The 228,456-nt window shown below is 68.6% G+C and carries 206 protein-coding genes, 5 tRNA genes and 2 pseudogenes (2 of these 213 cut by a window edge); 84 read left to right on the plus strand and 129 right to left on the minus strand.

All coding sequences use genetic code 11. The annotated features are described in order from the left end of the window. From ACIBG8_RS48365 to ACIBG8_RS48455, 19 genes are all read right to left on the minus strand, one after another. Positions 1–707 carry the 5' portion of a Bax inhibitor-1/YccA family protein gene (locus ACIBG8_RS48365; RefSeq protein ID WP_397350091.1) on the minus strand. It extends 82 nt beyond the left edge of the window, so 707 of the gene's 789 nt are visible here — the first part of the coding sequence; its start codon is at positions 705–707; the stop codon falls past the left edge of the window. A gap of 158 nt (positions 708–865) precedes the next feature. Further along, positions 866–938, minus strand: a tRNA-Leu gene (locus tag ACIBG8_RS48370). A 49-nt stretch (positions 939–987) separates the two neighbouring features. Further along, on the minus strand, positions 988–1,509 hold the full coding sequence (locus tag ACIBG8_RS48375; RefSeq protein ID WP_397350092.1) for a peptide deformylase: 522 nt from the start codon (positions 1,507–1,509) through the stop codon (positions 988–990). Then, positions 1,506–2,018, minus strand: coding sequence for a glycine cleavage system protein R (locus ACIBG8_RS48380; protein ID WP_397350093.1), 513 nt, complete (start codon positions 2,016–2,018; stop codon positions 1,506–1,508). Before ACIBG8_RS48380 ends, ACIBG8_RS48375 begins: the two co-directional genes overlap by 4 nt. A gap of 82 nt (positions 2,019–2,100) precedes the next feature. After that, entirely contained in the window at positions 2,101–3,420 is a 1,320-nt protein-coding gene (locus ACIBG8_RS48385; RefSeq protein WP_397350094.1) for an NAD(P)/FAD-dependent oxidoreductase, read from the minus strand. A gap of 93 nt (positions 3,421–3,513) precedes the next feature. Next, on the minus strand, positions 3,514–4,299 hold the full coding sequence (locus ACIBG8_RS48390) for a uracil-DNA glycosylase (RefSeq protein ID WP_397350095.1): 786 nt from the start codon (positions 4,297–4,299) through the stop codon (positions 3,514–3,516). Positions 4,300–4,314: 15 nt separating this feature from the next. After that, entirely contained in the window at positions 4,315–5,268 is a 954-nt protein-coding gene (locus ACIBG8_RS48395) for a hypothetical protein (RefSeq protein ID WP_397350096.1), read from the minus strand. After that, a complete protein-coding gene (locus ACIBG8_RS48400; protein WP_397350097.1) occupies positions 5,265–5,591 on the minus strand; it encodes a PadR family transcriptional regulator in 327 nt (108 codons plus the stop codon). The genes ACIBG8_RS48395 and ACIBG8_RS48400 overlap by 4 nt, the downstream gene beginning before the upstream one ends. Positions 5,592–5,688: 97 nt before the next feature. After that, on the minus strand, positions 5,689–7,128 hold the full coding sequence (locus tag ACIBG8_RS48405; RefSeq protein ID WP_397350098.1) for a hypothetical protein: 1,440 nt from the start codon (positions 7,126–7,128) through the stop codon (positions 5,689–5,691). 165 nt (positions 7,129–7,293) lie between these two features. Continuing rightward, positions 7,294–8,205: an exopolyphosphatase gene (locus ACIBG8_RS48410; protein ID WP_397350099.1), complete on the minus strand. Its 912-nt coding sequence runs from the start codon at positions 8,203–8,205 to the stop codon at positions 7,294–7,296. Continuing rightward, complete coding sequence (locus ACIBG8_RS48415) at positions 8,196–8,684, minus strand: DUF501 domain-containing protein (protein ID WP_397350100.1); 489 nt, start codon at positions 8,682–8,684, stop codon at positions 8,196–8,198. The genes ACIBG8_RS48410 and ACIBG8_RS48415 overlap by 10 nt, the downstream gene beginning before the upstream one ends. Further along, positions 8,674–9,099 carry a septum formation initiator family protein gene (locus ACIBG8_RS48420; RefSeq protein WP_397350101.1) on the minus strand — a complete coding sequence of 142 codons (426 nt, stop codon included), beginning with the start codon at positions 9,097–9,099 and terminating at the stop codon, positions 8,674–8,676. The genes ACIBG8_RS48415 and ACIBG8_RS48420 overlap by 11 nt, the downstream gene beginning before the upstream one ends. 130 nt (positions 9,100–9,229) lie before the next feature. Next, positions 9,230–10,507 (minus strand): phosphopyruvate hydratase, encoded by a 1,278-nt coding sequence (gene eno, locus ACIBG8_RS48425; RefSeq protein WP_397350102.1) that lies wholly within the window; start codon positions 10,505–10,507, stop codon positions 9,230–9,232. A 180-nt stretch (positions 10,508–10,687) separates the two neighbouring features. Further along, positions 10,688–12,307 (minus strand): serine/threonine-protein kinase, encoded by a 1,620-nt coding sequence (locus ACIBG8_RS48430; protein WP_397350103.1) that lies wholly within the window; start codon positions 12,305–12,307, stop codon positions 10,688–10,690. Between the two features lie 17 nt (positions 12,308–12,324). Beyond that, complete coding sequence (locus ACIBG8_RS48435) at positions 12,325–13,233, minus strand: MazG family protein (RefSeq protein WP_397350104.1); 909 nt, start codon at positions 13,231–13,233, stop codon at positions 12,325–12,327. 10 nt (positions 13,234–13,243) lie between these two features. Further along, on the minus strand, positions 13,244–13,885 hold the full coding sequence (locus tag ACIBG8_RS48440; protein WP_397350105.1) for a SurA N-terminal domain-containing protein: 642 nt from the start codon (positions 13,883–13,885) through the stop codon (positions 13,244–13,246). A 28-nt stretch (positions 13,886–13,913) separates the two neighbouring features. After that, on the minus strand, positions 13,914–17,405 hold the full coding sequence (gene mfd, locus ACIBG8_RS48445; RefSeq protein WP_397350106.1) for a transcription-repair coupling factor: 3,492 nt from the start codon (positions 17,403–17,405) through the stop codon (positions 13,914–13,916). A 49-nt stretch (positions 17,406–17,454) separates the two neighbouring features. Continuing rightward, positions 17,455–18,816 (minus strand): DUF2207 family protein, encoded by a 1,362-nt coding sequence (locus tag ACIBG8_RS48450; protein WP_397350107.1) that lies wholly within the window; start codon positions 18,814–18,816, stop codon positions 17,455–17,457. A 2-nt stretch (positions 18,817–18,818) separates the two neighbouring features. Further along, entirely contained in the window at positions 18,819–19,370 is a 552-nt protein-coding gene (locus ACIBG8_RS48455) for a LemA family protein (RefSeq protein WP_397350108.1), read from the minus strand. Positions 19,371–19,916: 546 nt separating this feature from the next. Here ACIBG8_RS48455 and ACIBG8_RS48460 point away from each other — a divergent pair. Next, on the plus strand, positions 19,917–20,633 hold the full coding sequence (locus tag ACIBG8_RS48460; RefSeq protein WP_397350109.1) for a class I SAM-dependent methyltransferase: 717 nt from the start codon (positions 19,917–19,919) through the stop codon (positions 20,631–20,633). 62 nt (positions 20,634–20,695) lie between these two features. Here ACIBG8_RS48460 and ACIBG8_RS48465 read toward each other — a convergent pair whose 3' ends face one another. Together ACIBG8_RS48465 and ACIBG8_RS48470 are read right to left on the minus strand one after the other, a co-directional pair. Then, positions 20,696–21,751: a hypothetical protein gene (locus ACIBG8_RS48465; protein ID WP_397350110.1), complete on the minus strand. Its 1,056-nt coding sequence runs from the start codon at positions 21,749–21,751 to the stop codon at positions 20,696–20,698. After that, positions 21,748–22,245 (minus strand): SigE family RNA polymerase sigma factor, encoded by a 498-nt coding sequence (locus ACIBG8_RS48470; RefSeq protein ID WP_397350111.1) that lies wholly within the window; start codon positions 22,243–22,245, stop codon positions 21,748–21,750. The genes ACIBG8_RS48465 and ACIBG8_RS48470 overlap by 4 nt, the downstream gene beginning before the upstream one ends. A gap of 119 nt (positions 22,246–22,364) precedes the next feature. Here ACIBG8_RS48470 and cysC point away from each other — a divergent pair, with 119 nt between their 5' ends. Both cysC and ACIBG8_RS48480 read left to right on the plus strand, forming a co-directional pair. Beyond that, positions 22,365–23,564: an adenylyl-sulfate kinase gene (gene cysC, locus ACIBG8_RS48475; RefSeq protein WP_397350112.1), complete on the plus strand. Its 1,200-nt coding sequence runs from the start codon at positions 22,365–22,367 to the stop codon at positions 23,562–23,564. Further along, on the plus strand, positions 23,552–24,436 hold the full coding sequence (locus ACIBG8_RS48480) for a sulfite exporter TauE/SafE family protein (RefSeq protein WP_397350113.1): 885 nt from the start codon (positions 23,552–23,554) through the stop codon (positions 24,434–24,436). Before cysC ends, ACIBG8_RS48480 begins: the two co-directional genes overlap by 13 nt. Here the strand turns inward: ACIBG8_RS48480 and ACIBG8_RS48485 are convergent. Further along, complete coding sequence (locus tag ACIBG8_RS48485) at positions 24,381–25,226, minus strand: glycoside hydrolase family 26 protein (RefSeq protein ID WP_397350114.1); 846 nt, start codon at positions 25,224–25,226, stop codon at positions 24,381–24,383. The two genes, ACIBG8_RS48480 and ACIBG8_RS48485, sit on opposite strands and share 56 nt — an antisense overlap. A 410-nt stretch (positions 25,227–25,636) precedes the next feature. On the opposite strand from ACIBG8_RS48485, the gene ACIBG8_RS48490 reads away from it, so the two are divergent. From ACIBG8_RS48490 to ACIBG8_RS48515, 6 genes are read left to right on the plus strand one after another with little or no spacing between them, the layout of a single operon-like run. Continuing rightward, positions 25,637–26,845, plus strand: coding sequence for a YveK family protein (locus tag ACIBG8_RS48490; RefSeq protein WP_397350115.1), 1,209 nt, complete (start codon positions 25,637–25,639; stop codon positions 26,843–26,845). Then, entirely contained in the window at positions 26,842–28,116 is a 1,275-nt protein-coding gene (locus tag ACIBG8_RS48495; protein ID WP_397350116.1) for a hypothetical protein, read from the plus strand. The genes ACIBG8_RS48490 and ACIBG8_RS48495 overlap by 4 nt, the downstream gene beginning before the upstream one ends. Then, positions 28,113–29,021 carry a hypothetical protein gene (locus ACIBG8_RS48500; protein ID WP_397350117.1) on the plus strand — a complete coding sequence of 303 codons (909 nt, stop codon included), beginning with the start codon at positions 28,113–28,115 and terminating at the stop codon, positions 29,019–29,021. Before ACIBG8_RS48495 ends, ACIBG8_RS48500 begins: the two co-directional genes overlap by 4 nt. 5 nt (positions 29,022–29,026) lie before the next feature. Continuing rightward, entirely contained in the window at positions 29,027–29,872 is an 846-nt protein-coding gene (locus tag ACIBG8_RS48505) for a sulfotransferase domain-containing protein (protein WP_397350467.1), read from the plus strand. Next, positions 29,869–31,122: a lipopolysaccharide biosynthesis protein gene (locus tag ACIBG8_RS48510; protein ID WP_397350118.1), complete on the plus strand. Its 1,254-nt coding sequence runs from the start codon at positions 29,869–29,871 to the stop codon at positions 31,120–31,122. Before ACIBG8_RS48505 ends, ACIBG8_RS48510 begins: the two co-directional genes overlap by 4 nt. Then, the gene (locus tag ACIBG8_RS48515; RefSeq protein ID WP_397350119.1) at positions 31,119–32,069 is read left to right on the plus strand and encodes a sulfotransferase; all 951 of its coding nucleotides are present in this window, start codon (positions 31,119–31,121) and stop codon (positions 32,067–32,069) included. Before ACIBG8_RS48510 ends, ACIBG8_RS48515 begins: the two co-directional genes overlap by 4 nt. Here the strand turns inward: ACIBG8_RS48515 and ACIBG8_RS48520 are convergent. The 14 genes from ACIBG8_RS48520 to ACIBG8_RS48585 all read right to left on the minus strand — a co-directional run bounded on the left by ACIBG8_RS48520 (position 32,026) and on the right by ACIBG8_RS48585 (position 45,723). After that, positions 32,026–32,892, minus strand: a complete 867-nt coding sequence (locus tag ACIBG8_RS48520; RefSeq protein WP_397350120.1) for a 2-dehydropantoate 2-reductase — start codon at positions 32,890–32,892, stop codon at positions 32,026–32,028. The two genes, ACIBG8_RS48515 and ACIBG8_RS48520, sit on opposite strands and share 44 nt — an antisense overlap. 9 nt (positions 32,893–32,901) lie before the next feature. After that, positions 32,902–33,633 carry a WecB/TagA/CpsF family glycosyltransferase gene (locus ACIBG8_RS48525; protein WP_397350121.1) on the minus strand — a complete coding sequence of 244 codons (732 nt, stop codon included), beginning with the start codon at positions 33,631–33,633 and terminating at the stop codon, positions 32,902–32,904. A 353-nt stretch (positions 33,634–33,986) separates the two neighbouring features. Beyond that, the gene (locus tag ACIBG8_RS48530) at positions 33,987–34,907 is read right to left on the minus strand and encodes a glycosyltransferase family 2 protein (RefSeq protein ID WP_397350122.1); all 921 of its coding nucleotides are present in this window, start codon (positions 34,905–34,907) and stop codon (positions 33,987–33,989) included. After that, entirely contained in the window at positions 34,904–35,791 is an 888-nt protein-coding gene (locus ACIBG8_RS48535) for a sulfotransferase (protein ID WP_397350123.1), read from the minus strand. Before ACIBG8_RS48535 ends, ACIBG8_RS48530 begins: the two co-directional genes overlap by 4 nt. A 111-nt stretch (positions 35,792–35,902) precedes the next feature. Further along, positions 35,903–37,015 carry a winged helix-turn-helix domain-containing protein gene (locus tag ACIBG8_RS48540; protein WP_397350124.1) on the minus strand — a complete coding sequence of 371 codons (1,113 nt, stop codon included), beginning with the start codon at positions 37,013–37,015 and terminating at the stop codon, positions 35,903–35,905. 9 nt (positions 37,016–37,024) lie between these two features. Then, on the minus strand, positions 37,025–38,290 hold the full coding sequence (gene cysN, locus ACIBG8_RS48545; RefSeq protein ID WP_397350125.1) for a sulfate adenylyltransferase subunit CysN: 1,266 nt from the start codon (positions 38,288–38,290) through the stop codon (positions 37,025–37,027). 2 nt (positions 38,291–38,292) lie between these two features. Beyond that, complete coding sequence (gene cysD / locus ACIBG8_RS48550; protein WP_397350126.1) at positions 38,293–39,207, minus strand: sulfate adenylyltransferase subunit CysD; 915 nt, start codon at positions 39,205–39,207, stop codon at positions 38,293–38,295. A 14-nt stretch (positions 39,208–39,221) separates the two neighbouring features. Then, positions 39,222–39,986 (minus strand): 3'(2'),5'-bisphosphate nucleotidase CysQ, encoded by a 765-nt coding sequence (locus ACIBG8_RS48555; RefSeq protein WP_397350127.1) that lies wholly within the window; start codon positions 39,984–39,986, stop codon positions 39,222–39,224. Continuing rightward, entirely contained in the window at positions 39,986–41,425 is a 1,440-nt protein-coding gene (locus ACIBG8_RS48560) for a sugar transferase (RefSeq protein WP_397350468.1), read from the minus strand. The genes ACIBG8_RS48555 and ACIBG8_RS48560 overlap by 1 nt, the downstream gene beginning before the upstream one ends. 114 nt (positions 41,426–41,539) lie before the next feature. Continuing rightward, positions 41,540–42,124 (minus strand): aminoacyl-tRNA hydrolase, encoded by a 585-nt coding sequence (pth, locus tag ACIBG8_RS48565; protein WP_397350128.1) that lies wholly within the window; start codon positions 42,122–42,124, stop codon positions 41,540–41,542. A 156-nt stretch (positions 42,125–42,280) separates the two neighbouring features. Further along, positions 42,281–42,892 carry a 50S ribosomal protein L25/general stress protein Ctc gene (locus tag ACIBG8_RS48570; RefSeq protein WP_397350129.1) on the minus strand — a complete coding sequence of 204 codons (612 nt, stop codon included), beginning with the start codon at positions 42,890–42,892 and terminating at the stop codon, positions 42,281–42,283. A gap of 248 nt (positions 42,893–43,140) precedes the next feature. Then, entirely contained in the window at positions 43,141–44,082 is a 942-nt protein-coding gene (locus ACIBG8_RS48575; RefSeq protein WP_397350469.1) for a ribose-phosphate diphosphokinase, read from the minus strand. Positions 44,083–44,114: 32 nt separating this feature from the next. Beyond that, positions 44,115–45,554: a bifunctional UDP-N-acetylglucosamine diphosphorylase/glucosamine-1-phosphate N-acetyltransferase GlmU gene (glmU, locus tag ACIBG8_RS48580; protein WP_397350130.1), complete on the minus strand. Its 1,440-nt coding sequence runs from the start codon at positions 45,552–45,554 to the stop codon at positions 44,115–44,117. 97 nt (positions 45,555–45,651) lie between these two features. Next, a tRNA-Gln gene (locus ACIBG8_RS48585) sits at positions 45,652–45,723 on the minus strand. A 201-nt stretch (positions 45,724–45,924) separates the two neighbouring features. Here ACIBG8_RS48585 and ACIBG8_RS48590 point away from each other — a divergent pair. Genes ACIBG8_RS48590 through ACIBG8_RS48605 form a run of 4 tightly spaced genes read left to right on the plus strand, consistent with a single transcriptional unit; the run spans position 45,925 to position 50,673 of the window. Continuing rightward, positions 45,925–46,866, plus strand: coding sequence for an acyl-CoA desaturase (locus ACIBG8_RS48590; RefSeq protein ID WP_397350131.1), 942 nt, complete (start codon positions 45,925–45,927; stop codon positions 46,864–46,866). 52 nt (positions 46,867–46,918) lie between these two features. Then, positions 46,919–47,749, plus strand: coding sequence for a TetR/AcrR family transcriptional regulator (locus ACIBG8_RS48595; protein ID WP_397350132.1), 831 nt, complete (start codon positions 46,919–46,921; stop codon positions 47,747–47,749). Between the two features lie 55 nt (positions 47,750–47,804). Next, positions 47,805–49,865, plus strand: coding sequence for an RNA degradosome polyphosphate kinase (locus ACIBG8_RS48600; RefSeq protein WP_397350133.1), 2,061 nt, complete (start codon positions 47,805–47,807; stop codon positions 49,863–49,865). Further along, positions 49,858–50,673 carry an NUDIX domain-containing protein gene (locus tag ACIBG8_RS48605; protein WP_397350134.1) on the plus strand — a complete coding sequence of 272 codons (816 nt, stop codon included), beginning with the start codon at positions 49,858–49,860 and terminating at the stop codon, positions 50,671–50,673. The genes ACIBG8_RS48600 and ACIBG8_RS48605 overlap by 8 nt, the downstream gene beginning before the upstream one ends. On the opposite strand, the gene ACIBG8_RS48610 is transcribed toward ACIBG8_RS48605, so the two are convergent. The 3 genes from ACIBG8_RS48610 to ACIBG8_RS48620 are packed head-to-tail and all read right to left on the minus strand — an operon-like array spanning position 50,670 to position 53,264. Further along, entirely contained in the window at positions 50,670–52,121 is a 1,452-nt protein-coding gene (locus ACIBG8_RS48610) for a CHAD domain-containing protein (protein ID WP_397350135.1), read from the minus strand. The two genes, ACIBG8_RS48605 and ACIBG8_RS48610, sit on opposite strands and share 4 nt — an antisense overlap. A 52-nt stretch (positions 52,122–52,173) precedes the next feature. Further along, positions 52,174–52,500: a glyoxalase gene (locus ACIBG8_RS48615; RefSeq protein WP_397350136.1), complete on the minus strand. Its 327-nt coding sequence runs from the start codon at positions 52,498–52,500 to the stop codon at positions 52,174–52,176. After that, positions 52,497–53,264 carry a trans-aconitate 2-methyltransferase gene (locus ACIBG8_RS48620; protein WP_397350137.1) on the minus strand — a complete coding sequence of 256 codons (768 nt, stop codon included), beginning with the start codon at positions 53,262–53,264 and terminating at the stop codon, positions 52,497–52,499. Before ACIBG8_RS48620 ends, ACIBG8_RS48615 begins: the two co-directional genes overlap by 4 nt. Before the next feature lie 56 nt (positions 53,265–53,320). Between ACIBG8_RS48620 and ACIBG8_RS48625 the strand changes: the two genes are divergently transcribed. After that, on the plus strand, positions 53,321–53,821 hold the full coding sequence (locus ACIBG8_RS48625; RefSeq protein WP_397350138.1) for a MarR family winged helix-turn-helix transcriptional regulator: 501 nt from the start codon (positions 53,321–53,323) through the stop codon (positions 53,819–53,821). A gap of 3 nt (positions 53,822–53,824) precedes the next feature. On the opposite strand, the gene ACIBG8_RS48630 is transcribed toward ACIBG8_RS48625, so the two are convergent. Together ACIBG8_RS48630 and ACIBG8_RS48635 are read right to left on the minus strand one after the other, a co-directional pair. Then, positions 53,825–55,609 carry an ABC-F family ATP-binding cassette domain-containing protein gene (locus ACIBG8_RS48630; protein WP_397350139.1) on the minus strand — a complete coding sequence of 595 codons (1,785 nt, stop codon included), beginning with the start codon at positions 55,607–55,609 and terminating at the stop codon, positions 53,825–53,827. A gap of 624 nt (positions 55,610–56,233) precedes the next feature. Then, entirely contained in the window at positions 56,234–57,133 is a 900-nt protein-coding gene (locus ACIBG8_RS48635; RefSeq protein WP_397350140.1) for a 4-(cytidine 5'-diphospho)-2-C-methyl-D-erythritol kinase, read from the minus strand. 676 nt (positions 57,134–57,809) lie between these two features. Here ACIBG8_RS48635 and ACIBG8_RS48640 point away from each other — a divergent pair. Then, the gene (locus ACIBG8_RS48640; protein WP_397350470.1) at positions 57,810–58,538 is read left to right on the plus strand and encodes an arginase family protein; all 729 of its coding nucleotides are present in this window, start codon (positions 57,810–57,812) and stop codon (positions 58,536–58,538) included. A gap of 381 nt (positions 58,539–58,919) precedes the next feature. Here the strand turns inward: ACIBG8_RS48640 and ACIBG8_RS48645 are convergent, their stop codons facing one another. The 3 genes from ACIBG8_RS48645 to rsmA all read right to left on the minus strand — a co-directional run bounded on the left by ACIBG8_RS48645 (position 58,920) and on the right by rsmA (position 61,957). Then, entirely contained in the window at positions 58,920–60,098 is a 1,179-nt protein-coding gene (locus ACIBG8_RS48645; RefSeq protein WP_397350141.1) for an NlpC/P60 family protein, read from the minus strand. Between the two features lie 550 nt (positions 60,099–60,648). Next, positions 60,649–61,104, minus strand: a complete 456-nt coding sequence (gene soxR, locus ACIBG8_RS48650) for a redox-sensitive transcriptional activator SoxR (protein ID WP_397350142.1) — start codon at positions 61,102–61,104, stop codon at positions 60,649–60,651. Positions 61,105–61,108: 4 nt separating this feature from the next. Continuing rightward, positions 61,109–61,957 (minus strand): 16S rRNA (adenine(1518)-N(6)/adenine(1519)-N(6))-dimethyltransferase RsmA, encoded by an 849-nt coding sequence (rsmA, locus tag ACIBG8_RS48655; protein WP_397350143.1) that lies wholly within the window; start codon positions 61,955–61,957, stop codon positions 61,109–61,111. Between the two features lie 85 nt (positions 61,958–62,042). Here rsmA and ACIBG8_RS48660 point away from each other — a divergent pair, with 85 nt between their 5' ends. Genes ACIBG8_RS48660 through ACIBG8_RS48670 form a run of 3 tightly spaced genes read left to right on the plus strand, consistent with a single transcriptional unit; the run spans position 62,043 to position 65,772 of the window. Then, complete coding sequence (locus tag ACIBG8_RS48660; protein WP_397350144.1) at positions 62,043–63,560, plus strand: serine/threonine-protein kinase; 1,518 nt, start codon at positions 62,043–62,045, stop codon at positions 63,558–63,560. After that, on the plus strand, positions 63,557–64,738 hold the full coding sequence (locus ACIBG8_RS48665) for an FG-GAP-like repeat-containing protein (RefSeq protein WP_397350145.1): 1,182 nt from the start codon (positions 63,557–63,559) through the stop codon (positions 64,736–64,738). The genes ACIBG8_RS48660 and ACIBG8_RS48665 overlap by 4 nt, the downstream gene beginning before the upstream one ends. Then, a complete protein-coding gene (locus ACIBG8_RS48670) occupies positions 64,735–65,772 on the plus strand; it encodes a VCBS repeat-containing protein (RefSeq protein ID WP_397350146.1) in 1,038 nt (345 codons plus the stop codon). The genes ACIBG8_RS48665 and ACIBG8_RS48670 overlap by 4 nt, the downstream gene beginning before the upstream one ends. Here ACIBG8_RS48670 and ACIBG8_RS48675 read toward each other — a convergent pair. Together ACIBG8_RS48675 and ACIBG8_RS48680 are read right to left on the minus strand one after the other, a co-directional pair. Beyond that, complete coding sequence (locus tag ACIBG8_RS48675; protein WP_397350147.1) at positions 65,765–66,601, minus strand: ubiquitin-like domain-containing protein; 837 nt, start codon at positions 66,599–66,601, stop codon at positions 65,765–65,767. The genes ACIBG8_RS48670 and ACIBG8_RS48675 overlap by 8 nt on opposite strands. Before the next feature lie 150 nt (positions 66,602–66,751). Beyond that, complete coding sequence (locus tag ACIBG8_RS48680) at positions 66,752–67,606, minus strand: TatD family hydrolase (protein ID WP_397350148.1); 855 nt, start codon at positions 67,604–67,606, stop codon at positions 66,752–66,754. A gap of 18 nt (positions 67,607–67,624) precedes the next feature. Between ACIBG8_RS48680 and ACIBG8_RS48685 the strand changes: the two genes are divergently transcribed. After that, positions 67,625–70,459, plus strand: a complete 2,835-nt coding sequence (locus ACIBG8_RS48685) for a BTAD domain-containing putative transcriptional regulator (RefSeq protein WP_397350149.1) — start codon at positions 67,625–67,627, stop codon at positions 70,457–70,459. A gap of 35 nt (positions 70,460–70,494) precedes the next feature. Then, a complete protein-coding gene (locus ACIBG8_RS48690) occupies positions 70,495–71,640 on the plus strand; it encodes an FAD-dependent monooxygenase (protein WP_397350150.1) in 1,146 nt (381 codons plus the stop codon). On the opposite strand, the gene metG is transcribed toward ACIBG8_RS48690, so the two are convergent. The 3 genes from metG to ACIBG8_RS48705 all read right to left on the minus strand — a co-directional run bounded on the left by metG (position 71,634) and on the right by ACIBG8_RS48705 (position 76,244). Further along, positions 71,634–73,175: a methionine--tRNA ligase gene (metG, locus tag ACIBG8_RS48695; protein ID WP_397350151.1), complete on the minus strand. Its 1,542-nt coding sequence runs from the start codon at positions 73,173–73,175 to the stop codon at positions 71,634–71,636. The two genes, ACIBG8_RS48690 and metG, sit on opposite strands and share 7 nt — an antisense overlap. A gap of 50 nt (positions 73,176–73,225) precedes the next feature. Continuing rightward, the gene (locus ACIBG8_RS48700) at positions 73,226–74,848 is read right to left on the minus strand and encodes a hypothetical protein (RefSeq protein WP_397350152.1); all 1,623 of its coding nucleotides are present in this window, start codon (positions 74,846–74,848) and stop codon (positions 73,226–73,228) included. Positions 74,849–75,023: 175 nt separating this feature from the next. Next, on the minus strand, positions 75,024–76,244 hold the full coding sequence (locus ACIBG8_RS48705) for a glycosyltransferase (RefSeq protein WP_397350153.1): 1,221 nt from the start codon (positions 76,242–76,244) through the stop codon (positions 75,024–75,026). A 186-nt stretch (positions 76,245–76,430) separates the two neighbouring features. Between ACIBG8_RS48705 and ACIBG8_RS48710 the strand changes: the two genes are divergently transcribed. Continuing rightward, positions 76,431–77,873, plus strand: coding sequence for a hypothetical protein (locus ACIBG8_RS48710; RefSeq protein WP_397350154.1), 1,443 nt, complete (start codon positions 76,431–76,433; stop codon positions 77,871–77,873). On the opposite strand, the gene ACIBG8_RS48715 is transcribed toward ACIBG8_RS48710, so the two are convergent. Further along, positions 77,824–79,380 (minus strand): dolichyl-phosphate-mannose--protein mannosyltransferase, encoded by a 1,557-nt coding sequence (locus ACIBG8_RS48715; protein ID WP_397350155.1) that lies wholly within the window; start codon positions 79,378–79,380, stop codon positions 77,824–77,826. The two genes, ACIBG8_RS48710 and ACIBG8_RS48715, sit on opposite strands and share 50 nt — an antisense overlap. Positions 79,381–79,391: 11 nt before the next feature. Beyond that, positions 79,392–80,228, minus strand: coding sequence for a 16S rRNA (cytidine(1402)-2'-O)-methyltransferase (gene rsmI, locus ACIBG8_RS48720; protein ID WP_397350156.1), 837 nt, complete (start codon positions 80,226–80,228; stop codon positions 79,392–79,394). Between the two features lie 78 nt (positions 80,229–80,306). Between rsmI and ACIBG8_RS48725 the strand changes: the two genes are divergently transcribed. Continuing rightward, positions 80,307–81,923 (plus strand): dolichyl-phosphate-mannose--protein mannosyltransferase, encoded by a 1,617-nt coding sequence (locus ACIBG8_RS48725; RefSeq protein WP_397350157.1) that lies wholly within the window; start codon positions 80,307–80,309, stop codon positions 81,921–81,923. 113 nt (positions 81,924–82,036) lie between these two features. After that, entirely contained in the window at positions 82,037–83,209 is a 1,173-nt protein-coding gene (locus ACIBG8_RS48730; RefSeq protein WP_397350158.1) for a hypothetical protein, read from the plus strand. Positions 83,210–83,508: 299 nt separating this feature from the next. Here the strand turns inward: ACIBG8_RS48730 and ACIBG8_RS48735 are convergent, their stop codons facing one another. The 5 genes from ACIBG8_RS48735 to ACIBG8_RS48755 all read right to left on the minus strand — a co-directional run bounded on the left by ACIBG8_RS48735 (position 83,509) and on the right by ACIBG8_RS48755 (position 86,537). Then, positions 83,509–84,111, minus strand: a complete 603-nt coding sequence (locus ACIBG8_RS48735; RefSeq protein WP_397350159.1) for a class F sortase — start codon at positions 84,109–84,111, stop codon at positions 83,509–83,511. Further along, a complete protein-coding gene (locus ACIBG8_RS48740; protein ID WP_397350160.1) occupies positions 84,098–84,544 on the minus strand; it encodes a hypothetical protein in 447 nt (148 codons plus the stop codon). The genes ACIBG8_RS48735 and ACIBG8_RS48740 overlap by 14 nt, the downstream gene beginning before the upstream one ends. A gap of 46 nt (positions 84,545–84,590) precedes the next feature. After that, complete coding sequence (locus tag ACIBG8_RS48745; protein WP_397350161.1) at positions 84,591–85,061, minus strand: GNAT family N-acetyltransferase; 471 nt, start codon at positions 85,059–85,061, stop codon at positions 84,591–84,593. Positions 85,062–85,072: 11 nt separating this feature from the next. After that, positions 85,073–85,999 carry a hypothetical protein gene (locus ACIBG8_RS48750; RefSeq protein WP_397350162.1) on the minus strand — a complete coding sequence of 309 codons (927 nt, stop codon included), beginning with the start codon at positions 85,997–85,999 and terminating at the stop codon, positions 85,073–85,075. Positions 86,000–86,066: 67 nt separating this feature from the next. Beyond that, complete coding sequence (locus ACIBG8_RS48755; protein ID WP_397350163.1) at positions 86,067–86,537, minus strand: hypothetical protein; 471 nt, start codon at positions 86,535–86,537, stop codon at positions 86,067–86,069. Positions 86,538–86,649: 112 nt separating this feature from the next. On the opposite strand from ACIBG8_RS48755, the gene ACIBG8_RS48760 reads away from it, so the two are divergent. Together ACIBG8_RS48760 and ACIBG8_RS48765 are read left to right on the plus strand one after the other, a co-directional pair. Continuing rightward, complete coding sequence (locus ACIBG8_RS48760; RefSeq protein WP_397350164.1) at positions 86,650–88,785, plus strand: ATP-binding protein; 2,136 nt, start codon at positions 86,650–86,652, stop codon at positions 88,783–88,785. Between the two features lie 70 nt (positions 88,786–88,855). Continuing rightward, positions 88,856–89,689, plus strand: a complete 834-nt coding sequence (locus ACIBG8_RS48765) for an SDR family oxidoreductase (protein ID WP_397350165.1) — start codon at positions 88,856–88,858, stop codon at positions 89,687–89,689. Between the two features lie 105 nt (positions 89,690–89,794). On the opposite strand, the gene ACIBG8_RS48770 is transcribed toward ACIBG8_RS48765, so the two are convergent. From ACIBG8_RS48770 to galU, 7 genes are all read right to left on the minus strand, one after another. After that, positions 89,795–89,868, minus strand: a tRNA-Ala gene (locus ACIBG8_RS48770). A 50-nt stretch (positions 89,869–89,918) separates the two neighbouring features. Next, complete coding sequence (locus tag ACIBG8_RS48775; protein ID WP_397350166.1) at positions 89,919–90,536, minus strand: hypothetical protein; 618 nt, start codon at positions 90,534–90,536, stop codon at positions 89,919–89,921. Between the two features lie 124 nt (positions 90,537–90,660). After that, the gene (locus ACIBG8_RS48780; RefSeq protein WP_397350167.1) at positions 90,661–91,284 is read right to left on the minus strand and encodes a GNAT family N-acetyltransferase; all 624 of its coding nucleotides are present in this window, start codon (positions 91,282–91,284) and stop codon (positions 90,661–90,663) included. Between the two features lie 325 nt (positions 91,285–91,609). Next, positions 91,610–92,089 carry a molybdenum cofactor biosynthesis protein B gene (locus ACIBG8_RS48785; protein WP_397350168.1) on the minus strand — a complete coding sequence of 160 codons (480 nt, stop codon included), beginning with the start codon at positions 92,087–92,089 and terminating at the stop codon, positions 91,610–91,612. Continuing rightward, positions 92,086–92,553 (minus strand): cyclic pyranopterin monophosphate synthase MoaC, encoded by a 468-nt coding sequence (gene moaC, locus ACIBG8_RS48790; protein WP_397350169.1) that lies wholly within the window; start codon positions 92,551–92,553, stop codon positions 92,086–92,088. The genes ACIBG8_RS48785 and moaC overlap by 4 nt, the downstream gene beginning before the upstream one ends. Then, on the minus strand, positions 92,550–93,737 hold the full coding sequence (gene glp / locus ACIBG8_RS48795; protein ID WP_397350170.1) for a gephyrin-like molybdotransferase Glp: 1,188 nt from the start codon (positions 93,735–93,737) through the stop codon (positions 92,550–92,552). Before glp ends, moaC begins: the two co-directional genes overlap by 4 nt. Beyond that, the gene (galU, locus tag ACIBG8_RS48800) at positions 93,724–94,626 is read right to left on the minus strand and encodes a UTP--glucose-1-phosphate uridylyltransferase GalU (RefSeq protein ID WP_397350171.1); all 903 of its coding nucleotides are present in this window, start codon (positions 94,624–94,626) and stop codon (positions 93,724–93,726) included. The genes glp and galU overlap by 14 nt, the downstream gene beginning before the upstream one ends. A gap of 25 nt (positions 94,627–94,651) precedes the next feature. On the opposite strand from galU, the gene ACIBG8_RS48805 reads away from it, so the two are divergent. The 3 genes from ACIBG8_RS48805 (at position 94,652) to ACIBG8_RS48815 (ending at position 97,066) form a co-directional block, all read left to right on the plus strand. Next, positions 94,652–95,221, plus strand: a complete 570-nt coding sequence (locus ACIBG8_RS48805; RefSeq protein WP_397350173.1) for a 5-formyltetrahydrofolate cyclo-ligase — start codon at positions 94,652–94,654, stop codon at positions 95,219–95,221. Between the two features lie 3 nt (positions 95,222–95,224). Then, positions 95,225–96,730: a potassium/proton antiporter gene (locus ACIBG8_RS48810; RefSeq protein ID WP_397350174.1), complete on the plus strand. Its 1,506-nt coding sequence runs from the start codon at positions 95,225–95,227 to the stop codon at positions 96,728–96,730. A 66-nt stretch (positions 96,731–96,796) separates the two neighbouring features. Next, positions 96,797–97,066: an FmdB family zinc ribbon protein gene (locus ACIBG8_RS48815; protein ID WP_397350175.1), complete on the plus strand. Its 270-nt coding sequence runs from the start codon at positions 96,797–96,799 to the stop codon at positions 97,064–97,066. Here the strand turns inward: ACIBG8_RS48815 and ACIBG8_RS48820 are convergent. Continuing rightward, complete coding sequence (locus ACIBG8_RS48820) at positions 97,063–99,030, minus strand: MFS transporter (RefSeq protein ID WP_397350176.1); 1,968 nt, start codon at positions 99,028–99,030, stop codon at positions 97,063–97,065. The genes ACIBG8_RS48815 and ACIBG8_RS48820 overlap by 4 nt on opposite strands. Before the next feature lie 138 nt (positions 99,031–99,168). Here ACIBG8_RS48820 and ACIBG8_RS48825 point away from each other — a divergent pair, with 138 nt between their 5' ends. The 3 genes from ACIBG8_RS48825 to mscL are packed head-to-tail and all read left to right on the plus strand — an operon-like array spanning position 99,169 to position 100,980. Beyond that, positions 99,169–99,969: an S-methyl-5'-thioadenosine phosphorylase gene (locus ACIBG8_RS48825; RefSeq protein ID WP_397350177.1), complete on the plus strand. Its 801-nt coding sequence runs from the start codon at positions 99,169–99,171 to the stop codon at positions 99,967–99,969. Beyond that, on the plus strand, positions 99,969–100,559 hold the full coding sequence (locus tag ACIBG8_RS48830; protein ID WP_397350179.1) for an SAF domain-containing protein: 591 nt from the start codon (positions 99,969–99,971) through the stop codon (positions 100,557–100,559). The genes ACIBG8_RS48825 and ACIBG8_RS48830 overlap by 1 nt, the downstream gene beginning before the upstream one ends. Positions 100,560–100,581: 22 nt before the next feature. Next, the gene (gene mscL, locus ACIBG8_RS48835; RefSeq protein WP_397350180.1) at positions 100,582–100,980 is read left to right on the plus strand and encodes a large conductance mechanosensitive channel protein MscL; all 399 of its coding nucleotides are present in this window, start codon (positions 100,582–100,584) and stop codon (positions 100,978–100,980) included. Here mscL and ACIBG8_RS48840 read toward each other — a convergent pair. Beyond that, positions 100,977–101,990: a D-alanyl-D-alanine carboxypeptidase family protein gene (locus ACIBG8_RS48840; protein WP_397350181.1), complete on the minus strand. Its 1,014-nt coding sequence runs from the start codon at positions 101,988–101,990 to the stop codon at positions 100,977–100,979. The genes mscL and ACIBG8_RS48840 overlap by 4 nt on opposite strands. Before the next feature lie 764 nt (positions 101,991–102,754). Here ACIBG8_RS48840 and ACIBG8_RS48845 point away from each other — a divergent pair. After that, positions 102,755–102,827: transfer RNA gene (locus ACIBG8_RS48845), tRNA-Arg, on the plus strand. A gap of 226 nt (positions 102,828–103,053) precedes the next feature. Here ACIBG8_RS48845 and ACIBG8_RS48850 read toward each other — a convergent pair. The 8 genes from ACIBG8_RS48850 to ACIBG8_RS48885 all read right to left on the minus strand — a co-directional run bounded on the left by ACIBG8_RS48850 (position 103,054) and on the right by ACIBG8_RS48885 (position 108,975). Further along, the gene (locus ACIBG8_RS48850) at positions 103,054–104,400 is read right to left on the minus strand and encodes a tyrosine-type recombinase/integrase (RefSeq protein ID WP_397350182.1); all 1,347 of its coding nucleotides are present in this window, start codon (positions 104,398–104,400) and stop codon (positions 103,054–103,056) included. 14 nt (positions 104,401–104,414) lie between these two features. Then, positions 104,415–104,606, minus strand: a complete 192-nt coding sequence (locus tag ACIBG8_RS48855; protein ID WP_397350183.1) for a helix-turn-helix transcriptional regulator — start codon at positions 104,604–104,606, stop codon at positions 104,415–104,417. Then, on the minus strand, positions 104,603–105,946 hold the full coding sequence (locus tag ACIBG8_RS48860) for a replication initiator (protein WP_397350471.1): 1,344 nt from the start codon (positions 105,944–105,946) through the stop codon (positions 104,603–104,605). The genes ACIBG8_RS48855 and ACIBG8_RS48860 overlap by 4 nt, the downstream gene beginning before the upstream one ends. A gap of 260 nt (positions 105,947–106,206) precedes the next feature. Then, positions 106,207–106,368 (minus strand): DUF3970 family protein, encoded by a 162-nt coding sequence (locus ACIBG8_RS48865; protein WP_397350184.1) that lies wholly within the window; start codon positions 106,366–106,368, stop codon positions 106,207–106,209. A gap of 12 nt (positions 106,369–106,380) precedes the next feature. Beyond that, positions 106,381–106,701, minus strand: a complete 321-nt coding sequence (locus tag ACIBG8_RS48870; RefSeq protein ID WP_397350185.1) for a hypothetical protein — start codon at positions 106,699–106,701, stop codon at positions 106,381–106,383. An 18-nt stretch (positions 106,702–106,719) separates the two neighbouring features. Then, a complete protein-coding gene (locus ACIBG8_RS48875) occupies positions 106,720–107,319 on the minus strand; it encodes a DUF2637 domain-containing protein (protein WP_397350186.1) in 600 nt (199 codons plus the stop codon). Between the two features lie 14 nt (positions 107,320–107,333). Beyond that, positions 107,334–108,653 carry an FtsK/SpoIIIE domain-containing protein gene (locus tag ACIBG8_RS48880; RefSeq protein WP_397350187.1) on the minus strand — a complete coding sequence of 440 codons (1,320 nt, stop codon included), beginning with the start codon at positions 108,651–108,653 and terminating at the stop codon, positions 107,334–107,336. After that, complete coding sequence (locus ACIBG8_RS48885; RefSeq protein WP_397350188.1) at positions 108,646–108,975, minus strand: hypothetical protein; 330 nt, start codon at positions 108,973–108,975, stop codon at positions 108,646–108,648. The genes ACIBG8_RS48880 and ACIBG8_RS48885 overlap by 8 nt, the downstream gene beginning before the upstream one ends. 99 nt (positions 108,976–109,074) lie before the next feature. Between ACIBG8_RS48885 and ACIBG8_RS48890 the strand changes: the two genes are divergently transcribed. Continuing rightward, positions 109,075–109,407 carry a winged helix-turn-helix domain-containing protein gene (locus tag ACIBG8_RS48890; protein ID WP_397350189.1) on the plus strand — a complete coding sequence of 111 codons (333 nt, stop codon included), beginning with the start codon at positions 109,075–109,077 and terminating at the stop codon, positions 109,405–109,407. On the opposite strand, the gene ACIBG8_RS48895 is transcribed toward ACIBG8_RS48890, so the two are convergent. Next, a complete protein-coding gene (locus ACIBG8_RS48895; protein WP_397350190.1) occupies positions 109,385–109,528 on the minus strand; it encodes a hypothetical protein in 144 nt (47 codons plus the stop codon). The two genes, ACIBG8_RS48890 and ACIBG8_RS48895, sit on opposite strands and share 23 nt — an antisense overlap. Beyond that, positions 109,525–109,725 (minus strand): hypothetical protein, encoded by a 201-nt coding sequence (locus ACIBG8_RS48900; RefSeq protein WP_397350191.1) that lies wholly within the window; start codon positions 109,723–109,725, stop codon positions 109,525–109,527. Before ACIBG8_RS48900 ends, ACIBG8_RS48895 begins: the two co-directional genes overlap by 4 nt. A 149-nt stretch (positions 109,726–109,874) precedes the next feature. Here ACIBG8_RS48900 and ACIBG8_RS48905 point away from each other — a divergent pair, with 149 nt between their 5' ends. Next, complete coding sequence (locus ACIBG8_RS48905) at positions 109,875–110,615, plus strand: helix-turn-helix domain-containing protein (RefSeq protein ID WP_397350192.1); 741 nt, start codon at positions 109,875–109,877, stop codon at positions 110,613–110,615. A gap of 2 nt (positions 110,616–110,617) precedes the next feature. Then, positions 110,618–111,094: an NUDIX hydrolase gene (locus ACIBG8_RS48910; protein ID WP_397350193.1), complete on the plus strand. Its 477-nt coding sequence runs from the start codon at positions 110,618–110,620 to the stop codon at positions 111,092–111,094. On the opposite strand, the gene ACIBG8_RS48915 is transcribed toward ACIBG8_RS48910, so the two are convergent. From ACIBG8_RS48915 to ACIBG8_RS48925, 3 genes are all read right to left on the minus strand, one after another. Further along, positions 111,062–111,628 (minus strand): HD domain-containing protein, encoded by a 567-nt coding sequence (locus ACIBG8_RS48915; protein WP_397350194.1) that lies wholly within the window; start codon positions 111,626–111,628, stop codon positions 111,062–111,064. The two genes, ACIBG8_RS48910 and ACIBG8_RS48915, sit on opposite strands and share 33 nt — an antisense overlap. Positions 111,629–111,695: 67 nt before the next feature. After that, positions 111,696–112,127 (minus strand): GntR family transcriptional regulator, encoded by a 432-nt coding sequence (locus ACIBG8_RS48920; protein ID WP_397350195.1) that lies wholly within the window; start codon positions 112,125–112,127, stop codon positions 111,696–111,698. A 4-nt stretch (positions 112,128–112,131) separates the two neighbouring features. Further along, positions 112,132–112,485 (minus strand): hypothetical protein, encoded by a 354-nt coding sequence (locus ACIBG8_RS48925; RefSeq protein WP_397350196.1) that lies wholly within the window; start codon positions 112,483–112,485, stop codon positions 112,132–112,134. A gap of 147 nt (positions 112,486–112,632) precedes the next feature. Between ACIBG8_RS48925 and ACIBG8_RS48930 the strand changes: the two genes are divergently transcribed. The 5 genes from ACIBG8_RS48930 to ACIBG8_RS48950 all read left to right on the plus strand — a co-directional run bounded on the left by ACIBG8_RS48930 (position 112,633) and on the right by ACIBG8_RS48950 (position 116,922). After that, positions 112,633–113,388 (plus strand): XRE family transcriptional regulator, encoded by a 756-nt coding sequence (locus ACIBG8_RS48930; RefSeq protein ID WP_397350197.1) that lies wholly within the window; start codon positions 112,633–112,635, stop codon positions 113,386–113,388. A gap of 449 nt (positions 113,389–113,837) precedes the next feature. Further along, on the plus strand, positions 113,838–114,056 hold the full coding sequence (locus tag ACIBG8_RS48935) for a hypothetical protein (RefSeq protein WP_397350198.1): 219 nt from the start codon (positions 113,838–113,840) through the stop codon (positions 114,054–114,056). A 365-nt stretch (positions 114,057–114,421) separates the two neighbouring features. Next, positions 114,422–114,760, plus strand: a complete 339-nt coding sequence (locus tag ACIBG8_RS48940) for a hypothetical protein (RefSeq protein ID WP_397350199.1) — start codon at positions 114,422–114,424, stop codon at positions 114,758–114,760. Between the two features lie 47 nt (positions 114,761–114,807). Next, on the plus strand, positions 114,808–115,473 hold the full coding sequence (locus ACIBG8_RS48945; protein WP_397350200.1) for a hypothetical protein: 666 nt from the start codon (positions 114,808–114,810) through the stop codon (positions 115,471–115,473). A 777-nt stretch (positions 115,474–116,250) separates the two neighbouring features. Next, a complete protein-coding gene (locus ACIBG8_RS48950) occupies positions 116,251–116,922 on the plus strand; it encodes an HAD family hydrolase (RefSeq protein ID WP_397350472.1) in 672 nt (223 codons plus the stop codon). Positions 116,923–117,567: 645 nt separating this feature from the next. Here ACIBG8_RS48950 and ACIBG8_RS48955 read toward each other — a convergent pair. From ACIBG8_RS48955 to ACIBG8_RS48975, 5 genes are all read right to left on the minus strand, one after another. After that, positions 117,568–118,416, minus strand: coding sequence for a tyrosine-type recombinase/integrase (locus tag ACIBG8_RS48955; protein ID WP_397350201.1), 849 nt, complete (start codon positions 118,414–118,416; stop codon positions 117,568–117,570). Between the two features lie 80 nt (positions 118,417–118,496). Further along, the gene (locus ACIBG8_RS48960; protein ID WP_397350202.1) at positions 118,497–118,934 is read right to left on the minus strand and encodes a hypothetical protein; all 438 of its coding nucleotides are present in this window, start codon (positions 118,932–118,934) and stop codon (positions 118,497–118,499) included. Further along, positions 118,931–119,122 carry a helix-turn-helix transcriptional regulator gene (locus ACIBG8_RS48965; protein WP_397350203.1) on the minus strand — a complete coding sequence of 64 codons (192 nt, stop codon included), beginning with the start codon at positions 119,120–119,122 and terminating at the stop codon, positions 118,931–118,933. Before ACIBG8_RS48965 ends, ACIBG8_RS48960 begins: the two co-directional genes overlap by 4 nt. Positions 119,123–119,225: 103 nt before the next feature. Further along, positions 119,226–119,492, minus strand: a complete 267-nt coding sequence (locus ACIBG8_RS48970; protein ID WP_397350204.1) for a replication initiator — start codon at positions 119,490–119,492, stop codon at positions 119,226–119,228. 96 nt (positions 119,493–119,588) lie between these two features. Further along, positions 119,589–120,206, minus strand: a complete 618-nt coding sequence (locus ACIBG8_RS48975) for a transposase (RefSeq protein ID WP_397350205.1) — start codon at positions 120,204–120,206, stop codon at positions 119,589–119,591. 750 nt (positions 120,207–120,956) lie between these two features. On the opposite strand from ACIBG8_RS48975, the gene ACIBG8_RS48980 reads away from it, so the two are divergent. Together ACIBG8_RS48980 and ACIBG8_RS48985 are read left to right on the plus strand one after the other, a co-directional pair. Further along, positions 120,957–128,669, plus strand: a complete 7,713-nt coding sequence (locus tag ACIBG8_RS48980; RefSeq protein WP_397350206.1) for a LamG-like jellyroll fold domain-containing protein — start codon at positions 120,957–120,959, stop codon at positions 128,667–128,669. Between the two features lie 2 nt (positions 128,670–128,671). Beyond that, positions 128,672–129,319, plus strand: coding sequence for a hypothetical protein (locus ACIBG8_RS48985; protein WP_397350207.1), 648 nt, complete (start codon positions 128,672–128,674; stop codon positions 129,317–129,319). Between the two features lie 336 nt (positions 129,320–129,655). Here the strand turns inward: ACIBG8_RS48985 and ACIBG8_RS48990 are convergent, their stop codons facing one another. Then, positions 129,656–130,723 carry a DUF4236 domain-containing protein gene (locus ACIBG8_RS48990; RefSeq protein WP_397350208.1) on the minus strand — a complete coding sequence of 356 codons (1,068 nt, stop codon included), beginning with the start codon at positions 130,721–130,723 and terminating at the stop codon, positions 129,656–129,658. Between the two features lie 114 nt (positions 130,724–130,837). On the opposite strand from ACIBG8_RS48990, the gene ACIBG8_RS48995 reads away from it, so the two are divergent. After that, positions 130,838–131,782 carry a PASTA domain-containing protein gene (locus ACIBG8_RS48995; protein WP_397350209.1) on the plus strand — a complete coding sequence of 315 codons (945 nt, stop codon included), beginning with the start codon at positions 130,838–130,840 and terminating at the stop codon, positions 131,780–131,782. A gap of 340 nt (positions 131,783–132,122) precedes the next feature. Here the strand turns inward: ACIBG8_RS48995 and ACIBG8_RS49000 are convergent, their stop codons facing one another. After that, entirely contained in the window at positions 132,123–132,344 is a 222-nt protein-coding gene (locus ACIBG8_RS49000; protein ID WP_397350210.1) for a hypothetical protein, read from the minus strand. A gap of 485 nt (positions 132,345–132,829) precedes the next feature. Between ACIBG8_RS49000 and ACIBG8_RS49005 the strand changes: the two are divergent. Further along, positions 132,830–132,910, plus strand: a pseudogene (locus ACIBG8_RS49005) (NUDIX domain-containing protein); the annotation flags it as partial. 328 nt (positions 132,911–133,238) lie between these two features. Further along, positions 133,239–134,192, plus strand: coding sequence for a NaeI family type II restriction endonuclease (locus ACIBG8_RS49010; protein ID WP_397350211.1), 954 nt, complete (start codon positions 133,239–133,241; stop codon positions 134,190–134,192). A 14-nt stretch (positions 134,193–134,206) separates the two neighbouring features. Here the strand turns inward: ACIBG8_RS49010 and ACIBG8_RS49015 are convergent, their stop codons facing one another. Beyond that, a complete protein-coding gene (locus ACIBG8_RS49015; protein ID WP_397350212.1) occupies positions 134,207–134,851 on the minus strand; it encodes a hypothetical protein in 645 nt (214 codons plus the stop codon). A 154-nt stretch (positions 134,852–135,005) separates the two neighbouring features. Here ACIBG8_RS49015 and ACIBG8_RS49020 point away from each other — a divergent pair, with 154 nt between their 5' ends. The 4 genes from ACIBG8_RS49020 (at position 135,006) to ACIBG8_RS49035 (ending at position 140,309) form a co-directional block, all read left to right on the plus strand. Beyond that, complete coding sequence (locus ACIBG8_RS49020) at positions 135,006–136,415, plus strand: transcriptional regulator (protein WP_397350213.1); 1,410 nt, start codon at positions 135,006–135,008, stop codon at positions 136,413–136,415. After that, positions 136,412–138,232 carry a DEAD/DEAH box helicase gene (locus tag ACIBG8_RS49025; protein ID WP_397350214.1) on the plus strand — a complete coding sequence of 607 codons (1,821 nt, stop codon included), beginning with the start codon at positions 136,412–136,414 and terminating at the stop codon, positions 138,230–138,232. Before ACIBG8_RS49020 ends, ACIBG8_RS49025 begins: the two co-directional genes overlap by 4 nt. A 202-nt stretch (positions 138,233–138,434) precedes the next feature. Continuing rightward, complete coding sequence (locus ACIBG8_RS49030; RefSeq protein ID WP_397350215.1) at positions 138,435–139,052, plus strand: DUF3883 domain-containing protein; 618 nt, start codon at positions 138,435–138,437, stop codon at positions 139,050–139,052. Positions 139,053–139,136: 84 nt separating this feature from the next. Beyond that, positions 139,137–140,309 (plus strand): restriction endonuclease, encoded by a 1,173-nt coding sequence (locus ACIBG8_RS49035; protein WP_397350216.1) that lies wholly within the window; start codon positions 139,137–139,139, stop codon positions 140,307–140,309. A gap of 80 nt (positions 140,310–140,389) precedes the next feature. Here the strand turns inward: ACIBG8_RS49035 and ACIBG8_RS49040 are convergent, their stop codons facing one another. Continuing rightward, on the minus strand, positions 140,390–140,944 hold the full coding sequence (locus ACIBG8_RS49040) for a very short patch repair endonuclease (RefSeq protein ID WP_397350217.1): 555 nt from the start codon (positions 140,942–140,944) through the stop codon (positions 140,390–140,392). 38 nt (positions 140,945–140,982) lie between these two features. On the opposite strand from ACIBG8_RS49040, the gene ACIBG8_RS49045 reads away from it, so the two are divergent. Then, positions 140,983–142,266, plus strand: coding sequence for a DNA cytosine methyltransferase (locus ACIBG8_RS49045; protein ID WP_397350218.1), 1,284 nt, complete (start codon positions 140,983–140,985; stop codon positions 142,264–142,266). 241 nt (positions 142,267–142,507) lie between these two features. Here ACIBG8_RS49045 and ACIBG8_RS49050 read toward each other — a convergent pair whose 3' ends face one another. Together ACIBG8_RS49050 and ACIBG8_RS49055 are read right to left on the minus strand one after the other, a co-directional pair. Further along, positions 142,508–143,314, minus strand: a complete 807-nt coding sequence (locus ACIBG8_RS49050; RefSeq protein ID WP_397350219.1) for a hypothetical protein — start codon at positions 143,312–143,314, stop codon at positions 142,508–142,510. A gap of 378 nt (positions 143,315–143,692) precedes the next feature. Further along, positions 143,693–143,848, minus strand: a pseudogene (locus ACIBG8_RS49055) (IS5/IS1182 family transposase); the annotation flags it as partial. Positions 143,849–144,278: 430 nt separating this feature from the next. Here ACIBG8_RS49055 and ACIBG8_RS49060 point away from each other — a divergent pair. After that, entirely contained in the window at positions 144,279–144,956 is a 678-nt protein-coding gene (locus ACIBG8_RS49060; protein ID WP_397350220.1) for a hypothetical protein, read from the plus strand. A 1,269-nt stretch (positions 144,957–146,225) separates the two neighbouring features. Here ACIBG8_RS49060 and ACIBG8_RS49065 read toward each other — a convergent pair. After that, positions 146,226–147,374 carry a helix-turn-helix domain-containing protein gene (locus tag ACIBG8_RS49065; RefSeq protein WP_397350221.1) on the minus strand — a complete coding sequence of 383 codons (1,149 nt, stop codon included), beginning with the start codon at positions 147,372–147,374 and terminating at the stop codon, positions 146,226–146,228. A gap of 134 nt (positions 147,375–147,508) precedes the next feature. On the opposite strand from ACIBG8_RS49065, the gene ACIBG8_RS49070 reads away from it, so the two are divergent. After that, complete coding sequence (locus ACIBG8_RS49070; RefSeq protein ID WP_397350222.1) at positions 147,509–148,006, plus strand: hypothetical protein; 498 nt, start codon at positions 147,509–147,511, stop codon at positions 148,004–148,006. A gap of 442 nt (positions 148,007–148,448) precedes the next feature. Here ACIBG8_RS49070 and ACIBG8_RS49075 read toward each other — a convergent pair whose 3' ends face one another. Next, positions 148,449–149,447 carry a LacI family DNA-binding transcriptional regulator gene (locus ACIBG8_RS49075; protein WP_397350223.1) on the minus strand — a complete coding sequence of 333 codons (999 nt, stop codon included), beginning with the start codon at positions 149,445–149,447 and terminating at the stop codon, positions 148,449–148,451. A 130-nt stretch (positions 149,448–149,577) separates the two neighbouring features. Here ACIBG8_RS49075 and ACIBG8_RS49080 point away from each other — a divergent pair, with 130 nt between their 5' ends. The 7 genes from ACIBG8_RS49080 (at position 149,578) to ACIBG8_RS49110 (ending at position 160,343) form a co-directional block, all read left to right on the plus strand. After that, a complete protein-coding gene (locus ACIBG8_RS49080) occupies positions 149,578–151,056 on the plus strand; it encodes an alpha-N-arabinofuranosidase (protein ID WP_397350224.1) in 1,479 nt (492 codons plus the stop codon). A gap of 6 nt (positions 151,057–151,062) precedes the next feature. Continuing rightward, positions 151,063–152,286 carry an ABC transporter substrate-binding protein gene (locus ACIBG8_RS49085; protein ID WP_397350225.1) on the plus strand — a complete coding sequence of 408 codons (1,224 nt, stop codon included), beginning with the start codon at positions 151,063–151,065 and terminating at the stop codon, positions 152,284–152,286. Then, the gene (locus ACIBG8_RS49090) at positions 152,286–153,203 is read left to right on the plus strand and encodes a carbohydrate ABC transporter permease (protein WP_397350226.1); all 918 of its coding nucleotides are present in this window, start codon (positions 152,286–152,288) and stop codon (positions 153,201–153,203) included. The genes ACIBG8_RS49085 and ACIBG8_RS49090 overlap by 1 nt, the downstream gene beginning before the upstream one ends. After that, entirely contained in the window at positions 153,203–154,006 is an 804-nt protein-coding gene (locus ACIBG8_RS49095) for a carbohydrate ABC transporter permease (RefSeq protein WP_397350227.1), read from the plus strand. The genes ACIBG8_RS49090 and ACIBG8_RS49095 overlap by 1 nt, the downstream gene beginning before the upstream one ends. Before the next feature lie 9 nt (positions 154,007–154,015). Further along, entirely contained in the window at positions 154,016–157,816 is a 3,801-nt protein-coding gene (locus tag ACIBG8_RS49100; protein WP_397350228.1) for a carboxypeptidase regulatory-like domain-containing protein, read from the plus strand. Positions 157,817–157,884: 68 nt separating this feature from the next. Continuing rightward, positions 157,885–159,267: a cytochrome bc complex cytochrome b subunit gene (locus ACIBG8_RS49105; RefSeq protein WP_397350229.1), complete on the plus strand. Its 1,383-nt coding sequence runs from the start codon at positions 157,885–157,887 to the stop codon at positions 159,265–159,267. Positions 159,268–159,269: 2 nt separating this feature from the next. Beyond that, complete coding sequence (locus ACIBG8_RS49110) at positions 159,270–160,343, plus strand: NAD(P)/FAD-dependent oxidoreductase (protein ID WP_397350230.1); 1,074 nt, start codon at positions 159,270–159,272, stop codon at positions 160,341–160,343. Here the strand turns inward: ACIBG8_RS49110 and ACIBG8_RS49115 are convergent. The 10 genes from ACIBG8_RS49115 to ACIBG8_RS49160 all read right to left on the minus strand — a co-directional run bounded on the left by ACIBG8_RS49115 (position 160,315) and on the right by ACIBG8_RS49160 (position 169,225). Further along, positions 160,315–160,746 (minus strand): HIT family protein, encoded by a 432-nt coding sequence (locus ACIBG8_RS49115; protein WP_397350231.1) that lies wholly within the window; start codon positions 160,744–160,746, stop codon positions 160,315–160,317. The genes ACIBG8_RS49110 and ACIBG8_RS49115 overlap by 29 nt on opposite strands. Further along, complete coding sequence (locus ACIBG8_RS49120; protein WP_397350232.1) at positions 160,743–162,149, minus strand: glycoside hydrolase family 3 protein; 1,407 nt, start codon at positions 162,147–162,149, stop codon at positions 160,743–160,745. The genes ACIBG8_RS49115 and ACIBG8_RS49120 overlap by 4 nt, the downstream gene beginning before the upstream one ends. Beyond that, positions 162,146–162,958 (minus strand): HAD family hydrolase, encoded by an 813-nt coding sequence (locus ACIBG8_RS49125; protein WP_397350233.1) that lies wholly within the window; start codon positions 162,956–162,958, stop codon positions 162,146–162,148. The genes ACIBG8_RS49120 and ACIBG8_RS49125 overlap by 4 nt, the downstream gene beginning before the upstream one ends. Further along, a complete protein-coding gene (locus tag ACIBG8_RS49130) occupies positions 162,955–164,004 on the minus strand; it encodes a glycosyltransferase family 4 protein (RefSeq protein WP_397350235.1) in 1,050 nt (349 codons plus the stop codon). Before ACIBG8_RS49130 ends, ACIBG8_RS49125 begins: the two co-directional genes overlap by 4 nt. Beyond that, positions 164,001–164,525, minus strand: coding sequence for a dCTP deaminase domain-containing protein (locus ACIBG8_RS49135; protein WP_397350236.1), 525 nt, complete (start codon positions 164,523–164,525; stop codon positions 164,001–164,003). Before ACIBG8_RS49135 ends, ACIBG8_RS49130 begins: the two co-directional genes overlap by 4 nt. Further along, entirely contained in the window at positions 164,522–165,049 is a 528-nt protein-coding gene (dcd, locus tag ACIBG8_RS49140; RefSeq protein WP_397350237.1) for a dCTP deaminase, read from the minus strand. Before dcd ends, ACIBG8_RS49135 begins: the two co-directional genes overlap by 4 nt. After that, positions 165,046–165,987: a diiron oxygenase gene (locus ACIBG8_RS49145; RefSeq protein ID WP_397350238.1), complete on the minus strand. Its 942-nt coding sequence runs from the start codon at positions 165,985–165,987 to the stop codon at positions 165,046–165,048. The genes dcd and ACIBG8_RS49145 overlap by 4 nt, the downstream gene beginning before the upstream one ends. Position 165,988: 1 nt before the next feature. Next, positions 165,989–166,936: a polysaccharide deacetylase family protein gene (locus tag ACIBG8_RS49150; protein WP_397350239.1), complete on the minus strand. Its 948-nt coding sequence runs from the start codon at positions 166,934–166,936 to the stop codon at positions 165,989–165,991. Between the two features lie 150 nt (positions 166,937–167,086). Further along, positions 167,087–168,289 (minus strand): MFS transporter, encoded by a 1,203-nt coding sequence (locus ACIBG8_RS49155; protein ID WP_397350240.1) that lies wholly within the window; start codon positions 168,287–168,289, stop codon positions 167,087–167,089. 12 nt (positions 168,290–168,301) lie between these two features. Further along, entirely contained in the window at positions 168,302–169,225 is a 924-nt protein-coding gene (locus tag ACIBG8_RS49160; protein ID WP_397350241.1) for a ParB/RepB/Spo0J family partition protein, read from the minus strand. 230 nt (positions 169,226–169,455) lie between these two features. On the opposite strand from ACIBG8_RS49160, the gene ACIBG8_RS49165 reads away from it, so the two are divergent. Then, positions 169,456–171,171: a chitosanase gene (locus ACIBG8_RS49165; RefSeq protein ID WP_397350242.1), complete on the plus strand. Its 1,716-nt coding sequence runs from the start codon at positions 169,456–169,458 to the stop codon at positions 171,169–171,171. A 235-nt stretch (positions 171,172–171,406) separates the two neighbouring features. Continuing rightward, positions 171,407–171,480 (plus strand) — tRNA-His (locus ACIBG8_RS49170). On the opposite strand, the gene ACIBG8_RS49175 is transcribed toward ACIBG8_RS49170, so the two are convergent. Further along, entirely contained in the window at positions 171,481–172,305 is an 825-nt protein-coding gene (locus ACIBG8_RS49175; RefSeq protein ID WP_397350243.1) for an SAM-dependent methyltransferase, read from the minus strand. A 49-nt stretch (positions 172,306–172,354) separates the two neighbouring features. On the opposite strand from ACIBG8_RS49175, the gene ACIBG8_RS49180 reads away from it, so the two are divergent. Beyond that, positions 172,355–172,768, plus strand: a complete 414-nt coding sequence (locus ACIBG8_RS49180; RefSeq protein ID WP_397350244.1) for a DUF6578 domain-containing protein — start codon at positions 172,355–172,357, stop codon at positions 172,766–172,768. 41 nt (positions 172,769–172,809) lie between these two features. On the opposite strand, the gene ACIBG8_RS49185 is transcribed toward ACIBG8_RS49180, so the two are convergent. Both ACIBG8_RS49185 and ACIBG8_RS49190 read right to left on the minus strand, forming a co-directional pair. Then, positions 172,810–173,643 (minus strand): hypothetical protein, encoded by an 834-nt coding sequence (locus ACIBG8_RS49185; RefSeq protein WP_397350245.1) that lies wholly within the window; start codon positions 173,641–173,643, stop codon positions 172,810–172,812. 115 nt (positions 173,644–173,758) lie between these two features. Continuing rightward, positions 173,759–174,367 carry a TetR/AcrR family transcriptional regulator gene (locus ACIBG8_RS49190; RefSeq protein ID WP_397350246.1) on the minus strand — a complete coding sequence of 203 codons (609 nt, stop codon included), beginning with the start codon at positions 174,365–174,367 and terminating at the stop codon, positions 173,759–173,761. Between the two features lie 79 nt (positions 174,368–174,446). Here ACIBG8_RS49190 and ACIBG8_RS49195 point away from each other — a divergent pair, with 79 nt between their 5' ends. From ACIBG8_RS49195 to ACIBG8_RS49205, 3 genes are all read left to right on the plus strand, one after another. After that, entirely contained in the window at positions 174,447–175,097 is a 651-nt protein-coding gene (locus tag ACIBG8_RS49195) for a hypothetical protein (protein ID WP_397350247.1), read from the plus strand. A 135-nt stretch (positions 175,098–175,232) separates the two neighbouring features. Further along, positions 175,233–175,454, plus strand: a complete 222-nt coding sequence (locus ACIBG8_RS49200) for a hypothetical protein (protein ID WP_397350248.1) — start codon at positions 175,233–175,235, stop codon at positions 175,452–175,454. 153 nt (positions 175,455–175,607) lie between these two features. After that, on the plus strand, positions 175,608–176,414 hold the full coding sequence (locus ACIBG8_RS49205; protein WP_397350249.1) for an SAM-dependent methyltransferase: 807 nt from the start codon (positions 175,608–175,610) through the stop codon (positions 176,412–176,414). On the opposite strand, the gene ACIBG8_RS49210 is transcribed toward ACIBG8_RS49205, so the two are convergent. Together ACIBG8_RS49210 and ACIBG8_RS49215 are read right to left on the minus strand one after the other, a co-directional pair. Then, on the minus strand, positions 176,411–176,950 hold the full coding sequence (locus ACIBG8_RS49210; RefSeq protein ID WP_397350250.1) for a dihydrofolate reductase family protein: 540 nt from the start codon (positions 176,948–176,950) through the stop codon (positions 176,411–176,413). The two genes, ACIBG8_RS49205 and ACIBG8_RS49210, sit on opposite strands and share 4 nt — an antisense overlap. A 27-nt stretch (positions 176,951–176,977) precedes the next feature. After that, the gene (locus ACIBG8_RS49215) at positions 176,978–177,595 is read right to left on the minus strand and encodes a helix-turn-helix domain-containing protein (RefSeq protein WP_397350473.1); all 618 of its coding nucleotides are present in this window, start codon (positions 177,593–177,595) and stop codon (positions 176,978–176,980) included. A 159-nt stretch (positions 177,596–177,754) separates the two neighbouring features. On the opposite strand from ACIBG8_RS49215, the gene ACIBG8_RS49220 reads away from it, so the two are divergent. Together ACIBG8_RS49220 and ACIBG8_RS49225 are read left to right on the plus strand one after the other, a co-directional pair. Then, a complete protein-coding gene (locus ACIBG8_RS49220; protein WP_397350251.1) occupies positions 177,755–178,546 on the plus strand; it encodes a DUF1206 domain-containing protein in 792 nt (263 codons plus the stop codon). 72 nt (positions 178,547–178,618) lie between these two features. Continuing rightward, the gene (locus ACIBG8_RS49225) at positions 178,619–180,055 is read left to right on the plus strand and encodes a phospholipase (protein WP_397350252.1); all 1,437 of its coding nucleotides are present in this window, start codon (positions 178,619–178,621) and stop codon (positions 180,053–180,055) included. Here the strand turns inward: ACIBG8_RS49225 and ACIBG8_RS49230 are convergent. Together ACIBG8_RS49230 and ACIBG8_RS49235 are read right to left on the minus strand one after the other, a co-directional pair. Further along, the gene (locus tag ACIBG8_RS49230; protein WP_397350253.1) at positions 180,041–180,670 is read right to left on the minus strand and encodes a phosphatase PAP2 family protein; all 630 of its coding nucleotides are present in this window, start codon (positions 180,668–180,670) and stop codon (positions 180,041–180,043) included. The two genes, ACIBG8_RS49225 and ACIBG8_RS49230, sit on opposite strands and share 15 nt — an antisense overlap. Further along, complete coding sequence (locus tag ACIBG8_RS49235; protein WP_397350254.1) at positions 180,667–181,254, minus strand: phosphatase PAP2 family protein; 588 nt, start codon at positions 181,252–181,254, stop codon at positions 180,667–180,669. The genes ACIBG8_RS49230 and ACIBG8_RS49235 overlap by 4 nt, the downstream gene beginning before the upstream one ends. 42 nt (positions 181,255–181,296) lie before the next feature. Here ACIBG8_RS49235 and ACIBG8_RS49240 point away from each other — a divergent pair, with 42 nt between their 5' ends. After that, entirely contained in the window at positions 181,297–182,172 is an 876-nt protein-coding gene (locus tag ACIBG8_RS49240; protein ID WP_397350255.1) for a diacylglycerol/lipid kinase family protein, read from the plus strand. Here ACIBG8_RS49240 and ACIBG8_RS49245 read toward each other — a convergent pair. The 5 genes from ACIBG8_RS49245 to ACIBG8_RS49265 all read right to left on the minus strand — a co-directional run bounded on the left by ACIBG8_RS49245 (position 182,169) and on the right by ACIBG8_RS49265 (position 187,497). After that, positions 182,169–183,068, minus strand: a complete 900-nt coding sequence (locus ACIBG8_RS49245) for a cation diffusion facilitator family transporter (RefSeq protein ID WP_397350256.1) — start codon at positions 183,066–183,068, stop codon at positions 182,169–182,171. The genes ACIBG8_RS49240 and ACIBG8_RS49245 overlap by 4 nt on opposite strands. Then, positions 183,065–184,726 carry an alpha-amylase family protein gene (locus ACIBG8_RS49250; RefSeq protein ID WP_397350257.1) on the minus strand — a complete coding sequence of 554 codons (1,662 nt, stop codon included), beginning with the start codon at positions 184,724–184,726 and terminating at the stop codon, positions 183,065–183,067. The genes ACIBG8_RS49245 and ACIBG8_RS49250 overlap by 4 nt, the downstream gene beginning before the upstream one ends. Positions 184,727–184,736: 10 nt before the next feature. Continuing rightward, positions 184,737–186,818 carry an MMPL family transporter gene (locus ACIBG8_RS49255; protein ID WP_397350258.1) on the minus strand — a complete coding sequence of 694 codons (2,082 nt, stop codon included), beginning with the start codon at positions 186,816–186,818 and terminating at the stop codon, positions 184,737–184,739. 125 nt (positions 186,819–186,943) lie between these two features. Further along, positions 186,944–187,165 (minus strand): hypothetical protein, encoded by a 222-nt coding sequence (locus ACIBG8_RS49260; protein ID WP_397350259.1) that lies wholly within the window; start codon positions 187,163–187,165, stop codon positions 186,944–186,946. Further along, entirely contained in the window at positions 187,162–187,497 is a 336-nt protein-coding gene (locus ACIBG8_RS49265) for an ArsR/SmtB family transcription factor (RefSeq protein WP_397350260.1), read from the minus strand. Before ACIBG8_RS49265 ends, ACIBG8_RS49260 begins: the two co-directional genes overlap by 4 nt. A gap of 235 nt (positions 187,498–187,732) precedes the next feature. On the opposite strand from ACIBG8_RS49265, the gene ACIBG8_RS49270 reads away from it, so the two are divergent. Next, the gene (locus ACIBG8_RS49270; RefSeq protein ID WP_397350261.1) at positions 187,733–188,470 is read left to right on the plus strand and encodes an SDR family oxidoreductase; all 738 of its coding nucleotides are present in this window, start codon (positions 187,733–187,735) and stop codon (positions 188,468–188,470) included. A 454-nt stretch (positions 188,471–188,924) separates the two neighbouring features. Here the strand turns inward: ACIBG8_RS49270 and ACIBG8_RS49275 are convergent, their stop codons facing one another. Together ACIBG8_RS49275 and ACIBG8_RS49280 are read right to left on the minus strand one after the other, a co-directional pair. Continuing rightward, positions 188,925–190,883, minus strand: a complete 1,959-nt coding sequence (locus tag ACIBG8_RS49275) for a discoidin domain-containing protein (protein WP_397350262.1) — start codon at positions 190,881–190,883, stop codon at positions 188,925–188,927. Beyond that, on the minus strand, positions 190,883–194,920 hold the full coding sequence (locus ACIBG8_RS49280) for a glycosyl hydrolase family 8 (RefSeq protein ID WP_397350263.1): 4,038 nt from the start codon (positions 194,918–194,920) through the stop codon (positions 190,883–190,885). The genes ACIBG8_RS49275 and ACIBG8_RS49280 overlap by 1 nt, the downstream gene beginning before the upstream one ends. 165 nt (positions 194,921–195,085) lie before the next feature. Here ACIBG8_RS49280 and ACIBG8_RS49285 point away from each other — a divergent pair, with 165 nt between their 5' ends. From ACIBG8_RS49285 to ACIBG8_RS49295, 3 genes are all read left to right on the plus strand, one after another. Continuing rightward, positions 195,086–196,222 carry an ROK family transcriptional regulator gene (locus ACIBG8_RS49285; RefSeq protein WP_397350264.1) on the plus strand — a complete coding sequence of 379 codons (1,137 nt, stop codon included), beginning with the start codon at positions 195,086–195,088 and terminating at the stop codon, positions 196,220–196,222. A 10-nt stretch (positions 196,223–196,232) separates the two neighbouring features. After that, on the plus strand, positions 196,233–197,189 hold the full coding sequence (locus ACIBG8_RS49290) for a formylglycine-generating enzyme family protein (RefSeq protein WP_397350265.1): 957 nt from the start codon (positions 196,233–196,235) through the stop codon (positions 197,187–197,189). 253 nt (positions 197,190–197,442) lie between these two features. Then, positions 197,443–199,008, plus strand: a complete 1,566-nt coding sequence (locus ACIBG8_RS49295; protein ID WP_397350266.1) for a glycoside hydrolase family 13 protein — start codon at positions 197,443–197,445, stop codon at positions 199,006–199,008. Between the two features lie 41 nt (positions 199,009–199,049). Here the strand turns inward: ACIBG8_RS49295 and ACIBG8_RS49300 are convergent, their stop codons facing one another. Beyond that, the gene (locus ACIBG8_RS49300) at positions 199,050–200,348 is read right to left on the minus strand and encodes a hypothetical protein (RefSeq protein ID WP_397350267.1); all 1,299 of its coding nucleotides are present in this window, start codon (positions 200,346–200,348) and stop codon (positions 199,050–199,052) included. A 141-nt stretch (positions 200,349–200,489) separates the two neighbouring features. On the opposite strand from ACIBG8_RS49300, the gene ACIBG8_RS49305 reads away from it, so the two are divergent. Next, positions 200,490–203,372 (plus strand): BTAD domain-containing putative transcriptional regulator, encoded by a 2,883-nt coding sequence (locus tag ACIBG8_RS49305; RefSeq protein ID WP_397350268.1) that lies wholly within the window; start codon positions 200,490–200,492, stop codon positions 203,370–203,372. A 31-nt stretch (positions 203,373–203,403) separates the two neighbouring features. Here the strand turns inward: ACIBG8_RS49305 and ACIBG8_RS49310 are convergent, their stop codons facing one another. From ACIBG8_RS49310 to ACIBG8_RS49330, 5 genes are all read right to left on the minus strand, one after another. Beyond that, entirely contained in the window at positions 203,404–204,300 is an 897-nt protein-coding gene (locus ACIBG8_RS49310; RefSeq protein ID WP_397350269.1) for a GlxA family transcriptional regulator, read from the minus strand. Between the two features lie 11 nt (positions 204,301–204,311). Further along, positions 204,312–204,836 (minus strand): cysteine hydrolase family protein, encoded by a 525-nt coding sequence (locus ACIBG8_RS49315; protein WP_397350270.1) that lies wholly within the window; start codon positions 204,834–204,836, stop codon positions 204,312–204,314. A gap of 68 nt (positions 204,837–204,904) precedes the next feature. After that, positions 204,905–205,501 (minus strand): NAD(P)-dependent oxidoreductase, encoded by a 597-nt coding sequence (locus tag ACIBG8_RS49320; RefSeq protein WP_397350271.1) that lies wholly within the window; start codon positions 205,499–205,501, stop codon positions 204,905–204,907. Continuing rightward, positions 205,498–206,271 (minus strand): SGNH/GDSL hydrolase family protein, encoded by a 774-nt coding sequence (locus tag ACIBG8_RS49325; RefSeq protein ID WP_397350272.1) that lies wholly within the window; start codon positions 206,269–206,271, stop codon positions 205,498–205,500. The genes ACIBG8_RS49320 and ACIBG8_RS49325 overlap by 4 nt, the downstream gene beginning before the upstream one ends. Further along, a complete protein-coding gene (locus ACIBG8_RS49330; protein WP_397350273.1) occupies positions 206,268–207,038 on the minus strand; it encodes an SDR family NAD(P)-dependent oxidoreductase in 771 nt (256 codons plus the stop codon). The genes ACIBG8_RS49325 and ACIBG8_RS49330 overlap by 4 nt, the downstream gene beginning before the upstream one ends. Before the next feature lie 69 nt (positions 207,039–207,107). Here ACIBG8_RS49330 and ACIBG8_RS49335 point away from each other — a divergent pair, with 69 nt between their 5' ends. Together ACIBG8_RS49335 and ACIBG8_RS49340 are read left to right on the plus strand one after the other, a co-directional pair. Continuing rightward, entirely contained in the window at positions 207,108–207,572 is a 465-nt protein-coding gene (locus tag ACIBG8_RS49335; RefSeq protein ID WP_397350274.1) for a MarR family winged helix-turn-helix transcriptional regulator, read from the plus strand. A gap of 97 nt (positions 207,573–207,669) precedes the next feature. Then, the gene (locus ACIBG8_RS49340) at positions 207,670–209,100 is read left to right on the plus strand and encodes an MFS transporter (RefSeq protein ID WP_397350275.1); all 1,431 of its coding nucleotides are present in this window, start codon (positions 207,670–207,672) and stop codon (positions 209,098–209,100) included. Here the strand turns inward: ACIBG8_RS49340 and ACIBG8_RS49345 are convergent. Both ACIBG8_RS49345 and ACIBG8_RS49350 read right to left on the minus strand, forming a co-directional pair. Further along, positions 209,097–210,122 (minus strand): KR domain-containing protein, encoded by a 1,026-nt coding sequence (locus ACIBG8_RS49345; RefSeq protein WP_397350276.1) that lies wholly within the window; start codon positions 210,120–210,122, stop codon positions 209,097–209,099. The two genes, ACIBG8_RS49340 and ACIBG8_RS49345, sit on opposite strands and share 4 nt — an antisense overlap. Then, a complete protein-coding gene (locus ACIBG8_RS49350) occupies positions 210,119–212,809 on the minus strand; it encodes a BTAD domain-containing putative transcriptional regulator (RefSeq protein WP_397350277.1) in 2,691 nt (896 codons plus the stop codon). Before ACIBG8_RS49350 ends, ACIBG8_RS49345 begins: the two co-directional genes overlap by 4 nt. A gap of 121 nt (positions 212,810–212,930) precedes the next feature. Between ACIBG8_RS49350 and ACIBG8_RS49355 the strand changes: the two genes are divergently transcribed. Genes ACIBG8_RS49355 through ACIBG8_RS49380 form a run of 6 tightly spaced genes read left to right on the plus strand, consistent with a single transcriptional unit; the run spans position 212,931 to position 217,067 of the window. Further along, the gene (locus tag ACIBG8_RS49355; RefSeq protein WP_397350278.1) at positions 212,931–213,494 is read left to right on the plus strand and encodes an NADPH-dependent FMN reductase; all 564 of its coding nucleotides are present in this window, start codon (positions 212,931–212,933) and stop codon (positions 213,492–213,494) included. Beyond that, positions 213,491–214,627: an MFS transporter gene (locus ACIBG8_RS49360; RefSeq protein ID WP_397350279.1), complete on the plus strand. Its 1,137-nt coding sequence runs from the start codon at positions 213,491–213,493 to the stop codon at positions 214,625–214,627. The genes ACIBG8_RS49355 and ACIBG8_RS49360 overlap by 4 nt, the downstream gene beginning before the upstream one ends. Further along, complete coding sequence (locus tag ACIBG8_RS49365; RefSeq protein WP_397350280.1) at positions 214,614–215,237, plus strand: HD domain-containing protein; 624 nt, start codon at positions 214,614–214,616, stop codon at positions 215,235–215,237. Before ACIBG8_RS49360 ends, ACIBG8_RS49365 begins: the two co-directional genes overlap by 14 nt. A 2-nt stretch (positions 215,238–215,239) precedes the next feature. Then, entirely contained in the window at positions 215,240–216,103 is an 864-nt protein-coding gene (locus tag ACIBG8_RS49370; protein ID WP_397350281.1) for an alpha/beta fold hydrolase, read from the plus strand. Further along, positions 216,103–216,624 carry an NADPH-dependent FMN reductase gene (locus tag ACIBG8_RS49375; RefSeq protein ID WP_397350282.1) on the plus strand — a complete coding sequence of 174 codons (522 nt, stop codon included), beginning with the start codon at positions 216,103–216,105 and terminating at the stop codon, positions 216,622–216,624. Before ACIBG8_RS49370 ends, ACIBG8_RS49375 begins: the two co-directional genes overlap by 1 nt. Before the next feature lie 11 nt (positions 216,625–216,635). Then, a complete protein-coding gene (locus ACIBG8_RS49380) occupies positions 216,636–217,067 on the plus strand; it encodes a nuclear transport factor 2 family protein (RefSeq protein WP_397350283.1) in 432 nt (143 codons plus the stop codon). On the opposite strand, the gene ACIBG8_RS49385 is transcribed toward ACIBG8_RS49380, so the two are convergent. From ACIBG8_RS49385 to ACIBG8_RS49400, 4 genes are all read right to left on the minus strand, one after another. Then, a complete protein-coding gene (locus tag ACIBG8_RS49385; protein ID WP_397350284.1) occupies positions 217,042–218,451 on the minus strand; it encodes a hypothetical protein in 1,410 nt (469 codons plus the stop codon). The two genes, ACIBG8_RS49380 and ACIBG8_RS49385, sit on opposite strands and share 26 nt — an antisense overlap. Positions 218,452–218,495: 44 nt before the next feature. Further along, complete coding sequence (locus ACIBG8_RS49390) at positions 218,496–218,720, minus strand: PF20097 family protein (RefSeq protein ID WP_397350285.1); 225 nt, start codon at positions 218,718–218,720, stop codon at positions 218,496–218,498. Positions 218,721–219,046: 326 nt separating this feature from the next. Further along, positions 219,047–219,574 (minus strand): DUF1707 domain-containing protein, encoded by a 528-nt coding sequence (locus tag ACIBG8_RS49395; protein WP_397350286.1) that lies wholly within the window; start codon positions 219,572–219,574, stop codon positions 219,047–219,049. Between the two features lie 26 nt (positions 219,575–219,600). Beyond that, positions 219,601–220,629: a serine hydrolase domain-containing protein gene (locus tag ACIBG8_RS49400; RefSeq protein WP_397350287.1), complete on the minus strand. Its 1,029-nt coding sequence runs from the start codon at positions 220,627–220,629 to the stop codon at positions 219,601–219,603. Between the two features lie 95 nt (positions 220,630–220,724). On the opposite strand from ACIBG8_RS49400, the gene ACIBG8_RS49405 reads away from it, so the two are divergent. The 3 genes from ACIBG8_RS49405 (at position 220,725) to ACIBG8_RS49415 (ending at position 222,464) form a co-directional block, all read left to right on the plus strand. After that, positions 220,725–220,943 (plus strand): hypothetical protein, encoded by a 219-nt coding sequence (locus ACIBG8_RS49405; protein ID WP_397350288.1) that lies wholly within the window; start codon positions 220,725–220,727, stop codon positions 220,941–220,943. Between the two features lie 66 nt (positions 220,944–221,009). Continuing rightward, positions 221,010–221,477, plus strand: a complete 468-nt coding sequence (locus ACIBG8_RS49410; RefSeq protein WP_397350289.1) for a carboxymuconolactone decarboxylase family protein — start codon at positions 221,010–221,012, stop codon at positions 221,475–221,477. A gap of 45 nt (positions 221,478–221,522) precedes the next feature. Then, positions 221,523–222,464, plus strand: a complete 942-nt coding sequence (locus ACIBG8_RS49415) for a zinc-binding dehydrogenase (protein WP_397350290.1) — start codon at positions 221,523–221,525, stop codon at positions 222,462–222,464. Here ACIBG8_RS49415 and ACIBG8_RS49420 read toward each other — a convergent pair. Further along, on the minus strand, positions 222,461–223,360 hold the full coding sequence (locus ACIBG8_RS49420; protein ID WP_397350291.1) for a threonine/serine dehydratase: 900 nt from the start codon (positions 223,358–223,360) through the stop codon (positions 222,461–222,463). The genes ACIBG8_RS49415 and ACIBG8_RS49420 overlap by 4 nt on opposite strands. After that, a protein-coding gene (locus ACIBG8_RS49425; protein ID WP_397350292.1) for an amino acid adenylation domain-containing protein crosses the window boundary here: on the minus strand, positions 223,357–228,456 show its 3' portion. Its footprint extends 3,051 nt past the window's final position; 5,100 of the gene's 8,151 nt are visible here — the last part of the coding sequence; the start codon falls outside the window, past its right edge; it ends in the stop codon at positions 223,357–223,359. The genes ACIBG8_RS49420 and ACIBG8_RS49425 overlap by 4 nt, the downstream gene beginning before the upstream one ends.

The raw sequence follows: 228,456 nt of genomic DNA on the forward strand, positions 1-228,456 counted from the left end.
CAGGCGAACTTCTCCGGCGCGCCCGCCTTGATGCCCTCTTCGACAGCGGAGAAGTCGAGCAGCAGGAAGAAGCAGCCGATCAGGATCATCGCGATGCTGAAGACGTAGCCGAGCGGGCCCGCCTCACGCAGGCCGAGGCCGCCGGTCACGAAGAACCCGACGATCCAGTTGACCAGCGCCAGGCCGATCATGCCGATCGCGGCGCCGACCACGTAACGCACGAACTTCGAGGTGACGCGGATGATGCGCAGCGAGTAGACGGTGAGCATCGCGGCGAACGCCAGCGCGGTGCCGAGCACCGCCTGCACGACGATGCCGTTGAACGCGCTCTCGTAGTAGTGGCTGAGCGCGCCGACGAACACGCCGTAGAAGAGCGCGTAGCCGAGGATCAGCGCCGGGTTGGTGCTCTGCTTGAACGAGGCGATGAGACCGAGCACGAGGCCGATCAGCGCCGCGCCGATCGCGATCCCCAGGCCGACGTTGAGGTACCAGGCCGCCGCGCCGGCCACGACGAGCGTGCCCAGCGTCATGAAGCTGCGGACCACGACGTCGTCGATCGTCATCGTCCGGTAGGCGGGCGCGGTGGGCGGTGCGTACGACGGTGCGTCGTACATGTTCTGAAGCTGACTGGGGGTCGGGCCGGGGGCGCCCCAGCTGCCTGCCGTGTTCTGCCGGCCCCGGCTGAATACGGGGTTCCTGCTCTCCATCACTGCCTCCACGCCGCGGACCTGTGCGATCAGCCTATTGGGCCATGCGTCCCATGTGTATTCGCAAGCTTCTAACGATCGTGTGGAGCCCGAAGTTCCCGAGCTCACCATGCGTGGTCGTCTCGTCGTCTGTCAGCGATAGTGCCTGGCAGAGGCAGTGCCCCCGGCGGGATTCGAACCCGCACGTCAACCCTTTTAAGGGGTTTGCCTCTGCCATTGGGCTACGGGGGCGCCGCAATCATACGAAATGGACCATGCTCCCGAGGAGCACAACTTGGCATCATGCGTCACAACTGTGAAGTCTGCGGTGAAGTGCTGTAGCTCCACCGACTCTGTCCAGAAAGAGCACGCCGTCCAAATGGTCCATTTGATGCTGAATGCAGCGAGCCTCGAAGGCGTCCGCCTGGATCGTGATCAGCTCTCCCGTGCCTGGTAAACGGCCATAAACGATGATCCTTGTGGCTCGCGGTACTTCGGCGGCCAGCCCCGCCACGGAGGCGCACGCCTCCCGCCCGGACTCCCAGCGGGAGGCCTGCGCGAGTTGCGGATTGACGAGGACGAGTTCGCCTGCCGACGACCTGCTCCTCGGATGCCGCCCCGCGTCGAAGGCGATCAGCCGCCAGGCAACCCCGATCTGGGGCGCGGCGAGACCCGCCGTGTGCGGGGTGTCACGCATCGTGGCGAGCAGGTCGGCTGCGGCGGCCACCACCGAGGGGTCCTGCGGATCCACCGGATCGGCCGGAGCCGACAGCACGGCGTGCGGGGCGTCGATGATCTCGCGTACGGTGCCCGGCTCGATCACAGCAGCTCCGGCTCTGCCGGTCTGAAGGTGATCTCGGACCCGAGCCTGGACCCGACGGCCGCCAGCCGCCGCATCAGCTCGGCCACGTCCACCAGCCCTGGCAGCTCGACGTCGGCGATCAGCACGTAGAGGCGCCCGGTGAGCCTGGTGCTCATCCCGGTGATGTTGCCGCCCACCGCGGCCAGCACCCCGCTGACCGCCGAGATGATGCCGGGACGGTCGGGCCCGTGCACGGTCAGCACGTAGCCGAGCCCGGTCCGCTCGCGGCTGAAGTCGGGCCGCGCGCTCACCGCGGACGCGGTCACCACCAGGTCGGGCGCGCACACCCGCTCCTCCAGCTCGACGGCGCTCAGCTCGCCCGACACCAGTAACATCATCGCCACGTGGCCGCCGAGCAGCGTCATCGTCGAGTCCTGGATGTTGACCCCGCAGTCGGCCAGCGAACCTGCGACCGCGGCGATCACGCCTGGCCGGTCGACGCCGAGTACGGTCACCGCAGAGAGCCCCACCCCTGGATCCCCTCTCCTTTCCCAGGGGTGCCGACGACGAACGCCCCGGCGTTGAACGCCGGGGCGCCAGCCGTACGGGAGGCTAGTTCTTGCGGTCGCTCGCCACCGCGGCCCTGAACCCGTCGCGCGGGTGTTCGACCTCGCCCAGCGAGATCGTCTCGCGCTTGAAGAACAGGGCGAGGGTCCAGTCCACGACGACGCGGACCTTGCGGTTCAGCGTCGGCACCCTGGACAGATGGTAGGTGCGGTGCATGAACCATGCAGGGAATCCGCGAAGCTTGACGCCGTAGACGTTCGCCACGCCCTTGTGCAGGCCCAGTCCGGCGACCGATCCGACGTACTTGTGGCGGTAGTCGACCAATTCGTCACCGCGGAGGTATTTGACGATGTTGTCGGCCAGGACCTTGGCCTGGCGGACGGCGTGCTGGGCGTTCGGCGCGCAGTACTGACCCGGGTCGGTGACGTCGGGCACCCCGGCCGCGTCACCGGCGGCGAAGGCGTCCCTGGTGCCGGCGATCGTGAGCTTCGCCGTCGTCTTGATCCGTCCGCGCTCGTCGACGGGCAGGTCGGTGGCGTTCACGATCGGGCTGGCCTTGACGCCCGCGGTCCAGACGAGGGTCTGCGCGTCGAACTCCTCGCCGTTCGAGAGCTTGACGTGCCCGCCCACGCACGACTCCAGGCGGGTCTCCATCTTGACCTCGATGCCGCGCTCGCGCAGCTGCTCGGCGGTCCACTTGCCCATCTCGGGGCCGACCTCGGGCAGGATCCTGTTGGTCGCCTCGACCAGCACCCAGCGCAGGTCCTTCTGGGTGAGGTTGCGGTAGTACTTGACCGAGTCGCGCGCCATGTCCTCCAGCTCGGCCAGCGCCTCGACGCCCGCGAAGCCCGCGCCGACCACCACGAACGTGAGCGCGCTGCGGCGGATCTCCGGGTCGTCGGTCGAGTCGGCCACGTCGAGCAGTCCGAGCACCCTGTTGCGCAGCGCGATGGCCTCGCCGATCTCCTTGAAACCGATGCCGATGTCGGTCAGTCCGGGGATGGGCAGCGTGCGCGAGATCGAACCGGCGGCCATGACGATGACGTCGTAGGGGATCTCCCTGGCCGGGCCCTCGCCCGGCTGGAAGGTGGCGGTCCGCTCGGCGTGGTTCACCTTGGTGACGCGGCCGTTGAGTATGTGTGCCTTCTTGAGGATCCGGCGCAGCGGCACGGCCACGTCGCGGGGCGACAGGTTGCCCGCGGCGGCCTCGGGGAGGAAGGGCTGGTAGGTCATGTAGGACTGGGGGTCGATGAGGGTGATGCGCACGCTTTTGTCGTTCAGCTCCTTGCGAAGCGTGCGCTGCAGGCGCAGCACGGTGTAGAGGCCGACGTAGCCTCCGCCAACGACCAAGATGTGCTTGTTCATCTTGAGGTCCCATCCTCGTGTGTTGCTTGTGAAAGCATTCACAAGCGTAGAACTATTCCCCTCAGATCTCCATTTCCTGGGACATGCAACGCGTCACACTGCCAGTGTCGCCGCTCTGGCAAAGATGTCGTCGAGCATCTGCGCGGTGACGCGACCGGTGAACGTGTTCTGCTGGCTCGGGTGGTAGGAGCCGATGAGCGTCGCGCCCCGCCCGATGCCGATCTCGACACCATGGCCGAAGGCGGGGCGCGGGCTCGGCAGGTCGTACCCGGCCTCGCGGAGCGCCGGCCACAGCGCCTGCCACGCGAATCCCCCGAGTACGACGATCACCCGCACGCTCGGCGACACGAGTGCGAGCTCCCTGGCCAGCCACGGGTAGCAGGCGGCGCGCTCCCCCGGCTCCGGCTTGTTGGCCGGCGGCGCGCACCGCACGGACGCCAGCATCCTGGCGTTCACGAGCCGCTGCCCGTCCCCGGCGCGCACGCTCGTCTCCTGTACGGCGAAGCCGGTGCGGAAGAGCGAGGCGAACAGCCAGTCGCCGCTGCGGTCGCCGGTGAAGATGCGGCCCGTCCTGTTGCCGCCGTGCGCGGCGGGCGCCAGGCCCACGATGAGCAGGCCAGGCTTCTCCGCGCCCCACCCGGCGATCGGGCGGCCCCAGTACGTCTCGTCGGCGAAGGAGCGGCGCTTCACCTCGGCGACCTCCTCGCGCCAGGTGACCAGGCGCGGGCAGGCCCGGCAGACGGACTGCCTGGCCGACAGCTCGGCGACGGTGCGCGCCGAGGCGGCCAGGTCGGCCACCTCGGCCGGATCGTGCGCGACGGGGGTGTCGGCCGCGGCCGGATCGTCCGGCCAGCCGGTGCCGGGTGGAACGAAGCTCATGCGGTCGATGGTGCCCTATTTGGTCTTGGTGGGCGTCGGAGTGGCCTTGGCCGTCGGTGTGGCGGTCACCTCAGGAGTGGCTTTCGCCTCGGGCGTGGCTGACACGCTGATGACGGGCTGGGGCGTTGTGGTCGGGCAGGCGGTGGCGGCCGGGGACGGTTCCACGTCGCCCTGCGGCTCCTCCACCAGCGCGAGCGGGTAGCGGTTGAGCACCGGCTCGCCGCACGTCCGGTCGACCTTGTAGCCGTAGTCCTCCGGGTTCGTGGTGATCGGCTTGCCGTCCTGGTCGTAGAGGTAGACGTCGGTGAGCGGCGTCCCGTCCTTGGCGTACGGCTTGATGTTGTAGACCTCGTTGTCGACCGCCCCGACCGTGGCGATGTTGACCTGGGGGTAGGCGTAGGCGACCGGGTCGTCGTGCCGGTTGGCGCCCGCCGCCTCGACCATGCCGCCCAGCACGATGACCGCCGCGGCCACGTTGGCCAGCACCAGCACGGCCGACATCCGGCGCCCGTACGAGCGCCTGCCGACCCACACCGAGACCACGACGAACAGCGCGACCACCGCCCAGTCGGGCAGCCCGCCGGGCACCAGCCAGGCGCCGGAGAGCGGCGCCAGCAACATCATGGCCAGCGCGTAGCCCCTGAGCACCCACCAGCCGGGCCGCAGCTCCGGCAGGAAGCCCGTGAAGGCGCGGTAGGGCGCGTGCCGCAGCAGCCCGGCGTGCAGGGACCTGGCCTGCTCCACGGGCCGCCAGCGCGGCTTAGGCCCCGCTGAGGGCCGGCCCCCGTAGGCGGCCACCAGCTCCTCCGCGTACGCCGAGGGCGGGCCGAGCCGCTCCTCCAGCGGGACGTCGGGCTCGGCGGCGATCTCCGCCAGGTGGTCGTCGAGGTCCTCGAGCAGCTCCTCGCGGTCCGGGTGGTCGGCGAGGGCGTCACGTACCGCTTGTGCGTACTGTTCTGGGGTGGTCACGCGTGACGCTCCTTGAGCAGGGTCGCCATGGTGGCGGCGAACGAGGTCCAGGTCTTGGCCGACGAGGCGTACTGCGCCCTGCCGACGTCGTTGAGCCCGTAGTACTTGCGGTGCGGGCCCTCGTCGGAGGCGACCACGTACGAGGTGAGCGCGCCGGCCTTGAACAGGCGGCGCAGCGTGCCGTAGACGGACGCGTCGCCCACGTCCTCCAGGCCCGCCTCCCTCAGCCTGCGCAGGACGTCGTAGCCGTAGCCGTCGCGCTCGTCGAGCACGGCGAGGACGGCCAGGTCCAGCACGCCTTTGAGTAGTTGGCTGCTATCCACGCGATGCACACTACTGCGCTTTGCGCAGTACCGGCAACCAGGAAACGAAAGAACCGGGCGGCCAGACGGCCACCCGGTTCCTCGTGAAGCTCCCTACTTACGCGGCAGGGCAGCTCTCGTTGTAGGCGAGAACCGACGAAGAAGCAGTGTTCGGGCTGGTGATGACCAGCTGAATGCTGCCCTTGGTCACAGTGGCGTCGTGCGTGCCACCGATGCCCCAGGTCACCGGGATCGACTTCGCGCCATCGAACGTGCGGGTCAGCTCGGGGCCGTCCTGCACGCCGTTGACCACCCAGTGGTAGGAGACAGTGCCCGCGGCGGTGCTGGTCAGCGTGGCGGCGAAGTCAACGCCGGGTCCACGCTTGCTCGACGCGGTGTTGACGCACTGGTCGGTGCGCACGCCAGCCTGCGAGATGCTGGAGGTGCTGACCGAGAACGGCTTGTTGCAGGCCGCGTACGACTGCGACGAAGCGTCGCTGTTGTTCGGGCCCTTCACCGTGATCGACACCTTGCCGCCGTTCTGAGCGGCGCCGGTCAGCGCCTGCTCGGGCAGGTCGACGTTCTTGGTGCCGGCCTCGCTGAACCAGGTGTCACCCTTGGCGACGTCAGTGCCGTTGACCGACCACACCCACTCGACACGGCCACGGCCGGTCGCGGAGATGTTGGCGTTGGCGCCGACGGCGCAGGTGTTGTGGTTCGTGCCGGTGGTCGGCGTCGAGACGGAGACCTTGGTCTCGTGGCTCGGCTCGCCCTTGCACCACACGCTGTAACGCACGCGGTCGGACTCGTTGCCGCCACGGCCCAGGACCTCGAGCACTGCCCAGCCGCGGTGGCTGAAGCGGGGCTCGAACTCGAAGCCGACGCGACGGGTGTTCCAGACCTTCAGCGCGCCGCGGTCGACGACGTCACCGTTGAGGATCCAGCGGTAACGGACCCAGCGCGGGCTGTTGACCTTGATCACACCGGTGAAGTCGATGCCGCTGCGGCCGTCACACGGGCCGACGTACTCGTCGGGGTGTGCCCACGCCTTGACCCAGGTCCTGGGGGCGTTGGGGTCGACCTCGTTGTCAACGCAGGTGACCTTGAAGTAGCCCTTCTTGGAGGTCACCTTGCGCGGGCCGAGGACCTGCACGGCCTCCCAGCCCTTGACGTTGCCGCCGAAGGAGAGCGTCTCCTTGACGTTGACGTACTTGCTGCCATGGCCGGACAGCTTGACGACCTGCACCTTGCCCTTGGAACCATCGCCGTGCAGCCAGCGGTAGGCGAGCTCGGTCCTGCCGTTGAGCGTGACCTTGATCTTGGCGGAGATGTCGACCTTCACAGGACAGGCGCCCTGGTAGTCGGCGTCTGCGGCCTTGGGCGTCGAGACCGAGACCTTCGGCTTCGACTTGGTGGCGGCAGCGGTCTTGGCGACCGTGCCGGCCGAGGTGGTAGCCGCCTGGGCGGGGCTCGACATGAGCCCAGCGACCATGGTGGCCAGCACGGCGGCGGAGGCGCCGAACGCCGCCGCTCTGCGTGCCAGTCCAGCAGACTTCATGTGAGAGTGCTCCATTCCTTGAGGGGAAAAGATGCGCTCGGGAACGGTCGCCAGGCCGGCACCATCTGTGCCGGTCCCAATGGCAAAGCCCCCGTAAAGCTTCTTTACCTAATCATAGAAATGATTGCACCCTCAACACGGGTTTAGGGGCAGAATTGTCCGGATTTAGTGGACAGACCAGGCGATTCCGTCCAGGATGTCATGCTCACTAACCACGACCTGCGGAAACGCGAACCGCCTCACGATGCGGTCAAGAATCAACCCACCTGCACCGATGACATCAACGCGCCCCGGATGCATCACCGGTATCTCTGACCGCTCACCGTGGGTCATGGAAACCAATCGCCGTGTCACCTCATGGACCTTTTCCGCGGACACGATCGCGTGATGGATCCGCTCCGGATCGTAGGTTTCCAGCCCGAGGGCGATCCCCGCGACCGTCGTGACGGTCCCCGCCAGCCCGACGAGGGTGTGCGCGCGCTCCACGGGCACCTCGTCGGTCACCCGGTCGAGCGCCCGCTCGATGTCGGCGACCACCGCTTCGAGCGCGGCCACCGACGGCGGGTCGCCCGCGTCCTTCAGGTGCCGCTCGGTCAGCCGCACGCACCCGATGTCGACCGACAGCGCGCTCTCCACCCGGTCGGAGCCGACGACGAACTCGGTGGAGCCGCCGCCGATGTCGACCACGAGGTAGGGGGTGGTGAGCGCCAGCCCCTTGGTCGCGCCGGTGAACGACAGCGCCGCCTCCTCCGCCCCCGTCACCACCTCGGGCTCGACCCCGAAGATCCCGCGCACGCCGTCGACGAACTCCTGGCGGTTCTCCGCGTCGCGGGTGGCCGACGTGGCCACCACGCGCACGGCCGTCGCGCCGTGCTTGGCGATGAGCTCGGCGTAGCCGCGCATCGCGGTGAACGTGCGCTCCAGCGCCTCGGGGGCGAGCCTGCCCGTCCTGTCGACGCCCTGGCCCAGCCGTACGATCTCCATCCGCCGCTCGACGTCGCGCAGCACGTCGCCGTCGATGTCCGCGATCAGGAGACGGACGGAGTTGGTGCCACAGTCGATGGCGGCTACACGCATGGTCCCTCGTTCCACCACTCGCCGAGCGCGTCGAGCGCTTCCTTGCCGATCGGGTTGCTCCCGGGCGACGCCAGCTCGTGCGCGACGAGCGCGTGCAGGCACTTGACCCGCAGCGGCATGCCGCCCGTGCTCTGCATGTCGCGCGGCAGCGGCTCCAGCCCGTCCTCCTGCGCGGCCTTGTCACGCTGGGCGATGTAGTCGTCGTGCGCCGCCTGGTACGCCGCGGCGAGCTCAGGGTCGGTGCCGAGCCTGGCCTGCATCTCGCGCATCACGCCCGAGCCTTCCAGCGTGCCGATGGCCGAGTTGGCCTTGGGGCAGGTCAGGTAGTAGAGCGTGGGGAACGGCGTGCCGTCGGGCAGCCGCGGCGCCGTCTCGACCACGTCGGGGTTGCCGCACGGGCACCGGTGCGCCACGCGGCGCAGCCCCCTGGGCTCCCTGCCGAGCTGCCGCTCGACCGCGGCCACGTCCTTACTGTCCACCCTGTGCCCCCACGTCGACCTTGCTCCCCTTGCCCGTGTCGACGGCCTCGACCGACTCCCACAACGTCTGGTACCACGGCGGCCCCGCGGCCTGCTGCTGCCCCTGCGCGCCGCCCTGCTGCTGCTTGACCGCCGTCTTGGGCGGCATCACGACGTAGCACTTGGTGCCCGCGTCGCAGTAGTGCAGCCGCTCCCTGGCCTCCCGTTTCTGGAAGTTGGGATCGGCCTGGCGGCGCAGGTCCTCTGCCAGCTTGCGCTGCTCGGCCTGGACCCGCGCCTTCTCCGCCTGCAGCGCGGTGATGTTGCGCCGCTGGGAGATGTACTCGCGCACGGGGTAGGCCAGGCTCATGGCGATCGCGCACACCACGACCGCGAGGATCGCGGCCCGACCTGTCAGTTGGGGCCTTTTCGCCATACTCATCCCCCTCTGGTACGGCTTGCGCCCTTTCGGCAGGCGCAAGCCGCGTGCTTATGGTCGCACTCCCTCGGGCCTCCGTTGGCTTCGTTCCTCGCTCTCTTCGGCCCGGCTCGTTGCTCCGGAGAAACTAGCGCCGGAACCGCGGGAAAGCGCCGCGACCCGCGTAGCGGGCGGCGTCGTCGAGAAGTTCCTCGATACGCAGCAGCTGGTTGTACTTCGCCACGCGGTCCGACCTGGCGGGCGCACCGGTCTTGATCTGGCCGCAGTTGGTGGCCACGGCGAGGTCGGCGATCGTGGTGTCCTCGGTCTCGCCCGAGCGGTGGCTCATCATGCAGCGGTAGCCGCTACGGTGCGCCAGGTCGACCGCGTCGAAGGTCTCGCTGAGCGTGCCGATCTGGTTGACCTTCACCAGCAGCGCGTTGGCCGTGCCCTCGTCGATGCCGCGCTGCAGCCGCTCGGGGTTGGTGACGAACAGGTCGTCGCCGACCAGCTGCACCTTGTCGCCCAGCGCCTTCGTGATCTTGTTCCAGCCCTCCCAGTCGCTCTCGTCCAGCGGGTCCTCGATGGAGACCAGCGGGTAGGAGGCGACCAGGTCGGCGTAGAACTCGATGAGCTCGTCGGCGCTGAGACCCTTGCCGTCGATCGTGTAGACACCGTCCTTGTGGAACTCCGAGGCGGCCACGTCGAGCGCGAGCCCGACGTCCTCGCCCGGGGTGTAGCCGGCCTTCTCGATGGCGACCAGGATCAGGTCGAGCGCGTCGCGGTTGCTGGGCAGGTTGGGGGCGAAGCCGCCCTCGTCGCCCAGGCCCGTGGCGTAGCCCTTCTCCTTCAGCACCGACTTGAGCGCGTGGTAGACCTCGGTGCCCATGCGGACGGCCTCGCGGAACGTCTCGGCGCCGATCGGCGCGATCATGAACTCCTGGATGTCGACGTTGGTGTCGGCGTGGGCGCCGCCGTTCAGGATGTTCATCATCGGCACGGGCAGCACGTGCGCGTTGGGGCCGCCGAGGTAGCGGAAGAGCGGCAGGTCGGCGCTGTCGGCGGCGGCCTTGGCCACGGCCAGGGAGACGCCGAGGATGGCGTTGGCGCCCAGGCGGGCCTTGTTGGGGGTGGAGTCGAGGTCGATCATGATCTGGTCGATGATCCGCTGGTCCTCGGCCTCGACGCCGTGGACCTCGTCGAAGATCTCGTCGGTGACGGCGAGGACGGCCTTCTCCACACCCTTGCCGCCGTAGCGCTCGTCGCCGTCGCGCAGCTCGACGGCCTCGAAGGCGCCGGTGGACGCGCCGCTGGGGACGGCCGCGCGACCCGTGCTGCCGTCGTCGAGGACAACCTCGACTTCGACGGTCGGGTTACCCCTGGAATCGAGGATCTCTCGGGCGTAAACGACCTCGATGGTAGCCACGGATGTGCTCCTAAGTCTGACGGCTATATGCCTTCAGAGCCTATCGACCCTTACTCCTTGGTAGGGCTGCCCCCCTCCAGGCCTCCTACATTGGCGCGCGGAGGCTGCGCGCCATGCTCGCGCTGTCCCCCGGCGACCGGGTGCTCGACATCGCCCGCTCCACCGGGCCGATCCAGTTCGTCACCGGGCGACGATGAGGCCGCGGTAGTCGACCTTGGCGCCCGTGGCCGTCAGACCCACGTGACCCGGGCCGGGGTCGCGGGGGAAGTCCCTCACCTGGATCTGCTGCCCGTCGAGGACGAACTTGTAGTGCGCGCCCTTCTTGACCACCTTGAGCGTGTGCTCCCGCCCGTAGGCGAAACCGGCGGGCAGCGGCGAGCGTTGCTCCGCCGCGACGCCGTCGAAGACCCCGACGCTCAGGAACTGGCCGCGTCCCGCGTCGATGGAGGCCCGCACCTGGTCGCCGGTGTCCGCGTAGGGCACCTGGACGCCGTAGAGGTTCACCTTGACGCTGAGGACGCGCATCCGCACGAACACCGTCGCCACCTTGGCGGTCTTCGTTCCCAGCCGGAAGATCTGCCCCGATTCGAGGGTGGTCAGCCGCGCGGCCATGCCACCGCGGGTGACCCACGTCCCCTGCTGCTCGACTCCGGGCAACCCGCCCCACTTCGTGACCGGTTGCGGGGTAGGCGTCGGCGTTGGTGTGGGCGTCGGGGTCGGAGTCGGGGTGGGCGTGGGTTTGGGGGTGGGCTTCGCCGACGTCTTCGTCGCCGTCGGCGTGCTCCTGGGCGTGCTCTTCCCCACCTGGTGGACGACCTCCGCCTTCTCCGTCGGCTCGGCGGACGACGTCGTCGCGGGCATCGCGGCGACCCCGCCGCCGCCGGAACCCCACCCGGAGATCCCGTACGCCACGGCCCCCGCCAGCACCAGGACAGCCGCCCCCGCGCCTACGACCATCCCCTTACGGCTACGCCTGGGCACCGGGGTCTCGCGCTTGGTCACCTTGTGCTCGTCGCCGCCGCCCAGCAGCACCGCGTGCACCGCCTCGGCGCTCGGCCGCTGCGCCGGATCCTTGCGCAGGCAGGCCGCCAGCAGCCCGGCCATCGCCGCCGGTACCCCCGTCAGGTCAGGCTCGACGTTCAACACCCTGTTCAGTACGGCAGGCACGCTGTCCTCGCCGAACACCGGCCGCCCCGTGGCCGCGAACACCATGCACGCCGCCCAGCTGAACACGTCCGACGGCGGCCCCACCTCCGCCCCGGCGATCTGCTCCGGCGACATGTAACTGGGCGACCCCACGATCGCCGCCGTGGACACCGTGGCCGAGTCGACGACCCTGGCGATGCCGAAGTCCACGACCCGCGGCCCGTCGTGCGTCATCAGCACGTTGCGCGGCTTGAAGTCCCTGTGCACGATGCCCGCGCGGTGGATCGCCATCAGCGCGGTCACCGTGGCCACGGCGAGCCTGGACAGCTCGCCCTCGTCGCGCGGCCCGCGCTCCTTGACCAGGTCGTGCAGCGACGGGCCCTCGACGAACTCGCTGACGATGTACGGCGGGTCGTTCAGCATGTCCACGTCGAGCACCCGTGCCGTGCAGAACGGAGCCACCTTGCGCGCGCTGTCGACCTCGCGCTGGAAGCGGCGGCGCATCTCCGGATCCCTGGCCAGGCGCGCGTGCAGCACCTTGACCGCGACCCTGGCCCCCGACGGCGACTCGGCCTCGTAGACCGTTCCCTGGCCGCCCTCGCCGAGCACCCTGGTCAGCCGGTAGCCGCCTACTGATAAACCATGCGCGTCCACCGGGGGATCATAGGGGATCAGGCCCGCGACTCCCAGGCGACGACGCGGTCGCGGTAGGCGCGTGCGGCAGAACGCAGCTCCGCCTCGGGGTCGAGGCCGCCCGCCTGCGCCCGCCGTACGAGGTCGAACAGCTCGCGGGCCACGCCCTGGCCGACCGCGTGGGACAGGCCCTCGGGTGCGCCCGCTCCCTCGGCGCGGCGCATGAGCTGGGCGGCGAGCGACAGCGCCGGCTGGCCCATCGGGACGCCGTCGAACAGCTCCTTGCCCGCCCGCTCCTCCGCCTTGATCGCCTCCCAGTTGGCGTTCACCTCGTCGGCCGTCTCGGCGGTGACCGAGCCGAACACGTGCGGGTGGCGGCGGATCAGCTTGTCGACGATGGCGGCCGCGACGTCGTCGATGTCGAAGTGCTCGGCGACCCGGGAATGGAAGGCCACCTGGAGCAGCACGTCGCCGAGCTCCTCGCGCAGCGCGTCGTAGTCGCCCTGCTCGACGGTCTCCTGCACCTCGTAGGCCTCTTCGAGCAGGTACGGGACGAGCGTCTCGTGGGTCTGCTTGCGGTCCCACGGGCATTCTGCGCGCAGCCGCTCCATGACCGCGACCAGGTCGAGCACGCGCGCGCCAGGCAGGTCGTAGGAGCCGGGGACGTGCTCGATCACCGGCGGGTCGTCCATGGCCAGCGCAGCCTCGCCGACCGCGCGCGGGAAGTCGCCCAGCCAGACGACCGTTCCCTCGGCCGCCCTGCGCACCAGCTCGCGAGGATCGGGGACGCCGACGGTCACCTCGATCCCCGCCTCGGCCAGGTAGGGCAGCTGCGGGTGGTCCTCAGCGTCGGTGAACACGGGGCCGGCGCCCAGCGCCTGCCAGGCCTGGTGGCTCAGCAGGCCCGGGGCGACCCTGGGCGAGGTGGTGACGACGATCAGCGGCATGCCACTGAGGCTAGCCCTGCGGCTGGCCGGCCGCCGGTGGGGTGGCGGTCAGTTTGCCGAACCGGCCCGTGTCGACGAACAGCTGCGGGTTCTCCTGCGAGCGCTGCGGGTTGATCGCTCCGTAACGCGGGCTGTAGGTGATCGGGATGGCCTTGGTGGCCTCCTGCACCTTCTGGCTGCCGCGCTGCTGTGCGGCCTGGTCGGTGCCGCCGCCGAGCTGCTGGAGCACCTTCTGCAAGCCCACCGAGATGCGCATGTAGTCGCGCGCCTTGCTCGGGGCGATGCCGCTGCCGAGCATCTGCTGGTCGAGCGTGCCCTTCTGCGGGTCCTGGGTGCTGGCGGCGATGAACTGGTCGATCTCGCCTTCGGACACCTGCACGCCCGCGGTCTGCAGCAACTGCTTGTACTGGCTGATCTGGGCCAGCTGGAAGAGCACGATCTGCGAGATCGAGCCGGGGAACCCGAGCTGCTCGGGCGTCACCTTGGCCTTCTCCAGCGCCGCTTCGTACTCCCTGACGTTGGCGTTCAGCTCATCAGCCGAGATGCGCTCCTTGCCGACGACGGCCGCAGCACCGGCCTCGACCGGTGAGGAGCAGGCGGTCAGCGCAAGACCCACCGCGGCGGCGGCCACAGCCACTCGAATCGACTTCACGTGCCATCCCTTTCCGACAAATCCCGGCTTAGCCTACCCGTGCGGGTTCCAGGAACATCGCCTCGACCAGGTCGCCGCACCATTTGAGCAGCTCAAGGTCACGCAATGGTTGCCCGCCGAGGGGTTTTGTCTTGGGCATGGGCACGAGCAGGGTCTCCGCCGCCTGCTTGTAGATCGCCTTCTTGTATAGCCGGTCGAGCCTGACCTGCTGCGACTCTTTGAGCTTGGCAGGGCCGAACTTGATGTTCTGCCCCATCAGCGTCACGTCGGTGAGGCCTGCCTGGCGCGCCCTGATGCGGAACCTGGCCACCTCGAAGAGGTTCTCGACCTCCTGGGGCGGCCTGCCGTACCTGTCGGTCAGCTCGGCCCGCACCTCCTCGATGTGGATGTCCGCGGTGATCGCCGCGATGCGCTTGTACGCCTCCAGGCGCAGCCGCTCCGAGGTGACGTAGCCGTGCGGGATGTGCGCGTTGATCGGGAGCTCGACCTTGACGTCCGCGTGCTCCTCGGCCGCCGGCTCGCCGGACAGCTTGGCCTTCTGCTCCTGTACGGCTTCCGCCATCAGGCGCACATACAGGTCGAAGCCCACCCCGGCGATGAACCCGGACTGCTCGGCGCCGAGCACGTTGCCCGCGCCGCGGATCTCCAGGTCCTTCATCGCGACGTACATGCCCGCGCCCATCTCGGTGTGCTGCGCGATGGTCGCCAGCCGCTCGTGCGCCGTCTCGGTGAGCGGCTTCTCCGGCGGGTAGAGGAAATAGGCGTAACCGCGCTCGCGGCCACGGCCCACCCGGCCGCGGAGCTGGTGGAGCTGGGACAGGCCGTAGTTGTCCGCCCGGTCGACGATCAGCGTGTTGGCGTTCGGCACGTCCAGGCCCGACTCGACGATCGTGGTGCAGACCAGCAGGTCGTAGTCGCGCTCCCAGAAGCCGACCATGATCTGTTCGAGCTGGTGCTCGTTCATCTGTCCGTGCGCGACCGCGATGCGCGCCTCGGGGACGAGCTCCTTCAGCCTGGCCGCGACCTTGTTGATCGAGGCCACCCGGTTGTGCACGAAGAAGGTCTGGCCGTCGCGCATCAGCTCGCGCCTGATCGCCGCGGTCAGCTGCTTCTCGTCGTACGGCCCGACGAAGGTGAGGATCGGGTGCCGCTCCTCCGGCGGGGTGAGGATGGTCGACATCTCGCGGATGCCGGTCAGCCCCATCTCCAGCGTGCGCGGGATCGGCGTCGCCGACATGGCCAGGACGTCGACCTGCGTGCGCAGGTGCTTCATGGCCTCCTTGTGCTCGACGCCGAACCGCTGCTCCTCGTCCACGATGATCAGGCCGAGGTCCTTGAACCTGACCTCGGGGCTGAGCAGCCGGTGCGTGCCGATCACGACGTCGACCGCGCCCGAGCGCAGCTCCTCCAGCGTCGCCTTGACGTCGGAGTCGGTCTGGAAGCGGGAGACCGGTTTGACCTTCACCGGGAAGCTGGAGAACCGCTCGTTGAACGTCGACATGTGCTGCTGGACCAGCAGCGTCGTCGGCACAAGGACCGCGACCTGCTTCCCGTCCTGCACGGCCTTGAAAGCGGCGCGCACGGCGATCTCGGTCTTGCCGTAACCCACGTCGCCGCAGATCAGCCTGTCCATCGGGATCGGGCGCTCCATGTCGCGCTTGACCTCGTCGATGGCCTCCAGCTGGTCGCCGGTCTCGGCGTAGGGGAAGGCGTCCTCCATCTCGCGCTGCCACGGCGAGTCCGGGGCGAACGGGTGGCCCGGACTGGCCATGCGGGCGCTGTAGAGCCTGATGAGCTCACCGGCGATCTCCTTGACCGCCTTCTTCGCCCTGGCCTTGGCCTTGTTCCAGTCGGCGCCGCCCATGCGGCTGAGCGTGGGCGCCTCGCCGCCGACGTAGCGGGTGACCTCGTCGAGCTGGTCGGTGGGCACGAAGAGGCGGTCGCCCTTGGCGTACTCGATGACCAGGTATTCGCGGGTGGCGCCCTGGACGGTCCGCTGGACCATCTCGACGTAGCGGCCGACGCCGTGCTGCTCGTGCACGACGTGGTCGCCGACCTTGAGCTGCAGCGGGTCGACCATGTTGCGCCTGCGGCTGGGCAGGCGGCGCATGTCCTTGGTGGAGGCCTTCTGCCCGACGAGGTCGAGGTGCGTCAGCACCGCCACCTCCGGGGTGACGAACCCGTGCTCGATCAGGCCGGTGGTGACGTGCACGACCTTGGGCTCCGGAGCCTTCTCCAGGTATTCCACCAGGCGGGCTGGCACGTCCACGCCCTTGAGCAACTCGACCATGCGCTCGGCCGGGCCGTGGCCCTCGCTGAGCAGCACGACCGCCTTGCCCTCGCCCAGCCAGCCCTTGATGTCGTCGAGCGCCTTGCGGGTGTCGCCCCGGTAGGCCTCGCTGTCATGCGCCTCCAGCTCGACTCCCGTGCCGAACGGCGCCATGGACCACCACGGCTGGCCGAGCACGTCGGCGTGCAGCCGGATCTCCTCCAGCGAGCGGAAGGCGGCGGCGCCCAGGTCGATCGGCGCCTCTCCCCCGGCTGCCGCGTTGATCCAGGAGGCCTCCAGGAACTCCTGGCTGGTGCGAACGAGCTCCTCCGCCCTGCTCCTGATGCGCTCGGGGTCGCAGACGAAGACGGCGGCGCGCGCGGGCAGGTGGTCGATCAGCAGGTCCATCTCACCGGCGGCCAGCACGGGCGCGAACGCCTCCATGCCCTCCACCGGCGTGCCCTCGGCCAATTGGTCGAGCACCTCGGCCAGCGCCGGGTGCTCCTCCGCCAGCGCCCTCGCGCGTTCCCGCACCGAGTCGGTCAGCAGCATCTCGCGGCACGGCGGCGCGAACAGCCCGTCCTGCGCCACCTCCAGCGACCGCTGGTCGGCCACCTTGAACCAGCGGATCTCCTCGACCGTGTCGCCCCAGAACTCCAGGCGCAGCGGGTGCTCCTCGGTCGGCGGGAACACGTCCAGCAGGCCGCCGCGCACCGCGACCTCGCCGCGCTTCTCCACCATGTCGACGCGGTGGTAGCCGTTCTCGACCAGCTTCTGCACGACGTCCTCGAGATCGGCGTCGTCGCCCGCCTTGAGGCGCATCGGCTCCAGGTCGCCCAGGCCCTGCACGATCGGCTGCAGCAGCGCCCGGATCGGCGCGACGATCACCGACAGCGGGCCCGCGCTCAGGTCGCCCTTGACCGGATGGGCCAGCCTTCTGAGTACGGCCAGCCGCTGGCCCACGGTGTCGCTGCGGGGCGACAGGCGCTCGTGCGGCAGCGTCTCCCACGCGGGGAAGACGGCCACGGTGCTCGGCTCGATGAGGCTGGTCAGGGCGGCGGCGAGGTCTTCCGCCTCCCGCCCGGTGGCGGTGATCGCCAGGACCGTGCGCTGGTCGTGCCCCGAGAGCGCGGCCACGCCGAACGGGCGCAGCGCGGGCGGCGCGACCAGCGCGACGTCGCCACCCGTCTCGAGTGCTGAGGTCAGTTTCGGATCGGCGGCAACAAGGTCAAGCAGTCCAGAAAGACTCATTCGGATACGCCCAAGCCCCACGATGGCAACACGACTACCCCCGAACGAGTCACTCGTGGGGGTTCTGGCTTTCCAGCCTACTCTTCGCTCTTTCGAGGCGTGCCAGATAGCCGCCCCTCCCGGCCCAGGCCCTGACCAGGTCCCCCTCGGCTACTCCGTCGACGGCCCCGGTCAGCGCGCGGAGCGCGTCGATCCTCCGGTGGCCGTCGTCGATCGCCAGGAAGCTCATGCCTCCGGCGGTGTGGCGGACCCTGAGCACCTTGCCCTCGACCATCCGGGTCGGCTTGGCCGTGGCCGCGTTGGCCCGCCAGGTCTTAGCCACCAGCAGGCCGATCGGGACGAAGATCACGAACATGCACACCAGCGTGATCAGGCCGCCGCCCACCAGCATGAACATCGACACGAAGAACGGCGCCGGGTCGTCGGGCCCCTGGTCACGCAACGCGTACCAGAGCGAGACGCCCAGCGCGCTGCCCACCCAGACGACGAAGATCAGGCTCAGGATGAGCCCGGTGAGCGCCTTGCTCTCCCCCGGGTACCTGACGCGCACCCGGTGCCACAGGCCGCCGTGGTCCGACCAGACGTGCTCCGTACCCTTGGGCTGGAGGATCGGCAGGCTCGCCATCGCGTCCCTCGGCAGCCCGAACGCCGCCGCGTACGCGAACTGCCTGCCCCAGATCGTCACCGCTGCGGCCGGCAGGTAGGCGATGCGCGCGATGCCCGCCAGGTGGTCGCGCACGCTCAGCCAGTGGCCCGCGGCGCGGCGCCCTCGCGCCGTGAGGCGCTCGCCGCTCAGCAGCCGGTCGAACGCCGTCGTCAGGCCGAGTGCCAGCAGGATCACCGGCGGCGCCAGGCCGCCCTTCGGCGTACCGCCGAGCAGCGGGATGACCAGCACGTCGGCCAGGCCGCCGAGGAGGAAGCAGGCGATGAGCCCCGTGACGGACATCCCCGTCCCCACTCCGCCCGCCTTCCTGGTGAGCCCCCTTTGCCGCGCCTCTTCCACGACGTCGCGCTCGAACCTGTTGCGCCAGGCGTCGAGGTCGCGCGAGCCCTCGGCGATGGCTTCCGTGGCCACCGTCGGGCCGAGGTCGCGCAGGTGATCGAGTACGGCACGCTCGTAGGGACGCAGTTCCCCGTCGCGGCGCACTCTGACGAGGGAGAGCTTGGGCCCCACCTCCTCGATGTCCACGAAGCGACGGGCGGCGAGGTCCAGCACCGTCGCCGTGGCGGCCTCGTGGCTGAGCACCCCGTTCTCGGTGATCAGATCGACGACGGCCGGGGAGAGGTCGTCGAACTCCTGGTCATATTTCTTGCCGCTTCTGGGCCCTTTGGTGGCACGGATCCGCCACAGCAACTGGAGCACCCACAGCCCGACGAAGACGGCCGTCGCCACCGTCAGCGCGAGGACCACCGTCAGAACCTGACCTGCGTCGGCCCGCGCTCGGCGTCGGCCACCTGGAAGTACTCCCGCTCGTGGAACCCGGTGACGCCGGCGACCATGTTGGCGGGGATGGTGTGGATGGCGTTGTTGTAGGTCAGGACGGCGTCGTTGTAGTACTGCCGGGAGTAGGCGATGCGATTCTCGCTGGTGGAGAGCTCTTCCTGGAGCGCGGCGAAGTTCTGGTTGGCCTGGAGCTGCGGGTAGGCCTCGGCGACGGCGAACAACCCGCCGATGGCGCTGGACAGAACGCTCTCCGCCCGCGCCCGCTCCCCGGGGCCCGCCACCTGCATCGCACCTGCTCTGGCCTGGAGAACGGCTTCCAGCGTCTGCCTCTCGTGCGCCGCATAGCCCTTAACCGTTTCGACCAGGTTCGGGATGAGGTCGTGGCGTCGTTTGAGCTGGACGTCTATTTGCGCCCAGGCGTTGTCGACGGCGTTCCGCTTGGTGACGAGACCGTTGTAGACCTTCACCATGACGCCCACCAGCAGGGCGATCAGGACGATGACGACTAGCAGGGGGATCATCGGCTGCTCCTTTCGGGTCCAGCCTGATTGTCCGCCGCCGCCACCACCTGAGTACCCCCTTACTCACACCTGCGCCAGCCCAGCCTGTAGCCGCCCGCCTAGGGTGACGATGTTGCCGGAGCAGTACCGCCTGAGCGACGGTCACCACCCACCCAAACCTCTCAACGTGGCCCAGAGGGACGGTCGGCCAGTACGGCGCCGACCGATAGCGCCGCCGTCACGCCCTATCGGACCAGGACCAGCCCCGCCAAGCAGGCCGAGCGGCTAGGCGCCACCGCCGAGGAGCGCGAGCCTACTGATCACCTACCCGCCGTCGTTCGGCGCCGGTCCCACAGATCGACCGGTGCGGAGACGTTGCCCCGCACTGACGGGCACTGCCAGAGGTGGCCAGCCACAGCAGGAGCAAGGGCGGGCGGGTGGGCGGGTGGGTGGGCGGGCGGGCGGAGTGCGGCGGGTGAGGGCGGGTGGTGGGGTGGTTGGAGGTGGGGAGAGATGGGTGGTGGGAAATCCCTCACGAATGGGCGTGCATTGATTACTCTGGGTGACATGTCTGAGCTGCGGTCTGTCGCCCTAAGAGGCGATCTTTTCAGTCAGCGCATCCGCGAGCAGTGGACCGAGCAGCTGGGCAGGCGACTGGACCTGCTCATGGTCGGCTGCGTGCACGAGGAGGAGCTCGACCTCGAGCGCATCGAAACCAGGATCACCGGCGTGGACGAGGATCTCCCAGCGATCCGAGCACGGGTCGAGCAGCGGACGGATCTCACCTCATGGACGCTCGGGGACCTGAGGTCGGTCCCGGTCCGGCCGCGGTCCTATGACGTGATCATGATTTCCTACCTGCTGGAGCGGATCCTGCACACCGAGCTGGTGCTCGACCGTCTCCTCCACGGCCTCCGCCCCGGCGGCCTGATGTTGATCCGGATGCGGGACAGGAACTCCGCCTACGGCCTCTGCGACCGGATCACCCCCGGCTGGATGCGCAAGGCGCTGTGGTCCCGCCTGGTCCCCGCGGGCACCACCGGCCCGCTCCCGGCGATCTACGAGCGGGTCACCTCACGGGACGGCATGCACGCCTTCTGCCTCGTCCGCGGCCTCATGATCACCGACGACGAGACCTCGACCAGCGGCCCCGCGATGGGCCGGGTGGGCGGCGCGGTGGTGGCGCTGGCCGACAAGCTGTCCCGCGGACGCAACACCTCCTCCCACGACGAGGTCACGATGGTGATCAGGAAGCCGCAGAACCACTTCGCCCGGCTCATCTGAGCGAAGAACCCCCAATTCCTTCTCCCAGGAGAGCGGAGGGTCCCCCCGCGGTAGGGGCGCTCCTAGCGTGGGGTCATCACCGGGAACCAGATGCCGTCCGGCCGCTCCGGGTCCATGGCGGCGCTGAGCGGGGTCGTCTCCTTGCCGTCCGCGCTGATCAGCACCATCCCGGCCTTGTTCGAGCCACACGCACCAACACAGCCCAGCCCGATGAAGTGGGAGTTGTCCGTCCAGCCGAGGAACTGCGGCCCCGGGGTCCTCCCGACCACCTGCCCGGTCCGCCGGTCGGTGATCTTGAACGTCTCGAACACCAGACTCCCGTCCGGCGAGACCGGAGAGATCGGGGCAACCCCCTGGAAGTCGACGACGCTCTCGTCAGCGGGCGCGGGCTGCTCGACCCCCTCAGGCGTGTAGTAAACCCACCGCGGGTCGAACTTCGCGGTAGGAGCCGCGATGAGCCTGCCGTCCACGCTCCACCGCAGATTCTGGCGCGCGTTGTCGTTGCCCGCCCTCGCCGGGAGCGCTCGGAAGACAGCCTCACGGGTGGCCACGTCCACGATGTAGTAACCGTCGCGGTGGGACTTCCTGTAGGTGGTCAGCAGCAGTTTGGTCCCGTCCGGCGACCAGGCCACCGAGCCCGCAGGACGCTCCAGAGAGGCCCACCAGGTGACCTCGCGGGTGTTCATGTCGAGGAGGCCCATCCTCGCGCCATTCCCGTCGAGCACCGCCGCCTGCCGCAGGCCGGGCGCCACGTCCACCCAGGACCACGCGGTGCGCTCGTAGGTCCCGGTCCTGGGGTCGTACAGCCACCAGGTCAAACCCTTGCCCGATTGCGTGAAATATGCGGACATGGCTAGGCGGCCGGCCGCGATCAGGTTCCTGGGCGGGACGTTCTGGGTGTCGGCGAGCACGTCGTCAGGCGTCACCGAGACCGGCGCCGGGCCCTTCCCGGACGTCACGTACGGCACAGCCACGGCCACAGCCGCGAGCAGAGCAGCCACCACCACGAAGAAGGGCATGATCCGGACGCGCCTCCGTAGCGCCCGGTCGGCCAGGTCGTGCGGGACGTGGGCCTCGGCTGCCCACTCGGAAAGCGTGTCACGCAGCAGGTCAGTCATCGTGCGACCTCCTCGATGTTGATGTCGGCGATCTCGCGCAACCGGGCCAGCGACCGGTGCGCCGTGCTCCGTACGGTCCCGACGGAGCAGCCGAGCTCCCGCGCGACCTCCTGCTCCGGCAGGTCCTCGAAGTAGCGCAACACCAGCACGGTCCGCTGACGCGGCGTGAGCTTGGCGAGGGCGGAGCGCAGGACCATGCGTAACTCGCTCTGGTGCGTACTGTCGGGCAGGGCGTGCTCCGGCAGGGAGAAGACCTCGGGCCTGCGGCGGGAGACACGCCACCAGCTGATCTGCTGGCGGTACATGACCTGCTTCACGTATGCCTCGGGCGATTCGACCCGTTCCCAGCGGGAGGCGAGTTTCGCCAGCGCCGTCTGGACCAGGTCCTCCGCCGTGTGCTGGCTTCCCCCCGCGAGCAGGAAGGCCAGCCGCATGAGCGACGGGGAGCGAGCGGACACGAACTCCCGAAAGCCGCGTTCCTCATCGGCGTTCAAAGACCACCTCCAATGTCACCCTCACAGACGCCCCAAGGAGTACGCGGCTATGCGCCCCTTCCGGAAGACTTGCTTGTCGAGATAGAGTGTTTTCCTACCAAGTCGATCGGAATAGTTGGATGACGCACACGGAGTGGACCCCCGCAGCACACGAGCTGGCCGACCTGGAGCTGCTGCTGTCCGGCGCCTTCCACCCGCTGACCGGCTTCCTGGGCCACGACGACCTGCACGCCGTGCACGAGCGCGGCACCCTCGCCGACGGCGCCCCGTGGCCCGCCCCCGTCACCATCGCGCTGCCCGAGGACACCGCGGACGAGGTCACGCTGCTCGACCCCGAGGGCGTGCCGCTGGCCGTCCTGACCACGGGCACGCTGAAGGTCCAGGGCCTCAACGCGCCCGAGCACGGCCCGTTCGCCCGGCTGCGCCGTACGCCCGAGCAGGTCCGCCTGCAGCTGGCCGGGCGTGACGCGCTGGCCGTCACCATGCGCGGCCCCCTCGACGACCGCACCGAGGCCGAGATCGCCGCCACGGCCAAGGAGCTCGACGCCGTCGTCCTCCTGCTCCCCCTCTCGTACGGCGAAGCCGGACCGGCGGTCGTTCGCGCCGCGCTGAAGTCCAAGGACCGCCTGCCCGAGGGCACCGAAGTGATCCCCGTCCCCCTGGCCCCCCGCGAGGACCCGGCGATCGACCTGGAGCTGCGCGAGCACGTGGCGGAGAACTACGGCGCCACCGAGCACCTGGCCGGCCCCGAGCCGGTCACGCTGCCCGGCCCGCCGCACCGCCGCGGCCTGGTCGTGTTCTTCACCGGCCTGTCCGGTTCGGGCAAGTCCACGATCGCCCGCGGCCTGCGCGACGCGCTGCTGGAGAGCGGCAGCAGGAAGCTCACCTACCTCGACGGCGACGTGGTGCGCCACCTGCTGTCCAAGGGCCTGACGTTCTCCAAGGAAGACCGCGACCTCAACATCAGGCGCATCGGCTTCGTCGCCGCCGAGGTCGCGCGGCACGGCGGGCTGGCCATCTGCGCCCCCATCGCCCCCTACGCGGACACCCGCGAGGAGGTGCGGGAGATGGTCGAGGCGGTCGGCGCCGACTTCCTGCTGGTGCACGTGTCCACGCCGCTGGAGGAGTGCGAGCGGCGCGACCGCAAGGGCCTGTACGCCAAGGCGCGGGCCGGGCTGATCCCCGGGTTCACCGGGATCTCCGACCCCTACGAGGAGCCGGACGACGCCGATGTCGTCATCGACACCACACATCTGTCCATCGAGACGGCCGTCGCCCAGGTGCTGGGCACGCTCCAAGGAGTGGGATGGGTTCGCTGATCGACTTCCCCCTTGTCCTCGGTTCCTTCCTCGTCGCGATCGTCGTCGGCCTGACCGGCATGGGCGGCGGGGCGCTCATGACGCCGATGATGATGTTGTTCTTCAACGTCCCGCCGCTGGCCGCCGTCTCCAGCGACCTGGTCGCCTCGGCGGTCATGAAGCCGGTCGGCGGCCTGGTCCACCTGCGCAGGGGCACGGTCAACCTGCGCCTGGTGGCGTGGCTCTGCGTGGGTTCGGTGCCCGCAGCGTTCTGCGGGGTCTTCGTGGCGCGCATGTTCGGCGACATCCAGGGCACCGTGAAGATCGCGCTCGGCGTCGCCCTGCTGCTCGCGGTGGCGGGCCTGATCGCCAAGACCTTCCTGGGCAACAAGGGCGGTACGGCGAGCGCCCACGAGATCGTCGTGCGCCCGATTCCTACCGTACTGGTCGGTACGGTAGGCGGGCTCGTGGTCGGCATCTCCTCCGTCGGCTCCGGCTCGCTGATCATCGTGGCGCTGCTCGCGCTCTACCCGGCGCTGAAGGCCAACCAGCTCGTCGGCACCGACCTGGTGCAGGCCGTGCCGCTCGTCGCCTCGGCCGCGCTCGGCCACCTGCTGTTCGGCGACTTCCAGCTCGACCTGACCGTGTCGCTGCTGCTCGGCTCGATCCCCGGCGTCTACCTGGGCGCCCGCGTGTCCGCCTGGGCGCCGGGCGGGGTCATCAGGGCGCTGCTGGCGATCGTGCTGCTCGCCTCCGCGCTCAAGCTGCTCAACGTGAACAACGTCGCGCTGCTCTGGGTGATGGCGGCAGCCGTACCCCTGACCGCCCTGATCGGGCTCAAGGCCTCGGCACGTACGTCGACCGAAAATAGGGATCTCTCGCGAGTTCCGTGAACGCCCGCTCGGCAGCCGGGCTGGCGTCGAAGCGGGTGTCGCCGCGCGGCGCGTGCGGCGAGTCGAAGTAGACCAGCGCCTTGATCTGCGGATAGCGCCTGATCTGCTGGCGCACCGAGGCGAAGAACGGCTGCTTGGCCTCGTCGGCGAACACGCCCCACTCGGCGACCATGATCGGCTTGCCCGGGAAACGCTGCTGCATCCAGCGGTAGAAGCCCGGCCACTTGGCGTGGTCCTTGCGCGTCTTGTTGACCAGCCCGTCGAAGTCGCGGACGCGCTCGTCCACGTAGGGGTCCATGGCCACCCAGTCGACGACGTCGTCGCCCGGGTAGAGCTGCTCGAACCAGGCGTTGTTGGCCCAGTTGGGCGCGCCCATGTAGGTCATGACGGTCACCGCGTTGCGCACGCCCTGCTCGCGCAGGCGCAGCACGACGTGCCTGAACATCGCCGCGTAGTCGGCAGCCGTCATGCCCGAGCCGTCCGCCGCCTGGACGTCGTTCTCCGGCTCGTGGTGCACGGTGAGGAAGAACCGCTCGGGGAAGGTCTGCCTGATGTTGGCGGCCAGCCGGTCGATCCTGTCGTCGATCGCGCCCCCGGCGATCTCGGCCCAGGTGTGGTCGAAGGACGGCTTCCAGTTGATGAGCAGCAGCCTGGGCCTGGCCGGGTCGCGGGCGAGCTCGATCTCCCCCTCGGTCGGGAACAGCTCCTTGCCCCGGTGGTAGACGTGCAGGATGTCGGCGGGCCTGCCCATCCTGTCCTCGGCCCGCTGCAGCGCCCTGGCCGAGTTCATGCCCGTGAAGATCTCCGGCGCGATCCCCCACCACGCGCCGCAGGACGGGATCAGCTTCGCGGTGACCGTACAGGGCGCTTTGGAGGCCCAGCCGGTGGCCGACGGCTGATGACTGCCTTCCGCACCAGAACAACCCGCAAGCGCCAGCAAAAGCATAATTCCCGGCAAAATGCGTCTCGCCATGTCTCCCCCCGTGAATGTCATTCGTCACCATGCCACGGCGATAAACAGCTCGTCAGCCAGAGTGACCAGGGGATTCATCCGAAATTTCGGCATTTAGGGGTGCTTCTCCGCGTGGCGGCGGAGAAAATCTTGCGTATTCAACCGGGGAAATATCCCTCCGCCCTATAGTGACCCAGTGTTGCCGAAGCGCAACGTGCTGTAAGCGCCCCCCGGGAGGATCCGCCTTTATGAGCCTGTCGCCGGATTTCGGCACGGATCTGGCGGAGCACGTCTCGCTGCTCCGCAGGCGCAAGCTGCTCTTCCTGGGCTGCGTGCTGGCGTTCGTGGCGGGCAGCGCCCTGCTCCTGAAGGTGACCCCGCCCGCCTACACCGCCACCACGCAGGTGCTCGTCGCCTCCACCGGCGTCCAGGACCAGGCCAACCAGGTGACCGGCAGGCAGCGCGAAGCGCTCAACCTCGACACCGAGGCGCAGGTCGCCCAGTCGGCCGTGGTCCAGGCGAAGGCGGCCGAGCTGCTCAAGACCCCGGCGCCGCTGCCCGCCGAGGTGACGGTGCCGCCCAACTCGTCGGTGCTCTGGATCTCCGTCACCGGCCCGGACCCCGCCGTGGCAGCCGCCCAGTCGCGCGCCTACGCCCAGGCCTACCTGACCAACCGCACCGAGACCGCACAGCAGGCGCTGGCCGCCCAGCTCAAGACGCTGCTGGCCAAGCTCAAGCAGGTCAACACCAGCGCGACCGACGTGGTCGAGGAGATGGACAAGCTGGCCAGGGGCAGCGCCGAGCGGACGATCGCCACCCAGCGGCTGAGCGTGCTCAACAAGCAGACCTACAGCCTGACGATGAAGTACGACGGCCTCAAGACGGTCGCCGTCACCCCGGGCACGGTGATCAGCCAGGCGACCACGCCCACCGCGCCCAGCTCGCCCAGCCTGCCGCTCTACCTGGGGAGCGGCCTCATGCTCGGCCTGGTCGCCGGGGCCGCCGCCGCCTACACCCGCGACCGGCTCGACACCAGGCTGCGTACGGCCGGCGACGTGGAGCGCCTCACCGGGCTGTTCGTGCTGGCCGACCTGTCCGGCCCGCCGGACGCCGCGGCCATGCTCGACCTGTCCTCGGCCGTCGTGGCGTCGTGCCCCGGCGAGCGGCTGCTGGTCAGGCCGGTTCCCGCCGCGCTGGGCGCGGCGGGGCTGGCGGAGCTGGCCGACAGCGCGCCCCTGTCGGTGCTCGACGGCGCTGACGTGCGCGACCTGGCGCGGGCCGACGCCGCGCTGCTGCTCGTGGGGCTCGGCCAGGCGAGCGCTGCTGACGTGGCGGCAGCCGTACGCCATCTGAACAGGCACGACGTGCCGATCATCGGAGCGGTGACGACCAAGCCGGAGCAAACCCAGAAGGCCGTGGAGACTGCGCCGCTGCGGCAGGTGCAGGAGAACACGTGAAGAGCCCGGCGTGGCCGATCTGGGCGTTGCTGGTCGGCTATCCCGTGTGGTGGGCGCTCGGCTTCGGCGGGTTGTCCGTCGTGGTCATGGCCGTGCCCATGGCCGCCATCCTCTGGAAGCGCAGGCCGATCAGGCTGCCGCGCGGCCTCGGCCTGTGGGCGCTCCTCCTGGCGGGATACGCGCTCAGCGCGCTGACGCTGGGCGAGATGCCGCCGGACACCTACGGCGCGCTCAGCTCCGGCCGGATCGTCGGCTACGTGATGCGCCTGGCCCTCTACGTCGCCCTGTTGATCATGGTGCTCTACCTCGGCAACCTGACCCACAAAGAGCTTCCCCAGCTGCGCCTGGTCAGGATGCTCGGCGTGCTGTTCGCCACCACCGTGGCCGGCGGGCTGCTCGGCGTGTTCTTCCCCAGGTTCGAGTTCACCTCGCCGGTCGAGCGGCTGCTGCCCGGCTGGATCAGTGGCAACTCGTTCGTGCAGAACATCATCCATCCGACGGCCGCGCAGATCCAGAAGGTGCTCGGCCACGCCTCGCCCCGCCCCGAGGCCCCCTTCGAGTGGGCCAACGCGTGGGGCAGCAACGTGTCGGTGCTGCTCATCTGGTTCGTGGTCGGCTGGTGGGTGTACGGCGGGCGGCACCGCAAGGCGGCGGCCGTCGCCCTCGTGGCGCTCGCCTCGATCCCCGTCGTCTACTCGCTCAACCGCGGCCTGTGGATCGGCCTCGGCGTCGCCGCGGCCTACGTCATGCTGCGCGTCGGCGGCAGGACCCGGCTGACGATCGGCCTGGCCGCGGTGGGTGCCGCGGCCGTCTTCGCGCTCAGCCCGCTGGCCTCGCTGGTCAGCCAGCGCCTGGACAACCCGCACAGCAACGACATCAGGGCCTTCACCGTCTCCGCCACGATCCAGGCGGCCGGCTACTCGCCGGTCATCGGGTTCGGCAACACCCGCAACGCGCTGGGCAACCACCGCACGATCACCACCGGCAAGACCGAGTGGTGTGGCGAGTGCGGCCATCCGCCGCTGGGCAGCGACGGGCAGCTCTGGCTGCTGATCATCACGCAGGGCTTCGTCGGCGCCTTCCTCTACGTCGCCTTCTTCGCGGGGGCGGTGTTCAGGCACTGGCGCGACCGCAGCCCGATCGGGCTGGCGGGGGTGCTGGTCATGCTGCTCGTGCTGCTCTACATGTTCGTCTACGACGGCCTGGTCACCCCGCTCAGCCTCTACCTCATCTCCTTCGCCCTCCTGTGGAGAAACCAGTCCGTCTCATGACCACTGACGCGCGCATCAGACTGCGCTACCTACGCCAGACCGTGGGCCTGCTCTTCCCTGGCCCGGACGACCTGCGCGCCTACACCGTGCTCCCGCACTGCCGCCTGCCGCGCCGCATGGCGCCGCGCCGCTGGTGGCACCTGCCGTTCGGGCCGAAGGTGATGCTCCCGGTGAAGGACTCGATCGAGAGCCACCTCAGCGAGGTGCTCGGCACCCCGGTCAGAGCCGTCATGCACGTACGGCCGGCCCGCCGCGCCAACCGCAAACCCATCCTGGAGGCGCACGACGCGTCCGGCCGGGTCGCGTTCGTCAAGATCGGCGACACGTCCCGCACGTGCGAGCTCATCACCAACGAGGCGGCGGCGCTGCGCAAGCTGGCCGACCTCCCGCTCAAGACGGTGGTCGCGCCGACCGTGCTGCATCACGGCACGTGGAACGGCCTGGCCGTACTCGCGCTGTCGCCCCTGCCCGTCACCCGCGGGAAGGTTTCCCCGGACCTGCTGAGAGCGGCCGTCAGGGAGATCGCGCAGTCCGGCGGCCAGGACGGTGCGGCCTGGCACGGTGACCTGTCGCCGTGGAACATCTGCCCGTCGGCCGACGGCCGCCTCCTGGTCTGGGACTGGGAGCGCTACGAGGTCGGCGTGCCGTACGGGTTCGACGCCTGCCACCACCTGTTCCAGCGCGCGCTGCGCGGGATGCGACCGGCCGTGGCGGCGCAGGCGTGCCTGGCCGGCGCGGTGGAGGCGCTCGCCCCGCTCGGGCTCTCCGCGGCCGAGGCCAGGCGCACGGCCATCCACTACCTCATCGCCCTGGCCGATCGGCACGCCGCCGACGGCCACGAACCGCTCGGTCCCCCGGCCGAGTGGCTCAGTCAGCTCGTCGATCATCAGGAGTTGTTGACGTGAACGCCATGAAGCACTCGGTGCTGTCCGTGTCGCGGACCACCGGACGGCTCACCTCCGGCGGGCGGCTGCTGCCGTCTTTTCTGATCGTCGGTGCGCAGCGTTGCGGCACCACCTCGCTCTACCGCGCGCTCGCGCAACATCCCCTGCTGGCCAAACCGGTGCTGCACAAGGGCGTCCACTACTTCGACGTGGCCTATTCGCGCGGGTTGCCCTGGTACCAGGGGCATTTCCCGCTGCGCGTCGGGGCCGCGTTGCTGAAGCGGCGTTACGGGCAGCGGCCGCTGGCCTTCGAGTCGTCGCCCTACTACCTGTTCCACCCGCTGGCCGGCGAGCGCATCGCGCACGACCTGCCGGGGGTGAAGCTCATCGTGCTGGTGCGCGACCCGGTCGAGCGGGCCTTCTCCGCGCACTCGCACGAGCTGGCCAGGGGGTTCGAGACCGAGTCCAACTTCGAGTACGCGGTGGAGCTGGAGGTCAAGCGGCTGGCGGGGGCAGAGGCGAGCCTGATCGCCGACCCGCACTCCGTCCACCACTCCCACCAGCACCACGCCTACCTGGCCAGAGGGCGCTACGCCGAGCAGCTCGACCGGCTGGAGCCGGTGTTCGGGCGCGACCGGATCCTGGTGATCGACAGCCACAAGTTCTTCGCGACGCCCGAGCGCGTCTACGACCGGGTGCTGGAGTTCCTCGGCGTGCCGCACATGGGCGACCCGGTCTTCGAGCGGCACAACGGGCGGGCGCGGCCCAAGCCGCTGCCCGAGTCGGTACGGCAGGCGCTGACGGATCACTTCGAGGTCTACGACACGCAGCTCGTGCCGTGGCTCGGGGGTGAGCCCTCGTGGCGTCGATGAACCGCCTCGCGCGCGGCGGCCTGGCCGGGGTGACCGGGGCTGGGGCGAGCGCGCTGGCGCAGTTCCTGCTGGTCGTGGTGGTGACGCGGGCGTTTCCCGCCGAGCAGGCGGGCACGTTCTTCACGGCTGTGGCGCTGGCGCTGATGGTGGCCGGGGTGGCCAGGCTGGACGCGGGCAACGGGCTGATCTACTTCATCGCGCGGTCGAAGGTCTACGACTACCGCTGCGTGTCCGGATATTTCCGGGCAGCGTTGGCGCCGCCGCTTGTGGTGGCGTCGGTGGCGGGCGTCGCGCTCTATCCACAGCTGGGGATACTCGCGTTCATCGTGCCGGTCATGGTGGCGGTCGACATCCTGCTGGCCGCCACCCGAGGGTTCGGCTCGATGCGGCCGACGGTGCTGCTCGACGGGGTGCTGCTGCCGGTGGCACAGGTCGTGCTCGTGGGCCTCACGGCCTTCGCCGGCGGCTCCGTGGTGTGGCTGGGGATCGCCTGGGCCGTGCCGTACGCGCTGGTGCTCGTCCTCGCGATCGTCTCCCTGCGCGGGCGGATGCCGCGCAGCCCCTACCTGCCCGGCACCGGGCGCGACCTGTGGCGCTACACCGCTCCCCGGTCGCTCGCCGGGGCCATCCAGGCGGTCTTCCAGCGGCTCGACATCGTCATCGTGGCCGTGCTCGGCGGGCCCGTGCAGGCGGCCGTCTACACGGCCGCGACCCGGTTCAAGGTCGTGGGGCAGCTGGCCAACCAGGGGCTGGCGCAGGCGGTGCAGCCGCGGCTGGTCAGGGCGCTGGCCGAGGGCGACGTGGCGCGGGCGCGCGAGCTCTACCAGGCGACCACGATGTGGCTGGTGCTGCTGACCTGGCCGGTCTGGCTGGGCTACGCGGTGCTCGCGCCGTGGCTGCTGCGGATCTTCGGCTCGTCGTACGGCTCTGCCGTACCGATCGCGCTGGTCCTGTCGGCCACGATGATGCTCGCCACCGCGTGCGGCATGGTCGACGTGGTGCTGACGGCGGCCGGGCACACCACCTCCAGCCTGTTCAACCTGGTGGCGGCCGTCGGGTGCACGGTGCTGCTCGACGTGGCCCTCATCCCGTCGCAGGGCGCGCTGGGCGCGGCGATCGGCTGGTCGGGCGGGGTGATCGTGAAGAACCTGCTGCCGCTGTGGCAGATCCACGCCCGTTACGGCCTGCGCCCCTTCGGCCGCCACAGCCTCGCCGCGCTCCGCCCTCGCTCCTGGGCGGCGGCGACATGACCGAACGAAGCGAGGGCACCGATAAGCACGGGCCCGTCCTGGTCACCGGGCTGCCGCGGAGCGGGACCAGCTGGACGGGCAAGATGCTGGCCGCCGGGGGCGAGCTGGTCTACGTCAACGAGCCGCTCAACCCGCAGCACCCGCCGGGGCGCTGCCCCGGAGTCCTGAAGGCCCAGGTGACGCACCGCTTCCAGTACATCTGCGAGGACAACTCTGGCGACTGGCTGGGGCCGTTCCTCGACACCGTGGCGCTGCGCTACCGGTTCCGCGCCGAGCTGGCGCGCAACCGCTCGCCGTACGACCTGGCCAGGATGGTCCGCTACGGCTCCGCCTTCACGTGGGGGCGGCTGACCGGTCGGCGTGCGCTGCTCGACGACCCGTTCGCCGTGCTGTCCGCCGCGTGGTTCGCCAGGACGCTGGGGTGCCGGGTGATCGCGCTGGTGCGCGATCCGGTCGCGATGGTGGCGAGCTGGCAGCGGCTCGGCTGGACGGTCTACTTCCACGAGCTGCTCGAACAGCCGCTGCTCGTCCGCGACCACCCGTCGGTGCTGGAGCTGCGCGAGCTGGTCGGGTCGCAGGACCGGGTGGCCAAGGCGGCGGCGCTGTGGCGGTTCACCCGCTCGATCCTGTCCGGGGTGCCGGGCATCAGGCTCGTGACCTACGAGTCGCTCGCCGCCGATCCGCTCTCTGGGTTCCGCGACCTGTACAGCTTCGCCGGGCTCACCTGGTCGGCGCGCGCCGAGGAACGCATCTCGCGCGCCTGCACGGCCCCCGAGGCCGCCGCACGCGGGTTCGCGTGGTCCGGCCTGTCCCGCACCGCCTACCGGCCCATGGACTCGCGCGCCGCGTTGCTGGCGGCCGGTCAGGGGCTCGCTCCTGACGAGGTCGACCGGATCCGCCTGCTCACCCGGACGCGGCAGCCAGAAGGGGAACCAGCACGTCGCTGATCGGCGTGGGGACGCCGAGCGCGCGGCCCCTGCGCCTGACGACGCCGTTGCGCGCGTCCCACTCCAGCGGGCGGCCGGCCAGCCGGTCGAACAGGATCGACGACCCGCTGTCCTGCGGCATGGCCAGGTACATCGCCACGATCTCGTCGGCCACGCCGTCCGGCAGCCGGGCGCCCTCAGCCCTGGCCACGGTCAGGCACTCGGCGGCGAGGTCGCGGGCGAGCGCCTGGAGGTCGTCGCCGTGGTAGATGGACGCGCGCCGCCCGGCCAGCGCCATGAGCCCGGCCACGGCGTTGGAGGTGAGCTTGCGCCACACCTCGGTGACGAAGTCGTCCGCGTCCTCCACGGTGACCAGGCCGCCGCGCATCAGGTCGGCGAACTCCTCACCCGCGGGGACCTTCACCCGGGACTTGGCGCGCAGCAGCGTCCTGCCCGGCGCGACGGTCTCGGCCTCGATCCACGCGATGGCAGGGACGATCCTCGCCGCCCCGGTGAAGGGCGCGACGCGCTCCCGGTGCTCGACGCCGTTCTGCAGGACCACCACGGTGGTGCGCGGGCCGCACAGGGCGCGCAGGTGGTCGGCTGCGCCCTCGGTCTGGTGGGCCTTCACGGCCAGCAGCACCCAGTCCGCGTGCCCCTCACGGGCCTCGGTGAGCAGCGGGGCGGTGATCGGGTGGACCTTGCCGGTGCGCTCGTCCTCGACGCTCAGCGGGCCGGGGTCGCGCCTGCCGTACAGGGTGAGCTCGTGCCTGCCCGTCTGCTCGACGGCTGCCGCGCAGACCGAACCGATCGCCCCAGGACCTACCAAAGCCACCCGTGCCATGCCGGAACCCTAGCGGCGGCACAGCCTCCTGACGAGGCAGAGGGTGAGGATGCGGACGGCGAACGGCAGGTCGTCCACGAGGTAGCGGCGCGCCAACCGGCCCGGCTCGCTCACCAGGCGGAACACCCACTCGATGCCCGCCTCCTGCATCCACTCGGGCGCTCTGGGGACCGTACCGGCCGCGAAGGCGATCGCCGAGCCGCAGCCGACGAACCACGTGCCGGGGAGCGCCGGGCGTAGCTGGGCGATCAGGCGGTCCTGCTTGGGGAAGCCGAGGCCGACGAACACGATGCGCGGCCTGGCCGCGACGAGCCGCTGCCTGACGGGGGCCAGGCCTTCCTGGGTGGTCTCGAAGCCGTACGGCGGAGCGTCGGTGCCGCAGACGGCGAGGCGGGGGTGCCAGCTCGTCAGCTCCTCCGCTGCTCTGACCGCGACGCCTGGGGGGCCGCCGAGGAGGTAGACGGAGTAGCCCCTTCTGGCGGCCATCTTGCAGAGGGACCAGATGAGGTCGGCGCCGGTGACGCGTTGCGGGAGCGGGGTGCCGAGCAGCCTGGACGCCCAGACCAGCGGCATCCCGTCGGCGACGACGATCTCGGCGGTGGCGACGAGGGTCTGCAGCTCGGGATCCTTGGCGACGGCGCGGCAGATGTCGACGTTGGGGGTGACGACGTGGCCGCCCCTGTCCTTCGCGAGGTGCTCGGCGATCCGCTCGACGACCTCGAGCTCGGTGAGGGGATCCACGGCAACACCCCCCACCACGACCCGCGCGGGCCCCGGGGAATCCACCCTCTCGGGGGCAACCACCCCTCCCGAAGGGAGATCCCTCACGGCCGTGGCCGCTCGCCCCGAAGAGACGTCAGCCCCCTCCGGGGTTGCGACTCTTCCCGCGGGGAGGTCGCTCACGGCGGTGGCCGCTCCTCCCGAAGGGAGATCGACGCGCTGTGGGGCGGCCATCCCCCTCGAAGGGAGATCCGCCCTTTCGGGGGCGGCCGTCTCGGCCTGAGAAGGCTCTGGGGTGGCCTGGCGGGGGATGCGGGGTGGGGCCTCCGTGTCGGGCGTGGTGTCGAAGGTGGTCGGGGTCGTGCGGTGGGGGGTCAAATGCCGTGTCCTCTGTCGTGCAGCGCGCCGAGCACCGCTTGGGCCGAGACCAGGCCCGCCGCCACCGCGAGGGCGATCGGCGCGCGCGGCTCGCCGAGGCGGGTGCCGAGCGTGCGCATCGCCCACCGCCCCGCCGCGCGCCGCCGCCCCAGGGCCGCGTTGTGGAAGGCGAGTTGACCGTAGATCCGCGCCGCGCCGCGCGGATCTACGGCCAGTTCAGGGTGCCGGGCGAGCATCCACTCCAGCCCGGCGATGCGGTCGGCCCACCGGGTGACGTACTGCGACGCCCCCCAGCTCACCCTGACCAGCGGCTGGTCCACGTGCGCTATCGGCTGCCGCTTGGCAGCGCGCAGCGCCAGGTCCCAGTCCTCGTTCTGCCCGCCAGGCGCGCTCTCGTCGACCCACAACGTGCCGCGCTTGAAGAGGAACGTCGAGGAGTGCACCATCACCATCCGCGAACGCACCAGGTCGGCGCTGGTGACCACGTCGGCGCCGGCCAGCCTGGGCACCCGGCGCGAGCCGTACTCGACCTCGATCGCGCAGCTCGCGAACTCCGCCCCACCGGCCAGCGCCGGCGTCTGCGCGGCCAGCTTGCCCGGCAGCCACACGTCGTCGTCGTCGCAGAAGGCGACCAGGTCGGTGTCGAAGGCGGCGATGCCCGTGTTGCGCGCCCCCGGCAGGCCAGGGCTGAGCCGGTTGGGCAGCACCCTGACCGGGTGGTGCTCGTCGGTCGCCGAGTGCGGCGCGACCACCTCGGCGACCTGCTCGGCCACCGCGATCGGATCTGCGCCGTCGACCACGATGATCAGGTCGACGCGGCCCGGATAGTCCTGGGCGAGCACGGATCTGGCCGCGGCGCGCAGTTGCTCCGGCCGCTGCCCGTTCGTGGGGATCACCACGCCGACGGAAGGACTCATCCCCGCACCCCGCTCCACTGGTAGCCGTATCTCGTCATCAGGGGCCAGGTCAGCCCGCGTACCAGCCCGCGGTGTGCGCGGGGCAGGCCGTCGCGCCAGGAGTCGTCCCTGGCCAGCTCCACCGGGCCGACGGCGAACCGCATGGGGTTGCCCGAGGCGGTGTGCGCGGCGGTCAGCGTGGCCGTCGAACCGTCCAGGAACGGGAGGTCGGCGGCGAGGCCCAGGGAGGCGAGCAGGCGGGTCAGCGCGGCGCGGGGGTCGGCCAGCAGGTCCTCGTAACGCACCCGGGTGACCTGGACACCGCGCCTGGCCAGCAGGTCGAGCCCGGCGTTCTGCACGAGCCAGTGCATCGAGGTGCGCACGGAGCCCCAGCGGGTCATCGCGTTGCCGTCCTCGGGGCGGGCGACCGTCCTGCGCCAGGAGTGCGCGACCGCGCGCGGATCGCGCACGACCTGCACGACGTGTACGGCGACGCCACCGGCAGCCAGGCAGAACGCCAGCGAGGCGTGCTTGCTCGAATCGATCACCACGCCGCCCCCGGCCGTCTCCGCCGCCGCCGCGTAAACCCGGCGGTAGGCCCTGACGTACTCGCCCAGGTCGGTGTGGTCGATGCGGGTGATCCGGCGCGTGCGGTCCACCCGGTGGCGCAGCTCGAGCACCCGCTCGGCCACCGCGGAGGTCCAGCCGCCGAACGCCCGCGACCCCACCTCGCGCCAGAACGGGCAGGCGCCGAAGCGCTCGCCGCACCCGCACGGCTCGTCCGCGAGGACGCCGCGCGCCCACAGATGGACCACCTCGCCCAGCGGGACGATCCCCGGCACCTGGCCGAGCAGCCGTTCGAGCAGCGTGGTGCCGCTACGGCCGAGGCCACCCAGAAAGATCACCCGGGAAGCGGACGAAAGGTCATTCACAGGCACGGACCCTCACCTGGCGGATACGGACCGTGGAGACACTAGCGCGGAGAGTAACGAAGGATCAGTGAATCCCTAAAGGATCTACCAAGGCACGGGACCCGTGTACCGCACGTCCCGAGCGCCCACAAATGTCGCCAGCTCCTCGATCGCCCCGGTGACCGCCTCGAACGGGATCGGCCGCTCCAGGTAGACCCCCTCGACGTCGAGCACCCCCGCCTTGCGGTCGAACCGCGGCGCGATGCGCCCGACGAGCTGGTCGCCGTGGAGGATCGGCATCAGGTAGTAGCCGTACTGCCGCTTGGCCTTGGGCACGTACATCTCGGTCCTGAACGCGAACCCCCACAGCAGCTCGGTCCGCGCCCGGTCGCACAGCAGGTTGTCGAACGGCGACAGCAGCGTGGTGCGCGGCGCGACCTCGCCAGGGGAGGCGTCGGCGTGGAGGTACCACTCCTCGTCGCCCCGCCCCTCGACGCGCACCCGGCGGAGCTCACCGGCCCGCACCATGCCGTCCAGGACGTCAGGCAGCCCGGGATAGCGGTCGCGGGTGAAGTGCACGGCGATGTCACCCGCCCGCGCCACCCCGAGCGCACGCACGGCATGACCGGCCGCCTGCCGTACCACCTCGGCCTCGGGAAGGTCGTCGCCCTCCGGCCAGGACGGCAGGCCCCAGACGCGCGCCCGCCCCTTGCGCCCGGCCACGACGATCTTGCCCTGCAGCCAGAGGAACTGCAGCATGCGCTCCACGTTGCGGTCGTTGGTCCAGCCGCTGGATTTCCACGGAACGTCGGCCAGGTCGTCGAACCCGGCGGCGGGCAGCGGGCCGTCGGCCAGCCGTTCGAGGATGTGCGCGCGCAGCTTGGAGTTGGCCGCGATGAAGTCGGCGGCCTGCTCGTGGCGCGGGTAGCGGCTCATCATCAGCCGGTGGATCGGGTAGTCCTCGGTCAGCACGATCGAGGCCGCGTGCGCCCAGTACTCGAAGAGCGAACGCTCCTCCCACAGCAGCGCGTCGATGTCGACGGCGCCGAGGCGGCTGCGCAGCACCAGTTGGTGGCTGCGCGCCACCACGTTGATCGGGTCGAGCTGCAGGCACCGCAGCGCCCGCAGCACGTCCCAGAGCTCGGCGGGGCGCCCGTCGAGCCGCTGGGCGCTGATCGCGAGCCTGCGGGCGTCGGCTACCGAAAGTACGTTCGACATCCGCCCATACTAGCCGCGGGAATCGATGATCATTCCAGCGCCCACGGTGGTGTTCGACGACTCGTCGACGAGGATGAAGCCGCCCGTCAGCCGGTTGCGCGAGTAGTCGTCGACGAAGAGCGGCTGGGTGACCCGCAGGGACACGCGGCCGATCTCGTTGAGCGCCAGCGAGGTCGCCGCCTCGTCGCGGTGCAGGGTGTTGACGTCGAGCCGGTAGTGCAGGTCGCGCACGAGGGCGCGGGCCGTACGGGTGGTGTGCTTGATGGTCAGCTTCGTGCGTGGGGCCAGCTTCACGCCGTCGGCCATCCAGCAGACCATCGCCTCCAGCTCCTGCGCGGCCTGCGGCTGGTTGTTGGGGCGGCAGATCATGTCGCCGCGCGAGATGTCGAGGTCGTCCTCGAAGCGCAGCGTCACCGACATGGGCGGGAACGCCTCCTCGACCGGGCCGTCGAAGGTGTCGATCGAGGCGATGCGGGTGGTGAGGCCGGACGGCAGGTGCATGACCTCGTCGCCGGGCTTGAGCACGCCGCCGGCGACCTGGCCAGCGTAGCCGCGGTAGTCGTGGAACTCGTGGTCCTTGGCCCGCTGGGGGCGGATGACGTACTGCACCGGGAAGCGCACGTCGACCAGGTTGCGGTCGGAGGCGATGTGCACGTTCTCCAGGTGGTGCAGCAGCGACGAGCCGTGGTACCAGGGCATGTTCTCCGAGCGCGAGACGACGTTGTCGCCGTTCAGCGCCGAGATCGGGATGAACGTGAGGTCGGTGACGTTCAGCTTCGAGGCGAACGCCGTGAACTCCTCGCGGATCTCCTCGAAGCGCTCCTCGGAGTAGTCGACGAGGTCCATCTTGTTGACCGCGAGCACGAGGTGCGGCACCCGCAGCAGCGTGGTGAGGAACGCGTGGCGGCGCGACTGCTCCAGCACGCCCTTGCGCGCGTCGATCAGGATGATCGCCAGGTCGGCGGTCGAGGCGCCGGTCACCATGTTGCGCGTGTACTGGATGTGGCCCGGGGTGTCGGCGATGATGAACTTGCGCCGGGGCGTGGCGAAGTAGCGGTAGGCCACGTCGATGGTGATGCCCTGCTCGCGCTCGGCCCGCAGGCCGTCGGTGAGCAGCGACAGGTCGGTGTACTCGGTGCCGCGGTCGCGGCTGGTCCGCTCGACGGCTTCGAGCTGGTCCTCGAAGATCGCCTTGGAGTCGAACAGCAGGCGCCCGATGAGGGTGGACTTGCCGTCGTCGACGGAGCCGGCGGTGGCGAAACGAAGAATGTCCATTTTTAGAAGTAACCCTCACGCTTGCGGTCTTCCATCGCTGCTTCTGATGCCCGGTCGTCAGCGCGGGTCGCGCCGCGCTCGGTGAGCCGGGTGGCGGCGATCTCCTCGATGATCTCCTCGACCGTGGCGGCCTTGGAGGCGACGGCCCCGGTGATGGTCAGGTCGCCGACCGTGCGGTAGCGGACCACCGCCTCGAAGGTCGGCTCGTCCTCGCCGCGGGTGATGAACTTGTTGTCGGCCAGCAGCATGCCGTCGCGCTCGAAGACCGTGCGGGTGTGCGCGTAGTAGATCGACGGGATCTCGATGCCCTCGCGGCGGATGTAGTCCCAGATGTCGAGCTCGGTCCAGTTGGACAGCGGGAACACCCGGATGTGCTCGCCCTTGCGGATCCGCGCGTTGTAGAGGTTCCACAGCTCGGGGCGCTGGTTCTTCGGGTCCCACTGGCCGAAGTCGTCGCGGAAGGAGAACACCCGCTCCTTGGCCCGCGCCTTCTCCTCGTCGCGCCTCGCGCCGCCGAAGACGGCGTCGAACTCGTGCTCCTCGATCGCGTCGAGCAGCGTCGTGGTCTGCAGGCGGTTGCGCGAGGCGCGCCGCCCGGTCTCCTCGGTGACGCGGCCCGCGTCGATCGAGTCCTGGACGCTGGCCACGATCAGCCTGGCGCCGAGCTCGGCCGAGCGGCGGTCGCGGAACTCGATGACCTCGTCGAAGTTGTGCCCGGTGTCGACGTGCATCAGCGGGAACGGGATCGGGGCGGGCCAGAACGCCTTTTCCGCGATGCGCAGCATGACGATCGAGTCTTTGCCACCGGAGAAGAGCAGACATGGACGCTCGAACTCCGCCGCCACCTCACGCATGATGTGGATGGCCTCGGCCTCGAGAACGTCGAGCTGCGACGTGGTGTAGTCGCGCTGAAGCATGCGAAACTCTCCCTCTAGCGGTGCAGGTCCCGAATTCCAGCGAGCAACGTTGGCGCTAGTTCCGGTAGGGAAACAAGGATATCGGGTAGCGACGGGTCCACCTGGTTGTAGGTCAGCTCGGAGCCGTCGATGCGACTGCAAAATGCTCCTGCTGCCTGCGCCACGGCGACCGGAGCGGCTGAATCCCACTCGAACTGGCCGCCAGCGTGCACATATGCCTCTACCTCACCGGTCAGCACCGCAGAGATCTTCGCGCCCGCGGAACCGATCGGCACCAGGTCTGCTCCGGCCAGGTAGGCCAGCTTCTGCACGAACTCCGGCGGCCTGGTGCGGCTCACCGCGATACGGAACCTGCCGCCGTCGAAGACGGGCAGCTTGGGCGGTTCGCCGGTCGTCAGCGTACGGCCCTGCGCGGGCAGCGCCACCGCGCCCGCGGTCAGCACTCCGCGCTCCCACAGGGCGACGTGCACGGCCCAGTCTGAGCGCCCCTCTTCCGAGTATTCGCGGGTGCCGTCGAGCGGGTCGACGATCCACACGCGGTCGGCCGTCTGCCTGCGCGGGTCGAGGCGCTCCTCGCGGGTCGCCTCCTCCGACAGCACGCTGTCGGACGGCCGCAGCCTCGCCAGCGCCTCCATGAGGAAGACGTGCGCCTGCTGGTCACCCTCCTTGCGCAGGGAGGGAGGATGCTCGAAACCCTCGCGCTCGCGCAGGGCCAGCAGCCTGTTGCCTGCCTCGGTCGCCAGATCGGCGGCAAGGGCGTGGTCGTCGCGAATCGTCATTAGTAAGCTCCTTGCCCGCGGGCGACGGCCGACCAAGTCTTCCACAGGATCTGGAGGTCCAGCATGAGGGACCAGTTCTCGACATAACGCAGGTCCAGCCGCACCGATTCCTCCCAGGACAGATCGGATCTGCCGCTCACCTGCCACAGCCCCGTCAGCCCTGGGCGGACCAGCAGCCTCCTGCGCACGTCGTCACCGTAGCTCGCCACCTCCTCAGGCAGCGGCGGCCGCGGCCCGACCAGCGACATCTGCCCGAGGATCACGTTGATGAGCTGCGGCAACTCGTCCAGCGAGTGCCTGCGCATCAGCGCGCCCAGCGCCGTCACCCGCGGATCGTCGCGCACCTTGAACAGCACCCCGTCCGCGTCGCTGACGAGGGTGAGCTTGAGCTGCTCCGCGTCCCTGCGCATCGTGCGGAACTTCACGATGGTGAACAGCGCGCCGTCCCTGCCGACCCGCGTCTGCCTGAACAGCGCGGGCCCAGGGCTCGTCATCCGTACGGCTGCCGCCAGCCCGACCAGCAGCGGCGCCAGGACCACCAGCAGCGCGCCGGCGACGAGCCGGTCGAACACGTTCTTGACCAGTTGCCTGGCCCCGGCCAGCTCGGGATGCTCCACGTGCAGGAGCGGCAGCCCGGCCGCCGGTCTGATCGTGGTGCGCGGCCCGGCGACCTCCATGAGCGCGGGCGCGACGACCAGCTCGGTGTGCGTGCGCTCCAGCCGCCAGGCCAGCCTGCGCAGCGCCACCCCGTCCATCTCCGGGCAGGCGAGCACGGCCACGGTGTCCGCGTCGTGCTGGCCGACCACCAGCGGCACGTCGCTGAAGCTCCCCGAGATCGGCACGCCCGCGACGTTCTCGCCGGGCGCGTCGACCGGCAGGCACGCGGCCACGACCTCCATGCCGTGGTAGCGCTCCTTCTCGAAGCGGCGCACGAGCTCGGTGATCGAGGTGCGGTGGCCGACGGCGACGACCTTGCGCATGCACGCCCCGCTCGCCCTGCGCCGGTGCAGCGCGCGGCGCAGGCCGTACCTGACCATGAGCGTGAGCAGCGTGGTGAGCGGCAGGGCCATCACGACGTAGCCGCGGGCGACGTCGGTCTTGGTGACGTAGGCGCAGATGGCCATCGCGGCGGTCAGCGCCACGCCGCACTGCACGACCCTGCGGAACTCCTCGGAGCCGATGCCGATCATGCGCGGCTCGTAGGCCCGGTTGAGCGTCACGGCGCAGACCCACAGCAGCGGGAGCGCGGTGCTGAGCACGATGTACGGCGTGGCGTAGGCGGTCAGCTCGCCGAACCTGACGAAGAAAGCGGCCGCTGCGCCCAGCGTCGCGGACGCCCAGTCGGCGGCCAGCGCCCGCGCACGGTAGGAGCGCACCCAGTCGGGCATGCGAGGGCTGGCCCGCCACACGATCTCGGGCTCCGATCGCACGACGGTCATGAGCCCCTCGCCGCGTGCTCCCTCGCTCACGCACGCCTCCATGTGACCGAACGTCAACAGACAGTCACCAGATCGTAGCGGCGGTCTACCGTGCGCAATCGCGGAACGAATGAATCAGCGGGGAGGGCCGGAAATGTTCAGATCGAGGGGGTGGAAGGCGTTCTGGGTGGCTTCCAGGCCCTTTTCCATCAGCGACTCGACCAGATCGGCGGCGCGGTCCACGAGGAAGGGCAGATCCTTGCGCTCCGCCGTACCGAAGTCCTTCAGCACGAAGGCGGCGGGGTCCATGCGGCCGGGCGGGCGGCCGATGCCGAACCGCACCCGCAGGTAGTCCTTGCTGGCCATCGACTTGGTGATCGACTTGAGACCGTTGTGCCCGTTGTCGCCGCCGCCGAGCTTCGCGCGCAGCGCGCCGTACGGAATGTCGAGCTCGTCGTGGACGGCGATGATCCGCTCGGGCTCGATCTTGTAGAAGTCGGCGAGCGCCTTGGTCGGGCCGCCGGACAGGTTCATGAAGGACAGCGGCTTGGCCAGGATCGCGGCGCGGGTCTCGAGCACCTCGGCGCGGCTCTTGTGGACCTTGAAACGGCCCCCGGCGCGTGCGGCGAGCTCGTCGGCGACCATGAAGCCGACGTTGTGCCGGTGCCCGGCGTATTCGGCGCCCGGGTTCCCGAGCCCGACGATCAACCAGCGGTCCATGATTCCCCTTAGAGCGCCCAGAACCCTTCGGAGAGGCCCCTCCCACCTCCGTGGGGGAGGGGGTCGCCTCTTCACACAGGTGAGGGGCTTCTTCTCGGCTGTTCTCATGCGAGAACGGGGCAGCCGAGAGGCTGCCCCGTCCGCGGTACGACTGACTTACTCGGCGGCCTCTTCGGCGGGCGCCGCGGCGGCCTCGCCCTCGGAGGACTCCTCGTCGCCCTCGGGCTCGGCGGCGGACTGCGCGCTGACCTGGAGGATGACGGTCTCCGGGTCGGCGATGAGCGTGCTGCCCTCGGGGAGCTTCAGGTCGCCGGCGGTGATCACGTGGCCGACCTCGAGGCCCTCGACGTCGATCTCGATGCCGGTCGGGATGTGGGTGGCCTCGGCCTCGATGGAGACGGAGACGAGCTGCTGGTCGAGGATGCCGTCGGAGGAGACGTCGCCGACCGTGGTGACCGGGATGTCGACGGTGACCTTCTCGCCGCGCTTGACCAGGAGGAGGTCGACGTGCTCGATGAAGCCCTTGATCGGGTCGCGCTGGACGCCCTTGGGGAGGGCGAGCTCGTCGACGCCGTCGCCCTGGAGGCGGATCAGCACGTTGGCGGTGCGGAGGGCGAGGAGGACCTCGTGGCCGGGGAGCGTGAGGTGCTTGGGGTCGATGCCGTGGCCGTAGAGGACCGCGGGGACCTTGCTGGCGCGACGGATCTTGCGAGCGGCGCCCTTGCCGAACTCGTTGCGGGGTTCGGCGGCGATACGTACTTCGGCCACGACATCTCTCCTAGGGATGCATTGGAAGATCGGAGTGCGCGTTCACCCTGACCCGCCCTAGCGGGAGGCGTTACGAACGCAACCTTTAAAGACTACCTGCTGTTGGGCCACCCTCCGAACGGACGGGCGTTTCCCGGGGGCCAGCCCTCTGACGGGCTGGGCTCCCTTGATGGCCCACACCTCTGACGGGCTGAGGTCCTTAGAAGCCCTGAGCCCCTGAGGGTCCCTGGGGGGTGGGGCCCTGGTGGTTAGGAGTCGCCTTCGAAGAGGCTGGTTACCGAGCCGTCGCTGAAGACCTCGGTGATGGCCCTGGCGATCAGCGGGGCGATCGACAGCACCGTCAGCTTGTCAAAACGCTTCTCCTCCGACAGCGGCAGCGTGTTCGTGACGATGACCTCGGAAATGCGGGAGTTCTTCAGACGATCCACCGCCGGATCGGAGAAGACGGCGTGGGTGGCGGCGACGATGACGTTGGTCGCACCCTGGTCGTAGAGGGCGTCGGCGGCCTTGCAGATCGTCCCGGCGGTGTCGATCATGTCGTCGATCAGCACACACGTGCGCCCGCGCACCTTGCCGACCACCTCGCTGACCTTCACCGAGTTCGCCACGTCGAGGTCGCGCCTCTTGTGGATGAACGCCAGCGGCGTCCCCAACGTGTCGGCCCACCGCTCGGACAGCCGCACCCGCCCCGTGTCCGGCGACACGATCGTCGTCGTCTCCAGGTCGAGCTTGTCCTTCAGGTACCGCTCCAGGACGGGCATCGCGAACAGGTGGTCCACCGGCCCGTCGAAGAAGCCCTGGATCTGCGACGTGTGCAGGTCGATCGACATCAGCCGGTCGGCCCCGGCCGTCTTGAACAGGTCAGCCATCAGCCGCGCCGTGATCGGCTCCCGCCCGCGCCCCTTCTTGTCCTGCCGCGCGTAACCGAAGAACGGCATGACCACGGTGATGCGCTTCGCGGAGGCCCGCTTCAGCGCGTCGACCATGATGAGCTGCTCCATGATCCACTTGTTGATCGGCCCGGTGTGGCTCTGGATCACGAAGGCGTCGCAGCCGCGCACGGACTCCAGGTAGCGGGCGTAGATCTCGCCGTTGGCGAAGTCGATCAGCTTGGTCGGGGTGAGCTCGACGCCCACGCTCGCCGCGACTTCCTCTGCCAGCTCCGGATAGGCCCGCCCGGAGAAGAGCATCAGCTCTTTCTCGCCCGGCTGCTTGATGCTGGTCATTCCGTTTTCTCCCGCTCTAGCGCCCTCTCGGCCGCCGCTGCCGATTTCGTGCCCGCGCGCCTGCGCAAGACCCATTTCTCGATGTTGCGCTGCCGCGCTCTCGCCACCCCGATCGCGCCGGGTGGCACCTCGCCGTCGATCACGGATCCGGCCGCCGTGTAGGCGCCGTCTCCGATCGTCACCGGAGCGACGAGCATGGTGTCACAGCCCACGAAGGCGGCCTCGCCCACGGTGGTGTGATGTTTGTTGACCCCGTCGTAGTTGACGAAGACGGTCGAGGCGCCGATGTTGGCGTCGGCGCCGATCGTCGCGTCGCCCGCGTAGGTCAGGTGCGGCACCTTGGCCCGCTCGCCGATGGTGGAGTTCTTCACCTCGACGAACGTGCCTGCCTTGGCCTTGGTCTTGAGCACGGCGCCGGGCCGCAGGTAGGCGTAGGGCCCGACGTTGGCGCCGTCGCCGACGACGGCGCCGTCGCAGACCGCGTTACGGATCACGGCCCCGACGCCGACGACGGTGTCGGTGAGCGTGCACCCCGGCCCGACCTCGGCTTCGGCGGCGATCGTGGTGCTGCCGTGGAGCTGCGTCGCCGGATGAATCACGACATCAGCGGAAATTTCAACGTCTACGTCGATCCAGGTGGACGACGGGTCGATGATCGTGACGCCGTTCCGCATGTGGCGTTCCAGCAGCCGCCGGTTGAGCACCTGGCGGGAGAAGGCGAGCTGTACCCGGTCGTTGACGCCCTCGACCTCGACGTAGTCGGCCGCGACGTGCGCGCCGACCCGGTGGCCGTCCTCGCGCAGGATCGACAGCACGTCGGTGAGGTATTCCTCGCCCTGGGCGTTGTCGGTCGAGACGCGCTTGACGGCGTCGGCGAGCAGCAGCCCGTCGAAGGCGTAGATGCCGGAGTTCATCTCCCTGATGGCACGTTGCTCGGGAGTGGCGTCCTTCTCCTCGACGATCTCCAGGACGGCCTGGTTGCCGTCGCGGATGATCCGCCCGTAACCGGTGGGATCGGGCACCTCGGCGGTGAGCACGGTGACGGCGTTGCCGTCGGCTGCGTGCCGTACGAGAAGGTCTGTCAGGGTTTCCGTACGCAGCAGCGGCACGTCGCCGTAGGTCACCAGGACCGTTCCGGCAATGGTGCCCACCTCTTCGAGCACGGTCCGTACGGCGTGGCCGGTGCCGCGTTGCTCGCGCTGCACCACCGCCCTGGCGTCCGGGCTCGTCTGCGCGAGGTGTTCGCCGACGCGTTCGCGTGCGTGTCCGATGACGACGATGAGCCGCTCCGGATCGAGATCGCGGGCGGCGGCGAGCATGTGGTCGACCAGCGCGCGGCCGCACAGCTCATGCAGGACTTTCGGGGTCTGGCTCTTCATCCGGGTGCCCTCGCCGGCGGCGAGGACGATGACGGCTGCCGGGCGCGGCACACTCACGGACTGAGGCTCCCTGTGGCTGGACGGTTCAGGGTTAGGCACGGCTACCGCACCGTCACCCTCCCGACACCTGGAGGATACCAACACCCACAGCTAGCTCCCGGAAGAGGATTCGAACCCCTACAAAGTGGACCAAAACCACTTGTCCTGCCGATTAGACGATCCGGGACTGTCGCGCCCAAGGATACCGACCTTGCACCCGTTTTCGCGCCGCGATAACACGCGGGGCCGAATGCCGCAAGGGATCCAGGGCACTCAACAGCGCCACCAGAGCGTCACCTTCCCCACATCCACGGCTTAGGGGTTCCTTACTTACGATGGCGTAGGTTACGGTGGCGTAGCCAGACAAACATGCTGTGAGAGGTAGCCCATGACCGTTCTCGCCGAACGATCTGTACCAGGCCCCAAGCCAGAATTCGAGCCAGAGCCCCGAACCAAGGCCGAACTCGTCATCTTCGGCCTCGTCGTGGGCCTCCCGCTGATCGCGTTCGCCGTCGCCGTGCCTCTGGCCTGGGGTTGGGGGCTCCTCGGCTGGACGGACATCGCCATCGCCTTCGTCTTCTACGTGGTCTCCGGCCTGGGCGTCACCGTCGGATTCCACCGCTACTTCACCCACGGCTCCTTCAAGGCCAACCGCGCACTGAAGATCGCCCTGGGCGTCGCGGGCAGCCTGTCGCTGGAGATGTCGGTGCTCGACTGGGTCGCCACCCACCGCAAGCACCACAAGTTCTCCGACAAGGAGGGCGACCCGCACTCCCCGTGGCGCTTCGGCACCGGGTTCAAGGCCATGACCAAGGGCCTGCTCTACGCCCACATGGGCTGGCTGTTCGAGCCCGAGCGCACCAACAGGGAGAAGTACGCCCCCGACCTGCACAAGGACGAGGACATCATGAAGCTGCACCGCGCCTTCCCGGCGCTCGCCGCCTTCTCCCTCGTCGCCCCCGCGCTGCTCGGCGGCCTGCTCACCTGGTCCTGGCAGGGTGCGCTGACCGCGTTCTTCTGGGCCACGCTCGTCCGCATCGGCCTGCTGCACCACGTGACCTGGTCGATCAACTCGATCTGCCACGTGTTCGGCGAGGAGGACTTCGAGGTCCGCGACAAGTCGCGCAACGTTTGGTGGCTGGCCATCCCTTCCTTCGGCGAGTCTTGGCACAACCTGCACCACTCCGACCCGACCTGCGCCAGGCACGGCGCGCTCAAGGGTCAGATCGACCTGAGCGCGGGCGTCATCCGCGGCTTCGAGAAGCTCGGCTGGGCACACGACGTACGGTGGCCCACACCCGAACGGCTGGCGGCAAAGCGCATTGTCTAGCGCAAGCACCGTCATGATGGACACTGTGACGGAACCCCGATCTCGCAGGCGTATGACCGGAAGAGAACGCAGAGAGCAACTGATACGCATCAGCCGCACGCTCTTCGCCGAGAAGGGGTTCGACGGGACCTCCATCGAGGAGATCGCGGCTACGGCCCAGGTGTCCAAGCCTGTGGTCTACGAGCACTTCGGCGGCAAGGAGGGCGTCTACGCGGTCGTCGTCGACCGCGAGATGCAGAAGCTCCTCGGCATGATCACCGAGGCCCTGTCCGCGACGCACTCCCTGATCAAGCTGGAGCGGGCCGCGCTGGCGCTGCTGCGCTACATCGAGGAGAGCAGCGAGGGCTTCCGCATCCTGGTGCGCGACTCGCACGCCGCCTCAGGCTCCGGCACCTTCGCCAGCCTGATCAGCGAGATCGCCAGCCAGGTCGAGGACGTGATGGCCGACGAGTTCGTCGCCCGCGGCTACGACCCCAAGCTGGCCCCGATGTACGCCCAGATGCTCGTCGGCATGGTCGCGCTGACCGGCCAGTGGTGGCTGGACGTGCGCAAGCCCGGCCGCGAGGAGGTGGCGGCGCACCTGGTGAACCTGGCGTGGAACGGTCTGACCGGTCTCAACCCGCAGCCCCAGATCACCGCTGCCACCCGCCTCCACCCCGTGGTGACCAGGCCACTGGTGCCCCGCCCTTCCGAGAAGGAGCTGCGCGACCTGGAGAAGGCTCGCGCCAAGGAGCTCAAGGAGGCGGAGAAGCAGCGCGAGCGCGAACTGAAGGAGCGCGAGCGGCTTCTACGCGAGGCGGAGAAGGCCCGCGAGCGCGAGGAGAAACTGCGTCTGCGCGAGGCCAAGATCGCCGAACGGCAGGCAAAGCTGATTCAAGACTGATGTCGTTGAGCCGAAGTTCACTTTGCGTTCAACCTGATTGGGCATATTAGCCAATATGTCCGCCGAACTCCTGCACCCTGGAAACGACCTGCCCCTGCCTCAGGAGCGGTTCCTCAACCGTGAGGAGAGCTGGCTCCAGTTCAACGAACGGGTGCTGGAACTGGCGGAGGACCCCTCGCTCCCCCTTCTCGAACGGGTGCGCTTCCTCGCGATCTTCGCCAGTAACCTCGACGAGTTCTTCCGCGTACGGGTGGCGGGTCTCAAGCGCCGCATGGCCACAGGCCTGCTGCTGCGTACCAAGAGCGGGCTGAAACCCCGGGAAGAGCTGGCCCGGATAGCGACGATCGCCGACAAGCTGGCCAAGCGGCACGCGGGGATCTTCCACGAGAAGGTCTGCCCGGAGCTGGCCACCGAGGGCATCGCGATCGTGCGCTGGGACGACCTGGGCCGCGAGGAGCGCACCGAGCTGCGCAAGCTGTTCAGGGAGCGGATCAGGCCGGTGCTGACACCGCTGGCCGTGGACCCGGCGCATCCCTTTCCGTACATCTCCGGCTTGAGCCTCAACCTGGCGGTCGTGGTGCGCAACCCCACGACCGACCACACGGTCTTCGCGCGGGTGAAGGTGCCCTCGCAGCTCCCCCGGTTCGTGGCCGCCTCCAAGGACCGGTTCGTCCCGCTGGAGGATGTGATCGCCGCCCATCTCGGGCAGCTGTTCAAGGGCATGGAGGTCGTCCAGCACCACGTCTTCCGCGTGACGCGCAACGAGGATCTCGACGTCGACGAGGACGTCACGGAGAACCTCATGAAGGCGCTGGAGAAGGAGCTGCTCAAGCGGCGCTTCGGCCCGCCGGTGCGGCTCGAGGTGGAGAACACGATCACCGACGAGGTGCTCGAACTGCTCGTCGCCGAGCTCGACGTCGCGCCGCACGAGATCTACCGGGTGGACGGGCCGCTCGACCTCAGCGGGCTCACCGCGATCGCCGACCTGGACAGGGGCGAGCTCAGCTACCGTCCGTTCGTCCCGGCGGAAGCCGTACACGCCGACGACGACATCTTCTCGGTGCTGCGCGAGCGCGACCTGCTGCTGCACCACCCCTACGACTCGTTCGCCACCAGCGTGCAGCGCTTCATCGAGGCGGCGGCCGAGGACCCGCACGTGCTGGCGATCAAGCAGACCCTCTACCGCACGTCCGGCGACTCGCCGATCGTGGACGCGCTGATCGACGCGGCGGAGGCGGGCAAGCAGGTCGTCGTCGTGGTCGAGATCAAGGCGCGCTTCGACGAGCACGCCAACATCACCTGGGCGCGCAAGCTGGAGAAGGCCGGCTGCCACGTCGTCTACGGCGTGGTCGGGCTCAAGACCCACTGCAAGCTGGCCCTGGTCGTACGGCAGGAGCCGTCAGGAGAGCTGCGCCGCTACTGCCACATCGGCACCGGCAACTACAACCCCAAGACGGCCCGCCACTACGAGGACTTCGGCCTGCTGACCGCCGACCCGCTGGTCGGCGAGGACGTCACCGACCTGTTCATCCACCTGACCGGCTACTCCAACCACTCGGCCTACCGCAGGCTGCTGGTCGCGCCGCACTCGCTGCGCGGCGGGCTGCTGGCCAGGATCGAGCGGGAGATCGCCCACCAGCAGGCCGGGCGGCCGGCGCGGATCAGGATAAAGACCAACTCCCTGGTCGACGAGCCCGTCATCGACGCCCTGTACCGGGCCTCCCGGGCGGGCGTGCCGATCGACCTGTGGGTGCGCGGCATCTGCATCCTGCGTCCGGGGATTCCCGGGTTGTCGGAGACCATCCGGGTCCGTTCCGTGCTGGGGCGGTTCCTGGAGCACTCGCGCGTCTACGAGTTCGGCCTGGGCCGCCGTCCCGAGGTGTGGATCGGCAGCGCGGACCTCATGCGCAGGAACCTCGACCGCCGCGTGGAAGCCCTGGTCAAGGTGACCGGCCAGCAGCACAGGGCCTACCTGATCGAGCTCATGGACCTGGCGATGGCCGACACCACGACCGCGTGGTGGCTGAACTCGGACGGGACCTGGAACCGCCACATGGGCGAGGACCTGCAGAACCACCTGATCGCCACGCGGCGATGGAGGACCGTTGATGACTGAGGTGTTCCGCGCCGCCGGAGCCGTCGTGTGGCGCGGAGACGAGGTGGCCGTCGTTCACCGGCCACGGTACGACGACTGGACCTTCCCCAAGGGCAAGGTGAAACCGGGCGAGCACCTGATCGCCGCCGCGTTGCGTGAGGTCGGCGAGGAGACGGGCATGGAAACCGTCTTCGGCCGGGCGCTGCCGCCGATTCACTACCTCAAGAACGGCAGGCTCAAGCGCGTCGACTACTGGGCGGCCGAGGCCCTGACCCACGAGTTCACGCCGTCGGAGGAGGTCGACGAGCTGCGCTGGCTGCCGATCGCCGAGGCCCGCGCGCTGCTGACCTACGAGTGGGACGCCGGGCTGCTGCACGCGCTGACCGCGGCCCCGCTGAACACCACCCCGCTCGTCCTGGTACGGCACGGCTCGGCCGGCACGCGCCACGGGTGGAAGGGCGACGACGACCGGCGACCGCTCGACACCGACGGCCGCGCCCAGGCCAGGGTGGTCGCCCAGGTGCTGCCCGCCTACCGGCCCGCGTCGCTGCTGAGCTCGCCGAGCCTGCGGTGCGTGCAGACCCTGGAGCCGTACTCGTCGGACGTGCGGCTCGAACCGCTGCTCAGCGAGCACGGACAGGACGGCACGAAGACCCCGAAGCTCGTCAGGGAGCTCACCGGGCCCGCTGCGGTGTGCAGCCACGGCAAGGTGCTGCCCGGCCTGATCACCGAGCTCAGCGGCACCCGCGTGCACCTGCGCAAGGGCGCCTTCGCCGTCCTCCACAGGGCCGGCGACAAGGTGGTGTGCGTGGAGCGTTACTCCACCTAGAGCAGCTTTCCTACGGCCTTGACGGTCTTGGCCCACACGCCGGGGAACTCCTCGTGCGCCCTGGCCGCCGTGCCGCGCTCGATGCCGATGAGGACGCCGTAGGTGAAGGTGTCCTCCCCCGCCTGCCGCGCGGACTCCGCCTCACTGACGAGGGTCTCCTGCGCGACCACGCCGTCCTGGTGATGACCCAGGACTTCCTGTACGGCTTCCGCGTGCTTGGCCAGCTCGTACATCGGCTTGCCCAGGGTGGATCTGAGGGCCTCAGCGGTGTACCGAGCGCGCTTGGCGGACTTCCGCACCTCGTGCAGGTCGCCGCCCTCGTACGCCTTGGTCACCCGGTCCCAGCCCTTGGCCGCCACGCCGTTCAGCGTCGGTTCCGCGGGCTTGTAGGCGGCCTTGCCGAACGTGGGCGCGGCGATGAGCTGGTCGAGCGCGTCGAGCAGGGCGTAGTAGCGCTCGCCGCTGAGCGTCTCGTTGATCCGGTCGTAGGCTTCCTGCTCGCGCTTGTGCAGGTCGTCGCCGAGCCTGGTCTGGATCGGGCCGGAGACCAGCTCGGGGTCGAGGTCCCTGAGGTGCCCGGCGAACCTGGCCCTGATGACCTCCAAGTCACGGGCCTCGCCTAGGACTCCGGCGATCCACTTGAGCTCCTCCTGGAGCTGCTCGCTCTCGCCCACGATGGTCTTGAACGCCTTCAGCGCGCTGCGCATCCGGCGCGAGGCGACGCGCATCTGGTGAACGGCGTCCTCCTCGGCCCGCCGTACCCGGGGGTCCTGCGCCAGCAGGGCGTTGACCTGGCTCTCCAGGTAGTCGAGCACCGCGCGGCCGGCCGTACCCGACTTGAGCTCCGCCCTCGGCCTGGGCGGGCGGGCGAGCAGGCGGCCCAGCTTGCTGGCCGCTTCAGAACGGCTCGCGCCCGCCTTGCGCAGCTTCTTGCCGACCTTCGCCAGCAGGGCGCGGTCGCCGTCGATGATCTCGGCTTCGACCTCGCGCCAGCGCTCCGGGTCGGCGCCCACCACGGTGCCCTTGACCTGGTCGTCGGCGATCTCGATCAGCCGCCTGCCCTCGCTCAGCAGGACGGTGACGCTCCGCTTGGTGTCGAGCTCGGCGACCATCTCCAGCGGCGCGCCCCTGGTGTAGGCGCGGACGAGCTCTTCCAGCTCGGCCGGGACCACCTTCGTGCTGCGGGTGAGGGGGTGCGTGATCTCCTGGCGCGCGCCCTTGCCCAGGGGGAGCTTGAGGTGCCAGCCGGGATCGGCGCCGCCGCGCCTGCGCCGCAGCGTGATGCCCCTGGCCGCCAGCCTGAAGTCGGCGGTGTCGTAGTAGAGGGCGACGAGCTGGTGGGTCTTCGGGCCCACCACCTCGGCAAGTCCAGACAGATCCGGCACTTCGTAGTCGGGTGGAACGTCGAACTTGTCCTCGATTTCGGTGTTGGACCGCGCTTCGCTCACAGCACCCCTCATTGGTCCCGTTTTGGGCCATGATGCCACCGCAAGGTGAACTTCACACGGGTTGCAGGAGCTCGATTCTGTTGCCTACGGGGTCAAAGACGTAGACGCGCCTGTAGCCGGGGAACAGCTCGTCCACGGTCCCGTCGGGCAGCTCGTCCACCAGGAACGCCGGATGCGCCTTCTTCGCGGGGCGGAAGTCGTCCTCGATGCCGATGTGGATCTCCACACCGTCGCCTCTGAACCAGACGCCGCCGCGTTTGGCCAGCTCCGGCGGTTTCTCCACCTCGTGGAGGCCCAGGGTCTCGGTGTAGAAGGCTCTCATCAGGGGCTCGCTGCCCTTGGGCGCGGCGAGCTGGACGTGGTGCAGGGCTTTGATCATTTCTTCTTCCGTCCTACGACGAAGATGCGCCTGAAGGGGAACGGCGTGCCGTACGGCTTGCGCGGATATGCGACGTCGAGCTTTTCCTTGAGATCCTTTTTGAAGTGGTCGGCTTCCTTTTCGGTGAGGCGGTCGAGGATGGGACGCAGGGCCGTGCCGGAGATCCAGTTCAGGACGGCGTCGTCGCCCCGGAGGATGTGGATGTAGGTGGTCTCCCAGGCGTCGGTTTGGAAGCCTCTCAGCTGGTCCACGTAGTCCACCGGCTGCTTCACCGGCCACGGGCGGTCGAAGTCGCCGAGCCTGTCGCTCCAGGCGGGGGTCTTGCAGAGCTCACGGACCAGGGCGTGGCTCGGGGCGTCGTAGTTGCCCGGCATCTGGAACGCCAGCCAGCCACCGGGCCTGATCGCGTCCGCCCAGTGTTCGAGCAGGTCCTGGTGGGTGGGGACCCACTGCAGGACGGCGTTGGAGACCAGCACGTCGATCGGCCGGTCGGGGCGCCAGAGGGTCACGTCGGCGACGTCGAACCTGACGCCCTCGATCTGGCGGGCCTTGGTGATCATCGCGGGTGAGGAGTCGAAGCCGTAGACCGTGGCCTTGGGCCATCTGCGGGCCAGGGCCGCGGTGAGTTCGCCTGATCCGCAACCGGCATCGACGACATAATCGGGGTTGTCGGCATCGATGCGGTTGGTCAGGTCGAAGAAGGGGCGCGAGCGTTCGTCGGCGTATCTGGCATAGGTCGCCGGGTCCCAGATATCTCTTGACATAGAGATAATTGATATCGAGAGAGATATCTCGATGTCAAGACAGTACACTCCATTGCATGACGAATGGCGATGAGGACGAGGTCGACCGGTTGGTCGCGTCGTGGCGGCAGGAACGCCCCGACCTCGACGTCGAACCTCTGCAGGTGCTCTCACGGGTGTCCCGGCTGGCCAAGCACCTGGACCGGGCCCGGCGGGCGGCTTTCGCCGAGCATTCGCTGGAGCCTTGGGAGTTCGACGTGTTGACGGCTTTGCGACGTGCGGGCAAGCCGTACGAGCTGAGCCCTGGCGCGTTGCTCCGCGCCACGTTGGTGACGTCCGGCACGATGACCAACCGCATCGACCGCCTGGCCGAAGCCGGTCTGGTCCGCCGCCGCCCCGACCCGGAAGACCGCCGCGGCGTCCTCGTGACGCTCACCGACACCGGGCTCTCCAGGGTGGACGCCGCGTTCTCAGGACTGCTGCGCCGGGAACACGAGCTGCTGGCCGGCCTCGGCCCGGCCGACCAGCGCGCCCTCGCCAACCTGCTGAGAACGCTCCTGACGCCCTTCGACTCCTAGCCGCTACTCACCCAGGCGGTCGGCGAGTTCCAGCCATTCGGCCTCGGTTGCGTCCTTCTGGGTGTGGATGTCCTTGAGCTGCGCGTCCAGCGAGCCGAGCTTGGCGTAGTCGCTGGCCGCGTCGGCCATCGCCGCGTGCAGCTTCGCCTCCTGCCCGGCCAGCTTGTCGAGCTGCCGCTCCAGGCGCTGGAGCTCCTTGCGCAGCTCGCGATCCTCCTTGGCGGAGGACGCCTCCTTGGGCTTCTCCTCGGCGCTTTCCACGGCTGAGGCGACGCGTGCCGTCACGGCCGCGCCCCGGGCGCGGCGTTCGAGGTATTCGTCCACGCCGCCGGGCAGCATCGACAGCTTCCCGTCACCGAGCAGCGCGACGCACCGGTCGGCGACCCGCTCCAGGAAGTAGCGGTCGTGGCTCACCAGGATCAGCGTGCCCGGCCAGCCGTCCAGCAGGTCTTCGAGCTCGTTCAGCGTCTCGATGTCGAGGTCGTTGGTGGGCTCGTCGAGCAGCAGCACGTTCGGGTCGTCCATGAGCAGGCGCAGCAACTGCAGCCGCCGCCGCTCGCCGCCCGACAGGTCGCCGACCACCTTCCACTGCGCCTCGCCCTTGAAGCCGAGGCGTTCGAGCAGCTGGGAGGCGGTCCACTCCTTCTTGCCCACCTGGATGTACTTGCGGATCTCCTCGACCGTCTCCAGCACGCGCTTGGTCGGCTCCAGCTCGGCGAGCTCCTGCGACAAGTGCGCGAGCCGTACCGTCTTGCCTCTGACCACCTTGCCCGAGTCCGGCTTGACGCTGTCGGCGAGCAACCGCAGGACGGAGGACTTGCCCGAGCCGTTCACGCCGATCAGCCCGATGCGGTCGCCTGGGCCGAACTGCCACGTGCTGCGGTCGAGCACCAGCGGTCCCGTGTCGGGGCCGCCCGCGTGCAGGGTGACGTCCTCGAGGTCGTAGACGGTCTTGCCGAGCCTCGCAGCGGCGAACTTCACCAGCTCCACGCTCTCGCGCGGCGGCGGCTCGTTGGCGATCAGCGCCTGGGCGGCGTCGATGCGGAACTTGGGCTTCGAGGTGCGCGCCGGCGGGCCCCTGCGCAGCCAGGCGATCTCCTTGCGCATGAGGTTCTGCCTGCGGTCTTCGGCGGCCGCGGCGATGCGGGCGCGCTCGGCCTTCGCCAGCACATAGGCGGCATATCCGCCTTCGTACCGCTCCACCTTGCCGTCCACGACCTCCCAGGTCCTGGTGGACACCGCGTCGAGGAACCACCGGTCGTGCGTCACGACCAGCAGCGCGCTCTTCCTGGTCGCCAGGTGCCGGGCCAGCCAGGCGATCGCCTCGATGTCGAGGTGGTTGGTGGGCTCGTCGAGCATGATCAGGTCGTGCTCTTCGATGAGCAACTTGGCGAGAGCCGTACGGCGGCGCTCACCGCCCGAGAGGTCGCTCGCCTTGGCTTCGAGGTCGAGGTCGCCGATGAGGTTGGCCAGGATCTCCCTGATGCCCTGATCGCCCGCCCACTCGTGCTCAGCGCGATCGGCCAGGACGATCTGCTTGACGGATTTTTCAGGATCCAGGTCGTCGCGCTGGGACAGCAGGCCTATGCGGAGGCCGCGGGTGTGGGTCACGCGGCCGGAGTCGGGCTTGGTCAGAGCGGCCAGTACGGAGATCAGCGTGCTCTTGCCGCCGCCGTTGCGGCCGACGACGCCGATGCGCTCACCTTCCTCGATCCCCAGGGAGAGGTCTAGGAGGAGCGGCTTGGGGCCGTAGGCGTGGGAGACAGACTCAAGATTGACCAGATTCATCGCGCCACCAGCGTATCCGCTCCCTGAACCGGGACCACACCGATATCGGGGTACGGCCAGCATCAGGAACCCGGTACGACCAGTCCCCAGGTACTGCCCGCCACCCGGCTCCCCCACAGCCCAGCCCAGCCCACGGCCCCGCGCCCACCTCCGACGCCGCACCCACCTCCGGCCCAGCGCCCACCTCCGGCCCAGCGCCCACCTCCGACGCCGCACCTACCTCCGGCCCCGCACCTCTCTCGGCCCCGCACTCCTCACGGCCCCGCACTCCTCACGGCCCCGCACTCCTCACGGCCCCGCACTCCTCACGGCCCCGCACTCCTCACGGCCCCGTGGGACTGCCGTGGGCCTGTGGGACTGCCGTGGGCCCAAGCCTTCCCCAGCCCCGAGCCCACGTGGGCCCAAGTCCTCCCACGCCCGGCACGCGCGCCCGCACTCGACGTGGTGGTGAAGGTGGAAAGCGAAGAAGACGCCTGGCACACCGTCGTTGCGGCGCTCAGCCCACGCGCCCGAGCATCGCCACGACGGACCGAACCCCGTGCGGCGGTGAGCGATCCCCTGGCGCCAGCCGTACAAGAAGGCGGTTGAAGCGGATCGGCGAGGTGCGGGAGATCGGCGGATGGTTCAGGCGATGTGCGGAACGGCCGGGCCGTAGGTGGGCACGGCGGTGCGGGCGACACCGAGGCTGGTCAAGGACGCCGCCAGGTCGTGCGCATGCTCCTCATCCCCCACCAGGAACGCACAAGTAGGCCCAGACCCAGACACGATCGCCCCGAGCGCCCCCGAACCCCGCCCAGCGTCCAACGTCCGCGCGAGCGACCGACGCAGCATCAACGCCGCCGGTTGGAGGTCGTTCGTGAGCTCCGCCCCCAATGCCCGCGCATCACCCGCCTTGAGCGCCGCCAGCAAAGCCTCGTTGACCTGCGGCCACCCCACCCGAGTCCCCGTCGCCTCACGAAGCCGGTCGCACTCCGCATAGACCCGCGCGGTCGACAACCCCCCATCAGCCACCGCAAACACCCAATGAAACCGTCCAGCCGTCTCAACAGGCGTGAGCTGCTCACCCCTGCCCGTCCCCAAGGCAGTGCCGCCCATCAGCGAGAACGGGACATCACTCCCCAGATCCGCAGCGATCTCCATGAGATCCTCGCGCGGCAGTCCGAGCCCCCAGAGCTCGTTGCACGCGATGAGCGCCCCGGCAGCGTCCGCACTGCCACCCGCCATGCCACCCGCGACCGGGATCGCCTTGGTGATCACCAGCTCGACGCCGTAGGTGCGCCCGGCGTGCTTGGCCAGCGCCCGAGCCGCCTGGATCGCCAGGTTGCTGTCATCGAGCGGCACCAGCTCGGCGGACTCCCCCACGACCTTCACGGAGAGCCCCTCGGACTCCTTGGCGACCACCTCGTCGAAGATCGACACCGCGTGGAAGACGTTGACCAGGTCGTGGTAGCCATCGTCCCGGAGGGGACCTACGGACAGTTGGACGTTGACCTTCGCTGGCACCCGTACGGTCACCGAACTCATCGATCTTCTGCCACTCTCATCGCCGTCAGGGTCAAGGCTCCCGATGCTATCGGGACCCGGTTCTCCCCCACGCAAACCATCCGACAAGTCCCCACCCAGCCCCCACCCCGCTGAGCCGCTTCCCTCGGGTCCCATCGAGCGACCACAGCAGCCATCGCTCGGGGATTACTCCATCGACGCAACGTGCCACGACGACCTAACAGGTCTGTGGAGAGACCCGCCCAGGGCTGGTCCGGCGTCGTCGGTCCAAACTCCCAGGCAGCCGGGCGGGATAGGACGGCGCGAAGCCTCCCGGGCGGGTTAGCGGGGCGGGACCAGCCCGAAACCTCGCGGACGATCGAGCGGTCCGGGCGGTCCGGGCGGTCGTGCGGTCGGGCGGTCGGGCGGTCGGGCGGTCCGCGGGCTGGGCGGGCGGGCGGGTGGAGCGGGCCGGGACTCTGGGCGGGCAGGTGGGGCGGGCCAGTTCGAAGCCTCTTGGGTGGGCGGGGTGGGGAGAAGCTTTGCAGGTGGGCGGGCAGGTGGGGTGGTTTGGGGGGTGTGGCAGGCTGGCGGGGTGGTGGATATCGGTGGGGATGCTGGGTTGTCGTCGGTGACTGTGGTTGAGGTGCCGCAGTGGCGGGCGTCTGGGTCTGAGACGGCGCAGCGGCTTCGCGAGGGGGCCGCGGCGCTTGCCGAAATGACTGCTGTGGCTCGTCGTACTCGGGTGGAGGTTGTGGACGGGAACAGCCCGGCTGAGCTGGCCGCTAATGCGGAGAGCGTCCGGGAGGCGCTGGATGCGGCGGGTGGCGGGTTCGTGGTCACTGTTGGCGGGGACTGTGGGGTTGAGCTCGCGCCGGTGGCGGAGGCTGTTCGGCGGTTTGGTGAGCGGCTCGTGGTGCTGTGGTTTGATGCGCATGGTGATCTCAATACGCCCGCTTCGTCGCCGTCTGGGGCTTTCCATGGGATGGTCCTTCGGGCTCTGACGGGCGAGGGGCATGCTGAGCTGGTTCCTGCGCTGGGGGTGGCGGCTGGCAGGGTTGTGCTGGCGGGGGCTCGGGATCTGGACCTGGGCGAGACGTCGTTCATCGAGGCGGCGGGGGTTCGTCACCTGACTGTGGGCGATCTGACGGCTGGTTCCGGGGGTGGGTCTGCGGTTCTAGGGGATGCGATCGCCTCTGCTGCGGGCGACGCGGTCGTTTATGTGCATGTCGATTTGGATGTGTTGGAGCCCTCTGTGTTTGGGGCTGTGGGGTCTCCTGCGCCTGGCGGGTTGCTGCCTGAGCAGTTGCTTGAGCTGGTCAGGTCGGTTGCTGGGCGGTTTCGGGTGGTTGGGCTGGGGATCACTGAGTACGAACCGGGCCGTGTTGAGGACCGGGAACTGCTTGGGCCGCTGGTTGAGGCGCTGGTCAAGGTTTGTGCGTCGTAGGGCGGTAGTGGTGCATCTCTGAGGTTGCCTGACCGCTGCACTTCGGAGATGGCGTGGCAGCTCAGGGATGGCGTGGCTGCGGCACCTCTCAGGTGTCGTGCCTGTCGCTGGCTTTCCTTTGCCCTACTCCCCTGCGGATGTAGACGGTGCATGCAGGGGAGTAGGACGTCCGTGATCGGGTTGTCGTTTCAGGGGCGGCAGGAGGTGGACTGCAGGCGGTTTCACGGCGGTGATCCGTGACCGGCTGGAGGCTGGCTCCGCGTGGGGTCGTCTACCGGTAATCGGGGCTGGCCCCAAGCGGCTTCGTCGTGGTTTGCCGCGAGTTGGCTCCGGGCGATGTTGTGTGGGTCACCAAGGATGGCTGCGGTTGAGGTGCTGTGGTCAGCCGGGGCGGACGGCGCCTCGGTAGATCGGGCGGTAGTAGGTGGAGTTCAGGAACTGGGTTTTCTTCACTACGTCGCCTGTTTTCGGGGCGTGGATCATTACTCCGGCGCCCAGGTAGATGCCTACGTGGGTGGGGTCGCCGGAGCCGCCGCCGAAGAAGAGCAGGTCGCCCTTGCGTAGGTCACCCAGGGCGATGGGTTTGCCCTGGTGGAACTGGGTGCCTGTGTAGTGGCCGAGTTTGATGCCTGCCTTGGACCAGGCGTAGAGGGCTAGGCCGCTGCAGTCGAAGCCGACTGTGGTCGCGCCTCTTCCTATGCCTCGGGTGGGGCCTGACGAGGAGCCGCCACCCCAGGAGAACGGGGTTCCCAGGCGGGCCAGGGCGGCATTGGCTGCTGTCTCGCCCTTGGTTTGGGTGGGGGGCTTGGTGTCCTGCTTGGGGGGCGGGTCTGTGTTGTCGCTGGGGGTGTTTGGGGTGCTTCGGTCCTTTGGCGGCTTTGGGGGGTGGTCGTTGTTTGGCTCGGTGGTGTCTGGGGGTTCGTTCCGGCTGGTGTTTGGGGGGTCGGTGTGGTCTCGGGGGGTTTGGGGGAGCTTGCCGTACCAGCTGGGGGTGGGGAGGTCGGGGTCGTTCCAGCTTGGCTTGGTGTTAGTCCAGAAGGTGTTCGGGGGTTCGCTCTCCCTGCTGGGGGTGGTCGGGGTGGAGGTCTTCCAGGGGGTGGTCCCTGTGGGGGTGAACCATTCCTTGGGGGTTTGGCGGAGGGGGTGGCGCCACTTCTTCAGCCATGCGGTTATGGCGGAGTTGTCCCAGGTGGGGGGTGGGTGTGCGGCTCTGGCCCATTGGACAGCGGACTGGGGGGACGTGGCTTCGTGAGGGGCGCCTGCCTGTTTCAGGGGCTGTTCGGTGGATGGGGTGTTTGTGCAGGCTTCTGGTGGGAGGGCGATGGTGAGAGTGGCTGTGGTCGGGGTTGAGGGGCGGGCTATGTAGATGATGCGTGGGGGGTGGGGGTCGGGGGTTTCAGTGGGTGGGTTTGGGGTTTTGGGCTCCAGGAGCTTGGCGTCGGCGGTGGGGACGGCGATGGTGCCTACGCATGCCTTGTCGCTCATGTCGTCGGGGGGTGTGGTGGCTGTGGGGAAGGCGCTCAGTGTTGCGAGGACTCCGCCGCTGATGAGGAACCACATCAGGCACCGTCCAGCGGGGAGTGGGGGGTGGTCATGGGGGGTGCCTCCTGAGCTGGGTTGATGTTGAGTACGGCCGGCTCAGGATCGTGTGGCAGGGGGTGGTGGGATGGGGCCGAGCGGGGTTCTGTGGATGACGGCGCTGGCGGTGAGCTGGGGCTGTGGATAGTGCGTGATGGGGGTTGCACTCAGGGTGCTGGCTGATGACGGCCCTGCGGGAATCGGCCGAGGCGAGGGCGGTGGGCGCAGGACTGCTGGGGGCGGGGTAGTGCGCGCAAGGGTGCAGGCAATGGGTGCGGGACCGGTGGCTGCAGGACCGATGGGCGCGGGGGGTGGGCGCGGGGTGGAGCGCGCGAGGCCGCAGGCAGCGGGTGCGGGACCGGTGGGTGATGACCAGTGAGCGTGGCGGCGCGGGTGGAGCGTGGGGGCTGAGGTGGAGAGTGTGAGCCGCGGGCGGGGTGGAGGGCGAGGGCTGACGGCCGGAGTGGAGGCTGAGGGCCGGGGCGGTGGGTGAGGGCGGGGTGGTGGGTGAGGGCCGAGGGGCGAGGTGGAATTAGGGGTTTAGGAGGCGGTGGGGGCCGGGGCCTTGGGTGGCCAGGGTGTCCTGGGGGTTGGCCAGGGCGCAGCGGTCCAAGGAGAGGCAGCCGCAACCAATACAGTCCGTCAGGTTGTCGCGAAGTCTCGTCAGCTGTTCGATCCGGTTCGTCAGCTCGCCCTGCCAGCACTGGGAGACCCTGGCCCAGTCCTCCCGGGTCGGGGTTCGTCCCTCGGGGAGCAGAGCCAGTACGTCGCGGATCATGGCCAGCGGGATGCCCACACGCTGGGAAACGCGGATGAAGGCCACCCGGCGCAGGGTGTCTCTTGTGTAGCGGCGCTGGTTGCCCGCCGTCCGGCGGCTGAAGATCAAGCCTTCGCGTTCGTAGAAACGCAACGCTGACGTAGGGACGCCGCTGCGGTCGGACAAATCGCCGATTGTTAGCTGATATGCCTTCCACGACAGCACAGCCACGAGTCTAGCTAGACCTTGGTTTATGTTCGGCGATGCGGGCGAAGGCCGTCACGTCCAGTTGCTCGCCTCGGGTTGAGGGGTCTACCGAGGCCCCGCGCAACGCCTCCTCGGCCTGTACGGCGGAGCCGGCCCACCCGGCCAGGGCCGCGCGCAGGGTCTTGCGGCGCTGCGCGAAGGCCGCGTCGATCACGGCGAAGACCTCGGCCCGGGAGGCCGTCGTCACCGGCGGGTCGCGCCTGACCAGGGAGACCAGGCCTGAGTCCACGTTCGGGACCGGCCAGAAGACGCTGCGGCTCACCGGACCCGCTCGCCGCACGTCGGCATACCAGGCGGCCTTGACGGACGGCACGCCGTACACCTTGGAGCCGGGACCGGCGGCCAACCGGTCGGCCACCTCCGCCTGCACCATCACCAGACCAGACCGTAGGGACGGCAACACCTCAAGGAGGTGAAGGAGGACAGGAACGGACACGTTGTAAGGAAGGTTAGCAACCAGCGCTGTCGGTATATATCCGGAAAAAGCGGAGCTATCCACCCGCATCGCGTCAGCCTCGACCACGGTCAGGCTGTCGGACAAACCCCGAGAGTCAACGGTCAACGGCAACTGCCGCGCCAGCACGGGGTCGATCTCCACCGCCACCACATGTGACACTGCCGACAACAGCGCCAACGTCAGCGAGCCCAACCCAGGACCCACCTCGATAACCACATCATCTGGTGACAAATCGGCGGTTTTCACGATCCGCCGCACCGTCCCGCCATCGATCACAAAGTTCTGCCCGAACTTCTTGGTAGGCCGAAGGTCTAGCTTGTTAGCCAAATTACGTATTTCCACCGGCCCAAGCAGGCTCATACTGTTTCCTCGGTCCTCCCATGTCATCCAACCAGTCTCCCGCATCGAAAAACATCGAGAACCACCGCGTAGGAAGGAGTGCCCCATGGAGCCGACGGGCGCCGCGCCACTCCGTCCCACCGACGCCAGGGAAATAGGCCCCTACCGCCTCCTGGGCCGCCTGGGCGAGGGCGGCATGGGTTCCGTTTTTCTCGCCAGAGCCCCCACCGGCCGAAATGTCGCCGTCAAGGTCATCAAATCGGAGTTCGCCAACCAGGAGGGCTTCGCCGCCAGGTTCCACGCCGAGGTCGACAGCGCCCGGCGGGTCGCGTCGTTCTGCACCGCCCAGGTCCTCGACAACGGCAACACCGCCGACGGCCGGCCGTACATGGTCACCGAGTACATCGAGGGCATCCCCCTCTCCGAGCAGATCGCGAAGTTCGGCGGCCTCGACCCGGGACCGCTCCACGGCGTCGCCCTCGGCGTCGCGGCCGCGCTGGCCGCGATCCACGTGTCCGGACTCGTGCACCGCGACCTCAAGCCGGCCAACGTCATCCTGTCCCTGTCCGGCCCGCGAGTGATCGACTTCGGCATCGCGCGGGCGCTGGACCGCGACAGCGGTTTCACCATGTCCGGCGAGCTGCTCGGCAGCCCAGGCTGGTGGGCCCCCGAGCAGGTGCGCGGCCTCGTGGTCACCCCAGCGGCCGACATCTTCGCCTGGGGCTGCCTGGTCGCCTACGCCGGTAGCGGACGCCACCCGTTCGGCCGCGGCGACGCCGTCACGCTGGCCACCCGCGTCCTGAACAGCCCGCCCGACCTCGGCGCGCTGCCCGCTCCCCTCAACGAGCTGGTACGGCAGGCCACCGACATGGAGCCGCTGCGCAGGCCCACGGCGCAGGACCTGGTGATCGCCCTGGTGGGCGGCGCGAGCCCGACGGTCATCCAGCAGCAGACCGTCGACCCGGCGACCGAGATCCTCAGCCAGACCTGGGAACCGCCGCAGAACGTCGTGGACAGTACGGTCACCGGCCCGACGCCGGTTCCCTTCAAAACGACGAAAAACGCGATATACGCGGAAGACACCGAGGACACCGAGAGCGCCAAGAAGCGCGGCAACCGCTGGCTGATCGCCGCAGGAGCCGCCCTGCTCGCGCTGGCCGTGACCGCCGCCGTCCTGATCACCGCCAGAACCCCAGGGAGCGTCCGCCCCCAACCGTCCGCGTCCACGTCGGAGGAGGCCCAGGCCCCCAACGACATCGGCCATCGCTACAACCTGAGCGACGACTTCGACGGCGTCCAGCTCGTGGTCAGCGCCAAGCCCGAGTGCGGCGTGTCCGACTACCAGGGCACGAAGCAGACCAAGGGCCAGCTGTGTGTCGTCCGCTGGACGATGCTGAACCCGGGCGGCGAGCTCGAACCCCTCACCACCCCCACGGTCACCCTGGTCGACGACAGGGGCAGCGCGCACGACCCGCTGGACGTCTCCACCAAGCTGCCCGGCGCGATCGCCCCGGGCGCCAGGATCGAGGGCGTCACCGTCTTCGACCTCCCGCCCGTGCGCAAACCGGCGCTGCTCAGGGGAACCCTGTTCGACGGCGGCAAGCAGATCGAGGTGCGCCTGTGAAGCTCCTGCTCGCCCTGCTCCTGGCGATTCCGCTGGTCAACGGCACGACCGCGCAGAAGGCCTGCGCCCCGTCCGACTTCGACCAGGACGGCCGCGACGACGTGGTCGTCGGCGACCCGCTGGCCGGTCCCGGGGCCGTGCACATCCTGTCCGGCGGCAAGGTCACCGCGGTCCCCTCCCCGCAGCTCGGCGAGGCGGAGGGGTACGGCTGGGCCGTACGGCTGGCCAGGGTCGACCAGGACAGCTGCGCCGACCTCGTGATCGGCGCCCCCTACGCCGACGTGGACGGCGCGGTGGACGCCGGAGCGGTCTACGTCGTGTACGGCGGAGCCACCCAGCCCCCCAAGCGCATCACCGCCCCAGAACCGCAACGCGACGCGCATTTCGGCTGGTCGCTGGCCGCGAAGGGCAACCTGATCGCGATCGGCGCGCCGTACGAGGACGAGAAGGGCCAGGCGGACGCCGGCGCGGTGTACGTGGGCGCGGCCGACAAGCTGCGCAGGATCAGCCAGGAGCAGCCGGACATCCCCGGCAACGGCGAGGTGGGCGACCAGTTCGGCTGGGCGCTGACGTTCGGCCCGCGCAACAGCCTGGTGATCGGCGTGCCGTACGAGAACGACGACGGGGCGGGCAGGCAGGTCGGCACCGGGAAGATCGACTCCGGCTCGATGACGGTGATCAACGACGTCAACGCGGCGACGATCACCGCCACCAAGTGGGAGGTTCCCGAGCGGACGAGCGGCGACAGGTTCGGTTACGCGGTGGCCTACTCCGACGCGGCCGGGCTGGCGATCAGCGCGCCGAAGGGCGGTTTCGTCCAGCTCTTCGACGGCAACCTGAAGCCGACGAAGTCCGTCCAGGTGCAGATGGGCGTCTCGCTGGCCGCCTCGGCCGACGGCAGGTTCGCGGTAGGGACGCCGCTGGGCGGACCGGACAGGACGGGCGCGGTGCAGGTGTTCTCGCCCAGGGACACCGCCGACATTCGCACGATCGCCCCCGATCCGCAGCCCGACGCTCGCTACGGTTGGTCGGTGGCCTTCAGCGAGAACCGCGTCGTGGCCGGAGCCCCGGACGCCAGCCCCTACGGCACGGTGTTCCTCGCCGGACGTAACGCCGAAAAGCCGGAAATTTCGGGACCCGCGAAGGGCGCCGACTTCGGCGCATCCGTAGCGGGATGAAGCGCGCGGTGCTCGCCATCGTGCTCGTCACCACGGCCTGCACGCAAACCACCGACAATCCCGCCAAACCAGCCGATTGCGCTAAGGCGAGCGCGCACGACTTCGACGGCGACGGCCGCGACGACGTCGCCATCGGCGACCCCTGGGTCGCGGGCGGCGCCGTCCGCCTGCTGACCGCGGGCAAGGTGGTCAAGCTGCCGTCCCCCGAGCTCGGCGCGCACGACGGCTTCGGCGCCGCGCTGACCTTCGCCAAGGTCGACGGCGACGGCTGCGCCGACCTGGTGGTCGGCGCGCCGTACGCGGACGTCGGCGGCAAGGAGGCGGGCGCGGTCTACATCCTGTACGGCGGAGCGGCCCGGCCACCCCAGCGCATCACCGCCAGGCAGCCCAAGGACGGCGCCACCTTCGGCTGGTCGCTGGCCGCCCACGGCGACGTGATCGCCATCGGCGCGCCCCACGAGAACGCCGTGCACCTGGCCAGGCGCGGCACGGTCGAGCGCACGATCACCCAGGACACGATGGGCGTTCCGGGCGACAGCGACCCGCTCGACCAGTTCGGAACCGAGGTGGCGCTCGGCCCGATGGCGTCGGGAAAGGTGGCCCTAGCAGTCGGCGCACCCTATGAGGGCGAGGTCGGCGCGGTCACGGTCATCGACGACGTGAACGCCGACCGGCTGAGCGGCGCCATGCTCACCCCGCCGAAGATCGACGACGGCGGTCTGTGCGAGTTCGGCCAGAGCCTGGTCCACATCGAGGGCGTCGGCCTGGCGGTGGGCGGCGCGGACTGCGGCAAGGTCCAGTTCTACGACCTCGACCTGCACCCGTCCCGCACCGTGGCCAGACCGCGAAACGCTCCGAAGTTCGAGCCGGTACGGCTGGCCTCCACGAACGGCCAGGCGGCCGCCCTCTGGCCAGGCCCCTCCCCCACCCTGCGGCTGCTCGGCAAAGGAGACCTCAAGGCCAGCGAGACGGCCCGGTCGGTCACCTTCCTCGACGGCGAGCCCATCACCATGCGCGCGGACGTGCTCAGCTGAACAGCCGGGCGCCGCAGTGCGGCCACTGCCCCTGCCACCGCCCGCCCACCCGCTGGTAGAGGAGCTGCGCCCGATAGGTCTGCTCGGCAGCGGGCCACACGTTCGGCGTCCTGGTGCCGCCGACCGCCTGCCACATCGCCAGGTTGAACTGGTACAGGCCGTAGTAGGGCCCGCCCGCGTTGACCGCGCGCGGATTGCCGTGCGACTCGCACGCCGCCAGCGCCGCCCAGTTGAGCTTGGCCACCGCCGCCTGGATCGGAATCGCGTGCTGGGGCATCGCGGTCACCACCCTGATCACGGTGCCGTCCTTGGGGAACGCGCTCAGCGCCGGGCTCACCCGGTCGCCGCGGCGCAGCCGTACGCCCTCCTGCTTGAGCACCTCGCCCACGGTGGCGCCCGTCGTGACGGTCTCGCGGCGCACGGACCCCCTGACCACGTAGACGCGCCGGGCGGTGAACACCGACAGCCCGGAAGCGGGCAGCGCGCCCTCAGGCGGCACGGACAGCCGCCCACCCGCGTGGTTGATGGCCATCTCGGCCAGCGCGCCCGCCACGTCGGTCGCGGTCACCATGCGGGTGATCGAGCGCCCATCGACGGTCACCGTGACGGGACGGCCGTGCCGCACGATGATCTGCGCGCCGTCGACCACGTCGTCCTGGCCCGACGGGTAGAGGGTGTCGCCGAAGCCGACGGAGACGTCCGCCTGATCGAGCAGATCGTAGACATTGTCGGCGAAGGTGCGCATCGCGACGGATCTTCCGTCCACGATGAGTTGCACCTGCTTGCCCAGGTTCGCGGCTGTGACCAGGGCGATCGCGGTCAGCGCCACCGCCGCACAGGCTCCCAGAACCCACGGCGAGCGCCAGGGAAACGGTTCGCGCGGCGCGCGCCTCTTTCCTCTCACAGGACCCTCCGGGGCTCGGGCGCCCGACGCTAGTCCCGTCCCAAAGATCGCCTCAACCGGATCGGGGAAAGATGGTCACCACGTGCCGAAGGCAGTAGTCCCGTTGGCACTGATGGCCCGGCACAGCTCGTCCTCATGCACGCTCTTGACCTCGGCCAGGCAGCGCACGATCAGCGGGATCAGGTAGGGCGCGTTGGGCCTGCCCCGGTGCGGCACGGGCGGCAGGTAGGGAGCGTCCGTCTCGACGAGGATCAGCTCCAGGGGCGCGACGGCAGCGGCCTCGCGCAGATAAGCGGCGTTCTTGTAGGTGACAGGCCCGGAAAAAGACATGAAATATCCGGCCTCAACGCACTTGCGCGCCATGTCGGCATCGCCGGAGAAGCTGTGAAAAATCACGACTGGGGGAGCGCCTTCGGACGCCAGCACCTTCAGCACGTCGTCGTGCGCGTCCCGGTCGTGGATCACCAGCGCCTTCCCGGTGCGCTTGGCGATCTCGATGTGCGCGCGGAAGCTCGCGTGCTGGTCGTCCTGCGCGGCCCAGTCGCGGAAGTAGTCGAGCCCGGTCTCCCCCACCGCCCTGACCTTGGGCTGCCTGGCCAGCTCCTCGATCTCGGCGAGCACCTCGGGCGTGGCCGCGTGCGCCTCGTTCGGATGGATCGCCACACCAGCGTAAATATCCGAAAAGTCCGCGGCCAGCGCAGCGCCCCACTGCGAAGACGGCAGGTCATAGCCGATCGTCACCAACCGGGTCACCCCGACGGCCTTCGACTCGGCCAGGATGCCGTCGATCGAGGCGGCGGCCGCCTGGGCCGCCTGCGCGACGGGATCGCCTGATGAGGCCTGCCGCTTGCCCACCATGATGTCGAGGTGGCAGTGGCTGTCGAAGACCTCAGCAGACAGCGGGTCCGGGGCGTCGGGAAGCGTGCTCACCCGCCTAAGCTACCTGGCATGCGTTTCGGCATTCTCGGCACCACCCGCGCGTGGCGCGCGGACGGCAGCGAGGTGCCGCTGGGCGGCCCCGCCAGGCGGGCGTTACTCGCTCTCCTGATCGCCAGGCCGGGCGAGCCGGTCAGCCCCGAGTCCCTGATCGACCAGCTGTACGGCGAGCAGCCCCCCAAGGGCGCCAAGCACGCCATCCACTCCCAGGTCTCCAGGCTGCGCGGCAGCGGCCTGACGATCGAGCAGCACGACACCGGCTACCGCCTCGACGCCGCCCCGCGGGACGTCGACGCGCACGAGTTCCTCCGCCTGGCCGGGGAGGGCCGCCCGCACGAGGCGCTGTCCCTGTGGCACGGCCGCGCGCTGGCCGACCTCCCCACCCAGAACGGCTTCGCCGCCATGCTGGAGGAGCGGCGCATGGAGACGCTGGAGGCCCGTATCGAGGCCGACCTGGCAAAGGGCGCGCCAGGCCTGGCAGCCGAGCTGACCACGCTCACCGCGGAACACCCCTTGCGCGAACGGCTGCGCGCCCTGCTCATGCGCGCGCTGCACGCCGAGGGCAGACAGGCAGAGGCGCTCACCGCCTACGAGGACACCAGGCGCCTGCTGGCCGACGAGCTCGGCGCCGACCCCACCCCGGAGCTGTCCAGGGTGCACCAGGCGATCCTGCGCGGCGAGGTGAAGCAGCGGCACCGCCCGATCACCAGCTTCGTCGGGCGCGACCACGACGTGGCCGGGGTACGCGACCTGCTGGGCCGCGCCAGGCTCGTCACCCTGCTGGGACCGGGCGGCGCGGGCAAGACGCGGCTGTCCGTCGAGGTCGCCGCGCACCAGCAGGACGTCTGCTTCGTCGAGCTCGCCGCGGTGCGCGACGGCATCGAGCGGGCCGTGCTCGCCGCGCTCGGCGTGCGCGACTCCAGCATGCCCGGCCCTTCGGAAGATCCCATGAAGCGGCTGGTCGCGGCGCTGAGGGAACGGTCACCGCTGCTGGTCCTGGACAACTGCGAGCACCTGGTGGCCGACGTCGCCGCGCTCGCCGAACGCCTCCTGCACGCCCACCCCGACCTGCGGGTCCTGGCCACCAGCCGCGAACCGCTGGGCGTCACCGCCGAGCACCTGTGGCCGGTCAGGCCGCTGGCGCCCGGCGACGCCGTACGCCTGTTCACCGATCGGGCGTCAGCCGTACGGCCCGGCTTCGTGCCGGACGGCGCGGTCGAGCGCATCTGCCGCGAGCTCGACGGGCTCCCCCTGGCGATCGAGCTGGCCGCGGCGCGCATGCGCACGCACGAGGCGGCCGAGCTCGCCGGGCGGCTGGGCGACCGGTTCAGGCTGCTGTCGCGCGGCAGCCGTACGGCCGACGCCAGGCACCAGACGCTGCGCGCGGTCGTCGCGTGGTCGTGGGACCTGCTCCTTCCGGAAGAGCGGGACATGGCGGCCAGGCTGACGGTCTTCACCGGCGGTGCGACGGCGGCAGCGGCCGAGCGGGTGTGCGGCGTGGACGCCGACGTGCTCGACTCGCTCGCCGACAAGTCCCTGCTGGAGGTGTCCGGCGGGCGCTACCGGATGCTGGAGACGATCCGCGCGTTCTGCGCCGAGCAGCTCGACGGCGACGCCTACCACCGGGTCCATGCCGCCTACTTCGCCGACCTGGCCGAGCGGGTGGATCCCGAGCTGCGGCGCGCCGGCCAGTTGCGCGGGCTCGACGAGCTGGGGGCCGAGCACGACAACCTGATGGGCGCGCTGCGCTGGTGCGTCGAGGCGCGCGAGGTGGCGCTGGGCATGCGCCTGCTCGGCGCGCTGTCCACCTACCTGTGGATGCGCGGGCTGCACGGCTCCGTCGGCGCGCAGGCGCGGGCGCTGCTGGCCATGGCGGGACAGGACGCGGCCCCCCGCGACTACGTGCTGTGCTCGCTGCTCAGCGGCTCCTCCGACCTGACCCCCGCTGAGCGGTACGTCACCGAGCACAACTGGCATCCGCTCGTCGTCTACCTCTGGCCGATGATCTCCGCGGGCTCCGGCGACCCCGGCATGGCCATCGCGATCGTCACCCGCGGCAGGCAGAGCGAGGACCCGTGGGAGCGGGCCTGCTCCCGCCTCGTCTGGGGTTACCCCAGCGTGGCGGCGGGCGACTTCGACGCCGCAGAGGACGACTTCACCACAGCGCTGAACGGCTTCCGCGCGCTCGGCGAGCGCTGGGGCAGCGCGATGGCGCTCGACTCGCTGGCCTGGCTGGCCGACACCAGCGGCGACCCGGCCAAGGCGTTCGGCCACGTCGAGGAGGCGCTGGCGCTCACCGAGGAGCTCGGGGCCGACCAGGACGTGTCCGACCTGCTGTGCAACAGGGGCGACTACCGCATTCACGACGACCTGGACGGTGCCCGCGCCGACTACGAGCGGGCGGCGGAGCTGGCGAGGCGGGCAGGCAGCACCACCTACCTGGCCACGGCGCTGCGCGGGCTGGCCGACGTGGCGCGGCTGGAGGGCGACCAGGACCGGGCGCGCACCCTCTACGAGCAGGCGCTGGACCGCATCGACCAGCAGTGGGTCAGGAGCGCGGGCAACCGGGTCCGCTCGCTGGTCGGCCTCGGCCTGGTCACCGGCGACCCGGCCCGCTTCCACGAGGCGCTCGAAGCAGCCGTGCGCTCCGGCGCGCTGCCCGAGGGCGCTCGCGCCATCGAGGAGCTGGCCAAACTCGCCCCGGACCCGGCCAGAGCCGCGGAACTGCACGCGGCGGCCGCCGTGCTCAAGGGGACGGAGCCCTCGAAGATCGCCGCGTTGCGCGTGGCCGGGGTCGCCGAGGAGGTGATCGCCAGCTCCCCCGTCTCGGCGGTGAGCGACTGGTGAGCCCGCGGTGAGCGCGCCAGGACAACCTTCTCCCCATGGACATCCTGATCTCCGGCGCGAGCGTCGCCGGCCCCGCCCTGGCGTACTGGCTCAACCGCTACGGCCACCGCACCACCATCGTCGAGCGCGCCCCCTCGCTGCGCGGCGGCGGCCACTCCGTCGACTTCCGCGGCGAAGCGCACATGACCGTCCTCAGGAAGATGGGCATCCTGGAGGAGATCGAGCGGCAGCAGACCCACATGGGCGCCATGTCGGTCGTCAACGGCCAGGGCCGCCGCATCGCCGACATGCCCGCCGAGCTGTTCGCCGGCGAGGTGGAGATCCAGCGCGGCAAGCTCTCCCGCATCCTCTACGACATCACGGCCGGGCGGACCGAGTACCTCTTCGACGACACCATCACCTCGCTCGCCGAGGACGCCAACGGCGTCGCCGTCACCTTCGAGAAGAGCCCCACCCGCCGCTTCGACCTGGTCGTCGGCGCGGACGGCCTGCACTCGACCGTGCGCAGGCTGGCCTTCGGCCCGGAGGAGCGCTTCGTCACCGACCTGGGCGTCCACGTCGCCGTCTTCAGCACCAGGAACCACCTGGGCCTGGAGTACACCGGCCAGATGTACACCACCCCCGGCAAGATGGCCGGTCTCTACACCACCGACCACAACACCGGCGCCAAGGCGATGTTCTACTTCCCGTCCGTCCCCTACGACCGGCGCGACGTCCAGCAGCAGAAGAAGATCGTCGCAGAGCTGTACGGCGGGACAGGATGGATCACCGACCAGCTGGTCGCGGACCTGTGGGACGCCGACGACCTCTACTTCGACGCCTGCGCCCAGGTGCACCTGGACTCGTGGACCAAGGGCCGCGTGATGCTGCTCGGCGATGCCGCCTGGTGCGCTTCACCGCTGTCGGGCATGGGCACCGGCATGGCGATGATCGGCGCCTACGTGCTGGCGGGCGAGCTGAACCGCGGCACGCCGGAGCGCTACGAGCCGGTCCTGCGCGACTACATCCGCGGCTGCCAGAAGTCGGGCGAGGGCGTGGCGCGGATGATGGTGCCGCGGAGCAAGCTGATGGTGGCGCTGCAGCGGGTCAGCTACCGGCTCATGCGGTACATGCCGGGCAAGAAGATGATCGCGAACGCCGCCAGGAAGACGGCGTCCGCGATCACCCTGGAGGACTACTGAGCGGCTTCGAGGCGCGGGAAGAGGATCTCGCCCTTGGTGACCGTCGCGCCGGCGGGGAGCTTGCCCCAGGTGCCCACCTCGTAGACCCGCTGGTCGGCCAGCGGGCCCAGGTGGGCCTCAGCGCCCAGCGACACCCACAGCTTCTCCGCCGTGGCCGGCATGACCGGGTTGAGGAGTACGGCGATGCCGCGCAGCGCCTCGGCCGCCGTGTAGAGGATCTCGGCCAGCTTCGCCTTGCCCTCGGGCGACTCGTCCTTGGCCACCTTCCACGGCTCCTGCTCGCTGAGGTAGCCGTTGACCTGCTTGACGAAGTCGAAGATGTGGCCGAGCCCGCCGGCGAAGTCGAGCTCGTCGCCGATCGCCCGGTCGGCGTTGACCGCCGCCTGGGCCAGGCCGTCCGCGATGCCCGCGTCGCCCGAGCTCGCCGGCAGGGCGCCGTCGAAGTATTTGCCGACCATGGCCGCGACCCGCGAGGCCAGGTTGCCGAAGTCGTTGGCCAGCTCCGAGGTGTAGCGGGCGGAGAAGTCCTCCCACGAGAAGGAGCCGTCCTGGCCGAACGGGATGGCGCGCAGGAAGTAGTAGCGGTAGGCGTCGACGCCGAAGTGCTCGGTGAGCTGGCGCGGCGAGATGCCGGTGAGGTTGGACTTGCTCATCTTCTCGCCGCCGACCATCAGCCAGCCGTTGGCGAACACGCGGCCGGGCAGCGGCAGGCCCTGCGCCATCAGCATCGCGGGCCAGATGACGGCGTGGAAGCGCAGGATGTCCTTGCCCACCAGGTGCACGTTGGCCGGCCAAGTCCTGTCGAACCGCTCGGGGTCGGAGCCGTAGCCGACCGCCGTCGCGTAGTTGAGCAGGGCGTCGACCCACACGTAGATGACGTGCTTGTCGTCCCACGGGATCGGGATGCCCCAGTCGAAGGTGGAGCGGGAGATCGACAGGTCCTGCAGGCCGGACTTCACGAACTGCACGACCTCGTTGCGCGCGCTCGCGGGCTGGATGAAGTCGGGGTTGGCGTCGTAGAAGTCGAGCAGGCGCTGGCCGTACTCCGACAGCTTGAAGAAGTAGTTGTCCTCTTCGAGCCACTCGACCGCGGTCTTGTGGATCGGGCAGAGGTCGCCCTCCAGCAGCTCGCCAGGGGTCTTGAACTCCTCGCAGCCCACGCAGTAGGGGCCGGTGTAGCTGCCCTTGTAGATCTCGCCCTTGTCGTACAGGTCCTGCACGAACTCCTGCACGCGCTCGGTGTGGCGCGGCTCGGTGGTGCGGATGAAGTCGTCGTTGGCGATCTCGAGGTGCTGCCAGAGCGGCTTCCACGCCTCTTCGACGAGCTTGTCGCACCATTCCTGCGGGCTCACGCCGTTCGCCTCGGCGGTCCGCATGATCTTCTGGCCGTGCTCGTCCGTGCCGGTCAGGTACCACACCTCCTCGCCGCGCTGGCGGTGCCAGCGGGTGAGCACGTCACCGGCGACGGTCGTGTAGGCATGGCCCAGGTGCGGAGCGTCGTTGACGTAGTAGATCGGCGTGGAGACGTAGTACATGGTTCAAGCCTAGAGGACCGGGCCCGCCGAGGAGCCCGGTCCTGGCGCGACTAGCGGACGTCGACGTAGTCGGTGCTGCTGTTGGCGGCGCTGTAGGCGCTGGTGCCCGCGTAGACGGCCTTCCAGGTGCCGTCCTTCCTGGCGGTGACGCCGAGGGCGAACGCGCCGCCGCCCTTGGTGGTGGCGGTGCCCTTGTTCACCCAGGAGGCGGTGCCCTTGGCCTTGAAGTAGACGGTGACGCGGGCGCCGTTGAGGTGACCGTACGCGGTGCCGTTGGCGTTGGTGGCCTGGACGGTGCCGCTCACGGTGATCGTGCGGCCCTTCCTGACCGGCTCGGGCGAGGCGTTGAACGACCCGAACCTGGCGGCGTTGCGGAAGTCGTAGGAGAAGTCCTTGGTGGCGCTGATGCCGTGGGTGTTGGTCACCTTGACGCTGCACCTGCCCTGGCCGGGGTCGCCGGGCTCGAGGTAGAAACCGGCCTCCCACACACCGCTGACGGTGACCTCGCCGTTGATCTCGATGCCACCGCACTTGACGACGGCCTTGTCGGCCTCGCCGGCGGTGTAGACGGTGATCGGGAGGGGGGTGTTCCTGGCCGGGTAGCGGACGGCGCCGTCGTAGACCTCGATGCCGGTGATCTTCACGGGGAAGAGGGCGGCGTCGAGGGCGGACTGCGCCTTCTTCACTCGGGCCTCGGCCTCGTCCCAGGCCTTCTTGAGCTTGTCCGCCTCGTCCTTGAGCTTGTTCGCCTTGCCGCGCGCCTCGGTGGCTTCGGCGGCGAGCTTGGCGGCCTCCTTCTTGGCGGCCAGGTAGGCGGCGTTGTCGGCGCTGCCCTCAAGCTTGGCGACCAGCTCGGCCGCCGCGTCCGACGCCTTCTCGGCATCGTCGGCCTTGCCCTGCGCCGCGGTCGCAAGACCGCGCGCGGCCGTGGCGGCGTCGGCGGCGTCCGCCGCCTCGCCCTTGAGGCCGGGCAGCTTCTTGGCCGCCTCCTCGAAGCGGCGCTCCGCCGTACGCAGCGCCTCGCCCGCCCGCTCGAACGCGCTCGCGGCGCTCGTGGCGACACCCTCGGCGGCCTCCACGGCCGCCTGTGCCTTCGCCTTCTCCTCGTCGGTGACCGCGTCGGCCAGCGCCGCCTTGGCCTTGGCCAGCTCGTCGTTGGCGGTCTTCAGCTCCGCCTCCGCGTCCGTGACCGCTTTCTCGGCGGCGGGGATCGCCTCGTGAGCCTCGGCCTTCTCACGCTCACCGGCCACGACGGCGTCGGCGGCGTCCTTGGCCTTGGTCTCGGCGGCCTTGGCGGCCTTCTCGAGCTCGTCCGCCGTGCCCTTCGCGGACTCCGCGGCCTTCAGCGCGACGGCAGCGTCCTGGACGGCCTTCTCGTAAGCGACGCTCGACGCCGACTCACCCAGCTTGTCGGCCTTCTGCCTGGCCTCAGCCGCCAGCGCCTCGGCCGTGACCGCCTCGGCGTCCGCCTTCTTGAACTCGGCCAGCGCCGCCTCGTAGGCGTCCTCCGCCTTGAACGCCGCCTTCTGCGCCGCACGCAGCTCGGTGCGCAGTTCGTCCAGGGTCGGGGCGGCGGCGGTGATCGCCGGGGCGGCGGCCGCTGCGGGGAGGGCGACGGTGCCGGTGGTCGCGGCAGCGGCGGCGAGCAGCGAAACGAGGGCGCGCTTACGCACGGGGTAGCTCCAGAGGAAGTAAGAGGGCGCGCAAAAACTGCGCAAAGAGTGATTAACGCCCAAATCAAACCATTAGAGGTACGTACCGGACAAATCGCCCAAGGTAAAGTTTTCGCAGGTCAGGAATGCCAAAGGGCGCCCGGTAACCACCGGACGCCCTGGAAAGCCAGACGGATCAGGCCTTCGACTCCTCGCGCTTCAGCGCCTCCGCAGCCTCTTCAGCGGCCTTGGCCGCGTAGTCGATGCTGTTCTCCTTGCCGCGCCTGATCCCCAGGATGGAGATGAACAGCGAAGCGAAGATCGTCTGGAAGCTCATGATCAGCGCCGTCGCCGACGGCACGACGATGCGCAGCGACTCGCGCGGGTCGAGCGAGCCGAAGCTGCGCACCTGCCAGTGCACCAGCGACATCACCAGGCCGACGATGCCGGCGAGCGCCAGCAGGCCGCCGATCACCAGGCCCTTCTCCAGCGTGACGATGTCGATCAGCTTGCGCACCCGTGGCGACTCGGGCAGGAAGCCCTCCTCGGCCGCGTAGACCTTGGTGAACAGCGCGAACAACGCCGCCTGGAACCCGATCACCACCATGGCCGACGCGCCGACCAGGGTGTCGACGTCGAAGGCCAGCTCGCCGATCTCGACGGGCCCGAACGTCAGCGCCGTGCCCGCGATCAACCCGACGATCATCAGCACGACGCCGGGGATGAAGAACAGCCACTTGGGGCTGTAGAGGAGCAGGAAGCGCAGGTGGCGCCAGCCGTCCCGCCACGAGCGCAGGTGCGGCGGCCGCGAGCGGCCGTCGGGCGAGAGCGTCGTGGGCACCTCGCGCACGTCGAGCCCGCTCAGCGTGGAGCGGACCACCATCTCGCTGGCGAACTCCATGCCGCCCGTCTGCAGGCCGAGGCGCAGGATCGAGTCGCGCCTGAAGCCGCGCAGGCCGCAGTGGAAGTCGCCGATGGCCGACGGGAAGAACAGGCGGCCCACGAAGGACAGGACCGGGTTGCCGAGGTATTTGTGCAGCGGGGGCATGGCGCCCGGCGCGATGCCGCCCTTGAAGCGGTTGCCCATGACCAGGTCGGCGCCGTCACGCAGCTGCTCGACGAAGGGCAACAGGGCGGTGAAGTCGTAGGAGTCGTCGGCGTCGCCCATGATGACGTACTTGCCGCGTGCCGCTCGGATGCCGCCCATGAGGGCGTTTCCGTAACCCTTCTCGTCAACGTGGACCACGCGGGCGCCGGCGTCTCGTGCCAGTTGCTGCGAACCGTCGGTGCTCCCGTTGTCGGCGATCAGCACCTCGCCCTCGATGCCGTGTTCCTCCATGCACGCAAGTGCCTTGCGTACACAGACCTCCACGGTCTCGGCCTCGTTGAGGCAGGGCATGACCACCGTCAGTTCCACGTCTCAACCCTTCAGTCATGGCAGTACCAGCAAACCATGATGCCTTGTGCCCGGGCATGCTCGGGTCATGTCCGTGAAACGGCTGGCATTCTTTACAGCATGGTGAGCGTCGCGGAGATTTCCCGTGTGGACCACCCGGCCCCTGGCCGGGGGGCCCGTCTGCGCGCCTTTCTGAGGCGCCATCGGGTGTTCGTCGCAGCCTTCGTCGTGGGCGGGGTGCTGCGGCTGATCACCATGCTCGGGTACGGCCCGGCGATGTGGTTCAACGACTCCTACGAGTACGTCTCGGTGGCGCTGCACCCCAGGCCGGACCCCATCCGCCCGGACGGCTACAGCTTCTGGCTGATGGCGCTCAAGCCGTTCCACAGCTTCGCCGTCGTGGTCCTCACCCAGCACCTGATGGGCCTGGCCACGGCCGTGCTCATCTACGCGCTGCTGCGCAAACGCTTCGGCCTGCCCGCCTGGGGCGCGACGCTCGCGGCCGCCCCGGTGCTGTTCGACGCCTACCAGATCCAGCTGGAACAGCTGATCATGTCGGACACGATGTTCATGCTGCTCGTCGTGGGTGTCGTGACCATCGTGCTCTGGCACAGGAAGCTCACGTGGAAGCTCGGCGCGCTCGTCGGCTTCCTGCTGGCGCTCACCTGGCTGACCCGGTCGATCGGGCTGCCGATCCTGGCGCTGGTCGTCCTCTATCTGCTCGTGAAGCGCACGAACTGGCGGGCGATTGTGGCGCTTGTCACAGCGTGCGCGATCCCGGTCCTGAGCTACATGGGCTGGTTTTCCACAAATTATGGTCAGTTCTCCATGACCAACAGCGACGGCCTGATCCTCTACATGCGCACGGCGACGTTCGCCGACTGCGCCAAGATGAAGATCAATCCGCGCAAGGAGTACGAGCTCGCGCTGCTGTGCATCAACACCCCGCCGGCGGAGCGGGTGCACTACGCGCAGTGGTATCTCTGGCGCGACGTCGGCGGCACGGCGCTGCACTGGATGCCGGGCAGCAAGCGGTTCGAACCCATCAAGAACGAGGTGGCCGGAGAGTTCGCCAAGCGCGCCATCCTCGCCCAGCCCGGTGACTACCTGAAGGCCGTCGGGACGGACCTCCTGACCTCCTTCCAGGTGGGCAGGCGGCAGTTCCCCGACCCCCAGACGTTCGAGATGTACGAGTTCAAGCCCTACCAGGTGCTCGACCAGAACGGGCGGCCCAAGCGCCTGCCCAGCTGGAGCTCCTACGACGGCAGGACCGACACCGACGCGTTCACCTACGAGCAGGGCCCGCCGGAGACGGTGATCAAGCAGCCCTGGGCCTCGATCATGAGCGTCTACCAGCAGATCTTCTACATGCGCGGCATCATGCTCGGCGCCCTGCTCCTCATCGGCCTGTACGGCATCGCCGTACGCTGGCGCAAGCTCGGCGGCCCGGTGATCCTCCCCTGGCTCGGCTCCTTCGGCCTGATCCTGGCACCGGCGGCGACCGCCGAGTTCGACTACCGCTACCTGCTGCCCGCCATCCCCCTGGCCTGCATCGCCGCCGCCATCACCCTCAGGCACGGGCTGCCGTGGCGGGTGAAGGTCACACCCACGAACGAAGCAGCATCCGAGACCACCACTGCGCGAACGTGATCGTCTCGCCGCTCAGCACCGGATACAGCCACCAGAAGTTGATCAGCACCACCAGCGCGTAGGCGCCGACGGCAGCCGCTCCCGCCCCGCGCCTGAGCGGCGTGGCGTCCTGCCTGCCCAGCGCCACCCCGGCCATCAGGACCAGCGCGAGCACCATGAACGGCACGACCGGGATCATGTAGAAGAAGTACATCGTGCGCTTGTCGGCGATCGCGTAGTAGAACCACGGCAGCCACCCGGCCGCGTAGGCGAGCAGCACCGCCCCCGCCCGCCAGTCGCGCCTGGCGACGTACCAGGCGACCAACCCGAGCAGCGCGAGCACGGCCCCGTACCAGAGCGCGGGCGTCCCGACCGCGAGCACGGCCTGCGAGCACTTGGCTGCGCCGCAGTCGGTCGGCGCCGGGTCGGGATAGTGGAACGAGATCGGCCGCTGCAGCAGCGGCCACTGCCACGGCCACGACTTGTAGGGGTGGAACGAGGTCAGCCCGGAATGGAAGCCGAGCACCTCCAGCTGGTAGTGCATCCACGAGCGGAACGAGTCGAACGCGAAGAACAGCGGCCCGGACGACGTCGCCTGCTCCCAGTTGCGCCCCCACCCCTTGTCGGTGACGAACCAGCCGGTCCAGCTCACCATCATCACCACGACCGGCGCCACCGCCAGGGCGCTGAACGCGGTCGGCAGGTCACGGCGCCAGACCCCGACGTACGGCCGGCGCAGCCCGACGGCGCGCCGCGCGCCCGCGTCCCACATCAGCGTCATCGCCGCGAAGGCGATCAGGAAGAAGATCCCCGACCACTTCACCGCGCAGGCAGCGCCGAGGCAGACGCCGGCGGCCAGCCGCCAGGGCCGGTAGCCGAGGAACGGCCTGGTGTCCGACAGCGGCGACCGTTCGTACCAGTCGACCATCCGCTCGCGCGCCCTGTCCCGGTCGACGACGAGGCAGGCGAACCCGGCCAGGACCCAGAACATCAGGAAGATGTCCAGCAACGCCGTACGCGAGAGCACGAAGTGCAGGCCGTCCAGCGACAGCAGGAGCCCGGCCAGGCAGCCCAGCAGCGTCGAGCGGGTCATCCTGCGCGCCACCCTGGCGATGATCAGGATGGACAGCACACCCACCACGGCGGCCATGAACCGCCAGCCGAACGGGTTCATCCCGAAGATCCACTCGCCGAGCCCGATCATCCACTTGCCCAGCGGCGGGTGCGCCACGTAGCTGGCGCAGTCCGGCACGTTCGGGCACTGCACGTAGATGTCGAGGTTGCCGGCGATCAGCCGCTGGTCGGCGATCGGGTTCTTCGCGTCACCCAGGAACTTGCGCTCGGCGCCGTACTGGATGAGCGCGTAGGCGTCCTTGATGTAGAACGTCTCGTCGAAGACGACGGCCTTCGGCTCCCCCAGGCGGTGGAAGCGCAGGATCGCGCCGAAGAGGGCCACGCTCAGCGGCCCGATCCAGCCCCATAAGACGCTCCCCTGCATGGGCGGGACCAGCCGCTCCCTGATGCTCACAAGAGCGCACCCTAAGACCTGTGCACGGCGTCGTACAGCTCAGCCTTGGGCAAACCAGCAGCTTTCGCCACATCTTTGATCGCCTGGTTTCGCGGCACGCCCGTCTCGGCGCGCCTGCCCACCTCGGCCACGAGCTCCTCGATGTCGGGCTCCCCCGCGTTGGGCACGTGCCCGGCGACGACGACGGTGATCTCGCCCTTGACGCCCTTGGCCGCCCAGGCGGCGAGCTCGGCCAGGCCGCCCCGCCGTACCTCCTCGTAGGTCTTGGTCAGCTCGCGGCAGACGGCCGCCTCGCGGTCGGGGCCGAAGGCCTCGGCCATGGCCTCCAGGGCGGTCTTCAGCCGGTGCGGCGCCTCGAAGAAGACCATCGTGCGCTCCTCCTCTGCCAGCGCCGCCAGCCTGCGCGCGCGCTCGCCGGGCTTGCGCGGCGGGAAGCCCTCGAAGCAGAAGCGGTCGCTGGGCAGCCCGGAGATCGCCAGCGCCGTCGTGACGGCGGACGGGCCCGGCAGGGCGGTGACGGTGATGCCCTCCTCGACGGCGAGCCTGGTCAGCCGGTAGCCGGGGTCCGACACGCCCGGCATCCCGGCGTCCGTGATGATCACGACCGTGCGGCCGTCCTTGAGCGCTTCGAGGAGTTCGACGGCCCTGGCCGCCTCGTTCGCGTCGTAGTAGGAGACGACCCGGCCGCCGATCTCGACGTCCAGATCGTTCGCGAGCCTGCGCAGGCGGCGCGTGTCCTCGGCGGCGACGACGTCCGCGCTCTGCAGGATGTCCCTCAACCTGGGCGAGACGTCACCCGCCTGGCCTATAGGGGCTCCTGCCAGCACCAACCTGCCGTGTTCTCTCACCCAACCATTGTGGCAGGGCACCCCAATTCCGCCGTGTTTCCTCGGTAACCACCTGCTTGGGGCCCGTACGATGTCCGGATGGCGGTGACCGATTTTCCGTACCAAGCCGTGAAGGACACCAGCGCGCGGATCATGTCCGTGCGTGAACGGCTGGTGCCTCCGATGCAGGGCAGCGCCCTGTGGGGCTGGATCGGCCCGCTGATCGTGACGATCTTCGGCGGCATCCTGCGCTTCACCAACCTCGGCTGGCCCAAGGCCGTCGTCTTCGACGAGACGTACTACGCCAAGGACGCGTTCTCGCTGGTCACGTGGGGCGTCGAGCGCAACTTCATCAAGGACGCCGACAAGGCGCTGATGGCGGGCAACACCGACATCTTCCAGAAGTGCGCGGCGGACGCCCTGGACAAGTGCGCCAACTACGTCGTGCACCCGCCGCTCGGCAAGTGGATGATCGGGCTTGGCGAGTGGCTGTTCGGGATGAACCCGTTCGGCTGGCGGTTCATGGCCGCGCTCGTCGGGACGCTGTCGATCTTCCTCATCGCCAGGCTCGCCCGCAGGATGACCCGCTCGACGCTGCTCGGCTGCCTGGCCGGTCTGCTGCTGGCCATCGACGGCCTGCACTTCGTGCTCTCGCGTACGGCGCTTCTGGACATCTTCCTGATGTTCTGGGTCCTGGCCGGGTTCGCCTGCCTCGTCGTCGACCGGGACAGGGCGCGTCAGCGGCTGGCCGACTGGTACGAGACCTCGCCCGTCTCGCCGCGCGGCCCCTGGCTGGGCATCCGGCCGTGGCGCATCGCGGCTGGCGTCTGCCTGGCCGCGGCCTGCGGGGTGAAGTGGTCGGGCATCTTCTTCCTGGCCGCCTTCGTGCTCATGACGTTCTTCTGGGACGCGGGGGCGCGCAAGGCCGTGGGCCTGCGCACGCCGTACGCGGGCATGGTCGAGAAGGACCTGCCGACCACGGTCCTGACGCTGGGCGTCGTGCCGCTGGTCACCTACATGGCCACCTGGATCGGCTGGTTCTCCACCCCCTACGGCTACGGGCGCAACTGGGATCAGGCGACGTCCGGCGGGCCGTTCAACTTCATCGTCAACTCGGTGAAGTCGTGGGTCTCCTACCAGTGGCAGGTCTTCAGCTTCCACGGCGACCTCAAGACGACGCACCCGTACATGTCGGAGCCGTGGAGCTGGCCGCTGCTGCTGCGTCCCGTGGCTTTCCACTACGAGGGGCGCCAGGGCGTCTGTGGCGCCGCCAAGGACTGCTCGGAGGCGGTGCTCGGGGTCGGCACCCCGGTGATCTGGTACGGCGCGCTGATCGCGCTCGTCGGCCTCATCGCCTGGTACGTCGCGACCCGCGACTGGCGGGCCGGCTCGGTGCTGCTCGCCTACGCGGCCGGGTGGCTGCCGTGGTTCAAGTGGGCGATCTTCGACGACCGGACGATGTTCCTGTTCTACGCGATCCCCATGGTCCCGTTCATGGTGCTGGCCATCGTCCTGTGCGCCGGGCTGATCATCGGGCCTGCTCCCGTCGGTACGGCACAGCCCACGCTGCGCAGGACGCTCGGCGCCGCGGGTGTGGGCGCTTTCACACTTCTCGCTGTGATCAACTTCTGGTGGTTGCATCCGGTACTGTCAGCCGAGGTCATCCCCTACGCGGAGTGGAAGGCACGCATGCTCTTCGAGAAGCGATGGATCTGAACCCGGCTACAGAGAGTCAAGAGTGATTTCGTAGGGTAGTTGCTGTGCAAGACCCAATACGCACCGGTTTCGGTCATCGTCAGGGCTGGGGTCCATACGGCAGACTTCGAGGCATGCCTGCACCGGACGTGGCCGCCCTTCTCGTCGAACTCGAGCGCTCAGCGCCCGATCTCGTCGACGAGGCCAGGACAGCCGCAGAGTGGCTGACCGGAGGCGAGCCTCTGGAGACCGTCACCCAGCTCGATGTGTGCGAGTTCCTCTGGTACACGCTGCCGATCAAGGTCGACGGCGACCATGTACGGCTGGCGCGGTCCCTCGCCCGGCTGCTGCTGCTGGGCGGCCTGGAACGTTACGCCGCACTCTGCGTCTCCCCGACCACCAACCAGATCCTGCAGACCTACGCCCGCGAGGGCGAGGACGCGGGCACCGCCGCCTACCAGGAGGCGCTCGAAGCGACGGGCGTGCTCCCGCCCGACGTGCCCGAGCTGCAGTGGAGCATGATCATGGGGCCGGAGGAGCTGGGCGCGCACGTGGCCTGCTCCGCGGCGCTGGAGCTGGCGATCGTCGCCGGCGAGGAGTGCGACAGGGGCGCGCTGACCACGCGCTGGCTCACCTCGGCGCGCGCCGAGCTGGGCGGCGACAGCTGGCTGCACCGGGTCCAGGGCGAGCGGCTCAACCGCTGGGTCCTGGGGCGGGGGCCGGCGCGGCGCGAGCTGGCGCAGCCGTTCGAGGTGCGTTTGCACGCTCCTGTGCCGGCTCAGCCCTTGGGCGAGTTGCACGGGTTGCTGTCGCTGGCCGCCGGTGAGGGTGGGCTGCCGTTGCGCCTGCCTCCCTCCCAGCAGGCCGTACGGCTGCGCGAGGTCGCCGAGCACACGCTGGGGGCCTTGCGGCGGGACGGGAGCAAGCTGGTGCTCACGGACACCGGGCGGTCGCTTCTGGGGTCGCCTGAGGCGTTGTGGGACGCGGTGGTGTCGGTGTTGCTGGCGCGGCGGGACCACGAGGGCGAGGTGTCGGTGCGGGAGGCGGCGCTGCTGCTCCTGGCCGACGGGGTGGCGATCACGCCGGCGAAGGTGTGTGAGCGGGTCTCGGAGGTGGTGGGCGGCGAGGGCTGGCACGCCACGTCGGACATCGAGACCATCGTCACTGACCTGATCGGCGTCCTGACCGCTCTGGGGATGGCTTCCGGGGACGACCTCGTCTACCTGACGATGACCGGCCAGGCGGCGGCGTTGGCCGCCCTCCGAGCCCACGCCCTCCGCCCCCGGCAGTACGTCAGCCCTGGCTAACCCCCTGGGGGTCTTGAGCGCCTTGAGCGTCACACCCCCTTGGGGATCGCCCATTGGGGGTCTTGAGCATCACACCCCCTTGGGGAGCGCCCTCTGGGGGTCACACCCCCCGAGGGTGGCCTTGAGGACGGCCACCTCTCTTGGGGGTCACACCCCCTCGGGAGTCACCACCCCATTCGGGTCTTGGGGGTCACGCCCCTCCTCAAGAGGCCCCCTCTGGGGAGGGTCACCCCTTGAGGAGGGTTGCCCCCTTGGGGTTGGGATGGTCTTGGGGTCTTGGGGTTGGGATGGTCTTGGGGTCAGGGTTTGGGGAGGTGGGCGAAGGCGATGACGTTGTCGAGGTAGCCGACGTCCGGGTCGTACGGCCCGCCGCAGGTGACCAGGCGCAGCTCCGGTCCCCCCGCAGGCCCGTAGACCCGCCTGGTGGGAAAGTCGGCCTTCGCGTAAGACGCCACGTGGTCCACGACGAAGGAGGCGCTGCTGCCGTCGCTCCGCGTCACCACCACCCCGTCACCAGGCCGAAGGTCCCCCAGACGGTAGAACACCGCAGGACCGCTCACCCGCGAGTCCACGTGCCCGAAGAGAACCGCAGCCCCCGGCTCCCCCGGCGTCACCCCACCCGTGAACCAGCCGGTCAGCTCGGGCCGGTCCAGCGGCGGCACCTCGATCGCCCCGTCCCGCCCCCGCCCCACCCTCACCACCGACGCGTCCACCCCGATGGCAGGGATCTCCACCCGCTGAGGCACGCTCCGCCGCAGGGCCTCGCCGTACCCACCAGGTGGAAGGGACACACCGGCGAGCGGCACGGGCGGCGGCGCGTACCCCCGGTTGACGACCCGGTCGAAGGCGAACGCGACGACCCCGGCCACCACCAGGAACGCCACCACCCTACGAACCCGCACGTCCCCGTCTGAGCAGCAACACGGCCCCGGCCGCGACCACGATGCCCACCAGGATGCTGACCACCGGAGTCACCACCCGGGACGAGGTGACGCCCGACCCCGTGCCCGCCCCGCCCGCCGGATACCCCGCGTCCTCGATGACGAGCGTGGAGTTGTTCAGCGGCGTGGCATCCGCCGCGCACCGCCCGCTCACGATGTACTCGCCCGGCGACTCGATGACCTCCGTCGTCGCGCTCGGCCCCTTGCCCACCTTGAGCGTCCCGAACGCCTCGGACTGCGCGTAGGCGCCCTTGTAGTCGGTGCAGTCGAGGCTGATCGTCACCTGGCCGCCCGGCTCGACGTGGTCGGGCTTGATGGTGATGTCGTCGGCGAGGGCAGGCATGGCGAGCATCAGCGCCCCCGCGCACACGACTCCCGCAAATAGCTGACGCATGCCCGTTGTCATGCCCTCTGCCCGTTATGCGCAGAGTCAACGGTTCTTACAGATCTGTCTTCAGCGACAGGGTGTCGGGGGCGAAGCCCCTGGCCTGGTAGAAGCGGATGGCGTCCACGTTGGCCGCGAAGGCGGACACGATCGCCTGGTTGGCGCCCTGCGCGCGGGCCCAGGAGAAGAACTCCTCCACCAGCAGGGCGCCCACCCCGCGCGACCGCGCGCTCGCCTCGACGTGGAGGCTCATCAGCGAGGCCACCACCGCGTCCGGCCTGGTCTCCCTCGGCGGCCCCAGTTGCGCGGTCAGGTGACCGACCGTGGCGCCGTCCGACCTGACCAGCAGCGCCAGGTTGCGCGGGTTGGTGATCATGTCGGAGTAGTACGGCTCGCCGCTGCGCTCCGCCCATTCCACGTCCACGTACGGATCACGCGTCCCGGCGTCCTCGCGGAAGAGCGCGGCCGCCGAGGCGATGAGGTCAGGCAGGTCGTCGAGCGTGGCGACTTCGATCTTGGGTTCCATGCCAGGGGATGCTATGCGGTGAGGGCGGGTCGGCGGGCTGCGTGCCGTACGGGGATGATGACGATCGCGGTGGTGGCGATGGTGACCACGGCCACCAGCGCCGCGAAGGCCGCGAGGGTCTGCGCGCCCGGGTGGGCCAGCGACTCGCCGCGCTGCGCCTGCCAGACCAGCAGCCCGGTGAGCCCCGCGTAGCCGAGCGCGGCGACGACGACCAGGGCGCTGCGGGTGGCGGCGCTCTCCAGCACCGGGAAGCGCCGGGCGAGCAGGCGCAGGCCGATCGCGAGCAGCGGGAGCGCCTGCAGTGCGTGGAGCCCGACGAAGTGCGAGACGCGCAGGTCACCCGCGCCGGTGGACCAGCCGGTGAGCGGCATGCCCGCGCCGCCGTCCAGCCCGCCGACGCTGTGCGCGCCCAGGACGCCCAGCGCCTTCGTCTGGCCGGGCCTGGGGGCGGTCATCAGGTAGCCGACGGACATCCCGGCCAGCGAGATCACCAGCCCGAGCGGTACGGCCCACGCCATCGGACGGTCCACGCGCCGCTGGAGCACCAGGAAGACGCCCAGCGCGAACGTCAGCACCCATCCGAGGTAAGCAGCCCCGCCCATGACCTTGAACATGGTGTCGTCGAAGGCGGTGCCGACGTTGAAGTGGCTGCGCACGCCGCGGGCGGCCTGGAAGGTGATCACCGAGATCTCCGGGACGACGAACAGCGCCACCGTCACGGTGCCGAGCCACCAGAGGGTGCGACGCCATTTCTGCGACTGGCCGATCATCCAGGCCAGCGTGAGCGTGTAGAGGGTGAAGGAGGCGGCGAACTTGAAGGGCTTGAGCCAGACGCCCTCGTCCATGACCATCCGGGGGTCGACGAGGAGGCCGATGCCGCTGAAGAGGGCGAGGAGGGCCATGGCTGCCGCGCAGAGCGCGAGGGGGCGGTGCTTCATGGGAATCAGCCTGCCGACCTGCGGGATCGTGAACCAGAGACTGGTTCACGACCCCGCTATGACATCGTCATACCTGCGCCACGGTCAGCGTCACCGCGTAGTGGGACGAGGCCGTCGCGCCGAACCGCTGGTTGTTGACGACCGCGCCGTAGCCCGCGCCGCTGGCCCAGTTCAGCTTCATGACCGGCGTGCGCGCACCGAAGTCGATGCGCCCGATCATCTCGGTGAACGCGCCGCCCGCCGAGTTGTGCGCGGAGAAGGCGACCGTGTTCCCGTTGACCTGGTACTTCCCGTAGAGCGGGTAGAGGTCGGTGCGGACGTTGGTGGTGTTGAAGGCGAACGTCCCGTTGGAGTAGAAGACCCAGTAGGCGTTGGCCACCCGGTTGTACGCGGATGTCTGCCAGGAGGTCTGCCCGGCGAGCTGCTCGAACCTCAGGATCTGTTGCGTACGGAGCCGGACCGTTCCAGTTTCCGCTGCGGCGGGGACCGTGGAGATCAGGGTGACGGCGGCGATGATGAGGATCAGTCTGCGGATCATTGGTTTCCCTCCCTGTTCCGGTGCACCCAACGCTAGGAATCGGGCCCCTCGGCGACCATGAGGTTGGGCTCACAGCTCCCCCACAGGAACGACCCGCGTCTATCGTGGGTCCATGGCCGAGGAGTCCTTCGCCCAGCTGTTACGCAGGCTCCGGATCAGCGTGGGGCTCACCCAGGAAGAACTCGCCCACCGCTCCACCGTGAGCACGCGCTCGATCAGCGACCTGGAACGCGCCATCTACCGTACGGCGCGCAAGGAGACCGCCCGGCTGCTGGCCGACGCGCTCGAACTGTCCGGCACGACGCGCGAGCTGTTCGAGACCACGGCGCGCGGCAAGGCCACCGACCCGGCGCTGTCCGCTGTGCTGTCCCTGCCCGTGCCGCTCACCCCGCTGATCGGCCGGGAGTCCGAGATCGCGACCGTGTGCTCGCTGCTCCAGCGCCAGGACGTGCGGCTGCTCACCCTGACCGGCCTCGGCGGGGTCGGCAAGACCCGCGTCTGCCTGGCCGCAGCGCAACGCCTGTCCCCCGACTTCCCCGACGGCGTGTACTTCGCCGACCTGACCGCGGCGAGCACCCCCGAGCTGGCCCTGTCGGCCATCGCCCAGGCCGCAGGCGTGCGCGACGACGGCCTGACGGATCATCTGCGCGGACGGCAGAGCCTGCTGGTCGCCGACAACTTCGAGCACCTCGCGGAACGGGCGCCGGAGATCGTCGGCGGCCTGCTCGCCGACTGCCCGGCGCTGACCTGCCTGGTCACCAGCCGCCGTACGTTACCCCTGCGCGGCGGCCACGAGATGGTGATCCGTCCCTTACCCGTCGACCCGGCCGTCGCGATGTTCACCCAGTGCGTGCAGTCCTACTGGCGCGAATGGACCCCCACGGACGTCGTGGCCGAGATCTGCGCGCGGCTGGACGGCCTGCCGCTCGCGCTGGAGCTCGCCGCGGCCCGCATGAAGCTGCTGTCCCCGCAGCAACTCCTCGACCGGCTCGGCCTCGGCGGCGAGCTGCGCGCCACGCTCGACTGGAGTTACGGCCTGCTGGACGAGGGCGCGCGCACGCTCTTCGCCCGCCTGACGGTGTTCTCCGGCGGCTGGACCCTGGAGGCCGTCGAGGAGATCTGCGAGTGCCGGCTCGACGACCTCGCCACGCTGGTCGACAACAGCCTGGTCCACCGGTCCGGCGACCGGTTCGTCTTCCTTGAGACCGTCCGCCAATACGCTCTCTCGCTGGGTGGGGGGCCTGACTCTCGCCATCTCGACTTCTTCGTCGCGTTCGCCTCGGCGGCCGACCGTGCGCTCGTCGGCCCTGATCAGCGGCGGTGGCTCGACCTGCTGACCGCCGACCAGGACAACCTCAGGCGGGCGATCGAGTACGCCCTGTCGATCGGCGACGCCGTACGCGCCCAGCAGCTCACCGGGGCCCTCTGGCGGTTCTGGGAGATGCGCGGGCACCTCGCTGAGGGCCGCGACTGGCTGGCCAGGGCGCTCGCGCTGCCCGGCGACAGCCCGCCGCTGGTGCGGGGGCTGGCCTTCAAGGCGGCGGGCAACCTGGCCAGGGACCACGGCGACGTGAAGGCGGCGCGTGCGCTGCACACGCGGGGCATGGAGCTGTTCGAGGCCGCGGGGCACCAGGCGGGCGTCGCGATCGCGCTGAACAACCTGGGCAACATCCTGCTCGACGAGGGTGACCACGCGGCCGCCGCCGGGCTGTACGAGCGGAGCCTGGAGCGGTTCCGCTCGCTGGAGGACGGGCCCAACATCGCGTTGCTGCTCAACAACCTGGCACTGGCGCTGCGCAAGACGCCGTCCACCCTCGTTCGTGCCGCTGGGCTGGCTCGCGAGAGCGTGGTCGCGTTCGGGGCTCTGCGGGACGCGCGCGGCGAGGCGCGGGCGGTGGAGACGCTGGCCCGCATCCTCGACCACACCGGCGACCACCGCGCCGGGGCGGACCTGCACCGTCGCGCCGTGTCCCTCAGGCACGCCGCGGGTGACCTGGGTGGGCTGGCGCGGTCCTTCGAGGGGTTGGCGCACGCGCTGGCGGCGCTGGGCGAGTGCGAGCGGCCGGTGTGGCTCCTGGGCCACGCGGCCGCCATCAGGGCCACGACCGGCGACCACAGGAACGCCGACGACGAGTTCGAATGGCAGACCACGGTCGAGGACCTGCGGGGCCGCCTGCCGTCCTACGACCACCACTGGACGGCCGGCCACACCGCCCCCACCACCGAAGCCCTTAAGTCAGTTGCCTGACTAACACAGCGTCCGAGTTCTGTGCTAACGTCTTTCTCAGTCAGCCAACTAACTAATTTTGGAGATTTCAATGATCGTCGTCACAGGCGCCACGGGGAACGTCGGCCGCACGCTGGTCCGCATCCTCGCCGAGCAGGGCCACGAGGTGACCGCCGTCTCCCGCCGCATCGCCCAGACCGACGTCCCGCAGGGCGTTCACACGATCGCCACCGACCTCGCGCAACCGTCCCCCCACCTGCCCAGCGGGCCGGACGCGGTGTTCCTCCTGGTGGGCGGGGACCTGATGATGGCCGGCGACCCCGCCCAGGTCGTCGCCCGGTTCGCCGGAGCGGGCCGGATCGTCCTGCTCTCCTCCCAGGGAGTGGCCAGCCGCCCGGACTCCCTGTCCCACGGCCGCGCCTTCGCCGCCTTCGAGCAGGCCGTCATGGACTCCGGAACCGATTGGACGATCCTGAGGCCGGGCGGCTTCGCCACCAACGCCTACGCCTGGGCGCCGTCCATCAAGGCCAGCCGCACAGCCGCCGCCCCCTTCACGGAGGTCGGCCTCCCGGTGATCGACCCCGACGACATCGCCGCCGTAGCCGCCGTCACCTTGACCCAGCCGGGCCACACCAAGGCGATCTACGAACTCACCGGCCCCGCCCCGACCACGCCACGCCAGCGCGCCGCAGCCCTCAGCGACGCCATCGGCGAGCCCATCACCTTCGTCACCCAAACCCGGGACGAGGCCCGCACGCAGCTCCTGACCTTCATGCCCGCCCCGGTGGCCGAGACCACCCTGGACATCCTCGGCACCCCGACCCCGCGCGAGCAGACCGTCAGCCCCGACGTCGAAAGGATCCTCGGCCGCGCCCCCGGCACCTTCGCCGACTGGGCCAAGCGCAACGCCCCAGCCTTCCGCTGACGTCTACCTTGGCGGGCGCGTCGACCACCACCGCAAGCCTGGGCGTTGTCACCCGGCAACGAAAAAGGCCACTTCTGAGTGTTCAGAAGTGGCCTTTGACCTGGGTGGAGATGAGGGGATTCGAACCCCTGACCCCTTCGATGCGAACGAAGTGCGCTACCGGACTGCGCTACATCCCCAAGGACCTGACCAGATTAGCAAACTCCCGGGGGTCCTCGCGCCACACATTTCAGTCGCCCACCGCGCGCCGTGGCGGTTCCGCGTACTGATCGAAGAGCACGTCCCCCTGACGGGCCGTGAACTCGATGATCTCGGCCTCGGCCTGCTGCGCCGCCAGCTCCTCCAGCCGCCGCCGCTCGCGGATCCGGCGCTGCCGTTCCGCGCGAGCCGCCATGGCGCGCTGCCGCCGCTCCCTGTCGACCCCCGTGGCAATGCGGAGGAACGTCATGTACGCGCCCATCACCACGATGGACGGAGCGATCCCCCACCATGGGATGATCTTCACGGCAGCGGTGATCACCGAGGCGATCATCAGGAGGGTGCAGAAGAACAGCAGCCGGCGACGACGGGCTACGATGATCGCGCGGTGCCTGGCCCGCATGTGCCGCATCTCCGCCGGCGTACGCTCAAGCGTGGGCGTGTCCTCCTCGACCCGCTCAGGCTCCATGAGCGAGGCGCCAGCGACCTGCTCGATCTCGGGCTCCACGGGCTCGACCGGCTCGACGTGCTCGGCGGCGTAGAACTCCTCGATCTCGGCGAGGTTGCTCTTGTCCCTGCGCAACCACATGGGAACCAGGACACACAGCCACATCACCACGATGGCCAAATAGAGGAAGACCGGACTCACGGCCACCTCCGGGCAGCATCAAAACGCCGTGCGACTGATGGCGTCTTGAATGTGCTCACGTCACGCACCGTAAGACCGCGTGTCACTAATTGACGAGCATTCGGTGCGGTGTGTCGCGAGATCGTCAAACCTCTTCTACTGAAGATCTCGCGCGACGCCACTGAACGAGCAAGCCGCGAGGGACGTCCTCCACAGTCAGCGCGTAGCAGATGTGGTCGCGCCAGGCTCCATCGATGTGAAGTTGGCGACGCCGAATGCCTTCTTCCCTGAAGCCGAGCTTTTCAACCACCCGGCGGCTGGCGTGATTCTCGGGGCGGATGTTGGCCTCGATGCGGTGCAGCCCGGTGGTGAAGAAGCAGTGGTCGACGGCCATGGCCAGCGCGGTCGGCGTGATGCCGCGCCCGGCGAGCGCGCCGTCCACCCAGTAGCCCACCTGCGCGGATCTGGCGGAACCCCACACGATCGCACCTACGGTGAGTTGTCCGGCGAAACGCCCCTGATAGGTGACGACCCAGGGCAGTGACAGGCCCTGCCTGGCCTCGCGGCGCAGCGTGCCGACCATGGAGACGTACGGCCCGAGGCCGGTTCTGAAGAGCGGCGTCTCCGGGTTGCTCGGCTCCCAGGGACGCAACCAGTCGGCGTTACGCAGCCGGGTGTCGCGCCAGACGCGCACATCCCTCAGCCGCAACGGCCGAAGGCTCACCGGCCCTTCGCTCAGCGTCGCAGGCCAGCCACGAAGTCGATCCACACAGTCATCATCCCCCGAACGGACACGAAGTCGCCACGAATCCGGCCGCGCGATCAGCCGCGTCGCAGATTCCCCCCACAAGACCCACCAGCGACGACCCTCACATCGGGGAACGGCCTGCCCCACAGAACGGCGTCACCCCCGAGAGATACGCCCCAGCCGTGCCGCCCCCAGAGGGCACCCAGCAGAAAGACCTCCCGCACAAATCTCCTTTCGCAAGGAGAGAGGAGCAGAGGTCCCAAGAAGGCGAAGGTCCTCAGGGGTCAAGGTCGTGAGGAGGCGAAGGTCGTGAGGAGGCGAAGGTCGCAAGGGAGATCCCCGGGGGTCAGCGCGGGTGGTCCCCGCCGCGGATCTGATCCACCGCATGCTGGAGAACCGTCCCCAGCACCGCCATCCCATCCCGAACCCCACCAGAAGACCCAGGCAGATTGACGATCAACGTAGACCCAGCCTGCCCAGCCAACCCCCGGGAAAGCACAGAAGCAGGCACCTTCTCCCGATTGACCTGCCGAATGGCCTCAGCGATCCCCGGCACCTCCCGAGTGATCACCCGAGCCGTCATCTCCGGCGTGAGGTCCTGCGGCGTGAGCCCAGTCCCTCCCGTAGTGACGATCACGTCATACCCGGAAGCAACCCCCGCCCGAAGCGCCGCCTCCACCGCGTCCCCGTCCGGCACCACCGTCGGCCCGTCCACGACGCCATCCACAACCGCCGAAAGCAACGAAACCAACAACGGCCCCGACTTGTCGGCATAAACCCCAGCCGACGCGCGATTCGACACCGTGATCACCAACGCCCGGATCATGGCCGAGTCCAGTGTCCGGTCTTGCCGCCCGTCTTCTCCTCCACCCGCACATCGGTGATCACCGCAGCGGGATCCACCGCCTTCACCATGTCGATCAACGCCAGCGAAGCCACCGTTACCGCGGTGAGCGCCTCCATCTCCACCCCGGTCCGATCGGCCGTACGGACCACGCAGGTGATCTCCACCCCCACGTCGACCACGTCGAGCGTCACGTTGACCCCGTGCAGGGCGATCGGATGGCACAGCGGGATCAGGTCAGGCGTCCGCTTCGCCCCCATGATCCCCGCGATCCGCGCCACCCCCAGCGCGTCGCCCTTCGGCACCTCCCCCGACCGCAGCAACGTCACGACCTCGGCGGACAGCAGCACCCTGCCGGTGGCGGTAGCCGTACGGACGGAAACGTCCTTGGCCGAGACGTCGACCATGCGCGCCGCCCCGGACTCGTCCAGATGGGTGAAACTCACAGCCTGATCACCTGCACAGACGCGCCTGACGGCACCTCGGTCACCGACTCGGGAACCACGATGAGGCAGTTGGCCGACGCCAGCGCGGCCAGCTGGTGCGAACCCTGGCCGTGCACGGGCGCGACCGTACCGTCGTCGGCCAGCACCCCGCGCAGGTAGGAGCGCTTGCCGTCCGGCGACCGCAGCGGGCCGATGACGTGCGCGGTCACCGTCTCGGGCGGCCCAGCGGGCAGCCCGCGCATCTTGCGCAGCGCGGGACGGACGAACAGCATGAACGACACGTACGACGACACCGGGTTGCCGGGCAGCGTGAAGATCGGCACCTGGTCCTCGCCCACGACGCCGAACCCCTGCGGCATGCCCGGCTGCATCGCCACCTTCTCGAACCGCACCGTGCCCAGCGGCGACAGCGCCTCCTTCACCGGCTCGTAGGCGCCCATCGAGACGCCGCCGCTGGTGATGATCGCGTCGGCGCGCACGAGCTGCGCGTCGAGGTGGTCGAGGAAGACGGCGGGATCGTCGGCCACCGTACCGGCGCGGAAGCCGTCACCGCCGGCTTCGCGGACGGCCGCGGTGAGCGTGAAACTGTTGGAGTCCCAGATCTGGCCCGGACCCAGCTTGGCCCCCGGCTCCACCAGCTCGGCGCCGGTGGACAGGACGACCACACGCGGGCGCGGGCGCACCCACACCCGGCGGCGCCCCACCCCGGCGATGATGCCGAGCTGGGCCGCGCCGATGTGCGTGCCCGCCCTCAGCACGACGTCGCCGGCCTGCACGTCCTCGCCCGACCTGCGTATGGCGTTGTTGAGCGGGACAGGCCGGTTGATCGTGACGTTGGCCGTGCCGCCGTCGGTCCACTCGACCGGCACGACCGCGTCCGCGCCCGCGGGCAGCGGCGCCCCCGTCATGATCCGTACGGTGTGACCAGGACCGATGGCGCGCAGCTCGTCGGAGCCCGCGGCCACGTCGTCGATCACCGGCAGCGTGACCGGCGCTCCGGCGACATCCTCGGCCCGTACGGCATAGCCGTCCATGGCCGAGTTGTCGAAGGGCGGCAGCGCCACCGGGGACACGATGTCCTCGGCCAGCGTCGTGCCCAGCGTCCGTTCGAGCTCCAGCTCCAGCGGCGCGAGCGTGCGCACCGTCGCCAGGATCTCGGCGAGGTGGGTGTCAACTGATTTCATCGAGGAACTCCCGCAACCACGGCACGAACTCGGGCGCCAGGTCAGGCCGGTCGGCGGCGAACCGCACGACCGTGCGCAGGTAGTCGAGCTTGTCGCCGGTGTCGTAACGGCGTCCGCGGAACAGCACGCCGTGCACCGGCCCGCCCTCGGCGGTCGAACGCCCGGCGAGCGTGCGCAGCGCGTCGGTCAGCTGGATCTCGTTGCCGCGCCCCGGAGGGGTGTTCTCGAGCACCTCGAAGACCGCCGGGTCGATGACGTAGCGTCCGATGACGGCCCAGTTGGACGGCGCCTCGTCCACCGACGGCTTCTCGACCAGGTCGGTCACCCGCACCACGTCGTCCTCCGAGGTGGGCGCGATGGTGGCCACGCCGTACAGGGAGACCTGCTCCTTGGGGACCTCCATGAGCGCGATGACGCTGCCGCCATAGGTGCTGCGCACCTCGATCATGCGTTTGAGCAGCTCGTCGCGGTAGTCGATGAGGTCGTCGCCGAGCAGGCAGGCGAACGGGTGGTCGCCGACGTGCTGCTTGGCGCACAGGACCGCGTGGCCCAGGCCCTTGGGTTCGCCCTGCCGTACATAGTGGAGGGTCGCCAGGGACGCGGGCTCGCGCACCTGCGAGAGGCGCTCGTCGTCGCCCTTGGCCTCCAGCGCCTCCTCCAGCTCGAAGGCGCGGTCGAAGTGGTCCTCGATCGACCGTTTGTTCTTGCCGGTCACCATCAGCACGTCGAGGAGCCCGGCGGAGGCCGCCTCCTCGACGACATACTGGATCGCGGGCTTGTCGACGATCGGCAACATCTCTTTGGGTGTCGCCTTGGTCGCGGGAAGGAACCGGGTGCCCAGACCCGCGGCGGGCACGACGGCTTTCGTCACAGGGTCGAAGTCAGCCATGGTGTAGACCCTAGTGGAGGTATCTGTGGACAAGCTGACGCTGCGCCGAGAGCTTATCGAGGCGCGCGCCTCACTCTCCCCGGAGCAAAGACGGGCAAACGCGACGAGCATCCGTGAATCCCTCCTCGATCAGCCGTGGGTCCAGATGGCCGGGCTGGTGGCGTGCTACTGGTCTACCGGGAGCGAGCCGGACACGCATGGCCTGATCTTCGCCCTGTGGAAACACGGCGCCACGGTGATCTTGCCTGTGCATAACCCCGACGACGATCTGGACTGGGCGGTCTATGACGGTCCCGACACCCTCAGCCCGGGACGTTCCGGGATCATGGAGCCGATCGACACCAGACGCGGCGTGGACGCGATCCGCACCGCCGCGCTGGTGCTCGTCCCGGCGCTGGCCGTCGACCGCGGCACGGGCGTACGGCTGGGCCGCGGCGGCGGCTCCTACGACCGCGCTCTGGCCAGGGTCGGGCCCAACGTGCCCACGGTCGCGCTCCTCCACGGCGGCGAGCTGATCGACGGCGTTCCCGCTGAACCGCACGACCAGCCGGTCCGCATTGCGGCGACCCCCGAGGGGATCACTAGGCTTATGTGAACCATGGAGCTAGATGTCTGGTTGCTGCTCGGGGCCGTCGTGGTCATCGCGGCCATCGCGTCCGTACGTGTGGCGCACCGTAGCGGCCTGCCCAGCCTCTTGCTCTTCCTCGGTTTCGGCCTCCTGCTCGGCAGCTCGGGCGCCGGGATCCAGTTCAACGACCCCGGCCTGGCGCAGCAGCTCGGGCTGACCGCCCTGGCGCTGATCCTGGCCGAGGGCGGTCTGACCACCAACTGGCGCCACGTGCGCGGGTCCGTCCCCACCGCACTGGTCCTGGCGACGGCCGGAGTGGGCGTCAGCATCGTGGTCGTGGCGCTCGCCGTCCAGGGACTGCTGGGCCTTGACTGGCGCGCCGCGCTCATCCTGGGCGCCGTCCTGGCCTCCACGGACGCCGCCGCCGTCTTCTCCGTCCTGCGCCGCCTGCCGTTGCCGCCGCGCCTGGCCGGGATCCTCGAGGCGGAGTCCGGTTTCAACGACGCTCCCACGGTCATCGTGGTGGTGCTGTTGAGCCAGGTTTCCAAGCCAATGCCGAGCTTCGCGCAGTTCGTCCTGGAGACCCTGCTCGAACTGGTCATCGGCACGGCCGTCGCCTTCGCCGTCGGCCCGGTGGGCGCCTATACGCTGCGCCGCGTCGCCCTGCCCGCCTCCGGCCTCTATCCCATCGCCGTCCTGGCGCTCACCTTCGTCGCGTACGGCGGCGCCGTACTGCTGCACGGCTCCGGATTCCTGGCCGTCTACGTGACCGCGCTGATCCTCGGCAATGCCAGGCTGCCGCACCGCGCCGCCACCAGGGGTTTCGCCGAGGGCGCCGCCTGGCTCGCGCAGATCGGGCTGTTCGTGATGCTCGGTCTGCTGGCGACTCCGAGTGAGATGTCCTCGTCCGTCGCACCTGGGCTGATAGCTGGAACGGTCCTCGTCCTGCTGGCCAGGCCGCTGTCCGTGGTGGTGTGCGCGCTGATCGCCTGGGTGCTGCGCTTCGACCGGATCAACCTGCGTGAGCAGGCATTCCTGTCGTGGGCCGGTCTGCGCGGAGCCGTACCGATCGTCCTGGCGACCATCCCCTGGGCCGCTGGAGTCGAGGGGTCGAAGGCGATCTTCAACCTGGTCTTCGTGATCGTCATCGTGTTCACCCTGCTCCAAGGGCCGACGCTGCCGTTCTTCGCGCGGCTCCTGGGCGTGACGGCGCCGGGCGAGGCGCGCGACATCGAGGTGGAGTCAGCGCCGCTGGAGGAGCTCAACGCCGACCTCCTGCAGGTCAAGGTGCCCCCGGGGTCGAAACTGCACGGCGTGGAGGTCTTCGAGCTGCGCCTGCCCGCCGGAGCCGCTGTGACGCTGATCGTGCGTGACGGCAAGTCCTCCGTACCCACAGACACCACCAGAATCCGGGCGGACGACCTCTTGCTCGTCGTGACGACGGCGGAATGCCGCGACCAGGTCGAACGGCGGCTGCGCGCGGTGGGGCGCCGCGGCAAGCTGGCCGGATGGCACGGTGAGCAGGGCTCGGAATGAAAGTTTGACCTCATCGGTTAGCATTAGCAGTCGCATAGGTCGAGTGCCAGTCCAGAGGAGGAGCGCGTGCCCACCTACCAGTACGCCTGCAACAACTGTGGTGAGCAGCTGGAGGTCGTCCAGAAGTTCTCCGACGACGCGCTGACCGTCTGCCCCAACTGCCAGGGTGAGCTGCGCAAGGTCTTCTCAGCCGTGGGCATCGTGTTCAAGGGCAGCGGTTTCTACCGTACGGACAACCGTTCGTCCTCCACGTCGACCCCGGCGACCACCACGCCTTCGAAGCCCGCCGAGACGAAGACCGAGAGCGCGCCCGCTCCCGCCTCGACGACCAGCTAGTCCGGTCTGTCCGACTGCGCGCCGAGCAGTTCTGGCGAGATGCGATCGAGCAGCTCGTCCAGCTCAGGGCTCGGCCCCCAGTCCGCGACCAGGCGTTTCAAGCCGTCGCGCGTGTGACCGAGCAGTTGCTCGGCCATCTGGTCGCCCTGCGCCGTCAGCCGCAGTGACTCGCCGTCCGCCGACCGCCTGACCAGCCCCCTGTCCACGAGCTGGTCGACGTACGGCCGGCCTTCCGCCCTGGTGACCTCTGCGCGCCGCGCCAGGTCGTTGGCCAGGACCCAGCCCTCGCCGCCCAGCCTGGCGACCACCCAGACGCTCTGCGGCGGCACGCCGTCGAGCCCCGCCATGGCGCCGAGCCTGGTGTAGTAGTCCTTGCGCAGGTCCGCGTCCGCCAGCCGGACGAGACCCCGCTCGACCTCGGCCAGCGACGACCGCTCCGCCGAGGTGGCGCCGATGCCCTCGCCGATGTCGACGGCCTTGATCGTCTCCCTGAGCTTCTCTTCCGGGATGAACCAGGACAGCAGGAACGCCACGAACACGATCGGCGTGGCCACCGTGAAAACGGACGAGATCGCGTCGGCATAGACGTGCAGGAAGTCCGCTTTGAGTACGGCGGGCAGGGTCTGGATGACCGTCGGATCCGCCTGCACCCTCGACGGGTCGAACCCCGGCGGCATGGGGGTGGTCGCGACGACCTTGGTCAGCTCGTCGTTGAGCCGCGACGTGAAGATCGATCCGAGTACGGCGACGCCGAACGAGCCGCCGATCGAGCGGAAGAACGTGGCGCCCGAGGTGGCCACACCCAGGTCCTCGTAGCCGACGGCGTTCTGCACGACGATCACCAGCACCTGCATGACCAGCCCGAGGCCGCTGCCCAGAATGAACAGGTAGATGCCCATGGTCAGGGTCGAGCTGTGCTCGGTCAGCGTGGAGAGCAGATACATGCCGACGGTGGCTATGGCCGTTCCCACGATGGGAAACACCCGGTATCGGCCGGTCTTCGCGATGAGCTGGCCGCTGATGATCGACATGCCGAGCATTCCGACCATCATCGGCAGGAGGTGCAGCCCGGACATCGTGGCGGTCACTCCGTACACGACCTGCATGAACAGCGGCAGATAGGTCAGCGCGCCGAACATGCCGAAACCGACCACGAATCCCACGGCCGACGACATGTTGAACACCCGCAGCTTGAAGAGCCGCAGCGGCAGCACGGGCTCCTTGGCCTTCATCTCGACCAGCGCCCACAGGCCGACCATCAGGAGCGCGGCGGCGATGAGCCCGATGATGACCGGGTCGCTCCACGGATAGGTCGTTCCGCCCCAGGTCGTCATCAGGACCAGGCACGACGTGGCGCCGCCGAGCAGCACGATGCCCGCGTAGTCGATCTTGTGCTTGGTGCGCTCGCTCTTGCCGGGGAGCACGGCGGCGATCACGATCAGCGCGATGACGCCGATCGGCAGGTTGATGTAGAACACCCAGTGCCAGGACAGGTGGTCGACGAACAGGCCGCCGAGAAGCGGGCCGATCACGCTGGAGACGGCGAAGACGCCGCCGAAGAAGCCCTGGTAGCGTCCACGCTCGCGGACCGGGACCACGTCGCCGACGATCGCCTGGGCCAGCACCATCAGGCCGCCGCCCCCCAGCCCCTGGAGGCTGCGGAACGCGATCAGCTGGCCCATGTTCTGGCTCAGCCCGCACAGCGCGGAACCGACCAGGAAGATGACGATCGCGGCCAGGAACAGCGATTTCCTGCCGTACTGGTCGCCCAGTTTGCCCCACAGCGGCGTCGAGACCGTCGAGGCCAGCATGTAGCCCGTGACCACCCACGACAGCTGCTCCAGCCCGCCCAGATCGCTGACGATCGTCGGCAGCGCCGTCGAGACGATCGTCTGGTCGAGCGCCGCCAGCAACATGCCCAGCATGAGCGCGATGATGATGAGGCCTAGGCCCTTTTGCCGCATGTCCGGATCATACAATCCGTGATTGTTTGACTACTTTCCGGAGTGGTCTGTCCACAGCGTTCTACGCTTGCTCGCGAGTTGTCCACAGGCCGGGCTCGACCCCTCGCGCTTCCGCGCCTTCCCGCTAATCTCTGCTGCATGCGCGCAGACATCGGTGTGATCGGCGGTTCCGGCTTCTACTCCCTGCTCGACGACGCGGAGGAGATCGAGCTGACGACGCCCTACGGCCCGCCGAGCGACGTCGTCACCGTGGGACGGGTCGGCTCGCGTTCCGTCGCCTTCATCCCCAGACACGGCAGAGACCATCGCTTCCCGCCCCATCGCATCCCCTACCGGGCCAACCTGTGGGCGCTGCGCTCGCTCGGTGTGCGCCAGGTCCTGGCGCCGAGCGCCGTCGGCTCGCTGCGCGCCGAGCACGGACCCGGCGCGATCGTCATCCCCGACCAGCTGGTCGACCGCACGTCCAGCCGTGTGCAGACCTATTACGACATGAACGGCGCCGTCCACGTCTCGTTCGCCGACCCCTACTGCCCTTCAGGCCGTACGGTGGCCGTCTCGACGGCGCGCTCCGGTGGCTGGGAGACCGTCGACGGCGGCACGCTGGTCGTGATCGAGGGGCCGCGCTTCTCCACCAGGGCCGAGTCCCAGTGGTTCGCGGGCAACGGGTGGACCATCGTGGGGATGACCGGCTTCCCCGAGGCGGTGCTCGCCCGCGAGCTGGCGCTCTGCTACACCTCGCTGTCTCTGGTGACCGACCTGGACGCGGGCGTCGAGGCGGGCGAGGGGGTCACGCACGAGGAGGTCATGGCGTTCTTCGCCACCAACGTGGCCAGGATGCGCACTCTGGTGGCCGACGCGGTGGCGGCGCTGCCCGAGGATCGCACGTGCCCGTGCGGCTCGGCGCTCGACGGCATCAAGCTCCCCTTCGACCTCCCCTGATGCGTGCCTGGATCCGCCGGTTCGGTCGGCGTCGTCGCCTCGTGGCCGCCGCGCTTGTCGGCGTGTCCCTGTTGTGCGTCCTTACCGCGCTCGCGCCGGGGCAGCCCGGCGCCTCCGTGCTGGTCGCGGCGCGCGATCTCGCGCCCGGGGTGCTGGGCACCGCCGACCTGTCGCTCGCCGCTCTGCCGCGCTCCGCCGTACCCGATGGGGCGCTGACGGCCGGCGCGGTGGGCCGGGTCCTGGCCGCGCCGATGCGCAGGGGCGAGCCGCTCACCGACGTGCGCCTGGTCGGCACCGCCCTCCTCGCCGCGCTGCCGCCCGGCGCCGTGGCCACGCCCGTTCGCATCGCCGACCCGGACGCGGCCCGGCTCATCGCCCCAGGCTCGCTGGTGGGCGTCCTGGCCGCGTGGGAGGGCGGGCAGGCGGCCCAGCTCGTCGCCGACGACGTCACCGTGCTCGCCACCCCGGCGACGAACGACGACCACGGCGCGCTCGTGGTGCTCGCCACCACCACCGCCCAAGCCGGTCAGCTGGCCGCGGCCCAGGCCGGAGGGCGGCTGTCCTTGACCATCAAACGCCACTTAGAGTGATCACTTGGATACGATCTGCTGCATGAGTGGTTTCAAGAAGTTCCTCATGCAGGGGAACGTGATCGATCTGGCCATCGCGGTCGTGATCGGCGGCGCGTTCAGCGCCATCGTCAACTCCTTCGTGGCAGACCTGCTCACGCCGTTGATCTCGGCGTTCGGCGGGCTGCCAGACTTCTCGACGCTGAAGTTCACGATCGGCCAGTCGAACTTCATGTACGGCAACTTCATCAACGCCGTCATCTCGTTCATCCTGATCGCGGCCGTCATCTACTTCATGGTCGTGAAGCCGTACACCCACTACAAGGACAAGGCGGCGAGCAAGGAGGAGGCGACACACCGCGACTGCCCCGAGTGCCTGTCGGAGATCCCGAGGGCGGCCAGCCGCTGCGCGGCGTGCTCCGCCCAGGTCACGCCCGTCTAGAGGATCGAGTCGGCCTTCGGGTCATACTCCCAGTGCCAAGGCTCGAAGGGGCTGCTGTAGGCCCAGTCGGGATGGATCCATCCGTACCGCTTGCCGTTCTTCTCCAGCCAGTTGAACTGGACCGAACGGAAGTTCTGCACCCCTCCGCACAGGTCGACGGCCAGACCCAGGCCGTGGTTGCTGCGCCCGGGCACCGCTGCGAAGCCCGGGCGCCGGTAATAGACCGACTGCTGCTCAGCCAGGCTCCGGTAGGCGTCCGTGACGCAGATCTGCTTGCCGAACTGTTTCCTGTAGGCCTCGTTGAGGCTGACGAACGCGATCGCGGCGTCCGCCCTGAGCAGGTGCCCGCGCTGCTGCAGCGGGCACAGCAGCTTGCTCGGGATCAGGCCGTTGGGATAGTCGTTGGCCAGCGTGACCTGCAGCGGGTTGCACCCGAGCGCGCCGCGCCCCACTTTGTCGATCTTGATGCCCAGCTTCACCAGCGCGGCGGTGAGCGATTTGACGACCTTGTCGGAGCGCTTGCGCAGCGTGTCGATCTCGGCCGACATCTGCGCCTCGGCCAGCAGGTTGCCCGCGCGCAGCTCCTGCGCCTCCGCTGCCAGCTTCTCCGTCTGCTGGTAGAGCTGGCTGGTCTGCTGGACCGCCTGCTGACGGACCGCGACCATCTGCCCGGAGTCGGCCATCGCGCGCAGCGTCTTGATGTTCGCCTCGCCGGTCATGAACGGCACCACGCCCTGGCCGAACGGCTCCTCGTAGAGGAGTTGCGCCATCTCCGCGACGGGGCGGCGGCTCACGGCCAGGTTGCGCTCAGCGGCCTGCAGGGCGTCGAGCTTCTCCTTGAGCTGCTTCTCGGTGGCGGCGATGGTCGCGCGCCGCTGCTCCAGCGCCTTGGTGGCGTCCTCGAGCTCCTTGGCGCTGCGCTCCGCTTCCTTGCGCAGCTCGGTGAGGTTGGCCGGGTCCTTGGCCTGCGCTGCGGCGGGCTGCCCTGGGAGGAGGAACAGAGAAGTCATCGCCACAAGGACCGCGATCAGACCCGCTGATCGTGGGGATGGCACGTTCGACTCCTCCGTTTGCACTCTCGTTACCTGGGTCAGGCACGCACGTTACTACAGCCCCCTCGATGCCCGGACCCAACTCTGGAGAGCCGTTATGTTCCCAAATAGCCATTTGTACGGCTTCCGCTCCCGCTGCTCGCCTGGATCGCTCACGAAGGCCCTCGCTCGTGCTCCCTACACAGCTCCCACAACCACGTGTCCTCCCACTCCCCAGGGCACGCCGTACCGGTGCGCACCGGCCGCGAAGGCGACCGCCGCACCACGACAGCGGTGCTGTCCTCCCTGACCGGCCCAGGCTCTGCCTGCGGGCCAGCAGACTCATGCACCGGCTGAACAGGTGCAGGAACCACCCCTTCATAGGTCAGATCAGGACTAGGCGGCGGAGCCAGGACCGACTCAAACACCGCACTCCCCACCTTCTTCACCACCGGCTTTTCCGGGGTCGCCGACGGATAGCCGGTGAGCTCCCCCACCAACAATCCGCCCGCGAGAATCGCAGGGGCTAGGAGAGCCGCGAACAACACGACAGGCCGTCGCGTACGCATTTGTTGACGTCGCCTTCTGGTCACGAGGGCGACGTTAGCCAGGGCTTGGGAGGAGCAGGCGGGGCGCTTGCCATGCCTTTACCCCAGCTCAGAGCAGCCATGACCGAGACAGCGGAAGTTGGTGCGGGGCGGGGGCGCATGTAGTGGTGAAGTTTCGCTAGGCTAGGGGGGTCCGCCTCCGTAGCTCAGGGGATAGAGCACCGCTCTCCTAAAGCGGGTGTCGCATGTTCGAATCATGCCGGGGGCACAGGGTTTGACCAGGCATTTTGTCGTCTGACCTGCATCTTCTCGCCTTGCGTGACAGGAGAAGATGCAGGGCAGAGGCGGCCGAGAGCAGCCAAATGCAGCCGTAGGCCAATGATCGCGGGACATACGCGGGACGATCTTCAGGCTGTTTTCCCAGCTCACGTCCACGGTGTAGGCATGAGAAAGGCCCCGGTGTATGACCGGGGCCGAAGGCTTTCGAATGTGGACTACTCGTCGAGGGCATCGTTGATTTTGCCATTGGCCTGGTCCTGCTGGCCGTCCATGCACTTGGCGTAGACGCGGAGGAGCACGTCAACGCTGTGACCAGCACGCTTGGCTACCTCGGTGGCCGGGACTCCGGCGTTCAGCCAGAGCGAGACCGCCGCGTGGCGCAGGTCGTACGACAGGGCAGCCAGCGACGAGGCGACTTGTACCGGGGTCAGCACCAGCCGCCGGGCTTCCTGCCAGACGTAGGAGTACGCCGAGCTGGAGTACGAGCCGTCTGTTGCCGTGCGGAACAGCCTGCCGTCATCCGCTGTGCCGTACGCCTTGATGTGCGCTCGGAGCATCGCGACGAGGACCGGAGGGATCGGGATCTCCCGCGTCTCCTTGTCAGCCCGGTGCTTGAGGTTTCTCGACTCGTGGGTCTCCCCTGAGTTGGTCCACCGCTTTGTGGCCTGAGGTCGCGCCCTTTCCAGGATGATCAGGCCCCAGCCTGTCTCTGGCAGGGTGCAGTCATTGCGGCGTAGGTCTGCCGCTTCTTCGGGGCGTAGCGCGGCGTAGTAGACGCAGGCGAACAGTGCCTTGAGCCGAGGGCCGCGCGTGTACCCGACTTTGGGGATCGCGCTCAGGAGCGCCTTGGCTTGGGTTGGGTTGACGACCACGCGCGGGTCTACGACGGTGGCGGCCTTGGGCGGGGTCCACTTGATCTCGTCCAGCGGGTTGCTTGTGAACACCTTCTGTTCCACCGCTTGCTCCAGGAGGTGATGAAGGATGGCCCTCTTGCGCCGTACCGTGTTGGCCCCGGCTTCCTTGCCTGCGAAGGTCACCGAGATGGCGTCGAGGGCGGTCCGCAGTACCCGTGCCTCTCGGAGTGCCGACAGCGGGAGGGAGGCTTTCTCCATCCAATGCAGGGCTACGGCATGCTCGGCGGACAGGTCGGCCCGCCTGTCTTCAGGTAGCAAGGCGTGAGTGCGCAGCGCTTCCCGCAGGTCCGCCACATCGGGGCGGCCCGGCTTGTCGGTCACCAGGGCGGGAATCAGCGAGAGCAGCGCGTAGGCGTCCGTCTCGCGGGTTCTCGCCGCCGAGGTGCGCCAGCGGCGAAGAACGTGGGATTGCGCGAACTCCAGGAATGACGGACCGGTGGATTCCCCCTCGATCATGGAGACCGGCAGGCCAGTGGCGAGGTCGAAGGCCTCCCCCGCCTTGGTCGCCTGCCTCAGGTTGGACAAGAAGGCGTTGGCGAGACCCTTCGTCCGAAAGCTCTTGGACTTGGGTTTGCGCGCGACGGTCCAACGCACGATGTAGGCGGCAGTCGGGCGGTCTGACCGGTGCTGGATGTCGCCGAGCTTCACGTCGTATGTGGTGTTCACACCGCCTCCCGGTGACCGTCGAGCCAGTTCGTGAGGTCGCTGCGCCAGACGCGAAGCTCATGGTTGGGGAGCTGGATGCAGACCGGTGCGCGGCCGAGTTCGCGCCAGCGATAGAAGGTGCGGCGGGAGACTCCGCCCAGCTCATCTAGGACCTGGGCGACGGTGAGCAGTTCGTCTCGTCTACTCATCGGGCACCACCGTCCATCCCTGGCAGGCGGGTTCCGGTGAGCGCGGCGGCGAGGAGCTGGTCTCCGGCGGAGTGGCCCTTACCGGCGTACTCCCATTCGCTGACCACGAGGACGGTGTCCTCGTCGAAGAGCGGGAGGCGTCCGGTCGTGATCTCATGGTCTCGGGCGTGGACTTCGCGGGCAGCGCGCAGGGCGCCAAGGGTGGTCGAGTAGGCGCGGGAACGGGTGGAGAAGTGGCCCCGGAAGCCGAGCATGTGCGCCCATTCGGCGAGCCGGAGGTCCTTGAGCTCGTCTATGGCGCCGAGGCTCATACACTCGGCGATCAGACGTTTTGCATGGTCGCGGAGGTTGAAGGCGTCGAGGTTGTCCAGAGGGTTGATGCGGCGATCCAGGGTGCCGACGCATTCGGCGGCTTTGGTGGCGTACTTGGCGATGTAGCCCGCCACGGCTTGTTCGGTGAGGTCACCGGTCATCGTGATGGGGCGGATGTCGAGCTGTGCGCCCCACTTGAAGAGCCGGGCGGGCTGGTTGTCGAGGGCGGGGATGAGGGCGCTGACGACACGGGCGGCGTGCTGTACGGCTTGCGCCAGGGCGTCAGCGGTTGCCCAGGCCGGGGGCTGCGCTGTGGGGCCGCCGGGGCCGTCGAGACGGATCACGGCGTGGAAGTGGACGACGCCACGTCGCTGGTACTCGGCGACCTTGGCGAAGGAGACAGTCAGGTTCTGGCGAAGGTCTTTGAGGGCCAGGCCGCCAAGCTTGGCCAGGTAGCGGCGGAGGGAATCGGCGAAACGCTTCCAGAGCAGCGGGGCCAGAGCGTTGAACAGGGCCGAGCCCGAGTAGTCGTAGCAGTCGGGGCACAAGGGCTCCCCGAGGCGCTTGTCGTCTGGGTTGTGCTTGGCCGTACAGGACATGACCCGCCCGTGAGGACAGGTAGCCGCATTGCGGCGGGCATGGCAGGGCAGGACCTTGCCGTACTTCTCGCGGCGGGTGTGGACCGCACCGAAGGACGGGGCGGTCAGCGTGACGAACAGGGTCGGGTGTGTCGTGACGGTGTCGGGGACGCCTTTGCCTCCGATGAGGCCCGCGCGGATGAGGTGGTAGGTGTCGGCGCGGTAGATCTCGGCGCAGGCCGGGCAGCGGGAGGCGCGGCGGGTCTTGCACGGCAGGCGAAGGACGCCGTCAGGTTCGGTCCTCGTGGTGTAGCGGTGGAGCAGGTTGCCCGTGGCGGGGTCCCAGTGTTCGACCTTGCCGCGTAGGTGGATTGGCTGTCGACATCCGCCGGTGGCGTGGATCTGGGCTGCCCAGCGGTCGTAGTCGGCGGCGTTGAGTCGGGTGATCATGCTGGTGATGGCGTGCGCATTGCTGATGTTTGTGGGCAAGATGGAGGCCTCCTTTCACTCGTTCGGGTGAGGGGATGGCCCCCGACCTGGCGTGTGTCTTGGCGGATGTACGGCCAGGCCGGGGGCGCTGCGCTTTATGCGCCGTGGTTGTCGATGCCGGTGCCGTCGCAGTCGCGGCACCGTTGGTCGTCCGTGAGGCCGGTTCCGTTGCAGGTGCAGCAGCGGTAGCGGGTCACCGGGAGCGGTTCGTCCAAGGCTGATCACCTCCCCTCTTTGGGCAGGGTGTTGACGTAGATGCGCCAGTGACGGGGCCGGGCGCGGTCGGGATAGACGCGGGAGACGTCGGAGACGGTGAAATTCAGACGCAGGCGGAACAGGGCGTCGACGATTTCGGCCCGGGTGCCGTCAAGGCGGATTCGCATGATCGGGTTCTCCTATTCGGGGCTGACGTAGCCCTGGTAGCTGGTTTCGGCCAGGTGGCGAGCGCGGGCAGCGGACAGGATGGCCACGGCGCGGTACTCGACGGGGCCGAAGTGGATCGCGGTTCCGTAGTGGCCGTGCGGGACCTCGTCGACCTCGACGGGAGTACCGAGCTGGGCGGCGATCTCGTCGACTTCGGCGCACAGCTCGGCGTCGTCGACTCGGCGGGGGAAGTGGTGGACCGTGGCGCTTCGGGGGACGGGGAGGTCCGGGTTGGCCTCCAGGAACGCGGCCAGGTCACGCAGGCCGGTGATGAGGGCGGTTCGATTCGTCATCGGTGTTCTCCCTTCTGGTCAGGCGGTTCGCAGAGTGTTGAGCAGGTCGGAGGCGAGTTGGTTGGAGACACCCAGGCGCGAGCGGAGGGCGTCGCGGGTGATGGGCTTGCCATGTTTGGTGTGGTGTTCGTCGGCGACGCGGCGGGCGTAGTCGACGAGGGCCGGGGCGGGGCCGTCCTGCGGTTCGTCCTCAACGGCCAGGACGGGGACGATGTCCGGGGACGGCTCAGGACGAACTTCGGCCGCGCGGCGTTCCAGCATGGAGACGGCGATCAGGAAGGCTCCCGCCGGGGTTGCGGCGGTGATCCAGCCCCAGACGGTCGGGTGTGCTTGGGCCAGGTTGGCGGCCAGGGATAGGACGACGCCGCCGGAGAGGACGAGGACCGGCCAGGAGAGCCGGCCCCGCCGTACTCGCGCTGTCTTCTTGTCGCGCTGACGCTCCCTGGCGGCCATGACGCAAGTGAGGTCGATGCACACCGCCACGGCCCAGGACATCCAGCCGGTTTGGCCGTGCTCGGCGGCGGTGTCGCGGATGTGGGTGAACGATCCGGCACCCGCGATGGCGGCTAGGACGAGGATCGGGCCGGTGTCGAGCAGCCAGCAGGCGAAGCGTCGCATCGTTCCACCCCCTTTCAGGCGTTGATCGGCTTGGCAAGATGGGCGGTGACTTCGGCCCATGGCGGCGTGAGGTCGGCATAGTCACGAGCTGCGTGTTCTGCTGTTTGCTCGCTGACGTAGAAGGAGCGGGCGCGGTACCACTGGCCGTCGGAGGAGGCCACGATGGCCACGCCGGGGGTGTCGGCGGCGATGGTGCGGGCGGAGGCCAGGGCTGCGGGGTCGAGGTCGCCGAGGGTCATGGTCGCGGTTTCGGGGTCGTTGACCCGGTGGCAGACGCGGCCGGAGCACTGGGCGCGCAGGGCGGTGACGCCGGGGCCGAGGTCGGAGCCGATCCGCTGGCCGCAGCAGAACAGGTAGATCCCGAACGCCCGCCCAAGTTGGGCCACCCGGAGGAGTGCGGTGGAGGTTTTGGCGATCTCGTCTTTCTCGGACTTGTCGGCCATCAGGTAGAGCTCTGCGAGTTCGTCCACCAGGACGACGACGGGGACAGGACGGATTGCGGGCGGGAGTTGCCAGATGTTGCGGGCGGCAGCCTGACGGCACAGGCCCATGCGATCGATCATCAGGCCGACCAGGTCAGTCAGCAGATCGACGGATTCGGCGCGGTCACACGCCAGGGCGGAGAGCCGAGGAGCGTAGGGGGTGAACTCCACGCCGCCCTTGAGGTCGAAGCCAACCAGGGCGACCGGCTGTGGGGACAGGCCGACGATTAGAGCGTTGGCGAGGTTGGACTTGCCGGACTGCGTCGCGCCCGCGTTGATCCAGTGCGGGATGGTACGAAAGTCAACGACCCAAGGCTTGCCGGTCTCCAGACGTCCCACAGTGACCTTCAGCAGATCAGGCGAGGGCGGGAGTTGGTCGACCTTGACCAGCGGATCGCGCATGGTGGCGGCCAGCCGTACCCGACCTGGCTTGTCGCTTGTGACGCGGACGGCGTGGACGCCCCAGGAGTGGGCGAGGCGTTCGGCGGCTTCGGCGTAGTCGCCGGGGGTTTGACCTTCGAGGGTGTGCAGGGTGACGCGCCAGCCGTACCGGGTCGGCATCGGCAGCCACATGAACGGTTTGGTGTCGACGGCGACCCGTTGGAAGCGGCGGCGGACCTTGACGAGGCCGGTGGAGGCGATCGCGCCGGGGACGGTGGTGAACCACCAGCGTTGGCGCTTCTTGGTGAGGTTGCAGCCGAGGGCGACGCGCCGCCAGGACGCGCGCACCGAGACGGCCATGAGTGGGTAGCCGAGGGTGAGCCAGAAGGAGGGGTAGTGCCAGCGGCGCCAGGCCCACAGCCCGACCGCCGTAGCGGCCAGGACTGCAAGCGCGAGGAGCGGGTCAGGCATCGGCGGCCTCCCGTGCGGGGAGCAGGGCCGAGGCGCGGTAGGCGATGCCCCAGCGTCCGGCGATCTCCCAGACGTAGCCGAGCAGGTTCACGGCGTTGACCGCGTCACCGGGCTTGATGGGTGGCTCGCCGGTGATACCGATCTTGATGAGTTCGATCCGACCGAACTCGTCTTCTACCGACGCGGTGATCTCGTAGATGGTGTTGCCGTTCTTGTCGGTCTTGATCTCGCCGGTGTCGCGGTTCAGCACGCGAGGGGCCGGGGCCTTGACGCAGGTGATGGCGAGCTTGGTCGTGTCCACGGGGATGGGGACGGTACGCATGGGTGGTGACCTCCTTTTCGTCGTAGTCAACATAGTTAACCTAGTTGGCCAGGTTGTCAATGTTGGCTTGGCTGTCTTGGTGTGGTGAGATTGGAAGCGATGGTCGAGAACACCGGGCGACCCGGCTACCTGCAGATCGCTGACGATCTCCGCGCGCAGATCCGAGGCGGCTCTCTCGCGCCCGGAGCCCCGTTGCCATCGACGACCCAGCTCGCTGAGCAGTACGACGCTTCGCTGTCGCTGGTGAAGATGGCCGTCAGAGAGCTGCGGACCGAGGGCCTTGTGGTTGGCCAGCAGGGCAAGGGCGTGTTCGTCCGGGACACTGAGGCGCCCGTTGATGAGATCGCCGAGTTGCGCTCTGCCGTACACGATCTGTCGGTACGACTGGCGCGGGTCGAGGAGCAGCTCTCTACGTCCACTGAACGCCCCTGACCATCTGAGCTCCGACGCTGGCGCTCATGGCCCGGTCCTTGCGGTGGATGCTCACGACGATGGCCACGAAGCCGACCGGGATAGCGAGGGCGAGCACGGCGGCGACGATGAGTGCGATCATGACCAGATCACCCCGGACTTGCCGCTGTTGCGCGGGCCGCGCGGAGGCCGCCGGGTCTCGCCGCGCCGCCGCTTGTTCCTGGCGGCCTGCTTCTTGATCCAGCGGTCACGGGCAAGGCACTTGAGGCAGCGCGACTGTCCCTCTTCGAGTTGTGCGCCGCACTCGCAGGTGGGGGCCGGGTAGATCTCGTTGGTCATCGTGATCACCTCTCCTTCCGGTTGCTGTTGTTGCTTGCAGACCGAGAATGCGACGGAGAGTCAGGACGAGATCACTACACGACGGGACATGTTCAAGACGTCCGGCCTACGATGGCCACGTCCCCGAGACGTCCCCCGGAGCAGGTGAGATGGCGAACGAACGGCTACGTGCGGCGCTGCTGTCCAAGGGCATCGACATCGAGCAGTTGGCCGAGGCGATCCAGGTCGACCCCAAGACCGCCGAGCGGTGGATCACCCAGGGCCGCCAGCCGTACCGAAAGCATCGTTACGCTGCGGCTTCCTTCCTCGGAACGGACGAGAGCTATCTGTGGCCTCAGGCGCTGACACGTGAACAGGTGGCGTCCGCGTCAGAGAGTGAGATCATCACCGTTCACCCGCACCGGTGGGCCGTACCTCGTGACATCTGGGGACGTCTGTTCGCCGAGGCGTCGCAGGAGATCGGGATCCTCGTCTACAGCGGCACGTTCATTCACGACGATCACGGGTTGATGCGGGTCCTGGCCGACAAGGCGCGCGCCGATGTCCGGGTGCGGATTCTGCTCGGTGATCCGGATTGTCCGAATGTGGTCCAGCGCGGCCGGGATGAAGGAGTCGGGGACAGCCAGATCGAGCGCTGCCGGAATGCCATCCATTGGTACAGCAGCAAACTCAGGCCTTCGGGGGCTGAGATCCGGTTGCATCAGACGGTGTTGTACAACTCCATCTACCGCGCCGACGATCAGCTTCTGGTCAACACCCACGCCTACGGCCAGCCAGCCGGCGACGCCCCCGTCCTGCATCTGCGACGGGTGGCAGGGGGCGACATGGTCAGCACCTACGAGCGGAGTTTCGAGAAGACCTGGGACGAAGCGACGCCGCTAGAGTCCTGACCATGGGCAAACGGATCGACTTCTACGACGACCCCAACGCGCCCGCGCCCAACAGCCTCGTCCCGTCCGTGAACGTCATGGTGACCAACGCCGATGGGGATCTACTCATGATCCGGCGGACGGACAACGACAACTGGGCCGTCCCCGGCGGAGCCGTCGACTTGGGTGAGTCGATCCCGGCGGCAGCCGTACGGGAGACTCTGGAAGAGACCGGCATCACCTGTGAGATCACCGGCCTTGTGGGGACCTACAGTGATCCCCGGCACGTGGTTCTCTACACGTCCAACGGCGAGGCGCGACAGGAGTTCTCCATCGTGCTCGTTGGACGTGCGGTTGCCGGGTCGCCAACGCCGAGTGATGAGTCGCGCGAGGTCCGGTGGGTGCCTCGCGGGGAGGTCTCGGCGTTGGTGATGGATCGGTCAATGCGGCTCAGGATCGAGCACTACCTAGCCGGTACGGGCCTGCCGCACATCGGATAGGGCGGCCTCCACCGCCCGCACGGCCGAGACGATGCACGGGGTAGATGCGGTGATCGAGCGGCTCACCAGGTGCTCGGGACCGTACCGGGAGTGGATCTCTGCAAGTCGCTCGGCGACGTCGAGGTGAGTGCCGTCGGGGCCGGTAGTCATGTCGCAGTACGTCAGCGCCTCCACCAGTTCCGGGCGCTCCTCGTCGAACTCGCCCGTGAGCGCGTCGAAGAGATCCCGATTGAGCGCCTCGTTGACCGCGCAGGAGTGATGCGCCACCAGACGGCACAGAGTGTCGTCGGCCTTGACGACATCGCGCAGGTACCGCGCGCCGTCGAGGGGATGAAACCCGGTGTCGACCAGGTCCGGCGTGTACCCGATGTCATGCAGGTACGCGGCGGCGGTCAGTGTGTCGGCTTCAGCGCCGAGGATCGGTGCGAGTGATTCGGCCCTCTTGGCGACCCCTTGCGTGTGCGCCCAGCGCCGGGGCAAGGTCGTCGATAGCAGGCGTTCGGCCAGGTCACGGGCCCAGTCAGCTTGTCCCACCCTGTTCACGATAGACGTCGAACACCGTGTTCGATCTAGAGGGCAACCATGGACGTCTCAGGACGTCTCATCCCAAAGGCCGCACGAACCGGCCCCGCCCGTGCTCAGCCACGATCAACCCCTCATGCTCCAGTACGGCCAGCGCCTGCCGAACCGTGTTACGTGAAGCCACATACCGCCGCCGGAGTGCGGCCTCACTGGGTACGGCTGGGCCGAGTTCCCCACGCGCGATCTGGTCTCGCAGGTCATCGGCGATCACGTGGTAGCGGTACGGCGTTGCCGGTCCTCCTGAGACAACGCGGCCCTTGGCCGGGATGGTGACGATCAGGCCCTCGTCCTCCAGGACGGCCAGGCCGCGCCGGGCAGTGTTGCGGGCAACGCCGAACTCCGCGCACAGTTCTGCTTCAGACGGCAGCGTGCTGCCCGCCGGGTACTCCCCCGCGACGATCCGCGCCCGGAGCCGGTCGGCGATCTGGGAGTAGACTCGCCAGCCGGTCAAGATCTCAGGAACGGTACGCATCGACGATCTTGCTGAGATCGACGCCGAGTTCCCCTTGCTCGCCCTCGTGCCAACCGTCTTGCGCGGCCTGCTCGATTCGATCGACGGCAGCCGGAAGGCGCAGGAACGTGACCCGTTCGTCTTGCTGGTCTCCCCAGTAAAACCAGCAGAAGGGCAGGTGGACGAAGACGCGCCGAGAACGGCACCGGCTGTCGGTCACATCGAGGGCGGGCCGCCCGTCCTCGACGACCACCAGAACCGCCGTGATCGCGCGGGTGGTGAGCTCCTCGCGCAGCGCGGTGAGAAGCTGTTGTGCGTAGGCGCGCTGCTTCTCCTTGATGACCTGACTCGGCAGCATGGGCAGTCCTCCCGGGGGTTCGCTGTCGCGGTATATGGCTTGAGATTCGCTCAGCGTCATTGGCAGGAGCACCGCATCTCTGGGACGTCTGGGGACGTCTCGTGTTACCGTCCAGGAAGAGGCGGTTTCGCGAGAGGAGCGGACCGGATGAACCAGAACTTGCGCCACGCGCTGGCCCACGCCCGGCTTCATGCCGTTGATGTGGCTGCCCGTCTGGCAGTCGACCCCAAGACCGTGGACCGCTGGCTCAACGGACGCGTCCCCTACCCCCGGCATCGCTGGGCCGTCGCCGACCTGCTCCAGGTGAACGAGGCGGACCTCTGGCCGGAGGTCGCCGGATACTCACGCCCGATCTCCCGCGAGATCCGAGCCCTCTACCAGCATCGCCACGAGGTCCCGCAGGTCGTATGGCGGGAGCACTTCGCGAGCGCCACCGAGGACATTGGCATCCTGACCTACAGCGGCTTGTTCCTGGCCGAGGACACTACGATCATGCGGACCATCGCTCAGCGAGCCCGCGCAGGCGTCAAGGTCCGCGTGCTACTGGGCGACCCTGACAGCACCGAGGTAGCCGCACGAGGGATCGACGAGAACATCGGCCCGGACATCATGGCCGCCAGGACCAGGAACGCTCTCACGCTCCATCGACCGCTGTGCGACGTCCAAGGTGTAGAGATGCGCCTCCACAGCACAGTTCTCTACAACTCGATCTACCAGGCCGACCGCCAACTCCTCGTCAACACCCACGCGTACGGCATCGCGGCAGCCCAAGCCCCAGTGACTCACCTCCAGGCCGACGATGACGAAGGAGCCGCAGCCGTATACCTGAGCAGCTTCGAACGCGTCTGGACCAGCGCCAAGCCGTACAAGATCAGCTCGGAAACGATCACCGGCATCCGCTGAAAGCAACTTATCTACACGTCATCAAGGCAGTCCGCCTGCGGCGGCCTGCCGCGCGTCGGGCGGTCGCTGGCCGCGCTGCGGCTCTCCGGCCGGTCGCAGCCACGCCGCCCACGCGCACACGATCACCCGGCAGATCACCAAGTTGCGAGACGAAGATCTCGTGAGAGCGCCGCCAAGCCGATGGCTTGATGAGCGAACGGTGACGTCGGAGGGGGCGGCAGGACTCCGGCGCAGTTTGTCTTGCGCGTCCAGTCCTCGACCTTGAGCTGCCGAATCGGACAGCCTCACCTTGCCAAGGCCCGCGTGTAACGGCCCGTTGATTCCGATCGATATACAGGACAAGGCGCATTCCCTATGTCACAAGGTTCACCTATTTCGGCGTTGGACACTACTCACATCCGAATAGAGGTGAGCTCACACTCGCTGGTATCAACTCGAGAGGTATTATCGTGCGACCATTTCTTCGCCTTGTGTTCATCTTGGCGGTCATCGCAATATTCGGAGGAATAGCCGCTTTTTTTGCCGGAATTGTTTCCTTCATGCTCGATGGTATCGATGGAACAGCTACGGCTCCTCCCAAATATATGATCATCGGCTTCGGGATCGCCGTCGGGGGCGCATTGCTCTTCGGTCTCATCCAAATGCTGTCGTCAATCTTCAAGGACTAGACAAAGGAAGGAATTATGATGGTGACATGGCGCGGACGGGTAACAGTTTGGGCCAAAATGGACGGGCATTGGCGAAGTGAAATGTTCGTAGATCACATAAACGAGGATGGACACAGAATATTTCGTGCGGCGGATGGCGATAACAATATCGGAACAGGAAGATTCGTCGCTAGAGACTCCCACGGGGAATGGCACTTCGTCGTAGTAAGCGCACAAAACTACGGTGCTGGCTATCGCCTCCATTCAGACCTCATTCCTGGCCACGAAGCACATCCAGGGCCAGGGCAACACCCAAGGGATACGAATATTGATCACCATCAGCATGGAACAGATGAAGATGACCCGTTCGAAAACGAGGATGACGAATGAAGCTTCCCGGCAATGACGAACGGGCATACAGGAAGTCAATCCTTGCCAGAGTAATATGCGCCGAGAAGGGCAAGCAGACGTATTTGGGAATGATCAACGGAATCCACGTGCTGGATTTTCAGATCCAGATCATGTCCACGGGCGATGAGAAGCAAATCTTCATGCGGGGTAATAGAAAGAAGGGAATTCCCCCCAGAGAAGGGGACCTAGTCGAGATCCCGGTCTCACCCGACTCGCGAGAAGATTCCCATCAGCTTGAGGAGCTCTATAACCACACTCCAGGCCGCAAAGGCAAGCTCAAAGTATGGACAAACCCATTCGAGATCAAATTCTAGATCACTCGTTGATACACAAGGGCTGCTGAGAAGAATCAGGAACTCGCATGTCCACTCGATACTTCGTCACCGACAAGGAAACGCAAAGAGAAATAACTGTTTCCAGTGTGGATCTGGGGAGATTCCCCTGGGGGGAGTACTACTGGCGCGCCCCGGGAGGCAAAGAACATCCCTGCGACGTCCTTTCAAGGCTTGATGACCTGCCCGACGGAGGCTTCAAGCAACGGAATTATGTCAATAACATGCCCATTGATAGTTATTACTATTACGATGAGACCAACAAGTTGGTCTCATATCATACCGTCTATCACGAGAACAGGCCGGGAGGGGATTCTTATCATAGGACGGAGGACATGAGAGAGGGTCGTCTCCATGTGGAGGAACGCTGGGTCGATCACGGCAGCGAGATTCACCAGAGCACGAATGTCTCGAAAACCGGAGACTGGACCTCCCGTCGGGACGAGAGCCATCCGAATGGCACCAGAGACCATATCGATGCGGTCTATCATGGGTCGACCGGCACTCTCGACAAGCATACTGAGCATACAGATGCGAACAATCGAACTAGTTCACAGGACTTGAGGATACCGGATTATCGGGACGGAATCTCCGAAGACTTCTGGGGCCCTTTGGCCATTAATGACCATGGAAGCCCGTCCGGCGACTGGGACGCCGACTATGACAATTTCGCCGATGACGAAGCCGAAGCTTAGCGGTGGAAGTTCCGCCATCCCGGCACGCTAACCAGCGACAGGCGATCCGGTCATGGCGTAGCTTCGCAGATCAACACCATCAGCGCGTCGGACAGGCCCCGGAAAAGTAGAGGTTTGTTCGATTCGGCAGCTCGAGATCGAGGACTGGACGCGCAAGACGACTTTGGATCGTAGCCGAGTGTTTGCACAGGCATTCTGTATGAGACCAGCCAACGATACGCGTGCGGTATGGGAAGGTGTTCGCTCCCTTGACCGATTCTGCGTCGAAGTCAAGTCCGCTGGCTGAGCCAAGATCATGCTGCCGCGCCGCTTCCGGTGCTCGGGCCTGGCGGCCCTGCGCTCCGGGTCGGCTTGCCACCGGATGACGTGGTGGCCGTGGTCAGCGGGTGCGCGGGACATACGCGGGATGATCAAGCTTGCCGTACGAGATCATAACCCTGTTTCGGCAGGTCCAGGCATGTGGAGAGGAAACCTTCGCCCGCGCTCTCCTAAAGCGGGTGTCGCATGTTCGAATCATGCCGGGGGCACTGTATTTACCAGGCGTAATGCCATCTGACCTGCGGCTTCTCAGTCGCAGGTCTTTTGCTTGGTAGGCCACGACAGGCAGTCAGATGCAGCCGTAGGCCAATGATCGCGAACCATACGCGAACCAGGATTGACCGCGTTCACCCATGTCATCGGGCGGTTTCGGTAGGGCATCGCCGGTGTCTTCCCGGGATACGCCATCGAGGCGATCACCCTAGGCTGGGGATCATGTAGCGCTTTGCCCTCTTCGACCTGGATAGGACGCTCATCGACCTGGACGCAGCGTTCTTGCTGTGGGCCGAGGAGTTCTCCCAGGAGCACGGGTTGGATCGGAAGGCGGTGCGATGGCTGATTGAGCTGGACCGCAACGGCCTCCCCCACCGTGAACTGTTCTTCGCCAAGGTGCGCGAGCACTTCAAGCTCCCGACGTCGGCGGCGACGCTGTGGGCGGCATATCGCCGTCGCATGCCGTACCTCGTGCAGTGCTATCCCGGAGCGGTCGAGGGACTGGCCGAGCTACGCGCGGACGGATGGCGAGTCGGGATCATCACCAATGGCACGGCAGACAACCAGCTCGGCAAGCTCCAGCAGACCGGGCTCTCAGCGGTCGTCGACGGCTGCGCGGTGTCGGGAGTCGAGGGCATTCGCAAGCCCGACGTCGGACTGTTCGAGATCGCGGCGAAGCTCTGCGGGGTCACGCTGTCCGAAGGCGGCTGGATGGTCGGCGACAACCTCACCGCCGACATCGGCGGAGGCCGAGCGGCGGGGCTGCACACAATATGGATCAACCGGGAACCACGGCACGGCCACGAGCACCAGGCCGACCACATCGCCGCGGGCGTTGAAGGAGCCATTCGGCTGATGCGTCAGGAGGCGAGGTTGACCGTAGAACCCTCTGCCCTGACGATCGCTGACGGTGGCTAATGTCCGGTAGCCGGTCGGGGCGATCGAGGCCGCAGGACCTCCTTCGTCGGCCCCACGGCACCGGTGACCGTGGCTGAGGTGGCCACTCAACTCCCCGCACGGCATCGGTAAGCACCGCGCTGTTCTCGTCGAGGTCGGTGCCGCCGAAAGTAGTTGTGCTTACATCGCGGACGGATTCAGCACTGCGACCAGGCCGACGACCAGCAAGGCCAGGCCGAAGATGGCGGGGAGGAAAGCGGCGTCTTTGTGCCCCGCTGCTGCTGCGAACACGGCCATGAGGGCGCCTCCTGTCCCAAGTAGGAGGCAGACTCCCGCCGCGCTAGCTGGGTCGGTGACGATCACGAACAGGCCAAAGAACCCACCGACCCCCATTACCAGCAGTGACAGGCATCCGCATCCAGCCTGCGAGCTGGGCGTGGGCGGGGTGTCGGCGGCCTGGGGCACGGGAGAAGCGCCAGAGTCCATCACTCGACGCTAACGGCTGCTACCCACGGTAGTTAGGCACTTGGAGCGCAGGGGTCCGTCTCCAATGATCTACGTGCCGCGTCGGCGATTCCGGTCGGAGTCAAGCACAACCCCGAACGCATACACCACCCACAGCAAAAGGCCCCGGCGCGTGACCGGGACCAGGTGGACGACCTTCGATTATCCGAGGGCGTTGTTGATCTTTCCGTTGGCGTGGTCGTGCTGGCCGTCCATGCACCTGGCGTAGACGCGGAGCAGCACCTCAACGCTGTGTCCGGCGCGCATAGCAACCTCAGTCGCGGGAACGCCCGCGTTCAGCCAGAGCGAGACCGCCGCATGCCGCAAGTCGTACGGGCGGGCAGCCAGTGATGACGCGACCTGGGCAGGGGTGAGGGCCAGCTTGCGGGCTTCCTGCCAGACGTAGGAGTAGGCGGAGCTGGAGTAGGAGCCATCCGTGGAGGAGCGGAAGAGCCTGCCGTCCTTGGCGACGCCGTACGTCTCAATGTGCTCGCGCAGGATGGCCACCAGGACGGGCGGGATCGGGATCTCTCGCGTCTCCCTGTCCGCCCGATGCTTGAGACGGCGTGACTCGTGAGTCTGACCACTATCCGTCCAGCGCTTCGTGCCCTGAGGCCGCGCCTGCTCCAGGACGATCAGACCCCAACCCGCTTCCGGCAAGGTGCAGTTCTTCTCACGCAGGTCCGCAGTCTCCTCGGGACGCAGTGCCGCGTAGTAGACGCAGGCAAACAGGGCCTTGAGGCAAGCACCGCGCTTGTGCCCGACCTTCGGCACAGCGTCGAGGAGTCGGCGAGCCTGCACCGGATTAACGACTGTTCGAGGGTCAATGGCCGAGGCGGCTTTGGGCGACGTCCACTTGATCTCATCGAGCGGGTTGGAGGTGAACAACTTCTCTTCCACGGCCTGCTCAAGGAGGTGATGAAGGATCGCCCTCTTGCGCCGTACTGTGTTCGCCCCGCCGGGCTTGCCAGCGAACCTGACCGAGATCGCGTCAAGGGCCAGGCGCAGCACAGCGGGCTCCCCCAGGTCCGACAGTGGACGTGACCCCTTCTCCAGCCAGCATGAAGCTGCGGCTGCGGCTTGCACGCTGGTCAACGCTGCCCGCCGTCCCTCAGGGAGCAGCGTGCAAGCCGCAGCGCGGCTCGAAGATCCTCGTCCTCAGGACGGCCGGGCACGTCGGCGACGAGGGCAGGGATCAGGGTGAGCAGCGCGTAGGCGTCCGTCTCGCGGGTCCGGGCCGCTGAGGTCCGCCAGCGTCGAAGGACGTGAGACTGTGCGAACTCCAGCAACGACGGCCCCGACGGTTCCGGAGCCAGCATCGATACCGGCAGGCCGGTAGCGAGGTCGAACGACTCCCCCAGCTTGGCGGCTTGCAGCAGGTCGGACAGGAAGGCATCGGCCAGGCCCTTGGTCCGGAAGCTCTTGCTCTTCTGCTGGCGCGCCACTGTCCAACGGACTAGAAAGGTTGGAGTCTTCCGACCTGTGCGGCGCTGGATCTCCCAGAACTTCACGTCGTAGGTGGTGTTCATGCTGTCCTCCGTCGTGAGTCGAGCCAGGACACGAGATCGCTGCGCCACACACGCAGCTCATGGTTGGGGAGCTGGATGCAGGCGGGTGCGTTGCCGAGTTCGCGCCAGCGGTAGAAGGTGCGGCGGGAAACTCCGCCCAGCTCGTCGAGGACCTGGGCAACGGTCAGCAGTTCGTCACGGCGACTCATCGGGCCCCACCACCGATGTCGGGGAGCCGGGTTTCGGCGATGGCAGTGGCGACGAGTTGGTCTCCGGCTGAGTGGCCCTTGCCTGTGTACTCCCATTCGGTGATCACGAGGACGGTGTCCTCGTCGAAGAGCGGGGGCGTCCGGTGGTGATCTCGTGGTCTCGGGCGTGGTCCTCACGAGCGGCACGGAGTGCGCCAAGGGTGGTGGCGTAGTTGCGGGACCTCGTGGAGAAATGGCCCCGGAAGCCGGGCATGTGCGCCCATTCGGCGAGCCCGAGGTCCTTGAGCTCGTCTGCGGTGCCGAGTCTTATGCACTCGACGATCAGGCGCTTTGCATGGTCGCGGAGGTTGAAGGCGTCGAGGTTGTCCAACGGGTTGATGCGGCGGTCCAGGGTGCCGACGCATTCGGCAGCTTGGTGGCGTACTTGGCGATGCAGCCCGCGACGGCTAGATCATTGATGTGAAATTCAGTGATCGTAGGCGGTTAGTGATCGTTTGATGGGTTCGCCGGTGTTCCAGTTGTGCCAGATGGCGGCATTGAGGGCGAGGATGCGCTGGCTAACCCGGGCCCAGAGCCCGTCGGTGGTGCGGGCGTTGTGGCGTTCGAGGCCGAGTTGGTTCTTCAGGGTCCAGATGATGGCTTCGATGCGTTGACGTAGCCAGGACGGGAACGGCAGGGCCGGTTCGTGTTCGTCTTGGCGGTTGGGCCGGATGAGCGGGTGGCCAAGGTCTGCGGCGGCTTTTTCGATGCCGGCGCCGGCGAACCCCTTGTCACACACGATCGGGCAGGGTCCGGGTGCGATCTGCTGGACGTGCAGCAGGTGCAGGGCTTGTTTGCGTTCGTCCAGTTCTTTGGGGTGGGCCAGGCTGAAGGCGGTGGCGGTGCCCTCGGCGGTGGTGATGAGCATCAGCTTGGTGCCCCAGTAGAAGGCGTGATGGGATTTGTCCATGCCGTATCCGGCGACCTCGCCCAGGCCGGAGCGGTTGACTGTCACCCGCGAGGTTCCGCAGCGGATGGGTGTGCCGTCCATCAACCGCAGCGGTTCATACGCGGCAAGTCCATCGGCGGCGCCAGCATCAGCCACGAGGACATACTGTCCATTACCTTGCCCTTGTACAGGGCCAGGAGCTGGGCCTGCGCGATACGCTGCCCGGCCCGTCATCCCCAAGGGCACCAATAAGGGGCAACACCTCCACCGCGACCGTGATGCGGATACTGCGCGAGCACGACAGGCAGCTGACGAGATAGTCAGCCAGGGAGCTTCGCTTACGTCGCTCGAGGTTGACGCGGCCTCTCGATGAACGCCGGCATCGTCCTGCCGACCAGCAGCATGCCCAGGGTCAGAAAACCTCAACGGGTGGCCTGGCGTCTCTGGCCTGGCCGGTCTGAGCCGTCCTGGACTGGCCGGAGCTTCATGCAAGATCCGGGCCGTAGTTGCGACGGACTCATCGACACTCGGGGTCGGGATGCAATCGTGATGAAACAAAATTTCACACTGGTCCTGTCTCGAGGCGCGCATTGCGCCCGAGAGCACCTCCGGTTTCTCGGTGGAGAGCGCTCTCCTCGGCGCTCTGAGAAGTCCGTAGGCTACGGCAGTTGGTGGCCGTCCTAGATCATGTCGGCACTTCGTGCAGGGTGGCACCAGAACTCCCAAAGCCACTGATAGTGATCACAGAGCTACTTTGCCATAACTTGTGGGGTAAATGGGACGTAAGTTAATGTCCGGGACGTTTCGTTAGATTTCGCTCCGAGCGTGGGTCGATCCGACTTCGGCGGAGAGCGACGGCCGCTGCCTGTCGAGGCGCTGTCGGGTTGATTCGGAGTGTGATCGCGCGTGCGTCGCGATGCCTTGCTGCCCTTTTCCTGGCGGAAAAGCCTGGGCGCAGCTTTGTCGGTGTTGATGGTGTCTGGAGCGTTGTCTCTAGGTGAGACGCCAGCGGCCGTCGCCGCAGTCTCCCTACAGGCAACGGCCGGCCTGGCAGCGCCGACCGGTGATGTGCCGCAGACGCCGCAGCAGCAGCTGGGTAGCGCGCGGCCGCTGGCCCCGCTCGTGGGCTCTGCTGCCACCGACACCTCGGCCAAGCCGGGCACTCCTCACGCTGACGCGCCGACCCCCAAGGGGGCGCTGCCGCTGGAAGACAGCCCGTCCACCGAGTCGGATGAGCCCGGGGTATCGCGGATGATGGCCGCTGCCTCGGTTGGCTACTGCTCGTCGTTTTCCTCCTACAGCGGCGGCAGCTACTCCTCCGGCGCTCAGGTGGTGCTCAACAAGTACGTCTACCGCGCCAACACCTCGGTACCGTCCGGTCAGGCTCCGCCAGACGCGCAATACACCACCACCAGCGGTGGCATGGTGGAGTGGCACTACTACTGGGGCAACGTCGGTCCGTGTGATGATGACACGCCGCCACCGACCACGCAGTACCCGCCGAGCTTGACCGATGTGTTCCCGCTCAGCGGCATGCTGGTCGGCACCCGTACCCCGATGCTGGGGGCCGAGGCTGTCAGCAACATGGGCGACTACGGCATCGACTTCTCTTTCAAGATCTGCACCGACCAGGCGCTGAGTGCCGGTTGTGTCACTTCCGGCTGGCTGACCAGCGGCAGCGGTACCTGGCGGGTTCCGGCCAGCAAGGCGCTGGCCTGGAGCAAGCAGTACTGGTGGCAGGTCACTGCCCGCGATGCCAGTAACTCCCTGACCACCGACTGGTCCGGCACGCTCACCACCGGTGTGCGCCAGCCGTCGATCGGGTCGAACTTCTCCACCCCTGGCCCCGACGGGCAGGAGTTCCAGCCGTCCACCGGTAACTACTCCGCCGCCGTCACCGACGCCACAGTCGCCACCGTTGGGCCGCCGCTGGCGGTCTCGCGCTCTTACAACAGCCTCGACCCGCGCCGCACGAGCATGTTCGGCGCCGGCTGGTCGACCCGCTGGGACATGAAGATCACCCCCGAGGGTGTGGTCGGCGGCGCGTCTCCGACGTCGCTGCTGGTGACCAACCCCGACGGGCGCCAGGTGCGGTTCGCCGCCAACGGCGGCACCACCGGCACCTTCCAGCCGCCGCCTGGCATGTATGCCACCCTGGCCGAGACCCGCGACGTCGCGGGTGGGCCGTTGACCGGGTGGAAGTTGATGGACAAGTCGGCCACCACCTATCTGTTCGACGCTCAGGGTCGCCTGACGAAGATCACCGACCAGCGGGGGCGCAGCCAGAGCTTGGACTACGGCACCGACGGCAAGCTCGCCAAGGTCACCAGCATCGGCGGCCGCTCCCTGTCCTTCGCCTGGACCGGCTCCCACGTCACCCAGGTCAGCACCGACCCGGTCGACGGTGCCCCGCTGACGTGGACTTACGCCTACAACGGCGACAAGCTGACCAGCGCCTGCTCCCCCGCTCAGGCGCCCAACTGCACCACCTATGAGTACGCCACCGGCTCGCAGTACGCCAGCACGGTGCTCAACTCTGATCCGCTCGGCTACTGGCGGCTCGGCGAGCAAACGGGCACCGACGCCCAGGATGCCGCCGGTGGCGCCGGGCTGGCCAGGCTCAACTCGGTGACGTTGAAGCAGCCCGGAGCCGTGAGCGGCAGCACCGACACCTCCGCCCAGTTCACTGGGTCCAGCTCCGTAACCCTGCCCGACGCGGCCATCGCTCAGCTCGGCGACGCGGCCTCGATCGAGGCGTGGTTCAAGACCACCAAGCCTGGCGTGATCGCCGCCATCAGCCCCAACTCCACCACGGCCCAGACTGCGGCACCTGCCCGCACCGCGTTGTACATCGGCTCCGACGGTCTGCTGCGCGGCCAATTCCGCCCGCGCACCGACACCGCGGCGATCGCACCGATCGCCTCGACCGGTGTGGTCACCGACGGCCAGTGGCATCACGTCGCACTCACCTTGGGGGGCGGCACCCAGCAGCTGTTCCTCGACGGACAGCCGGTCGGCACTGCCACAGGCACCAGCGTGTCCGGCTGGCCGATCACCGCCCAGGTGGGCAACGGCCTGCTGGAAGGCGGCGGCAAACGCGGCTGGCCCGGCGGTCCGGTGACCACAGCTGAACTGCCCTTTGTCGGCCAGTTGGACGAAGTCGCCGTCTATGACAAGCCGCTCACGCCGCAAGAGATCGCCACTCACGTCGCCGCGCGCGCTGTCGCACCGCACCTGATGTCCAAGATCGCCCTGCCCTCTGGCCGAGTGTGGATGCAGACCACCTACGACGCCGGCAACGACCGCGTCAAGACCCACACCGACGCCAACGGTGGCGCCTGGCAGGTCGGCCCGCCCGCCCTGAACGGCAAGGGCGGCGTGTCCACGGTGAAGGTCACCGACCCTGCCAACGGCACCATCAGCTACGACTACGACACTTGGCGTGGCTACCGGCTCCTATCACGCACCGATCAGCTGACCAAGAAGACCACCTACGACTACGACACCGGCGGATTCGTGGCCAAGGTCACCGACCCCAACACCAATACCGTCCAGCGCACCTACGACAAGCGCGGCAACGTGCTTACGACCACCACGTGCCGGGCGGCGGGCAACTGCCAGACCGTCCGCAACGAGTACTACCTCAACACTGGCGACGACTTCGACCAACGCAACGACCGCATCACCAAGGTCCGCGACGCCCGCTCAGCGAACGCGACCGACAACACCTACGCCACCACCTTCGAGTACAACTCCTTCGGCGAGCCGACCAAGCGCACCTCCCCAGCCACAACCGGTTTCGCCAGCGGCCGCTCAGAGTCGGTGTCTTACACCGATGGCAGCGAACCTGCCACCGGAGGGGGCAGCACCCCCGCTGGATTGCCCAAGACCCAGACCGACGCCAACGGCAATGCCTGGACCTACGCCTACACCGCCACCGGCGACCTGGCAGGACAGACCTCACCGGCTGGGCTGAGGGCCAAGCTCGACTATGACGTGCTCGGCCGGCTGTCGGCCAAGACGGAGATCTCGGCGGCCAACCCTGACGGGGTGAAGTCAACCTTCACCTACGATCCCCTTGGACGCCTGCTGACCCAAACAGCGCCGGGGGTGAAGAACGAGGTCACCGGTGCCACCCACACGGCACGCACCACGTTCACCTACGACCCGGACGGCTACAAGCTGACTCAGGCCGCCTCCGACCTGACCGGCGGCGACCCGGAGCGCAAGACCACCTACACCTACGATCCGTTCGGCCACGCCGAGAGCGTCACCGATCCCGAGGGCGCCGTCATCCGGCAGGCCTGGAACTCTCTCGGTTTGCCGAGCCATGCCACTGATGCCCGCGGCACCATCCTGACGCTCGGCTACAGCGCGCGTGGTGAGCTGATCTCGACCACGTTGAAGGGGTGGACCGCCAGCCCCGTCAACCCCCAGCCAGCCAAGGACATCGTGCTGGAGTCACGCTCCTACGACCCCGCTGGCCGCCTGGCGAGCCAAGTCGACGCGATGGGGCGCAAGACAACCTTCACCTACTTCGGCGACAACCTGCTGTCGCAGAAGATCGCCGACGATGTCAAGCTCAACGGCGCCACCTCTACCAAGGACGTTGTCCTGGAGGCTCATACCTACGACGCGGCAGGCAAACACACCAAGCTTGTTACGGGCGGCGGGATCACCACCACCGATTTCGTCTACGACCCCGCTGGCATGCTCACCTCCCAGACCGCCGACCCCGCAGGAGTCAAGCGCACCACCGCGTTCACTTACGACGCGGCCGGCAACACGCTGAAGAGCACCCGCACCGGTGCCGGGTCAGCCAAGAGCGAGATCACCGAGTTCGTCTACAACAAGGCCAACCAGGTCACCCGGAAAACCGTCGAAAACGGCGCCCAGGACCTGGTGTCCACCATGACCTACGACGAGCGCGGCCTGCTCACCGAGACCACCGACCCGCGCGGCAACGCTGACGGCGCCGCCGCTGTCGACTACACCACCACTCTGCGCTATGACCTGCTCGGTCGGCTCGTCGAAACCACCGCCCCACCCGTCAAGATCGACAAGCTAGGGCAATCATCCACTTCGCGCCCCTCCATACGGGTCGGCTACAACACCCTGGGGGAGCAAACCCACAGCGTCGACGCCGAAGGCCGCACAGTCGTCACCACCTTCGACAAGGCAGGCCGCCAGGTCAGGACGACTGCACCGGTCTATACGCCACCCGGCGGCACCGCCATCACTCCCACCACTACAAACGAATACGACCCTGCAGGCAAGATCGTCCGCGCTACCGACCCGCGAGGGAACGTCGCCTCATTTACCTACGACCAGCTCGGCCGTCAAGTTCAGGTCACCCATCCCGCCCCAGAGGGGCAGAGTCCCGGTCGTACGGTGACCGAGTATGACCTCGCAGGAGAAATCCTGGCGTCCGTCGACCCGATGGGAGCCCGCGCCGAAGCCACCTACGACGACCTCGGCCGAGCGATCACCCAGACACAGGTGGAGCGCAAGCCAACTGCGGCCGCCTACACCACAACGTTGACCTACAACGACGCCAGCCAGCTGACCAAGGTCATCACCCCCGGGAACAAGGCCACCACCTACAGCCCCAACGCACTAGGCGAGGTCAAATCCACAGTCGACGCCGCCACCAACACCACTACCCAGAGCTTTGACCTGGCCGGGCGCACAACCAAGATCACCGATCCCTCTGGGAACGCCACTCAGGTCGATTACGACCTGGCCGGACGCAGAATCACCGAGACGAACCTGAACGCGTCCGGAACCATCCTGCGCACCCGCAGCTTTGGCTACGACTCTGCGGGCAATCTCACCTCAAACACCTCTGCTGAGGGCCGCATCACCAAGCAGACCTTCGACGCCCTCAACCGTGTCACCGCGCTAATCGAACCGGTCAGTGCCACCGACTCCATCACCACCAGCTTCGGCTATGACGCCGCCGGCGCCCGAACCCGCCTTACCGACGGGCGCGGCAATGCCACCTGGACCAGCTACAACAGCCTCGCACTGCCCGAAACCGTGGTCGAACCAGCCACAGCCGCCCACCCCGACTCCGCCGATCGCACGTGGACTCAGGTATATGACCAGGCGGCCAACCCCGTGGCAAGTCTGCTCCCGGGCGGAGTACGCATCGACCGCACCTTCGATCACCTCGGCCGACTGACCAAGGAGAGCGGCAGCGGCGGTCAGTCCGCCAGCGCCGAGCGCACCTATGGCTATGACCTCGCCGGACACACCATCACAATCGGCGACGTGAGTGTCGACTACAACGACCGCGGCCTGCCCTTGACCGTCTCCCGCGGCACGTCCCAGCAGACCGCCTACACCTACGACGCTCTCGGCAACCCCACTCAGCGCGTCGATGCCACAGGCACGGCAGACTTCACATGGGACAACGTCAATCGCATCGGTACCGCCACCGACCCGGTGACTGGCCGCAAGATCACCTACGGCTATGACAAGTCCAGCCGACTCACCTCGATGGGCGCGGCCAAGGGCAGCACAGCGACCGACAGCCAGACCTTCGACTACGACGCCACCGATCGTCTCACCAGCCACATCTTGAGGAACGGTGCCGGAACCCAGCAGGCGCAGATCACCTACGAGTGGGACAAGGACGACAACCTAACCGCCAAGACCACCGCAGGCGGCCGCGGCCCCTCCGGAACGGGCGACCCCGGTGAACTTCCACTCGACCCAGCACCGCGCATGGCTGCAGTTGCAGCCGCTGGAACTGGCAAGAACACCTACACCTACGACCAAGCCGGCCGCCTGACCTCCTGGACAGCTCCCGACGCCAAGGTCACCACCTACGAATGGGACGCCGCAGGCAACCGCACCAAGGCGGGCGACAAGACGTTCACCTACGACGAACGCAACCGCCTCCTCTCGGGCGACGGAACCGACTACGCCTATACCCCGCGCGGCACCCTGGCCACGCAGACCAAGGCAGGTGTCACCACCAACCTCAGCTTCGACGCCTTCGACCGCCTCATCAGCGACGGCGACAGTCTCTATACCTACGACGGCCTCAACCGACTCAGCTCCCGCACCCGCGGCACCGTCAAGGACCAGTTCATCTATACGGGCCTCGGCAACGACATCGCCACCATCACCGACGCCGGCACTGGTGGACTCAGGGCCAAATACGGCCGCGATGCCTCCGGAGGCCTGCTCGGCCAGCAGGAAGGCACCGGCCCCGCCACCGGTACGCTGACCGATCTGCACGACGACCTCGTCGCGACCTTCGACACCACTGGCCTTATCACCAGCACCAGCTACGACCCCTTCGGCAATGTCACGACACAAACCGGCGGCAAGACCAACCTCGGTTATCAGGGCGAATACACCGACCCGGACACCGGCCGGGTCAACATGCATGCCCGCTGGTACCAACCCGGCACCGGAGCCTTCACCACCCGTGACAGCGCCACTCTCAATCCCAACCCGTCAGTCCAGGCCAACCGCTACTCCTACGCGAACGCATCACCTCTCGTCGGCAATGACCCGACAGGCCACTGGACCGAAGTCACTTGGGATAGCGAAGGACGCGCCAGTTCGGACGGTGGCTATGTTTGCAGCGGCAGCATCTGCCATGAGACGGCCACGCATGAACGGTGGTGGAGCAGCTTCATCACCTCCGCCGGCTATGACTACAACCACAGCCCCGAATTCTCGCCTGAAGAGCTCAAGCGTATCGGCGGCGGGTATATGTCCAACGGTCGCCCCAAGCCGGATGGCATAGATTTCTCGAGCATGACGCCAGAGCATCAGAGAGCGTTCATGCAGGGCTGGGACCCGACAATGAACCGAGCAGAGCTGGGCATGCTGGCAATGATGACGATGGGGGCATCAGCGGGAGGATCCGCTGGCGGGAGACCATCCAGCTGCTCCGAAGGAAATTTCGGATTCGCAAAGAAGTGCGTCGACACCTACAAGCAGCTTTGCTCAGAAAACCCCGGCACCAAGGCCTGCAGTAAATGGCTGGACAAGCTCACCAAGGATCGACCCGCCTGGGCCAAGGAACTGAATCCAAAATTCTTTAAAGCCATGCTGTTCATGACATATGAAATGGTCACTAACCTTGACCATCCTGTCTTCAAATGGGCTGAAGAACAGAAGAAAAAATACGGTCAGGTGATTTCCACTGCGGCGCTGATGAATCGGATCTACAAGGTCTTCAAGGCTGGCGCACGATGGGACCACAAGGGATATCTGCGAACCCTTCTCGGACTAGGAAAACCGGGGCACCTGAAGAACGACGGATATGTTTGCGTCTACAAGGACTGCAAGGGTGGCCAGGTCTACTACGACGTATTCTCAAACATCCATTTCGGATGGATCATGAACGCCCTGGGCTTCACTCGAGAGTTCACTCACTGGGCCGCAGACATGTACGCCAGAAAGTCCAGTACAGTAGAGGACGAAGGTGACCAGTACGCCGAGTATCTCGGCTGGAGGATGTTCGAAAGTTGGGGCAACGGCGCGGCCCGTAATCGAGAGAACGCCAAGGCTTATGGCGTCTACGACCTCTGGTATGACATGCGGCGCCTCTTCGAATACTACGAAGAGCAAGAAGTGGAACAGTACAGATGGTAACGATGGCTATGAAGGCACGGAGAGTCACAGGCGCCACGGCCATACTTCTGGCGCTTATTAGTGGCTGCGGCACTGCGACCGGAGGAGTAGTACCGCAGCCACCCTCCGCGAAGTCGAATCCGACAGTCGACAAGCTACTGCTCTCTTTTGATGAGATCCCTAAAGTAGTAGTTTCTCAGCTGATGCTTGGCAGCCAGAACCCTGACGTGCAAAAACTCGGCACGCTGGATCTATATGGCTCCTCTGCATATCGGCTACGCTCCTGGAGTGACCGAGATGGCCGCCATCCCATAGCACAGGTGATCTACCAATTCCCAACTGCAGAAGCTGCCGCCAGCGACTACCTAAAGCGCCCATATGGCGGGAAGTTCAACTTCGATGAGGGAATTCAGGCGACCGTCATCGAAAACACGGGCATGGAGATAAAGGCCGAGTCCGCGCGGCTCTTCTGCGTAGCCCCTAAGCGTCTGGGAAATCCACTGAAGAACTGCCCACAATGGGGCTCTCGGGCTCAGTATGGAAAGTTCATCGTCGATACGTTCATCAGAAGGTTTGATGGGCGCAGAGATTACATCCCCGTTCCCGAGGAAACATTCCGCTCTCTGGTTGCAGCAGTTGATCGACACGTGGCCACACAGGTAGGCGATTAGCGCGTTCCCTCCGCATGCAAGATCCTGCGGACGTGCTTTGCTCCCGGCGCACTGCTGTGCGCCGGGAGCAGCCAGGCGTCATGGATCTCAGGCGTCGCGGCAGTGTCACCTTTGTTAACTGCGCTCTTTGAGTACCGCAGGGCGTACCGGCAAAAGGAGTACGCCTCTCGTGCGCAGAAATCTTCCACTCGGCCTCACCATGACGGGCCGCTGACTAGCGCAACCGATAACACCGACGAACCCGGGTCCACAGTCAGGCGGGCAACGCAAGGACATTCTGCAGCCGCGTGGGACCGCACCTTCAACCACCTGGGCTGGAGACTGTCGCCGCAGAACCTATACGAAGGTGATGGTGGCGAGGAGGTGGGCGAGTTCAGGTTCTCGGGCCAGGTTGATCGCGCGTAGTTCGCCGGTGCGGGGTGCGGTGTTGAACAGGAGCTCGTCTGCGGTGTCATTGAGTACGCCGGAGGCGTCGGCGGCTTCCCAGTGGACGCCGTGGAAGGAAGTTCGCCGGAATCGTCCTGCCAGGACGCATTCCAGTTGCGGGGCTCCGTAGGAGTCGGTTCTGTACTGCCGCATGACCACGATGCGGGCTGAGGTGATACCCGGGGCCATCGCGAACGCCTCGCGCAGGGTCGCCAATGCGTGACCCGCCACCAGTTGCAGGTAGTAGGAGGCCCGCTCGGTCTTGTTGAGCTTGCGCAGGGTCAGGTTGCCTGCCTGGGTGGCGCCGGGCATGCGCTCCGGGACCCCCTCCAGGCCGGGTACCTGGAGCACAAGCAGGACCTCGCTGCCCTGTACCCCTGCTGCGGCTGCGGGTGCCTGGTTGTCGTCGAAGGCGTCGGTGAGGGTCTCCAGTACGGTCGCCGGGTCGTTGGCCAGGAGCCTGGACCACTCCCGGTCCAGCTCTTCCTGGATCTGGGACCGTTCAACCTCGGCGCCGCCCACCCAAACGGCGGCCTGAGCGTTGGCACCGATGCGGGCGCGCTCGCGCGCGGCGCGGCGTTCGGTCCGGTTGAACCAGCTGATCCCCTTCAGTGCCTGGCGCTCGTGGGTACGCAGCATCGCGGCGTGTTCCACGGGACGGATGGCCGGAGCCACCGGCGGGGTGACGTCGGCGAACTCCGCCCGGTGCAGTGAGGTGATCTCGTGGAAGACGGCCAGCAGGCGCTTGGCCTCCTCTTCCTTGCTCGCCTGCGCCAGGCTTCGCTGGGCGTTCGCCGGTCGGCGGCGGGGGCCGCCGCCGAGGCTGGAGTACAGCGTGATCGGGCCAGCGCCAGTGGACAGTCCGGTACGGCCGGCACCTACGTGAACGCGGGCGATGCGGGGACCGAGGCTGGCCCGCATCCCTCGGCTCGAGGCGCTGATACGGATGCCTGGCGCGATACGGAAAGAGAACCCCATGCGTAAAGGGTAGGTCGCATAATGTAATGACATCAACCAGCGCACCCACTCTGACCTGGTAATTTATGCCAGTTCCTCCGTATTTCCCCTGGTGTCAACCGAAGGTCCTCCGCCATGGCTCGCCGCTTCAACCCACCCCCGAACTGGCCACTGCCACCCACCGGCTGGACCCCACCCAAAGGCTGGCGCCCCGACCCCTCCTGGCCACCGCCGCCGGCAGGCTGGCAACTATGGAGCGACGACAGCGACCGCGCCACCAGGCTCCTCAAGCGCGTCTACCTCGGCCCCGTCGCCCACGACCCCGTACGCAAAGCCGTACGAGGCACGCTCCTGGGGATCCTCACCGTGGTCGTCGCCATCGGCCTGCTCCCTGGCGGCCAGACACCAGAACCCACCGCCCTCGCCCAGCCCGTCCCCACCGCCACCCCTACAGCCACGGCCACGCCCACGACCGCTCCGCCCTCCACCACCGTCACGCTTCCCGACCTCACAGGACTGCCGGAAGAAGACGCCCAACTCCAGCTCAAGACCGTCGGACTGACCTCCACCTTGACCGACGTGAACGAGCTGTCCTGCTACGACGCCTGCGTCGTGTCCTCCATGAGCCCCAAGAGCGGCACCTCAGTCACCCCGGGATCTACGGTCGACCTGGTACGGATCAGCCGCGAGGCATACGGCTTTTACAGCAAGCACGCCAAGATGCCCAAGCTCACCGGGCTCTCCGAAACCAAGGCCTCCGACACACTGGATGCGGTGTCGGCCCTCGTCGACACCGACTACGTGACCGCCAAAGACGGCCAGAAGGCCGACCAGGTCATCAAGCAGTCCCCCAAAGCAGGTGTAGCCCTCAAGCCCGGCCAAGCCGTCCACCTGACCGTCACCCAGCAGGGCTACTCGATCGACGAAGAGGAGTCCGAGGAGGACACCACGGTGTCAGGCACCGTCCATCCGGGAGCGTTCTGCTCTACCGAGGGCGCGACGGGGTACACCACCGCAGGCACCCTGATGCGCTGCTCCACCACAGCCAGCGACTCCCGCGCCCGCTGGCGCCGCGCCTAGCGACACCCAAGGTCACCGTGCCAGTGAATCGTCACCTTGCGGGCGACTTCGAGGTGGCGCAACTCCAGGTTGTAGGCGTCGAACAGCTTCCGCCGGGTTTCGTCATCCAGGGCTGAGAGACTCGGGAGCGCGTTCAGGCCAACAGAGCCAAGGCCGAGCTCCTTGGCCTTGACCTTCCGGAGGCGAGCAGACGGGCGTCGGATGTTCTCCAGTGTCCATCGGCCGCTCGTCGATCTCCTCCAGATCCGAATCGGGCTGAGCCTCGCCGAGACCCCGTAGAGCGCCGGCAGCGTCCGGCTCGGACAGGTGGACGAGGCTCAAGCCGGACACCTCGAAGTGATCACCACTGACCGTCCAGGTAGCCGCCGACCAGCGGCCGAGCAGCAGCGACCCCTATGGCGCATCTCACTTCGATCAGGGGCGCAAGCCGAGCATCCGTCTCCCCATCCGGCGTGATCAGGAGCACTGCGACGGGGAGCACCTCGCCGGGATCTCGTTGCCGGAGCTCGTCCACGTCGGCGGCCTCCCGCTCCGCCAGCATGCGCTGCCTCGCGAACCGCATCCTCGAACCGGTCCGGCACCGCTTCGACCGAATCGAGCACCGTCAGCCTGGCTACGGCCTGCAGACCCGCCAACCCCAGCCGATCAGCGTCAGCCGTAAAAGCCAGGACCTCCGCCCGGAAGTCTCCTGCCTGGTGCAGCAGATCCACCAGCACCGCACGGATCACGTCACGCGCGCCGGGCCCGGTCAGCCCCAGGCCCAGCCCTGCCAGAGTGAGCCGTACCGCTGAATCGTTCGCTCGGGCCCCGACGGCAAGTTCACCTGGCACTTCGATACCCGGCGCGCAGCCTCGATCACCGGCGGAGTGTCCGGCTCGGAACCGGTCGGCCTGCGGACAGAGGGTGTCGACCACATTTGGCCGACCGGATGGCGCGCATCTACATGCGGTGTTCCGGTGACACGGGGCTTCTCGATCACTGGACGAGGTCTGCGAAGGCCGGGAAGCCGGAGCCGCCACCCTGGCTGGATGAGATCAGGGTCGGCGAATCGGGCCCCGTCGACCTGCCGAGGCTAACGAGTCCCCCGCAGCAGCCGCCCGCCGGGAGATCAAGGAAGAACTCGGCTTGGACTTGGAGATCGACGCCTCCTCGTGGTGGATTGGGTTCCTCCACATGGCCCCTGGGATGACTCCCTCATGTTCGTCTTCGACGGCGGCACGGTCACAAGCGGCGTCCAGCCGGTTGACGACGAAGTGGGTGAGGCACGCTTCGTACAGGCTGCCGAGGCGTAGGAGCTGCTCCGGCCATACATGTGGCGCAGGCTGCAGGCAGCGCCAGATTCCGCGATCTATCTCGAACACGGCGACCCCCTTACCTGCCACGTGCCTGCAGGGCCTCAGCCGGAGGCTTCCACAGGACCACCGAGCCTGTCGGAGGCATCCAGTACGTTCAGAGCATGATCGATGGATGCGCACCGGATTCGGAACTGGAAGCTGTCTTCGCGCAGTTGATCGGGCTCGACCCAGACGGCTCAAGGATGGCAGCGACGCTGCGTCGCTCCATCGATATGCTGCTCGATGGCCCCAATTCTGGTCGATACGATTGGGAACAGCTGCACAAGACGGAGAAAACCCACGGCGGTACTCTCGTCGAGATCAACTTCCAGCGGGAGTTCAAGTTCGAAGACGGGGAGAAGCTCGACTACCGCATCGCAGGCGTGGATGTTGACTGCAAATTCTCTCAGAAGATACATGGCTGGATGATCCCGCTTGAAGCAGTCGACAAGCTTCTCCTGGTCGTATGGGCTTGGGATCCTACAAGTCGCTGGTCAGCCGGAGTGGTACGCGCAAAGGCCGAGTACCTTCCGGAAACCGGAGGAAACCGCGACAAGAAGAGGTATCTCAACGAAGCGGGGAAGCAAGCCGTTCGGTGGCTTTTCCACGACAAGCCGCTCCCTGAGAACGCTCTCCTTCACATGGCCCCCGACGACGTAGCTGCCATCTACGCGAAGCGAAGTGGGCAGCAGCGTCTCAACGAGCTCGCGCGACGGGCGCAGGGAAAGCTACTGACCCGCAACGTCGTCGCGACAGTCGCAACCGCGAATGACCCGAAGCCCTACAAGGATCCCCTCAAGCGCCTTCGCAACAACGGCGGGGCACGGACGCAGCTCCGGGCCGAAGGAATCATCGTTCTAGGCCAATTCAAGAACCATTGCGACATCGCGCGTCAACTGGAGTTGCCGGTACCTGGTCCGAGCGAGTTCGTGAGCATACGGCTGGCTCCACGGGGTCCGCAGCACTACGGTGCTCCCTTTGTGGAAATCGGCGGCCAGGAGTGGGTCGCTGCATCGAAGGATGATCCGGTGGTTGAAGCGCCGATGTTGCCCAACGTAGGCTCTATTCGCGAGTGATGGTGCAGATAGAGTTAGCCTCGAAGTTGCTTGAAGACAGCGTCTCGCGAATCGGCAGGAAGTCGGCGGTAGCGTGTCCAGGCGCGGTCGATCGGCGAGGCACCCCGCCTGCCACGCTCCATCCACCGCATGAGACGGGCGCGCTCGGTCTCGTCTAGATTGCGGATATCCGACAACAGACGGGCGACGTCAACAGGCTCGTCTGTGCCGTTCCCTGCGCGGCAGCGCTTGCACTCGGTAACGAGCTTCTCCTGTACAGCGCCTCCAGGAAGCCTGACACTGCGCCGGGTAACCGCCAGAACTGCGGTGTCGTTGGCCGCGTCGAGGTAGACCTCTCCGCCTGCTATTCCACAGACGACGCATTGGTAGTCATCCGCCGCGAAGATCGCCTTCCGCTGCTTGGCTGAGATCGAGCTGGACGTGGCCCTCCGGCGTACACCCGGTTCCCACACCGGCAGGCCCGCGGTGACGAAGCGTTGCTCTTCGGACCGGAGTGTGATGTCGTCGGTGTTGGTATGGATCACCCAGCCAAAGTCTCGGAGGTCTCGCATCCGGCGGTCCGCTTGGGAAATTCCCGGAAAGGCGTCCCTGTGCTGCTCCTTGGTGAAGATGTTTCCTTCGCCTATCTCGCTTACCAGCCACAACGCGGTCTTGATCATCGTCCCCGCCTTGAAGGCCGGGTCATCCCACCCAGGTAGGTTCACACCGACTCCATCGTTATATGAAGTGACTTGATCGATTATCCCCAGAATTGTCAGTCGCAGGTGCCACGATGCTGCCTGACGTGGTCAACAGGTGAGGGAGAAGCCGGGCATGTCGACAACGTACGGGGTTCCGCCTCAAGGCGAGCAGGTTCGCTCGATGATTTCCGAACGGCTGGCCGAGGCCGTCAGCGCTAACGGCGAGAAGATAACGATCGAGTGGCGCGGACAGCAGAAGCACTTGTACGTGATTTCTATGCCGGTCGACCTGCTCTACTACAACCCCGACACTCACCGCATCCGCGCTCAGCGCACGTTGGACCCGGTGCGGGACCTCGCCCTGGACAACGATCCGTGGGGCCACGAGGCTCAGGACTATCTGGACACGCTCCTCAAGTGCGAGCCATCTGATCCGGACAAGGTCGATGAGGACTACAAAGCCCTCCGCGACAACCTGGAGAACTTTGGCCAGAAGGATCCGGGCATCATCACGATCCACGGCGTCCTCGTCAACGGGAACACCCGCGGCGCTGCGCTACGCGAACTCGGCGAGAAGCACATCCGCGTCGGCGTGCTGCCAGACTCCTCCACCTGGGACGACATCGGCAGCGTCGAGCTGTCATTGCAGCTCCGTAAGGAGCACAAGCGCGGCTACTCGTACATCAACCAATTGATCGCCATCGACGAACAGCTGAAGGCGGGCCGCCGGCCGGATGACATCGCCCGGGAGTTCCACATCAAGACTCCCACGCTCGAAAAGGATCGCTGGGTGTACGGCATCATCCAGGATGCCATCGCACGCAGCGCGACCACAGATGGCGCAGCCTTGCGGCTGGTCGACTTCGAGGACCATCAAGAGAAGCTCCGCGAGTTGCACCGCGACTACACAAGCGCAGCGAAGTCTGACCCAGACGCAGCCGAAGCACTCAAGGAATCACGGCTTGCCATGATTGTGCTTGGCTACGCTAAGACGGATGTACGGCTCGCGAAGACCGACTTCCACGATAAGTACCTGGAACCAAAGCTTCCCGAGTCGATCAAGCCCGAGGTGAAGTCGGCACCAGTCAACATCCCTGGCTTGGATGGTCTGACGGTCCCGGATGCCACGCCGACCGCGAAGGCGACCAGAGCTCTCACCGACACCCTGCTCAAGGCTAAGGCGACCGCGCTGGCTGGGAGCAAGGTCAGCACCACACAGGTCACCGAGGCGGCGGAGAAGCTCAGGGCAGCCAAGGACTCCTTCGACCGCGCGCTCACTCCAGCAGGCCGTGACGACCGTCAGCAGCAGCGCAGGCTCGCCGCCCCCGAGCGGCTGTCAGATGCGTGCGACAACATCGACCTCTGCATCGGAGACCTGGCTCAGGCTCGGGCAACCCGTGCTCTTGACGAAGAAGCCTTCGACGATGCGGTCATTCGGCTCCGTCAGTCGTTGGAGAAGCTCGCCAAGCAGGCTGCCCGGACGTTCACCGAGCCCGGCGATGGTGTGGCCTGGCTGCTTGAAGTGATGAAAGACCCTTCGTGAGTGACTCGATACCGAGCCTGCAGATTGGTTTCGGCGAGAGTGCTGCCGTGGCTCGATTGCGGGTTCGAGATGGCCATGAAGACGATCTTCGACGTCTGGTAAACAGGTTTCGAACCGCCAATCAGCGCGCTCGCGGCTCTGCGGAGGTCGCGATCGAAGACCTGTTGCTTAACTTGGCGGAGCTGGCCACTTGGCCATACCCGGAGAGCGTCACCTGGGACCAGGAGCTGGCCGCACTCGCCCGAGACACGGCCCTTGATGCCCAGACCGTTCGCGCCGAGCTGAGCGGAGCCACGGACAACACAGTCTCATCTAGCGAACTGCCAGACTTGCTCGGGTCCGGATGGAAGGGACCGCTTACGTCGTTCCAGCGCAGAGATATTGCCAGACTGCTGTCCTTGCGTCACGGCGCGAACTTCTCCGTGCCAGGAGCGGGCAAGACCCGTGTCGGTCTGGCGGTGTTCCAGGCTCTGCGCGAAAAGGGACAGGTACGGCGACTTCTGATCGTAGGCCCAAAGTCCTGCTATGAGGCCTGGAAGTCCGAGAACAGCGAATGCCTGTCTGACCCCCTCCAAATGGAGGTCTATGACAAGAGCATCGATCCGACCGCGGACGCCCTGATCGTGAACTACGAGCGTCTCCAGGGATCGTTGAACGCGCTCGTACGCTGGCTCTCAGCCCAGCCTTCCTTGCTCATTCTGGACGAAGCTCACCGCATGAAGCTGGGGGCCGACGGCGCATATGGTTCTGCTTGTCTCGCCCTGGGACCACGGGCGCGACGACGCCTGATCTTGACCGGCACGCCGGCTCCCAACGGCGCGAAGGACCTGGAGAACCTGCTGGGATTCGTCTGGCCCGGCTACGGTCGCCGGACAGTGACTCAGGCTGTGGCTGGTGGCAATCTCGCGCAGGCGAGCCGGGTTCTGCGTCCGCTGTTTACCCGGACGACAAAGGACGAACTTGGACTCCCGCCCGTCACGATCACCCGGCGGGATATCGAGCTGCCGCCGTTGCACCGCGAGGTCTACGACGCGCTGATCGGCTTGTACTCGGCCCGAGCAGTCACGTCGCAGGACGATTTCCAAGCCCTCGGCAAGATCACAATCTACCTGCTCCTTGCCGCGATCAGCCCCGCCTTGCTTTCGGTCGGCACCACCAGGCATGAGCCACTTGCCTATCAGGTCCCTCCGCTACAGATTCCCGACGGGTCGCCACTTCTCGATGTGATGCGCGATCTGCCCAACTACGAGATGTCGCCCAAGTACCTGGAAACACTCGCGGTAGTCGCTCAGAACGCCGCCGCTGGACGGAAGACACTGGTCTGGTCGACTTTCATACGCAGTGTCACCACGTTGGAAAAGATCCTCAAGGAGTTCTCCCCCGCCCTGATCCACGGCGGGACCGAGGACCGTGATTCAGAGATCGAGCGGTTCCGGCGCGACCCAGAGTGCATGGTGCTTCTGTCCAATCCAGCGACTCTCGGGGAAGGGATCAGCCTGCACCACGAGTGCCATGACGCGATATACGTAGATCGTGACTTCGCGGCCGGCCGTTTCCTGCAGAGTCTCGACCGCATTCACCGGCTCGGTCTCACGCCAGGTACCGAGACAAGAATCACGGTACTAACCAGCAAAAACACCATCGACGAAGTCGTCGCTCAACGGCTGAACGACAAGCTTCAGTTCATGGGCCGGATCCTCGACGATCCGACTGTCCACCAACTTGCCGACCTCGACGAGGAACCCGCAATCGGTGGTGGTCTCGACCAGCGCGACCTTCAGGCACTTATGGGCCACCTCCGTGCCAGTGCCAGCTGATCCCGTGCTGCGGGCCGCCCTACGCTGGTTGGATCACCTGCCCACCTCAGACATCACGCGCACCCGAGCTCTGTTTATCTCCCACAGCGAGTTCAGCGATGTGACCCCTACCCAGTACTCAGCCGCGCTGACTTGGCTGCAGGACGCAGGACTAGTCACCGCCATGGGTCGTGTACAGGTCTCATCGGGCCCAGCTTCCCTGATGGAGGCTGCCGTACGTGATGCATTCTGGTTCCCTGACGCCGACCTGCTCATCCATAGCCCGGAAGAACTTCCCGAAGACGCCCTGCGAGCCGCTGGGACCTTGGGGCTCGGCACAGGCGATGCACTAGCAGTTGTGCGACAGGCCTGGAGCAAGATCGACGCCGCTGCACGTGCCGACGTGGGCTCGGCGGGGGAGCATGCCTTGATGGCATTACTCTCCGCCGAGACCGACGTCCCTGCAAGGCATGTCGCAGCCGAGTCTGATGGGTACGGCTACGACATCGAGCGAGAGCCTTTCCATATCGAAGTCAAGAGCACCACCCGCAGGGGGCGCCTCAGCATTTATCTCTCCCGGCATGAGTACGAGACCATGCGCCGCGACCCGTTCTGGATCCTCGTCACCGTCAGGCTCGACCAGTCGCTTCAGCCAGTCGCTGTAGCCACCGTCAATCGCGATTGGATCTCTGCGAGGGCCCCAGCGGACAAGCAAGTCGGGGGCCGCTGGGAATCAGCACGCTTCGATGTTCCGCATGAAGCCCTGACCCCAGGTTGCCCAGCACTCGCCCCCTTCCGAACGCTGGGATTCCTCGCCGGAACACCTCCGTGGCCGGGCTAGCCGTGCGCAGCGCGAAGCTGACCCCCATACCGCAAAAGCGGGCATATTGGGTACCCTCCTCATGTGGCGGATAGAGATCATGTAGTGTCGTTCGCTGAGTTGGCGACGGCCGATCTGGTGCTAGACGCCATCTATGCAGGCGGCAATGCCGGCAATATCTCCGACGATCCTCTGGCCCGGCTGCTCCCCGGCGTGGGCAACCAGGGCGGGTTCCGATTCCACGGTTCACCTACTCGACAGGACGTGCGCTTCGCGCTCCTCTTCACAACCGGTGCCGAGCCTGACTGGCCAGATGAGCTGGACCTGCAAACCGGGATCTTCACCTACTACGGCGATAACCGGCATCCTGGCAAGGAACTCCACGAGACCTCGCGCCGTGGCAACGTCTTGCTCCGCGACGCCTTCGATTGGAGCCATAGCAATACCAGTCGCGTGAACGTCCCGCCCTTCTTCCTGTTCGAGAAGGCCGCCGCCATGGGCCGCAATGTTCGCTTCCGAGGACTGCTCGCACCGGGTGGCGCCGTACTGACCTCCGACGACGAGTTGCAGGCGATCTGGCGCTCAACTCGCGGCGTACGCTTCCAGAACTACCGGTCTCGCTTCACCGTTCTGGATGTGCCGAAGATCTCACGCGCATGGATCACGGACCTGGCAAGGGGCAACTCACTCGGCTCCAACTGCCCGCCCCCGTGGCGAGAGTGGATAGAAGCTCGCACCTATCAGCAGCTGCTCGCCCCGTCCACGACTATCGTACGAAGCAAGACGGAGCAGGAGCCTGATGCGGCTGGAAAACAGGTGGTCTCAGCCATTCACCAGCACTTCTCCGGGCGCCCTCACGACTTCGAAGCATGCGCAGTTGAGATCTGGCGAATGATGGCGCCTTCGACAGGCGCCTGCGAGGTCACCCGGCACAGTCGCGATGGCGGTCGTGACGCGGTTGGCGAGTACCTCCTAGGCCCTGCCGGAGACCGTGTTGCCGTGGAGTTCGCGCTTGAGGCCAAATGCTACGCGGCCACGACCTCGGTGGGCGTCAAGGAAGTCACTCGGCTGATCTCCCGCATCCGGCACCGCCAGTTCGGCGTGTTCGTGACCACCTCTTACTTCAACAGCCAGGTCTACAAAGAGGTGCGCGAAGACGTACACCCCATCGTCATGGTCTGCGCTCGCGACATCGCTGACGCCCTGCGCAGTCACGGGTATGGCGACACTCATGCCGTACAGGGCTGGCTCGACCAACGATTTCCAGCTTCCACATGATCCGTACGGCTTCCGCCCGCTGCTCCAAGATTCTTTACCTTCCCAAGGGGCTGGGAAATCCTCTCAACCCTGTGGAACTGTCAGCCACTCTCGCTAGTGTCGCTCGCATGTTCGGGACTGGGATCCACCGCTGCGACCACAGCCTCTACGGCCATGGTCAGCGCTTCGTGTTCCCAAAGGCGGACAACCCGCCATCCCGCAGCTTCGAGGGCAGCGTTGACGATCTGGTCGCGTTCCATGTTCCTACGGAGCTTCGGCGTCCAGTACCACTCGTTCGTCGTGGGCTGCCTACCGTGGTCAGGGCAAACGTGCCAGAAACACCCATCGACGAAGACCGCGACCTTCTTAGCCGTGAACACGATGTCCGGCCGGACCTTCACAGTTCCAAGCTCCAGGCGGAAGTCCTTCCGATAGCGGTAGCCCAGACGATGCAGAGCGCTGCGAAGCACCACCTCCGGCTTGGTGTTCGCCCGGCGGTTGGCCTGCATGTTCCTGGACCGGCCGTCGTTGAGCGGCGCCGGATACAGCCCACGCTCGTGGGCCTGCCTTCTGGCTTGAAGTCTCTTCCGGTCAGACACATTCGTTCCGATGGGCTCACGGTTCCCTGTCTTCTCCGCGAAGATACAGCTGCTCACCGGTCCAACGCCTCATCCTGGCTACGAAAGGGGTCCCTGTGACCGAGCAACACCTTCGCGTCATCGAGATCTGCGCTGGGGCAGGCGGCCAGTCCCTCGGCCTCGAAAAGGCTGGTTTCGAGCACGAGCTAGCCATCGAGCTGGACGAGAACGCAGTTAACACGCTGCGCCACAACCGCCCCCACTGGAAGGTGCGACAAGGTGACGTAGCAGACCTCACGGTGTGGAATCCGGCCGACTACGCCCCAGAGAAGCTTGATGGTCAGCCGATTGAGCTCTTCGCAGGAGGTGTGCCTTGCCCTCCGTTCTCTATCGCTGGAAAGCAGCTAGGTGCCAGCGACGAACGAGACTTGTTCGCGTGGGCAATTGAGCAGGTCAACATCCTCAAACCACGGGCTGTTCTGCTGGAAAATGTTCGAGGGCTTAGCATGCCTCGCTTCGCCGGGTACAGGCAACACGTTCTGGACAGGCTGGCCGAGTTCGGTTACGCAGCGGAGTGGAGCCTTCTGGAGGCATCCGACTACGGAGTTCCGCAGCTGCGCCCGCGCTTCGTGCTCATCGCCATGTCACCCGCAGACTTCGATTACTTCCATTGGCCGAAGCGGATCGGCGACCCGCCTACCGTTGGGGAAACCCTGCTGGACCTGATGAAAGCTAACGGGTGGGACGGCGCCGAGGAGTGGGCCGCGAAAGCGAACGACATAGCCCCGACGATCGTCGGGGGATCAAAGAAGCATGGTGGTGCGGACCTTGGCCCCTCCCGCGCGAAGCGGGCATGGGCTGCATTGGGCGTTGACGCTCTCGGCGTACACGATCAAGCCCCGCCATACACGGAGAAGCGCCCTATGACCGAGCTCGGACCAAAGCTGACATGCGAGATGGTTGCCCGCATTCAGGGCTGGGACAATGACGAATTCAAGTGGGAATTCACCGGCAAGAAGACTTCGAATTACCGCCAGATTGGCAATGCTTTCCCTCCGCCTGTAGCCAAGGCGCTCGGTATGGCTATAGCTGCCGCGTTGAATCGCACGGTGGAGCGGCGCAAGGGCGGCATTGATATTCACCACGACCCCATCTATCGAGCGTTGCGCGACAATGGCGACTTCATGACTGCAGTACAGATCGCGGAAGCTACCGAGCTCGCACTCTCACCGGAGGAGTTGGAACGTCGAATCAGCCTTCTTGCTCACGATTTCTCCATCGAGGTCAACTCAGACGATGCTCTTGTTTCCTATAAATTGGGAGAGTTCAAGGCATTCCTGGGGCAGGACAACCACGCTCGCCACGATCAGTTTGAGCGATATCGAACAAAGATCAGTTGACCTTCGCAAGCTTTGGTTGCAGCCCACTCGTATACATCCTGAATCCCGGCCGGGCCGCGAGGAGGGGCCCTGCGGGAACAGGCTCGCGGAAGACGTAACCGGATCCCATCATAAAGCCGTGCCCGGTCGGCCATACCGGTGACGGCGACCAGTTTCGGTAGCCACATCGCCGACGCCTCGACGGAGGACGGCGGCAACTCGTGACATGCATAGGGCGGGGCAGGGGAGAGGAATATGCAGGTCACGGGGCTTGAAGGAGACGAAGCTTCGTCGCCGCGGCGCTGATTTGAGCGGTGCTAGGCAGGTGTACAACCCCGAACTGGGATGCCCGCCCTAACTGAATCTTGTGGAACTGGAAGGGGGGCGTGGCTCCGGCGAGAAACTCCTGTGGCTGACGTTTCCTACCCTGGTCGTCCTCACGGAACTTGTTGTTCTTTACGAGCAAGCTGCATACAGTGCGTCCGCACCAGAAATCGACCCGGAACAGCGCGTCCGCAAGAGGATGCAGGCGCACGTCAAGGTCGGCAGCGCGCAATTGGGTAACAACATAAATCTCGCGAAGGAAGGAGTAGTAGGCGTTGCCGACGCGCCAGCGCATCGCGGCTTTAGCAGCAGACAAAGGCACCCCCAGCGACACCAACCTCTGAATCTCGGCATCGGCAGGTCCCCATAACATGAGGGCCGCTTGGGGATCCTCTTGGATGAAGGTGAAGAAGTGTTGCCAGGTTGGCAGCTCGCGTAGATCCTCTAGGACGTAGTGGAGGACGTGAGTGAAGGCGAAGTCAGGGTGCCAGTCAACAATTTCCACTACGCTCTCCGCCACCCGTCGCTGCACCTGGCCGAGAGCATGGTCAGTCGTCTTGCAAACACGCTCCACGTCTGCGGGAGTGAGTTGGTAGAGGAATTCGGTTGGGTGCGCCAGCACGAAGGGAACGACGGCTGGTGCCTTGGAAGGGTCCTGCTCCCATTCAGTAAGGGCCCGATTGGCTTCCGGGGTCACATTGAAGAGACCGAGGACATCCTGGGCGGTGGTGCAGGTGATCTTCATAGCCATCCTTCGGATGCGGGTGCAACCGAATATATGGGGTAGCAGTGACAATTCCGGCCCATCGAGGGCGAGCACCTTCCTGGGCCAGAGGAGCAGGGCTCAGGCCGTCGAGCAAAAGGCAGGGCCAAATACGTTCCGCGCAACCCGCCACATGCAAGCAATGCTTGCAGGCCCTTCAGCAACCCCTTGACGCCTGCGGTGCAACAACGAGCCAGGGTGCATGTGACCAGGCCAGCAGCCCGAGCGGCGGTCACTACCCACCGACCGAGCCCGTTGATGCCCTTAACAGTCTCGAGCCTTCCAGGAGGAACGATCGCGCCCAGGAATCGACAAAGACTCCGACCGGAGCCCAGAGCCGTCAATCCACACTGAGTACTTTCATCCTGAATGGCGGCCTTCTTCGATGAGCTGCAGGACGAGGATGGCCCGCACGATCGTGGTGGCGCGATGTGGGCAGCAGGGCAACCGGGCCAGGACCTTCCGGGTCTTCAAGGTGGCAACGGCGCGTTCCCCGCAGGCGCGGATGCGAGCGGGCACACTGAGCCGGTCACGTCGGCATACGTTCGAGACGGCGCGTAGCGGAGCGCTTGCTCAATTTGAGCGGAGCGCTCGCTCGCGGATAGTGATCATCACTTGAAAGCTCCGACTCAGCGCAGACGGCCGAATTTGCTGTTGCCGGACGCCTGACCCCCTGTGGTCGACTACGCATCGCCGAACGATGGCCACCCCACGGGCGACCCAACTCCTCTCCGCCCACGCCCGCTTGCAAGCCCTGCCATAGCCATCCGACCCGTGCCTACCCGACGCGGTAGTCGGGCCTCAACGCTGACCACAAGACGCGATCTTGCCCGAACGGACATATTGGGTCAAAATCGCAGGTCAAGCGCCCTGTGATGAGCTTCCGGTCGAGTTCATCCGCTGCCGGTGAGAGGCCTCCCACGTTGGCAAATGTCTGATCGATGTCATGGTCTACTTCGGGGATTTCCGTCCAGAATTTCTGGCCAACCCCGGAAGGAATCTCGTGCATCTCAAGAAAATCGCCTCGCTCCTCGGCGTCCTCGCCTTGCTCGTCACATGCTCGCCAACCGCCGCTTCCGCGGAGTCTGGGTCCACACCCTGTGGTTGGCTGCACGTCTGGGGCCCGGATTACGCTGTTGCCCTCGGCGCAACGCAGAAAGACCTGGCCAACGCCATTTCCATGAGAGGGCGCGTCTGCGTGCAGCAAGCCGGTGATCTGCAGATCCCGGAAATCCAGGTGAGCGTGGACCACAAGTGGGCCACGGGGCAGACCGACCTCGTCGTCACCCTCAAGTCGCTGAGCACAGCGGAGGACGACCCCATCGATCCAACCACACCAGCCACGCCCACCCCGTCCACGGTGGAGTTCTCCCTCCATCCGGCGATCAAGACGGGAACGCCGTGGTTCTCCCAGACCCACCCGCTCCAGGCGCAGCGCGATTACTGGGTCGAGGTGACCACGCGCTTCGCCAACAACGCCGGGCCTGGTGGATATCGAACCTTCGTTTTGGTCAGCAAGAAGGCGTCTCTCAAGCCCCTGTCTCCGCCTCCTTCTTCAGGGGGCGGAGGCTGCAATGGGACCTGCCCCAACCCGGATGGCTGGCCTTACAACGTTACGAACTGATCAAGTACGGCCCTCGCCGCATGGGTGACCAGGACCGCTCCACTTTCTGATTCCGGAGGAACGGCCACCCCCAGCCGCTCCTCCCATCGAAGAAACTCCGCCACCTCCAGCGGCCACGGTCGGTAGGCGATCCGGGCCCGGCACTGTGCCGCGACACCTACCAGAGCGGCGGCCTCCGCCGGAGCGAGTTCGCAGGCCATCAGCGCTGCCAGATGGATGACCCGGAACATCGTGCCGAGGTCGTGAAAGGTGAACGCGGCACGCAGGCAGTCGAGGAGCGCCCGCCTGGCCTCCTCCTGCCGCCTGGCGCGCCAGTGGGCGTGCGCCATCGCCTCGTAGACCTCTGCCGCCAGCCTGGCCCACTGCTTCTGCTCGCACAGAATTCTTGCGTCGGTCAACCATTCGAGTGCCCGGTGGTGCTCTCCCGAGAGGATGTCCGCCCATGCCCTGGCCAGAAGCGCCTGGATGACGAGGTTGGGTAGCATCCCTTCACGCCGGTCCAGCAGCCGCTCGGCCAGCCGTACCGCGTCCTGAAAACGGCCGGCACGTACGGAGATCAGGCAGTGCAGGGCCTGGCAGGCGTCGGTGGGTAGTCTGGCCTGCTCGGCGGCGGCATAGGCCGCCCTGATGGAGGACTCGGCCGCCTCCTGCTCGCCCCACCAAGCCAACATCACCCCAGCCCCTGAGCAGGCGGCCACGATCCGCGAGTAGTCTCCGGACATCTGGGCGGCGGCGACCGCGGCCCGGACCAACTCCACGGTGTCGTCCTCGAGTAGTGCGTCGCTGATGGCCGCGAGTCCGAGCAGGACTGACGCGCGGTCGGCCGGCGCGTTGGTGAAGTCCAGAGCGTGGAGTAGATGTGCGCGTGCCTCAGGAAGCGCATCCGCGACGTAGGCCAACCGTCCCGCCCAGTGCAGCAGCTTGCCGCGCAGCTCTTCGTCCAGCGACTCTTGCCGGGACAGAGCTTGGACGGTCCAGCGGCGCAGGGCGTCGATCTGGCCGATATCCCGGTCCCAGAGGGGTCGGGCGCCGGTCAGCAGTTCTACGCCCAACCGCAGCCGTTCTGCGCTGCTCGTGGAGTTCAGCCCCCAGTCCAGGGCCGCGAGCACGTCAGGAAAGCGCGGCCGTAGCCAGGCGGCCACGTCTGGACCGCGAGTCAGTTCGCCCAGGTAGCGCAGGTGTTCGTCCCGGATGATGGTGAGATCGTCAGGGTCGGCCGCCAGCCGGCAGGCCTCCCGGATCGGGATCAGAATCCTGTAGCTGTACTCATCAGCGCGAGTAGCTTGCACCAGGGAGCGATCGATGAGCTCCCCGAGAAGCTCGGCGACTTGCTCGGGCCTGATAGGCGCCCTCCCTGCGACTGTCTCGGCTGACTCCAGCGTGAAGGCGCCCGCGAAGACGGTCAGCCGGGTCAGCAGCAATCGCTCGGCCGGCCCGAGCAGATCCATGCTCCACTGCACAGAACTGACGACGGACTGCTGATGCGGCAGCCTGACCGTGCGCGCGCTGAGCAGTCCGAGCTGGACGTTCAGTCGTTCCAGCAGCGGCCCCAGGCGACATCGTGCGCAACCGGGCCGCTGCCAGCTCCACCGCCAGCGGCAGTCCGTCGAGACCAGCACAGAGCTCGGCAACGACCGGCAGCTCGGACGACAGGTCCAGGTCCGGCACGTGCTGTGCTGCCCGTCTGCGGAAGAGCTCGACCGCCTGCGGTACGGCCAGCGGCGCGACGTTCCAGACAGCTTCGCCGGGCAGGCTGAGCGGCTGACGAGAGGTGATCAGGAGGGTGACGTCCGGGCAGGCGTTGGTGATCTGCGTGATCAGCTGGCCTGCCGTACGGAGCACATGCTCGCTGTTGTCCACGAGCAGGGTGCGGCTGCCGGCCCGCAGCTCGTCCAGCAGCTGGTGGGAACGCACGCCCAGCGCCTCGCTGAAGGCCGCTGTGATGATCTCCAGATGCTCGCCGTCGTCTCCGGATCGTGGCTCGTCCGGGAGCGGTCCCAGTTCGATGACGGACACCCGATCGAGCCGGGCGGCCAGTGCGAACGCGAGCGCGCTCTTGCCTGCTCCACCGGGTCCGGTCAGGGTGACCATCCGGTGCTTGACCAGCAGTTCGAGCAGGACTTTCAGGTCCTTATCCCGGCCGATCAGTACGTCCTGCCAGTGCCCTTCCTGGCTTTGGCGTGGCTGCGCGAGGGAGAGACCGCCGTCCTGCGCGGCCGTCACGAGTTGCTCCCGCTCGCTGGTGTCGAGGCCCAGAGATTCGGCCAGCAACGCCAGGGTGGTTACCCGAGGGGCTGCGATCAGCCCTAATTCCAGCCGTGAAATAGATCGGGCGGACAGCCCCGACTGTGCGGCCAGCTGCTCCTGTGTCAGCCCAGCGCGCAGCCGCAGTTTCCGCAGCAGCTTGCCAAATATCACGATCCCCCGCCCAGCTTCACCTAGGTCTATGGCTGGCGAATGTCCAGCGAATGTCGAATCAGCGTCGTGGGCCACGAGGGTGGCGCCGACCAGACTGGCTCTCGCATACCCCACAACACAAGAAAGGCCCCTTGATGAAGAAGCGTATCCTCGGAATCACCGCGTTGACCGTCCTGGCCAGCAGCGCCCTACTCGCCCCTGCCGCCAGTGCTTCATCGGCGGGTTGCGGCTGGTTCAAGGCGACAGGACCTCACTACGCGGTCGCGGAGGGTGGCACCACCGCCGACTACGCCAACGCTGTCACCGTGTTCCGCAGGAACTGCCTGGAAGAGCCGGCTGACCTGCGCACTCCCGAAGTCAAGGTGCGACTGGAACACAAGTGGGCCACTGGGCAGACCGACATGGCCGTCGCCTTCAAGTCGATCTCCACCGATCCCATGCCAGGTGACACGGAGCGGACCCTCGTCGTCGACCATCCGGCGATCCCGGTCGGCGACTACTGGGAGTCGCCTATCTTCCGGCTCTCGTCGGGGGTGTCGTACACGGCGTACATCCACACCAGCTACACCAACAATCTCGGGCCGGGCGGTTTCCGCAGCTATGTGGGGCGGTCGAACCCGGTCTATCGGTAGGCCTGGGCGGCTCGAACTCGGGCCGCCCAACTCGTTCAAGAGTTAAGGAACTGAAAGAAATGAAGAGAGCATTCATCGCGCTTACGGTGGCGCTGCTGGCTCCGGTGTCTCTCGCTTCAGCGAAGACCGAGGCCATCGAGACCGCTGTTCGGGTATTCGGGCCGCCAGTTTGCTGCGTCGCGGCTGGCAACGCCATTCCTAACCCGGGTATCTACGATGGACACTAGTGGTCGCGCCCATTAGTTGGGCGTGCTGCCTGATGCGCGACTGAAGGAACCCGGGCTTTGGCCTGGGTTTCTTCATGATCGGGGTCATATCGACACAGGCAGCCGTGGGGCGCTGTCCGCGATGGATCTCAAGCGCGCCTTCGCGGGTGGGGACGCGAAGGGAGGCGGGACCACGGCCAGCGAGGTTCGGTGTCCGTACGAGGTCCAGGGAGATGTCACAGGGCTGTTGTTTCGCGGGGGATCAGCCTGTGCGGGGCGCAGAGTTCCTGGGGCGGGCCAGGGGTGGCGGTTAGGCGGTTCGTGAGGAGGGTGACGGCGGCGTCGGCTATGTGGGCCTTGTCCGGGGCGATCGTGGACAGGGTCGGGGTGGAGAAACGGCCGTCCTCTATGTCGTCGAAGCCGATCAACGCTACGTCCTCCGGCACCCGGATGCCTCGCGACAGCAACGTACGCAACGCGCCCAGCGCCAGCGTGTCGTTGAAGCAGAACACCGCGTCAGGTGGCGTGCCGGAGTCGAGCAACTGTGCCATCGCGGCAGCCCCGTCGGAGCGGTGGAAGTCGCGTACGTGGGCCACGGCGTGCGGCGTCAGCCCCTGCGCGGTCAGCGCCGCGCGGAATCCGCGCAGCCGCTGCTTGGCTGTCATCGCGGACGCCGCGCGCTGCGCGCCGATCGCGGCTATGCGTTGGCGGCCCAATGAAAGCAGGTGCGTTGTGGCCTGGTGTGCGGCGGCGACGTTGTCGACCGCTATGTGGTCGAGGGAGGAGCGGCCTACGCGCTCGCCGAGCAGTACGAGGGGTGTCTGGTCCGTTCTGGCGGCCAGGTCGGCGGGGGTCAGCGCCAGCGGGCTGAACAGCAGGCCGTCGATGAGTTGCGCCCTGATGCCGGATATCACCAGCAGTTCCTTGGCCCGCTGTCCCTGGGTCTGGTCGATGAGGACGGTCCAGCCGCGCAGGTCGGCGACCTCGATCACGCGGGTGGCCAGCTCGGCGAAATACGGGATCGACAGGTCGGGCACCGCCAGGGCGATCACCCCTGAACGGCCCTGGCGCAGGCTGCGTGCGGACAGGTTCGGGCGGTAGGCGAGTTCCTCGATCGCCGCCTCGACCCTGGCGCGGGTGTCCTGGCTGACGTGCAGGTAGCCGTTCACCACGTTGGAGACGGTCTTGATGGACACCCCGGCGTGCTCGGCGACGTCCTTCAGCCGTGGTCGCATGATCCCCTCTCGGAATAGGCCTGGGAAGCACTCTACAGCCGGGTTTCCAACGATGTAACCCGGGCTATTTACAACGTTGGATACAACGTTATAGAAAGGGCGGCACCCGCACCGCGTGAGGAGCCGCACTGTGCAGAGCGCACACCTGACCCTGGACCCGGCCTTCGAGATCGCGCCGGTCGACCGGCGCCTGTTCGGCTCGTTCGTCGAGCACATGGGCCGCTGCGTCTACACCGGCATCTTCGAACCCGGCCACCCCCTCGCCGACGAGAACGGCTTCCGCACCGACGTCCTCGACCTGACCCGCGAGATGGGCGTCAGCCTCGTGCGCTACCCCGGCGGCAACTTCGTCTCCGGCTACCGCTGGGAGGATGGGGTCGGCCCCGAGCGTCCCACCAGGCTCGACCTGGCCTGGCGGCAGATCGAGACCAACCGGTTCGGGCTCGACGAGTACATGGCCTGGACGCGCGCGGCCGGCGTGGAGCCGATGATGGCCGTCAACCTCGGCACCAGAGGCATCCAGGAGGCGTGTGACCTGCTGGAATACACCAACTACCGATCCGGCACGCACTGGTCGGACCTGCGGATCAAGCACGGTACGGCGGAGCCGTACGGCATCAAGCTCTGGTGTCTCGGCAACGAGATGGACGGCCCCTGGCAGATCGGGCACAAGACCGCCGACGAGTACGGCCGGCTCGCCAACGAGACCGCCAAGGCCATGCGCATGGTCGATCCCGGCGTCGAGCTGGTGCTCTGCGGGAGCTCCAACAGCCAGATGCCCACGTTCGGCGCGTGGGAGGCGACCGTGCTGGAGCACGCGTACGACGCTGTCGACTACCTCTCGCTGCACGCCTACTACGAGGAGGACGGCGACCTCGACAGCTTCCTGGCCGCCGCCGTCGACATGGACCGCTTCATCTCCTCCGTGGTGGCCACGGCCGACCACATCAAAGCCAAGCTCCGCAGAAAAAAGACGATCAAGCTGTCGTTCGACGAGTGGAACGTCTGGAACCAGGCCCGCTACGAGGGCCGCGAGCAGGGGGACTTCGAGGAGGCGCCCGAGCTCATCGAGGACACCTTCACCGCGGCCGACGCCGTGGTGGTCGGCGACTTCCTCATCACCCTGCTGCGCCACGCCGACCGGGTGAGCGTGGCCTGCCAGGCGCAGCTCGCCAACATCATCGCGCCGATCCGCACGCAGCCCGGCGGCCCCGCCTGGCGCCAGACGATCTTCCACCCGTTCGCGCTGACCGCCCGCCACGCGCGCGGGACCGTGCTGCGAGTGGAGCCCTCCACGCCGGTGCTGGAGACGCAGAGGTACGGCGAAGCCGCCCAGCTGTCCACCGTCGCCACCCTCGACGAGGAGGGCGTGACGGTGATCGCGGTCAACAGGAGCGCGCATAACCAGCTCGACCTGACCGCCGACCTGCGCGGGCTCGGCCCGCTCACGATCGCGGAGACGCACCTGCTCGAGGCGGGAACCGACCCGCACGCCACAGAGGTGGCCGTCAGGCCCCTCGCCACCGCGCAACTCCATGGGGGACAGTTGCGCGCCCTGCTCCCGGCCGCGTCGTGGAGCCTGATCCGTCTCACCTTTCCGAGGAGCTGACCCCCTATGCGACGCCTGCTCGCCCTCGCCATGATCGCCGCGCTCACCGCCTGCGGCGCACCGGAACAGTCCGGCGGCAAGACCACCCTGACGTTCTGGAACGGATACACGGGACCCGACCGCCCCACGCTGGAGGGGCTGGTGAAGAAGTTCAACGACAGCCACCCCGACATCCAGATCCAGATGAACGTCATGACCTGGGACGTGCTGTTCCAGAAGCTGCTGCCCGCCTACACCAGCGGAAACGGCCCCGACCTCGTCGCCTTCGACGACGCGCACATCGGCCGATTCGCCGCCAAGGGCGTCCTCGCTCCCCTGGACGACTGGTTCACCGCCGAGCAGACCGCCAACCTGGTCAAACCGGCCGTGGACGCCACCGTCTTCAAGGGCAAGCACTACGCGGTCCCGATGACCTTCACCCCGATCCTCATGTACTACAACAAGAAGCTCTTCAAGGACGCCGGACTCGACCCCGAGACCCCGCCCGCCACCTGGGCGGACTGGCAGGCGGCGCTGAAGAAGCTGACCAAGGACACCAACGGCGACGGGCGTCCCGAGCAGTACGGCACGGCGCTGCCCGACCACCAGACGATCCAGGTCTGGCCGATCCTGCTGTGGGGCAACGGCGGCGACCTGCTGTCGCTGAACAGCCCGCAGTCGGTGCAGGCGGTCCAGCAGTGGAGCGACCTCATCGTGAAGGACAAGATCTCGCCCACCGGTCTGGGCGGCGCCGACGCCGACAAGCTGTTCCAGACGGGCAAGGCGGCCACCAACATCACCGGGCCGTGGATGACGACCGGCTTCAAGGAGGCCGGGCTCGACTTCGGCGTTGCCATGGTGCCCGCGGGTCCTGCCAAGGGCGTGACGCTGGCGGGCGCCTCCTCCTTCGTGCTGAACGCCAAGGCCGACGCGGCCAAGCAGAAGGCGGCCAAGGAGTGGTTCACCTTCTGGAACTCCAAGGAGTCGCAGATCGCCTGGTCCAACGGCTCAGGCTTCCCCGGCGTCAGGACCGACGTCACCCCTGACGACACCAAGGCCAACCCCTACGTGGCGCAGTTCGCCGCCTACTCCGACAAGGCGCAGGTGCTGCTGTCCGGCCAGGCCGAGTTCCGCAAGATCTACGAGGAGACGTTCGAGCCGGCGATCCAGAAGGTGACCACGGGCAAGGCGCAGGTCCAGCCCGCGCTCGACGAGGCGGCCAAGACGATCGCGCCGCTGGCGAGCCAGTGATGCTCAGGCGAGCCTCCGCGCTGACGCACCGGTCGGCGCGGGGCTGGTCCACCAGGGCTCGCCGTACGGCTGTCGCCTACACCTTCCTCGCGCCGACCCTGGTCGTGGTGGCCGTCTTCATGGTCTGGCCGATGGTGAGCTCGCTCTTCGACTCCTTCTTCGACAAGTCCATCGGCCCTGGTCCGTTCGTCGGGCTGGGCAACTACACCAAGCTGCTCGGCGACGAGGCGTTCCTGGTCGCGCTGCGCAACACGGTGTTCTACGCGGTCGTGGCCACCCCGGTGGCCGTCGCGCTCGCGCTCGGCCTGGCCCTGCTGCTCAACGGGCGGATCAGGGGACGCGGGTTCTTCAGGTCCGCGCTGTTCCTGCCGTCGGTGGTCTCGCTGGGCGTGGTGGCGATCGCCTGGAAGTTCCTGCTCGACCCGGACATCGGCCTGGTCACCTACTGGCTGCGCGGCCTCGGCGTGGACGTGGGCGACGGGGTGCGCGACGCCGACGTGGCCATGTGGTACCTGATCGGCGTCGGCGTCTGGAAGAACACCGGGTTCTACATGGTGATGTACCTGGCCGGGCTGCAGACGATCCCGAGGGTCTACTACGAGGCGGCGACGATCGACGGGGCCGGGCCGTGGCAGCGCTTCAGGAAGGTGACCTGGCCGCTGCTCGGGCACACCACCATGTTCGTCTTCATCATCGCCGCGATCGCGGCGTTGCAGGTGTTCGACCAGATCTTCGTCATGACGCGCGGCGGGCCGCACTTCGCCACCGAGTCGCTGGTCTACCTCGTCTATCGCAAGGGGCTGCAGGACTTCGAGTTCGGCTACGCCTCGGCGATCGCCTGGGTGCTGGTGGTCATCGTGTTCGTGCTGTCGCTGGCGCAGAACGTGTTCTTCAGCCGCCGGGCGGTGAGGTACTGATGCGGGTCCTGAAATATGCCGCCCTGATCATCGGCACCGCGCTCGTGCTGCTGCCGCTCGTCTGGATGGTCATGGCGTCGATCACGCCCGAGGCCGCCATCGTGCGTTACCCGCCCTCGCTGCTGCCAGGCGGCTTCACCACCGACCACTACACGCAGATCTGGGGCAGGATCCCGTTCGGCAGGCAGTTCCTCAACACGGTGATCTTCGCGGGCGGCGTGACGGCGATCTCGCTGCTGCTGGACTCGCTGGCCGCCTACGCGCTGGCCAGGCTGGAGTTCCCCGGCAGGAACGCCGTCTTCGTGCTGATCCTGCTCCTGCTGATGATCCCCCCGCAGGTCACCCTCGTGCCGCTCTTCCAGCTGCTCAGCGACCTGGGCTGGATCAACACCTACCAGGGGCTGATCGTGCCCCGGGCGACGAACGCGTTCGGCATCTTCTTCCTGCGCCAGTATTTCCTCACCATCCCGCGCGAGCTGGACGAGGCGGCCAGGATCGACGGCTGCTCCGACCTGGGCATCTACCGCAGGGTGATCCTGCCGCTGTCGGGCCCGGCGCTGCTGACGCTCGGCCTGTTCCACTTCATGTACAACTGGAACGACCTGCTCTGGCCGCTGGTGTTCACCACCGACACCGACATGCAGACGCTGCCCGCCGGGCTGGCGCTGTTCATGGGCGAGCACGTCATCGAGTACGGCCTGCTGATGGCCGGCGCCGTCCTCACCCTCCTGCCGATGGTCGCAGCGTTCCTGCTGGTCCAGCGGCGCTTCATCGAAGGCATCGCGACCACCGGAATGAAGTAGGGACTCCCCATGGTGAAGCACGTCCTGGCCTGTCTTGCCCTTTTACTCCCAAATATCGCGACGACGGCTGTGGCCGCCAACACCATCTCCATCGACGCGAGCAAGCCCGTCGGCGTCGTCCAGCCCGCGGTCACCGGCCAGATGATGGAGTGGGCCTCCGACAACATGAACAACGCCTGGGCGGAGAAGGTCGCCAACCGCTCGCTGGAGACCGCCCCCGCCACCAGCACCCTCTACGACGGCTTCGACGCGGCCGACCGGTCGAAATGGACCCCGGCCAGCCTCGACGGCGCGCCGCTCGGCACCTTCACCACCTCGGGTGGCACCGCGGCGATCACCGGATCCCAGCCCGGTCGGTTCGGCATCCTGTCCAACCCGGTGCCCGGCAGCCGCTACGCCACCGTCAGCGTGGAGACGCGGATCGTCTCCTACACCGGCGCCAACGCGATACTCAGCGTGTACGGCGGGCCGGGCGACTTCACGAGGTTCGCCGAGTTCGCCATCGAGGGCGGGGTGCTGAAGGTCTTCGCCGACGGCCAGGCCCCCTGGACGGGCGGCGCGGCCACCACCCCCGCCGTGCTCAGGGTCGACGTCTCAGGCCTCGAGGGCGTGGCCAGGACGCTGCGCTTCTTCTACAACGGCGCCCTGGTCCACACCCTGTCCGGCTTCACCGGCCTCCCCGGCGACTACCGGGCCTTCCTGTACGGCTGGAGCGGCACGGTCAGCGCCGACTACCTCGCGCTCACCCCCGACGGCACGTACGACTCCTTCGGCGGCGCCGCCCTGTCACCCCGCTGGACGCCGACCCGCCTGGAGGGCGCGACCAACGGCTCGGTGGCGGTGTCGGGCGGCAAGGCCACGATCACCGGAGGCGCGGCCTCCCGCTACGGCCTGCTGTCCGAGCCGATCGGCAACAGCTCGGTCGACTGGACGACGATCGAGGCCAGGCTGGCGAGCGCGTCCGGCACGAACGCTCTCATGAACATCTACGGCGGCACGGGCGGCTTCGACCACTTCATGGAGTTCGGCGTCGAGGGCGGCGTCGCGAAGGTCTTCACCAGCGACGGCACGGGCAACTGGACGGGCGGCGCGGTCAGCCTGCCCGCCACCCTGTCGGTGCAGGTCAGCCCGTACTGGTCGAACGGCAGGCTGTTCAGGTTCTTCGTCAACGGCGCCCGCGTCCACGAGCTGGCCACCCGCGTCGACGTGCCGCTGCAGGACTTCCGCGTCTTCCTCTACGGCTTCGGCGCCTCCACCACGAGCTGGGACAACCTCGGGATCAGCCAGGTGCACCTGCCCGACCGGTGGGACAACCACTTCGAGGGCGGCGGCGTGTCGGGCGCCTGGACGCCGACCACGCTCGCGGGCGGCTGGGGCAGCGCGGGCGCGTCCAACAGCCAGATGGTCGTCAACGGCGCCGCGAACAGCCGCTACGGGATCATGTCGCAGCCGATCAGCGAGAGCGACGTGCAGGCCTACGCGGTCGAGGCCAAGCTCGACTCCTACACGGGTGTCAACGGGCTGCTCAACCTGTACGCGGGGACGGGTCGCGGCGATTTCTCGAAATATCTGGAATTCGGGGTCGAGGCGGGCACGCTGCGCGTCTTCGGCGACGGGGTCGCGCCCTGGACGGGCCCCGCGGTGTCGCTGCCCGTCGTGCTGCGCATGGAGGTCGGCAGGAACGTCGACTTCTTCGCCAACGGCCGGCTCGTCCACAGCCTGCCCCGGCCTGCCGTACTCCAGAACACCGAATACCACGCCTTCCTGTACGGCTACGGCACCAGCGTCACGAAGTGGGACTACCTGACCTGGTGGCGCACCGACAACGCCTGGCGTCCCGACGGGCACACCGACGTGGCCACCTACAGCCGTGACCGCGCCGCGTTCAACGGTAGTTACGCCCAACGCATCGACCTCACCCAGCACACCACCGGGCGCAGGGGCGTCAGCCAGGGCGGCATCGCGGTCACGGCCGGCCGGCCGTACGAGGTGAGCGTCTATCTCAAGCAGGCGGGACTGACCGCGCCCGTCACGGTCGCACTCGGTCCGGACTCCGGCGACGGTCCCGGCTACACCGCCTACGCCTCGGCGACGCTCTCGGGCATCACCGGAAGCTGGGCGAAGTACACCGCCACGCTCACGCCGACGGCCACGGATCGCTACGCCAAGCTCTTCATCGGTACGGCAGGCACGGGCACGCTCTGGATCGACCTGGCGAGCGTCATGCCGAAGGACCCGGCGGAGGTGGCCTACGGCGGCTGGCGCAAGGACTTCGTGGACCGGCTCGCCGCGCTCAAGCCCGGTTCCATCCGCTGGCCAGGCGGCATCATCGCCGACAGCTACACCTTCAGCGACGGCATCGGCCCGCGCGACCAGCGCCCGCCCATGTACTACGGGCAGTGGGAGGCCGAGTGGATGACCAACGACGTCGGCACCGACGAGATCCTGGGGCTGGCGGAGGCGCTCGGCATCCCGGTGGTCCTGAACGTGAACTGGGGCCAGGGCACGCCGGCGACCGCGGCGAACTGGGTGGAGTACACCAACGGCGCCTCGACCACCACGTGGGGCGCCAAGCGCGGGCGGCAGCCGTACAACGTGAAGACCTGGGAGATCGGCAACGAGGTGTGGGGGTCGTGGACGCCGGGCCACACCGGCGCGGCGGCGTTCGCGGCGAGCTACGTGACCTTCCACGACGCGATGGCGGCCAAGGACCCGTCGATCGCCTTCATCGGCGAGGGCGGTGACGGCACCAACAACGACCAGAGCTGGAACACCACGATGATCGCCAATGCGGGCGGCAAGCTCGATCATCTGTCGATCCACTACTACAGCCCGCAGCCGCTGCCGCAGAACTACGACAGCGCCGCGCTCTACTCCGCCGCCGTCGGGGCGCCCGTCGTGATCGGCGACCGGATGGCGACGGCCACCAACACCATCCTGAACGGCACCAACCGCGACATCAAGATCGCGGTGACCGAGCACAACGCCATGTACTTCAACGAGGAGCACCGCAGGACCCGCACGCTCGAAGGCGCGTTGCAGGAGGCGGGGTTGCTCAACCTGTTCATGCGCAGGAGCGATGTGAACGAGGTCAACGCGGCCTCGACGCTGATGGAGTTCTGGGACGGCAGCGCGATCAGGCTGGGCAACCGGGGCAGCTTCGTCACCCCGGCCTACCTGGTGCAGCAGTTGACCGCAGAGCGGCACGGGCCGCTGCTGCTGCCCACCACGGTGAGCGGGCCGGCCTACAACGCACCGGCGATGGGCAACCTGCCCGCCCGCAGCGGCGTGCCCATGCTCGACGTCACCTCGACGCGATCGGCCGACGGGACGAAGGTGTACGTCTCGGTGGTCAACCGCGACCCGGTCGCGGCGCAGTCGGCCTCGCTGGCGATCGCCGGAGCGGGCACGATCGGCTCGACGGTCACCGTGTCCACGGTCGCCTCCCCTGGCTACCTGGACAGGAACACCTGGCAGAACCCGACGGCCGTCCAGACGGTCACCACGACGGCGAGCGGGACCGAGCACAGCTTCCCCGCGCACTCCTTCACGGTGCTGACCTTCGACGTCGCCGCCCCACCCGTGACGACCCCGCTGCTCGTCGGCCGGGTCACCAAGGCGGACGGCACGCCCATCGCGGGCGCCACGGTCAACGGCGCCACGACGGACGCGTCCGGCTACTACCGGCTGAGCACCCCTCCCGGGACCTACACCCTGAACGTGTCAGCGCCCGGATACACGAGCGCGACCAGAACAGCCGTGGAGGTGACGTCACTCGGAGCAACCGCCCTGCCCGTCCGGCTGTCCTAGTGACAGGGATCACTGTCACAGCGCGGGGGCCTGTCTCGTCATGTAGGTGAGGAAAGGCAGGTGCTCCCATGCGTTCGTTGTCGATCAAGCACCGCTCGTTCCAGTTCTCACACTGGTCGTTCATGTTCGCGGAAATGGCTGTCTGGTCATTCGTCGTCCTGACGGTGACCGGCGCCTATCTGATGGTGTTCTACGTCCCCGACATGTCCCAGGTCGCTTACCACGGCTCGTACGGCCCGCTGAACGGGCTCTTCGTCAGCCAGGCCTTCGACTCGACCATGCACCTGAGTCTGGAGGTGCGCGGCGGCCTGCTCATCCGCCAGGTCCACCACTGGGCGGCGCTCGTCTTCGTGGCGGCCGTCGCGTTGCAGCTGCTGCGCATGTTCCTCACCGGCGCGTTCCGCCGGCCGCGCACCACGCAGTGGCTGATCTGGGTGACGCTGCTGGTGCTGGGCATGGCCGCCGGTGAGACCGGCAACGCCCTGCCCGACGACATGCTGTCGGGTGGCAGCCTGTGGCTGATCATGTCGGTGGTGGAGTCCATCCCGGTGGTGGGCACGTGGGTGATGTCGTTGCTGTTCGGCGACGGCTTCCCCGGCGACAGGGTCATCCCGGTCCTGTACGGCGGGCACCTGCTGATCCCGGCCGTCATCGCCGGGCTGCTGATCGTCCGCGAGCTGCTGGTGCGCCGCCACGGCCACTCGCACTTCACCGCCACGCCGGTTTCGCGGAAGAGCGCCCGCCCGCTGATGGCGCTGACGACGACGGGCATGCTGATCATCCTCGGGTTCGGCTTCCAGATCGCCCCCATCTGGTTGTACGGCCCGGCCAAGCCGACGCAGGTCTCGGCGGGCGCGGTCCCCGACTGGTACATGGGGTTCCTCGACGGCGCCCTGAGGATCATGCCCGGCTGGGAGCTCACCATCGGCGACTACACCCTCAGCCTCGCCGTCCTCATCCCCACACTCGTGATCCCCGGGGTCTTCTTCACCGCCCTGGCCCTCTACCCCTTCGCCGAGCGCTTCGTCGCCGCGCGCCTGAACCGCCGCGACGCGGTGGGCCGGCCCAAGAGCGCCCGCCGTACGGCCCGCGACCTGAGCGCGCCCGACGTGCTCGACCGGCCGCGCGACACCCCGGTGAAGACGGCCATCGCGGTCGCCGGCGTCACGTTCTACGGCCTGCTGTGGGCGGCGGCGGCCAACGACCAGATCGCCCACGCGTTCCACCTCGCCATCGAACCTGTGACGATCTTCTTCAGGTACGCCGTGCTCATCGGTCCGGTCATCGCCTTCGTCCTCACCCGGTGGATCATCCTCGCGCTCCAGCAGGAGGCGCGCCACGAGGCCGAGGAGGGCGTGGAGACGGGCATCATCGTCCGCACCCCGGACGGCGGATTCCACGAACGGCACGAACCGGCACAGCGCGAGCACGCGATCACGGCAGGAAGATGACCATGAACAAGCCACGAGTGGTGATCGTCGGAGCGGGAGTCGCAGGGGTCGAGGCGGCGCGCGGCCTGTCCCGCACGGTGGCGGGCGCCGCGGAGCTGATCCTGGTCAACCCGGCGAGGGACGCCGTCCATCCGGAACTGCTCCCGCAGGTGATGGCGGGCGTCCTGAGCCCGGACCAGGTGGGCGTGCCGCTGGCCGAGACGCTGCCCGGCGTGCAGGTGGTGCTCGGTACGGTCACCCACATCGACACCGACGCCCGGCGCGTCCTCCATGACGGCGGCGTCATCGACTACGACCGGCTGATCGTGGCGGCGGGAGGCGTGAGCGAGGTGGCGCACGTCGCCCGGGTCGCGCCGTACAGCTTCGGATTCCACAACGTCGGCCAGGCCCTCCAGCTGCGCGAGCACATCGAGCGGCAGATCTCCCTGGCCGCCGCGAGCACCGACCCCTTCGAACGTGCCGCGCTCACCACGTTCGTCGTGCTCGGCGCTGGCTACGCGGGCACGGCGGCGGCCTCGGCTGGGCACTCGCTGGCGCAGTCGATCGCCGCCCGCGACCCACGGCTGCGTGACCAGCCGATCCGCTGGATCCTGGCCGATCCGGCCGAGCGGCTGCTTCCCGACATGCGGCACCGCCTGTCCAGGACCACGGCGCGGATGCTGCGGTGGCAGGGCGTGGAGGTCAGGACGCACACCTCGCTCGGGCAGGTCACCTCGCAGGGGCTGCGACTCACCGACGGCGAGTTCATTCCCACCCGTACGGTCGTGTGGAGCTTCGGGGTCCGTCCCGATCCGCTCGTGACCAACCTGGGGCTGGCGGCCGAGCAGGGCAGGCTCAGGGTGGACGAGTACCTCGTCGTGCCGGGCCACCCTGAGATCTACGCCTGCGGGGACGTGGCCTCCGTGCCGGATCTCACCAGGCCCGGCAAGATCATTCCGATGAGCGGGGAGCACGCGCTGCGTCAGGGCAGGCTGGCTGCCAACAACGTCGCCGCCTCGCTCGGGTACGGCTCGCGCCAGCCGTACCAGCACAGGATCCACGGCTCGGTCACGGAGCAGCTGCTGCGGGCGGCATGACCAAGCGGGATCGGGTGGGTTCGAGGGCTTCCAGAGGTACGGGGGTGGCGGACCAGGGGCGGTGCAGGTGATCGTCGTCGGTGCGGGGGACCAGGTGGACGTGCAGGTGGAAGACGTCCTGCCAGCCTGCCGCACCGTTCGCTTGGAACAGGGTCAGGCCGTCGGGGCTGAGGGTTTCGCGGATTCTACGGGCCATCCGGTGGACTGTCCGCATCACCGCCACCGCGTCGGCCTCGGGGATGTCCCAGAGGTCCTTGGCGTGGCGTTTGGGGATGACCAGGGTGTGGCCGTCGGTCACCGCGGTGATGTCCAGGAAGGCCATGGTCAGGTCGTCCTCGAAGACGACGGCCGCGGGGGTCCTCCGGTGCACGATGGCGCAGAAGACGCATTCTTCCTGGGTCAAGGAAGGTCACCGGCCAGTGCTTCGACGGCGGCCTGGATGTTCGGCCCTCCTGCGCCCAGGGTGAGGATGTGTGCCTGGCCGGCCAGCGTCGCGTCGTCGGGCATGCCCACGCCTACCAGAACCGTGTCCGGACGTTCTGCCATGACCTTCTCCACCCACGCGCGCTGCCAGGGGATGCGGTAGGCGTCGCGGACCACGATCACCAGCCGGTGGCCACCGTCAACGGCCAGGAAGGCGTCTGGCGTCGGGCCCTGCTCGTCCACGCGTACGGCGTGGGCGACCAGGTCGCGCCGGGTCAGGGCGTCGGCGACGCTCCAGTAGGCCTCGCCCGCCACGACGTTGGCCGGGGCGCGGAGTTCGACGACGACCGCGCGCTCGCGCAGGACGACGTCACCCTCGACACGCACCGCCCGCCTGGCCGCGTCGAGGCCCGAGGAGGGGCGGGTGGCGTGAGCGCGCATCTCGGCCACCCGGGAGGCCGCGCGTTCCAGCGCGGAGACCTCGAGGTCGCCCCGCCGCACCGCGTCCGTGACCGCCGCCCTGATCGCCGCGCACTGCCCGCCGTCGTCAGGCCCGATCAGCAGCAGGTCGGCACCGGCCTGGAAGGAGCGGACCGCAGTGCCGGGCACCTCGCCGGCGGGCACCAGCGCGGTGGCCGTGCTCAGCAGCACACCCTCGTACCCCAGCTCCCCCCGCACCAGGTCGTGGAGGATCCTGCGGCTCAACGTCGCCGGGTTCTCGGGGTCCAGCGCCGGATACATCGCGTGCGCGATCATCAGGCTGGACACCCCGGCCTCGACAGCCGAGACGAACGGCGCGAGTTCCCGCAGACGCAACGTCTCCAGATCGCAGGAGATCACGGGAAGCGCGTCCTGGTGCGGGTCGGTCACGGTCGCGCCGTGACCGGGAAAGTGCTTGGCCGCCGTCGCGACGCCCGCCTCCCCCATCGCCCGCACGAAAGCCGCCCCGTGCGCCCCGACCAGCCCGGGAGAGGAGCCGAACGAGCGCACCCCGATCACCGGGTTGTCCGGGTCGCTGTTGACGTCGAACGACGGCGCCAGGTTGTAGTTGACCCCGGCCGCCACCAGATCGGCCGCGATGGCCGTGGCCACCCGGCCGGTCAGATCGAGGTCGTCGACGGAACCCAGCGCGAGGTTGCCCGGGTAGGGGCTGCCCGTCTCGTAGTGGAGCCTGGTGACGTCGCCCCCCTCCTCGTCGATGGCGATCAGCGCGTCGGGGCTGATGGCGCGCACCTGAGCCGACAGGCGGCGGACCGAGTCGCCTCCTGAGAGGTTCTGCGGGAAGAGGATGACCCCCGCGAGCCCGGCGACCCAGGGTGGTACGGCGGTGCCGTGGAACCCGGGGAGCAGGCACCCGTTGATCAGACGGTCATATGTGCTCATCGACGGCCTCCAAAGAGCTGCTCCAGGACCTCGGCGACGCCGTCGTCGTCCTGGGCGGGGATCACGTGGTCGACCATCGCCAGCACGTCGGCATGGCCGTTGGCGACGCCGTACGAACGGCCTGCCCAGGACAGCATGGGCAGGTCGTTCGGCATGTCGCCGAAGGCGACGGCGTCGGCGCTGTCGATGCCGAGCCGTTCGGCCAGGTCGCGCAGCGCGGAGGCCTTGCTCACCCCCGTCGCGATCGCCTCGACGAGTCGCAGGCCGTTGGAGTGGTAGGGGGTCACGATGGGCGACAGAGCGGGCGCCGCGAGGGCGAGCAGCTCGTCGGCGGACAGGCTGGGGTGGCGTCCGAGCAGTTTGGGCGCGGGATGCCGGAACAGCTCGTCGTTGCCGACCCGCCGGATCGTGACGCCCCTGTCCCAGTCGTCGGACTCGTACAGGTCGTCGGCGGACAGGCCCTCGGCGTACTCGACCGCGAGCCCGATCCCGGGGATCGTCGCCCGCAGCAGCCTGCCCGCCTCGGCCAGGATCTCCGCCCCGATGAAGTTCTCCTCGACGACCTTGCCGTCGCGCATGTCGTAGATCAGCGCCCCGTTGGAGCAGATGGCCAGCTCCTGGTCGCCGAACGCCTCGGCGAGCTCCGCCACGAGGCGCGGCGCCCTTCCGGTGACGAAGACGATCGTCGCTCCCGCGCTGCGGGCCCTGTCGAAGGCTTCGACCGTCCGCGCCGAGACGGTGCCGTCGCTTCTGACGATCGTCCCGTCCAGGTCGGTGGCCACCAGGCGTGGTGGCGTCGTGTACGTCATCGCTGCAGCTCCGCGGAGAGAGAGTTGATGTCTCTGATGGTGTTCGACAGGGGAAAACGAGCGGCGTTGGCGCGGCCGGCCGTACGGAGGTCCTCCAGCGCGCCAGGATCCCGAGCCAGCCACGCGAGGACGTCGGCCAGATCGCCGGAAAGGCTGAGGGCCGAGTCCCCGAGCACCTCGGCCAGGCCTGGAACACCCTGGTAGAGCACGGGCAGGCCGCACGCCTGGGCCTCCACGGCGACCAGGCCGAAGGCCTCGAGGCGAGCAGAGGGTACGGCGAGCAGGTCGTGGTCGCCGAACACCTCCCAGAGCTCGCGACGGTCCAGCCAGCCGAGATAGCGCACCCCGGAAACCCTGCCACGCAGGGCGCGGAACTCCGCCTCCGGGGCGGCCACGCTGAGCGTGACGCCGTCGAGACGGTCGACCGCGGCCAGCAGGCTCTCGACCCCCTTCTCCGCCGTGAGCCGACCGGCGTAGAGGAGGCGCAGGTCGCCGCCCTCTGCCCGCCTTGGTGACAACGGCCGCGCCAGCAGCTCGTCGGGCACCCCCCACGGGATGTGGGCGATGCGCCGCGGCTCGACGGGGGTGATGTCGCGCAGCAGGTCCGCCATGGCGAGGGTCGGCGTCGCGACGACGTCGGCCGCCTTGACCGCCTCGCGCAGCACCTCCGCCTGCGTGGGGTCGTCGGCCGCGAAGATCAGGTCGGTGCCGTGCACGAAGGCCACGGCCGGGTGCCGCGGGAACGCGCGGAGCAGCGCCGGGGTCGCGCCGAAGGCCAGGTGCTGCAGGTGGACGATCCCGTAGTCCTCCGGCTGGAACCTGTCGATGATCGCGGTGGAGAGGGCGTCGACGTAGCGCCAGAACCCCGGCCCGGACAGCGTCTTCCCCTCCACCGGGAGCATCACGGCGCCGGACCCCGACGGTCCGGCCAGCGTGAAGACGTCAGCGGGAACCGGCCGGCCGGGCGCCAGGTAGAGGTCGCGCAGGAGCTCCATGCTCCCGCCTGGGCTGCCCGCCGGCAGGTCGATCCCGGTGATCGCCGTCAATTCAGCTCCTCGTGCAGGCGGGAGACGTCGATGCCCTCGGTGCTCATGTACTTGCTGCCCATCTGCTGGTAGCTGGCGCGCGAGCCGTACGTCTCCAGGAAGACGAGCTTTCCGAAGGTCATGTGGGGATAGATGCGCACCGGCCGGACCACGCAGATCTCCAAAGTCCAGCGGATGGCGTGGCCCACGTGGCCGAGCGGCGCCGAGATGTGCACCCAGACGCCCAGGCCGCCGATGGTGTGATCGCCGTTGAGCAGCTGGGCGTAGCGCTCCGAGTGCGTGCGCTCGTGCGTGACGCCCAGGTAGAGCAGGCCCGGCTGCAGGGTCATGCCCTCCGGCGGGATCGGCTGCTCCGGCAGCGTGGAGGCGACGGCCGCGTCCAGGTCGTGGCCGCACACGCGGATGGTGTCGCCCAGCCGCCAGTCGTAGGCGTTCGGCGAGAGCCTTTCCGGCTGGAAGGGGTCGATGACGATGTCGCCCTGCCGTACGGCCTGCGCGATGGCGGGACCGGTGAGAATCACAGCAGAGCCATTCTGTCTTTCCAGTACCTGGATGCCTGGGGGCCTTTGGCGGCCTGGTATTTACCCGCGTAGAGATCGATGTCGCCGACCGAGACGAAGAACATGATCTGGCCGATCCGCATCCCCGAATAAACGCGCAGGGGGCGCACCGGCGACAACATCAGGGTCCACTGCCCGTTGAACCCGATGTCGCCGATCGGCGCGGTGATCTCCACGAAGAGTCCGAGGCGCCCGACGGACGAGCGGCCGAACAGGAGCGGGACGTAGGTGTCCGAGCCGACGCGCTCCACCGTGTGGCCGAGGTAGAGCTGGTCGGGCTGGAGCAGGTAGCCGTCCTCGCCGAGGGTGACGCTCCTGGTGGGGTTCTCCGCGTAGGAGTCGATGACGCCGTCCTCGTAGGTCAGCAACGTCTCGCCGAGCCGTACGTTGTAGCTGTTCGGATTGACCTGGTCGGCGTTGAACGGTGAGATCCCGATCCGCCCGCTCTCGGTCGCGGCGATGATCTCCGGGCCCGTGAGAATCATTCGGTCCTCTGGTTGGTGGCGAAGTCGAATGCGACGCGGTCCTCGATCTCCAGCTCCCGCGCCAGGCGGCGGATCGGGCCGAAGTCGGTGACGATCAGGTCGTTGCCCGGAAGGCTGCGGCTGTCCTCGACGATCTCCTTCGCCCGGGCGAACCCGGCGAAGCGCAGGATCTCCAGCCAGAGGTCGTAGTCCTCGGCGCCGAACGCGAGGATGGCGTCGGGGATGGTCCTGGCGAGCAGGTCGCGCTGCTTCGCGTCGAGGTGGACGAAGACGTCCTTCATCACCTCGAACATGACGGGTCCGTGCGCGGCCTCGTCCCGCGCGTGCAGCCGCGCGACGAGGGCGTGCATCGGCTGGATGGTGTCGTCTCCGGCCACCAGGTCGAGGAACTTGTTGATGCTGATCTCGCCGACCGCGGTCCACAGCAGGTAGAGCAGGTCACGCTCCCACTGCTCGCCGGCCTCGGCGGCCAGGGCGTACAGCCTGCGGTTGGTCACTGGATGCCCGTACTTGTCGGGCTCCGCGGTGGTACGGCGGGCCTCGCGCGTGCGGCGCATGGCCAGCATGTGCATGTAGGTGTGCCAGACCTCGTCGACGTGCGACTGCTGGATCGTCTCCTTGGCCTCGAACCGGTCGCACCCCGGGAACACGCCGTGCGCGAGCTTCTCGAAGGTCGGGTTGGCCACGTACTCCTCGGCCGCGATGACCCGCTCGTTGTAGGCCAGCCACGCCAGCGTGTTCACCTGGAGCTGCTGCTCGGGGGTGGCGGCGAGGTAGTCGGGGTGCTCGGCGAACGGCAGCAGGCCGGTCGGGTAGTCCATGAGCTCCGGGTCGTAGGGCCCGGGGTCGAGCACCTCGGTCATGTCCGTTCTGATGGTCGCCCGCCCCGGCCAGGCCGCGGCCAGGCGTTTCAACGTGTTCGGCCCGATGCCGGTCATTTCAGTTCCCCCTCAGTTCGCTGATCGGGACGATGCTGAGCCCGCGCTCCAGCAGTCCCTCGATGACCGCGGGCAGCGCCTCGACGGTCTGCGTCCTGTCCCCTCCCCCGTCGTGCATGAGGATGATCGAGCCCGGTTGCGCCTGCTCCAGCACCTTCCGGGCGATGACGTCGGAGCCCGGCAGCGCCCAGTCGAAGGGCTCCACGTCCCACAGCACGGTCCTGACGCCCTGCGCGCCGAGCCAGCCGACCACCTCGGGGGTCCTGGACCCGTAGGGCGGGCGGAACAGGCCGGACGGCGTGCCGCCCGCGTCGGTGAGCGCCTCGTCGGTGCGCTCGATCTGCTCTCGGATCTGGTCACGCGACAGGTCGGGAAGGAACGGGTGCGACCAGGTGTGGTTGCCGATAGTGTGCCCCGCTTCCTGCATGCGGGCGATCTCCTCGGAACAGGCGGTGGCGTGCAGCCCGACACAGAAGAACGTGGCGGGGACGGAGTAGCGCTCCAGCACGTCGAGGACCGCGTTCGTGTACGGCGGGTGCGGCCCGTCGTCGAAGGTGAGGGCGACCTCGGTACCGGCGCGGCCGCCGTGCCCGAACCAGCGGCCGCCGCGCCTGAGCGGCTTCTCGGCCTCGGCGCTCCGCGCGATCCCCTCGTCGAGCTCGTCGATGCGGCCCGTCAGCGTACCCCCGTCGATCTTGAGCTTGGCCAGCGCCAGCAGGTCGCGACGCCCGGCCTCGGCCAGGTCACTGGCCGGGACGGAGCCGAGCGTCGGCCGCTCGGGCAGCACCCACGGGTCGGCGCGGTAGACCTCGAGACCGGAAACCATCATCGCGCCGTCCAGAACACCGTTGGTGCTCTCGATGACCGTCACCAGTCGCTGGTCGGACGAGCTCGCGACGCTGTGGAGGTGGGCGACGAGGTCCGCCCGCCGGCCAGGACCGAAACGCACCGCGGGCGAAATACGGTCTCCGTCGTCATTAATCAATTCGATTTCATAGCCCTGGGAATTCCAGGCGACCCCGGCATACAACATAATTCATTTCGCCTTTACTAAGGTTAACGAAATGGCCCCTGCGCGAAGTCAATAATCAGGTCGGATTCAAGGGGCGTCAAGAAAACGCCTTTGCGACATGCGGACCGCCACGGGGCCCGCGAGGGTGATCACCACCCCGAGCGCGGCCGGGATCAGCATCGCCGTACCCAGGGACGTCGCCTCGGCGATCGGGCCGATCAGCGCGGGGCCGGACAGCAGGCCTGCGAAGCCGAACGTCGACACCCAGGACAGCGCCTGACCCGACGAGCCCCCTGGCTCCCCCGCGGAGCCGACGGCACTGAGGATCACCGGGACGACCGTGGCCAGGCCCAGCCCCGCCAGGGCCCAGCCCGCGTAGGCGCAGATCATCCGTACCGACAGCTCGGTGGCGGGCAGCCAGGAGGCGAGGAGCACCAGCCCGTAGCCGCCGACGGCCGTCGCGCCGGACCAGCGGACGGTCCGCTCGGAGCCCAGGCGGCGGCGCAGGCCGTCCCCCAGCAGCCTGGCGACCGTCATCGTGGCCGCGAAGATCGTGTACGCCAGGGACGCCGAGCCCGGACCTGCGCCGAGGACCTTGCTCGCGTGCAGCGCCGCCCAGTCGTTCGCCCCTCCCTCGCTCACGCAGGCGCTGAGCGCGATCGCCCCGAGCATCAGGACGACGGGGACCCGCACCGTGCCCGCCTCGCCCTCCTGCACCGGCCCTGCCCTGTTCGGCCGCCCGGGGAGGAGGAGCCGGTTCGGCACCACGAACAGCAGGGCGGCGACCACCGCGCCGGACGCCATCAGCCAGCCGATGTCGGCCGACGCGTACAGCCCCGCGGCGAGAACGGCGCTGCCCACGACCCCGCCGAGGCTCCACACGCCGTGGAAGGCCGACATGATCGGCTTGCCGTACCCCTGCTCGACCTCGACCGCGTGGGTGTTCATGGCGACGTCGAGGCTGCCGAGCCCGGCGCCGAGCACGAGGGCGGAGACGAGCAGGACCGGGTAGGAGGGCGCGAGCGCCGGGCCGAGCAGGGTGAGGGCGGCGGCCGACCCCGACACATGGAGCACCCGCCTGCTCGTCCATCGGTCGCAGAGCCGCCCGGCGAGCGGCATCGCCACGAGGGTGCCGATGCCGGTCATGAGCAGCGCCGTGCCGACGCGCAGTTCGCCGAGGTTGAGCCGCTCGTTGAGTGCGGGTAACGAGGCGCTCCACAACGCGCAGATCATGCCGCTCAGCCAGAAGACGCCGGAAACGGCCCAGCGCGCGCGGGAGATGACAGACACCAGGCGACTCCTTCACGCGGACTCCCGCCCGCGCGTCTCGACTTCTTCTGCGAAGTTCAGCCATGCCTCCGCACAGGTGCGGGCGACCTGGGCGAGGGGTTCAGCGCAGTGCGGAGGGACGCCGTTGACGACCCTGGTCCATCCGTCGGTGCTCACCAGGCGGATGGCGTCGAGCAGGCGGAGCAGGCCCCTGCCCGTGTCCGTGAGGCGCAGCGAGGGATCCCGCTTGAGCCTGTCGAGGATCTGCGCGATCTCGTCGGAGGGGACCTTCTGCTCCTCTGCCCGCAGTTTCGGCGGGACGGGGTCCTTGCCCAGGCGGACCCGCTCTCTGACGTCCCTGGCTGTGGAGACGGCTATGCCCGCCGCTTCCGCGATCTCCCTGAGTGTCGCTTCCGGGCGCTCGGCCATCATGCGGGAGGCCTGGATGCGTCCCTCAGCCGCGTTGAGCGGGCGGATGCGGCCGTCCCGCCCGATCCTGCTGTTCGAGTGGGTATGCTCGCCGGTCGAACTTCCGCGGATGGCGGCGACCGTACGGTGTGACAGGCCGCTGGCCGAGGCGATCAGCCGATCCGACCACTGGGGGTGGGAGGCGATGATGCGCGCGGCGGCCGCCGCCTTGTCCGCCTGGGTGAGCGGCAGCCCGTGCGTGGCGTTCAGCCGTACGGCGAGCACGAAGGCGTCCTGCTCGTCGCCGTCGAAGAACCGGACCTCGATCCAGCTGTCCCCGCGTAGCTGGGCGGCCCGGTAGCGGTGCATGCCGTCGATGATGCGCATGGTGGAGCGGTGGACGACGACGGCGGGCACCTCGTCGAGCTCGGCGAGCTCGACGATGTGGGCGGAGTCCTCCCCGGCGAGCCTGGGTGAGTCCGCGGGGAGCAGAGTGCTGAGGAGAACCCGCTCGGTCTCCAGCGAGAGAGCATGGCCCGAGACCACCACTCCGGCTCTCCTTCGTTGTCGGCCATCCCTGATAATTAGGTTTGTTTACTATCTATCCAGGTTTGGTCGGGAGGGTCAAGGAGGACATCTTGGGTCTTGTGCTGCCATCCACCGACCTCGTACGCTCCACGTAAGTTAGGAAGCCTTCCTAACTTACTTCGGCGGCGAGCACCCGGCGGTCCCGTACAGCCGGTCTGTACCGCACCCCCCACCCCGAAGGAACCGTGCACATGTCCACTTCACCGGCGATTCGCCGTGCCTTAGCGGCCGCTGTTGCCGCGGTGTCCGTCCCCGCCGTCCTCCTGGTGGCGCCTGGCGCGTTCGCGTCGGCCGACGTCCTGCTGTCGCAGGGCAAGTCGGTGACCACCTCCTCGACCGAGGGCTCCGGATTCGAGGCGAGCAAGGCCGTCGACGGCAACACCACGACCCGCTGGTCCAGCGCGGAGGGCGTCGATCCCCAGTGGATCCGCGTCGACCTCGGCGCCAGCGCGACCGTCAGCAGGATCAACCTCAAGTGGGAAGCCGCGTACGGCAAGGCCTACAAGATCCAGACCTCCGCCGACGGGTCCTCGTGGACCGACGTCTACTCCACCACCAGCGGCGACGGCGGCACCGACGACCTCGCCGTATCCGGCAGCGGTCGCTATATCCGTCTTTACGGCACGGCCCGCGGCACCGCCTACGGCTACTCGCTGTACGAGTTCCAGGTCTACGGCTCCTCCGGCGGCAGCACCCCGTCGCCCACGCCGACCTCGACGCCCACGCCCACGCCCACTGTTTCCCCGACCAGCCAGCCCGGTGGGGTGATCTCCCAGGGCAAGCCCGCCACCGCCTCCTCCACCGAGGGCAGCGGCTTCGAGGCGGGCAAGGCCGTCGACGGCAGCACCACGACCCGCTGGTCCAGCGCCGAAGGCGTCGACCCGCAGTGGATCCGCGTGGACCTCGGCTCCAGCGCGACGATCTCCCGCGTCAAACTTTCGTGGGAGGCGGCGTACGGCAAGGCCTACAAGATCCAGACCTCAGCCGACGGGTCCTCGTGGACCGACGTCTACTCCACCACCAGCGGCGACGGCGGCACCGACGACCTGACGGTGTCGGGCAGCGGGCGCTACGTCCGCCTCTACGGCACGGCCCGCGGCACCGCCTACGGCTACTCCCTCTACGAGTTCCAGGTCTACGGCGCCGGCGGCAGCACGCCCTCCCCCTCCCCCACGCCGACCACCACTCCGACTTCCGGGGTCGACCTCAACGACCCGGCGAAGAAGGAAATCGCCATGCAGATCGTCTCCAGTGCGGAGAACTCCTCGCTGAACTGGAAGGCCCAGTACAAGTACATCGAGGACATCGGTGACGGCCGCGGATACACCGCCGGGATCATCGGGTTCTGCTCGGGCACCGGGGACATGCTCGACATGGTCGAGCTCTACACGCAGCGGGTCCCCGGCAACGTCCTGGCCAAGTACCTGCCGGCGCTGCGCTCGGTCAACGGCACCGACTCGCACGCGGGACTCGGCTCGGCCTTCGAGGCCGACTGGGCGAGGGCGGACTCCGACCCCGCCTTCCGCAAGGCGCAGGACGACGAGCGTGACCGCGTGTACTTCAACCCGGCCGTGTCCAGGGCCAAGTCGGACGGGGTGCGGACGCTGGGGCAGTTCATGTACTACGACGCGATCGTCATGCACGGCGACGGTGGCGACCCTGAGAGCTTCAGCAGCATCCGCGCCAACGCGCTCAAGAAGGCCAAGCCTCCGGCGCAGGGCGGCAACGAGACGACGTGGCTCAACGCCTTCCTGGACGCCCGCCGTACCGCGATGCTCGCCGAGGAGGCGCACAGCGACACCAGCCGGGTCGACACGGCGCAGCGGGTGTTCCTGAACAACGGCAACTTCAACCTCAACACGCCGCTCGACTGGGCGGTGTACGGCGAGCCGTACCACATCTCCTGAAAATCCGTTGCGCCAGGTGAGCGGGGGCGGGCATCCTCGTAGCACGCCAGCCACACCGCACCGGGAGGAAGACATGCGACGTCATCACCACATGTCCCTTCCCGGGGAGGCGCGCGCCTGACATCGACCACGCGAGCCGTCTCGGGAAACCTTCCCGAGGCGGCTTTCGTCGTTCTTGAGGTCTCTGTGGCTTGCGGAGCAGAAGGATGTTGGTTCGAATCCAGCCAGAGACACTGTGACCGATCCCGAAGTGGACGAGGGGCCAGGTTGTGATCCTGGTTGAAGCGGGTTCGAGTCCCGCCGGTCACCCTAGGGTTTGCGGCCCACGCCGCCGACCATGGTCCAGGCGGCCTGGGCGGGAGGCTCGGCCTCCACCTGCCCGGGTCGCCAGCGCCACACGTCGACGACTCCCGGCTCGACCAGGTCGAGCCCCTGGAAGAAGCGGGAGACCTCCTCCCGGGTACGCGGGGTGAGCATGGCTCCGGCCAGCCGGAACCCCTTCCGCGCCACCTCCATCACCTCGCGGGGCGACTCGTCGACCGTGTGCGAGATCACCAGGTGGCTACCGGAGGGCAGGGCGTCCATCACCCGCTCCACGACTCCCAGCGGGTCCTCCTCCTCGGAGACGAAGTGCAGGATCGCCACCATCAGCACGGCCACGGGCTGCTCGAAGTCGATCAGCTCCTCCACCAGCGGGTGGTTCAGGACCAGCTCGGGGCTGCGTAGATCGGCCTGGGCCACGCCGACGTTCAGGGTGTTCTGGCGCTGCAGGAGCGCGCGGCTGTGGAGGGTGACGACGGGATCGTGGTCGACGTAGACCACGCGCGCCTCGGGCAGCGTTTCCTGCGCCACCTCGTGCACGTTGCGCTGGGTGGGCAGGCCGGCGCCGATGTCGATGAACTGGCGGATGCCCGCCTCAGCGGCCAGGAAGCGCACGGTCCTGCCGAGGAAGGCGCGGTTGGCCTGGGCGGTGCGCGGGGCTTGGGGGTTCTGTTCCAGCATCCGGTCGGCGGCCACCCTGTCGGCGTCGTAGTTCTCCTTGCCGCCGAGGATGTAGTCGTAGATGCGGGCGCCGTTGGGCACCCAGGTGTCGAGTCCGTTCGGGACCCATTGGCCGCTGTCGTTGCCCCTCATGTCGCCTCACTTGTGGTCAGCTCGCGAATCGAGCATAAATCCCAACGACATGGAGGAAGAGGGCACTACGAATACCGTTTTATGTCATGCACAGAGTCAGAAATCCGCGTTGGCACCCCGTTCTGGTAGCGACCAGACTGTCTGGATCGACGGCTGGCAGATGCAGTGTTGTGGTGACCTCTTCCGAGTCGGCTCCAACGTCTCGTGGAACCTTCGGCCCGCCGACCGCGACTGGCTGACCTCGGTGTTGGGCGAGGAGACATCCGCATCCGTCGACTGGGCAGAGGAACACCACAGCGACTCCACGTCTCCGGCCACCGAGGCGAAGGTCGTCACGATCACCGCCGTGCACTGCCGCTACGCCCCCGATCCCCGGAGACCCCAGGGCCTTGTATCCCGTCGAGGGCTCGGCGGTACTGTCATCACTGGAGTCCGCCGACGGGTGGACGCCGGATCAGGATGACCTGACCTTCGTCGGCTACCTGGTGCAGTTGGAGGCCGACTTCACACCGACGCTTTGACCCCGCGCGGCCGGCGACGGTTGCGCACGGTGGCGTTCCGGCTCCAGACCAGAGGCCGGATCTCCTCCGCCGCACCGGGAGCGTTCCCGGCGGCAAGCACCTCGCTGCGGGAGACCTTGGCAACCGACACCCGCTGGTGAAAGTCACGGAAGGTCTGCACCTCACCGTCACCCCGGCACAGTTCCCAACGCGGGCCGTCCAGCTCGGTGTAGGACATGCCCTCGTACACCACGTCACCCATCGTGGCCACATAAACCGCCCAACGGCGGAGCGAGGTGGACGAAGCTCTCAGGCTGAGCAACCCACCCGCTTGCTCGATCTCGGTGCGAGACTCATCACCCCCGGAATGCCAGCGGAACCCATTCGCTCGCCGGGTGCGCCACTGGTCCACCGCGAGATCCAGGCCCCAGGTATGCCAGCGAACCGTACTGGACACGGTCCCCGTGATCTCCCGGCTGAGGTACCGAGCGGTCCGCGCCGGCAGGTGGGTCAGGTCAGCAGGAACGAGCACGATCGGCTCACCCTGCTCGGCGTCGAACGGGTTGGACGTGATGAACCGCCGATCGATGATCACAACGGTGCCGGGTTGCCGCTGGTAGGACAGCCCCCAGAGCAGACGCGCAAGGAGAAGCGCCCCGTGCGGATCGGACAGGACGTGCCAGGTCTGGTGATAGAAGTTCGTGGAGAACCGCGCCCTGGTCCCGGGCCGGAGGGTGACCACCTGGTAGTCGCGGCCATCGGCCCGCACCTGGTGCCGATGAAGCTTGAGCCGATCCCCGACGTCCCGGACGTTGGACGGCCTGGGCTCCTTACGCACTGCTCGCCACGATCTTCCCTTTCTCCTGGTTGATCCCATGAAAGCGATCGAGCACGAACTTCTCAACCGGATTTCGTCGCGCGTGCCGAGCGCCCGTCGGACCTGAAACCACCTCCTAGAGGCGGTCGGCTGTGTCCGCGAGCAGGGCGGTGAGGAGGTGGTCCAGGCCCCAGCGGAACTGGTCCGTCGAGATGTAGCCGGCGATGGCGTCGGCGGCCGCGTGTGTGCGGGGGAACGTCTCCGGGTCCACCTGGAAAGCCGCTCGGCGCTGGGCGATGCGTTCGGGTTCTGGGGTGAGGGGGGCGCTGGTCTCGGCGGCTTCCAGGGCTATGGAGCCCAGGACGTAGGCGATCACGGCGTACGAGGCGCGCGGGTCCGGGAGCAGGCCGAGCAGGCTCTCGCCCACCCGCAACGCCACCGGGCCGTTGAAGGCCGCGCCGAGGATCGCGGGTACCGCGGCCGGGTGGCGCATCAAGGTTTCGCGCAGGTTCAGGGAGAACGCCGTGATGCGGGCGCTTGCCGTACCCTCGCCGTTCTCCAGCAGCCCCAGGTCGGCCTCGGCTAGCAGCCGTTCGACCAGGGCCGCCACGATCGCGGTCCTGTCGGGGAAATACGTGTAAAGGGCCCCCGGGGTCAGGCCTACGCGGGTGGCCAGGGCGCGCATGGTGAGGGCGCCGCCGTCCAGGAGGTCCAGGGCGGCGTCCAGCACGGCCTCTGGATTCACCGATCTCTGTGGTCCTCTCTTCACAAGAGAACTCTATACGGTGTTTAATGTTAAACATCGTTCAGAGTTAGGAGCTCCCATGAGATGGGTTCTGATCCCCGGCATCCTCGCCGCCAACCTCGCCTTCGTCGGCCTCGGCAGCGTCTTCGACTACCCCGGCATCCTCGGCGAGCCGCCCGCGACGATCCTCGCCGCCTTCGCCGCCCACCAGACGGCGATCTCCGCCTGGTTCCTGCTGCTCGCGGCCGGTGCGGCGGCGCTGGTCCCGGCGGCGGTCCTGCTGGGGCGGAGGCTGGAGGGGCCTGCGGCGGCGCTGTCGGTGCACGTCGGGGTGCTGGCGGGAGTGGTCCAGGTGCTGGGGCTGCTGCGCTGGCCGTATGCCGTGCCATCGCTGGCCGAAACAGCACACGAGGGGGCGACGACGGTGTTCGCGGCGCTCCACGGGTACCTGGGCACCGGGATCGGCGAGACGCTGGGGTACCTGCTCACCGCCGCGTGGACGATCCTCGTCCTGGTCGCGCTGCCCGCGCCCCGGCGCTGGTTCACCGCGCTGGGGGTCGTGTCCGCCCTGGCGGTGGGGGTCGGGGTGCTGGTCCCGCTCGGGCTGCCTGGCGCGGATCTGGCCAACTTCGTCGGGTACATCGCCTGGAGCGTCTGGGCGATCTGCCTGGCTGCGCAGTACGGGGGCCGGGTCGTTCGAGTGGCCGCCACCCAGGGGACTTTGGTCTAGGGCGCGGCAGTCGTCCGGCGGAGGTTGTGGGCCGAGCTCCCTTGGAAGGGTCGCTCCATGACGTTCCTCCGACGCTCGCGGCCTCCGCCCTGGTCCTCCTGAGCACGATCGACCTCGCGCTGGTCCGCGCCAGGGTTGCGACAGGAGGATCATGCCGCACAGCGGGCTCGGACCATCAGGCGGCTCGCCCATCACCCACCCAAGGTCGATGACCGTACGCTGACGGCTGCCCAGGCAACGAACGCGCTCACTTACGTCATCGACCCCAGCCTCTGCATTGACCTGCCCGGCCGGTCGACGGCCAGGGAGCTGGCGCGCCAGGAGGCCGAACTGGCCAAGCTGTCGCCGATCTCCTAAGGCGCGGTCTGCTCGTATCCCGTCGGTGGGCCCTGCGTGACCAGCCGCGTCGAGGACTACCTGGTCCAGGGCGCGACCCCGCTCCCAGATGTCGGCTGTCCCCAGGCTCCTTAAGTTACGATCTTCGTACTTCACACCCCCAGGAGTCAGCAAATGTCCGTCGATGATGCGAATCCGCGCAGGGATCTCGCCGCCAAGATCAAGCCCGACGTCCCCCACGCCGCCAGGATGTGGAACTACTGGATGGGCGGCAAGGACAACTTCGAGGCCGATCGCGCCGCGGGCGACGCCGTCGCCGCCGTGTATCCGGCGATCGTGACGATGGCCACGGAATCCAGGAAGTTCCTGAACCGCGCGGTGAGCTACCTGGCCGGCGAGGCGGGCATCGACCAGTTCCTCGACATCGGCACGGGCCTGCCCACGATGCAGAACACCCACGAGATCGCCCAGGGCATCGCCCCGCAGTCGCGCATCGTTTATGTCGACAACGATCCGCTTGTTCTCGTCCACGCCCGCGCGCTGCTGCGCAACACCACCCCCGAGGGGGTGACCACGTACGTGGACGGCGACTACAACGAGCCGGAGCAGATCCTCGAGGACGCCGCCAACGTGCTCGACTTCACCCGGCCGATCGCGGTCATGTTCATGGGCGTGCTCGGCTACCTCGCCGACCTGGAGGAGATGCGCTCGATCGTGACGCGGGTGGTGGACGCGCTTCCCTCGGGCAGCTACATCGTGCTGTGGGACGGCACCGACACCGGCGAGGCCGTCAGCGAGGGCGCCGACCAGTTGGAGGAGAGCGGAGCCGTACCTTATTACCTGCGCTCGCTGGAGGAGCTCCGCAGCATCTTCGACGGCCTGGAACTGGTCGAGCCCGGCCTGGCCCCCATCACCCACTGGCATAACGACACCGAGGCCGACCCGATCGACGCGCACGGTGCGGTGGCCAGGAAGCCCTAGGCCGGGACGTAACCCAGGTTCAGCACCCCCGTCTCGAACGTCTCCGACGCGACCAGCTTCAGCGGGTACGTCGAGGAGTCCTCGAACAGGCGCTGCCCGTGGCCGACGGCGATCGGGTGGACGAGCAGGTTGAGCCGGTCGAGCAGCCCGTTGGCGAGCAGCCAGCGCACCGTCGTGGCCGAGCCGGACATCTGGATGTCGCCGTCGACCCGCTCCTTGAGCGCGCGGACCCCGGCGGCGACGTCACCCTGGATGAGGGTGGTGTTGGTCCAGTCCGCCCGCTCCAGGGTGCTGGAGACGACCCACTTGGGCGAGCCGTTCATGATCTTGGACAGCCCCTCGTCGACCTCGGCGGTCGGCCAGTAGGCGGCCCACTCCTCGTACAGCTTGCGCCCCATCAGCATGCCGGCCGAGCCGGCCATGCCTGCCTGTACGGCTGCGCCCATCTCATCGTTCCAGTAGGGGAAGTGCCACTGGTCGGGCGATTCGACCACGCCATCCAGGGCGATGAAAAAGTTGGAAATGATCCGTGCCATGGGTCGAGGGTAGAGCGCAGCGCAGGGTCAGGTCTTGTACAGAAGCGACAGCGGTTTCGCCGGATCCGGGTCGCTGAGCTGCGTGGCGGTGCGACCGACGTACCTGGTCAGCGACCGCGCCAGGTGCGGCTGGTCGAAGTAGCCGAGTCGGTCGATCACCTCCTGGTACGGCACGCCCTCCTGGATGAGGATCGCCGCCCGCCTGGCTCGCTCGATCTGCCGGATCGCGCCGCGGGTGAGCCCGGTGGACGCGGCGAACCGCCGCTGCAGGGTACGCTCCGAAAGATCCGTTGGCTCGCCGTCCAGTGCGGCGGCGACGATCGGGTCGCGCTCCAGCACGCCCTCGCGCACCAGCCGCCGGACGAACTCCTCGGCGTTGTCGTAGCCGGGGCGGCGCCAGGTGGAACCGTTCAGCCAGAAGGACCTGCGGGTGCTGTCCGGGATCGCGACGGACCCGTCCACGAGCTCGCCGATCGGCAGGTGCGGCATCGAGCTGCCGAGCGAGAACACGATCCCGAAGAACGTGGCGTCCTCGGGCACCGGCGCGACGCTCGCCCTCGACTCCGGCCCCTGGACCGACGCGCTGACCTGACCCCGGTGCTCCCAGAAGACCAGATCCCAGTACGGCGTGGCCACCGAGTCCATCTGGTCCACAGCGGAGCTCCGGCTCCGCCACACCCGTTCGATGTACGGCGAATCGGATGGCCTGCTCTCGACCTCCAAGCCCATTCGGGCAGTGTGCTCCCCGATGACGTTCACTCGCAACGTTTGAGGGCACTTGTCGGTTCTTCGTTGGGAGGACCTATGGGCAAGGCAGAGGGCGCGGCACGCCGTGCGGCGAACAGCCAGACAATGGACAGGCTGGCACGGGTCGGTCTGGTCTGTCGCGGCGTGCTTTACGGGCTGATCGGGGTGCTGGCCGTCCAGATCGCGTTCGGCGGCGGCGGGCGGCAGGCCGACAGGAGCGGGGCGATCAAGACCGTGGCGGCGCTGCCGTTCGGCGCCGTGATCCTGTGGGTGATGACGATCGGGTTCGTGGCGCTGACCGTGTGGCAGGCCTCCGAGGCGATCTTCGGGGCCAAGGAGCTCAAGGACAGGATCCAGCCGATCAGCCGGGTGGTGGTGTACGCGTTCGTCGCCGGTTCCCTGCTGACGATGCTGCTGGCGGGCAAGGCGGGGTCGGACGACCAGAAGTCGCAGGACGTGACGGGCAAGCTGCTCTCGTTACCCGCCGGGCAGTTCATCGTGGGCGCGATCGGGCTCGGCATCGTCGCGCTGGGCGCCTACTGGCTGCATTACGGGGTCAAGAAGAAGTTCATGGAGCAGCTCGGTCCCATGCCGCCCCGCGCACGGACCGTGATGCAGCGGCTGGGGCTGGTCGGGTACCTGGCGCGCGGCCTGATCGCGGGCCTGGCCGGGATCTTCGTGGTCCAGGCCGCGATCACCTTCGACCCGGACAAGGCGGGCGGCATCGACGCGACGCTCAGGGCGTTCGCCGACACCCCGGCAGGGCCCTGGCTGCTGGCGATCGTGGCGCTCGGGGTCCTGCTGTTCGCCGTCTACTGCTTCGGAGAGGCGCGCTGGCGGCGGACATGAGGTACGACGAGTGGTTCCTCACCGAGGAGGAGCGCGGCGACGACGCTGGCTCCCTGGTCGGAGGGCAACCTGGTGCGCCCGCTCGTGCACGGCGCCACCTACTTCGCCGAGCTCGACCGGCGCCTGGCCGAGCTCGGCAAGGACGATCTGCTGCTGTTCGCCGACTGGCGCGGCGACCCCGACGAGCGGCTCACCGACGACGGCCCCGAGGTGGCGGCCGCGCTGGCCCGTGCGGCGGAGAGCGGGGCGCTCGTCAGGGGGCTGATCTGGCGCTCGCACCTGGACGTCCTGCGGTTCAGCGCGGCGGAGAACCGGCATCTGGGCTCCGACGTCGAGGCGGCGGGCGGCCAGGCGGTGCTCGACACGCGGGTACGGCGGGGCGGCTCGCACCACCAGAAGTTCGTCATCCTGCGCCACGACCGGGCCCCTGGCAGGGACGTGGCCTTCGTCGGCGGCATCGACCTGTGCCACAGCCGGCGCGACGACGCCGAGCACCTGGGCGACCCGCAGGCCGCCCCGATGCCGGGCGAGTACGGCCCGCGCCCGCCCTGGCACGACATCCAGGTGGCGATCAGCGGCCCGGCGGTGGCCGAGGTGGAGAAGGTCTTCTGCGAGCGCTGGGAGGACCCGGCTCCGGAGACCCGCCAGCCGCTGCGCAGGCTGCGCGACCGCCTGAGCAGGATGGACGACGTGCCGCCGCTGCCCGAGCCCGGTCCCCCGCCGCCGCCTGCCGGGACGCATGCCGTACAGCTGCTGAGAACGTATCCGCACCGGCGCCCGCCGTACCCCTTCGCGCCCGAGGGCGAGCGGAGCGTGGCGCGCGCGTATGGCAAGGTGCTCGGCCGGGCGCGGTCGCTGATCTACCTGGAGGACCAGTACCTGTGGTCCACCGAGGTGATCGAGCCGTTCGCGCGGGCGCTGGAGCGGGAGCCGGGCCTCCACATGATCATCGTGGTCCCGCGCCACCCCGACCAGGACGGCTGGCTGGCCGGTCCCGCCAGCATGATCGGCCGGGTCGAGGCGCTGTCCAGGCTGATGGACGCCGGTGGCGAGCGGGTCGCGATCTACGACCTGGAGAACCACCAGGGCGTGCCGGTGTACGTGCATGCCAAGGTCTGCGTGGTCGACGACGTGTGGGCGAGCGTCGGCTCCGACAACGTCAACCTGCGGTCGTGGACGTTCGACTCCGAGCTGAGCTGCGCCGTCCTCGACGAGGATGGCCTGTTCGCCAGGGAGCTGCGGCTGCGGCTCGCCGCCGAGCACCTGGACCGGGACGTGGCCGACCTGGACGATCCAGGCAAGGCGTTCCGCGCCTTCGCCGAGACGGCCGCCGCGCTCGACGCCTGGCACGCGGGCGGCTGCCGTGGACCGCACCCGCCGGGGCGGATCCGCGTCCACCCGCGGCCCGAGCTCGGGCGCTTCATGAGACGGCTGGCCGTACCCCTCTATCGGCTGGTCGTGGACCCGGACGGCCGGCCACCGCACCTGCGCCGGTCAAACACGTTCTGACCTGCGGTAGAGGATCGCCCGCGCGGCGACGACCACGCAGACGACGCCGAGCAGGAGGCCCCAGCAGACGTCGGTGAGGTAGTGCATGCCCCGGTAGAGGCGGGAGAAGCCGACGATGAGCGGCGCGGCGACGGCGAGCGTCCAGATGGCGATCTGGAGGGCGCGGTTGCGGATGTGCATGGTCAGGACGACGGCCACCGCGCAGTAGAAGCCGACGGCCGCGCTGGCGTGGCCCGAGGGGAAGCTGGAGGTGGGCGGCGCCGGGTCGAGGTGCTGGACCTCGGGGCGGTGCCGCCCGACGGGTGTGGTGGTGGCGAGGAAGACGAGCGACTGGCTCCACACGGCGGCGACGAGGAAGATCGATTCGCGCCAGCGCTTGTAGACCAGCCGGAAGGCGATCGCCGTGAGCGCCGTGAGCGCCACGATGTAGGGCGTGTCGGACAGATGGGTGCCGTAGTCGGTGAAGACGTTCCACGCGCCGGTGCGGTCGGCGGCCAGGGCCCGGCTCACCGCCGCCTCGCCGGTCGGCACGGCGAGGATCAGCTTGCCCACGCCGAAGGTCACCGCCGCCAGCACGAGCAGCGGTAAGAGGACGGCGAGCGCGTAATACTTCATAGTCTGAATGCCTTCTTCGTAGCCGCGATGACGAGGATGCCCAGGACGAGCCCTGCGATGACGTCGCTCACCCAGTGCACGCCCAGCGCGACCCTGGTGTAAGCGACCGACAGCACCAGGAATCCGGCGACCGTCCAGGCGACCCATCGGCCCCAGCGGGGCAGCATGGGCAGCAGGATCAGGACCAGCACCCCGGCGCCGAGCGTCGCGTTGACCGTGTGGCCGGAGGGGAAGGAGGCGCCGGGCGCCAACGCGACCGGATCAGGCAAGTGCGGTCTGGCCCGCGCGATGACGATCTTCAGGAAGAGGCCGAGAACCCCGCCCACGGTGATGGTGGTGACCGCCCAGACGGCCATCCTGGACGCGCCGGCGTACAGCAGCCAGGCGGCGGCCGTGAGGACCGCGACGCGCCAGGGCCAAGGACCGAACACCTCGGTCCACGTCGACAGCGCCCAGGTCATGCCCGGATGGGCGATGGCGTAGGCGTGCAGGCTGTCCGCGGCTCGCTTGTCGAACCCCGTGAGCATCACGAACGGGATCGCGGCAAGAGCCACTGCGACCGCCAGCTTGAATCCTCGGACCATGAACCTGCGCTACCCCGGCATCGCGTGGGTAGTCGGAAGGGCATGTCCCCAACCGTGGCGGTCATCGCGCACCGCAAGAAGACGCTCGGCGCAGGCCTGGACAGGCTGCGCGTGCTGGTCAGCGAGCAGGACGTCGGCAGGCTCCTCTGGTACGAGGTGCCCAAGAGCAGGAAGGCGCCCAAGAAGGTACGGCGGGCGCTGAAGGAGGGCGCCGAGCTCGTGTTCGTCTGGGGCGGCGACGGCATGGTGCAGCGTTGCGCCGACGTGATGTCCGGCTCCGGCGTGCCCATGGCGATCCTCCCCGCGGGAACGGCGAACCTCTTCGCCGCCAACCTCGAGATCCCCACCGACCTCGACGAGGCGGTGCGCATCGGCTTCCACGGGCGGCGCGAGCCACTGGACCTCGGGGTCCTGAACGGCGAGCACTTCGCGGTGATGGCCGGCGCGGGCTTCGAGGCGGACATGATCGCCGACTCCAGCGGGGACGCCAAGGAGCGGCTCGGCAGGCTGAGCTACGTCAAGGCGGCGGCCAGGCACGTGGGCGGACCGCTGGTGCCCATGAAGATCAAGATCGACGGGGCGACCTGGTTCGAAGGTGAGGCCAGCTGTCTGCTGTTCGGCAACGTCGGGACGATCGCCGGCGGCATCGAGGCGTTCGACGACGCCCGGCCGGACGACGGCTGGCTGGAGGTGGGCGTCTCCACCGCCCAGGGGCCGGTCCAGTGGGCCCGGGTGATCGGCAGGATGGCGACGGGGCGCTCGGAGGACTCGCCGTTCGTCCGGGTCACGCGCGCCAGGAAGGTGTCCGCACGGTTCGAGAAGCCGATGATGTACGAGCTCGACGGCGGAGAGCGCGAGCCGGTCACCCGGCTCAAGGCCACGGTCGCCCCGGGCGCACTCACCGTCTGCCGCCCTTAGCGGTGCGGTGGGACGGGTTGGAGGTAGACGGCTGAGGCGATCGGCACCCGTTCGCGGATCTCCTGCTCCACCGCGGAGAGCGCGTCCGCCGCCTCGTCGGAACCCATCGTGACGTGCACGGCGACGAGCAGGTCCTCCGGCCCCAGGTGCAGGGTCCGGAGGTGGGTGAAGTCGCGGATGGACGCGTCGTTCGTCAGGACCTCGCGAATCACGCGTTGTACGGCGGGCGAGGCGGCCTCACCGATGATCATGCTCTTCGTCTCGCGCGCCAGGATCACCGCCACGGCCACGAGGAGCAGGCCGATCGCGATCGACCCGCCGCCGTCGAAGGCGCTGTTGCCGGTGACCGCCGACAGGCCGACGCCGACCAGCGCGAACGCCAGCCCCGCCAGCGCCGCCGCGTCCTCCAGCAGCACGACAGGCAGCTCGGGCGCCTTCGCCTCGCGGATGAACCTGGCCCACGAACGCCCGCCCCGCACCCGGTTGGAGCTCCGTACGGCGGTGCGCAGGGAGAGCCCCTCCATGGCGATGGCCGCCACGAGGACCCCGACCGCCCACGCCCAGCTCTCCAGCGGCCGGGGGTGGGCGATCTTCTCGTACCCCTCGTACAACGCGAACAGCCCGCCGCCGAAGAACAGCACCACGGACACCAGGAACCCGTAGAAGTACCGCTCGCGGCCGTACCCGAAGGGGTGCGCCTCGCTGGGTTCCTTCCCCGCGCGCTTGCGCCCGAGCATGAGGAGCAGCTGGTTGCCGGTGTCGGCCACGGAGTGGATGCCCTCCGCGAGCATGGCCGAGGACCCGGTGAAGAAGAACGCCACGAACTTCGTGACCGCGATGCCGCTGTTGGCGGCGAGCGCGGCCAGCGTCGCCCGCTTCGATCCGTCGGAACTCATTGCGACTTGATGGACGCGTCGTCCGGCGGGACCTCCGGGGTGGAGGCGCGCAGCCAGCGGCAGCCGTGCGGCCCGAGCGGCAGCCGTACCTTCCCCTTGGCCGAGACGGTGTGCGTGCCGTCGCCCAGGAGGTCGGTGAGGATGTGGGATTCGAGGCCGTTCAGGGTGAGGTCCACGTCCTGGGCGGTGTCGCACAAGTTGTGTACGGCCAGCACACTGGCGCCGTCGGCGTCGCAGCGGTGCGCGAACACCGCCGGGTTGCCGGAGTCCAGCACCGTCGGGACGCCCCAGGCGAGCTCCGGGCACTCCCGGTAGCGCTCGATGAGGAGCTGGAACCAGCGCAGCAGCGAGTCGGTGTCGCGTTTCTGGTCGGCCACGTTGACCCGGTCGGGAGCGTACGGACCGTCAGGGCCCTCGCGGTCGGGCTCGGACAGGCTGAAGCCCCCCTCCTTCGACCACTGCATCGGCACCCGGACCGCCATCCGGCCCTCGGCGTCGAGGTTCTCGCCCATGCCGATCTCCTCGCCGTAGAACATGACGGGCGTGCCCGGCATGGAGAACAGCAGGCTGTAGGCCATCTTGATGCGCCGCAGGTCGCCGCCGAGCATCGTGGGCAGCCGCCTGCGCAGCCCGCGTCCGTAGATCTGCATCCGCTCCTCCGGGCCGAAGGCGGCGAACACCTCCTTGCGCTCGCCTTCCGTGAGCTTGTCGAGGGTGAGCTCGTCGTGGTTGCGCAGGAACACCGCCCACTGGCAGTCCTTGGGCGCCTTCGGCCGCTTCTCGAACGCCTCGACCAGCGGCGCCGCCTCGCCGCGCGCCATGGATAGCCACGCCTTCTGCATGCCGATGAAGTCGAAGCACATGGTGAGCTGGTCGCCAAGCCCCTCCCCGAAGTACGGGACCAGGTCGGGGTAGGGCAGGTTGACCTCGCCCAGCAGCACCGAGCCGCCGGACCGCCTGGACATGAAGGCGCGCAGGTCGGCCAGGAACTCGTGCGGGTCGGCCAGCTTGGGGTGGACGTTCTCGATGAGGAACGGCACGGCGTCCACGCGGAACCCCGACAGCCCGAGCTCCATCCAGAAGCCGAGGATCCTGGCGATCTCGTCACGCACCTCGGGGTTCCCGACGTTCAGGTCCGGCTGGTGGCGATAGAAGGAATGCAGGTAGTACTGGTTCGTCTTCTTGTCGAGCTCCCAGACGCTGGTCTCCTTGTCGGGGAAGACGACCGACTTGGGGTCGTCGGGCTCGGCCTTGTCGGACCAGACGTACCAGTCGCGGTAGCGCGAGTCCTTGCTGGAGCGGGAGTCGCGGAACCAGGGGTGCTGGTCGGAGGTGTGGTTCACGACCAGGTCGGCGATGACCCGTAACCCCCGATCCTGGGCGGTCCTGACGAACTCCACGAAGTCGCCCAGCGTCCCCAGCCGCGGGTCGATGCTGTAGAAGTCGGTGATGTCGTAGCCGTCGTCCCGGTTCGGGGTGGGGAAGAACGGCATCAGCCACAAGCACGTCACGCCGAGGCCGGAGAGGTAGTCGATCTGCTGGGTCAGCCCGCGGAAGTCGCCGATCCCGTCGTCGTTGCCGTCCTTGAACGTCTCGACGTCCAGGCAGTAGATCACGGCGTTCTTCCACCAGAGATCCGAGGTGTAGGTCAGTCGCATGCCGCCCCAGCTACCCACGAGTCCGGGGCTCAGACAGTCGCGACGGCCACCAGTTCCACCGGTCGAGCAGGATCATGGCAGCGGGCAGGATCGTGGTACGGATGACGAAGGCGTCCAGCAGGACGGCCACCGCGAGGCTGAAGCCGATCTGCTTCAGCTCCGCCAGGTGCAGGAACACGAACCCGGCGAACACCGTCACCATGACGATCGCCGCGCTGGTCACCACCCCCGCTGAACCGGTGATGCCGTCGAGCACCGCCTGCCGCGTCGGCACCCCTGCGACGACCTTCTCCCTGATGCGGCTGACGACGAACACCTGGTAGTCCATCGACAGCCCGAAGAGGATCACCAGGAGGAACAGCGGCACCCGGGAACCGATCGCGCTGGTGGCGCTGGGGTCGAAGCCGAACAGCGTTGTGGCCAGGCCGTACTGGAAGAACACCACGACCAGCCCGAACGACGCCGCGGCCGACAGCGTGTTGAGCAGCACCCCGAGCAGGCCCAGCGTCACGGAGCGGAACACGATCATGGTCATGATCAGGGTGACCAGCAGCAGGAGCCCGGCCACCAGCGGCAGCTTCGCGTTGACGTGCGCGAGGTCGTCCACGTTGCGCGCCACGTCGCCCGTGACGGCGATCTCCACGCCCGCGATCGCGCCGACCGTGGTGGGCAGGTAGTCGTCGCGGAGCAGCGCCAGCTCCTTGTTGTCCCGCGCGGCCACGTCCAGGACGCTGATCCGGCCGTCGCGCGAGGTGCGCACGTCCGGGTCGGCCTTGAGGCGGCTGGCGACCTCGCGCAGCTCCTGGCCCACTTCCTTGGTACGGCCCTGCTCGTCGCGCACGACGATCTGGTGCCTGGCCTTCATGTCGGGGAAGGCTGCGGTCATGCGGTCGAAGACCTGCAGCGCCGGGATCTCGCGCGAGTGGCTGTCCCGGTTGAGGACGCGCAGCTCCATGCCCAGCGCGGGCAGGGCCAGCACGACCATCGCCAGCACCGCGACGACCAGGGTGGCGACGGGGTGCCTGCTGGCCGGACGCAGCAGCCTCCCCCACACCTTCCCCTCGCGGCGCGGCCGCTTGGCCTTGCGCTCGGTGCGCCTGCCGACCTTGACGAGCAACGCGGGCAGTACGGTCACCGAACTGGCCATGGCCACCAGCACCACGAGAACCGTTCCCGTGGCCAGCGAGGCGAACACGACGTCGGCGGCCAGGTAGAGCGTGGCTGTCGACGCGAGTACGGCCAGGCCGGACACCATGACCGCGCGCCCCGAGGTGGCGGCGGCCAGCTCCACGATGACCTCCGGACTGAGCCGTCCGTCCGCTCTGGCCCGTTCCTCGCGCTCGCGCTTGAGGTAGAAGAGCGTGTAGTCCACGCCGACCGCCATGCCGATCAGCAGGATGACGTTGCTGCCGACCCCGGCGTCCGGGATCAGGTGGGAGACCAGCATCGACAGGCCCATGGCCGCGGCGATCGACGACAGCGCCAGCAGCAGCGGGACGGCGGCCATCAGCACCGAACCGAACACGACGAGCAGGGCGACCAGCGTGACCGGGAACGAGATCGCCTCGGAGAGCGCGAGGTCGTCACCGCGTTGCTGGTTGACGCCCTTGCTGATGGAGGCGCTGCCGGTCTGCTCGACGACCGCCTCCGGGTGGGCGGCCTGGACGGCGGCGGTCTGGGCGAGCAGCGGGTCGACGTGCTTGCGCGCGTCGAGCTCGGGGCCCTTCATCGTCACCGTGATCACTTGCGTGTCACCTGCGCGCCTGGGCGGGCTGACCCGCTCGACCTCCTCGAGGCCCTTCATGCGCGCGGTGACATCCCGCGCGATTTCCTCACTACCGCCCTTGATCAGGACGTATTCCTCGGGCTTGCGTTGCAGACCGGCGCTGGTGGCGATCTGCTCGGCGCGTCCCGCCTCGCCGATCCAGTAGTCCTCGGTGGCGGCGTTGTTGGTGCCGGTCGCGATGCCCGTGCCCAGGCACAGCAGGACGAACACCAGCCAACCGGCGATCGCCCGCCAGGGGTGGGCGGCGCTCCATACGGCCACGCGGGTGACCGGGGAGCGGCGCGCGGATTTGCGTGGGAGCAGCATGAACTGCTCTCCTTTCTGTGGGAGGTACGTGCGTGTGAAGGCACGCCGGAAACGGCGTGGTCGCGCGACTTCCTTTGCCGGGGGTGGCGAGCTGGCACTCGCCGCCCCCTACTCGTTCTGGTGTGTCAGTCGACGCTGCGGAGAATACGTTCCATCTCGGCGACGCGGCCGGTGAGCTCGGTGAGCTGGGCGCTCACCTGGTCCTGCTGCTTGACCATCCGGTCGACGGCCGTCCGGTATTCCGCCATCGCCGCCCGGTAGAGCCTGGCGATGAGCACGAAGGCCACCGTGACGGCGGCGGCGCAGATGAAGATGACCCCCAGCGGGAGCAGTACGTCCTTCGTCATTCACTTTCTTCCTGTCCGGCATGAAGGGCTTCGAGGACGGTTTCCACGGTGACGTGGACCTCGAACGGCGTCAGCTCGTAGAACTTCATCGCCTTTCCCTCCGGGGAGAGTTCCAGCGCACCGATGACGATCCCGCCCTGCTCCAGCCGCTGGAGATGCATGTAGAGCAGGGGGCGGGACATGCCCAGGCGGCGCGCCAGCTCACTGACGTGCAACCGGCCTTCGGCCAGCTCAGCGATGATCTTCAGTCGCTGGGGATGTCCGATGGCCGCTAGTTCGGCCAGCAGCTCCTCACTGGTCAGCGTCCGACTCCCCTCTCCGTCGACTTTCACCTGTCATTATTATCTTACACATGTTCCGCTCAGGCGACATCCCATGGCAAACCACCTCGAACTCGGCGAGCACGCTGCGTGGCCGCGCGTTGCGCGGCGAACCCGCCAACGACACCCAACTCACCGCAGTAGCCGCTGCTTTGAACCGTTTGCACATCGCGTGCTCATCGCCAATACATCGCGGACCTATCAGCACCGCCCCTCAAGCTGGCCACATTCCTCGGAAGGAGCAGCCATGAAGATCGCAGTCGCCGGTGCGACCGGACGGGTGGGCCGCCATGTGGTGGACATCCTCGATGCCAAGGGGCACGACGCCGTCCCCATGTCCCGCGCGGGTGGGGTGAACGTTGTCACGGGGGAAGGGCTGCCAGCCGCCCTCGCCGGTGTGGAATGCGTCATCGATGTGTCCAGCACGCCGTCCCAGGACCAGCAGGAGGCGACCGAGTTCTTCACCGCGGCCGCCAGGAACCTGCACGAGGCCGGAGTGGAAGCCGGGGTGCGGCGGATGGTCGTGGTGTCCATCATCGGGGCCGAGAAGTTCTCCACGGGCTACAGCGCGGCCAAGGCGGTCCATGAGCGAGCCGTACTCGAAGGGCCGCTCCCGGTGCGTGTCCTGCGGGCCGCGCAGTTCCACGAGCTGGTCGAGCAGCTCGTGCAGTGGGGTACGCGGGGCGAGGTGAGCTACGTGCCGAACATGCGCACCCAGATCATCGCCGCCAGGACCGTCGCCGAAGCGCTCGTCGACCTGGCGATCGAGCCGGACGACGCGGTGATCTCGGAGATCGCGGGGCCGCGGGTGGAGAGCATGGTCGATCTGGCGACCAGCCTCGTGGCCAGGCGCGGCTATGCGGTGCGGGTCGAGGGCGTGAGCGACCCGGCGGAGCCCCTGTTCGAGAACGGCGGCCTGTTGCCGGGCCCGGACGCCGTGCTCGCCGGACCCACGTTCGACGAATGGCTCAACACGGCTCCGTGACACCTGGCGTCGGCCCGAACGCCGGAAGAGGGCGTCACGTGGCGAACCCTCAAGCCACGCGACCGGCCGGGAGCGGGGCGTTGTGTGTGGGTGTTTGGCGGAGGGAGGGTGCCGGGTGGTTGCGGGCGCCCTCCCTCCACCGCGCGGCGGACGGGCACGGGGGTGTCGCCCACGCACGGAGGGGTCAAGCCTGGGAGGGCGCACGCAGGGTGTGGCATAGGCGCGAGGACCAGGCCTGGAAGGCGCACCACGGGAGTGTGGCGGAAGCGCGGTAGGCCCCGTGGTGCGGGGAGGGCGTGTGGTGGGTCCTCCCCGCGCGGGTCAGGGGGCGAGGGGCGTGTGATGGACCATCCCTCGCACACAGGTAAGGGGGCGAGGGGCGTGTGGTGGACCATCCCTCGCACACAGGCAAGGGGGCGGGGAGGGCGTGGGGTGGGCCCTCCCCGCGCACGGGTTATGGGGTGATGGGGATGTTGGTCAGGCCGGTTGTTGCGTTGGTGACGGTGTTGGAGGCGTAGACGACGTTCGGGGTCGCTGAGCACTTCGAGGTTGAGGTGATCTTGATGGCGTACTGGCCCACGCCGCCCAGGTCCGAGCGGTTGTTACGCCACACGTTGCCGCATCCGTTGTCGAACGTCGGCGTGGTCGAGGGGTTGTGGGTTTCGTAGCCGTTCACGAAGGTCCCGGGCGGGGCGAATGTGCCGATATTTCCGTCGATCACGTAGTTGATGCCTTTGACGTCGATCCATGAGTCCGCGGAGTTCTCACCGCTGATCCCGGTGCCGTTGAAGGTGTTTCCCTGGATCAACCCGCCGAAGGTGCCCTCTTTCACGTCGATGTGCTCGGCGGCGACGTTCGGGCCGATCGTGTTGTTCAGCACCTTGACGCGGTCGGAGCGGTCGACGCCGCCGGTGTTGCCGTGGCAGCTCCAGTTCGAGTTGGCCGACCCCAGGTAGACGGCCTCGCCGTAGCCGGGCTGGACCAGGCCGGTGTCGGTGATGCGGGAGTTCTTGAGTACCCCGTCTGCCGAGGACTTTCTGAAGTGCACGGCTTCGTCCTCGACGTGATGGACGTAGACGCCGTCGATGGTCACATGCTGGGAGTTGTCCAGCACTATGCCCTTCTTGGAGTCCCTGACGGTGAAGCCGGTCAGGTTCCAGTACGGCGCGCCGTACAGCCACAGGCCATACCCGGAGTCCCAGCCGCCGCCAGGTGCGGGGCAGGACGGGGCGTCGCCTGCTGGGCCGTCGTTGATGAGTACGGCGTTCGCCGGTCCGGTGAGGGTGATCGGCGCGGACGCCGTTCCTGGGCGTTGGGTGACGAAGGCGCCGTGGTACTCCCCTGCGGCCAGCCTGATCGTCTGGCCTGGCTGGACGGCGGTCAGGGCGGAGATCAGCTGTGCCGCGGATGACACGTCGATCGTGCTGCCGCCGCTGGATGGCTGGGTGGTGGCGGTGATGGTGTTGCTGGCCGCGGACACGTTGCCTGCTGCGTCATGAGCCTTGATCGTGTAGGTGTACGCCGTAGACGGGGTCAGGCCGGTGTCGGTGTACGTCGTAGACGCTGTGGTCCCGACCAGCGAGCCGTTGCGGTGGACGTCGTAGCCGGTCACGCCGACGTTGTCGGTCGACGCGGTCCACGACAGTCCCACGCTGCCGGAGGTCGTTGCTGTGGCAGCCAGGCCAGTGGGTGGGGTTGGGGGTTGGGTGTCGCCTGGGGTGCCGATGGTGCCGTAGACCTGCAGCTCGTACAGGGAGTAGCCGTAGGAGGTGCCCCGGGCGGTGCCGTACATGCGGATAAAGCGTCCGCTGCCCGACAAGCCGGTCAGGTCGTCGGTGGCACCGTTGCCGGTGGTCGTGGAGTAGATGTCGGTCCACGTCGTGCCGTTGGAAGAGGTCTGGATCTTGTAGGCCTTGCCGTACGCCGCCTCCCAGGACAACTTCACGCGGGAGATCGTCGCAACAGCACCCAGGTCGATGCTGATCCACTCAGGGTCGTGGCCCTCGACGCTGGCCCAGCGAGTGCCGGTGTTGCCGTCGACCGCCTTGGCCGCCACATAGCTGGACCCCTCGATGGACGAGGCCGTGGCCGGCTTGCCCTGCGAGAGCAGCGGGTCCGCGGAGAGCAGGGACGATGCGGATGGGAGTGCCCCTCCGGACCCTTGCGGGAGCGGGGAGGCAGCGGTGAGGGCCTGAGCGAGGAGGGCCCCTGTAGACCCCACCGGGAGTAGGGAGGCTGCGGCGAGGGTCTGGGTGAGGAGGGTCCCTGCGGACCCCTCCGAGGGCAGGGAGGTTGGGGTGAGGGCCTGGGTGAGGAGGGTCCGTGCGGGCCCCTCCGAGGGTAGGGAGGCTGTGGGGAAGGTCGCCAGGCTCTGGGTGAGGAGTGCTGTGGCGAGGATGAGGGGGAGTTTCATCAGGGCACCCAGTGGTTGTGTGAGGCGGTGATCATGACCTGGAGCTGGATGCTCGCCGAGAAATAACTGCTGGTGTCGATCGGCGTCGCCACCATCCTGTTCCACAGCGCGTCCAGCCACGCCTGACTGCCCGAGTCGGTCATCGCCGCCAGGGCGAACGGGGCGAAGAAGGCGGCCTCGCTGCCGGAGTCGATCTGCGTGCCGTCCAGCTTGTACCCGACCGCGATCTTGGCGGGGTCGCCGCCGGTCTTGGCCTTGATCCAGGTGTTGAGCTTCCGCGCCGCCGCGAGGGACTTCGCGTCGCCGCTGGTCACCGCGTCGTCGCCGATGCGCCACGGGACCCGGCACGAGTTCCACCAGTACGCCCCGTCGTTCGGGTCCTCCAGGACCTGGCCGGGGGCGGGCTTGGGGGTGGTGTTCGTGTTGACCACGAAGTCGGGCAGCAGGCCGGTGTTCGGCGCGTATCCGGACTGCAGGGAGGCGATCACGTTCTGGTGGGCGGTGCGGATGGTGTCCCACGCCGCGTCGCCGGTGGCCGCCTTGAAGGCGCGGAAGTGGTCGACCATCCAGTCGGAGGGCCGGGAGACGTAATAGGTGGCGTCGCCCGAGGTGCTCCAGTCGCCCAACGTCAGCAGGTTCGTGGTGGGGTTGATCTCCGACTGCTTGATGGCGTTGATGTGCTTGATGGCGAGCTGGCGGTAGTTGTACGCACCGGCGCTGCCCCACTGGCGGTCGGCCAGGAGCAGGCCGTACGCCACGTCCATGTCGCCGTCCGTCGCGCTGTCTGACCCGTTGACGCTCCTGCACGCGGTGTCCTGCTCGGCCGCGAGGAGGTTGGGGTTGTTGACGGACGGGTGGTCGATCATCCACTTGACCAGGCCGTCGAAGATCTTCTTGGCGTCCGGGTCGGCGCCCGCCATGGTGGCGACGATCGCCATGCCGTACCCCTGCGCTTCCGCTACGTAGGGGTGGTCGGCGTCCGGCGAGAAGATCTGGTACCAGCCGTTACCGCAGTTCTGCTTGACGAACGCGGCCTTCCAGCGCGTGTAGTAGTCGATCACCTTCTGGTCGACGGCGCTCTGCGTGCCGGTGGGGCGCAGCGTTCCGGAGACGTACGGGAGCGTATGGCTACCGAAGGGTACGGCGGGGCCGCCGCCCTGGCCCGGTTGGGTGGTGGCGGTGACGGCACCGCTCGCCGTGGACACGTTACCCGCCGCGTCGCGCGCCTTGATCGTGTAGGTGTACGCCGTAGACGCGGCCAGGCCGGTGTCGGTGTACGTCGTAGACGTGGCCGTCCCCACAACAGTGCCGTTGCGGTAGACGTCGTAGCCGGTCACGCCGACGTTGTCGGTCGACGCGGTCCAGGACAGCCCGACGCTGGCCGAGGTCGTCGCCGTGACCGCCAGACCTGTGGGCGCGGTCGGGGGCGAGGTGTCACCGCCGGGCGTACCCGTGCTGCCGTAGACCTCCATCTCGAAGAGCGAGTAACCGTAAGAGGTGCCGCGCGCCGTGCCGTACATGCGGATATAGCGCCCGTTGCCCGACAAGCCGGTCAGGTCGTCGGTGGCACCGTTGCCGGTGGTCGTGGAGTAGATGTCGGTCCACGTCGTGCCGTTGGAGGAGGTTTGGATCTTGTAGGCCTTGCCGTACGCGGCCTCCCACGAAAGCTTGACGCGGGAGATCGTCGCGGCAGCACCGAGATCGATGCTGATCCACTCAGGGTCGTGGCCCTCGACGCTGGCCCAGCGAGTGCCGGTGTTGCCGTCGACCGCCTTGGCCGCCGCATAGCTGGATCCCTCGATGGACGAGGCAGTCGCGGGCTTGCCGCGCGAGAGCAGCACGTCGCCGCCAGGGCCCGGCTGGGTGGTGGCGGTGACGGCGCCGCTCGCCGCCGAGACGTTACCCGCCGCGTCGCGTGCCTTCACGGTGTAGGTGTACGCCGTAGACGCGGCCAGGCCGGTGTCGGTGTACGTCGTAGACGTGGCCGTCCCCACGATGGAGCCGTTGCGGTAGACGTCGTAACCCGTCACACCCACGTTGTCGGTCGACGCGGTCCAGGACAGCCCGACGCTGGCCGAGGTCGTCGCCGTGACCGCCAGACCGGTGGGCGCGGTCGGCGGCGTGGTGTCGGTGCCGCCCGTGGAGCCCTTGAGGAACAGCGACCCGGACGCGTCGGTCATCGACGCGTTGACGCCGGAGCCGGTGTAGTCCGCCGTCTCGTGGCCCGCCCAGTCGAGGATCGTGCTCCCGTTCAGTCCCAGATGCTGAAATTTCGTAGCATCGGTGGCTGAGCTGCCGAACTGGTAGAGCCGCTGCCGGTCGGGATAGTACGCCTGGTACGCCCCGCCCTGCGTCGTCTGCTTGGTCATGTCGTTGTTGTAGAAGACGTTCTGCGGCCCGCTGGATCCCGACCACTTGACCGCCTTCGGCCCGGCCGCCCACCAGATCGGCCACCAGGTGGAGTCGTCCGGCCCGCCGCCGCCCTCCTCACCGCAGTTGGCGCGGCAGTTCTTGGAGGCGTGCTCGAACGGCACGGCCACCTTGTTGTTCTCGAACAGGTTGCGCCGCTCCCAGCCGCCGTGCACGTTGAGGTCGGAGTCGAAGTCGTTCCCGATCGCCACGTTGTTCGACGCCGACCACTGGAAGGTGAAGTGCCGCAGGTTGCGCGAGGTGTTGTAGGCGTACAGCGAGTCCCACACCCGCGAGCCGCGGAAGTACCCGTTGCCGCCCTTGCCCTTGTTCCACGAGCCGTTGAAGTTCGACTCCTGCACCTGGATGTTCTTGGCGCTCTCGGTGACGACGGCGTGCGAGCCGGTCATCTCCGTACCGACCCGCCTGATCCAGGAGTTGGCCGCCCACTTGAGCACGATGCCGTGCATCTCATACTCGGGCGCCATGTTCCCGTAGTTGTGCAGCGCGTCGGCGACGTTGAGGTTGTAGGTGCCGCCGCCCAGCTTGGGCATGTTCGTCATGTCCTGGGTGATGGTCAGGTCCTCGATGCCGACGCCCTGGACGACCTTGAGCGGGGTGACCCGGCTCGGGTAGACCGTGCCGTCGATGGCGGCCGAGCCGTCCGAGGTGGAGTTGACCGGGACGTCGTACTCCAGGGGCTTGTCGATCGTGACGTTCTTCGCCGTGGCGTCGACCGCCGTGATCTGGAAGATCTGCTGGCGCATGTGCAGGTTCATGTACTGCGCCGGGTCGGTGACGGTCTGCTGCTGGTAGAACTTCACGCTGTTGGCCGCGCCCACCCAGAGGTAGCCGCCGACCTTGAAGCGCGTCATGTCGGCGCTCGTCGCCAGCTTGATCACGTTGGTGCCGACGGCCGAGCCCTCGCGGACGGGCACGCCGCTCGCCCAGTGCTGGTTGACGCTGCCCTCGAAGATGTCCTTGCGGTTGGCGGGCGCCGAGGCGTAGTCGCTCGCGTACTTGGTGGAGACCTCGCGGGTCTGCACCCGCAGCAGGCCGCGGCCCGGCCAGGTCCAGCCGCCCTTCCCGGCGCCGTGCACCTCGGCGTCCTCGTCCCAGTCGCTGCCGTCCTCGGTCAACGTGTCGTACCGGGTGTTGGTGTCGGGGCGGAAGCTCAGGATCGTCTGGCCCATGCCCGCGCCCTTGAGCAGCAGGTAGTCGGCGTCCAGGCCCAGCTGCCCGGTGACCAGGATCCGTCCGGCCGGGAGCGTGATGGAGGAGAGCTTGGTGTATCCGGCGGTCGGGGTGCAGGTGGTCCTGATCGCGTCGATCGCCTGCTGCAGGCCGGTGGTGGCGTCGGTGCCGTCGGCCCGCACGCCGTACTGCGCGTCGAGTTCCTGCGGGGTGATCTGGCAGGCGGCGTCGGGGTTCAGGTCGCCCGGGCCGGGGAGGGCGGCGCCGCCGCGGTAGCCCGCCTTGCTCCAGTCGGGCAGCCCCGCGATCGGGGCGCGGCGGTTCGCGCTGGTGAGGTCGGGGATCGCGGCGGCCGTCGCGGGCAGGGCCGGTAAGGCGATCAGGGGGGTGATGAGGAGGGCGCCAAGCGCCAGCCATCGGGGGATGTGTGACATCAGCGGTCCTTCGGGGGGTGGATGATCCGCCTTTTTTAGTTAGGAAGACTTCCTAACTATGGCCGAAGGTAAACACGCGGACCGGGACCTCGCAAGACCCAATCCGCATCACCGCAGGAAAACAGCGCATTGTCGTTGGCAACACTCTTTACTAGCCTTGATCCCATGTCCGGCGGCAGGGTGACGTGGTCCAGCGTGCGCGAGTCCAACGCCGCTTTGGTGCTCGACGTCATCAGGGGCGACCCGCCGCTGTCGCGTGCCGAGGTGGCCCGCCGTACCAAGCTCTCCAAGCCCACGGTCGGCAGCGTGCTGACCGACCTGCTCGCGGCGGGGCTGGTGCGCGAGGTGAGCGCGCCGAACGAGACCCACTACCGGGCCGTCTACTTCGAACCCGCCTCCGACGCGGCGTTCGTGCTCGGGCTCGACATCGGGCGCAGGTACGTCCGCGGCCTCCTCGCCGACCTGGACGGCGCGCCGCTCGACCGGCACGACGTGCGGCTGGGCGACTGCGCGCCGCACACGGTCATGTCGGCCGTACGGAGGATCCGTGCCGAGATCGCCGACGACCTGCCGATCGAGCTGGTGGTCGCCGGGGCGCCCGGCGTCGTCGGCGCCGACGGGCTCCTGCGCGCGAGCAACGCGCACGAGCTCGAAGGGTTCGCCATCGCCGCCGAGCTGGCCGCCACCCTGGGCGCCGCCGTACAGGTGGAGAACGACGTCAACCTGGCGACCCTGGGCGAGCAGGAGGCCGGGCACGGGCGCGGGGTCGCGGACTTCGCCTATCTGTCCGTCGGCACGGGGGTCGGCGCGGGGTTGATCCTCGGCGGGCGGCCCTTTCGCGGGCATCGCGGTGCTGCGGGAGAGGTGGACGCGCCGCCGCCGGGGCGCGACCTCGCGCCGGGCAGCCCGTCGGCCGACGCGCTGCTCGGGTGGGCTGCGGACTGGATCGCGGCAGAGGGCAGCGACCTGGCCGTCGCGCCTGAGGCGATCTACGCGGCGGCCGCGCGGGACGAGCTGGCCGGACGGATCGTGGCGGAGCAGGCGCGGCGGATCGCGGCGCGCATCGCCGAGATCAGCCGGGTCGTGGACGTCGAGCTGGTCGTGCTCGGGGGCGGGATCGGGCTGGCCAGCAGGGGTTCGCTGGCGGCGATCGCGGCGGCGGTGGGGGAACTCGCACACCACCCGCCGCGCCTGGAGATCTCCGCGCTGGGCGACGCCGCCGTGCTCGTGGGCGCGATCATCTCCGGGGGCCAGCGGGCGTGGCAGCAGATCGCCGCGAGGAACATCGCGAGGGGCGTATAGGTTTTCGGCCATGAGTTGTTGCGCTCCAGACGCGGGGCATGGCGCGTCCGCCGAGGTGGCGTTGCCGTTCGAGGTGCCCGTCCGCGACCCGGGCGCGGTGGCCAAGGGGATGGTCGCCGTCTCCGGCGGGGAGTTCAGGATGGGCGGCGACGATCCCGACCGTAACGCCGGTGACGGCGAAGGGCCTGTCCGGTCTGTACGGCTCTCGCCGTACCTGATCGACGCCACGACGGTCACCAACCGGCAGTTCGCCGTCTTCGTGAAGGCCACCGGGTATGTGACCGAGGCTGAGCAGTTCGGGTGGTCCTTTGTATTTCGCGCGTTCCTGGGGCAGGAGCAGCGGGCGCACGTCATGGACGCCACGGTGCCCGGTGCGCCCTGGTGGGGCGGGGTCAACGGGGCCTGCTGGCGGGCGCCTGAGGGGCCGGGCTCGGATGTGACGAAGCGGCCTCAGCATCCGGTGGTGCACGTGTCCTGGCGGGACGCGCATGCCTATGCGACGTGGGCGGGCAAGCGGCTTCCCACGGAGGCGGAGTGGGAGATGGCCGCTCGGGGTGGGCTGGACCAGGCGCGGTATGCGTGGGGGGACGAGCTGGCGCCGCGGGGGCGGTGGCGGTGCAACATCTGGCAGGGGCGGTTTCCCAGCGTGAACAGCGTGGAGGACGGGTATGCGGGGACGGCTCCGGTGAAGTCGTTCGCGCCCAACGGGTTCGGTCTTTACGAGGTGGCGGGGAACGTCTGGGAGTGGACGGCTGACTGGTGGAGCACCAGCTGGCACGTGGAGGAACGGCCGGAGACCCGGGTCGATCCCCAGGGGCCGCCGTCGGGCGACGGGCGGGTCATGAAGGGGGGGAGCTACCTGTGTCACGAGTCGTACTGCAACCGGTACCGGGTCGCCGCCCGGACCGCCAACACTCCGGACAGCTCCACTGGGAACACGGGCTTCAGATGCGCATTGGACGCCTGACCCACGGGCTGAGCACCGCTGAGGACCTCGAACCCACCCTCGCGCTGAGCGCCGCTAAGGACATCTAACCAAGAGCTCTCTCACATCTCCCCTGACCTCTGTGAGGAGGTGAGGGGGTGCGGGCGCGGCGCGAGGGGCGTTCTGTTGGGGTTCCCGGGGGCGGGCGGGGTCGCGGATCGCTAAGCGGGTGGTGTGGGCGTGATGGCATGGGTCATGAAGGGAACAGGCTTCTGGTCGAGACCCTGGAGGAAGAATGACGACGTCCTGGTGGCGTGAGGCCGTGATCTACCAGGTGTACCTGCGCTCCTTCGCCGACTCAGACGGCGACGGGCTGGGCGACCTCGACGGGCTGCGTTCCAGGCTCGACTACCTCCAAGCCCTCGGCGTAGACGGGATCTGGCTGAACCCCTGCTACCCCTCCCCCGACCGCGACCACGGCTACGACGTGGCCGACTACGTCGACATCGACGCCAGGTACGGCGGCCTGCCCGCGTTCGACCGCCTGCTCGCCGACGTGCACGCCCGCGGCATGAAGCTGCTGATGGACCTCGTGCCGAACCACTGCTCCAGCGACCACGCCTGGTTCCAGGCCGCCCTCGCCGGCGACCAGGACGCCCGGGACCGGTTCATCTTCCGCAAGGGCAGGGGCGACGACCCGCCCAACAACTGGCAGTCCGTCTTCGGCGGCCCGGCCTGGACCCGCGCCGGCGACGACTGGTACCTGCACAGCTTCGACCCGGGCCAGCCCGACTTCAACTGGCGCAATCCCGAGGTCGGCGCCTATTTCGAGGACGTCCTGCGGTTCTGGTTCGACCGCGGGGTGGACGGCTTCCGCATCGACGTGGCGCACATGCTCTTCAAGCACGTGGACCTGCCCGACTGGACCGGCGGTTCGGGTTACAACGGGCTCGCCCAGAACCGGCCCGAGGTGCACGACGTACACCGGCGCTGGCGCAAGCTGGCCGACAGCTACGGCCGCGACCTGACCCTGGTCGGCGAGATCTGGGTGCCGACGGTCGCCGATCTGGCGCTCTACCTGCGGCCGGACGAGCTGCCCCAGGCGTTCTTCTTCGACCTGCTGGTCCGCCCGTGGGACGCCACGCTGTTCCGCGCCTCGATCACCAGGGGCCTGGAGGAGATCGCCGCGACGGGCGCGGTGGTCACCTGGACGCTGGCCAACCATGACGTGCACCGTACGGCCAGCCGCCTCGGGGTGGTCGAGCACACCTCGGGGCCGCCCACCCGGCCGCGTGGCGTGGTCGACACCGCGCTCGGGATCCGCAGGGCCAGGGCCGCTGTGCTGCTGGAGCTCGCGCTGCCCGGGTCCGTCTACCTGTACCAGGGTGAGGAGGCCGCGCTGCCCGAGGTGCTCGACCTGCCGGACGACGCGCGTCAGGACCCGACGTTCCTGCGCACGGGAGGCGCGGAGGTCGGGCGGGACGGGTGCCGCGTGCCCCTGCCCTGGACGACCGACGGGCCTTCGTTCGGGTTCTCCAGCTCGGCGGACACGTGGTTGCCGCAGCCGCCGTGGTTCGGCGACTACGCGATAGAGAGCCAGGCGGGGGTCGCCGGGTCCGCGGTCGAGATGCACCGGGCGGCGCTGGCGATCCGGCGTGCGCATCCTGGTGGGGAGCTGGAGTGGCTGGAGACGGGGCGGGAGGACGTGCTGGCGTTCCGCCGCGGCGGGCTGGTGTGCGTGACGGTGTTCGGCCCAGAACCCCATACGGTGCCGTACGGCACGCCGCTCGTCTCGTCAGACGCGGACGAACCCGCTGAGGGATCGGTGCCCGGGGTGACAACCGCCTGGTTCCAGGCCTGAAGCCCGGACCCACACGTGGGTCCGGGCCTTCAACCTCGTCCCTAGTTGACGAAGAACATGTAGTCACGCTGCGGGCTCCAGTGACCCGCCCGGTCCACGCTGACCACACTGAGCGTGAACGGGCCCGACCGGTCGGGCGTGAAGGTGAAGGTCAGGGAACCGTCGCTGTTGGCTGTCAGGACATCGCTGCTCGGGCTCCCGCCGAAGCCGTAGGCGTAGCCGACCACGTCGGTCACCCCGTGCGGCGTGAAGGTGAAGGTCCCCTGCACGCCCACGCCACCGCTGAACTGCTCCTCCGGGTAGTCCGTCGAGACGATGTCCGGCGCGCTTTCTGGCCTGGTCGCGTCCACGGTGAATTTCTGCCACTCCGTCCACTCGCTGACGTCGATGCCGTCCTCGGCGCGTATCCGCCACTCGTAGGTGCCCCCGTCACTGAGCTGTCCCGCGGGTACCTGAGCGCATACCCATTGACCTGACCGACGGGGCTCGCTGGCCACGTCTCCCAGCACCGCGCCGCCGGGCGCCCGCCACTCGACCCGGCCGAATACGTACTGCTGGCCGGTCCCGGCCTCGTCGGGGTCGACGATCTCAGCGACCATCGTCGGCGTCGTGGTGGCTGCGTAGTCGCGCTGCTGCCACTCCTCCGGCGGGGTGACGTAGCAGTCGCCGTTGGTGAGGGCGGTCCTGGGGGGTTTGGCGGGCGGCGTGTTGAAGTTGATCATCAACTTCGGGGATCTCCGGTATATGCCGGTGTCGACGTAGTACTCCGTCTCGAACACGCTCCTGCCCCGCAGGTCGGTCTCGTCGGCCGACTTGAGGCCGAACGTGACGTGCTGCGCGCCCCGCGCCGCCGCCTCGGTCACCGCGTCCGTGACGGCCCGGTAGCTCTGCCCAGGGCACCCTGCGGTGCCCAGCTTCTTGATCCATGAGGGCTGCCGCACCCAGGTCGTCTGCTCGCTGATCTCCCCGGTGAGCCAGAGCTCGACGCCCGGCTTGCACTCCCCGCTGTTCTGGAACGTAGCCAGCCTGGCGTTCAGGATGTGGGTGCGGCTCACCTTCGAGGTGTCGAGCCGGAAGAAGGAGCGGAACAGCCCCACCGGCTTGACCCCGAGCCCGACGGGCGCGTCCCCGCTGGCGTTCCAGTAAGAGGTCGTGGGACGGCTCAGCGACACGTACGTCCACGCGAGCTTTTGGCCCTCGAAGTACGGCGTCTCTTCTATCTGCGCGGCAGCAGGGGTCGCGACCGCCCCGGAAATCGCGACCAGGGCCACTATCGCCCCGCCCAACCAGCTACGAACCATGAATTTGCCCTCCTCGATCTCGCCCCCGTCGGCGAGCACAGGCAGAGCCTGTCCTGTATCGCTATAGCCACGATGCAACGCGACCCGTGACCGGCCCTTGACACCCCGCATCAGGTCCAGGATTCTGCACCTCGAGAAATGGAGTTCGGGGTGGAGTTTCGGGTTCTTGGACCCCTTCGGGTGTTACACAACGGGGAACAGGTCTTCTTCCGCACGGCCTACAAGCCGCGCCTTTTGTTAGCCGTTCTCCTTTCCCGCGCCGGTCAGACCGTGCCGCGGGAAACGCTGGTCAACGCGTTGTGGGGAGAACGCCCACCGGCCTCGGCGCGCGCGAATGTGCAGCAGTACGTGCATCAATTGCGCGGCGCTCTCGGCCCCGACCAGCTGCTCAGCATTCAGGGCGGATACGCGATGGCCACCGACGAGCTGGACGCGGCGTGGTTCCGCGCGCTGGCCGCGAAAGGGCGCGGGGAGCTGGACCGCGGCGAGTTCGCAGCGGCCAGCCGTACGCTGCGTGAAGCGCTGGACCTGTGGCAGGGCCCCGCCTACGCGGACTTCACCGGCTGCGACCTCCTCGCCGAGGAGGCGGGGCGGCTGGAGCAGCTCCAGCTCGCCGCCCGCGAGGGCTGGCTGGAGGCGGAGCTCGCCCTGGGTCGCCACCTCGACCTCGTGATCGAGCTGGCCGACCTGGCCCAGGCGCAGCCGTACCGGGAGAACCTGCGCGGCCACCTCATGCTGGCGCTGTACCGCAGCGGCCGCCAGGTGGAGGCGTTGCAGGCGTTCCGCGACATCCGCGCGCACCTGCGCGAGCAGCTCGGGATCGAGCCGGGACCGACGCTGCAGCGGCTGCACGAGGCGATCCTGCGCAACGACCAGCAGCTCCTGGCGGTGCCCACCCCGTGGCGGCTGCCGCCGCCGCTGCCCGACTTCGTCGGCAGGCAGGAGGAGCTGGCCACCATCGAGGCGCAGGTGAGGGCGCGCCGTACGGTCGCGATCAACGGGCTGCCCGGCATCGGCAAGACCGCGCTGGCCGTCACGGCGACCCATCGGCTCAGGCACGAGTTCCCCTCCGGGCAGCTCTACCTCGACCTGCGCGGGCACGACGAGCCGCGCGACCCCCACCAGGTGCTCCACCGCTTCCTCAGGGACATGGGCGTGGACGGCTCGGCGCTGCCCGACGACGTCGAGGAGTCGGCCGCGATGTACCGCTCCCTGCTGTCGCAGCGCCCGCGCCTGGTGCTGCTCGACAACGCGGCCAGCGTCACGCAGATCGGCCCGCTGCTTCCCCCTGCCGAGTGCGGGCTGGTGGTGACCAGCCGCCGCATGCTGGTCGACCTCGACGGGGCCTGCTTCGTCAGCCTGGAGCCGTGGACCCAGGACGAGGCGCTGCACATGCTCGCCGTCACCATCGGCTCCGATCGGGTGACGCAGGAGGCGCACGCCGCCGCGCACATCGTGGACTCCTGCGGACGGCTACCGCTGGCCGTACGCATCGCGGCGGGCCGGTCGCTGGCCCCTGAGGTGTCGCTGGCCGAGGTGGCGCGGGACCTTAGCGACAGCGCGCAGCGGCTCGACGCGCTGACCAGCGCGGAGCGCAGCGTCCGCGCCAGCCTCCAGTCGGGCTACGACTCGCTGACCGCGGCAGAGCAGCGGCTGCTGCGGTGCCTGGCGCTGGTCACGGCCGACGACTTCCCCGCGTGGATCGCTCCCGCGGCGCTGGACAGCGCGCCGGCCGACGGGCTGGACACCCTGGACCGCCTGGTCCAGGCCAGGTTCGTGGACCCGCTCGGCGTCGACGCCCTCGGGCAGGCCCGCTTCCGCCTGCACGACCTGGTCCGCCCCTTCGCGAGTGAACAGGGCGAGCAGGCCGACGGGAGCAGCATCCTGGGGTACGTCGCGGACGCCTGGCACACGCTGGCCGAGGAGGCCGACGCCCAGCTCCACTACAACGACTCCTACCGGCACCCGGTCACCCCGTCGCGGCGACCGGCGATGACCGGCGCGCACCGGAAGGACCCGCGCGCCTGGTTCACCCTCGAACTCGCCTCAATCCTGGACATAGCCACGAAAGAGGACAGCCACTGCTGGCAGCTGGTCTGGGCGGCGGAGACGTTCATGCGTATGGACGACCGGCACGCCGAGCTCATGACGTACTGCCAGACGGGCCTCGACACGGCGACACGGGCGCACGACCCGCGCGGCGTCCTCTGCATGGAGCTGTCCCTGGCCTTCGGCTTCCTGCTGGCCAACGACCTGCCCGCCGCCGACGCCCACGCCAGGAACGGGCTCAGCGCGGCCGACCAGATGGACGACGCCTGGCTGCGGGCGGAGCTCCTGGGCGTCGTGGCGCAGATCGACGGTTCGTCCGGACGGGCGAAGGCGCAGCGGGCCGCGCTGGCCGAGGCGGTCGAGCTCTATCGCCGCGCCGGCGACACCGTGTCAGCGGGCAGCAAACTGACCATTCTCGGCCAGCTCGCGGCGGACAATCTCGACGAGGAAGCGGCGCTCGACTATTTCCAGCAGGGAGTGGCACTTCTGCGCGCCAGCACCGCGCAACGCCCCCTGGCGATGGGCCTGCGCCGCCTGGCCAAATCCCACAACGACAAAGGCGAGGCTGAACGGGCCGTCGAGCTTTATCAGGAATGCCTCACGCTCATTCAGGAGTTCGACGAGCCGATCGGCGAGATGTGCGTGAGCACGGAACTCGCCATGACGCTCATGGACTTCGGCGCGCCGGAAGAGGCGCGTCCCCATATCGACCGGGCGCTGCTCCTGACCGAACGGGTCAGCCACCCGCTGTATGTGAACTTCGTACGGCTGGGACAGGGAATGCTGCAGGCCAGGACCGGCGATCCGCGCACCGCGCTGGACACGATCACGGCCGCCGTTCCCCACCTGCCCGCGTCCCCGGCCTATTACGTCACCGCGCTGATCGAGCTCGGCCATGTCCACCAGTGGCTCGGCGACCTCTCCACGGCGCAGGCGGCCTTCCGCGAGGCGGCGGCCGAGGCGGATCGGCTGGGAATCCCGCTTCTCGCCGTGCGAGCCCGCGCGTTCCTATAGAAGCAGCGTTCCTATAGAAGCATCCGGGCGTTCATGTGGCGCGGGCGCGCAGGCGGCGCAACATCCGCGCGTCCTGGAAGCCGACCTCCCGCGCGGCGACCTCGGCCGTGGCGCCCTGCCCGATGAGGTGTTCCGCCCGCTCCAGGCGCAACGCGGTCTGGAAGGCCAGCGGGGTGATGCCGGTCGCCTGCCGGAACAGCCGGGTCACGGTCCGCTCGCTGCACTCCGCCGCGTCCGCGAGCAGCCGCAGCGGCAGCGACTCGGTGAAGCGCGCCTCGATGAGGTCCTGGATCCGGTGCACGGTCTCGTCCACGTGCGACCGGTGCCGCAACATCACGCTGATCTGGCCTGCCGTACCGCTCCGGCGGGAGTAGACGATCATGGCGCGCGCCACCTGGCCCGCGGCGTACGGGCCGTGCCTGCCGCTCACCAGGTGCAGGGCCACGTCGATGCCGCTGGACACCCCGGCCGACGTGACCACGCGGTCGTCCTCGACGTAGAGCGCGTCCCGCTCCACGATCGCCTTGGGGTACAGGCGGGCCAGCTCGTCCTGGACGGTGTGCAGGGTGGTGCAACGGCGGCCGTCGAGGAGACCGGCGCGGCCGAGCGCGTCGGCGCCGGCGCACACGCTGGCGACCGTACCGCCCGCCGCGTGGTGGTCGCGCAGGCGGGCGAGGGTGGCCGCGGTGGGCCTCCTGGTCGGGCCGCGCCAGCCGGGCACGATGATCACGTCGTCGGCGTCCAGCTCGGGCCAGTCGACCTCGGCCCGCACGGGCAGCCCCTGTACGGTCGCCACGTCCGGATCCTCGGCCACGTAGCTGAGGGTGTATCCGTAGCCCAGGTCGTCCGCTGCGGAGAAGACCTGGGCGGGCCCCGCCAGGTCGAGAAGGTGCACCTGCGGGATGAGGAGGAAGACGACGCGTGGCATGAAGACGGTTCCTAGGTCAGCTGGTCGACGGTCCTGATCGTGGCGAACCGGCCGTCCAGAACATACTCGGTGCGCTCGATGATCTCAGCCACGCCGAGGTCGCCGATCGGGGTGGTGGCCGTGGCGTCGATGGCGAAGGTGACGTCGAAGCCCAGGTCGGAGGCGATCCTCGTGGTCGTCTCGCAGCACTGCTCGGTCTTGATGCCGGACACCGTCAGCTTCCTGATGCCCCTCGCGGTGAGGAACTGCTGGAGGTTGGTGGTGGTGAAGGCGTTGTGGGCGGTCTTGGTCAGCACCGGCTCGCCCTCGACCGGCTGCAGCCCGTCCATCAACCGGCAGTAGCCGAGCGCGGGGTCGAACACCGTCCCCGTGCCCGGGCGCGTGCCGAGCACCCACACGACCGGGTCCTTACGCTCCCGCGCCGCGTGGACCAGGCGGTTGACCTGGTCCACGATGTTCGGCTGCGAGACGAGGTGCCAGTCGGGGAGCTGGCGGAAGGACTCCTGGACGTCGATGACGATCAGCGCGTTGCTCATGCGTCCACCCTGCCGAGCGCGCGCCCCAGGCTGAAGGCTCCTTCCAGTCGTCCTCCGGACCGATCCGGTCAGACGACGGTGCGATAGGTGCTCTCGTCGGTGAGGAGGGTGAGCAGGTAGTGGGCGAGGTCGGCGCGGGAGATCGACCCGCCCTGGTAGTTGCCGGTCAGCGGGCCGTCGGTCAGCATCGGCGGGCGCACGACGGTCCAGTCGAGGTCGTGCGCCGCCGCCATGTCCCGTTCCATGCGCGCCATGTCGGCGTAGCCGTGCCGGTAGAGGCGCTGGATCACCAGCCGGGTGACGAGCCGCTGCCCCAGCGGGGTGTCCGGGGCGATCTCCAGTCCCGCCGACGACAGGCAGATGACGCGGCGCACCCCGCCGTCGCGCATCGCGGTCAGGATGTTGGCCGTGCCGTCCGAGTAGACGGTGGTGGGGTGGCGGCGGTCCGTGCTGCCCAGGCACGACAGCACGGCGTCCTGTCCCTTCACCTCCGTACGCCAGGGCTCGGGCGTCAGCGCGTCACCGATGATCACGGTCACCCGCTCGCGCTCGGGGACGCGGGCCGGGTCGCGCGCCACCACGGTGACCTCGTGCCCGGCGGCCAGCGCCTGCTCCACCACCTGCCGCCCAGTGCCTCCCGTCGCGCCGAAGACCATCAGCCTCATGACGCACCTGCCAGCGCGTGGACGACGCGGACGGCGATCTCGCGGTGGCCCGCAAGGTCGACGTGGACACCGTCGTCCAGGTAGAGGTCGTCGGAGAAACGGGTGTCCACGGTCGGCTCCGGCCGGTCCAGCAGATACTCGGCGATCCGGTCGAGGTCGGCGTTGGCCCAGCCGATCCCGGCGCGCTGGAAGTGCGGGAACTCGGCGACCTTCGCCTCGTTCACCGCGCTGGGGGTGAGCCAGATCCACGGCCGCTGGGCGAGGTCGTGCAGCAGGGCCAGGTTGCGTTCCGTCTCCGGCAGCCCGACCAGGGTCGGCGCGCCGGGCCCGACGCGCCGCGCGTCGTTGCCGCCGAGCATGCACAGCACCAGGTCGGGGCGGTGGAAGCCGAGCGAGGCCACCTGGCCGAGCGCCTGCGTGGTGGTGCTGCCGGTGACGGCCAGGTTGGTGAACCGGACGCCGTCGTCCGGCCGCCGCAGCGTCACCGCGTGGCGCAGGATCTCGAACCACGACAGCCGGTCGGCCGTGGTGCTCTCGCCGACGGCGACCACGTGACCCTTCAGCGGCAGGCGGTCGACGGCGTGGGCGAACCCCCGGTCCGCGAGCAGTTCCTCGGCTGCCTGCCGTACCTGCTGGTCGAGGTCGGCGAGCATCGCGCGGTAGGCGTCGCCGTCCAGGCCGAAGATGGCCGCGATGCGGGTGTCGTCCGCCCCCACCAGGTACGGCAGGGCGGTGTCCGGCCGTTGGAACCGGACCAGCTTCTCGATCATCCGGACACCCGCCCGCCGGTCAGGTCGAGCGTCGCGCCGGTCACCCAGGACGAGGCCGGCGAGGCCAGGTAGAGCACGGCCTGCGCGACGTCGTCCGGGTCGCCGATGCGGCCGAGCGGGAACGCCGACGAGAGGTGCAGGAGCCGCTCGGCGGGCAGCGCCGCGAGCTTGTCGTTGAGCACGGCCGAGGGGGCCAGGCAGTTGACCCGTACCCCGTCGCCGCCGACCTCGGCGGCCAGGTGCTGGGCGAACATGACGACGCCCGCCTTGGCGGCCGCGTAGGCGGCGTTCGCGCCACCGGGGCGACGACCCGCCGTGGACGACATGAGGACGATCGACCCGCCCCTGCGCTCGATCATGCCGGGCAGGAACTCGTGGACCGTGAGGAACACCGAGGTCAGATCGGACTCAAGGACGGCCCGCCAGCGCGCGGGGTCGAGCCCGGCGGTCGGCGCGGGCGCGCCCTGCCCGCCGGCGAACGGGGCGAGGATGTCCACCGGCCCGAGCTCGCTCTCGACGCTCGCCCTGATGCGGGCCAGCGTGTCCTGGTCGGTCACGTCGCCGGGGGCGGCGAGCGCCGTCCCGCCCGCATCGGTGATCTCCTTCACGACGCGGTCGACCGCCGCGCCGTCGCGGCCGGTGACCGCGACCTTCACATCGTTGGCGGCCAGGGCCCGGCTGGTCGCCGCGCCGATGCCGCGCGAACCGCCGGTGACCAGGGCCACCTTCCCGTCGAGCCCTGGATATCGCGGCCATTCGGTTTCCACAGCACATCACTTCTCTCTAGTGAAAGGTTCACTCAAGTGAATCGTTCTCTGTGGAGTACAGTATGCGCCGTGACCGAATTCCGCAACGGGCCGATGGGCGTGGCGTTCCTGCTGGCACAGCTCGGCGCGCACGCAGCAGGACGGTTCTCGGAGCGGATCGGCGAGCTCGGGCTGTCCCCGTCCGACGTCGGGCTGCTGCGGATGATCGCCATGCAGCCCGGCCGCAGCCAGCAGTCACTGGCCGCCGACCTCGGCGTGGTGCCGAGCCGGGTCACCGCCCTGATCGACCCGCTGGACCGGGCCGGCCTGGTGGAGCGCAGGCGGTCCACCGGCGACCGGCGCAACTACGAACTGCACCTCACCCCGGACGCGGCGCGCGTCATGGAGGAGATCAGGAACACCGCGATGGCGCACGAGGCGGAGATCACCTCGGCCCTCGACCCCGACCAGCGCGGGCAGCTGATCACGCTGCTCAGCCTGATCGCCGCCGACCAGGGCCTCACGCCCGGCGTCCACCCCGGCTACCGCCGCTGATCCAAAACACCGTACACATGTTGCGCACACCGTTCCTCATGCGTACAGTGTTCGCAAGAAGGGCACGACGTGCGCAACTTGTGAAAGGTATTCCCCCATGAAACATCCCCGCCGCTGGCTGATCCTCGTCGTGCTCTGCCTCAGCACGCTGGTTCTGGTCGTCGACAACATGGCGCTGACCGTCGCGGTCCCCGCGCTGGCCGCCGACCTCGGCGCCACCCCGCAGGACGTCCAGTGGGTCCTGGAGTCCTACATGCTGGTCTTCGCCGGCCTGCTGCTCAGCTCGGGATCGCTGTCCGACAGGTACGGCAGGCGCAAGATCATGCTCATCGGGCTGGCGCTCTTCGGAGCCGCCTCCCTGGTCGCCACGCTGGCGAGCGACCCCGGCCAGCTGATCGCGGCCCGCGTGGCGATGGGCGTCGGTGGCGCGCTGGTCATGCCCAGCACCCTGTCGATCCTCATCACCGTCTTCGACGAGGACGAGCGGCGCAAGGCGATGGCCGTCTGGGGCGCCGTGTCCATGGTCGGCCTCATCGGCGGGCCCGTGCTCGGTGGCGCGCTGATCGCGTCCTTCGGCTGGGAGTCCGTGTTCCTGATCAACATCCCCATCGCGGCCCTCGCCATCGTCGCCGCCCTCGTGCTGATGCCCGAGTCGAAGGGCCCGTGGGTCAAGGCCGACCCGATCGGCGCCCTGCTGTCGATGGTCGGGATGTCCGCGCTGGTCTGGACGATCAACGAGCTCGCCCACGGCATCTCCTGGCCCGCCCTCGTCATCACCGTCGTCTCGCTGGCCGCGTTCGTCGCCTGGGAGCTGCGCACGCCGTACCCGATGGTTCCGCTCAAGCTCTTCCGCAACCGCGACTTCGCCGGTGGCAGCCTGTCGCTGACCCTGGTTCAGGTCGGTAACGGTGGCCTGATGCTGGTCCTCACCCAGTACCTGCAGTTCGTGCTCGGCTACACGCCGACGGAGGCGGGCCTGGCGTTCATCCCGATGGCGATCGCGTCGCTCATCTTCAACGGGGTCGGCGCCGGGCTGGGCGCCAAGCTCGGCAACCGGGCCACCGCGGTGCTCGGCATGGTCGTGATGGCCGGCGGGTTCGGGCTGATGTCCTTCTCCGACGGGTTCGTCATGGTGGCCGTGGCGCAGTTCGTGCTCGGTGCCGGTGGCGGTCTGGCGATGCCCACCGCGATCGCGGCGCTGATGGGCGCCATCCCGGCCGAGCAGGCCGGGGTCGGGTCGGCGCTGAACGACACCATCCAGCAGGCCGGCGCCGCCCTGGGCGTCGCGGCCCTCGGCAGCCTCGCGACGGGCGCGTTCACCTCGGCCATGCCGGCCGGTTCGCCGCGGTCCATCGCTGAGGCGATCGGTGTTCCCGCCCTGGCCGGGGCGGCTCGCGAGGCGTTCGAGTCGGCGATGTCGGTGGCCTTCCTCGGCGCGGCAGCCGGGGTGCTCGGCGCCGCCGTACTGGCCCTGATCCTGCTGCGGGGGCGGACCAAGGCCGAGGTCGCCGTCCTCGAGAACGCCTAGTCGTCGAGGAAGGCGTCGAGGGCCTCGGCTCGCTCTTCCAGGTCGGAAACGGCGAGGGGTGCCGTCAGGTGGGGGACCGCCTGGCGGCACTCTTGCGTGAAGTGGACGGTGCCGTCGTCGTCGATGCGTTCCACGCCGTCGCCGCGGGCGTGGTGCTCGTTGAAGGCGATCGCCTCCGCCCGGTCGAGGCCCGGGGGCAGGTCGAGGGTGACCGTACCGCGCTCGATCAGCACGGGGTAGCCGCCGGGCAGCCCGCCCGGCGAGGCGGTCGACCAGCGCAGCGGCGCGGCTCCCGGGAGGAGCGCGTGCAGCACGGGGATCGCGGCCGCAGCCGTCACGTGGTTGTAGCGGATGCCCGGGGCCAGCGGCGGCGCCTGGTAGGCGAGCTCGTCGGCGCGCCGCCCGTCCTCGCCCAGGTAGACGCGGACCGGCTCGGCCGGTTCCCTGGCCTGCATGACGTCGAAGACCTGGGAGTGGTGGGCGAGCACCCGGATCAACGGCCGAGGAGCGCTGAGGGCGGAGCGGACGCGGAGCTGGATCATCGCGGCGTTGCCCAGCCCGAGGGTCGGGGCCAGGCCCAGGGCGGCGAGAACGGGGCCGGTCACGTCGGGGAACGACAGGTTGGCGACCGGGCCGGTGTACCCGGCGTCCCTGGTGGCCCGCATGACCGCAAGGGGGACGGGGAGCTGGTACGGCAGCCGCAGCGCCAGCCCCGCCCTGGCGACGGCGAGCGCAGCGGCGTCCTCGCGGCCCGCCATCGCCCACGGCCCGCGCACGGCCGCGCACTGGATCACCAGGTCCGGCCTCGTGCGGTCGATCAGCTCGGCCACCTGCTCCCTGCTGGTGGCGTCGACCTTCGCCGCCTCGACCAGGCACTCGGAGGTGCTGGCCACGGCCGCCGCGACCTCGTCCACGGTGGAGCGCCCGGCCAGGACCAGGCGGCGGACGTGCCCGCCCTCCCCGAGGCGACCGGCCAGCCGCTCGCCCATGTCGCCCATGCCGATGATCAGTACGGTGCTCATCTCCGCGCTCCTCCGTCGGGTGACACATCCAGCTCGCGATACAGGCGGGCGGCCTCTTCCAGGTGCGGGCGGCCGGCATCGGGGTCGTCGAGCGCGCGGGCCAGGCCCTCGTGGGCGCGCGCCTGTTCGAGCCTGATGCACAGCTCGCGCGCCAGCGTGAGGGACCGGTCGTACCAGTCGGCGGCCTCGTCGAGGGAGCCCGCGCGCAGGGCGGCGTCGCCGAGGTTCCTGAGCGTCTCCACCTCGCCGTCCCTGCTGCCGACCTCGCGGTGCAGCTCCAGCGCCTGCCGGAGCAGGGGGACGTCCTCCTCGGCCACGCCCAGGTTGTTCAGGGCCCACGCCTCGCCCTCCGGGTGGCCCATGCGCCGGTGCAGGTCGAGCGCCTGCCTGTGGTAGCCGGCGGCCCGCGCGTGGTCGCCCAGCCGCTCGTGGACGAGCCCGAGGTTGTTCAGCGCCCACCCCTCGCCCTCGGCGTTCCCTGTGCTCCGGTGCAGGTCCAGGGCCTGCTGGTAGCGCGTGAGTGCCTCGTCGTACTCGTGGTGCAGCAGGTGGAGGTTGCCCAGGTTGTTCAGCGCCGTCGCCTCGCCCGCCGGGTCCCCCAGCTCGCGGAACAGCTCCAGCGCCTGCCGGGCCTCGGCCGCCGCCTCCGCGTAACGGCCCTTGCGCCAGTTGGCCACGCCCAGGTTGGTGAGCGCGGTGGCCTCCGCCGCCCGGTCACCCTGCTCGCGGGACTGCTCAAGGGCCCGCGCGTGCAGGACCTGCGCCTCAGCGTGGTGGGCGCGTTCGTAGAGGTACCAGGACAGGGTGGCCGACATCTGTCCGGTGTACGGCCCGGCAGCCGCGATGAGGTTGGCACGTTCCGCGTCCAGCCACGCGATCGCCTCGGCCGCGTCGCGGAAGGACCTCGTGGCGGCGGTGTGCGGCCGGTGCCCGGCCCCCTGCGGGTGGTACAGGTCGACGGCCGCCGACGCGACGTCCAGATAGTGGCGGGCCAGCCGTTCCAGCGCGGCCGCCGAGTCCACCGGGGCGTCCGAGCGGGCGAACTCGCGCAGCAGGTCGTGGAAGGTGTAGCGGCCGGGCTCGTGCTGGAGCAGCATGTGGGCGTCCAGGAGGTCCTCCAGCAGGGCCTCCGCCCGGTCCAGCGGCAGGTCGGCCAGCGCCGACGCTGCGTACGGGTCGAAGTCGCCGCCCGGGTGCAGGCCGAGCAGCAGGAACATGCGTTGCTGCGCCGGGTTCAGCTGCTGGTAGGACAGCCCGAACGCGGCGGCGACGCCCCGGTCCGCCGTGGCCAGCTCGTTCAGCCGCCTGGGCTGGTCACGCAGCCGGTCGGCCAGGTAGGCGACCGTCCATCGTGGCCGGTGGCGCAGCCTGGCGGCGGTGATCCGTACGGCCAGCGGCAGGAAGCCGCACATCCGCAGCACGTCCAGCACCGCGTCAGGCTCGGCGAGCGCCCGCTCCCCCACGACTGCGGTGAACAGCGCCACCGCGTCCTCAGCGGGCAGCGCCTCCATCGACAGGGCGCGGGTGCCGTCGAGGTCGACGAGCCGCTGGCGGCTGGTGATCAGCACCAGCGTGCCGGGCGTGCCGGGAAGCAGCGGGCGGACGTGGTCCGTACCCGCCGCGTTGTCCAGGACGACGAGGACCCGGCGCCCGGCCAGCGCGGACCGCCACAGCGCGGTTCGCTCGGCGCCTGCCATGCCGATGCGGTCGGCGGGCACGCCGAGCTGGCCGAGCAGGATCTCCAGCGCGGTGTCCGGATCGACCGGCGCCTGGCCCGCGGTGTGGCCGTGCAGGTCGACGAAGAGCCGCCCGTCGGGGAAGCTCCCGGCCAGCAGGTGCGCCGCGTGCACGGCCAGCGTGGTCTTGCCGATACCGGCCATGCCGTCGATCGCCCACACGGACGCGGCCTCGGCCAGCTCCCGCAGCTCCACCGCCCGCCCGGTGAAGTCGGGGATGTCGTAGGGCAGGAAGGACTTCGCCGTCGTGGTCTCGCCGCGCAGGATCGACTGCTCCAGCGCCAGGAAGCTCCTGCTCGGGTCGAGCCCCTGCTCCTCTGCCAGCACGGTGCGGAAGGCGCGGGCGACGGCGAGCGCGTCGGCCTGCCGGTCGCTGCGGTGCAGCGCCGTCATCAGCTGCCCGGACAGCCGCTCGCGCAGCGGGTGCGCGGCCACCTCGGCCTGCAGTTCCTCGATGAGCTGCGCGTGCCTGCCACGTGACAGCTCGCTCTCCGCCAGCCGCTCGACGGTGGCCAGCCGCCGCTCCTCCAGCCGGGTGCGGGCCTCGTCCACGTAGTCGGCGTTCACCTCGGCCAGCGCCTCCCCCTGCCACAGCGACAGCGCGGAACGCAGCTCGCCCTCGTTGACCAGGCGGTTGAACTCCTCCAGGTCGAGCTGCCCGGGTTCCGGCCTGACCACGTACCCGGCCGGCGTGGTCTCCAGGAGCTGCCCGCCACCGGACGCCCGCAGCACCTGGCGGATGGCCGCGATGGCCGCGTGGATCTGGGCTCTGGCCGTGTCGGGTGGGGTCGCGCCCCACATGGCGCCGATGAGCCGCTCGGTGCTGATCACCGTCCTGGCGTGGAGCAGCAGGTAGGCCAGGACCGCCCGGTGGCGCGGCGCGGCCCCCTGGACCTGCTGCCCGTCCACCGAGATGGTCACCGGACCCAGGAGCGTCAAACGCAGACTCAACCATTCCTCCGCAGCTCAGACGCCCTATATGTGCCCTATGTGGGAATCCATGGCGAACCTATCAAGACCCTGCCACATGCTCTGTCTCGCCCCGGTCACCCGCTGACGAACAGGACTCCCCATGAGTGACCTCAAGATTCTCGCTATTTCCGGCAGCCTGCGTGCCGACTCGCACAACACCGCCCTGCTGCGGGCGGCCAGGAAGTTCAACCCCGGCGGCCTCGACATCGAGATCTACGAGGGTCTGCGCGACCTCCCGCCCTACGACATGGACTTCGACACCCCGCACAACCGCCCCGCCCTCGTGCAGGACCTGCGCGACCGGGTCACCCGTGCGGACGGCCTGCTGATCGCCACTCCCGAGTTCAACTACTCCATCCCCGGCACGCTCAAGAACGCCATCGACTGGATCAGCACCGACTGGACCAAGACCGAGGGCCTCCCCCTGCTGCACAAGCCGATCGCGATCATGGGCGCCGCGCCCACCAACTTCGGGTCCGTCCGCGCCCAGCTCGCGCTGCGCCAGGTGTTCCTCTGGACCCACTCCGACGTCGTGGTCAAGCCCGAGGTGATCGCCTTCCGCTCCGGCGAGCGGTTCGACGCCGAGGGCAACCTGATCGACGACGCGACGGCAGAGCTCATCGCGGGCCTGCTCACCGCGCTCAAGGAAAAGATCCTCCGGTGACCCGCACGGCCAACGCGGCGCTGGCCGCGATGACGATCTCCTTCGGGCTCAACTTCTCCATGGGCGTGTTCTTCGCGCCCACCGCCGCCGCCTACGGGGTCAGCGCCACCGCGCTCTCGGTGGCCGCGGCGCTCAGCACGGCGCTGACCGGCCTGGTCCAGCTCCGCATCGGCGCGCTCCTCGACCGGGTCGGCGCGCGGGCGGTGCTGGCCGTCGGGCTGATCCTGACGTCGGGCAGCTACCTGGTCCTGTCGGTGGTCCAGCAGACCTGGGAGTTCGTCGCCGCCTACATGGTGCTCGGCGGGCTGGGCTTCGCCGCCTCCTCCAGTCTCACGATCACCACCCTGATCTCCCGCTCGTACGGCTCGCAGGCCGGTCCCAAGCTCGCCAGAGCCTCGATCGGCATCAACCTGGGCCAGGTGCTCGTGCCGTGGGCGGCGACCGCCCTGTTCGAGCCGGTCGGCGTCCGCGGCGCCTACGCGGTGCTCGGGGTCGCGGGCCTGGTCGTCACGCTGATCCTGTGGTTCGCAGTGCCGCAGGACCGCGTCACGGGCGCTGGTCCGGCCCGCGGCGAGTCGCTGGCCGGGCGCATGCGGGTGCTGGTGTCGTTCGGCCTGCACGCGGCGACCATGTACGTCGTCGTGCTCATGCTGCCCAGGCACGCCCTGGAGACCGGCTGGTCGGTCGTCGGCGCGGGCCGGCTGGTCGCCGTGGTCGCGATCTCCGCCGGGCTCACCTCGGCGCTGGTCGCCAGGCTGCTGCGGACGCACAAGCCGGAGCGGCTCCTGTTCGTCCTGTACGGCCTGCGCGCGCTCGCCCTGGTGCTGGCCGTCGCCGTCCCGGGACCTGAGGTGCTCTGGGTCGTGGCCGTGCTGTTCGGCGCCGCGTCCTTCCCGATGATCCCGCTGACCATGGCGGTCATGTCCCGCGGGCTCGACCCGGCCAGGATCGGCAGGACCCTCGCCCCCGCCTGGGTCACCCACCAGCTCGCCGCGGCCGTCGGGCTCGGCGTGGCGGCGGCGCTGCACGCGCTGACCGACAGCTACCGCGGCTACTTCGCGCTGGGTGTGGCCTTCAGCGTCGCGGCGGCCGTCCTCATCTTCCGCAAGGAGAAGACCCTTGTCCCTGCCTGAGATCCCCGACACCCGCCTGGTGGCCGAGGCCACCGACCTCGTACGGCAGGCAGCGCCGCCGCTCATCTACCACCACTCCCGCCGCGTCTACTACTGGGGCGCGCTCCGCGGGCAGCGCGACGGCCTGCCGTACGACCCGGAGATCCTCTACGTCGGGGCGCTGTTCCACGACCTCGGCCTGGTGCCCTCGTTCCGCACCGAGCGGCGCTTCGAGATCGACGGGGCGGACGAGGCGCGCAGGTTCCTGCTCACCCACGGCCTCGCCCCCGAGGTGGCGCAGCTCGCCTGGACCGGCATCGCGCTGCACACCACGCCGGAGATCCCCCTGCACATGGCGCCGGAGATCGCGCTGGTGACCAGGGGTGTCGAGCTGGACGTGCTCGGCCTCGGCTACGACACGGTCACCGAGGAGCAGCGCGCGGCCGTGGTCGAGCAGCACCCGCGCCCCGACTTCAAGCGGCAGATCCTGGCCGCCTTCACCGACGGCGTCAAGGACCGCCCCGACACCACATTCGGCAACGTCAAGGCCGACGTGCTCGCCCACTTCGTCCCCGGCTTCCGCCGCGGCGACTTCGTCGAGGTCATCCAGACCTCTCCTTGGAAGGAATAGTCATGACCGTTACGCACCACACCATCGAGATCCAGGGCCAGAAGATCTTCTACCGCGAGGCGGGCGACCCGGCCAGGCCCACGCTGGTCCTGCTGCACGGCTTCCCGACCAGCTCGGCCATGTTCCGCAACCTGCTGCGCGACCTGGGCGACTCCTACCACCTGATCGCCCCCGACCACCTGGGCTTCGGCCAGTCGGCCGCTCCCACGGTCGAGGAGTTCGACTACAGCTTCGAGGCGCTCACCTCGATCACCCTGGAACTGCTCGACACGCTCGGCATCGACAGGTTCGCCCTCTACATCCAGGACTACGGCGCCCCGATCGGCCTGCGCATCGCCTCGCGCAACCCCTCCCGGGTGACCGCGCTGATCACGCAGAGCGGCAACGCCTACCTCGAAGGCTTCACCCCGTTCTGGGAGACGCTGTTCGCGCACGCCGAGGACCGTGTCACGCACGAGCCCGCCGTACGCAAGCTTCTGGAGGCCGACGCCACGCAGTGGCAGTACACGCACGGCGTGCCCGCCGACCGCCTCGAACTGGTCAGCCCCGACACCTGGACGCTCGACCAGGCCTACCTCGACCGGCCGGGCAACAAGGAGATCCAGCTCCAGCTCTTCTTCGACTACAAGGTCAACCTCGCCGGCTACCCGGCCTTCCAGGAGTATTTCCGCGCCTACCAGCCGCCGACCCTCATCACCTGGGGACAGAACGACGAGATCTTCGCCGCCGACGGCGCCAAGGCCTACCTGCGCGACCTGCCGGAGGCGGAGCTCCACCTGCTCGACGCCGGACACTTCGCCCTGGAGACGCACGGCGCCGAGATCGCCGGGCTGATCCGCGACTTCCTCGGGCGCAAGGTCGGCTGATGCGCCTGCTGCTGGTGTGCGGCAGCCTCATGGCGGGGTCGGTCAACGAAGCAGCGCTCAGGACCGCGACGCACGTGGTGCCCGAGGGTGTGGAGACCGACCTCTACCGGGGGCTGGCCGCCCTGCCCCACTTCAACCCCGACCACGACCACGATCCGCTCCCGCACGGCGTCGCCGACCTGCGGGCGCGGATCGCGCTGGCCGACGCGCTGCTGTTCTGCACCCCGGAGTACGCCGGGGCGCTGCCGGGACCGTTCAAGAACCTCCTGGACTGGACGGTCGGCGGCGTCGAGATCGGCGGCAAGCCCACCGGCTGGATCAACGTCTCCACCGCCTCCACCGGCGCGCTGCCCGCGCACGACTCGCTGCGCCGCGTGCTCAGCTACACCGGCGCGAAGCTCGTCGAGGAGGCGTGCGCGCACCTGCCGCTGCCGCGCCACCTCGTCGGCCCCGACGGCCTGGTCACCGACCCCGCGTTCCGCCGCGAGCTGGCTCTCCGGCTCGTGGCCCTCACCGCCTAAGGAGTAGTGCGATGTCGCGTCCCCCGCTTCCCCCCTTCACCGCAGAGACGGCCGCGCTCAAGGTGCAGCTCGCCGAGGACGCCTGGAACACCCGCGACCCGGAGCGGGTGTCCCTGGCGTACAGCCCGGACTCGGTCTGGCGGAACCGCTCGGAGTTCCTCACCGGCCGTGAGGAGATCCGCGCGTTCCTGACCGACAAGTGGGCCAAGGAGAACGGCTACGCGCTGCGCAAGCAGCTGTGGGCGTTCACCGACGACCGCATCGCGGTGCGCTTCCAGTACGAGTGGCACGACGAGGCCGGCCAGTGGTGGCGCTCGCACGGCAACGAGCTGTGGGCGTTCGACGCCGACGGGCTGATGACCCGCCGCGAGGCGAGTATCAACGACGTGCCCATCGACGAATCAGAGCGCAGCATCTTCATTCGACAGCCCCACGCTGGGTGAGCAGGTCCTGGTACCAGGTGTCGTAGGGGTGGTTGGTCGCCGGGTAGTTCGCCAGCGGGTCCGTGGCGTCGCCCGCCGAGTCGAAGTCCCAGCCGCGCACGAGCCGCCCCGCCTGGCGGGCCGCGGTGATGAACCCGGACTCGCCGGCCGGGGCCGCGTAGAACAGCGCGCCCTGCTGGAGCTCCGCGCTGTTGCCCTGCTGGAACTCGTCGAAGGCGGTCTGCTGGTAGCGGATCCGGTCGCCGGCGAACCGGTCGGTGTCCACCCGCAGGGTCTGCGACGGGGTCGGGCCGTCTGCGCCCGTCCACACGTGCACGCGGGACGTGCCGCTGGTCGAGGTGGTCTTGTCGTAGCGGGCGTCGGAGGTCTTGGCGTTGCCGCTCCACGCGACGGACATCCCGTTGAGCGTGCCGTTCCAGGTCCAGTTCTGGCTGTTGTTCTGGCTGCGGTGGATCTCGCGCACGTGGGTGGCGTCGGTGAACCTGACCGTGGGCAGGACGCCGTTGTCGTACTGGCTGCTGGCCGACCAGGTGATCTCGCCGTCCTGGTTGACGTGTCCGGCGTGGGACCAGAGGGTGGTCGCGTTCTGGGACTGGTGGACCTCGACCAGGTCGCCGTTGTCGTTCAGCGTGACGGCCGGGGTGATGCCGGTGTCGTACCTGCCGTGGCGCAGCCAGGTCACGCGGCCGTCCGCGCCGTACTGGCCGGTCCAGTACCAGAGCACGCCGGCGCCTGAGTCGTGCACCTCGACGACCTGGCCGCTGCTGTTGATCGCCACGGCTGGGTTGGAGCCGATGTCGCGCTTGTACAGGGTGCGGGTCTTGCCGTCGCCGGACAGCAGCGGGAGCACCCGTCCGCGTAGCTGGTCGACGGTCGGCGGGGTCGCCGGGTAGTCCTTGGCGCGGTAGAGGCGGGGGCCGAACGCGGCGGTGAGCTCGTCGTTGAGTGCGGCCAGGTTGCCTGCGGCGTACGAGGTGTTGTCGGTCAGGTCGTCCTTGATGTCGAGGGCGACGACGATCGGGGCTGCCGCTGGGTGTTGCGCGGACCAGCCGTCGATGACATCGAGCCAGTCGCGGAGGAGGTTGGAGGCGGGGTTTCCGCTGTGGTCGACCTGGTGGCCCGGGGAGTCGTGGCCGATGGAGTAGTCGTGGTTGGTCGCGTAGCCGTTGTCGTGGATGTCGAGTTCGAGGAAGCGGATGCCGTGGTCGAGTTGGTAGGCGATCGAGTTCTTGGCGCCGGCGACGTTGCCCGAGTAGCTGTTGTGCGTGGCGCGGAAGATCGCCGAGGGTAACGGCTGGTCCGCCGTGGCTTCGGCGGTTCCGCTGGTCAGCAGGGCGGTCGTGGCGGCGACGAGTATGGACAGGGTGGCTCTTGATCGGAGCATTCCCTGATCTTCACATCGCGCTCACGATCCTGACAATGCGTCTGTCAGACAGGGCGGGTGCCGCTGCCGGGGATGACCACGGTGCCGCAGGCTTCGCACCGCAGGGCGTCGACGCTCTGGTACCCGAAACCGCGGGTCAGCCGGACGCCGCCGAGATCGCCCAGGAGGCCTACCCGCTTCTTGAACTTCACACCGGGAGACCGTCCCACGACGACGCCCGCTTCCATCACGCTCGCGCAGAGGGGGCAGGGCAGCGCTGCATCCGTCACGGGGTTGATCGTATGTCGAGGACGGCCCGGAACCCACGCCCGGCCCATCCCTCGAGAACGCCCACACCCCTTGGGACGGTCACCCCCATAAGGGGTCCGCCCCGCGAGGACGGCCCCGACCCCTGAGGGTGGATCACGCCCAAAGGGGGTCCGCCCCACGAGAGCGCCCGCCCCGCGAAAGGGCCCACCCCGTGAGGGTGGATCACCCCGTGAGGGTCGGTCGTTTTAGGGGGTCGGTCGTTTTCGGAGGTCGGTCGTTTTCGGGGGTCGATCGTTTCGAGGGGGTTATCCGTAAGGGGCGGTTTCGAGGGGTTGGCGTGGGTGGGTTAGCGGTGGCGGACCTTGAGGCTGCCGTAGCCCAGGCGGCCGGTGAGCCGCACGTGGACCCCCGCCGGAGCGCTACGCCTGGCGGGACGGTAGGTGGAGCGCCCCCACTCCGTCGCCACCCGGTCGATGTCGACAGTCGCCCCCGCCGGTAACCAGATCCGCACCGACCCGTACCGAAGCTGCAGGTCGATCTCGATCACCCCATGCTCGATGATCGCCCGAGACAGATCCAGCTCCGCCCCGCCGTACTCCGACTCGATCCTCACCCGCCGCGGCACCCGCCACCCCTCACCCCGCTTGAGGCTCCCCCCGGTGGAGACCAGCCGCACAGGTTCGTCCACATAAGGGACGGACAGGTCCGCCAAAACGGGGGCGAGCTGGGAATGGGTCCTGGCGACGAGCGCCCGTTCGATGCGCTCCTCCATCTCCTCCTGCCCGAGCCGCCCGTCCGCGAAGGCCTGCTGGAGCCGGTGGAGGGCCGCATTGCGGTCCTCATCCGAGGCGCGTGGCTGAACATCCTTCTCCATGGCACCATCATGGCACCAAAATGACGTCACCGGGCAGGGCAGAACCGAGTTTCGTAGAGATCGGTGAACGTCCCGAAGAAGTCGTTCCAGTCGCCGTTCAGGTTGCTCACCATCATGTGCGCCCCGCGCCGGTCACCCATGGCGTACGACATCGAGCCCTGGATGTACCCGCCGCCACCCCACAACGTGACGCCACAGGAGAGCTTCTGGGAGTAGACGCCCAGGCCGTACCTGGTGTTCGACACCCAGTCCGCCCCCTCGGTCGAGACGGTGGTGAACATCTCCTTCTGCTGCGCTGGCGCCAGCAACCGGCCACCCAGCAGCGCGCCGAGGAACCTGTGCAGGTCGGACGTCGTGGACACCATCCCGCCTGCGGCCCACGCCCAGCTGAGGTCGGCGTCGGTGACGTCGTGGACCGTCCCGTCGCCCGCCTTGGTGTAGTGCCGCGCGTACGGCTCGCGCGGCGTCTGGACCGCGCCGGGCATGTACGTGCCCGCCAGGTGCAGCGGCCGGGCGATCCTGCGGTCGATCTCGTCGGCGAGGGTCGCCCCGGACGCCTTCTCGATGATCAGCCCGGCGAGGTTGTAGTTGACCTTGGAGTAGATGAAGCGTTTCCCCGGGGTCTCGGGCGCGGGCGGCTCCTGGCCGGGGAGCGCGTCGGGCAGGCCGCTGGTGTGGTTGAGCAGCTGCCTGATAATGATCTTGGTGCCGTCGGCGCCGGGAATGTACTTCTCGACGATGCCGGGCAGCCAGGTGGCGACCGTGTCGTCCAGGCTCAGCTTGCGTTCCGCAGCGAGCTGCAGCACGACCGTGCCGGTGAACGCCTTGGTGAAGCTGCCGATCCTGAAGTGCTCGCCCGGCTTGCGCCTGGCGCCCGTCTTCATGTCGGCGACGCCTGCCGTACCGAACCAGGGCGCCCGGCCCGCGCCCCTGAGCTCCAGGACGATGCCGGGGCCGCCGCCACCAGCCACGGCCCGGTCGAGCGCGCGCTGCACACCGCCGTGGCCGGGCACGATCAGGGAGGCGGCGAGGAGGGTCACACCGAAGATTGTCATGCAAGCAACCGTAGTTGACTAATTCCGAGATAGTCAACCCGAGTTGCTAAGGATGCATCTGTACGGCAGGCCGGGCCGTACGTAGATTGAGAGTCATGTGTGATCTGAATTCCGAGGAAAGCCGTGACGTCGTCGAGGCCCTGAACGAGATCAGCACGCTGGCCGGGCAGCTCGGCACCCACTCCGCCTCCATCGAGCAGACCGCCTTCATGGACCACGAGAACCTGGCCGCCCTCCTGACCGACCTGCGCGACAGGACCGACAGGACCCTGGCCTGGGTGATCGCCAAACCCCAGCAACATCACGCCATGTGAGCCGTCACATCTTGCCTGCCCCATCCGTCAGGGGGGTGTAACCACACAGCAGGCAAGGAGCTCATCATGGAAGCACGGTTCAACTACTACGGCAGCGCCGTCTCGGCCAAGTTCACGAAGTACATCAACTCAGCGGGCATGGCCCTGGCCGACGCGTTGCCCGTCAGGATCCAGGACCTGGTGAAGATCCGCGCCAGCCAGATCAACGGCTGCGCCATGTGCCTCGACATGCACACCAAGGACGCCGCGCACACCGGCGCCGAGGCCACCTGGCTCAACCTGATCGCCGCCTGGCGCGAGGCGAAGGTCTTCACCGACGCCGAGCGCGCCGCCCTCGAGGTGACCGAGCAGGGCACCCGCATCGCGGACGGCGCCGGTGTCAGCGACGAGGCGTGGGCGAACGCCGCCAAGCACTTCGACGAGGACCAGCTCGCCGCGCTGATCTCGATGGTCGCGCTCATCAACGCCTACAACCGGCTGAACGTCCTCGCGCAGATTCCCGCCGGCGACTACCAGCCCGGCCAGTGGGGCTAGAGCGCACTTGACCTCAAGTTAGGTTCAAGTATCAGAGTGGGGACCATGAAAGCTGTCGTCCTGCACTCCTTCGGTCCCGCGTCGAACTTCCGGTACGAGACGGTCCCCGACCCGGAACCGGGTCCCGGCCAGGTGCGCATCGTCGTCAAGGCGATCGGTGTGCACCTGGTCGAGACGATGATGCGGCAGGGCATGACCGGTGCCCTGCCGCCGCTGCCCGAGCTCCCGTCGATCTTCGGCGGGGAGGTGTCGGGAACCGTGGACTCCGTCGGGCCCGGGGTGGACGCCTCCTGGATCGGGCGCGACGTGGTGACCAACGCCGGAAAGCCGGGCGGGTACGCGGAGCTCGCGGTCGCCGACCTCGCCGCCCTGTACCCGGTTCCCGAAGGCCTCAGCCACGAGACCGCCGTGGCGATGATCGTCACGGGCACCACGACGCTGCAGTTCCTGGACGTCGCCCGGCTCACCCCGGACGACGTCGTCCTCGTCACGAGCGCGGCGGGCGGGATCGGGCGGCTGCTCGTGCAGTACGCCAAGGGCCTCGGAGCGACGGTGATCGGCGCGGCGGGCGGACCGGCCAAGGTGGCCGCCGTCCGCGAGCTCGGCGCCGACGTGGCCGTGGACTACAACGAGCCGTCCTGGGAGAAGGGGCTGGAGCCGACCGTCGTGCTCGACGGCGTCGGCGGTGAGAAGGCACGCGCGGCCTACTCTACCCTCGTGGACGGCGGGCGCTACCTCAGCATCGGCGACGCCTCCCAGGAGGGTTACGCGCCGGTGCCCGAGCGCGGCATCTCGGTCACCAACGCGTTGCTGCTCCTGCTGGAGCGGTGGGAGGACGTGCCGCGCTTCGCCGCCGCCTCCCTGGCCGCCGCTGCCGAGGGACGCCTGGTGCCCGCCGTACAGACGTTCCCGCTCGCCGAGGCGGCCGCCGCGCACGAGGCGCTGGCGGCGCGGCGGACGACGGGCAAGGTCGTCCTGATCCCCTAGATGTTGCCGCCGCTGAGGACGGCGGCGACCGGGCCAGGGGGAAGGTCGTGGGTGAGGTAGGCGGCGGTGGTGACGGCTCCGCTGGGCTCGGCGCGCTCGCCGACCTTGGCCGACAGCAGGTCCATCGCCGCCACGATGGCGTCCTCTGTCACGGTCAGCATGTCGTCCACGTGGAGGCGGATGTGCTCCCAGGCCAGCGCCCCCAGGACGGGGGCGCGGAGGCCGTCGGCGACCGTCCTGTAGGTGTCCTCGACCGGCCAGGTGACGCGGTGACCCGCGCGGAAGCTGGCCTGGCCGTCGGCGGCCAGCGCGGGTTCGACGCCGATCACGGTGATCGCCGGGTTCGCCGCCTTGGCCGCGACGGCGACGCCCGCGAGCAGGCCGCCGTTGCAGACCGGCACGAGGATCGTGGCGACGCCGGGCAGCTCGGCGGCGATCTCCGCGCCGATCCCCGCGTGCCCGGCGATGGTGTCGAAGTCATCGGAACGGACCACGGCGGCGCCCAGATGGTCGGCCAGCGCCGTACACGTGACCTCGCGCAGCGCCGGGGGCACCACGACGACCTCGGCGCCGAGCCCGCGTGCCGCGTCCACCTTCAGCGAGGGCGCCGTGTCCGGCAGCACGACCGTGACGCGCAGCCCGAGCCGTCCGGCCGCGTAGGCCACGGCCTGCGCGTGGTTGCCTGACGACTGCGCGATGACGTGCCCGGCGCCCTGCTCGGCCAGCCGTCCCACGGCGTTCAGCGCGCCGCGCACCTTGAACGAGCGGGTCGGCTGCCGGTTCTCGGCCTTGATCCAGAGCCGCTCCCCGGGCAGGTGCAGGAGCGGGGTCTGCTGGATGAACGGCGCGATCTTGGCAGCGGCGGAAACGACGTCCGTCGCGGTGACGAGGTTCATGAGGCCAGCACCCGGTCCTGGATGGCGTCCAGGTCGGCGGACGCCTCGGGCGGCGGCGCGGCGTCGGGGACCAGGTCCTCCAGGTTGCGCAGGGCGCGCAGCCGCAGGCCGATCAGCCCCCAGACGACCAGGACGACCCCGCTGACCAGGAGCACCAGCGCCGCTCCCCGTCCTGGCCCCGGCGTGTACGGCTGGGCCCAGTCGGCCAGCGGCCCCGCGGTGAGGAACCCGATCGGCTGCATCGCGGTGGCCAGCATGACGTTGACCGCCAGCACCCGCCCCTGCAGCTCGGGCCCCACCTTCACCTGGATGATCGACAGCCAGTGCGCGTTGCCGATGCTCATGCACGCCAGCCGGACGAACAACCCCAGGCCCACGAGCCATAGCGCCGGCCAGACGCCCATGAGCACCACGCCGAGCCCGGATCCGACCACGAACCCGACCATGCCCAGCGCCCGCCGCCTGGTGCCGCCCCACACCAGCACGATCCCGGTGCCGACGGCAGCGCCGACGCCGCCGACGGCGGTCACCGCGCCCAGGTCGGTGGCCGAGCCGAGGGCGAGGACGACCGGGGTGATCAGCACCCACATGAGCGCGGTGCAGAAGTTGACCACGGCGAAGTAGAGCGCCATCACCAGCAGCGGCCTGCGCCGGGTGATGAACCGCCACCCGCCGGTCAGCGCCGCCCTGAACGTCTCCTCCTGCCGGTGGAACAACCGGTTGGGGAACCGTACGGCCAGAAGTGTGAGCACGCCGACCGCGAACGTGGCCACGTCGATCGCCACCACGGTGGACAGCCCGAACAGGCCGATGAGCGCGCCACCGGCCAGCGGCGCCACCACGGTGCCGATGCCGAAGCCGAGGTTGGCGACCGCGTTGGCCTGCGGCAAGTAGGGCTTGGGCACGAGTTGCGCGATCGCGGCCAGGTAGGCGGGTTGCATGAACGCGGTGACCATCGAGGTGACGGCGACGATCACGCAGACGTTCCACAGCGCCAGCCCGTCGGTGACCAGCAGCAACACCAGCGCCGCCATGGCCAGGCCGGAGATCGCGTCGCAGGCCAGCATCACCTTGCGCCGGTCGATCCGGTCGGCCAGCGCGCCGCCCAGCGGGGTGAGCAGCACGGTCGGGATCTGCGACAACATCACGATGAGCGCGAGGTCGAGGATCCTGCCGCTGCTCTGGTAGGCCCAGACGCCGAGCGCGAACGAGCTCAGCGCGGTGCCGACCGCCGAGGTGAACTGCCCTGCCGCGACCGTGTAGAAGGGCCGCAGGCTGGTCTTCTCGGCCGGTTTCACCACCTGGGGCAGCTCGCCGGAGGCCCACTGGTCCAGGTGGGCGAGCACCATCGCGGCCAGCGGTTCCGCCTGGTGGCGCAGGAAGTAGTGGCCAGCCCTGGGCAGCACGTCGAAGGTCACGCGCGGCGCGAAGGCCGCCCATTCCTGGTAGCGCTCCTGGTAGAGCTCGGTGGCGCGGTCCCGCTCCCCCACGACGGCCAGCATCGGGGCCTTGAGCGGGGCCGGGGAGGCGGCCAGCTCGCGGCTGAACCACGCGCGGGCCTGGTCGGCGTCGTGGCGCATCGCACGGACCGCCGCCTGCTTGGCCGCCTCGTCCATGTCGTCCATGAGCCCGCCCGTGGCGCGCAGGGCGTCGCGGAACAGCTTGTCCGAGGTCCACTTGTCGCTGCGGAACCTGCCGAGTCCGGGCAGCCTGGCCGTGGGGAAGCTGCCTCCGGCGATCACGCCGAGGACGGACACGCCGTCAGACTCCAGCTTGCGTGCGAGCGCCACGGCGAGCGCCGAGCCGACGCAGTGACCGTAGATCGCCACCGGCCCGTCCTTGGGGACCTCGGCGGCCAGCAGCTCGACGAGCTCGTCCACCGGCAGCGGCAGCTCGTCGGGACGCGCTGGGTCGTGGCCGGGCAGCTCGGCGGACAGCACCTCGACCCGGTCGCCGAGCGCCCAGGCGAGCGGCTGGTAGACCGCGGCAGACCCGCCGCCGTACGGCACGCACACGAGGGTGAACTCGCTGGTACGGCTGCCGCCGAGCCGGTGCAGCAGCCCGCCGCCGCCGTCGGCGGACAGGAACGCCGCCAGGTCGGCGACGACCGGCCGGGTGAACAGGTCGATGACCCGCAGCCCGCCGCCGATCTCCTTGACCGCCCGCACGGCCGCGAAGGAGTCTCCGCCGAGGGCGAAGAAGTCGTCCTGTGCGCCGACTTCAGCCACCTCGAGTACCCGCGAGAAGACGTTGGCGACGAGCTCCTCGGCGGCCGTCGAGGGAGGCACGAAGATGGCTGCCTCCATCACCGGTTCGGGCAGCGCGGCTCTGTCGATCTTGCCGTTGGGGTTCAGCGGCAGCCGTTCCATCGCGACGATCTGCGCGGGCACCATGTAGTCGGGCAGCCGCTCACGCAACGCCGCCCTGAGTCCCGAAATATCGGCGGATGCGGGTGTCACCCACGCGGCCAGCCGCCGCTGCGACCCCTCGCCGACGGGAAGCACGACGGCCTCGGCGACCAGCTCGCGCAGAGCCGTGACGATCTCGCCCAGCTCGACCCGGTAGCCCCGCACCTTGACCTGGTCGTCCACCCGCCCGCGGAACTCCACCTGCCCGTCGGCGGCGATCCGCAGCAGGTCACCACTGCGGTAGCAACGCCCTGAGCCGGTCAGCGGGTCGGGCACGAACCGCTCCGCCGTCAGCTCCGGCAGCCCGATGTACCCCCGGGTGATCCCCGGCCCGCCGACGACCAGCTCGCCGGGAACCCCCGGCGGCACGGGACGCATGCGCGCGTCCACCAGATGCCCGTACACCCCGGGCAGCGGGCGGCCCAGCGGCACGATCCCGGTGCGCCGGGCGACCGGCACCTCCTCGGTGTCGCAGACCAGGCAGATCATCGTGGACTCGGTGTGCCCGTAGTGGCTCTGGATGCGCAGGCCCGGCCGTGCCGCCCTGGCCCGCTCCACGAGGTCCCACGGGCAGGCCTCGCCCGCGAGGATCAGCAGCTTCCCCGGCAGTACGGCGGGCAGATCCCCGCCCGAGGCCAGCAGCTCCAGGTGGCTGGGCACGCACTTGACCACGTCGACGTGGTGCTCGGCGAGGTAGGCGGCGAAGGCGCCCGGGTCCATCGCGGTCTCGCGCGGCACCAGGTGCACGGTCCCGCCCGTGGTGAGCGCGCCGAACACGCAGGTGAGCCCGAAGTCGGCGGCGGGGGTCGAGACCACGGCGTAGGAGCCGCCGGGGACGTCGATGCGGGGCAGCATGCCGCCCAGGTAGTTGACGACACTGCGATGCTCGACGGCAACGGCCTTCGGCGTGCCGGTGGAGCCCGACGTGAAGATCACGTGATGCAACTGCTCAGGGCTGACCTCCACCTCCGGCCGCCCAACCCCACCGTCCGGCCGCCCAGCTCCGGCTGCGACGTCCAGGACGCGGCGGTCGGCACCCACCAACCCGCGGAACTCCGCTGTGGTGATCACCACCCGCACCCCGGCCGCGTCGAGCATCGTGGCGATGCGCGCCGCCGGGTAGGCCGGATCCATGGGCAGGTATCCACCGCCAGACTTCTGGATGCCGAACAACGCGCACGCCAGCTCCGCCCCCGGCTCCAGCAGGACACCGACCGGCTCGTCCGCACGCACCCCCTCGGCGAGCAGCCGGTGGGCCAGCCCGTTGGCCGCTGACTCCAGCTCGGCGTAGGTCAGGCTCCGATCCCCACCCACGACGGCCAGCGCGTCAGGAGTCGCGTCCACCCACCGCTCGATGAGCCGATGCACCCCGCCGTCCACACCACCAGCCACTCCACCGGCAGGAAGGCCGCCGCTCAGGATCGGACCGGTGACCGCTTCCAGCGGCACCGCACCCACAGGCGTGTCGAGGTCGGCCAGCATGCCGTCCAGCAAAGCCAGATACCAGCCAGTGAACTTCGCAGCCGTCCCCGCGTCGAACAGGTCGGTACGGAAGGCGAGCCCGCCGTGCAGCGGCCGACCGGGACCGTCGTCGATCACATGCCAGTTCAGGTCGAACTTCGCGTTGTGCTCGGCGAGCAGGATCTCGCTCGTCTCCAGACCGGGCAGATCGGGCGCGCCCGCGTCGGTGACGTAGTTGAGCATCACCTGGAACAACGGCGTCGCCGACAGGTTGCGCTCCGGCCGCAGCACGTCGACCACCCGGTCGAACGGCGCTCCCGCGTGCGCGAGCGCGCCCAGCGCGCTCTCCCTGACCCTGGCCAGCAGGTCGTGGCCGGTGGGGTCGCCGTCGACCTCGGTACGGACCACGACGGTGTTGAGGAAGCACCCCACCACGCCCTCGGTGCCCGGGTGGTCGCGCCCGGAGACGGGCACGCCGACCGCGATGTCGGTGGTGGCCGACAGCCGGGCGAGCAACGCCTGCAGCCCGGCCATGAGCACGATGAACGGCGTGGCCCGGTAGGAGGCCGCGACGGACCTGACCCGCTCGCTGAGCTCCGGCGTCAGCTCCAGCCCGACCGACGCGCCGCCCTGGTCGGGGATCGCGGGCCTGGGCCGGTCGGTCGGCAGGTCGAGGACCGGCGGCAGGCCGCGCAGGTGCTCACCCCACCAGTCGAGATCGGCCAGATCAGGACCCGGCGCCACCTCGGCGTACTGCGCCGGGGGCGGATCCAGCGCAGGCCGCAGACCCAGGCGTGCCGCATAAAGCTCGGCCAGCTCCGTCCGCAGGATGCCGCGCGTCCAGGCGTCGGTGGCGATGTGGTGGAAGGTCAGCGACAGCACGTGCTCCCGCTCACCCACCACGAACAGCACCGCCCGCATCGGCGGCTCCCTGTCGAGCGCGAACGGCGTGGCAAGCTGCTCGGCAACAGCAGCCTCGACGTCGGCCCGCGCAGAGACGAGCACGTCGGCCGCCGACCCGAGCGCGTCCGCCGCCGTGCGCACCGAGATGGGCACGTCGGCTGCGGGCCGTACGACGAGACGGGGTTCTGGGCCCGAGTCGTCGATCACGCTGCGCAGGACCTCGTGCCGCTCGGCCAGGTCGCGCACCGCGCCCAGCAAAGCGTCCACGTCGAGCTCCCCACGCAGGCGGAGCGGCAGCGGGACGTTGTAGGCAGCCGAGTCAGG

The organism is Nonomuraea sp. NPDC050556, from assembly GCF_044457355.1.
Taxonomy (GTDB): Bacteria; Actinomycetota; Actinomycetes; order Streptosporangiales; family Streptosporangiaceae; genus Nonomuraea.

Bases quoted from the DNA above. Each gene is read 5' to 3' on its own strand.
- ACIBG8_RS48385 (WP_397350094.1), bottom strand. From the start codon at position 3,420: ATGAACAAGCACATCTTGGTCGTTGGCGGAGGCTACGTCGGCCTCTAC.
- ACIBG8_RS48390 (WP_397350095.1), bottom strand. From the start codon at position 4,299: ATGAGCTTCGTTCCACCCGGCACCGGCTGGCCGGACGATCCGGCCGCG.
- ACIBG8_RS48405 (WP_397350098.1), bottom strand. From the start codon at position 7,128: ATGAAGTCTGCTGGACTGGCACGCAGAGCGGCGGCGTTCGGCGCCTCC.
- ACIBG8_RS48410 (WP_397350099.1), bottom strand. From the start codon at position 8,205: ATGCGTGTAGCCGCCATCGACTGTGGCACCAACTCCGTCCGTCTCCTG.
- ACIBG8_RS48420 (WP_397350101.1), bottom strand. From the start codon at position 9,099: ATGGCGAAAAGGCCCCAACTGACAGGTCGGGCCGCGATCCTCGCGGTC.
- ACIBG8_RS48435 (WP_397350104.1), bottom strand. From the start codon at position 13,233: ATGCCGCTGATCGTCGTCACCACCTCGCCCAGGGTCGCCCCGGGCCTG.
- mfd (WP_397350106.1), bottom strand. From the start codon at position 17,405: ATGAGTCTTTCTGGACTGCTTGACCTTGTTGCCGCCGATCCGAAACTG.
- ACIBG8_RS48455 (WP_397350108.1), bottom strand. From the start codon at position 19,370: ATGATCCCCCTGCTAGTCGTCATCGTCCTGATCGCCCTGCTGGTGGGC.
- ACIBG8_RS48460 (WP_397350109.1), top strand. From the start codon at position 19,917: ATGTCTGAGCTGCGGTCTGTCGCCCTAAGAGGCGATCTTTTCAGTCAG.
- ACIBG8_RS48465 (WP_397350110.1), bottom strand. From the start codon at position 21,751: ATGACTGACCTGCTGCGTGACACGCTTTCCGAGTGGGCAGCCGAGGCC.
- cysC (WP_397350112.1), top strand. From the start codon at position 22,365: ATGACGCACACGGAGTGGACCCCCGCAGCACACGAGCTGGCCGACCTG.
- ACIBG8_RS48480 (WP_397350113.1), top strand. From the start codon at position 23,552: ATGGGTTCGCTGATCGACTTCCCCCTTGTCCTCGGTTCCTTCCTCGTC.
- ACIBG8_RS48485 (WP_397350114.1), bottom strand. From the start codon at position 25,226: ATGAACTCGGCCAGGGCGCTGCAGCGGGCCGAGGACAGGATGGGCAGG.
- ACIBG8_RS48490 (WP_397350115.1), top strand. From the start codon at position 25,637: ATGAGCCTGTCGCCGGATTTCGGCACGGATCTGGCGGAGCACGTCTCG.
- ACIBG8_RS48500 (WP_397350117.1), top strand. From the start codon at position 28,113: ATGACCACTGACGCGCGCATCAGACTGCGCTACCTACGCCAGACCGTG.
- ACIBG8_RS48505 (WP_397350467.1), top strand. From the start codon at position 29,027: ATGAAGCACTCGGTGCTGTCCGTGTCGCGGACCACCGGACGGCTCACC.
- ACIBG8_RS48510 (WP_397350118.1), top strand. From the start codon at position 29,869: ATGAACCGCCTCGCGCGCGGCGGCCTGGCCGGGGTGACCGGGGCTGGG.
- ACIBG8_RS48515 (WP_397350119.1), top strand. From the start codon at position 31,119: ATGACCGAACGAAGCGAGGGCACCGATAAGCACGGGCCCGTCCTGGTC.
- ACIBG8_RS48520 (WP_397350120.1), bottom strand. From the start codon at position 32,892: ATGGCACGGGTGGCTTTGGTAGGTCCTGGGGCGATCGGTTCGGTCTGC.
- ACIBG8_RS48530 (WP_397350122.1), bottom strand. From the start codon at position 34,907: ATGAGTCCTTCCGTCGGCGTGGTGATCCCCACGAACGGGCAGCGGCCG.
- ACIBG8_RS48540 (WP_397350124.1), bottom strand. From the start codon at position 37,015: ATGTCGAACGTACTTTCGGTAGCCGACGCCCGCAGGCTCGCGATCAGC.
- cysN (WP_397350125.1), bottom strand. From the start codon at position 38,290: ATGGACATTCTTCGTTTCGCCACCGCCGGCTCCGTCGACGACGGCAAG.
- cysD (WP_397350126.1), bottom strand. From the start codon at position 39,207: ATGCTTCAGCGCGACTACACCACGTCGCAGCTCGACGTTCTCGAGGCC.
- ACIBG8_RS48555 (WP_397350127.1), bottom strand. From the start codon at position 39,986: ATGACGATTCGCGACGACCACGCCCTTGCCGCCGATCTGGCGACCGAG.
- ACIBG8_RS48560 (WP_397350468.1), bottom strand. From the start codon at position 41,425: ATGACCGTCGTGCGATCGGAGCCCGAGATCGTGTGGCGGGCCAGCCCT.
- pth (WP_397350128.1), bottom strand. From the start codon at position 42,124: ATGGACCGCTGGTTGATCGTCGGGCTCGGGAACCCGGGCGCCGAATAC.
- ACIBG8_RS48575 (WP_397350469.1), bottom strand. From the start codon at position 44,082: ATGCTCTTCTCCGGGCGGGCCTATCCGGAGCTGGCAGAGGAAGTCGCG.
- ACIBG8_RS48590 (WP_397350131.1), top strand. From the start codon at position 45,925: ATGACCGTTCTCGCCGAACGATCTGTACCAGGCCCCAAGCCAGAATTC.
- ACIBG8_RS48595 (WP_397350132.1), top strand. From the start codon at position 46,919: ATGACCGGAAGAGAACGCAGAGAGCAACTGATACGCATCAGCCGCACG.
- ACIBG8_RS48600 (WP_397350133.1), top strand. From the start codon at position 47,805: ATGTCCGCCGAACTCCTGCACCCTGGAAACGACCTGCCCCTGCCTCAG.
- ACIBG8_RS48605 (WP_397350134.1), top strand. From the start codon at position 49,858: ATGACTGAGGTGTTCCGCGCCGCCGGAGCCGTCGTGTGGCGCGGAGAC.
- ACIBG8_RS48615 (WP_397350136.1), bottom strand. From the start codon at position 52,500: ATGATCAAAGCCCTGCACCACGTCCAGCTCGCCGCGCCCAAGGGCAGC.
- ACIBG8_RS48620 (WP_397350137.1), bottom strand. From the start codon at position 53,264: ATGTCAAGAGATATCTGGGACCCGGCGACCTATGCCAGATACGCCGAC.
- ACIBG8_RS48625 (WP_397350138.1), top strand. From the start codon at position 53,321: ATGACGAATGGCGATGAGGACGAGGTCGACCGGTTGGTCGCGTCGTGG.
- ACIBG8_RS48630 (WP_397350139.1), bottom strand. From the start codon at position 55,609: ATGAATCTGGTCAATCTTGAGTCTGTCTCCCACGCCTACGGCCCCAAG.
- ACIBG8_RS48635 (WP_397350140.1), bottom strand. From the start codon at position 57,133: ATGAGTTCGGTGACCGTACGGGTGCCAGCGAAGGTCAACGTCCAACTG.
- ACIBG8_RS48640 (WP_397350470.1), top strand. From the start codon at position 57,810: ATGACTGCTGTGGCTCGTCGTACTCGGGTGGAGGTTGTGGACGGGAAC.
- ACIBG8_RS48645 (WP_397350141.1), bottom strand. From the start codon at position 60,098: ATGTGGTTCCTCATCAGCGGCGGAGTCCTCGCAACACTGAGCGCCTTC.
- rsmA (WP_397350143.1), bottom strand. From the start codon at position 61,957: ATGAGCCTGCTTGGGCCGGTGGAAATACGTAATTTGGCTAACAAGCTA.
- ACIBG8_RS48660 (WP_397350144.1), top strand. From the start codon at position 62,043: ATGGAGCCGACGGGCGCCGCGCCACTCCGTCCCACCGACGCCAGGGAA.
- ACIBG8_RS48670 (WP_397350146.1), top strand. From the start codon at position 64,735: ATGAAGCGCGCGGTGCTCGCCATCGTGCTCGTCACCACGGCCTGCACG.
- ACIBG8_RS48685 (WP_397350149.1), top strand. From the start codon at position 67,625: ATGCGTTTCGGCATTCTCGGCACCACCCGCGCGTGGCGCGCGGACGGC.
- ACIBG8_RS48690 (WP_397350150.1), top strand. From the start codon at position 70,495: ATGGACATCCTGATCTCCGGCGCGAGCGTCGCCGGCCCCGCCCTGGCG.
- metG (WP_397350151.1), bottom strand. From the start codon at position 73,175: ATGTACTACGTCTCCACGCCGATCTACTACGTCAACGACGCTCCGCAC.
- ACIBG8_RS48725 (WP_397350157.1), top strand. From the start codon at position 80,307: ATGGCGGTGACCGATTTTCCGTACCAAGCCGTGAAGGACACCAGCGCG.
- ACIBG8_RS48730 (WP_397350158.1), top strand. From the start codon at position 82,037: ATGCCTGCACCGGACGTGGCCGCCCTTCTCGTCGAACTCGAGCGCTCA.
- ACIBG8_RS48740 (WP_397350160.1), bottom strand. From the start codon at position 84,544: ATGCGTCAGCTATTTGCGGGAGTCGTGTGCGCGGGGGCGCTGATGCTC.
- ACIBG8_RS48745 (WP_397350161.1), bottom strand. From the start codon at position 85,061: ATGGAACCCAAGATCGAAGTCGCCACGCTCGACGACCTGCCTGACCTC.
- ACIBG8_RS48750 (WP_397350162.1), bottom strand. From the start codon at position 85,999: ATGAAGCACCGCCCCCTCGCGCTCTGCGCGGCAGCCATGGCCCTCCTC.
- ACIBG8_RS48755 (WP_397350163.1), bottom strand. From the start codon at position 86,537: ATGATCCGCAGACTGATCCTCATCATCGCCGCCGTCACCCTGATCTCC.
- ACIBG8_RS48760 (WP_397350164.1), top strand. From the start codon at position 86,650: ATGGCCGAGGAGTCCTTCGCCCAGCTGTTACGCAGGCTCCGGATCAGC.
- ACIBG8_RS48765 (WP_397350165.1), top strand. From the start codon at position 88,856: ATGATCGTCGTCACAGGCGCCACGGGGAACGTCGGCCGCACGCTGGTC.
- ACIBG8_RS48785 (WP_397350168.1), bottom strand. From the start codon at position 92,089: ATGATCCGGGCGTTGGTGATCACGGTGTCGAATCGCGCGTCGGCTGGG.
- glp (WP_397350170.1), bottom strand. From the start codon at position 93,737: ATGAAATCAGTTGACACCCACCTCGCCGAGATCCTGGCGACGGTGCGC.
- galU (WP_397350171.1), bottom strand. From the start codon at position 94,626: ATGGCTGACTTCGACCCTGTGACGAAAGCCGTCGTGCCCGCCGCGGGT.
- ACIBG8_RS48810 (WP_397350174.1), top strand. From the start codon at position 95,225: ATGGAGCTAGATGTCTGGTTGCTGCTCGGGGCCGTCGTGGTCATCGCG.
- ACIBG8_RS48820 (WP_397350176.1), bottom strand. From the start codon at position 99,030: ATGCGGCAAAAGGGCCTAGGCCTCATCATCATCGCGCTCATGCTGGGC.
- ACIBG8_RS48825 (WP_397350177.1), top strand. From the start codon at position 99,169: ATGCGCGCAGACATCGGTGTGATCGGCGGTTCCGGCTTCTACTCCCTG.
- ACIBG8_RS48830 (WP_397350179.1), top strand. From the start codon at position 99,969: ATGCGTGCCTGGATCCGCCGGTTCGGTCGGCGTCGTCGCCTCGTGGCC.
- mscL (WP_397350180.1), top strand. From the start codon at position 100,582: ATGAGTGGTTTCAAGAAGTTCCTCATGCAGGGGAACGTGATCGATCTG.
- ACIBG8_RS48840 (WP_397350181.1), bottom strand. From the start codon at position 101,990: ATGACTTCTCTGTTCCTCCTCCCAGGGCAGCCCGCCGCAGCGCAGGCC.
- ACIBG8_RS48855 (WP_397350183.1), bottom strand. From the start codon at position 104,606: ATGAGTAGACGAGACGAACTGCTCACCGTCGCCCAGGTCCTAGATGAG.
- ACIBG8_RS48860 (WP_397350471.1), bottom strand. From the start codon at position 105,946: ATGATCACCCGACTCAACGCCGCCGACTACGACCGCTGGGCAGCCCAG.
- ACIBG8_RS48865 (WP_397350184.1), bottom strand. From the start codon at position 106,368: ATGCGAATCCGCCTTGACGGCACCCGGGCCGAAATCGTCGACGCCCTG.
- ACIBG8_RS48870 (WP_397350185.1), bottom strand. From the start codon at position 106,701: ATGACGAATCGAACCGCCCTCATCACCGGCCTGCGTGACCTGGCCGCG.
- ACIBG8_RS48875 (WP_397350186.1), bottom strand. From the start codon at position 107,319: ATGCGACGCTTCGCCTGCTGGCTGCTCGACACCGGCCCGATCCTCGTC.
- ACIBG8_RS48880 (WP_397350187.1), bottom strand. From the start codon at position 108,653: ATGCCTGACCCGCTCCTCGCGCTTGCAGTCCTGGCCGCTACGGCGGTC.
- ACIBG8_RS48885 (WP_397350188.1), bottom strand. From the start codon at position 108,975: ATGCGTACCGTCCCCATCCCCGTGGACACGACCAAGCTCGCCATCACC.
- ACIBG8_RS48890 (WP_397350189.1), top strand. From the start codon at position 109,075: ATGGTCGAGAACACCGGGCGACCCGGCTACCTGCAGATCGCTGACGAT.
- ACIBG8_RS48895 (WP_397350190.1), bottom strand. From the start codon at position 109,528: ATGATCGCACTCATCGTCGCCGCCGTGCTCGCCCTCGCTATCCCGGTC.
- ACIBG8_RS48900 (WP_397350191.1), bottom strand. From the start codon at position 109,725: ATGACCAACGAGATCTACCCGGCCCCCACCTGCGAGTGCGGCGCACAA.
- ACIBG8_RS48905 (WP_397350192.1), top strand. From the start codon at position 109,875: ATGGCGAACGAACGGCTACGTGCGGCGCTGCTGTCCAAGGGCATCGAC.
- ACIBG8_RS48910 (WP_397350193.1), top strand. From the start codon at position 110,618: ATGGGCAAACGGATCGACTTCTACGACGACCCCAACGCGCCCGCGCCC.
- ACIBG8_RS48925 (WP_397350196.1), bottom strand. From the start codon at position 112,485: ATGCTGCCGAGTCAGGTCATCAAGGAGAAGCAGCGCGCCTACGCACAA.
- ACIBG8_RS48930 (WP_397350197.1), top strand. From the start codon at position 112,633: ATGAACCAGAACTTGCGCCACGCGCTGGCCCACGCCCGGCTTCATGCC.
- ACIBG8_RS48940 (WP_397350199.1), top strand. From the start codon at position 114,422: ATGAAGCTTCCCGGCAATGACGAACGGGCATACAGGAAGTCAATCCTT.
- ACIBG8_RS48945 (WP_397350200.1), top strand. From the start codon at position 114,808: ATGTCCACTCGATACTTCGTCACCGACAAGGAAACGCAAAGAGAAATA.
- ACIBG8_RS48960 (WP_397350202.1), bottom strand. From the start codon at position 118,934: ATGAACACCACCTACGACGTGAAGTTCTGGGAGATCCAGCGCCGCACA.
- ACIBG8_RS48965 (WP_397350203.1), bottom strand. From the start codon at position 119,122: ATGAGTCGCCGTGACGAACTGCTGACCGTTGCCCAGGTCCTCGACGAG.
- ACIBG8_RS48985 (WP_397350207.1), top strand. From the start codon at position 128,672: ATGGCTATGAAGGCACGGAGAGTCACAGGCGCCACGGCCATACTTCTG.
- ACIBG8_RS48990 (WP_397350208.1), bottom strand. From the start codon at position 130,723: ATGGGGTTCTCTTTCCGTATCGCGCCAGGCATCCGTATCAGCGCCTCG.
- ACIBG8_RS48995 (WP_397350209.1), top strand. From the start codon at position 130,838: ATGGCTCGCCGCTTCAACCCACCCCCGAACTGGCCACTGCCACCCACC.
- ACIBG8_RS49000 (WP_397350210.1), bottom strand. From the start codon at position 132,344: ATGCGGTTCGCGAGGCAGCGCATGCTGGCGGAGCGGGAGGCCGCCGAC.
- ACIBG8_RS49010 (WP_397350211.1), top strand. From the start codon at position 133,239: ATGATCGATGGATGCGCACCGGATTCGGAACTGGAAGCTGTCTTCGCG.
- ACIBG8_RS49015 (WP_397350212.1), bottom strand. From the start codon at position 134,851: ATGATCAAGACCGCGTTGTGGCTGGTAAGCGAGATAGGCGAAGGAAAC.
- ACIBG8_RS49020 (WP_397350213.1), top strand. From the start codon at position 135,006: ATGTCGACAACGTACGGGGTTCCGCCTCAAGGCGAGCAGGTTCGCTCG.
- ACIBG8_RS49030 (WP_397350215.1), top strand. From the start codon at position 138,435: ATGGAGGCTGCCGTACGTGATGCATTCTGGTTCCCTGACGCCGACCTG.
- ACIBG8_RS49050 (WP_397350219.1), bottom strand. From the start codon at position 143,314: ATGAAGATCACCTGCACCACCGCCCAGGATGTCCTCGGTCTCTTCAAT.
- ACIBG8_RS49060 (WP_397350220.1), top strand. From the start codon at position 144,279: ATGGTCTACTTCGGGGATTTCCGTCCAGAATTTCTGGCCAACCCCGGA.
- ACIBG8_RS49070 (WP_397350222.1), top strand. From the start codon at position 147,509: ATGAAGAAGCGTATCCTCGGAATCACCGCGTTGACCGTCCTGGCCAGC.
- ACIBG8_RS49075 (WP_397350223.1), bottom strand. From the start codon at position 149,447: ATGCGACCACGGCTGAAGGACGTCGCCGAGCACGCCGGGGTGTCCATC.
- ACIBG8_RS49085 (WP_397350225.1), top strand. From the start codon at position 151,063: ATGCGACGCCTGCTCGCCCTCGCCATGATCGCCGCGCTCACCGCCTGC.
- ACIBG8_RS49090 (WP_397350226.1), top strand. From the start codon at position 152,286: ATGCTCAGGCGAGCCTCCGCGCTGACGCACCGGTCGGCGCGGGGCTGG.
- ACIBG8_RS49095 (WP_397350227.1), top strand. From the start codon at position 153,203: ATGCGGGTCCTGAAATATGCCGCCCTGATCATCGGCACCGCGCTCGTG.
- ACIBG8_RS49100 (WP_397350228.1), top strand. From the start codon at position 154,016: ATGGTGAAGCACGTCCTGGCCTGTCTTGCCCTTTTACTCCCAAATATC.
- ACIBG8_RS49105 (WP_397350229.1), top strand. From the start codon at position 157,885: ATGCGTTCGTTGTCGATCAAGCACCGCTCGTTCCAGTTCTCACACTGG.
- ACIBG8_RS49110 (WP_397350230.1), top strand. From the start codon at position 159,270: ATGAACAAGCCACGAGTGGTGATCGTCGGAGCGGGAGTCGCAGGGGTC.
- ACIBG8_RS49120 (WP_397350232.1), bottom strand. From the start codon at position 162,149: ATGAGCACATATGACCGTCTGATCAACGGGTGCCTGCTCCCCGGGTTC.
- ACIBG8_RS49125 (WP_397350233.1), bottom strand. From the start codon at position 162,958: ATGACGTACACGACGCCACCACGCCTGGTGGCCACCGACCTGGACGGG.
- dcd (WP_397350237.1), bottom strand. From the start codon at position 165,049: ATGATTCTCACGGGCCCGGAGATCATCGCCGCGACCGAGAGCGGGCGG.
- ACIBG8_RS49145 (WP_397350238.1), bottom strand. From the start codon at position 165,987: ATGACCGGCATCGGGCCGAACACGTTGAAACGCCTGGCCGCGGCCTGG.
- ACIBG8_RS49165 (WP_397350242.1), top strand. From the start codon at position 169,456: ATGTCCACTTCACCGGCGATTCGCCGTGCCTTAGCGGCCGCTGTTGCC.
- ACIBG8_RS49175 (WP_397350243.1), bottom strand. From the start codon at position 172,305: ATGAGGGGCAACGACAGCGGCCAATGGGTCCCGAACGGACTCGACACC.
- ACIBG8_RS49180 (WP_397350244.1), top strand. From the start codon at position 172,355: ATGGAGGAAGAGGGCACTACGAATACCGTTTTATGTCATGCACAGAGT.
- ACIBG8_RS49195 (WP_397350247.1), top strand. From the start codon at position 174,447: ATGAGATGGGTTCTGATCCCCGGCATCCTCGCCGCCAACCTCGCCTTC.
- ACIBG8_RS49205 (WP_397350249.1), top strand. From the start codon at position 175,608: ATGTCCGTCGATGATGCGAATCCGCGCAGGGATCTCGCCGCCAAGATC.
- ACIBG8_RS49210 (WP_397350250.1), bottom strand. From the start codon at position 176,950: ATGGCACGGATCATTTCCAACTTTTTCATCGCCCTGGATGGCGTGGTC.
- ACIBG8_RS49215 (WP_397350473.1), bottom strand. From the start codon at position 177,595: ATGGACTCGGTGGCCACGCCGTACTGGGATCTGGTCTTCTGGGAGCAC.
- ACIBG8_RS49220 (WP_397350251.1), top strand. From the start codon at position 177,755: ATGGGCAAGGCAGAGGGCGCGGCACGCCGTGCGGCGAACAGCCAGACA.
- ACIBG8_RS49230 (WP_397350253.1), bottom strand. From the start codon at position 180,670: ATGAAGTATTACGCGCTCGCCGTCCTCTTACCGCTGCTCGTGCTGGCG.
- ACIBG8_RS49235 (WP_397350254.1), bottom strand. From the start codon at position 181,254: ATGGTCCGAGGATTCAAGCTGGCGGTCGCAGTGGCTCTTGCCGCGATC.
- ACIBG8_RS49240 (WP_397350255.1), top strand. From the start codon at position 181,297: ATGTCCCCAACCGTGGCGGTCATCGCGCACCGCAAGAAGACGCTCGGC.
- ACIBG8_RS49245 (WP_397350256.1), bottom strand. From the start codon at position 183,068: ATGAGTTCCGACGGATCGAAGCGGGCGACGCTGGCCGCGCTCGCCGCC.
- ACIBG8_RS49250 (WP_397350257.1), bottom strand. From the start codon at position 184,726: ATGCGACTGACCTACACCTCGGATCTCTGGTGGAAGAACGCCGTGATC.
- ACIBG8_RS49255 (WP_397350258.1), bottom strand. From the start codon at position 186,818: ATGCTGCTCCCACGCAAATCCGCGCGCCGCTCCCCGGTCACCCGCGTG.
- ACIBG8_RS49260 (WP_397350259.1), bottom strand. From the start codon at position 187,165: ATGACGAAGGACGTACTGCTCCCGCTGGGGGTCATCTTCATCTGCGCC.
- ACIBG8_RS49270 (WP_397350261.1), top strand. From the start codon at position 187,733: ATGAAGATCGCAGTCGCCGGTGCGACCGGACGGGTGGGCCGCCATGTG.
- ACIBG8_RS49275 (WP_397350262.1), bottom strand. From the start codon at position 190,883: ATGAAACTCCCCCTCATCCTCGCCACAGCACTCCTCACCCAGAGCCTG.
- ACIBG8_RS49280 (WP_397350263.1), bottom strand. From the start codon at position 194,920: ATGTCACACATCCCCCGATGGCTGGCGCTTGGCGCCCTCCTCATCACC.
- ACIBG8_RS49285 (WP_397350264.1), top strand. From the start codon at position 195,086: ATGTCCGGCGGCAGGGTGACGTGGTCCAGCGTGCGCGAGTCCAACGCC.
- ACIBG8_RS49290 (WP_397350265.1), top strand. From the start codon at position 196,233: ATGAGTTGTTGCGCTCCAGACGCGGGGCATGGCGCGTCCGCCGAGGTG.
- ACIBG8_RS49295 (WP_397350266.1), top strand. From the start codon at position 197,443: ATGACGACGTCCTGGTGGCGTGAGGCCGTGATCTACCAGGTGTACCTG.
- ACIBG8_RS49310 (WP_397350269.1), bottom strand. From the start codon at position 204,300: ATGCCACGCGTCGTCTTCCTCCTCATCCCGCAGGTGCACCTTCTCGAC.
- ACIBG8_RS49315 (WP_397350270.1), bottom strand. From the start codon at position 204,836: ATGAGCAACGCGCTGATCGTCATCGACGTCCAGGAGTCCTTCCGCCAG.
- ACIBG8_RS49320 (WP_397350271.1), bottom strand. From the start codon at position 205,501: ATGAGGCTGATGGTCTTCGGCGCGACGGGAGGCACTGGGCGGCAGGTG.
- ACIBG8_RS49325 (WP_397350272.1), bottom strand. From the start codon at position 206,271: ATGATCGAGAAGCTGGTCCGGTTCCAACGGCCGGACACCGCCCTGCCG.
- ACIBG8_RS49340 (WP_397350275.1), top strand. From the start codon at position 207,670: ATGAAACATCCCCGCCGCTGGCTGATCCTCGTCGTGCTCTGCCTCAGC.
- ACIBG8_RS49345 (WP_397350276.1), bottom strand. From the start codon at position 210,122: ATGAGCACCGTACTGATCATCGGCATGGGCGACATGGGCGAGCGGCTG.
- ACIBG8_RS49355 (WP_397350278.1), top strand. From the start codon at position 212,931: ATGAGTGACCTCAAGATTCTCGCTATTTCCGGCAGCCTGCGTGCCGAC.
- ACIBG8_RS49370 (WP_397350281.1), top strand. From the start codon at position 215,240: ATGACCGTTACGCACCACACCATCGAGATCCAGGGCCAGAAGATCTTC.
- ACIBG8_RS49375 (WP_397350282.1), top strand. From the start codon at position 216,103: ATGCGCCTGCTGCTGGTGTGCGGCAGCCTCATGGCGGGGTCGGTCAAC.
- ACIBG8_RS49380 (WP_397350283.1), top strand. From the start codon at position 216,636: ATGTCGCGTCCCCCGCTTCCCCCCTTCACCGCAGAGACGGCCGCGCTC.
- ACIBG8_RS49385 (WP_397350284.1), bottom strand. From the start codon at position 218,451: ATGCTCCGATCAAGAGCCACCCTGTCCATACTCGTCGCCGCCACGACC.
- ACIBG8_RS49395 (WP_397350286.1), bottom strand. From the start codon at position 219,574: ATGGAGAAGGATGTTCAGCCACGCGCCTCGGATGAGGACCGCAATGCG.
- ACIBG8_RS49400 (WP_397350287.1), bottom strand. From the start codon at position 220,629: ATGACAATCTTCGGTGTGACCCTCCTCGCCGCCTCCCTGATCGTGCCC.
- ACIBG8_RS49405 (WP_397350288.1), top strand. From the start codon at position 220,725: ATGTGTGATCTGAATTCCGAGGAAAGCCGTGACGTCGTCGAGGCCCTG.
- ACIBG8_RS49410 (WP_397350289.1), top strand. From the start codon at position 221,010: ATGGAAGCACGGTTCAACTACTACGGCAGCGCCGTCTCGGCCAAGTTC.
- ACIBG8_RS49415 (WP_397350290.1), top strand. From the start codon at position 221,523: ATGAAAGCTGTCGTCCTGCACTCCTTCGGTCCCGCGTCGAACTTCCGG.
- ACIBG8_RS49420 (WP_397350291.1), bottom strand. From the start codon at position 223,360: ATGAACCTCGTCACCGCGACGGACGTCGTTTCCGCCGCTGCCAAGATC.